The 228,808-nt window shown below is 67.2% G+C and carries 199 protein-coding genes, 3 tRNA genes and 8 pseudogenes (2 of these 210 only partly in view); 103 read left to right on the top strand and 107 right to left on the bottom strand.

The features are described 5' to 3' along the window. Positions 1-320: the end of an alpha/beta hydrolase gene (locus QE389_RS14380; protein ID WP_307368730.1), read on the top strand. It extends 661 nt beyond the left edge of the window; 320 of the gene's 981 nt are visible here — the last part of the coding sequence; its start codon lies off the left edge, out of view; it ends in the stop codon at positions 318-320. Positions 321-388: 68 nt separating this feature from the next. Continuing rightward, positions 389-2,065, top strand: a complete 1,677-nt coding sequence (locus tag QE389_RS14375) for an MFS transporter (protein WP_307368727.1) — start codon at positions 389-391, stop codon at positions 2,063-2,065. Positions 2,066-2,111: 46 nt separating this feature from the next. Here the strand turns inward: QE389_RS14375 and QE389_RS14370 are convergent, their stop codons facing one another. From QE389_RS14370 to QE389_RS14355, 4 genes are all read right to left on the bottom strand, one after another. Continuing rightward, on the bottom strand, positions 2,112-2,966 hold the full coding sequence (locus tag QE389_RS14370; RefSeq protein WP_307368726.1) for an SMP-30/gluconolactonase/LRE family protein: 855 nt from the start codon (positions 2,964-2,966) through the stop codon (positions 2,112-2,114). A 17-nt stretch (positions 2,967-2,983) separates the two neighbouring features. Next, positions 2,984-4,786, bottom strand: coding sequence for an IlvD/Edd family dehydratase (locus tag QE389_RS14365; RefSeq protein WP_307368723.1), 1,803 nt, complete (start codon positions 4,784-4,786; stop codon positions 2,984-2,986). Continuing rightward, positions 4,787-5,536, bottom strand: a complete 750-nt coding sequence (locus tag QE389_RS14360) for an SDR family NAD(P)-dependent oxidoreductase (RefSeq protein WP_307368720.1) — start codon at positions 5,534-5,536, stop codon at positions 4,787-4,789. 101 nt (positions 5,537-5,637) lie between these two features. Beyond that, positions 5,638-6,411 (bottom strand): IclR family transcriptional regulator, encoded by a 774-nt coding sequence (locus QE389_RS14355; RefSeq protein WP_307368718.1) that lies wholly within the window; start codon positions 6,409-6,411, stop codon positions 5,638-5,640. 238 nt (positions 6,412-6,649) lie between these two features. Between QE389_RS14355 and QE389_RS14350 the strand changes: the two genes are divergently transcribed. The 4 genes and pseudogenes from QE389_RS14350 to QE389_RS14335 all read left to right on the top strand — a co-directional run bounded on the left by QE389_RS14350 (position 6,650) and on the right by QE389_RS14335 (position 9,746). Continuing rightward, entirely contained in the window at positions 6,650-8,224 is a 1,575-nt protein-coding gene (locus tag QE389_RS14350) for a sodium/sugar symporter (protein ID WP_307368715.1), read from the top strand. Between the two features lies 1 nt (position 8,225). Beyond that, on the top strand, positions 8,226-9,116 hold the full coding sequence (locus tag QE389_RS14345) for a 2-dehydro-3-deoxygalactonokinase (RefSeq protein ID WP_307368712.1): 891 nt from the start codon (positions 8,226-8,228) through the stop codon (positions 9,114-9,116). After that, a pseudogene (locus QE389_RS14340) lies at positions 9,113-9,406 on the top strand (2-dehydro-3-deoxy-6-phosphogalactonate aldolase); the annotation flags it as partial. The gene QE389_RS14345 and the pseudogene QE389_RS14340, both read left to right, overlap by 4 nt. 73 nt (positions 9,407-9,479) lie before the next feature. Further along, positions 9,480-9,746 carry a hypothetical protein gene (locus QE389_RS14335; RefSeq protein ID WP_307369118.1) on the top strand — a complete coding sequence of 89 codons (267 nt, stop codon included), beginning with the start codon at positions 9,480-9,482 and terminating at the stop codon, positions 9,744-9,746. Here the strand turns inward: QE389_RS14335 and QE389_RS14330 are convergent. The 4 genes from QE389_RS14330 to QE389_RS14315 form a co-directional block, all read right to left on the bottom strand. Beyond that, entirely contained in the window at positions 9,743-10,504 is a 762-nt protein-coding gene (locus QE389_RS14330; RefSeq protein ID WP_307368709.1) for an N-acetylmuramoyl-L-alanine amidase, read from the bottom strand. The genes QE389_RS14335 and QE389_RS14330 overlap by 4 nt on opposite strands. An 8-nt stretch (positions 10,505-10,512) precedes the next feature. Further along, positions 10,513-10,836, bottom strand: a complete 324-nt coding sequence (locus tag QE389_RS14325) for a hypothetical protein (RefSeq protein ID WP_307368706.1) — start codon at positions 10,834-10,836, stop codon at positions 10,513-10,515. A 119-nt stretch (positions 10,837-10,955) separates the two neighbouring features. Next, positions 10,956-12,737, bottom strand: coding sequence for a signal peptide peptidase SppA (gene sppA, locus QE389_RS14320; RefSeq protein ID WP_307368704.1), 1,782 nt, complete (start codon positions 12,735-12,737; stop codon positions 10,956-10,958). Positions 12,738-12,873: 136 nt separating this feature from the next. After that, a complete protein-coding gene (locus QE389_RS14315) occupies positions 12,874-13,635 on the bottom strand; it encodes an SIMPL domain-containing protein (RefSeq protein WP_307368701.1) in 762 nt (253 codons plus the stop codon). Between the two features lie 222 nt (positions 13,636-13,857). Between QE389_RS14315 and QE389_RS14310 the strand changes: the two genes are divergently transcribed. The 9 genes from QE389_RS14310 (at position 13,858) to QE389_RS14270 (ending at position 19,368) form a co-directional block, all read left to right on the top strand. Beyond that, positions 13,858-13,933: transfer RNA gene (locus tag QE389_RS14310), tRNA-Ile, on the top strand. 83 nt (positions 13,934-14,016) lie between these two features. After that, positions 14,017-14,169 (top strand): hypothetical protein, encoded by a 153-nt coding sequence (locus tag QE389_RS14305; RefSeq protein ID WP_307368698.1) that lies wholly within the window; start codon positions 14,017-14,019, stop codon positions 14,167-14,169. 76 nt (positions 14,170-14,245) lie between these two features. Beyond that, on the top strand, positions 14,246-14,743 hold the full coding sequence (locus QE389_RS14300) for a GAF domain-containing protein (protein ID WP_307368695.1): 498 nt from the start codon (positions 14,246-14,248) through the stop codon (positions 14,741-14,743). Positions 14,744-14,804: 61 nt separating this feature from the next. Then, positions 14,805-15,482 carry an SDR family NAD(P)-dependent oxidoreductase gene (locus QE389_RS14295; RefSeq protein ID WP_307368692.1) on the top strand — a complete coding sequence of 226 codons (678 nt, stop codon included), beginning with the start codon at positions 14,805-14,807 and terminating at the stop codon, positions 15,480-15,482. Next, positions 15,482-16,318: a CoA ester lyase gene (locus QE389_RS14290; RefSeq protein ID WP_307368689.1), complete on the top strand. Its 837-nt coding sequence runs from the start codon at positions 15,482-15,484 to the stop codon at positions 16,316-16,318. Before QE389_RS14295 ends, QE389_RS14290 begins: the two co-directional genes overlap by 1 nt. 111 nt (positions 16,319-16,429) lie before the next feature. After that, positions 16,430-17,671 (top strand): cation:proton antiporter, encoded by a 1,242-nt coding sequence (locus QE389_RS14285; RefSeq protein WP_307368686.1) that lies wholly within the window; start codon positions 16,430-16,432, stop codon positions 17,669-17,671. 70 nt (positions 17,672-17,741) lie between these two features. Then, the gene (locus QE389_RS14280) at positions 17,742-17,942 is read left to right on the top strand and encodes a DUF2093 domain-containing protein (RefSeq protein WP_307368683.1); all 201 of its coding nucleotides are present in this window, start codon (positions 17,742-17,744) and stop codon (positions 17,940-17,942) included. After that, positions 17,939-18,802 (top strand): M23 family metallopeptidase, encoded by an 864-nt coding sequence (locus QE389_RS14275; protein ID WP_307368680.1) that lies wholly within the window; start codon positions 17,939-17,941, stop codon positions 18,800-18,802. Before QE389_RS14280 ends, QE389_RS14275 begins: the two co-directional genes overlap by 4 nt. A 71-nt stretch (positions 18,803-18,873) precedes the next feature. Further along, positions 18,874-19,368 carry a response regulator gene (locus QE389_RS14270; protein WP_307368677.1) on the top strand — a complete coding sequence of 165 codons (495 nt, stop codon included), beginning with the start codon at positions 18,874-18,876 and terminating at the stop codon, positions 19,366-19,368. On the opposite strand, the gene QE389_RS14265 is transcribed toward QE389_RS14270, so the two are convergent. Beyond that, complete coding sequence (locus tag QE389_RS14265) at positions 19,365-20,255, bottom strand: lysophospholipid acyltransferase family protein (protein ID WP_307368674.1); 891 nt, start codon at positions 20,253-20,255, stop codon at positions 19,365-19,367. The genes QE389_RS14270 and QE389_RS14265 overlap by 4 nt on opposite strands. Before the next feature lie 157 nt (positions 20,256-20,412). Further along, positions 20,413-21,183: an SDR family NAD(P)-dependent oxidoreductase gene (locus QE389_RS14260; protein WP_307368671.1), complete on the bottom strand. Its 771-nt coding sequence runs from the start codon at positions 21,181-21,183 to the stop codon at positions 20,413-20,415. A gap of 110 nt (positions 21,184-21,293) precedes the next feature. Here QE389_RS14260 and QE389_RS14255 point away from each other — a divergent pair, with 110 nt between their 5' ends. The 4 genes and pseudogenes from QE389_RS14255 to QE389_RS14240 all read left to right on the top strand — a co-directional run bounded on the left by QE389_RS14255 (position 21,294) and on the right by QE389_RS14240 (position 24,977). Beyond that, positions 21,294-22,568: an EAL domain-containing protein gene (locus tag QE389_RS14255; RefSeq protein ID WP_307368668.1), complete on the top strand. Its 1,275-nt coding sequence runs from the start codon at positions 21,294-21,296 to the stop codon at positions 22,566-22,568. Between the two features lie 103 nt (positions 22,569-22,671). After that, positions 22,672-23,542, top strand: a pseudogene (locus tag QE389_RS14250) (TIGR01459 family HAD-type hydrolase). Positions 23,543-23,581: 39 nt separating this feature from the next. After that, positions 23,582-24,043 carry a MaoC family dehydratase gene (locus QE389_RS14245; protein ID WP_307368665.1) on the top strand — a complete coding sequence of 154 codons (462 nt, stop codon included), beginning with the start codon at positions 23,582-23,584 and terminating at the stop codon, positions 24,041-24,043. 1 nt (position 24,044) lies between these two features. Beyond that, on the top strand, positions 24,045-24,977 hold the full coding sequence (locus QE389_RS14240; protein WP_307368662.1) for a bifunctional riboflavin kinase/FAD synthetase: 933 nt from the start codon (positions 24,045-24,047) through the stop codon (positions 24,975-24,977). Here QE389_RS14240 and QE389_RS14235 read toward each other — a convergent pair. Continuing rightward, positions 24,972-25,499 carry a gamma carbonic anhydrase family protein gene (locus QE389_RS14235; protein WP_307368660.1) on the bottom strand — a complete coding sequence of 176 codons (528 nt, stop codon included), beginning with the start codon at positions 25,497-25,499 and terminating at the stop codon, positions 24,972-24,974. The two genes, QE389_RS14240 and QE389_RS14235, sit on opposite strands and share 6 nt — an antisense overlap. Positions 25,500-25,808: 309 nt before the next feature. On the opposite strand from QE389_RS14235, the gene QE389_RS14230 reads away from it, so the two are divergent. The 5 genes from QE389_RS14230 (at position 25,809) to QE389_RS14210 (ending at position 30,631) form a co-directional block, all read left to right on the top strand. Continuing rightward, positions 25,809-26,603: a PhoH family protein gene (locus QE389_RS14230; RefSeq protein WP_307369115.1), complete on the top strand. Its 795-nt coding sequence runs from the start codon at positions 25,809-25,811 to the stop codon at positions 26,601-26,603. Between the two features lie 98 nt (positions 26,604-26,701). Continuing rightward, complete coding sequence (locus QE389_RS14225; RefSeq protein WP_307368657.1) at positions 26,702-27,964, top strand: dipeptidase; 1,263 nt, start codon at positions 26,702-26,704, stop codon at positions 27,962-27,964. 119 nt (positions 27,965-28,083) lie between these two features. Beyond that, positions 28,084-29,100, top strand: coding sequence for a tRNA dihydrouridine(20/20a) synthase DusA (gene dusA / locus QE389_RS14220; protein WP_307368654.1), 1,017 nt, complete (start codon positions 28,084-28,086; stop codon positions 29,098-29,100). Between the two features lie 64 nt (positions 29,101-29,164). Then, a complete protein-coding gene (locus QE389_RS14215; RefSeq protein WP_307368652.1) occupies positions 29,165-29,863 on the top strand; it encodes a hypothetical protein in 699 nt (232 codons plus the stop codon). Positions 29,864-30,058: 195 nt separating this feature from the next. Continuing rightward, a complete protein-coding gene (locus tag QE389_RS14210) occupies positions 30,059-30,631 on the top strand; it encodes a 3D domain-containing protein (protein ID WP_307368650.1) in 573 nt (190 codons plus the stop codon). Between the two features lie 77 nt (positions 30,632-30,708). Here QE389_RS14210 and QE389_RS14205 read toward each other — a convergent pair whose 3' ends face one another. The 3 genes from QE389_RS14205 to QE389_RS14195 form a co-directional block, all read right to left on the bottom strand. Then, positions 30,709-31,605, bottom strand: coding sequence for a hypothetical protein (locus QE389_RS14205; RefSeq protein ID WP_307368648.1), 897 nt, complete (start codon positions 31,603-31,605; stop codon positions 30,709-30,711). A 72-nt stretch (positions 31,606-31,677) separates the two neighbouring features. Further along, a complete protein-coding gene (locus tag QE389_RS14200; protein ID WP_307368645.1) occupies positions 31,678-32,001 on the bottom strand; it encodes an Mpo1-like protein in 324 nt (107 codons plus the stop codon). A gap of 140 nt (positions 32,002-32,141) precedes the next feature. Then, on the bottom strand, positions 32,142-34,025 hold the full coding sequence (locus tag QE389_RS14195) for a DEAD/DEAH box helicase (protein ID WP_307368642.1): 1,884 nt from the start codon (positions 34,023-34,025) through the stop codon (positions 32,142-32,144). A 209-nt stretch (positions 34,026-34,234) separates the two neighbouring features. Between QE389_RS14195 and QE389_RS14190 the strand changes: the two genes are divergently transcribed. From QE389_RS14190 to QE389_RS14175, 4 genes are all read left to right on the top strand, one after another. Continuing rightward, positions 34,235-34,444: a flagellar basal body rod C-terminal domain-containing protein gene (locus QE389_RS14190; protein ID WP_307368640.1), complete on the top strand. Its 210-nt coding sequence runs from the start codon at positions 34,235-34,237 to the stop codon at positions 34,442-34,444. A 122-nt stretch (positions 34,445-34,566) separates the two neighbouring features. Next, on the top strand, positions 34,567-35,991 hold the full coding sequence (locus QE389_RS14185; protein ID WP_307368637.1) for a metallophosphoesterase family protein: 1,425 nt from the start codon (positions 34,567-34,569) through the stop codon (positions 35,989-35,991). A gap of 221 nt (positions 35,992-36,212) precedes the next feature. After that, positions 36,213-36,536 (top strand): VOC family protein, encoded by a 324-nt coding sequence (locus QE389_RS14180; RefSeq protein WP_307368635.1) that lies wholly within the window; start codon positions 36,213-36,215, stop codon positions 36,534-36,536. A 27-nt stretch (positions 36,537-36,563) separates the two neighbouring features. Next, on the top strand, positions 36,564-36,911 hold the full coding sequence (locus tag QE389_RS14175) for a DUF1428 domain-containing protein (RefSeq protein ID WP_307368633.1): 348 nt from the start codon (positions 36,564-36,566) through the stop codon (positions 36,909-36,911). A 3-nt stretch (positions 36,912-36,914) separates the two neighbouring features. Here the strand turns inward: QE389_RS14175 and QE389_RS14170 are convergent, their stop codons facing one another. After that, positions 36,915-37,661, bottom strand: coding sequence for an extensin family protein (locus QE389_RS14170; protein ID WP_307368630.1), 747 nt, complete (start codon positions 37,659-37,661; stop codon positions 36,915-36,917). A 279-nt stretch (positions 37,662-37,940) separates the two neighbouring features. Here QE389_RS14170 and QE389_RS14165 point away from each other — a divergent pair, with 279 nt between their 5' ends. Continuing rightward, positions 37,941-38,204, top strand: coding sequence for a DUF2798 domain-containing protein (locus QE389_RS14165; RefSeq protein WP_307368627.1), 264 nt, complete (start codon positions 37,941-37,943; stop codon positions 38,202-38,204). Positions 38,205-38,245: 41 nt separating this feature from the next. Here the strand turns inward: QE389_RS14165 and rpoD are convergent, their stop codons facing one another. The 6 genes from rpoD to QE389_RS14135 all read right to left on the bottom strand — a co-directional run bounded on the left by rpoD (position 38,246) and on the right by QE389_RS14135 (position 44,260). After that, a complete protein-coding gene (gene rpoD / locus QE389_RS14160; protein WP_307368624.1) occupies positions 38,246-40,192 on the bottom strand; it encodes an RNA polymerase sigma factor RpoD in 1,947 nt (648 codons plus the stop codon). A 74-nt stretch (positions 40,193-40,266) separates the two neighbouring features. Then, the gene (locus QE389_RS14155; RefSeq protein WP_307368621.1) at positions 40,267-40,593 is read right to left on the bottom strand and encodes a hypothetical protein; all 327 of its coding nucleotides are present in this window, start codon (positions 40,591-40,593) and stop codon (positions 40,267-40,269) included. Further along, entirely contained in the window at positions 40,590-40,985 is a 396-nt protein-coding gene (locus QE389_RS14150; RefSeq protein ID WP_307368618.1) for a type II toxin-antitoxin system VapC family toxin, read from the bottom strand. Before QE389_RS14150 ends, QE389_RS14155 begins: the two co-directional genes overlap by 4 nt. 8 nt (positions 40,986-40,993) lie before the next feature. Further along, positions 40,994-41,125 carry a hypothetical protein gene (locus QE389_RS14145; protein WP_307368615.1) on the bottom strand — a complete coding sequence of 44 codons (132 nt, stop codon included), beginning with the start codon at positions 41,123-41,125 and terminating at the stop codon, positions 40,994-40,996. 157 nt (positions 41,126-41,282) lie between these two features. After that, positions 41,283-43,160 (bottom strand): DNA primase, encoded by a 1,878-nt coding sequence (dnaG, locus tag QE389_RS14140; RefSeq protein ID WP_307368612.1) that lies wholly within the window; start codon positions 43,158-43,160, stop codon positions 41,283-41,285. A 263-nt stretch (positions 43,161-43,423) separates the two neighbouring features. After that, positions 43,424-44,260 carry an LD-carboxypeptidase gene (locus tag QE389_RS14135; protein WP_307368610.1) on the bottom strand — a complete coding sequence of 279 codons (837 nt, stop codon included), beginning with the start codon at positions 44,258-44,260 and terminating at the stop codon, positions 43,424-43,426. Between the two features lie 68 nt (positions 44,261-44,328). Here QE389_RS14135 and murC point away from each other — a divergent pair, with 68 nt between their 5' ends. Further along, positions 44,329-45,726 carry a UDP-N-acetylmuramate--L-alanine ligase gene (gene murC, locus QE389_RS14130; protein ID WP_307368606.1) on the top strand — a complete coding sequence of 466 codons (1,398 nt, stop codon included), beginning with the start codon at positions 44,329-44,331 and terminating at the stop codon, positions 45,724-45,726. A gap of 38 nt (positions 45,727-45,764) precedes the next feature. Here murC and QE389_RS14125 read toward each other — a convergent pair whose 3' ends face one another. The 13 genes and pseudogenes from QE389_RS14125 to QE389_RS14065 form a co-directional block, all read right to left on the bottom strand. Beyond that, positions 45,765-47,129 (bottom strand): sulfite reductase subunit alpha, encoded by a 1,365-nt coding sequence (locus QE389_RS14125; protein WP_307368604.1) that lies wholly within the window; start codon positions 47,127-47,129, stop codon positions 45,765-45,767. After that, a complete protein-coding gene (locus QE389_RS14120; protein ID WP_307368601.1) occupies positions 47,126-48,232 on the bottom strand; it encodes an FAD:protein FMN transferase in 1,107 nt (368 codons plus the stop codon). Before QE389_RS14120 ends, QE389_RS14125 begins: the two co-directional genes overlap by 4 nt. 9 nt (positions 48,233-48,241) lie before the next feature. After that, entirely contained in the window at positions 48,242-49,042 is an 801-nt protein-coding gene (locus QE389_RS14115; protein ID WP_307368599.1) for a DUF4198 domain-containing protein, read from the bottom strand. 14 nt (positions 49,043-49,056) lie between these two features. Beyond that, positions 49,057-49,569 carry a DUF2271 domain-containing protein gene (locus QE389_RS14110; RefSeq protein ID WP_307368596.1) on the bottom strand — a complete coding sequence of 171 codons (513 nt, stop codon included), beginning with the start codon at positions 49,567-49,569 and terminating at the stop codon, positions 49,057-49,059. 11 nt (positions 49,570-49,580) lie between these two features. Further along, a complete protein-coding gene (locus tag QE389_RS14105; RefSeq protein WP_307368593.1) occupies positions 49,581-50,285 on the bottom strand; it encodes a PepSY-associated TM helix domain-containing protein in 705 nt (234 codons plus the stop codon). 54 nt (positions 50,286-50,339) lie between these two features. Continuing rightward, on the bottom strand, positions 50,340-52,346 hold the full coding sequence (locus tag QE389_RS14100) for a TonB-dependent receptor (protein WP_307368590.1): 2,007 nt from the start codon (positions 52,344-52,346) through the stop codon (positions 50,340-50,342). A 71-nt stretch (positions 52,347-52,417) separates the two neighbouring features. Further along, positions 52,418-53,104, bottom strand: coding sequence for a Fe2+-dependent dioxygenase (locus QE389_RS14095; protein ID WP_307368587.1), 687 nt, complete (start codon positions 53,102-53,104; stop codon positions 52,418-52,420). A 77-nt stretch (positions 53,105-53,181) separates the two neighbouring features. After that, positions 53,182-55,521 carry a TonB-dependent siderophore receptor gene (locus tag QE389_RS14090; RefSeq protein ID WP_307368585.1) on the bottom strand — a complete coding sequence of 780 codons (2,340 nt, stop codon included), beginning with the start codon at positions 55,519-55,521 and terminating at the stop codon, positions 53,182-53,184. Between the two features lie 93 nt (positions 55,522-55,614). Continuing rightward, positions 55,615-56,382 (bottom strand): peptidase, encoded by a 768-nt coding sequence (locus tag QE389_RS14085; protein WP_307368583.1) that lies wholly within the window; start codon positions 56,380-56,382, stop codon positions 55,615-55,617. Between the two features lie 79 nt (positions 56,383-56,461). Next, entirely contained in the window at positions 56,462-57,304 is an 843-nt protein-coding gene (locus QE389_RS14080; protein ID WP_307368580.1) for a transglutaminase family protein, read from the bottom strand. A gap of 2 nt (positions 57,305-57,306) precedes the next feature. Beyond that, a pseudogene (locus tag QE389_RS14075) lies at positions 57,307-58,201 on the bottom strand (alpha-E domain-containing protein). 44 nt (positions 58,202-58,245) lie between these two features. After that, on the bottom strand, positions 58,246-59,667 hold the full coding sequence (locus QE389_RS14070; RefSeq protein WP_307368577.1) for a circularly permuted type 2 ATP-grasp protein: 1,422 nt from the start codon (positions 59,665-59,667) through the stop codon (positions 58,246-58,248). A 129-nt stretch (positions 59,668-59,796) separates the two neighbouring features. Further along, complete coding sequence (locus QE389_RS14065) at positions 59,797-61,002, bottom strand: NAD(P)/FAD-dependent oxidoreductase (protein ID WP_307368574.1); 1,206 nt, start codon at positions 61,000-61,002, stop codon at positions 59,797-59,799. Between the two features lie 141 nt (positions 61,003-61,143). Here QE389_RS14065 and QE389_RS14060 point away from each other — a divergent pair, with 141 nt between their 5' ends. The 13 genes from QE389_RS14060 to QE389_RS14000 all read left to right on the top strand — a co-directional run bounded on the left by QE389_RS14060 (position 61,144) and on the right by QE389_RS14000 (position 73,824). Further along, positions 61,144-61,434 (top strand): YerC/YecD family TrpR-related protein, encoded by a 291-nt coding sequence (locus QE389_RS14060; RefSeq protein ID WP_307368572.1) that lies wholly within the window; start codon positions 61,144-61,146, stop codon positions 61,432-61,434. A gap of 10 nt (positions 61,435-61,444) precedes the next feature. After that, a complete protein-coding gene (hisG, locus tag QE389_RS14055; protein ID WP_307368569.1) occupies positions 61,445-62,326 on the top strand; it encodes an ATP phosphoribosyltransferase in 882 nt (293 codons plus the stop codon). After that, complete coding sequence (gene hisD / locus QE389_RS14050) at positions 62,326-63,645, top strand: histidinol dehydrogenase (RefSeq protein ID WP_307368567.1); 1,320 nt, start codon at positions 62,326-62,328, stop codon at positions 63,643-63,645. Before hisG ends, hisD begins: the two co-directional genes overlap by 1 nt. 151 nt (positions 63,646-63,796) lie before the next feature. Beyond that, positions 63,797-65,221, top strand: coding sequence for an imidazoleglycerol-phosphate dehydratase HisB (gene hisB, locus QE389_RS14045; RefSeq protein WP_307368564.1), 1,425 nt, complete (start codon positions 63,797-63,799; stop codon positions 65,219-65,221). A 137-nt stretch (positions 65,222-65,358) separates the two neighbouring features. Next, positions 65,359-65,961: an imidazole glycerol phosphate synthase subunit HisH gene (gene hisH / locus QE389_RS14040; RefSeq protein ID WP_307368561.1), complete on the top strand. Its 603-nt coding sequence runs from the start codon at positions 65,359-65,361 to the stop codon at positions 65,959-65,961. Continuing rightward, a complete protein-coding gene (gene hisA / locus QE389_RS14035) occupies positions 65,955-66,686 on the top strand; it encodes a 1-(5-phosphoribosyl)-5-[(5-phosphoribosylamino)methylideneamino]imidazole-4-carboxamide isomerase (protein ID WP_307368558.1) in 732 nt (243 codons plus the stop codon). The genes hisH and hisA overlap by 7 nt, the downstream gene beginning before the upstream one ends. Positions 66,687-66,717: 31 nt before the next feature. Further along, complete coding sequence (gene hisF, locus QE389_RS14030) at positions 66,718-67,485, top strand: imidazole glycerol phosphate synthase subunit HisF (protein WP_307368555.1); 768 nt, start codon at positions 66,718-66,720, stop codon at positions 67,483-67,485. A gap of 142 nt (positions 67,486-67,627) precedes the next feature. Further along, positions 67,628-68,251 (top strand): bifunctional phosphoribosyl-AMP cyclohydrolase/phosphoribosyl-ATP diphosphatase HisIE, encoded by a 624-nt coding sequence (hisIE, locus tag QE389_RS14025; RefSeq protein ID WP_307368552.1) that lies wholly within the window; start codon positions 67,628-67,630, stop codon positions 68,249-68,251. A gap of 47 nt (positions 68,252-68,298) precedes the next feature. Beyond that, on the top strand, positions 68,299-69,756 hold the full coding sequence (gene zwf, locus QE389_RS14020; protein WP_307368549.1) for a glucose-6-phosphate dehydrogenase: 1,458 nt from the start codon (positions 68,299-68,301) through the stop codon (positions 69,754-69,756). Then, positions 69,749-70,462, top strand: coding sequence for a 6-phosphogluconolactonase (gene pgl / locus QE389_RS14015; RefSeq protein WP_307368547.1), 714 nt, complete (start codon positions 69,749-69,751; stop codon positions 70,460-70,462). The genes zwf and pgl overlap by 8 nt, the downstream gene beginning before the upstream one ends. 1 nt (position 70,463) lies before the next feature. Next, entirely contained in the window at positions 70,464-72,353 is a 1,890-nt protein-coding gene (gene edd / locus QE389_RS14010) for a phosphogluconate dehydratase (protein WP_307368544.1), read from the top strand. Between the two features lie 32 nt (positions 72,354-72,385). Next, positions 72,386-73,357 (top strand): glucokinase, encoded by a 972-nt coding sequence (gene glk / locus QE389_RS14005; RefSeq protein ID WP_307368542.1) that lies wholly within the window; start codon positions 72,386-72,388, stop codon positions 73,355-73,357. A 161-nt stretch (positions 73,358-73,518) separates the two neighbouring features. Further along, positions 73,519-73,824 carry a hypothetical protein gene (locus QE389_RS14000; protein WP_307368540.1) on the top strand — a complete coding sequence of 102 codons (306 nt, stop codon included), beginning with the start codon at positions 73,519-73,521 and terminating at the stop codon, positions 73,822-73,824. 65 nt (positions 73,825-73,889) lie between these two features. Here QE389_RS14000 and QE389_RS13995 read toward each other — a convergent pair whose 3' ends face one another. The 4 genes from QE389_RS13995 to QE389_RS13980 form a co-directional block, all read right to left on the bottom strand. Further along, a complete protein-coding gene (locus QE389_RS13995; RefSeq protein ID WP_307368537.1) occupies positions 73,890-74,255 on the bottom strand; it encodes a hypothetical protein in 366 nt (121 codons plus the stop codon). Continuing rightward, positions 74,255-75,553 carry a homogentisate 1,2-dioxygenase gene (gene hmgA, locus QE389_RS13990; protein WP_307368536.1) on the bottom strand — a complete coding sequence of 433 codons (1,299 nt, stop codon included), beginning with the start codon at positions 75,551-75,553 and terminating at the stop codon, positions 74,255-74,257. Before hmgA ends, QE389_RS13995 begins: the two co-directional genes overlap by 1 nt. 71 nt (positions 75,554-75,624) lie before the next feature. Next, positions 75,625-76,743: an acyl-CoA dehydrogenase family protein gene (locus QE389_RS13985; protein ID WP_307368533.1), complete on the bottom strand. Its 1,119-nt coding sequence runs from the start codon at positions 76,741-76,743 to the stop codon at positions 75,625-75,627. A gap of 3 nt (positions 76,744-76,746) precedes the next feature. Continuing rightward, the gene (locus QE389_RS13980; RefSeq protein WP_307368530.1) at positions 76,747-77,931 is read right to left on the bottom strand and encodes an acyl-CoA dehydrogenase family protein; all 1,185 of its coding nucleotides are present in this window, start codon (positions 77,929-77,931) and stop codon (positions 76,747-76,749) included. Positions 77,932-78,060: 129 nt separating this feature from the next. Here QE389_RS13980 and QE389_RS13975 point away from each other — a divergent pair, with 129 nt between their 5' ends. Then, positions 78,061-78,576, top strand: a complete 516-nt coding sequence (locus tag QE389_RS13975; RefSeq protein ID WP_307368527.1) for a GNAT family acetyltransferase — start codon at positions 78,061-78,063, stop codon at positions 78,574-78,576. Here the strand turns inward: QE389_RS13975 and QE389_RS13970 are convergent. Both QE389_RS13970 and QE389_RS13965 read right to left on the bottom strand, forming a co-directional pair. Beyond that, on the bottom strand, positions 78,573-78,830 hold the full coding sequence (locus QE389_RS13970; protein WP_307368524.1) for an Lrp/AsnC ligand binding domain-containing protein: 258 nt from the start codon (positions 78,828-78,830) through the stop codon (positions 78,573-78,575). The genes QE389_RS13975 and QE389_RS13970 overlap by 4 nt on opposite strands. A 78-nt stretch (positions 78,831-78,908) precedes the next feature. Continuing rightward, on the bottom strand, positions 78,909-79,421 hold the full coding sequence (locus QE389_RS13965) for a GNAT family N-acetyltransferase (RefSeq protein WP_307368521.1): 513 nt from the start codon (positions 79,419-79,421) through the stop codon (positions 78,909-78,911). Positions 79,422-79,621: 200 nt separating this feature from the next. On the opposite strand from QE389_RS13965, the gene QE389_RS13960 reads away from it, so the two are divergent. Continuing rightward, positions 79,622-80,296, top strand: a complete 675-nt coding sequence (locus QE389_RS13960; RefSeq protein WP_307368519.1) for a bifunctional 4-hydroxy-2-oxoglutarate aldolase/2-dehydro-3-deoxy-phosphogluconate aldolase — start codon at positions 79,622-79,624, stop codon at positions 80,294-80,296. A 4-nt stretch (positions 80,297-80,300) separates the two neighbouring features. Here the strand turns inward: QE389_RS13960 and QE389_RS13955 are convergent, their stop codons facing one another. From QE389_RS13955 to QE389_RS13895, 13 genes are all read right to left on the bottom strand, one after another. Next, positions 80,301-80,816, bottom strand: coding sequence for a periplasmic heavy metal sensor (locus QE389_RS13955; protein WP_307368516.1), 516 nt, complete (start codon positions 80,814-80,816; stop codon positions 80,301-80,303). Beyond that, entirely contained in the window at positions 80,813-81,220 is a 408-nt protein-coding gene (locus tag QE389_RS13950) for a hypothetical protein (protein WP_307368513.1), read from the bottom strand. The genes QE389_RS13955 and QE389_RS13950 overlap by 4 nt, the downstream gene beginning before the upstream one ends. Beyond that, positions 81,217-81,798: an RNA polymerase sigma factor gene (locus tag QE389_RS13945; protein ID WP_307368511.1), complete on the bottom strand. Its 582-nt coding sequence runs from the start codon at positions 81,796-81,798 to the stop codon at positions 81,217-81,219. The genes QE389_RS13950 and QE389_RS13945 overlap by 4 nt, the downstream gene beginning before the upstream one ends. 66 nt (positions 81,799-81,864) lie before the next feature. After that, positions 81,865-82,491, bottom strand: a complete 627-nt coding sequence (locus QE389_RS13940; protein ID WP_307368508.1) for an EF-hand domain-containing protein — start codon at positions 82,489-82,491, stop codon at positions 81,865-81,867. Between the two features lie 41 nt (positions 82,492-82,532). Continuing rightward, positions 82,533-85,463, bottom strand: coding sequence for a bifunctional [glutamine synthetase] adenylyltransferase/[glutamine synthetase]-adenylyl-L-tyrosine phosphorylase (locus QE389_RS13935; RefSeq protein WP_307368506.1), 2,931 nt, complete (start codon positions 85,461-85,463; stop codon positions 82,533-82,535). 141 nt (positions 85,464-85,604) lie between these two features. Then, complete coding sequence (locus QE389_RS13930) at positions 85,605-87,023, bottom strand: ATP-binding protein (protein ID WP_307368503.1); 1,419 nt, start codon at positions 87,021-87,023, stop codon at positions 85,605-85,607. A 136-nt stretch (positions 87,024-87,159) separates the two neighbouring features. After that, positions 87,160-87,831 carry a response regulator transcription factor gene (locus QE389_RS13925; protein WP_307368500.1) on the bottom strand — a complete coding sequence of 224 codons (672 nt, stop codon included), beginning with the start codon at positions 87,829-87,831 and terminating at the stop codon, positions 87,160-87,162. An 83-nt stretch (positions 87,832-87,914) separates the two neighbouring features. Next, complete coding sequence (locus tag QE389_RS13920) at positions 87,915-89,459, bottom strand: Do family serine endopeptidase (protein ID WP_307368498.1); 1,545 nt, start codon at positions 89,457-89,459, stop codon at positions 87,915-87,917. 105 nt (positions 89,460-89,564) lie between these two features. Then, positions 89,565-90,071: a cytochrome c-type biogenesis protein gene (locus QE389_RS13915; RefSeq protein WP_307368495.1), complete on the bottom strand. Its 507-nt coding sequence runs from the start codon at positions 90,069-90,071 to the stop codon at positions 89,565-89,567. Then, the gene (locus tag QE389_RS13910; protein ID WP_307368493.1) at positions 90,068-92,053 is read right to left on the bottom strand and encodes a heme lyase CcmF/NrfE family subunit; all 1,986 of its coding nucleotides are present in this window, start codon (positions 92,051-92,053) and stop codon (positions 90,068-90,070) included. Before QE389_RS13910 ends, QE389_RS13915 begins: the two co-directional genes overlap by 4 nt. Beyond that, positions 92,050-92,544: a cytochrome c maturation protein CcmE gene (gene ccmE / locus QE389_RS13905; protein WP_307368490.1), complete on the bottom strand. Its 495-nt coding sequence runs from the start codon at positions 92,542-92,544 to the stop codon at positions 92,050-92,052. Before ccmE ends, QE389_RS13910 begins: the two co-directional genes overlap by 4 nt. A 70-nt stretch (positions 92,545-92,614) precedes the next feature. Beyond that, positions 92,615-93,445, bottom strand: a complete 831-nt coding sequence (ccmI, locus tag QE389_RS13900) for a c-type cytochrome biogenesis protein CcmI (RefSeq protein ID WP_307368489.1) — start codon at positions 93,443-93,445, stop codon at positions 92,615-92,617. 17 nt (positions 93,446-93,462) lie between these two features. Then, positions 93,463-94,848 carry a hypothetical protein gene (locus QE389_RS13895; RefSeq protein WP_307368486.1) on the bottom strand — a complete coding sequence of 462 codons (1,386 nt, stop codon included), beginning with the start codon at positions 94,846-94,848 and terminating at the stop codon, positions 93,463-93,465. A gap of 142 nt (positions 94,849-94,990) precedes the next feature. Between QE389_RS13895 and QE389_RS13890 the strand changes: the two genes are divergently transcribed. Genes QE389_RS13890 through QE389_RS13880 form a run of 3 tightly spaced genes read left to right on the top strand, consistent with a single transcriptional unit; the run spans position 94,991 to position 97,729 of the window. Then, on the top strand, positions 94,991-95,923 hold the full coding sequence (locus QE389_RS13890; protein WP_307368483.1) for an ABC transporter ATP-binding protein: 933 nt from the start codon (positions 94,991-94,993) through the stop codon (positions 95,921-95,923). After that, entirely contained in the window at positions 95,920-96,687 is a 768-nt protein-coding gene (locus QE389_RS13885; protein ID WP_307368480.1) for an ABC transporter permease, read from the top strand. Before QE389_RS13890 ends, QE389_RS13885 begins: the two co-directional genes overlap by 4 nt. 40 nt (positions 96,688-96,727) lie before the next feature. Further along, positions 96,728-97,729 carry a hypothetical protein gene (locus QE389_RS13880; RefSeq protein ID WP_307368477.1) on the top strand — a complete coding sequence of 334 codons (1,002 nt, stop codon included), beginning with the start codon at positions 96,728-96,730 and terminating at the stop codon, positions 97,727-97,729. Between the two features lie 8 nt (positions 97,730-97,737). Here QE389_RS13880 and QE389_RS13875 read toward each other — a convergent pair whose 3' ends face one another. The 3 genes from QE389_RS13875 to tsaD are packed head-to-tail and all read right to left on the bottom strand — an operon-like array spanning position 97,738 to position 100,374. Next, positions 97,738-98,112: a Rieske (2Fe-2S) protein gene (locus tag QE389_RS13875; protein ID WP_307368474.1), complete on the bottom strand. Its 375-nt coding sequence runs from the start codon at positions 98,110-98,112 to the stop codon at positions 97,738-97,740. Further along, a complete protein-coding gene (locus QE389_RS13870) occupies positions 98,105-99,103 on the bottom strand; it encodes an NAD(P)H-dependent glycerol-3-phosphate dehydrogenase (RefSeq protein ID WP_307368471.1) in 999 nt (332 codons plus the stop codon). Before QE389_RS13870 ends, QE389_RS13875 begins: the two co-directional genes overlap by 8 nt. Positions 99,104-99,129: 26 nt before the next feature. Further along, a complete protein-coding gene (tsaD, locus tag QE389_RS13865; protein WP_307368468.1) occupies positions 99,130-100,374 on the bottom strand; it encodes a tRNA (adenosine(37)-N6)-threonylcarbamoyltransferase complex transferase subunit TsaD in 1,245 nt (414 codons plus the stop codon). On the opposite strand from tsaD, the gene hemC reads away from it, so the two are divergent. The 6 genes from hemC (at position 100,373) to QE389_RS13835 (ending at position 106,980) form a co-directional block, all read left to right on the top strand. Then, a complete protein-coding gene (gene hemC / locus QE389_RS13860) occupies positions 100,373-101,326 on the top strand; it encodes a hydroxymethylbilane synthase (protein ID WP_307368465.1) in 954 nt (317 codons plus the stop codon). The two genes, tsaD and hemC, sit on opposite strands and share 2 nt — an antisense overlap. After that, the gene (locus QE389_RS13855) at positions 101,323-102,018 is read left to right on the top strand and encodes a uroporphyrinogen-III synthase (RefSeq protein WP_307368462.1); all 696 of its coding nucleotides are present in this window, start codon (positions 101,323-101,325) and stop codon (positions 102,016-102,018) included. Before hemC ends, QE389_RS13855 begins: the two co-directional genes overlap by 4 nt. 36 nt (positions 102,019-102,054) lie before the next feature. Further along, a tRNA-Thr gene (locus tag QE389_RS13850) sits at positions 102,055-102,130 on the top strand. A gap of 994 nt (positions 102,131-103,124) precedes the next feature. Further along, positions 103,125-104,813, top strand: a complete 1,689-nt coding sequence (locus QE389_RS13845; RefSeq protein WP_307368459.1) for an alpha-amylase family glycosyl hydrolase — start codon at positions 103,125-103,127, stop codon at positions 104,811-104,813. Beyond that, positions 104,810-105,706 carry an ROK family protein gene (locus tag QE389_RS13840; RefSeq protein ID WP_307368456.1) on the top strand — a complete coding sequence of 299 codons (897 nt, stop codon included), beginning with the start codon at positions 104,810-104,812 and terminating at the stop codon, positions 105,704-105,706. The genes QE389_RS13845 and QE389_RS13840 overlap by 4 nt, the downstream gene beginning before the upstream one ends. A 47-nt stretch (positions 105,707-105,753) precedes the next feature. Then, a complete protein-coding gene (locus tag QE389_RS13835; RefSeq protein WP_307368453.1) occupies positions 105,754-106,980 on the top strand; it encodes an MFS transporter in 1,227 nt (408 codons plus the stop codon). A gap of 20 nt (positions 106,981-107,000) precedes the next feature. Here the strand turns inward: QE389_RS13835 and QE389_RS13830 are convergent, their stop codons facing one another. Beyond that, positions 107,001-108,011 (bottom strand): LacI family DNA-binding transcriptional regulator, encoded by a 1,011-nt coding sequence (locus QE389_RS13830; RefSeq protein ID WP_307368449.1) that lies wholly within the window; start codon positions 108,009-108,011, stop codon positions 107,001-107,003. A 102-nt stretch (positions 108,012-108,113) separates the two neighbouring features. Then, positions 108,114-110,570, bottom strand: coding sequence for a TonB-dependent siderophore receptor (locus QE389_RS13825; RefSeq protein ID WP_307368447.1), 2,457 nt, complete (start codon positions 110,568-110,570; stop codon positions 108,114-108,116). Positions 110,571-110,724: 154 nt separating this feature from the next. Here QE389_RS13825 and QE389_RS13820 point away from each other — a divergent pair, with 154 nt between their 5' ends. Continuing rightward, positions 110,725-110,997, top strand: a complete 273-nt coding sequence (locus QE389_RS13820; RefSeq protein ID WP_307368444.1) for a hypothetical protein — start codon at positions 110,725-110,727, stop codon at positions 110,995-110,997. On the opposite strand, the gene QE389_RS13815 is transcribed toward QE389_RS13820, so the two are convergent. Genes QE389_RS13815 through QE389_RS13805 form a run of 3 tightly spaced genes read right to left on the bottom strand, consistent with a single transcriptional unit; the run spans position 110,994 to position 115,169 of the window. Continuing rightward, positions 110,994-112,475, bottom strand: a complete 1,482-nt coding sequence (locus QE389_RS13815) for a hypothetical protein (protein WP_307368440.1) — start codon at positions 112,473-112,475, stop codon at positions 110,994-110,996. The two genes, QE389_RS13820 and QE389_RS13815, sit on opposite strands and share 4 nt — an antisense overlap. Continuing rightward, positions 112,472-113,968 (bottom strand): S10 family peptidase, encoded by a 1,497-nt coding sequence (locus tag QE389_RS13810; RefSeq protein WP_307368438.1) that lies wholly within the window; start codon positions 113,966-113,968, stop codon positions 112,472-112,474. The genes QE389_RS13815 and QE389_RS13810 overlap by 4 nt, the downstream gene beginning before the upstream one ends. A 10-nt stretch (positions 113,969-113,978) precedes the next feature. Further along, a complete protein-coding gene (locus QE389_RS13805) occupies positions 113,979-115,169 on the bottom strand; it encodes a pyridoxal phosphate-dependent aminotransferase (protein WP_307368435.1) in 1,191 nt (396 codons plus the stop codon). A gap of 210 nt (positions 115,170-115,379) precedes the next feature. Between QE389_RS13805 and QE389_RS13800 the strand changes: the two genes are divergently transcribed. After that, entirely contained in the window at positions 115,380-115,856 is a 477-nt protein-coding gene (locus QE389_RS13800; protein WP_307368433.1) for an Lrp/AsnC family transcriptional regulator, read from the top strand. 18 nt (positions 115,857-115,874) lie between these two features. On the opposite strand, the gene QE389_RS13795 is transcribed toward QE389_RS13800, so the two are convergent. Beyond that, the gene (locus QE389_RS13795; RefSeq protein WP_307368430.1) at positions 115,875-117,194 is read right to left on the bottom strand and encodes an APC family permease; all 1,320 of its coding nucleotides are present in this window, start codon (positions 117,192-117,194) and stop codon (positions 115,875-115,877) included. A gap of 334 nt (positions 117,195-117,528) precedes the next feature. Between QE389_RS13795 and QE389_RS13790 the strand changes: the two genes are divergently transcribed. Both QE389_RS13790 and QE389_RS13785 read left to right on the top strand, forming a co-directional pair. Next, complete coding sequence (locus tag QE389_RS13790; RefSeq protein ID WP_307368426.1) at positions 117,529-119,022, top strand: S10 family peptidase; 1,494 nt, start codon at positions 117,529-117,531, stop codon at positions 119,020-119,022. A 13-nt stretch (positions 119,023-119,035) separates the two neighbouring features. After that, positions 119,036-120,010: an ornithine cyclodeaminase family protein gene (locus tag QE389_RS13785; protein WP_307368422.1), complete on the top strand. Its 975-nt coding sequence runs from the start codon at positions 119,036-119,038 to the stop codon at positions 120,008-120,010. Positions 120,011-120,016: 6 nt separating this feature from the next. On the opposite strand, the gene QE389_RS13780 is transcribed toward QE389_RS13785, so the two are convergent. Next, positions 120,017-121,276: an aminotransferase class V-fold PLP-dependent enzyme gene (locus QE389_RS13780; protein ID WP_307368419.1), complete on the bottom strand. Its 1,260-nt coding sequence runs from the start codon at positions 121,274-121,276 to the stop codon at positions 120,017-120,019. 159 nt (positions 121,277-121,435) lie between these two features. Between QE389_RS13780 and QE389_RS13775 the strand changes: the two genes are divergently transcribed. Then, positions 121,436-122,383: an ornithine cyclodeaminase family protein gene (locus QE389_RS13775; RefSeq protein WP_307368416.1), complete on the top strand. Its 948-nt coding sequence runs from the start codon at positions 121,436-121,438 to the stop codon at positions 122,381-122,383. Here the strand turns inward: QE389_RS13775 and QE389_RS13770 are convergent. The 3 genes and pseudogenes from QE389_RS13770 to QE389_RS13760 form a co-directional block, all read right to left on the bottom strand. Next, a complete protein-coding gene (locus QE389_RS13770; RefSeq protein WP_307368413.1) occupies positions 122,380-124,092 on the bottom strand; it encodes a hypothetical protein in 1,713 nt (570 codons plus the stop codon). The genes QE389_RS13775 and QE389_RS13770 overlap by 4 nt on opposite strands. A gap of 66 nt (positions 124,093-124,158) precedes the next feature. Then, positions 124,159-125,808 carry a TonB-dependent receptor domain-containing protein gene (locus tag QE389_RS13765; RefSeq protein ID WP_307368410.1) on the bottom strand — a complete coding sequence of 550 codons (1,650 nt, stop codon included), beginning with the start codon at positions 125,806-125,808 and terminating at the stop codon, positions 124,159-124,161. An 820-nt stretch (positions 125,809-126,628) separates the two neighbouring features. Further along, positions 126,629-127,105: pseudogene (locus QE389_RS13760) on the bottom strand (TonB-dependent receptor plug domain-containing protein); the annotation flags it as partial. An 812-nt stretch (positions 127,106-127,917) separates the two neighbouring features. Here QE389_RS13760 and QE389_RS13755 point away from each other — a divergent pair. Beyond that, a complete protein-coding gene (locus QE389_RS13755) occupies positions 127,918-129,135 on the top strand; it encodes a peptidase S10 (protein ID WP_307368407.1) in 1,218 nt (405 codons plus the stop codon). A 301-nt stretch (positions 129,136-129,436) separates the two neighbouring features. Here QE389_RS13755 and QE389_RS13745 read toward each other — a convergent pair whose 3' ends face one another. From QE389_RS13745 to ptsP, 4 genes are read right to left on the bottom strand one after another with little or no spacing between them, the layout of a single operon-like run. Then, a complete protein-coding gene (locus QE389_RS13745) occupies positions 129,437-130,816 on the bottom strand; it encodes a carbohydrate porin (protein WP_307368404.1) in 1,380 nt (459 codons plus the stop codon). Between the two features lie 41 nt (positions 130,817-130,857). Beyond that, on the bottom strand, positions 130,858-132,564 hold the full coding sequence (locus tag QE389_RS13740; protein ID WP_307368402.1) for a PTS fructose transporter subunit IIC: 1,707 nt from the start codon (positions 132,562-132,564) through the stop codon (positions 130,858-130,860). 26 nt (positions 132,565-132,590) lie between these two features. After that, positions 132,591-133,562, bottom strand: coding sequence for a 1-phosphofructokinase family hexose kinase (locus QE389_RS13735; RefSeq protein ID WP_307368399.1), 972 nt, complete (start codon positions 133,560-133,562; stop codon positions 132,591-132,593). Beyond that, the gene (gene ptsP, locus QE389_RS13730) at positions 133,559-136,072 is read right to left on the bottom strand and encodes a phosphoenolpyruvate--protein phosphotransferase (protein WP_307368396.1); all 2,514 of its coding nucleotides are present in this window, start codon (positions 136,070-136,072) and stop codon (positions 133,559-133,561) included. The genes QE389_RS13735 and ptsP overlap by 4 nt, the downstream gene beginning before the upstream one ends. A gap of 106 nt (positions 136,073-136,178) precedes the next feature. Between ptsP and QE389_RS13725 the strand changes: the two genes are divergently transcribed. Then, a complete protein-coding gene (locus QE389_RS13725; protein ID WP_307368394.1) occupies positions 136,179-137,192 on the top strand; it encodes a LacI family DNA-binding transcriptional regulator in 1,014 nt (337 codons plus the stop codon). 184 nt (positions 137,193-137,376) lie between these two features. Here QE389_RS13725 and QE389_RS13720 read toward each other — a convergent pair whose 3' ends face one another. Next, positions 137,377-137,955 carry a TetR family transcriptional regulator gene (locus QE389_RS13720; RefSeq protein WP_307369112.1) on the bottom strand — a complete coding sequence of 193 codons (579 nt, stop codon included), beginning with the start codon at positions 137,953-137,955 and terminating at the stop codon, positions 137,377-137,379. Between the two features lie 146 nt (positions 137,956-138,101). On the opposite strand from QE389_RS13720, the pseudogene QE389_RS13715 reads away from it, so the two are divergent. Then, positions 138,102-138,362 (top strand): annotated as a pseudogene (locus QE389_RS13715) (transposase); the annotation flags it as partial. A gap of 199 nt (positions 138,363-138,561) precedes the next feature. On the opposite strand, the gene QE389_RS13710 reads toward QE389_RS13715, so the two are convergent. From QE389_RS13710 to QE389_RS13685, 6 genes are all read right to left on the bottom strand, one after another. Then, the gene (locus tag QE389_RS13710) at positions 138,562-141,393 is read right to left on the bottom strand and encodes a TonB-dependent receptor (RefSeq protein ID WP_307368392.1); all 2,832 of its coding nucleotides are present in this window, start codon (positions 141,391-141,393) and stop codon (positions 138,562-138,564) included. Positions 141,394-141,603: 210 nt separating this feature from the next. Continuing rightward, positions 141,604-142,578 carry a BadF/BadG/BcrA/BcrD ATPase family protein gene (locus tag QE389_RS13705; protein ID WP_307368390.1) on the bottom strand — a complete coding sequence of 325 codons (975 nt, stop codon included), beginning with the start codon at positions 142,576-142,578 and terminating at the stop codon, positions 141,604-141,606. Further along, a complete protein-coding gene (locus QE389_RS13700) occupies positions 142,578-143,741 on the bottom strand; it encodes an SIS domain-containing protein (RefSeq protein ID WP_307368387.1) in 1,164 nt (387 codons plus the stop codon). The genes QE389_RS13705 and QE389_RS13700 overlap by 1 nt, the downstream gene beginning before the upstream one ends. Then, complete coding sequence (locus QE389_RS13695) at positions 143,734-145,023, bottom strand: D-tagatose-bisphosphate aldolase, class II, non-catalytic subunit (protein WP_307368384.1); 1,290 nt, start codon at positions 145,021-145,023, stop codon at positions 143,734-143,736. The genes QE389_RS13700 and QE389_RS13695 overlap by 8 nt, the downstream gene beginning before the upstream one ends. A 92-nt stretch (positions 145,024-145,115) precedes the next feature. Then, a complete protein-coding gene (locus QE389_RS13690; RefSeq protein ID WP_307368382.1) occupies positions 145,116-146,027 on the bottom strand; it encodes a DMT family transporter in 912 nt (303 codons plus the stop codon). Next, a complete protein-coding gene (locus tag QE389_RS13685) occupies positions 146,024-148,111 on the bottom strand; it encodes a glycoside hydrolase family 36 protein (protein WP_307368378.1) in 2,088 nt (695 codons plus the stop codon). Before QE389_RS13685 ends, QE389_RS13690 begins: the two co-directional genes overlap by 4 nt. Positions 148,112-148,228: 117 nt before the next feature. Here QE389_RS13685 and QE389_RS13680 point away from each other — a divergent pair, with 117 nt between their 5' ends. Beyond that, the gene (locus QE389_RS13680) at positions 148,229-149,338 is read left to right on the top strand and encodes an amidohydrolase family protein (RefSeq protein ID WP_307368376.1); all 1,110 of its coding nucleotides are present in this window, start codon (positions 148,229-148,231) and stop codon (positions 149,336-149,338) included. 10 nt (positions 149,339-149,348) lie between these two features. Here QE389_RS13680 and agaR read toward each other — a convergent pair whose 3' ends face one another. Beyond that, a complete protein-coding gene (gene agaR / locus QE389_RS13675) occupies positions 149,349-150,143 on the bottom strand; it encodes a transcriptional repressor AgaR (protein WP_307368374.1) in 795 nt (264 codons plus the stop codon). 513 nt (positions 150,144-150,656) lie between these two features. On the opposite strand from agaR, the gene QE389_RS13670 reads away from it, so the two are divergent. The 6 genes and pseudogenes from QE389_RS13670 to QE389_RS13635 all read left to right on the top strand — a co-directional run bounded on the left by QE389_RS13670 (position 150,657) and on the right by QE389_RS13635 (position 157,653). After that, a complete protein-coding gene (locus QE389_RS13670) occupies positions 150,657-150,836 on the top strand; it encodes a DDE-type integrase/transposase/recombinase (RefSeq protein ID WP_307368371.1) in 180 nt (59 codons plus the stop codon). A 42-nt stretch (positions 150,837-150,878) separates the two neighbouring features. After that, positions 150,879-151,577, top strand: a complete 699-nt coding sequence (locus QE389_RS13665; RefSeq protein ID WP_307369109.1) for an IS6 family transposase — start codon at positions 150,879-150,881, stop codon at positions 151,575-151,577. Between the two features lie 146 nt (positions 151,578-151,723). Beyond that, on the top strand, positions 151,724-153,892 hold the full coding sequence (locus QE389_RS13660) for a TonB-dependent receptor (RefSeq protein ID WP_307368368.1): 2,169 nt from the start codon (positions 151,724-151,726) through the stop codon (positions 153,890-153,892). After that, positions 153,892-154,970, top strand: a pseudogene (locus QE389_RS14725) (PepSY-associated TM helix domain-containing protein). Before QE389_RS13660 ends, QE389_RS14725 begins: the two are co-directional and overlap by 1 nt. A gap of 393 nt (positions 154,971-155,363) precedes the next feature. Beyond that, positions 155,364-156,647 (top strand): 3'-5' exonuclease, encoded by a 1,284-nt coding sequence (locus tag QE389_RS13640; protein WP_373458323.1) that lies wholly within the window; start codon positions 155,364-155,366, stop codon positions 156,645-156,647. 427 nt (positions 156,648-157,074) lie between these two features. Further along, a complete protein-coding gene (locus QE389_RS13635; protein ID WP_307368359.1) occupies positions 157,075-157,653 on the top strand; it encodes a hypothetical protein in 579 nt (192 codons plus the stop codon). Between the two features lie 26 nt (positions 157,654-157,679). Here the strand turns inward: QE389_RS13635 and QE389_RS13630 are convergent, their stop codons facing one another. After that, a complete protein-coding gene (locus QE389_RS13630; protein ID WP_307368356.1) occupies positions 157,680-158,456 on the bottom strand; it encodes a hypothetical protein in 777 nt (258 codons plus the stop codon). Positions 158,457-158,510: 54 nt separating this feature from the next. After that, on the bottom strand, positions 158,511-159,251 hold the full coding sequence (locus QE389_RS13625) for a hypothetical protein (RefSeq protein ID WP_307368353.1): 741 nt from the start codon (positions 159,249-159,251) through the stop codon (positions 158,511-158,513). A gap of 45 nt (positions 159,252-159,296) precedes the next feature. Between QE389_RS13625 and QE389_RS13620 the strand changes: the two genes are divergently transcribed. After that, on the top strand, positions 159,297-159,839 hold the full coding sequence (locus QE389_RS13620) for a DUF1353 domain-containing protein (protein WP_307368350.1): 543 nt from the start codon (positions 159,297-159,299) through the stop codon (positions 159,837-159,839). Between the two features lie 227 nt (positions 159,840-160,066). Further along, positions 160,067-161,194 carry a hypothetical protein gene (locus QE389_RS13615; RefSeq protein ID WP_307368347.1) on the top strand — a complete coding sequence of 376 codons (1,128 nt, stop codon included), beginning with the start codon at positions 160,067-160,069 and terminating at the stop codon, positions 161,192-161,194. 55 nt (positions 161,195-161,249) lie between these two features. On the opposite strand, the gene QE389_RS13610 is transcribed toward QE389_RS13615, so the two are convergent. The 5 genes from QE389_RS13610 to QE389_RS13590 all read right to left on the bottom strand — a co-directional run bounded on the left by QE389_RS13610 (position 161,250) and on the right by QE389_RS13590 (position 168,424). Next, positions 161,250-162,086 (bottom strand): hypothetical protein, encoded by an 837-nt coding sequence (locus QE389_RS13610; protein WP_307368344.1) that lies wholly within the window; start codon positions 162,084-162,086, stop codon positions 161,250-161,252. 382 nt (positions 162,087-162,468) lie between these two features. Continuing rightward, complete coding sequence (locus QE389_RS13605; protein ID WP_307368340.1) at positions 162,469-165,846, bottom strand: error-prone DNA polymerase; 3,378 nt, start codon at positions 165,844-165,846, stop codon at positions 162,469-162,471. Then, the gene (locus QE389_RS13600; protein WP_307368337.1) at positions 165,843-167,405 is read right to left on the bottom strand and encodes a DNA polymerase Y family protein; all 1,563 of its coding nucleotides are present in this window, start codon (positions 167,403-167,405) and stop codon (positions 165,843-165,845) included. Before QE389_RS13600 ends, QE389_RS13605 begins: the two co-directional genes overlap by 4 nt. Continuing rightward, entirely contained in the window at positions 167,296-168,084 is a 789-nt protein-coding gene (locus QE389_RS13595) for an ImuA family protein (protein ID WP_307368334.1), read from the bottom strand. Before QE389_RS13595 ends, QE389_RS13600 begins: the two co-directional genes overlap by 110 nt. A gap of 250 nt (positions 168,085-168,334) precedes the next feature. Continuing rightward, positions 168,335-168,424 (bottom strand) — tRNA-Ser (locus QE389_RS13590). Positions 168,425-168,564: 140 nt separating this feature from the next. Here QE389_RS13590 and msrA point away from each other — a divergent pair. The 6 genes from msrA (at position 168,565) to QE389_RS13560 (ending at position 176,110) form a co-directional block, all read left to right on the top strand. Continuing rightward, positions 168,565-169,215: a peptide-methionine (S)-S-oxide reductase MsrA gene (gene msrA / locus QE389_RS13585; RefSeq protein WP_307368331.1), complete on the top strand. Its 651-nt coding sequence runs from the start codon at positions 168,565-168,567 to the stop codon at positions 169,213-169,215. Between the two features lie 68 nt (positions 169,216-169,283). Further along, entirely contained in the window at positions 169,284-170,612 is a 1,329-nt protein-coding gene (locus QE389_RS13580; protein ID WP_307368328.1) for a VOC family protein, read from the top strand. 65 nt (positions 170,613-170,677) lie between these two features. Then, on the top strand, positions 170,678-172,525 hold the full coding sequence (locus QE389_RS13575; RefSeq protein ID WP_307368325.1) for an acyltransferase family protein: 1,848 nt from the start codon (positions 170,678-170,680) through the stop codon (positions 172,523-172,525). A 114-nt stretch (positions 172,526-172,639) separates the two neighbouring features. Beyond that, positions 172,640-174,640 carry a glucans biosynthesis glucosyltransferase MdoH gene (mdoH, locus tag QE389_RS13570; RefSeq protein ID WP_307368323.1) on the top strand — a complete coding sequence of 667 codons (2,001 nt, stop codon included), beginning with the start codon at positions 172,640-172,642 and terminating at the stop codon, positions 174,638-174,640. Positions 174,641-174,750: 110 nt separating this feature from the next. Then, complete coding sequence (locus QE389_RS13565; RefSeq protein ID WP_307368321.1) at positions 174,751-175,068, top strand: hypothetical protein; 318 nt, start codon at positions 174,751-174,753, stop codon at positions 175,066-175,068. A 61-nt stretch (positions 175,069-175,129) separates the two neighbouring features. Beyond that, positions 175,130-176,110, top strand: coding sequence for an SDR family oxidoreductase (locus tag QE389_RS13560; protein WP_307368319.1), 981 nt, complete (start codon positions 175,130-175,132; stop codon positions 176,108-176,110). A gap of 15 nt (positions 176,111-176,125) precedes the next feature. Here QE389_RS13560 and QE389_RS13555 read toward each other — a convergent pair whose 3' ends face one another. From QE389_RS13555 to QE389_RS13540, 4 genes are all read right to left on the bottom strand, one after another. Next, positions 176,126-176,410 (bottom strand): GNAT family N-acetyltransferase, encoded by a 285-nt coding sequence (locus tag QE389_RS13555; RefSeq protein ID WP_307368316.1) that lies wholly within the window; start codon positions 176,408-176,410, stop codon positions 176,126-176,128. Positions 176,411-176,542: 132 nt separating this feature from the next. Then, complete coding sequence (locus QE389_RS13550; protein WP_307368313.1) at positions 176,543-177,214, bottom strand: hypothetical protein; 672 nt, start codon at positions 177,212-177,214, stop codon at positions 176,543-176,545. Positions 177,215-177,306: 92 nt separating this feature from the next. After that, on the bottom strand, positions 177,307-177,705 hold the full coding sequence (gene folB, locus QE389_RS13545; RefSeq protein ID WP_373458322.1) for a dihydroneopterin aldolase: 399 nt from the start codon (positions 177,703-177,705) through the stop codon (positions 177,307-177,309). A 5-nt stretch (positions 177,706-177,710) separates the two neighbouring features. Further along, complete coding sequence (locus QE389_RS13540) at positions 177,711-178,472, bottom strand: SDR family oxidoreductase (protein ID WP_307368310.1); 762 nt, start codon at positions 178,470-178,472, stop codon at positions 177,711-177,713. Between the two features lie 190 nt (positions 178,473-178,662). Between QE389_RS13540 and QE389_RS13535 the strand changes: the two genes are divergently transcribed. The 8 genes from QE389_RS13535 (at position 178,663) to pgsA (ending at position 184,410) form a co-directional block, all read left to right on the top strand. Further along, the gene (locus QE389_RS13535; RefSeq protein WP_307368307.1) at positions 178,663-179,412 is read left to right on the top strand and encodes a hypothetical protein; all 750 of its coding nucleotides are present in this window, start codon (positions 178,663-178,665) and stop codon (positions 179,410-179,412) included. A 68-nt stretch (positions 179,413-179,480) separates the two neighbouring features. Then, positions 179,481-179,951 (top strand): NUDIX domain-containing protein, encoded by a 471-nt coding sequence (locus QE389_RS13530; protein ID WP_307368304.1) that lies wholly within the window; start codon positions 179,481-179,483, stop codon positions 179,949-179,951. Positions 179,952-180,049: 98 nt separating this feature from the next. Further along, complete coding sequence (locus tag QE389_RS13525) at positions 180,050-180,496, top strand: DMT family transporter (RefSeq protein WP_307368301.1); 447 nt, start codon at positions 180,050-180,052, stop codon at positions 180,494-180,496. Between the two features lie 16 nt (positions 180,497-180,512). Further along, positions 180,513-182,393: an excinuclease ABC subunit UvrC gene (gene uvrC / locus QE389_RS13520; RefSeq protein WP_307368299.1), complete on the top strand. Its 1,881-nt coding sequence runs from the start codon at positions 180,513-180,515 to the stop codon at positions 182,391-182,393. Positions 182,394-182,413: 20 nt separating this feature from the next. After that, a complete protein-coding gene (locus QE389_RS13515; RefSeq protein WP_307368296.1) occupies positions 182,414-183,037 on the top strand; it encodes a carbonic anhydrase in 624 nt (207 codons plus the stop codon). 37 nt (positions 183,038-183,074) lie between these two features. Beyond that, positions 183,075-183,320 (top strand): type II toxin-antitoxin system Phd/YefM family antitoxin, encoded by a 246-nt coding sequence (locus tag QE389_RS14720; protein ID WP_373458321.1) that lies wholly within the window; start codon positions 183,075-183,077, stop codon positions 183,318-183,320. Next, positions 183,317-183,772, top strand: a complete 456-nt coding sequence (locus QE389_RS13510; RefSeq protein ID WP_307368294.1) for a PIN domain-containing protein — start codon at positions 183,317-183,319, stop codon at positions 183,770-183,772. Before QE389_RS14720 ends, QE389_RS13510 begins: the two co-directional genes overlap by 4 nt. Continuing rightward, positions 183,769-184,410, top strand: coding sequence for a CDP-diacylglycerol--glycerol-3-phosphate 3-phosphatidyltransferase (pgsA, locus tag QE389_RS13505; RefSeq protein WP_307368291.1), 642 nt, complete (start codon positions 183,769-183,771; stop codon positions 184,408-184,410). The genes QE389_RS13510 and pgsA overlap by 4 nt, the downstream gene beginning before the upstream one ends. Positions 184,411-184,423: 13 nt before the next feature. Here pgsA and QE389_RS13500 read toward each other — a convergent pair whose 3' ends face one another. Continuing rightward, positions 184,424-184,951, bottom strand: coding sequence for a TIGR02281 family clan AA aspartic protease (locus QE389_RS13500; protein ID WP_307368288.1), 528 nt, complete (start codon positions 184,949-184,951; stop codon positions 184,424-184,426). A 58-nt stretch (positions 184,952-185,009) separates the two neighbouring features. Further along, on the bottom strand, positions 185,010-185,177 hold the full coding sequence (locus tag QE389_RS13495; RefSeq protein ID WP_373458320.1) for a DUF1289 domain-containing protein: 168 nt from the start codon (positions 185,175-185,177) through the stop codon (positions 185,010-185,012). 226 nt (positions 185,178-185,403) lie between these two features. Between QE389_RS13495 and QE389_RS13490 the strand changes: the two genes are divergently transcribed. Together QE389_RS13490 and QE389_RS13485 are read left to right on the top strand one after the other, a co-directional pair. After that, positions 185,404-185,556, top strand: coding sequence for a hypothetical protein (locus tag QE389_RS13490; RefSeq protein ID WP_307368281.1), 153 nt, complete (start codon positions 185,404-185,406; stop codon positions 185,554-185,556). 113 nt (positions 185,557-185,669) lie between these two features. Next, entirely contained in the window at positions 185,670-186,467 is a 798-nt protein-coding gene (locus tag QE389_RS13485) for a crotonase/enoyl-CoA hydratase family protein (protein WP_307368278.1), read from the top strand. Here QE389_RS13485 and QE389_RS13480 read toward each other — a convergent pair. Next, entirely contained in the window at positions 186,449-187,603 is a 1,155-nt protein-coding gene (locus QE389_RS13480) for an MFS transporter (protein ID WP_307368275.1), read from the bottom strand. The two genes, QE389_RS13485 and QE389_RS13480, sit on opposite strands and share 19 nt — an antisense overlap. Before the next feature lie 54 nt (positions 187,604-187,657). Here QE389_RS13480 and QE389_RS13475 point away from each other — a divergent pair, with 54 nt between their 5' ends. Further along, positions 187,658-188,521 (top strand): LysR family transcriptional regulator, encoded by an 864-nt coding sequence (locus tag QE389_RS13475; RefSeq protein ID WP_307368273.1) that lies wholly within the window; start codon positions 187,658-187,660, stop codon positions 188,519-188,521. Position 188,522: 1 nt separating this feature from the next. Here QE389_RS13475 and QE389_RS13470 read toward each other — a convergent pair whose 3' ends face one another. Genes QE389_RS13470 through QE389_RS13460 form a run of 3 tightly spaced genes read right to left on the bottom strand, consistent with a single transcriptional unit; the run spans position 188,523 to position 191,490 of the window. Further along, complete coding sequence (locus QE389_RS13470) at positions 188,523-189,536, bottom strand: efflux RND transporter periplasmic adaptor subunit (protein ID WP_307368270.1); 1,014 nt, start codon at positions 189,534-189,536, stop codon at positions 188,523-188,525. Positions 189,537-189,562: 26 nt separating this feature from the next. Continuing rightward, complete coding sequence (locus QE389_RS13465; protein WP_307368267.1) at positions 189,563-190,318, bottom strand: ABC transporter ATP-binding protein; 756 nt, start codon at positions 190,316-190,318, stop codon at positions 189,563-189,565. Then, positions 190,315-191,490 carry an ABC transporter permease gene (locus QE389_RS13460; protein ID WP_307368265.1) on the bottom strand — a complete coding sequence of 392 codons (1,176 nt, stop codon included), beginning with the start codon at positions 191,488-191,490 and terminating at the stop codon, positions 190,315-190,317. Before QE389_RS13460 ends, QE389_RS13465 begins: the two co-directional genes overlap by 4 nt. Positions 191,491-191,712: 222 nt before the next feature. On the opposite strand from QE389_RS13460, the gene QE389_RS13455 reads away from it, so the two are divergent. From QE389_RS13455 to QE389_RS13425, 7 genes are all read left to right on the top strand, one after another. Continuing rightward, on the top strand, positions 191,713-193,806 hold the full coding sequence (locus QE389_RS13455) for a S46 family peptidase (protein ID WP_307368262.1): 2,094 nt from the start codon (positions 191,713-191,715) through the stop codon (positions 193,804-193,806). A gap of 173 nt (positions 193,807-193,979) precedes the next feature. Next, complete coding sequence (locus tag QE389_RS13450) at positions 193,980-196,070, top strand: S46 family peptidase (RefSeq protein ID WP_307368259.1); 2,091 nt, start codon at positions 193,980-193,982, stop codon at positions 196,068-196,070. Continuing rightward, positions 196,067-196,579 (top strand): GNAT family N-acetyltransferase, encoded by a 513-nt coding sequence (locus QE389_RS13445; protein WP_307368256.1) that lies wholly within the window; start codon positions 196,067-196,069, stop codon positions 196,577-196,579. Before QE389_RS13450 ends, QE389_RS13445 begins: the two co-directional genes overlap by 4 nt. 77 nt (positions 196,580-196,656) lie before the next feature. Next, positions 196,657-197,247 (top strand): TetR/AcrR family transcriptional regulator, encoded by a 591-nt coding sequence (locus QE389_RS13440; protein ID WP_307368253.1) that lies wholly within the window; start codon positions 196,657-196,659, stop codon positions 197,245-197,247. Continuing rightward, on the top strand, positions 197,247-198,950 hold the full coding sequence (locus QE389_RS13435) for an MFS transporter (protein WP_307368250.1): 1,704 nt from the start codon (positions 197,247-197,249) through the stop codon (positions 198,948-198,950). The genes QE389_RS13440 and QE389_RS13435 overlap by 1 nt, the downstream gene beginning before the upstream one ends. A 22-nt stretch (positions 198,951-198,972) precedes the next feature. Beyond that, a complete protein-coding gene (locus QE389_RS13430; RefSeq protein ID WP_307368248.1) occupies positions 198,973-200,076 on the top strand; it encodes an HlyD family secretion protein in 1,104 nt (367 codons plus the stop codon). Between the two features lie 67 nt (positions 200,077-200,143). After that, positions 200,144-200,320, top strand: coding sequence for a hypothetical protein (locus tag QE389_RS13425; RefSeq protein ID WP_307368245.1), 177 nt, complete (start codon positions 200,144-200,146; stop codon positions 200,318-200,320). Here QE389_RS13425 and QE389_RS13420 read toward each other — a convergent pair. The 4 genes and pseudogenes from QE389_RS13420 to QE389_RS13405 form a co-directional block, all read right to left on the bottom strand. Beyond that, on the bottom strand, positions 200,317-200,526 hold the full coding sequence (locus QE389_RS13420; RefSeq protein WP_307368242.1) for a hypothetical protein: 210 nt from the start codon (positions 200,524-200,526) through the stop codon (positions 200,317-200,319). The genes QE389_RS13425 and QE389_RS13420 overlap by 4 nt on opposite strands. A gap of 151 nt (positions 200,527-200,677) precedes the next feature. Beyond that, positions 200,678-202,111 carry an efflux transporter outer membrane subunit gene (locus QE389_RS13415; RefSeq protein WP_307368240.1) on the bottom strand — a complete coding sequence of 478 codons (1,434 nt, stop codon included), beginning with the start codon at positions 202,109-202,111 and terminating at the stop codon, positions 200,678-200,680. Further along, entirely contained in the window at positions 202,111-205,401 is a 3,291-nt protein-coding gene (locus QE389_RS13410) for an efflux RND transporter permease subunit (protein ID WP_307368236.1), read from the bottom strand. The genes QE389_RS13415 and QE389_RS13410 overlap by 1 nt, the downstream gene beginning before the upstream one ends. Before the next feature lie 172 nt (positions 205,402-205,573). Further along, positions 205,574-206,575 (bottom strand): annotated as a pseudogene (locus QE389_RS13405) (efflux RND transporter periplasmic adaptor subunit); the annotation flags it as partial. Positions 206,576-206,780: 205 nt separating this feature from the next. On the opposite strand from QE389_RS13405, the gene QE389_RS13400 reads away from it, so the two are divergent. After that, positions 206,781-207,350 (top strand): TetR/AcrR family transcriptional regulator, encoded by a 570-nt coding sequence (locus QE389_RS13400; protein ID WP_307368233.1) that lies wholly within the window; start codon positions 206,781-206,783, stop codon positions 207,348-207,350. 70 nt (positions 207,351-207,420) lie between these two features. On the opposite strand, the gene QE389_RS13395 is transcribed toward QE389_RS13400, so the two are convergent. Together QE389_RS13395 and QE389_RS13390 are read right to left on the bottom strand one after the other, a co-directional pair. After that, positions 207,421-208,704, bottom strand: coding sequence for a sugar MFS transporter (locus tag QE389_RS13395; protein WP_307368231.1), 1,284 nt, complete (start codon positions 208,702-208,704; stop codon positions 207,421-207,423). A gap of 216 nt (positions 208,705-208,920) precedes the next feature. After that, entirely contained in the window at positions 208,921-211,755 is a 2,835-nt protein-coding gene (locus QE389_RS13390) for a TonB-dependent receptor (protein ID WP_307368228.1), read from the bottom strand. Between the two features lie 279 nt (positions 211,756-212,034). On the opposite strand from QE389_RS13390, the gene QE389_RS13385 reads away from it, so the two are divergent. After that, a complete protein-coding gene (locus tag QE389_RS13385; RefSeq protein WP_307368225.1) occupies positions 212,035-213,855 on the top strand; it encodes an alpha-amylase family glycosyl hydrolase in 1,821 nt (606 codons plus the stop codon). Continuing rightward, positions 213,852-215,498: an alpha-amylase family glycosyl hydrolase gene (locus QE389_RS13380; RefSeq protein ID WP_373458319.1), complete on the top strand. Its 1,647-nt coding sequence runs from the start codon at positions 213,852-213,854 to the stop codon at positions 215,496-215,498. Before QE389_RS13385 ends, QE389_RS13380 begins: the two co-directional genes overlap by 4 nt. Positions 215,499-215,506: 8 nt before the next feature. Here the strand turns inward: QE389_RS13380 and QE389_RS13375 are convergent, their stop codons facing one another. Next, a complete protein-coding gene (locus QE389_RS13375) occupies positions 215,507-216,523 on the bottom strand; it encodes a LacI family DNA-binding transcriptional regulator (RefSeq protein ID WP_307368222.1) in 1,017 nt (338 codons plus the stop codon). On the opposite strand from QE389_RS13375, the pseudogene QE389_RS13370 reads away from it, so the two are divergent. The 5 genes and pseudogenes from QE389_RS13370 to QE389_RS13350 form a co-directional block, all read left to right on the top strand. Further along, positions 216,468-217,412, top strand: a pseudogene (locus QE389_RS13370) (glycoside hydrolase family 97 N-terminal domain-containing protein); the annotation flags it as partial. The gene QE389_RS13375 and the pseudogene QE389_RS13370 sit on opposite strands and share 56 nt — an antisense overlap. A gap of 94 nt (positions 217,413-217,506) precedes the next feature. Further along, positions 217,507-218,691 carry a glycoside hydrolase family 97 catalytic domain-containing protein gene (locus QE389_RS13365; protein WP_307368219.1) on the top strand — a complete coding sequence of 395 codons (1,185 nt, stop codon included), beginning with the start codon at positions 217,507-217,509 and terminating at the stop codon, positions 218,689-218,691. Between the two features lie 150 nt (positions 218,692-218,841). Then, entirely contained in the window at positions 218,842-220,365 is a 1,524-nt protein-coding gene (locus QE389_RS13360; RefSeq protein ID WP_307368216.1) for an MFS transporter, read from the top strand. Then, entirely contained in the window at positions 220,362-221,303 is a 942-nt protein-coding gene (locus QE389_RS13355) for an alpha/beta hydrolase (protein ID WP_307368214.1), read from the top strand. Before QE389_RS13360 ends, QE389_RS13355 begins: the two co-directional genes overlap by 4 nt. Positions 221,304-221,311: 8 nt before the next feature. Next, on the top strand, positions 221,312-223,684 hold the full coding sequence (locus QE389_RS13350; protein WP_307368211.1) for a glucan 1,4-alpha-glucosidase: 2,373 nt from the start codon (positions 221,312-221,314) through the stop codon (positions 223,682-223,684). Positions 223,685-223,739: 55 nt separating this feature from the next. On the opposite strand, the gene QE389_RS13345 is transcribed toward QE389_RS13350, so the two are convergent. The 5 genes from QE389_RS13345 to leuC all read right to left on the bottom strand — a co-directional run. After that, the gene (locus QE389_RS13345; RefSeq protein WP_307368209.1) at positions 223,740-224,432 is read right to left on the bottom strand and encodes a TorF family putative porin; all 693 of its coding nucleotides are present in this window, start codon (positions 224,430-224,432) and stop codon (positions 223,740-223,742) included. A 94-nt stretch (positions 224,433-224,526) separates the two neighbouring features. Continuing rightward, positions 224,527-225,810 carry an ammonium transporter gene (locus QE389_RS13340; protein WP_307368206.1) on the bottom strand — a complete coding sequence of 428 codons (1,284 nt, stop codon included), beginning with the start codon at positions 225,808-225,810 and terminating at the stop codon, positions 224,527-224,529. A 278-nt stretch (positions 225,811-226,088) separates the two neighbouring features. Beyond that, entirely contained in the window at positions 226,089-227,195 is a 1,107-nt protein-coding gene (gene leuB, locus QE389_RS13335) for a 3-isopropylmalate dehydrogenase (RefSeq protein ID WP_307368204.1), read from the bottom strand. Further along, positions 227,195-227,779 carry a 3-isopropylmalate dehydratase small subunit gene (gene leuD, locus QE389_RS13330; RefSeq protein ID WP_307368201.1) on the bottom strand — a complete coding sequence of 195 codons (585 nt, stop codon included), beginning with the start codon at positions 227,777-227,779 and terminating at the stop codon, positions 227,195-227,197. The genes leuB and leuD overlap by 1 nt, the downstream gene beginning before the upstream one ends. Continuing rightward, a protein-coding gene (gene leuC / locus QE389_RS13325; RefSeq protein WP_307368198.1) for a 3-isopropylmalate dehydratase large subunit crosses the window boundary here: on the bottom strand, positions 227,772-228,808 show its 3' portion. The gene runs 394 nt beyond the window's last position; 1,037 of the gene's 1,431 nt are visible here — the last part of the coding sequence; the start codon falls outside the window, past its right edge — the gene reads right to left on this strand; its stop codon occupies positions 227,772-227,774. Before leuC ends, leuD begins: the two co-directional genes overlap by 8 nt.

Raw genomic sequence — 228,808 nt, 5'->3', positions numbered from 1 at the left:
CCTACGCTCACGGCCCGTCGGCCCGCGCGCTGGTAGGCGCCGACCCGTCCGAGGCCGCCCGCAGCGTCTGGTCCATCGAACGCCACGTCCCCGCCGACAGCCCGCCCGTGTTCATCGCCTCGGCCGCCGACGACCGGGTGGTGCCCGTCGAGAACAGCCTGATGTTGTGGCAGGCCCTACGCGCCCGGACCCTGCCCAGCGAACTGCACGTCTTCGAGCAGGGCGGACACGGTCTGGTCCAAACCGATTCGTCGAGCGCGCCGGCCTGGATGAGCCTGTTCGACGCCTTCCTGAAACGCGCCCGTTCGCCCAAGGTGTAGCCAGACCAGTTTCCACAAACGGCGCCGATCACAAGACGGCGTCACCATAAGAAAGAAGGGGGAGTATCGTGACGGAAGGGGCGTCTGAAACTGTCGGGGAGGTCGCGCCGCTGGCGAAAGATTCCCGCCTGGTCATCCTGGCCTCGTCAGTCGGGACGGTCATCGAATGGTACGACTTCTATCTTTACGGCTCTCTGGCGGCGATCATCACAGCCCAGTTCTTCTCGGGCGTGAACGAGACGACGGGCTTTATCTTCGCGCTGATGGCCTTTGCAGCGGGCTTCGCCGTGCGGCCGTTCGGGGCCATCGTCTTCGGCCGCCTGGGTGATCTCTGGGGGCGCAAGAACACCTTTCTTGTGACCATGCTGCTGATGGGGCTGTCGACCTTCGTTGTCGGCCTATTGCCCAGTTATGCGGCCATCGGCATCGCCGCGCCGATCATTCTGGTCCTCATGCGCCTGATCCAGGGCCTGGCTCTGGGCGGCGAGTACGGCGGTGCGGCCACCTATGTCGCCGAACACGCGCCGCCCGGAAAGCGCGGCTTCTACACCTCCTTCATCCAGATCACCGCGACGGCCGGCCTGATGATCTCGCTGGTGGTCATCCTGGGCGTGCGCACCGCCGTGGGCGAGGCGGCCTTCCTGGACTGGGGCTGGCGGATTCCCTTCCTGGTCTCAATCCTGATGCTGGGCGTTTCCTTGATCATCCGCCTGAAGCTTTCGGAAAGTCCTGCCTTCAAGCAGATGAAGGCCGAAGGGCGCGGGTCCAAGACGCCGCTGAAGGACAGCTTCGGCCGCTGGCCCAATCTGAAGCTTGTGCTGATCGCCCTGTTCGGCCTGGCCGCCGGTCAGGCCGTGGTCTGGTACACGGGCCAGTTCTACGCCCTGTTCTTCCTGGAGCGAGTGCTGAAGGTCGACAGCGCCCAGGCCTATCTGCTGACGGCGGCGGCCCTTCTGCTGGGCACGCCCTTCTTCGTTTTCTGGGGCTGGCTGTCGGACAAGGTGGGGCGTAAGCCGATTATCCTGACCGGCTGCCTTTTGGCCGCCCTGACCTATTTCCCGCTGTTTCACGCACTGACGGGCGCGGTGAACCCGCAGTTGGCGGCGGCCTCGGCGCAGTCGCCGGTCACGGTCCAGGCCGATCCGGCGGATTGTTCGCTGCAACTGGACCTGATCGGCAAGGCGACCTTCACCCAGTCCTGCGACGTGGCCAAATCCTATCTGGCGCGCGCGGGGGTCAGCTATGACACCGTGGCCGCGCAGGCCGGGTCGGTGGCGGAGATCCGCATCGGTTCCGTCGCCATACCCAGCTTCCGGGGGGAAACCATGGCCCCGGCCGACTTCGCCGTGGCCAAGAAGGCGTGGGAGGCGGGCGCGGCCCAACAGCTGAAGGCCGCCGGCTATCCGACCAAGGCCGATCCGGCCCAGGTCAATCTGCCGCTGACCATCGCTATCCTGTTCGTGCTGGTGCTCTATGTGACCATGGTTTACGGCCCCATCGCCGCAGCCCTGGTCGAAATGTTCCCGACCGAAATCCGCTACACCTCCATGTCCCTGCCCTATCACCTGGGCAACGGCTGGTTCGGCGGCTTTCTGCCGCCGGTGGCCTTCGCCATCGTGGCCGCGACGGGCAATATCTACTACGGTCTGTGGTATCCGGTGGCGATCGCCGCGCTGACGGCCGTGGTCGGCTTCGTCTTCGTCAAGGATGGCCGAAAGACGGATATCAACGCCCGCGCCGACTAAAGCCCCTTAAGACCTGGCGGCGCGCTTTCCGCCGCCAGGTATACGGTCAGAGCCGGATCAGATTCTGGGGCAGGCCGGGCGTTTCGACCCGCACGCGGAACAGCCCCCCCAAGGTCGGCTGGACCCCGCGCTTGTCGGCGTTCCCCAGCCAGGCGGTGGTCAGATAAAGGTCGCGCAGGTCCGCCCCGCCGAAAGCCGCCTTGGTGACAGTCTGGACGGGGGCCGCGATCTTGCCGATGCGTTCGCCCTGGGACGAGAAACGCGCCACTCCCCAGCCGTTGAACAGGCCGACGTGAAGCACGCCGTCGGCGTCCATGGTGGGCCCGTCCGCATAGCCGTCCTCGGTCACGGCGAAGACGCGCCGGTTAGAGATCGCGCCGTCGTCGTGATCGAACGCCAGGATCGTCTTCTTCAGCGTATCGTGGTGATAGAGGGTGCGGCCGTCCGGGCTGAGGCAAGGGCCGTTGGTGACGCCGTAGCCGTCGTCATGACGGGTCAGATCCCCCCGGAACCAGCGATACAGGGCGCCCGTCTCCAACTGTTCGCTGTCGTCCATGGAGCCGAACCACAGGGCGCCGTCGGGCGCGACATAGCCGTCGTTCAGACGATTCTGCGGCCGGTCTTCCTCCACCGGCTGAAACCGCGAGAAATCGCCCTCTTCCGGATGAAAGCGATACAGGCCGCCCCGAACCCCGCAGATCAGGGAACCATCTTCGGCCGGCAGGGCGAACCCTGTCTGGTCCGGCGTATCCCACGAGCGCGTCTGGCCCGTCGCGGGGGCATAGCGGTGCAGCTTGCGCCCCTTGATGTCCACGAACCAGACGACGCCCCGCGCCGCATCCCACACCGGGCCTTCGCCCAATTCGGCCTGGACGTCCCAGACCAGTTCGACGTTGCTCATGTGTTCTGGCCTTGCGTTCAGTGACTGTCGCGCGGCGGACCGAAACGGTCGACGAGACGATGATATTTCACCGCCGGCTCCAGCACGGCGCCGGTTTCCAGCTGGCCGACCACGGCGCGCTGCATTTCCTGCCAGGGCGTCTGCGAGGGTGGGTAGGCGTATCCGCCCGCCGACTCGAGCGCCGCGCGGCGCGCGGCCAGTTCCTCATCCGAGATCAGGATGTCGGCCCGGCCGGTGTTCAGGTCGATGCGAACCCGGTCGCCGGTCTGCAGCAGGGCGATGTTTCCGCCAGCCGCCGCTTCCGGCGAAGCGTTCAGGATCGAGGGCGAGCCGGAGGTGCCGGACTGGCGCCCGTCGCCGATGCAGGCGAGGGCGCTGACACCCTGTTTGATCAGGTAGGCGGGCGGCCGCATGTTCACGACCTCGGCCGCGCCGGGATAGCCGATGGGACCGGCGCCGCGCATGAACAACAGGGTCTGTTCGGTGATGCCCAGGCTCTCGTCGTCGATGCGGTGGTGATAGTCCTCGGGTCCGTCGAAGACCACGGCGGGGCCTTCGAAGGCGTTCGGATCATCCGGGTTGGACAGGTAGCGTTCGCGGAACTCAGGGCTGATCACGCTCAGCTTCATGATGGCCGAGTGGAACAGATTGCCCGAAAAGACGATGAAACCGGCGTCTTCCTTCAAGGGCTTGTCGAAGGGGCGGATCACGTCGGGCAGGATGATCTCGGCCTTGCGGCAGTTCTCGCCGATGGTCTTGCCGGTGACGGTCAGGGCGTTCTCGCGGATCAGCCCCTGTTTCATCAGCTCGGACACCACCGCCGGCACCCCGCCCGCATGGAAATAGTCCTCGCCCAGATAGGCGCCGGCCGGTTGAAGATTGACCAGCAGCGGGACGTGCAGTCCCTCGGTCTGCCAGTCCTGCAGCGGCACATCGACATGGGCGTGGCGGGCCAGGGCCGTAAGGTGGATCGGCGCATTAGTCGAACCGCCGATGGCGGAGTTGACCACGATGGCGTTGTGGAAGGCGTCCTTGGTCAGGATGTCCGACGGCTTCAGATCCTCGCGCACCATATCAACGATCCGCAGGCCCGTCTCATAGGCCACCTGGGCGCGCTCGCGATACGGGGCGGGAATGGCCGCCGAGCCGGGCAAGGACATGCCCAGCGCCTCGGCCAAGGAGTTCATGGTCGTCGCGGTGCCCATGGTGTTGCAATAGCCGACCGAGGGCGCCGAAGAGGCCACCAGTTCGACGAAGCCGTCGTAGTCGATCTCTCCGGCGGCCATCATCTGGCGCGCCTTCCAGATGATCGCGCCCGAACCCGTGCGCTCTCCCTTATGCCAGCCGTTCAGCATGGGGCCGACCGACAGGGCGATGGCGGGAATGTCCACGGTGGCGGCGGCCATCAGGCAGGCGGGCGTGGTCTTGTCGCAGCCGATGGTCAGGACGACGCCGTCCAGCGGATAGCCGTAAAGGCTCTCGACCAGACCCAGATAGGCCAGATTGCGGTCCAGCCCCGCCGTCGGCCGCTTGCCCGTTTCCTGGATCGGATGAACGGGGAACTCCATCGGAATGCCGCCCGCCTCACGGATGCCGTCCCGCACCCGATCCGCCAGAACCAGATGATGCCGGTTGCACGGCGACAGGTCAGAGCCGGTCTGGGCGATGCCGATGATCGGCTTGTCGGACTGCAGCTCCCTGCGTGTCAGGCCATAGTTCAGATAGCGCTCCAGATAGAGCGCCGTCATGTCCGGGTTGTCCGGGTTGTCGAACCAGGCGCGGCTGCGCAAAGGCTTCTGGGGCTTTGTGGTCTCGGTCATTCAGGTCCAGCCGCCGTCGACGACATAGTGTTGATTGGTGATGGCCCCGGCCTCGTCCGAACACATGAAGACCACGACGCGGGCGATGTCTTCGGGCACGAGACGGCGTTTCAGGCACTGATTGGCGTAGATGTCTTTTTCCGTCTCGGGCGTGACCCACAACTCCAGTTGGCGCTCGGTCATGATCCAGCCGGGCGCAACGGCGTTCACCCGCACCCCGAACGGACCGAAATCGCGCGCCAGCGACCGGGTCAGGCCGATTACCGCAGACTTGCAGGCCGTATAGGCCGGCATCCCGCCCTGGCCGATGATCCAGGACGTCGAACCCAGATTGACGATGGCGCCCTTGCCCGCCGCCTGCATATCCGGCAGCACCGTCTGGGCGGCGAAGAACTGATGCTTCAGGTTCACGGCCATGCGGCCGTCCCAATAGGCCTCGGTCACGTCCAGCGTGGCGTGCCGCTCGTCGTGGGCGGCGTTGTTGACCAGAATGTCTATGGGGCCGAACGCTTCGCGCACCGCCTGGATCGCGCTCTTCAGGGCCGAAATGTCGGTCAGGTCGCAGACGACGAACAAGGCCCCCTTCCCTAACTCATTCTGAAGCCGCGCGCCGCGCTCGGCGTCGATATCCAGGAATCCAACCCGTGCGCCCTGGGCGTGAAAGGCGCGCACGATGGCCTCGCCGATGCCGCCAGCCCCGCCGGTGACGATGATGATGCGGTCCTTGAGGTCGGTGTAGATGGCGGCCATTCGGAACGCGCTTCCCTAGACGGCGGATCGGCCGCCCACGATCAGAAACTTTTCACAAATGAAAATCGTTGCCGTCAACAAAAATGTTGAACGACTCGGCCTCAGACCTGAGACACTGCGCCCATTTGCTCGGAGATTACGGCCGAAGCGCGCACCAGCCGGGCCGCCGCCTCGTCCTTCGTGCAGGATGCGGCGGCCTGTTCGATGAAGGGGGTGATCAGGGTGGCGATGATGTCGTCCGCCCCCATGATCGGCGCGACCAGGTCCGTGACCCCGCTGACGAAATCGCTGGCGCGTTCGACGTGGTCGCCCTGGGTCATCGCGTGGGACCGCTCGGCGAAGGCGTCGACCGTCTTTCGGTCGGACAGACCGACCAGAACCTCATGCAGATGCGCGCGGGTCCGCGCATTGGCGCGGGCGTAGAACATCAATCCCGAGGTGGCGTGCAATATGCTGCGCCGGTAGCCGATCCGCACCGAATAGCCGAGGTCGCCCGGACTTTCGATCCGGGCGATGACCACGATCTGATCAGCGGAGGGCACGACGAGGTGACAGGACTGCATCGTGCTGGACGCCAGGTCCCGCATCACCGGCAGGGCCGCCTCCACCAGCGACTTGATCGGCGCCTGGCTCATGCCCAGGGTGAAAAGCCGGTTGGTCAGCCGATAGCCATCCGACGACTGTTCGATATAGCCCCGAAACTCAAGCACCTGGATCATGCGGAACAGTTCGCTGACCGACCGCCCCAGGGTCGCCGACATCTGTGACGGGGTCATCGCCTCGCCCTGGGCGGACAGAAGCTCCAGAACGTCCAGCCCCTTTTCCAGGGCGGGCGCGCGATATTTGCGGTCGTCGGCGAGATCCGTGTCGGCCATGAAAACCCTGTTTCGAAACGGTCGCCGCTAGCGCCGCCGGTCAGGGACATTATCGCGGATGAAAGCCTCCCGCACATATAAAAACCGCATTGCGACAACGGCGTCGCTGACCTAGGGTGCGCCGCGGCTGGACGTCCGGGTCGCCTAGAGCCTGATCCGTCGAGGAGGAATCGCTAGGCGATTCCGCCAATGCGGTGGAACCAGGTTCCAGAGTGCAGGCTCCAAGGGGAAGAAAACCATGTCGCTCGCAGGCATCGATCTGGCGATCCTGGCCATCTACGCCGTCTTCATCTTCGGTCTGGCGCAATGGGTGTCGCGCAGCAAGACCGGCGAGCAGAAGACCTCCACCGACTATTTCATGGCGTCCAGGAGCCTGCCTTGGTGGGCCATCGGCGCGTCCCTGATCGCCGCCAACATCTCGGCCGAACAGATCATCGGCATGAGCGGCTCGGGCTATGTGATCGGCCTGGGCATCGCCTCCTACGAATGGATGGCGGCCCTGACCCTGCTGATCGTGGGCAAGTTCTTCCTGCCGATCTTCCTGCGCAACGAGATCGTGACCATGCCGCAGTTCCTGCAGCAGCGGTACGGCCCGACGATCAGGAACGTGATGGCTGTCTTCTGGCTGCTGCTCTACGTCTTCGTCAATGTGACCTCGATCCTGTGGCTGGGCGCCATCGCCGTCCACACCGTGACCGGCTTCAACCAGGATTACGCCATTATCGCCATCGGCGTCTTCGCCCTGGCCTATCAGCTGTGGGGCGGGCTGAAGGCCGTGGCCCTGACCGACATCGTCCAGGTGGCCCTGCTGGTCTGCGGTGGTTTGATCATCGGTTTCATCGCCCTGTCGACCATCGGCGGCGCGGGCGGGGCGGTCGCGGGCTTCCATACCCTGCTGACCGAGTTCCCGGACAAGTTCGACATGATCCTGTCCAAGGACAATCCGCATTATCAGGAACTTCCGGGCATCGCCGTGCTGCTGGGCGGCCTGTGGGTCATGAACATCAGCTACTGGGGGTTCAACCAGTACATCATCCAGCGCGCCCTGGCCGCCAAGTCGCTGCCGGAAGCGCAGAAGGGCATCGCCTTCGCCGCCTATCTGAAGCTGCTGATGCCGGTGATCGTGGTGCTGCCGGGAATGGCCGCCCTGATCCTGGCCCCCAATCTGTCGGCGCCGGATCAAGCCTATCCGACCATGATGAACCTGCTGCCGGTCGGTCTGAAGGGCCTGGTCTTCGCCGCCCTGATCGCGGCCATCATCGCCTCGCTGGCGTCCAAGGTGAATTCGATCTCGACCATCTTCACCCTGGACCTCTACGCCAAGATCCGAAAGGACACGCCAGAGCATCAGTTGGTCACGGTCGGCCGCATCGCCGCCGTCGCCGCCGTGATCATCGGCATCCTGACCGCCCGTCCTCTGCTGGGCGGCTTCGATCAGGCGTTCCAGTTCATCCAGGAGTTCACTGGCTTCTTCACCCCCGGCATCGTGGTCATCTTCATGCTGGGCCTGTTCTGGAAGCGCGCGTCGGAAGCGGGCGCCCTGACCGCCGCCATCGGTTCGGTCGTGCTGTCGGCGATCTTCTGGTGGCTGCAGGAGACGGGCCAGTTCATCTTCCCCTTCATGAACCGGGTCGGCGTGGTCTTCGTCGTCTCTCTGATCGCGGCGGTGATCGTGTCCCTGCTGGTCCCGGCCAAGCCCGACGCCATGAAGATCAAGCTGGACAAGATCAGCTACAAGACCTCTCTGGGCTTCAACCTGGCGGCGGTCGGCGTCATCGCCTTCCTGATCGTCGTCTATACGATCTGGTGGTGAGGTGAACGGCCAAGCCCGCCTGATCGGGGTCGACTGGGGCACCAGCAATCTGCGCGTCATGCGGATCGCCGCGGGCGGCGCCGTGCTGGACAGCCGCTCCGACCCGCGCGGCGCGGGCGGCCTGACGCCCGATCAATTCCGGCCGGTGTTGGAACAAGTCGCGGGCGACTGGCTGAATCAGGGCCTGCCCGTTCTGGTCAGCGGCATGGCGGGGGCGCGCGGCAAATGGCGCGAGATGGCCTATCTGCCCTGCCCGGCCGGCGTCCCGGACCTGGCCACCGCCGTGGCCAGTCCGGATGATGCGCCCTACGTCGTCATCGTGCCGGGCGTCGCCCTGTTCGAGGATGGCCGCCTCAAGGACGTGATGCGCGGCGAGGAAACCCAGGTCGTCAGCCTGGACGTCTCCCAGGACGCGGTCGTCGTCGGTCCAGGCACCCACAGCAAATGGATTCGCACCGCCGACGGCCGGATCATGGATTTCCGCACCTTCATGACCGGAGAACTGTTCGCCGCCATCCGCCAGGGCACGATCCTGGGCGCCGACATGGGCGAGCCAGGGGCGGACGACGCCGCCTTCGCCGCCGGGGTCGATCGGGCCTTGCACGACACCGCCATCACCGCCGCCCTGTTCTCCGTGCGGGTTGAAGGTCTGGCCGGTCGCCTTTCCCCGGCGTGGGCGGCTGACTATCTGTCGGGCCTTCTGATCGGAGCCGAGGTCGTAGCGCAGATCGACGCCAAGGACCGTCCCGTTATCCTGATCGGCGCCCCCGCCCTTTGTCGCCGATACGCCGACGCCCTGAAGCAGGGTGGTTTCCATGACGTCCGCACGGCGGACAGCGCCGTCGCCACGGCGGGGGGCCTGTGGCGCATTCACGAGGCCCTACGCCGATGATCCCTGTCGCCATCGAAAGCCTGGACGCCCTGCCGCTGATCGCCATTCTGCGCGGGCTGACGCCCGACGAGGCGGTGGAGGTGGGCGAGGCCATCGTCGCGGCCGGTTTCCGCTGCCTGGAAGTGCCGTTGAACTCGCCCCAGCCGTTGGAAAGCATCCGCCGCCTGCGCTCTGCGCTGGACGGCCGCGCCCTGATCGGCGCCGGCACGGTGCTGAATGTCGCGGCGGCGCGCGAGGTCGCGGACGCCGGCGGCCAACTGATCATCTCGCCCAATACGAACGTCGAGGTGATCCGCGAGACCAAGACACTGGGCCTTTTGTCCCTGCCCGGCTTCTTCACCCCGTCCGAGGCCTTTTGCCGCCCTGGACGCCGGCGCCGACGCGCTGAAACTCTTCCCCGCCGAGATCGCCGGACCCAAGGGCCTGAAAGCGGTCCGCGCCGTCCTGCCCGCGGCCGCCCGACTCTACGCCGTCGGCGGCGTCGAACCCGACAGCATCGCCGACTGGCGCGCAGCCGGCGCCTCGGGCTTCGGCATCGGATCGGCGGTGTTCAAGCCGGGCCAGCCGTCCCAGATCGTCGGCGCGCAGGCCGCCCGCTTCGTCGCCGCCTGGACTGCATCGAACCCTTAGATCAGGACGCCCGTGACGCTCTCGGCGCTGGCCAACTGCAGCAGGCCGACCAAGCGGGCGCGAGTCTCGCCGTCGGCCACGCCGTCGATGCGCGACGGTCGCCAGTGGCGCTGGAAGGCGCGAACGGTGGTTTCGGTCTCGACGTCATAGTCACCGCCGGGTTTCAGCCCATAGCCCAGTCGGTGCAGGCCGGCGCGCAGGACCACCACGCCGATGCCCTGATCGTCCTTCTGCAACAGGCCGCCCAGGGCCTTGATCCGCTCGGGCGCCGGTTCGAACCACAGGCCGTGACCCGCTTGGGCCAGACGCTTCCAGGGAAACAGTTCGCCGGGATCGGTCTTGCGCTCGGGCGCCAGGTCGGAATGGGCGATGATGCGGTGGTCGGGGATGGTCCAGCGGCTGCGGATGTCCTCGATCAGGGCGATCACGGCCGAGATCTGGGCGTCAGGAAAGGGGCGATAGCCGAATTCGTGGCCCGGATTGACAATTTCGATCCCGATGGCGGCGCCGTTGCAGTCGTCCTGCCCCTGCCAGACGCCACGCCCGGCGTGCCAGGCCCGCCGTTCTTCGGGCACCAGCCGGAAAATTCGCCCGTCCTCCTCGACCAGATAGTGGGCCGAGACCTGGGCCTCCGGATCGCGCAGGCGCGCAAGGGCGGCCTCGCCGCTCTGCATGCCGGTGTAGTGCAACACCAGCATGTCAGGCGGCGCGCGGCGTTCGTTGAAGTTCGGCGAAGGCGCCGCGATCGGATCGACCATGGCGCGCCTCAGCGGCCGTCGCGTTCCCAGCCGTAGGCGACCCAGGCGCCGTCCACCTTGCGCGCTTCGATCACCTCGCCATCGCCGGCCCGTCGGCGCGGCGTCAGGTTGCGGCGCGCCCGCATCACCAGGCCGACCAGGAAGACCAGCACCCCGGCGAACAGGGCGATCACTGCGACGGCGGCGGCGGTGAAGACGGCCAGGACCGCGCCCACGGCCATGGCGGCGACCGTGGCGATCAGGCCGCCCAACCACGTCACCGAGGCCATCAGGCCGTTGGGGCGGCGACGCGAGGCAAGACCGACGGCGGCGAGACGTTCAGACTGGAACATGGATCATCCTTGGCTGGCGTTTGCAGGAAACGCCGAACGTCCAATGTCGGTCCATCGGGCCGCCTGGTCAATGGCGCCCCCCGTCACGGCTGTGTGCGGCGGATCGGCGCGGCGGCGGATCAGAAGGTCGGCTGGTCGGCCAGAACGACGGCGCCCTGGCTGCGCATCCGGTCGCTGTCGATGCGGCGCATGATCGTCTGGGCCTGCGGATCGGCCATGACGCCGCCCAGCATGACCAGGGCCTTGGCCGCCTCGGTCTGGACGCCGAACATCTCCGAGATGGCCTCCCAGGTCGACTTGGGCTTGGGGAAATGGCGGAAGCGCACGGACTCGTTGGCCGGAATCTTCGCCAGTTCCTTGGCCTTGGCCACCGCCTCGGTCACTCCGCCCAGCTGATCGACCAGACCTAGGGGGAGGGCCTGCGAGCCGGTCCAGACGCGGCCCTTAGCGATTTCGCGCACCCGCTCGACCGGCAGTTTACGGCCGATCGACACCCGCGTGACGAAGTCGTCGTAGACGCGGTCCATCTGGCCCGAGAAGGCCGCCCGCTGCGCCGGGGTGAAGGACTGGCTAGGCGAAAAGGCGTCGGCGTATTCGCCGCCGACCGACAGTTCGCGCATGTCCACGCCGAACCGGCCCAAGGCGTCCGCCAGAACGAACTTGCCGCCGAACACGCCGATGGAGCCCGTCAGGGTCGAGGGTTGGGCCACGATCCAGTCGGCCTGGGAGCTGATCCAATAACCGCCCGAAGCGGCATAGGCGCCCATGGAGACCACGACCGGCTTGCCCGCCGCCCGCGCCGCCTTGACCGCCGCCAGAATTTGCTCGGACGCCTCGGGCGAGCCGCCGGGCGAGGAGACGCGGAAGACGATGGCCTTCACCGACTTGTCGGCGATGGCGTCGTAAATGGCCTCGGCCGTGTCGTCGGAATGGATGCTGGAGCCGCCGCCGAAGCCCCCGGCGCCTTCGCCGCGGCCGGTGACGATGGCCCCTTCTCCGCCCACGATGGCGATGGTGTTGCGGCCCGATCCGGTGCGCGCGCCCTTCTCAGAGGCGTATTTGTCGAACTCGACGATTTCGGCGCCCTGTCCGGCGCGGGCCTTCACGGCGGCCTCGGCCTCCTCGACCTGGCCGACCTTGTCGATCAGCTTGTTGGCCAGCGCCTGTTCGGCGGTGTAGGGGCCGGCTTCGATGGTCGTGCGCAGGGCTTGCGGCGTCGTCTTGCGGTCCTTGGCGACATAGCCCAGGGCGTTGTCGTACAGGGCCGTCATCCAGGCGGTCATCGCCTCGCGGTGCGGGCCCGTATAGTCGCTCTGCGTATATTCGTTGACGGCGTTCTTGTATTCGTAGCGCTGCTCGAACTCGGGCTTGACGCCGTATTTCTGGAAGGCGCGGCCCAGGAACAGACTATCGGCCGAGAAGCCCGTGGCCTGGAAGCCGGCAGTGTTCTGCATCCACAACTCAGAGGCCGCGGCGCCCACCATATAGGTCGAAATCACCGCCCCGACCGGCGCGAAACCCTGGCTGTGGGCGATCACCGGCTTGTCCGCGGCGCGGAAGCGCAGGATGGCCTGGCGCAGTTCGTCGGCCGTCGCGGGCGTCATGCCGCTTTCCGGCAGGCGGATCAGCAGGGCCTTGACGCTGGGATCGGCGCCCGCCTGAGCCAGGCCGTCCACCACCTCCGTCACCGACAGGCCAGGGCCGCCGAAGGCCGAGAAGGGGTTAGTCGACGGCTGGTCGCTGATTCCTTCGCGCAAATCCAACTCCAGCACCGAGGCGGCCGGCAGGGCGGGCTTGGACGATCCGGCGACGGCGACCGTCACCAGAACTACCGGAATAACGACGAGGAACAGGATCAACCCGGTGAAGACACCCAGGACCGTCAGAAAGAATTGCTTCATGGGAGGAGGCGCGCTCGCAAAGGCCGACATGGCCGAGCGTCAGCATAGGGCCGGATCGCAGCCGGTCAAAGGGCGTGTCCGCATACGAAAAGGCCCGCCGTTTCCGACGGGCCTTCCTTCATGTCCGATCGAACGATCAGCGCACGATGTCGTAAACGCCGTTCACGTCGATCCGCACCGACATCTCTCCGGCCGACACGGAGGTCGAATCCGCCACCTGGGCGCGGGCGAACATGGCCACCGGCATTGGCGGCGACGGGGGCGTATAGCCGCCGCCTTCGCTCAGGCTGCGCACGCCGCCCAACTGGACGCCCAGGGCGCGAGCGTACAGTTGCGCTTTGGACTGAAGGGCGCGCACCGCCAGTTCGCGGGCCTCGTTCTCGGCGGCCGACGGATCCTTCAGGCCGAAGCTGATGCCGTCGATCTGATTGACCCCGGCGGCCACGACCGCATCGGCGGTCGTGCCGACCTTGCTCAAGTCGTTGATCCGCACCGAAACCCGGTTCGTGGCCTGATAGCCGCGCAGCTTGGGCGGCTGGTTTTCCTGATAGTCGTACTGGGCTTGCAGGTTCAGGCCCGAGGTCTGGATGTCGCGTTCGGCGACGCCCGCACGGCGTAGGGCCTGCATCACCTGGGTCATGCGCGCAGCATTGTCGCGCATGGCGGCCGCGGCGGTTGGCGCCTCGGTCTGCACCCCGAAGTTGATGGTCGCCATGTCGGGCGCCACCTTGACCTCGCCATAGGCCGACAGATTCAGGGCGGGGGCGGTCTGCATGATCTGGACGGCTCCGGGCTGTGTCGCCGTCTGGGCGGCGGACGGGGTGGCGACGGCGGACAGGGCCATGGCGGCGGACAGGGCCCCGCCCAGCGCCAGGGCTTTCAGCGAAGAGGTTTTCATCAAGCGGTTCATAGTGTGGGAATCTCCGTGTTCGTCCTGAACGGCGCGTTCGCCGATCCATGGCCGCAACCTTGGCCTTTGGAGCCTGAATGAACGCCACCGCCCGATGTCGGTTTCCGTTCATCTTTGTGAATTCGCCGAAAGCCGTGCGACCCCCATGTGGCGCTTGGCAAGCCCGCCCCGCCCCTGCTAGGCGGTGCCTTCCACCGGCTGAACGCCTGGGGGCCTGTAGCTCAATGGTTAGAGCCGACCGCTCATAACGGTCTGGTTGGGGGTTCGAGTCCCTCCGGGCCTACCACCCTCCGCTCGACGAAAAGCTTTGACCTGGGCGGAACAGCGCAGCAGGTCGGTGGTTTTTCGGGGACGAGATGGAGCCCCCCGATGACCGACCCCCACATCCCTACGCCCGAAGAGATCAGGCACGTCCAAGAGGAAGCGGATGAGCTGGAGGCGCGCGCCGAGCGGGACGGCGTTCTGCCGAATTACGACGCCAAGGGCGACGGAATCGGGCCGCAGACGGGAGTGGTTCCCTGATCGAGGGGATGCGGCCGGGGGCTCCCCTTGGCGGAAAACGCTACCTATATGGGCGGCGCTGAATGAAGGAGCCGCCATGGCCTATGTCGCCCGCACCGACCGCCCCGCCGACAAGGCCGCCCGCTACGCCGAGGTCGAGGCGGAAATCCTGGCCGTGCTGGAGGGCGAGCCGAACCTGACGGCGCGGATGGCGACCGTGGCCTCCATGCTGGCGAACGCCTTCGATCCTTATTTCTGGACCGGCTTTTATGTCGTGGCGCCGGACAAGGCGGACGAACTGGTGGTCGGCCCCTATCAGGGCACATTGGGATGTTTGCGCATCGCCTTCGGACGCGGGGTCTGCGGGACCGCCGCCGCGACGCGACAGACGCAGATCGTCCAGGACGTCCACGCCTTTCCCGGCCACATCGCCTGCGACAGCCGCTCGGCCAGCGAGATCGTCGTGCCGGTGCTGGACTCCAAGGGCCGGCTGATCGCCGTATTCGACGTCGATGCGACGGAAAAGGCCGCCTTCGACACCGAGGATCAGGTCGCGCTGGAGCGACTGATGGCCAAGGTCTTCGCCCAGAGCTGAGACCCAGGGTTGAGACAGGCGGCCTGGCGCGATTTAAGTCGCCCCAGCAAGGGAGAAGGACATGACGGAACGAGTCGTCGCCATCACGGGCGGTCATGGCGCGCTGGGCCAGGCGGTGCTGGACGCCGCGCTGCAGGCCGGGCTGAAGGTCGCCGTCATCGATCACGCCGAGGGCCACGCAGTTCCCGACGGCGTGCTGGAGTTGGGGGGCGTCGATCTGACCGACGCCGCTCAGGCGCGAGAGGTGGTGGACGCCGTGATCGCCCGGTTCGGCCGGCTGGACGCCCTGTTGAACATCGCCGGCGGCTTCGTCTGGCAGACGGCGGACGACGCGGCGCCCGCCTGGGACCGGATGTACGCCCTGAACCTGACCACCGCGCTGAACGCCTGCCGAGCCGCCCTGCCCGCGCTGAAGGCTTCGCCCGAGGGAAGGATCGTGAACGTCGGCTCGGCCGCCGCCCTGAAGGCCGGGGCTGGCATGGGCGCCTATGGGGCGTCGAAGGCGGGGGTGCACGCCCTGACCCAGAGCCTGGCCGAGGAGTTGAAGTCCACCAAGGTCACGGTCAACGCCGTCCTGCCGTCCATCATCGACACCCCCGCCAACCGCAAGGAAATGACCGACGCCGATCCGGCGGCCTGGGTCGCGCCGGCCGACTTGGCCCAGGTCATCCTGTTCCTGGCCTCTCCGGAAAGCCGGGCGATGACCGGCGCCCTGGTGCCCGTGACGGGCCGGGTCTGATGCGGACCGAGCGCGTCCGCAGCGTCCTTTACCTGCCCGCCTCCAATCCTCGCGCGATCGAGAAGGCCCGCACCCTGGACTGCGACGTGGCGATCCTGGACCTGGAGGACGCCGTCGCCCCGGATCGCAAGATCGAGGCGCGCGCCGCCGCCGTGGAGGCGGTGCGCCAGGGCGGCTTCGCGCCGCGACTGGGCGTGCGAATCAACGCCCTGGGCACGCCGTGGTGCGCGGATGACGCCGCAGGACTGGCCGAGGCGGGCGCGACCCTGATCGTCGCACCCAAGATCGAGACGCACGAGGCGGTTCACGCCCTGTCGGCCGCCCTGCCCCACAACGCCCGCCTATGGGCTATGATCGAGACGCCACGCGCCCTCTTGAACCTGACCGAGATCGCCGACGCCGGGGGCGCGCTGGACGGACTGATGCTGGGGGTCAACGACCTGGGCAAGGCCCTGGGGACCGGGGCTTCGGCGGCGCGCGAGCCGTTCAAACCTTGGCTGGCGATGATTGTCCTCGTCGCCCGCGCGCACGGCCTGCTGGCGCTGGACGGAGTGTTCAACCGCATCGACGACGCCGAGGGTCTGGCGGCCGAGGCGGCGCAGGGGCGGCTGTACGGCTTCGACGGCAAGAGCCTGATCCACCCCTCCCAGATCGCCGCGACGAACCAAGCCTTTTCGCCGACGCCCGAAGACATCGCCCAGGCCCAGGCCATCGTGGCCGCCTTCGCCGCAGAAGACGCCCAGGGTCTGGGCGCGATACAGGTCGGCGGAACCATGGTCGAACGGCTGCATCTGGACCAGGCCCGGGCCCTGCTGGCCCGCGCAAACGGCGGATAGGGTCGCGGATTAGTCCGCCTTGCGACACCGCGTCGCCTTGCGAATTCGAAACGACCTCACCAACTGCATAGTATACCGTAATATGAGTCCTCGCCCGCGACAGGAGCCCTGATGCCGCATGCCGACAGCCTGATCCTCACCCTGGTCGGGGGCTTCGTCCTCGCCTTCGTGCTCGGCATGTTGGCCAATCGGCTGAAACTATCGCCGCTTGTCGGCTATCTGGTCGCCGGCATCATCGTCGGGCCGCACACCGCCGGCTTCGTCGCCGACACCGAACTGGCGCCGCAGCTGGCCGAGATCGGCGTCATCCTGTTGATGTTCGGGGTCGGGCTGCATTTCTCGCCCAAGGATCTGATGCAGGTGCGAAAGGTCGCCATTCCCGGCGCCCTGGTGCAGATCGGCGCCGCCACCATCATGGGCTGGGCGCTGGGCCGCTTCGCCCTGGGCATGAGCGATGCTGAGGGCCTGCTGATGGGCTTCGCCCTGTCGGTCGCCTCCACCGTCGTGCTCATGCGTGCGCTGGAAGAGCGACGGCAGAACAAGGGCGAGATCGGCCGCATCGCCGTGGGCTGGCTGATCGTCGAGGATCTGGTGATCGTCATCGCCCTGGTCATGCTGCCGATGATCATCATGCCGCCGGGTCACGCCATAGATGGCGGCGCCCTGGCGTTGAACATCGGCTGGACCCTGCTGAAGGTCGCCGTCTTCGTCCTGGCCATGCTGTACGTCGGCGGCAAGGCCCTGCCCTGGCTGCTGGTGCGGATCGCCCACACCAAGTCGCGCGAACTGTTCACCCTGGGCGTGCTGGCCATCGCCCTGGGCATCGCCTGGATCGCCTACTACCTGTTCCACTCCTTCGCCCTGGGCGCCTTCCTGGCAGGGCTGGTGCTGAACGGCACGCCCTTGGGCCACAATGCGGCCGAGCGGTCCCTGCCGCTGCGCGACGCCTTCGCCGTTCTGTTCTTCGTCTCGGTGGGGATGCTGTTCGACCCGTCGATCCTGGTGAAGGCGCCCTTGGCGGTCGCAGGCGTCATCGCCATCGTGGTGGTCGGCAAGACCCTGGCGGCCCTGGCCATCACCACGACGTTCAAGCTGGATCGCAAGGCCAGCCTGACCGTCGCCGCCAGCCTGGCCCAGATCGGGGAGTTCAGTTTCATCCTGGCCGCCCTGGGCATGACCCTGGGCGCTATGAGCCAGGAGACCCACGACCTGATCCTGGCTGCGGCCCTGATCTCGATCACCCTGCATCCGTTCGTGTTCAAGCTGATCGACCGGATGGGCGCCGCGCCCGATCCGGCCCGCATCGCCCGCGCCGAGGCCAGGGAACAGGCGGCCGAAGTCGTGAGGCACTGACGCCGCGCCACCCTCGCCGCCGCATGCTGCGGCCTTGGCCTGCCCGACGCGGGGGATTAGGATGGCGGGCATGACTTTGGACGCCGACACCGCCGCGACCTTGGATTACGGAGACGGCGAGTTCGCCGTCCTGAAACCGGGCCGTTTCGTCCGCTGCGCGGTGACGGAGCGGCCGATCCCGCTGGAGACCCTGCGGTACTGGAGCGTCAGCCGGCAGGAGGCCTACACCAGCCCGGCCGAGTTCGCCCAGCGACTGAAGTCCGCCGGATGATCCCGTCGCGTCGCGCGGTGATCGGCGGCCTGGGCGCGAGCGTGGCCCTGCCGGCCGCCGCCGGCGCAGTTCCTCAAGGCCGCGCCCTCTCTCTGACGCTGAACGGCGCCTGGCGTCAGGGCGGTTACGCCTTCGGGCGGACGACGCCGGGCGCGATGATCCTGGTGGACGGGGAGGCCCTGACCGTGGCCTCGTCTTCGGGCCTGTTCGTGGTGGGTTTCGACCGCGACGCCGGGCCGCGCGCGGAGATCGAGGCGCGCACCGGGGCCGGCTCAGCCCGCCAGGCATTGGACATCGCTCCCTATGCGTTTCCGTCCACCCGCATCGACGGCCTGCCGCCCGCCACGGTGGAGCCCAGCGACCCCGCCCTTCTGGACCGCATCCGGCAAGAGGCCGCTCTCAAGGCCGAAGGCTTCGCCAGCCGGGCCGAGACCGACGATTTCCGCGACGGCTTCATCTGGCCGCTGGAGACCTATCGCGTCTCCAGCGCCTGGGGCGCCCAGCGGGTGCTGAACGGCACGCCGGCACGCCCGCACTACGGCATCGACCTGGCGGCGCCCGCCGGGACCACGATTCGCGCGCCCGCCGACGGTCGCGTGGCCTTCGTCCGACCCAATATGCATTTCGAGGGCGGCCTGACCCTGATCGACCACGGCCAGGGTCTGATCACCGCTTATCTGCATCAGTCGCGGCTGGACGTCCTGCTGGGTCAGACCGTTCAACGGGGCCAGGCTCTGGGCCAGGTCGGCATGACCGGCCGCGCCACCGGCCCGCATCTGTGCTGGCGGATGAAATGGCGCGACCGCAACATGGACCCGTCGCTGATGGTCGGCGTCCAGGCGCCGCGCGGCCCGATCTGAAACGGCGGTTGTGCTTTGACGCGAGACGTAGCATCCCTCGCCGATCAACGGTCGTCCGCGCAGAATCCTGAATGTCGTCCCTAGTGTCGCTGAACATCCTGCTGGCGGACGACAGCCAGCCGATGCGCGCCCTGATCGGCGCCCTGCTGCATTCGGCCGGGGTGCGCACGATCCGCGAGGCCGCCGACGGCGGGGCCGCCTATGCGCTTCTGAAACGCCATCCGATCGACCTGGCGATCATCGACTTCAACATGCTTCCGATGGACGGGGTGGCCTTTACCCAGCGGGTCCGCACCGCGCCCGACAGCCCGAACGCCTATCTGCCGATCATCATGATGACCAGCCATTCGGCCGCCAGCCGGGTGTTCGAGGCGCGTGACGCCGGCGTGACCGAGTTCGTGGCCAAACCTATCACGGCCAAGGCGGTGCTGGACCGCATCAACGCCGCCATCTTCAAGCCACGCCCCTTCGTCCGCACCGACGCCTATTTCGGACCTTCGCGCCGCCGCCGCGACATCGAAAGCTATAGCGGGCCTTTCCGGCGCGCCTCCGACGCGAAACGCTAATCCAAGGCGGCGTACACCCGGTCGGGCCAGCGTTTGTGGACCCAGAACCAGTCTTCCGGCGCCTCGCGTACGCGATCCTCGACGAAGGTGTTGGCCGCTTGAATCCCGGCCAGAATGTCGGCCGCCTTGTCGCCTGTGTCCGGCACGGCGATGGGCGCATGCGCCGTCACACGAAAGCGCGCATCGGGCAGACGCACCACCGACAGCGGCAGCATCACCGTGTCGAACTTCTGCGCCAGCCGCGCCGCGCCCGGCGAGGCGTTGACCGGCTGGTCGAAGAACCGGACCTCCGGCCCCTGATTGTATTTCTGATCGACCAGCAGGGCGATGGAATCGCCGCGTTTCATTCCGGCCATCAGGTCGCGCGTGCCGTCGCCCTTGGGCGCGAACAGGCGGATGCCGTAGCGTTCCCGGCTCTTGCGGATCAGGGCGTCGACATAGGGGTTGTTGGCCGCGCGATAGGTCACTTGGCACGGCACGCCGGCAGCCATGATGACCGCCGCCATCACCTCGAAATTGGCCAGATGGCCCGAGATCAGCACCGCCGGCTTACCGCCGTCGCGCAAGGCGTGCAGCCGCTCCATCCCGACCACCTCGACCCGCCCGCCGGCCGGCGTCAGTTGATCCATCACCGCCAGTTCGGCGAAGGTGCGTCCCGTCCGGTCCCACTGTTCGCGGGCCAGGGCCGCGCGACGCTCGGGCGTCATTTCGGGAAAGGCGATCCGCAGATTGCGCATCACCGTCTTCTGCGTGCCGGTCAGCGGCCCCAGGGTCCTCAGCAGCCACCCGCCTAGGGCCGAGGCGCGCTCGACCCCCAGCAGGCGCAGGAAACCGAACAGCGCCTGGAAGCCGACGGCCTCCAGGCGCCAGACCAGGTCCTGGGTCATTTTTGTTGCGCTACCGCCCTTCGGGCTGCTTGAGCGCGTGTCATGGGCGCTACCGCCCTTCGGGCTGCTTGAGCGCGTGTCATGGGCGCTACCGCCCTTCGGGCTGCTTGAGCGCGTGGATGCGCTATCGCCCGTCGGGCCGTTTGTGCGCGTGTCTTCACCAGGCAATCGTCAATCCGCCGTCCACGACCAGGGTTTGCCCGGTCACATAGGCCGAGGCTGGGCTGCACAGATAGACCGCCGTGCCCGCGATTTCATCGGGCTGGCCGATCCTTTTCAACGGCGCCGGCTCCGTGACCTGTTTCAGCAACTCGGGATTCTCCCACAGATATTTAGCGAAATCGGTCTGGACCAGGCCCGGGGCGATGCAGTTGACGCGCACGTTCGACGGTCCCCACTCCACCGCCAGATTGCGCACCAGTTGCATGTCCGCGGCCTTGGAGATGTTGTAGGCGCCGATCAGGGCGTTGCCCCGCAGACCCCCGATGGACGAGATCACCAGGATCGCCCCGTCCTTGCGCTCAAGCATCTGGGGAGCGACCATCTGGATCAGCCAGTGGTTGGAGATCACGTTGTTCTGGAGAATCTTCTCGAACTGGTCGTCGGCGATGCCCGCCATCGGCCCGGCGTAGGGGTTGGTCGCGGCGTTGCAGACCAGGATGTCGATCTGACCGAAAGCGGCGTTGGTGTCGTCCACCAACCGCTGCAAGTCGTCCTTGGAGGCGATGTTGGCAGGAACCGCGATGGCGCGGCCCTCTCCATATTTGCCGTTGATCTCGGCGGCGACCTCTTCGCACGGCCCGGCCTTGCGCGAGGATATGACCACCCTGGCGCCATGCTCGGCCAGCCGTTCGGCGATGGCCTTGCCGATTCCGCGCGACGAGCCGGTGATGATGGCGACCTTGCCGGTCAGATCGAACAGTTGCATGGCGTTTCCCTTGGATTTGTCGGGGATATTTCTTCTCCCCGCTCTAGCCGAACGACATTGATAGCCTGATACTCAGGCGATTCCATCCGGGAGTGGCCGACCGCCAGCCGATGCGCAACCTCACAACGGGCTTCCTCTACTTCGCCTATCTGTTCCTCGGCCTGACCGTGGGCGCCTTCCTGTGGCGCGCGGGTCTGGGGATCGGCGCCGGCGTCGCGGGAGCCCTGGGCGCGCTGGGCCTGCTGGGCGCCTTCCACGCCATCGTCACGGGCGTCGCCGAACGGCGCGCCCTCAAGAAGGAAATCGGCCATGTGCGCGAGGCGCACCGCCTTTTGGCCGATGCGATGGAATCGACCCAGGGCGCCCTGACCGAACTGGCCCACGCCATCGAAAGCGGCGTCCTGTCCGACACCGACGCCCTGACCGGCGAGGTCCGGATGCTCGAGAGCCTTGTCCAACAGATGAGCGACAGCATCGACGCCCGCCTTGCCGCCGCCGCGCCTGCGGGGGTCGAAACCTTCGAGGGTCGGCGCCAGGCCCAGTCCACCCTGCTGCTGCGCACCATTCACGAGGCCCTCAGCGAAGGGCGCGTCGATCTGTATCTGCAGCCCGTCGTCTCCCTGCCCCAGCGCCGGACCCTGTTCTACGAGAGCTTCACGCGCCTGCGGGACTCCACCGATCGGGTCATGATGCCGGCGGAATATCTGTCCCTGGCCGAGGGCGAGGGGTTGGTGCCGGCCATCGACAATCTGTTGCTGTTCCGCTGCGCCCAGATTGTGCGGCGTCTAGCGCGTCAGGACCGCAAGGTCGGGGTCTTCTGCAACGTGGCGCTGACTTCTCTGGGCGACGAGACCTTCTTCCCCAAATTCCTGGATTTCCTCAGCGAAAACCGTGACCTGAACCAGGCCCTGATCTTCGAACTGGGCCAGGCGACGTTCGATGCGCGCGGCGCTGTCGAGGCCCGCAACATGGCCAAGCTGGCGGACCTGGGCTTCCGCTTCTCCCTGGACAAGGTGCAGACGCTGGACCTGGACTTCGCCGACCTGCAGAGGTCCGACGTCAAGTTCATCAAGGTCGCCGCCGACCTGATGATCGAACAACTGCTGGACTTGGACGGCGGCGCCCCCCTGCGTTCCATGCCCGACATCCAGGCCGCCGACTTCGCCGCCCTTACCCGCCGCTACGGGGTCGAAGTGATCGCCGAAAAGGTCGAGAACGAACGCCAGGTGGTCGACATCCTGGAGCTGGATGTTGCGATGGGCCAGGGCCACCTGTTCGGCGAACCCCGCGCCATCAAGGAACAGGTCCTGGCCGAAACAGACCCGCCTGCCGACTTCCTGCGCTCCACCCTGCGCAGCGCGGAGCAGCGTCGACGGTTCAGCTAGTCTCGGTGCTTCCGAGGTTTCTCGCTAGAATCGGCCCCGGAATGACGAAGGACAGGGTCGATCCGCCTTCTCCCATCTTTCCAGACGGGCTAAGGACGGCCCCATGACCTTCCCCCATGCCCTGCCTCATCTCGGCGCCATCGCCGGCGATTACGACATCCTGCTCTGCGACGTCTGGGGCGTGATCCACAATGGCCGCGAAAGCTGGCCAGGCCCGTGCGAGGCGCTGACCCGGTTCAACGACCAGGGCGGCCATGTCGTCCTGATCTCGAACTCGCCGCGGCCCGCATCGGACGTGATCGCTCAACTGGACGGGCTGGGCGTGCCGCGCGAAGCGTGGAAGGCCTTCGTCACATCCGGCGACGCCACCCGCGCCGAACTGGCCAAGCGCGCGCCAGGCCCGGCCTGGATCGTCGGCCCCGAACGCGACGCGCCCCTTTACGCCGGCCTTGGACTGGAGCGGGCCGCCAGCGCCGAGGAGGCCGCCTTCATCTCCGTCACCGGCCCGGTCGAGGATACGACCGAGACGCCAGAGGACTATCGCGCCCGCTTCGAAGTGGGCGCCCGGCGAGAACTGGAGCTGATCTGCGCCAACCCCGACCGCGTCGTGCAGCGGGGCGACCAGTTGATCTACTGCGGGGGCTCCCTGGCCGATCTCTATGAATCGCTGGGCGGCCGGGTCGTCATGGCGGGCAAGCCCTTCGCACCGATCTACGACCTGGCCCTGAAGGAGGCGGAAAAGCTGCTGGGTCGCCCGGTCGACCGCTCGCGCGTGCTGTGCATCGGCGACGGCGTCGTCACCGACGTGATGGGCGCAAACGCGCAGGGGCTGGACTGTCTGTTCATCGCGCAGGGCATCCATGGCGACCAGGCCAAGGGGACGGACGGGACGCTCGATCCCGCCCCGCGCCTCCGATCTGCTGAAGGCCGAAACCACCTACGCCCGCTACGCGGCGCTGGAACTGAACTGGTAAGGCTCGCCATTTTGTCGCATGGCGGCTAAAGCCTCGGACATGGTCGATTTGGTTCAGCAGCATCCGTCCGGTGGTTACATCCTGGACGAACTTCACGTCGGCATGGCGGCCGAAAAGATCGTCGTGGCGACGGAGGATCGAATCCGCCTGTTCGCCGAGGCGTCGGACGACTTCAATCCCGTGCATCTGGACGAGGCTTTCGCCGCCAAGACCGCCTATCGCGGCCGGATCGCGCACGGCCTGCTCAGCGCCTCTTTCGGCTCGGCGGTTGTCGGCACCATCCTGCCGGGCGCGGGGTCCATCTACGTCTCCCAGACCCTGGCCTTCCACCAGCCGGTGCGGATCGACGACGTGGTCCGCATCCGGATCACCGTGATCGAGATCGAGCCGGAGAGCGCGCGGGTGAAGCTGAGCTGCGAAGGCTTCGTCGGCGAAACCCTGATCATGGACGGCGTGGCGGTGGTCCGCGTGCCGCGTCGACGCAAGCCCTCGGCCCGCTGACATGCAGGTCGTCCGCGACTGGCGCGATCTGCCGGACGCGCTGAAGGGGGCGGCGGTCGCGGTCGGCGCCTTCGACGGCGTGCACCGGGGCCACCAGGCCGTCATCGCCGGCGCGCGCGACGCCGCCGAACGGCTGGGCGCTCCGCTGGGGGTGGTCAGCTTCGACCCGCATCCGCGCCGCTGGTTCCAGCCCGAGGCCGCGCCCTTTCGCCTGATGCGGCCGGACCAGATGGCCGAGGCCCTGGCCCCGTTGGGCGTGGACATCCTGTACCTGCTGCCGTTCGACGCCGAGATGGCGGGCATGACCGACGCTGCCTTCGCCGAGCGGGTGCTGACCAGCGGCCTGGACATTCGCCACGCGGCCGTGGGTTTCGACTTCACCTTCGGCAAGGGGCGCTCCGGCTCGCCCGAGGCCCTGCGGGCCTATGGCTCGCGCCTGGGTTTCACCGTCTCGGTCGCCGAACGTCTGGACGACGCCCACGGGCTGAAACTGTCGTCCAGCGCGGTGCGCGAGGCGCTGAAGGCCGGAGACATGGACCGCGCCGCCGCCATTCTGGGCCGTCCTTTCGCAATTCGAGGCGAGGTGATCCATGGCGACAAGCGCGGCCGCACCATCGGCGTGCCGACCGCGAATGTGCCGCTGGGCGACTATATGCGCCCGGCCTACGGCGTCTATGCGACCCGCAGCCGCCTGCCCGACGGCCGGGTGATCGACGGCGTCGCCAGCTTGGGCGTCCGGCCCATGTATGCGCTGGAAACCCCGCTGCTGGAGGTCTGGTTGTTCGACTTCGACGAAGTTCTGTACGGCCAGACGCTGGACACGCAGCTGATCGGCTGGCTGCGGGGCGAGGAACGGTTCGACGGCCTGGACGCCCTGAAGCCTCAGATCGACGCCGATGCCCGCGCCGCCCGCGCCCTCCTTGCCCGCCTATAGGGGCCGAAGGCCCGCCGCGAACCGCTTCCAGTTCTGGACATAGTGGTCGGCTGACATCTGCAGCACGGCGATCTGTGACGGATCGCGTTCGCGGACCACCCGCCCCGGCTGGCCCATGACCAGGCTGTTGTCGGGGATGACCTTGCCCTCGGGGATCAGGGTGTTGGCGCCGATCAGGCAGTTCCGGCCGATCTTGACCCCGTTCAGGATCACCGAGCCGATGCCGATCAGGCTGTAGTCCCCGATCTTGCAGCCGTGCAGCATGACGTGGTGGCCCACCGTCACGCCGCGCCCGATCGTCAGGGGCGATCCGGGATCGGTGTGCAGGACGCTGCCGTCCTGGATGTTGCTGTCCGGCCCCACCACAATCGGATCGTTGTCGCCGCGCAGCACGGCGCCGAACCAGACGCTGGCGTTCGCGTGCAGAATCACATTCCCTATCACCGACGCATTCGGCGCCACCCAGTATTCGCCCTCCGGCGGATGCTGCGGTTTGCTGTCTTTCAAGGCGTAAAGGGTCATCCGGACACCGCCTAATCTTTGGAAAATAATGGCTTTAACGGAACGCTAACCACGTTAGCATCATTCTGTTGATGCGATTCGAAGGTCGCCATTTCGGCCCCGAATCCGAAACCGGATCAAGCGCGATCCGGTCAATTGTCGGGGCTGTCGCTTGGGGCGTTGGGATCCTGGTTCGGTTGTTCGGCGGCGGGACCATCCCGTTGCGGACAGCCCTGTCGTCGATCCAGGCGGCCGTTGCGCAGGCCGCGACCTTTTCCTCCCCAAGCCCACACAAGGCGGAACCCGTTCGGGTCCGCCTTTTTTCATGCCCTGGAGGCGTCCATGACCAAGCGTGCTGCAACCAAGCGTCAAACACGTGAACACGGGATCCTGGATTCCCATGACTTCATGGAGGAATCGAAAGTTCGCCGGCTGCACGCCTCGAACGGCGGCGGTCGCGCGGGCTGGTCGCCCTATCCGTCGAACGACGACCGCGACCAGGGCTATCTGAAGACGCTGAAACCCAAGTCGGACGGCCAGGCCGAGCTGATGGCCGCCATGGACCATCACAACCTGGTCATGGCCCTGGGACCGGCAGGCACCGGCAAGACCTATCTGGCGGTCGCCAAGGCGGTCGAGGCGCTGGAGGCGGGCAAGGTGGGCCGCATCGTCCTGAGCCGCCCCGCGGTCGAGGCCGGCGAATCTATCGGCTTCCTGCCCGGCGACATGGAGGACAAGCTGGCCCCCTATCTGCGCCCGCTCTACGACGCCCTGTCGGACAGGCTCTCGATGAAGCGCGTCAAGGCCCTGATGGCCGAGGGCCTGATCGAGATCGCACCCATCGGCTATATGCGCGGCCGCACCCTGAACAACGCCTTCATCGTGGTGGACGAGGCGCAGAACTGCACCTACGTCCAGCTGAAGATGCTGCTGACCCGCCTGGGCTGGCATTCGACCATGGTGGTGACGGGCGATCCGCAGCAGTCCGATCTGTTGCCCGGCATCTCGGGCCTGGCCGACATCTCGGCGCGGCTGGAGGCCGTGGACGACATCGCCGTGGTGCGCCTGGCCGAGCGCGACATCGTGCGCCACCCGCTGGTCGCCTCCATGATCGGCGTCCTGTAACGGCGACGTCGCCGCCGCAGAGTGATTTCGCCTTGTGGCGAGGAGGACCGTCGGACCTACTGACGGCCCTCCTTTCGTTCCGATCAAGGACAGACGCGATGACCCCGTCCGCCCGCCCGCTTCGTTCCGCCGCCGCCCTGGGCGCCCTGTTCAGCGTGCTGGTCGCCGCCCCGGCCCTGGCCCAAGATCACGCCCAGTCGCCGCCCAGCACATCCGACGCCCGCGCCCTGCATGAGCGGCTGCTGGTCCTGGACACCCACCTCGACACCCCCGCCAATCTGGTCAAGCCGGGCTGGAGCATCCTGGACCGCCACAGCGCGACCGAAGACGGTTCCCAAGTCGACTATCCCCGCATGGTCGAAGGCGGGATGGATGGCGGCTGGTGGGCGGTTTATTCCGCCCAGGGTCCGCTGACGCCCGAGGAGACCGCCGCCTCTCTGGCTGTGGCCCAGGCGCGCATCGCCGCCATTCGCGCCCTGACGACCGACCACCCGGACAAGTTCGGCCTGGCCCTTCGCGCGGCCGACGCGGCCCCCATCGCCGCCTCTGGCCGGCGGGTGGTCTTCATCTCCATGGAGAACGCCTACCCCCTGACCGGCCGCCCGGACCAGGTCCAGGCCTTCTACGACCAGGGTCTGCGGATGATCAGCCTGGTTCATTTCGCCAACAACGAACTGGCGGATTCTGCGACCGACCCGGCCGGTCCGCGCTGGCATGGGCTCAGCCCCGCCGGGCGGCGCATGGTGGCCCAGGCCAACCGTTTGGGCATGGTGATGGACGCCTCCCATGCCTCCGACGAGGTGTTCGACCAGCTGGTCGCCTATTCCGCGACGCCGATCATCCTGTCCCATTCGGGTCCGCGCGACGTCTATGACCATCCGCGCAACATCGACGATGCGCGTCTGCGCCGGCTGGCGGCCTCGGGCGGCGTCATCCAGATCAACGCCCTCGGCGCCTATCTGAAGGCCCTCCCCGAGACGCCGGAGCGAACCGCCGCCGTGGCCGCCCTGCGTCAGGCGTTCGGCCCCGCCCCCGCCCGCACGCCCGAACAGAACGCCGCCTACCAGACCCGCCTTCGCGCCCTGAACCGCCAGATTCCACCGGCTCAGGCGGATTTCGAAGACTTCATCGCCCATCTACTGCACGCCCTAGCCGTGGTCGGGCCGCGCCATGTCGGCGTCGGCGCCGACTGGGACGGCGGCGGCGGCGTGAACGGCATGAACGACGTCTCGGCCCTGCCGCGGATCACCGAACGGCTCCTGGCAGAAGGCTATTCCGAGGACGACATCGCCGCCATCTGGTCCGGCAACGCCCTGCGTCTGCTGAGACAGGCCGAGGACTACGCCGCCTCCCGGGAGTAGCGGCAAGCGCGCGGTTCGCGCTCGGCTTGGGTTCGAACGGAACGAGGGGCGAAAATCCGTCCCATTTGGCCTAAACAGGCCCGCTAACCACCCTGATCCCCTCTTCGAGCCCCCGCCCTATGTCCCTCCCCCGCTCCCGCAGACTGTCGGTCGCCCCGATGATGGACTGGACAGATCGGCATTGCCGGGCCTTCCATCGGGCGCTGACGTCTCAGGCGCTGCTCTATACCGAGATGGTGACGGCGCCAGCGGTGATCCATGGCGATCCCGAGCGGCTGCTGGGGTTCGACGCGGTGGAGCATCCGGTAGCGCTGCAGATCGGCGGCTCGGACCCGGCCCAGTTGGCTCAGGCGGCGCGGATCGGCGCGGCCTACGGCTATGACGAGATCAATCTGAACGTCGGCTGCCCATCCGACCGGGTCCAGTCCGGCCGTTTCGGGGCCTGTCTGATGCGCGAACCCGAGCTGGTCGCCGACTGCATGGCGGCCATCCGGGAAACGGTCGACATCCCCGCCACCGTCAAATGCCGCATCGGCGTGGACGACCAGAACCCGGCGGTCAGCCTGTTCGCCACGGTGGACGCCAGCGCGGCGATCGGGATCGACACCTTCATCGTCCACGCCCGCAAGGCCTGGCTGAAGGGCCTGTCGCCCAAGGAGAACCGCGACGTGCCGCCGTTGGACTACGCCCTGGTGCGTCGGCTGAAGCGCGAGCGACCGCATCTGAACATCTCGATCAACGGCGGGATCGCCTCTCTAGACGAGGTCGAGGCCCATCTGAACGCCGCCGACGGGGTGCGACTGGACGGGGTCATGTTGGGCCGCGCCGCCTATCATGAGCCGGCCCTGCTGGGTCAGGCCGACCGGCGCATCTTCGGCCAGCCGACGGCCGACATCGACGCCTTCGCCGCCTTGGAGCGCTATCGTCCCTATATGGCGGCGCGCCTGGCCGAGGGCGTCGCCCTGCCCGCCATGACGCGGCATATGCTGGGTCTGATGCACGGCCGGCCGGGCGCACGGGCCTTCCGCCGCATCCTGACGGTCGAGGCTCTGGCGCCGGGCGCCGGTCTGGAGGTCGTGGACCGGGCCGCCGACGCCGTGCGTGACGCCGAGACGCGGCGCGAACAGGCGGCGTAACCCAATCTTCAGACGCCGGCCCGCAGGGTGCGACCAAGTTCCTGTTTTCGGTCCCGGATTTTCCATGCCCCTGCCTTCGTCCCTGCCGCTTCGCCTCGCTGCGCTGGCAACCTCCTTGGCCGCCGCCCTGGCCCTGCTTCCCTGCGCTACGCAGGCCCAGGACAACGGGCGCTTCGCTGTCGGCGCCCAGGTCGGCACGCCAGGTCTGGGCCTTCAGGCTCAATGGGCCGTCACGCCCAAGGTCGTGCTGCGCGGCGGTTACGACGTCCTGAACTGGGATCGGGAGCAGACTTACAAGGGCATCGACTACGACGCCAAGGTCGATTTCAAGTCGCCGGGCGCCTTTGTCGACCTGCATCCCTTTGACAACGGCTTCCTGATCTGGGGGGGCGCCTATTTCGGATCGCGCAAGATCGATCTGGACGCTACGCCGACCAGCAGCGTCGATATCGGCGGCGCAACCTTCACCCCAGCCCAGGTCGGCGCCCTGACAGGCAAGATCGAACTGGCCAGCACCGCGCCCTTCCTGGGCCTGGGCTATGACAACACCTTCGCCCTGAACGGCCGGCTGGGCTTCCGCGTGCTGGCTGGCGCCGCCTTCGGCGACAAGCCCAAGGTGGATCTGGACGCCCGCGGCGGGACCCTGTCGAACGACCCCGCCTTCCGCGCCCGTCTGGACAACGAGGAGCGCGAAATCCAAGACGAGGCCGACAAATACAAGGTCCTGCCCGTGGTGCAGGCCGGGCTGAACTTCCGATTCTGACTTGGTCGACGGCTCGAGCCTGGGAGTTCGAGCCACCACCGCCGCCATAATAACTATTTATTTTTCAATGATTTAATCAGGAAACAATCGGAAACGATTGTCGCAAACGGCTATTGGGCCGCTTTTTCGCCACAAGTTAACGCGACAAGACGCGCGCCGGCGGCGTTGGGAGCCGGCGCCTCCCGAGCGAAATCCATGATCGGCGCTTCCGCTGCCATCGCCATGTTCTGGGCCGCCCTGTCCTCGATCTCGAGCGGGCCAGTCCCTTACAATGTCGCTGTCGCGGCGGATGCCGACAGGGTGGAAACACCCGCAGCTTCAGTCAGTTCCCCGGCCGATGCCGACAACCTGCCGACGGTGCTCAGCACCGAACAGCAGGAATTGATGGACAGCGATCCCGACTGGCGCGCCTCGGCCCGGCTGTACCACGCGGGCGGCGGCGGCGCGACGGGCAACGATTCGCTGGGTTGTCGTCCCATCGCCATGCGCACCGTCGCGGTCGATCCGCGCGTCATCCCCCGCCGCACCAAACTGTTTATCCGCGAAACGGTCGGCATGCGTCTGTCCGACGGCACGATCCACGACGGCTACTGGTACGCCTCGGACACCGGCGGCGCAATCAAAGGCCAGAAGATCGACCTCTACACCGGCGCCGGCCGCGGCTCGATGGACCAGGCCCGTCGCCTGAACATGCGCACCCTGACCATCGTGGATGCGGGCGAGTTCAACGGCTGTCCGCCTGCCTGGCGCCAGACGGCCTCGCGTTAGCCCCAACGTCCTGAAATGCAGAACGCCGGCGACGGAGCCCGTCGCCGGCGTCTTCATGCCTGACCTTGGCCGCCGCTTCAGTCGGTCTCGGTGACTTTCAGCTTCGACTGGACCATGTCCTCGCCGTAGGTTCCGACCCAGATGTCGTAGCGGCCGCTCTGGGGATTGGTGATCTTGATCTTGGGGTTCATGCCGCCACCGCTGTCGTCGTCGCAGTAGAAGCGACCGTTCGGGGCGTTGATCAGCAGGGTAGTGTCGCTGTCCGCCTCGGCCAGGAAGGTCAGATCGGCGTCGCCCGCATCATAGAAGACCTGAAAATCCGGAGCGGCGCTGACCTTGCCCTCGCAGCCGTCCTTGGCGGCGGAGGCCGAAACCGAGCCACCGGCCTGGATGTCCTTGATATAGGGATCGGGGGTGAAACCGACGCGCAGATTCACACTGCCGTAGTTGGGGTCCAACTCGATGTCGGGCGAACCGCCGCCTGATTCGTCGGAGTCCCCCAGTTCGCTAATCGACAGGGTCGATTGCACCATTCTTTTATTGTAGGCGCCCACCCAGACGTCGTAGCGGCCGCTCTCGGGCGAATTGACCGTGATCTTGGGGTCAAGGTCGCCGCCGCTGTCGTCGTCGCACAGCCACCGGCCGCCCGGGGTGTTGATCAGCAGGGTCGTGTCCTCCGACGCCGCGACCGAGAAGGTCAGGTCCAGAGAGCCGGCCTCGTAGAACAGCTGGAAATCCGGCGCCGAACTGACCGCACCCTCGCAATCCGAACGGACCTGCGACGCCTGGGTGCTGCCGCCCGCGCGGATCGGCTTGGTGAAGGGGTCGGGCGTGAAGCCGCTGGACAGGTGCGTCGAGCCGTAATTGGGGTTCAGGGTGAAATCCGGCCCGTTCCGGACCGCCGATTTCTGGGCGAAACTGACACTCGGCGTCAGCAGCAGCGCCGCAGCCGTTACGATGGCGATTGATCTCATGGGCTCCCTCCCTGCGGCGTCCTGCCGCGCCCGAACCATACGCCATTCGACTGCAAGATGAAGCTGTTGGCGTCAGAAGCGACGGCGGCCCGACACCGTCTCGAAGAACAGTCGAAAATCGCCCATCAGGCTCCACAGCGGATACTTGAAAGTCGCCGGCCGGTTCTTCTCGAAGAAGAAATGCCCCACCCAGGCGAATCCGTAGCCGACCAGGGGCATGGCCAAGAGCCACCACGGATTCCGCGTGACCAGAAAGAGAACGAAGGCCGCGATCACCAGCCCCGTCCCGACCACATGGATGCGCCGGCAGGTCCGATTGGAATGCTCGTGGATATAGTAGGGGTAGAAGGCCTGGAACGAGGCGTATCGATCCTGGGGTAGAGACGGCGTGCTCATGGCCGCAGGTTGCGCCGGGATTTGGCGGGTGGCAAGCGGCGCCGCTGCGAACCCACAAGTCCCCCCGCGCGCCGCTATCCAACACCGTCATCCTCGCCCCAGGGCGAGGATGACGGCGAGGCAGGAAACGCAAGGCGTTATCAGCTCTTGGGCTTGCCCTTGAAACCGGCCTTCTTGAAGCCCGCCTTGGGCTTGAACGGCTTTTTGGCGAAAGGCTTGTCGCCAGTCGGCTTGCCGCCGTCGTTCTTGGGCGCCCAGGGCTTCTTCTTGAACGGCGGGCGGGCGTCGCCCTCCCCGCCCTCGGCGCGCTTGAACGGCGGCTTCTTGAACGGCCGGTCGCCGTCCTCGCGCGGCTTGCCGGCGAAGCGGCTGGCCTTCATCGAACCCGGCGTCGGGGCCTCGGACGGGGTGATTTTCACCTCGTCCTTGGAGGCGGCGATCGCTTCGCGGAAGGCCTTTTCGTGGGTCTTGGCGATCTCGAACCGCGTCTCTTCGGGGAAGGTGCGGATCGCGCCGATCTGGGGCTTGGAAATGCCGCCGATGCGGCAGATCAGCGGGATCAGCCACTTGGGGTCGGCGTTCTTGTTGCGGCCCACGTCCAGACGGAACCAGACCACGTCATCGGCGCCCAGACGCTCGCACGGCCAGGGTTGAGCCGTCGTGCCATCGTCGTTGCGGACCAGACGGTCGCGCTTGGCGGGGCTGCGATCAGCGCCCGGATCGGACAGTTCTTCCGGCGCCGGTTGTTCCTTGCGCAGCAGACGCACCAGGGCGGCGGCGATCTCGTCGGGCGTGCGCTCGGCGATCATCCGCTTGGCGACGATCATGTCCTCATCCGAGACATCGGCCTCGAAATGGGACGGCGACAGCAGGCGGTCCTCGTCCGCCTTGCGGATTTCGTCGAAGGTCGGCGCGCCCGACCAGACGGCGTCGACGCCCGCCTCGTCCATCAGACGCTCGGCCTTGCGACGGCGCGAGTGCGGGACCAGCATCACGGAGACGCCCTTCTTGCCCGCCCGGCCCGTCCGGCCCGAACGGTGCAGCAGGCCCGCGCGGTTCATCGGCAGTTCGGCGTGGATGACCAGACCCAGGTCCGGCAGGTCTAGACCGCGCGCGGCGACGTCGGTGGCGACGCAGACGCGGGCGCGCCCATCACGCAGCGACTGGAGCGCGTCGGTGCGCTCGCGCTGACCCATTTCGCCCGACAGGGACACCGACGAGAAGCCGCGCTCCAGCAAGGACGACTGCAGGTGACGCACGCTGTCCCGCGTCGAGCAGAAGACCATGGCGCGCGGCGCCTCGAACCAGCGCAGGGTGTTGACCACCGCGTGTTCGATCTCGTTCGGCGCGATGCGATAGGCGCGGTATTCGATGTCGGCGTGCTGGCGCGTCTTGTCGGTCGCGTCGATGCGGACCGCGTCCTTCTGATAGCGCTTGGCCAGGGTGACGATATCGCGCGCGATTGTCGCCGAGAACAGCAGGGTGCGGCGGCCCTCCGGCGCCTGGTCCAGGATGTGCTCCAGATCCTCGCGGAAGCCCATGTCCAGCATCTCGTCGGCCTCGTCCAGAACGGCGACCTTCAGCTGCGACAAGTCCAGATTGCCCCGGTTGATATGGTCCTTCAGCCGGCCGGGCGTGCCGACGACGATGTGAACGCCGAAGCTGAGAGCGCGAGCTTCACGGCGCGCATCCATGCCGCCGACGCAGGTGGCGATCTTGGCGCCCGAGTCGGCGTAAAGCCACGTCAGCTCGGCCGCGACCTGCATGGCCAGTTCGCGCGTCGGGGCGATGGCCAGGCACAAAGGGGCGTCGCCGGGGCCGAAGATCGGCTTGTCGCCCAGCAGGGTCGGCGCAGCGGCCAGACCAAAGGCGACGGTCTTGCCCGAACCCGTCTGGGCCGAGACCAGCAGGTCGCGATCCGCATGCTCCGCCTCCAGCACGGCGGCCTGAACCGGAGTGGGTTCGGCATAGCCCTTGTTGATCAGGGCGCGGTCGAGCGCGGGATGGACGGCGGGAAAGGGCATAGGAAACCTGGAACAACGGACAAGGGCGGTCGCCGAAACGACCGCGCCCGGCCGAGGACAGACCTCAGGCCGGGCGAATGAGAAGCGCCCTATACACGGATAAAGGCCTAAGCGGGGCGGAAAACACCGTTCACCCTGTTCCTTCAGGCGATGTTGACCTGAAAAGCGCACTTTTGCGACTGAACCGAACCTGGCAGGGAGGAAACGCCATGCGAAGTCTGCCCGTCGCCGCCGCCGGAATGATGGACGCCCAGGCGCGTTTCGAGAACAGCGCGCGCCGAACCGCCGCCGCGCCTCTGGATAAACTGGCTGAAGAAGCCGTCGAGGGAATGCAGGCCAAGGCCGCCTTTTCCGCCAACGCCGCCGTGGTCAAGACCGCAGACGACATGACCGGAACCCTGCTGGACGTCCTGGCCTGAGGCGAAGGCTCCGCGACGCACAGTCGCAGGCCGACGGAGCGAGTTTCGCGGATCTGTCACTGTCGCGTCGCCTGACCTATGTGAACATCCCCTAGCCGCTGGATCAGACAAACGGGGGCGTCATGCGCAAACTACTTTTGACCACGGCCTTATGCGCCTTGCTGGCGGCCAATGCGGCTCAGGCTCAGGCTCAGGTCCGCGCAGACGCCCAATCCACACCCGTGCAAGCGCCGAACAGCCGATACGCCGCCAAGGGCTGGGCTGATCGCATCGTGCTGTTCCCCGGCGCCGACGCCGCGCGTGAGATGGCCGTCGCCTGGCGCACCGACACCCGCCAGACCACGAGCGAAGCGCAGATCGCGTTGGACATCTCTGGCCCGTCCCTCGCCCTGGGCGCCCGCACGGTCAGCGGCGAAACCCTGGCTTCGACCACCGACAACGGCGCGGCGCATCACCACCATGTCCGTTTCACCGGCCTGACGCCGGGCGCACGCTATGTGTACCGGGTCCGCGCGGCGGACGGCTGGAGCGAGTGGCTGGCCTTCACCACCGCCAAGGCCGAAGCCGCGCCGTTCCGCTTCCTCTATTTCGGCGACACCCAGAACGACATTCTGGAGATCGGTTCTCGCGTCATCCGCCAGGGCTTCCTGTCCTCCGGCCCTGTCGATCTGGCCGTCCACGCCGGGGACCAGATCGCCCAGCGCGAGACCAAGGCGGCCGACGACGAATACGGCGAATGGGCCGAGGCGGGCGGATATGCCTTCGCCATGATTCCGCAGGCCGTCGCCGCGGGCAACCACGAGTATCGAGACGTGATCGCCGCCGACGGGTCCGAAAACCGCGAACTGGGTCCAGGCTGGAGGCCCCACCACGCCCTGCCCGCCAACGGCGCGGCAGGCGCCGAGGCGACCTCATACTTCTTCGACTATCAGGGCGCGCGCTTCGTGGTTCTGGACGGCACCTCGGCCCTGGATATGGGCACGCTGGAGGCTCAGACGACGTGGCTGGATCAGACCCTGGCGGCCAGCAAGGCGCGATGGAACATCGTCCTGATGCACCAGCCGATCTACACCTGCGCCAGACCTCAAGACACCGAGCCGCTGAAGTCGGTGTGGAAGCCTGTCTTTGAACGCCACAACGTCGATCTGGTGCTTCAGGGCCATGATCACTGCTATGCCCGCGTATCGAATGAGGCGGGGGCGGCCGCCTCACGCGCGGCGTCCGCCGCAGGCCAGCCGGTAGGGCCGGTCTATCTGGTCTCCGTCACCGGCTCCAAGATGTACGGCCTGAACGATCGCGCGGGCGCCCAGCCTGTCCGCGTCGCCGAAGACACCGAGCTTTATCAGGTGCTGGACGTAGAGGCCGACCGCATCGCCTTCCGCGCCTTCACGGCCACCGGGGCCCTGTATGACGGCTTCACCCTGACGCGCGGGACGGACAATCGGAACCGCCTGACAGAAACCGAGGAGACCCTTCTGGCGACCCGTCGCTGCGAAGGCGCGGCAGGCCCGGACAACCGACCCTGCACGGCGCGCGGCAAAGACTGATCGTCTGCGTCTCCCATAGCGAACTACAGGCAGCCCTCCGCGTTCATTGAGCAGACCGTGCCCTGAGAGCGTCTCTCAGGGCGCATGGCCATGGGAGGAACGCCGTGCCCCAACTACTCTTCATCAATCTGCCCGTCACAGACCTGAACCGGTCAATCGCCTTCTACTAGGCCGTTGGCGCCGTCAGGAATCCGAACTTCAGCGACGACACTGCCGCCTGCATGGTCATTTCGGATGTGATCCATGTCATGATCCTGACCCATGACAAGTGGCGGACCTTCACCGATCGCCAGATCCCCGACGCCCAAGCTTCGGCCCAGATGCTTCTATGCCTGTCCCACGACAGCCGCGAGGCCGTGGACGCCATTGTCGCGAAGGCCGAACAGGCAGGTGGAACCGCTGACCCGAACGCGACCCAGGACCACGGCTTCATGTACGGTCGCAGCTACGCCGACCCGGACGGACATATCTGGGAGGTGATGTGGATGGACCCCGCCGGCATCGCCGCTGAAACCCATTCCGCTTCTGAAACCAGCGACCATTGAACAGCCAACCAGAGCAGGACAACGACCATGAGCTTCCTCGACATCACCGTCATCGCCGTGCCGACCGAGAACAGAGCCGCCTATCTGGAGCATTCGCGCGCCAGCACCATCGTCTTCAAGGAGCACGGCGCCCTCAAGGTCACCGAGACCTGGGGCGAGGACGTGCCGGAGGGCGAACAGACTGACTTCCGCCGCGCCGTGGCGCTGAAGGAAGGCGAAACCGTCGCAGTCGGCTGGATCACCTGGCCCGACAAGGCGACCCGCGACGCCGCGTGGGAGAAGATGATGCAGGACGAGCGTCTGGCCGGAGCGGACATGCCGTTCGACGGCAAGCGGATGATCTTCGGCGGGTTTGAAACCCTGATCGACGGCTGATCCTCAGCGACAGAACTGGGTGTTGGTCGCTTCAAGATGCAGGTGGTCGCGGTGGACGGCGTTGTAGTCGGGACTGAGAGTGGTGCCGAAAATCCGACAGGCGTCATCGCGGATACGGCGCATGAACCGCCCGCCTGCCGCCCCGCCCGGCCCGCTACCGTTCCAGTCGGTCAGGACGGTGATGCGGCGCCCGTCGCGCAGACGCACGCCTGAGAAATCGAACGCCGCCGCCTGGGCGTGGGCGCTGATGCGGTTGGAGCCGACGCCATTGTTCACGTTGCGACAGGCGTAGGCGCCCATATGGTCGATCTGGACCACGTCCGACCCCAGGATTTCCCGCGCGGCCGGCTCCAGCGACTGACGCCGCCAGATGCTCAGTGCCAGGGCGGTCTGGCAGGTCATTTCGACATCGCCCGGCGCCATCCGCGCCACGGTCCCCAGGTCCGCACCCAAAACGCCGCCGTGACGCAGGCCGCAGACCGGCGTGGTCTGGCGATCCGGCACGGGGCTGAACCGCACTCGGGCGGCGGTCAGTTCAGCCAGGCATCGCCCGTAGTCGCCGCCCTCACGCACCACGGCGCCTTGTGTGCCGCTGTCGATGAGCCGGTCGATCAAGCCCCCGACCAGGGGCGCCGCGGTGCGCGATGGATAAGGACTGGGCCGCAGGGGTTCGGGTGGACGCCGCACGCAGCCGCTGAGGATCAGAACGGTCGCAACAGCGACGAAGAGACGACGAACGGAGGCGCGCATCGTTCGAACGCTAATCGAATTCGCGCCGCGACCGCATCACGAGACAGCGAGAATCCGCGCCCAACTTCGGGTCCCCGATATTTCCGCCGTCAACAGTGTTCCATACCGACCAGACGGCCACCGCTGTTGCGAGGAGATCTCGATCCCTCTAGAAAGCGACGTCGTCTCGGCGGCCGTAAGCGTCTCACGTCAGGCAACGCATCCATCCCGGTCTTCGGCCGGGGCCGGTTCGTCCGGTGGATGCCTGTGCCGAAGACCTGATCAAGAGAGACGCAAAACATGCACCCTCATCCCGCTGTCATCCGATTTCGACGCCTGCGTGCCCGCTACGCCGGGCTCGTCATGCCGCTGATCCTGTCGTTGATCATGACCTTCGTGGTCTCGGCCATCGCGACCGCCCGGACCCTGGGCTTCGTCCCCGCCTTTCCCCGCGCCTGGATGCAGGCTTGGGGATTGTCCTGGGTCATCGCCTTTCCGGTACTGCTGCTGATCCTGCCGCTGGTCCGCCGCATCGTCGACGCCCTGGTCGAACCGGCTAGCTGAACGAAGAAGGGGCGGCCCTTTCGGCGCCGCCCCTGATTATATCAGCTGTCCAGGAAGGACCGCAGTTTGCGAGACCGGCTGGGGTGCTTCAGTTTTCTCAGCGCCTTGGCCTCGATCTGACGAATGCGTTCGCGCGTCACCGAGAACTGCTGACCGACTTCTTCCAACGTGTGGTCGGTGTTCATCCCGATGCCGAAGCGCATCCGCAAAACCCGCTCCTCACGCGGCGTCAGCGACGCCAGAACCCGCGTCGTGGTCTCGCGCAGGTTCGACTGGATGGCCGCGTCGATGGGCAGAACGGCGTTCTTGTCCTCGATGAAGTCGCCCAGGTGCGAATCCTCTTCGTCCCCGATGGGGGTTTCGAGAGAGATCGGCTCCTTGGCGATCTTCAGGACCTTGCGGACCTTCTCCAGCGGCATGGCCAGCTTCTCGGCCAGTTCTTCCGGGGTCGGCTCGCGGCCGATCTCGTGCAGCATCTGGCGGCTGGTGCGGACGATCTTGTTGATCGTCTCGATCATGTGCACCGGGATGCGGATGGTCCGCGCCTGGTCGGCGATGGAGCGGGTGATCGCCTGCCGGATCCACCAGGTGGCGTAGGTCGAGAACTTGTAACCGCGGCGGTACTCGAACTTGTCCACCGCCTTCATCAGGCCGATGTTGCCCTCCTGGATCAGGTCCAGGAACTGCAGGCCGCGGTTGGTGTATTTCTTGGCGATGGAGATCACCAGGCGCAGGTTGGCCTCGACCATCTCCTTCTTGGCCTGACGGGCCTCGCGCTCGCCCTTCTGGACGGTCTGGACGATGCGGCGATAGTCGTCGATCGGCAGACCGGCTTCCAGCGCCACGGCGGCGACGTCGCTGCGGATCGTGGCGATCTGGCTGGCTTCGTTCTCGCTGAACTTAGTCCAGCGCACGCCCTGGTCCTTGATGCGATCCGTCCAGGTAGGGTCCAGTTCGGAACCGAAATAGGCCTTCAGGAATTCGGGCCGCGAAATGCCGTAGCTGTCGGCCAGGCGCAGCAGCCGGCCTTCCAGGCCGATCAACCGCTTGTTGATGGCGTAAAGCTGCTCGACCAGCGCCTCGATGCGGTTGTTGTTCAACTTCATCGTCTTCAGACGGTCGGAAATGGCCGTCGTCAGCGTCTGATAGGCCTTCTCGTCCTTGGCGCTCAGAGCCTCGCCCTTCAGCCGCGCCTGGACCAGCTTGTCCTGCAGTTGGCGGAAGGCGCCGAAGTCGGCGGCGATGGCGTTCAGAACCTCCATCACCCCGTCGCGCAGTTCGGCCTCCAGGGCCGAGATGGACATGCCGCCGCCATCGTCGAAGTCGTCGTCGTCCTCGTCGTCGGACTCCGGCTTGTCTTCAGCCGATTGCTTTTCTTCGACTTCCTCTTCCCCCTCGCCTTCAGCCTGGGCGGCGCCCGGCAGGGACGAAGGGTTCAGCACGCCGTAGGTGGCGTCCAGGTCGATGACCTCCCGCAGCAGGATGCGGTTGTTTTCCAGCTCGTCGCGCCAGACCATGATGGCCTCGAACGTCAGGGCGCTTTCGCACAGCCCCGAGATCATGGCGTCGCGCCCGGCCTCGATCCGCTTGGCGATGGCGATTTCGCCCTCGCGGCTCAGCAGTTCGACCGAACCCATTTCGCGCAGATACATCCGCACCGGATCGTCGGTGCGGTCATAGGCGGACTTGGCGGGCGTTTCGGCTACGCCGGTCGAGGCGGCGGCGGCCACGTCGCTGGACTGCTGCTCCTGCGCGTCCTCCTCGGCCTCCACCACGTTGACGCCCATTTCCGACAACATGGCCAGGGTGTCTTCGATAGCGTCCGGCGTGACCTCTTCGGACGGCAGAACCTTGTTCAGCTCCTCCATCGTCACATAGCCGCGCGCCTTGGCCTGTTTGATGAACTTCTTGACGCCGGCGTCGGTCAGATCGAGCAGGGGCCCGTCGCTCGAAACCTCGGCGTCCTGCGTCTCGGTCTGTGCGTTCATAGTCAGTCTGTCTCCGGCCGGAGGGGTGATCAGTCCGCCCCGGCGAAAAATACAATGCCTGGCGAGGCGTAAGGTTACGCGCCCGCGCTGTCTTCCCAAATCGTCCCGGCTTTGATCGCACGGCGAAGCGCATCCCGCTCGGCCTTCAGCCGGCGGAACGCCTCATCCTGCCCAGGCACATCACGTGCATGGGCCAAGGCGTCCTCCAACGCCGCTACGCGAGTTGAAGCGTCGAACGCCTGCGACCATCGGACCCTTGCCTCGGCGAGGGGCGCATTTGCGGCCAGGAATGGCGCGCCGGACTTTGCCGCCGCCTTCTCGACCTCGCGCACTAAGGCATAATGACCCGATTGCGCCAGATGGCGTCGCAGGGCGGCGGAGTCAAGCGGCGCGAGGCTCAATCGCTCCGCAACCAGTTTTCGACCCGCAAACCGGCCACGCGCGAGAACTCGCGATCATTGTCGGTGACGAGGATGCAATCGAGCGCCAAGGCATGAGCGGCGATCAGCAGATCGTTGGCGCCGATAGGCTGACCACGTTTATGCAAATCGGCGCGAATGTCGCCATAGGCCTGATCGGCCGGCGCATCCCATGGCTTGACGGCCAAGCCGGACAGCACCCTGTCCAACTGAGCAGCCAAACGCGCCGAGCCAGACTTGGCGACACCAAACCTCAACTCGGCGACGACAATCAGGCTGACGCAGATTTCGCCGGTGCCGACGATGGCCATACGCTGCCCGACTGAACCTAGCGGATCGTACATCAGGTCCGACACCGCATTGGTGTCCAGCATATAGCCGCTCAAAGATCGACCGGCTCAGGCTGAGGATCATCGATCGGATCGAGACGCTCGCCGATCGGCTCCATCGTCGCCAGCACGGAGAGCAACCGCTCGACCGATCCCAAGGCAGGCCCGGCCTGTTCGATGATCAAACGCTCGCCTTCCTGGCGAACCACCGCGTCCGTTGGGACTGACACGCCGCTCGGCAGATGGACGACCTGATGGTCTCCGTCTCGCGTGATCCTGACAGGTTGAGAACCATCCATAGTTTGATCCTATACCTATACAGCGCCAACACCCAACGACTTGTCAGTGCAGGGTAGCCGTATCTGTCCAAATTTCGCCGCTGGATATGAAGCGGTCCAAGGCGTCACGTTGCCCCTTCAAACCAATGAACGCCTGGCTATCGAAGCTTTCCTCGGACTTCATTTCATTCATCGCCCGACTAAGCGCCATGGACTGAAGCAGGACATCCACTGCGCGGCTCAATCCAGCTGCTGCAACTTCAAGCGATGCGGCGCTGTCCAAAAACGGAGCATGGGCTATCGCAGCGGTGCGGTCTATCCGCCTGAGCGTTTCCTCGTGTCCCATGGCCAGCAATCGCGACCTCAGCAGGCCGTTGCTCATCGCCTGCGCTTCATAGGTAAGCCTCACGAGATCACTGACCAAACGATCAAGGCCGACGTCGCCGAAGCTTTGGGTCGCTAATGTCTCGCCACGTTCATTGACCGTGTCAGGATGAGCAATCAGACCTTCCACAATAGCAGCCAAGACCGGACGCGGCGCACGCGCCAAGGTGATGGCGGCAGCGCGCGCCTCCGGCGTCACGTCCATAATCGGAGCCATCGACCGTGCTTTTCGGTCTCTGTAAATGACCCTATTCGCGGCTCTTTTTTCTTCAGGCGAGGGGCGAACCCGCTGATAAAAGGCGCCTACGAGAAAGTCTTTGTACGTCCTCGCCAAATCCGGATCAGCGATAGTCGCGGCGGCTTTACGTAGTCGAACCAGAAGGCCTGCTTCCTTCTCGGGTGTATCGAGAGCCCCGACCTCGGCCATCTCCCGGTCGAGCAGCATTCGCGAAAACGGCGTGGTCACGCTCATCGCTTCACGTAGCGCCGGCGCGCCTTTCTCCCTCAACATATCGTCTGGGTCCTGCCCGCCAGTCAGGGTCACAAAACGAAAGCTTCGTTCTGGCTTCAAAAGCGGCAAGGCGCGTTCGACGGCACGGAATGCGGCTCTCTGGCCTGCAGGATCGCCGTCAAAGCAGAGGATGGGTTCTGCGCTGACCCGCCACAACAGCGCCATCTGCTCCTCGGTCAGGGCCGTACCCATCGGCGCCACGGCCGGCAGGCCCGCGCGCTGGCAGGCGATGACGTCCATATAGCCTTCGACCACGATGATGGCCTGGTCGTTCCTGGATTCCGCGCCAAGAATTCGCCGCGCCTCGGGCAGGCCGTAGAGGGTTGCGCCCTTGTGGAAGAGCGGGCTTTCGGGACCGTTCAGATATTTGGCCCGGTCGTCGGGGTTCATGGCCCGGCCGCCGAAGCTGACGATCCGGCCGCGCGCATCCAGGATCGGGAACATCAACCGGTCGCGGAACCGATCATAGGGCTGGCCGCCGCTTTCGGGCGAGATCAGCAGCCCGGCCTCGACCAGTTCGGCGGGCTTGGCGCCGCGCTGGACCAAGGCCTGTTTCAGCCCCTCGCGGTCGTTGGGCGCATAGCCCAGCCCGAACCGCTCCCACTGATCCTCGGGCAGGCCGCGCTTTTCGAGGTAATCGCGCGCCGCCTTGCCCGGCGTGCGGCGCAGATTGGCGGCGAACCATTTCTGGGCCAGGTCCATCCAGTCCGACAGACCCGCCCGCTTCTGCTCGCGCTCGGCCTCCTTGGGATCTTCGGCGGGAAGCTGCATCCCCGCCTCGCCGGCTAGGCGCTGCACCGCCTCGACGAAGCTGAGCCGCTCGGTTTCCTGCAGGAAGGAGATGATGTCGCCGTGCTTGCCGGACGAGAAGTCGTGAAAGAACCCCTTGTCGTCATTGACGAAGAAGGACGGCGACTTCTCCTTCGAGAAGGGCGACAGGCCGACGTATTCGCGCCCCTGACGTTTCAGCTTCACCGTCCGCCCGATCACGTCGGACGGCCGAAGGCGAGCCTTCAGTTCATCGATGAATCTTTCGTCGAAACGCACCCGGCGATCCTTAAGGCCTGCGGGCCTCGGCGTCGATATCGGGGGCGATCAGGCGGTTCGTCCAGGCATCCCCCGATATCCGAACGAACCGCCGCATCGCAGAAGGCGTAAACCGCAGCGTCCCCCAACGCCTTGGCTAACGAAGTCCTAACGCCTCGCGGACCTTCATCTGACGGAAGGCGCCGCATCCTGTCGAGAGGGCGCCGACCGACGATTTTCAGAACAAGGCGAGACTGTGTCTTTTGCGCCGCGCCTGCTTCGCGTCAGGGGCGACCGAAGGGAACGATCTTGTTGGCAGCGTCGTGCCCGATGTCAGCCATACCAAGGAATTTTATGCCGGACCTAAGGCACCAGTATCGAACGATCTCCTCAGGAGTCTGACCAAAATCGGGATCGTTTGGCGTCACGTCCGATACCCGTCCCAGGCGAATTCCAGCCACGCGCCGAATCGAAGCCTGCCCCGTCAAGTGAAACATCATCCGGTCGATGCGGTAGGCGGCCTCTGAAACCTCCTCCAGCATCAGGACATGACCGGCCAAATCGGGTTCCAGGGCCGTGCCTGTCAGTTCGTTCAATATGGTCAGGTTGAAGGCGACGGCGGGTCGAGGGTCTTCGGCCAGCGAGGGCTCTATCCAGTCGCTGCGCCCCGTCGACAGCCACGACAGGGCGCCCTTCGCCGTCTGGTCGTCCCGCACGGCGTCCGAGGCCATGGGCCCGTGGGCCAGGTGTTCGAACCCGGCCTTGTACATTCCCGCCAGCAGGCTGCCGGCGTCGGAATAGCCCATATACCGCTTCTTGCGCGCCACGGCGTTCAGCCGGGGCAGGACCGCATCGGCGATGCGGCAGGAGCCATAGCCGCCGCGCCCGAACCAGACGGCGTCGATGCGCGGGTCGTTGGCGAACTCAACGAAGGCTTCGGCGCGGGCGCGGTCGTCGCCGGCGAAATGGCCGTGCTTCAGAAAGCAGGCGGGGTGAAAGACCACAGCCACATCTCGGTCGGGGTGGTGCTGGGCGATCCATGCCTCGATGGCGTCGGCGCGCTCCCTGGAGAAGCGCGAACTGGCGCAGACGACGCCGATCTTCACTCTATTGCCGTCCACGACCGCCTTCTTCGCCGATTTTGCGATCCCCACTGGCGGATCGCCCCGATCCCCTGTTCTAAGGGGGCATGAACCAAGACGCCTCCTATTTCTTCTGCGGCATCGGCGGATCGGGCATGCTGCCCCTGGCCCTGATCGTCCAGGCGCGCGGCGCGGCCATCGAGGGCTCGGATCGCGCGCTGGATCAAGGGCGCACGCCCGAGAAGTTCAACTGGCTGCGCGCCCACGGCGTGACCCTGCACCCCCAGGACGGATCGGGCGTGACCCGCGCCGATCAGATCGTGGTGGCGACCGGCGCCGTGGAGGACACGGTGCCGGACATCGGCGCGGCTCGTCGCGTGGGCGCCACGATCAAAACCCGACCCGAACTGCTGAGCGAACTGTTCAACGCCGCCCCCACCTCGGTCGGCGTGGCGGGCACCAGCGGCAAGTCCACCATCACCGGCATGATCGCCTGGATCCTGCATCAGACGGGCCGCGCGCCCACCGTCATGAACGGGGCGGTGATGAAGAATTTCGCCGACGCCGACCATCCGTTCGCCAGCGCCGTGATCGGTGGCCCCGACCTTTTCGTGTCTGAAGTGGACGAAAGCGACGGCTCCATCGCCCGCTATGATCCAACGGTGGCGGTGGTGTCCAACATCTCACTGGACCACAAGTCGATGGAGGAGTTGCGCGACCTGTTCGGCGGCTTCACCGCGCGAGCGACGACGGCCGTGTTGAACCTGGACAATCCCGAGACGGCGGCGCTGGCCCAGACTCTGTCGGCCGGCAAGGCCATCACATTCGGCCTGGGCGAGGAAAAGGCCGACCTGTCCGGCCATGATCTTCAGCCCCTGCCCACGGGGATGAAGTTCCGGCTGATCGAGGGCTGGAGCGAGCATGACGTGGTTCTGAACGTGCCCGGCGCGCACAATGTCGCCAACGCCCTCGCGGCGCTGGGCGCGGTGAAGGCCGTGGGCGTGCCGACGGCCGAGGCGGTCAAGGCCCTGTCGACCTTCGCCGGCATCCGCCGCCGAATGGAGGTGGTCGGAACCACGGGCGACATCACCGTCATCGACGACTTCGCCCATAACCCCGACAAGATCGCCGCCACGCTGAAGACGCTGCACGCCTTCGACGGGCGGTTGCTGATCCTGTTCCAGCCCCACGGGTTCGGCCCGCTGAAGCTGATGAAGACCGAGTTCATCGACGGCTTCATCGGCCTGATGCGCGCGGGCGACGTGTTGCTGATGCCCGAGCCGGTCTATTACGGCGGCACAACGGACCGCAGCGTCGGGTCCGAGGATATCGCCTCCGGCGTGCGCGCCGCCGGACGACAGGCCGAGGCCCTACCCACACGCGCAGACTGCGGCGACCGGATCGTGGAGATCGCGAAACCCGGCGACCGGATCATCGTCATGGGCGCCCGTGACGACACCCTGTCGACCTTCGCAGCCGAACTTCTGGCGCGGCTACGGAACTAACCGCTCATCCCGACGAAGGCCGGGATGAGCGGAAAGGGTTAATACACGTCCCGTCTATAGCGGCCGTCTTCCAGCATCGTCAGCACCACGTCCGCGCCCAGCGCCTGCTCCAGCGCCGCCTGAACGCCCTGGGACATGCCTTCGAGACTGCCGCAGACATAGATCGCCGCGCCTCGCCCGACCCACGCACGCAACTCATCGGCCGCTGCGGCGATCAGATCCTGCACATAGCGACCATCGCCGGCGTCGCGCGAGAAGGACCGATCCAGCCGTCGCAACACCCCAGACGCCAGCCAGCCCTGAAGCTCGACGTCGAAGAAGGCGTCGTGCGCCCGCGTCCGCTCTCCGAACAGCAGCCACGCCCCGCCGCCCGCCGCCGTGCGCGCCTTCAGATGGGCGCGCAGGCCCGCGATGCCCGTGCCGTTGCCGATCAGGATCATCGGCGTCTCGTCCGCCGGGCCGTGGAAGCTGCGGTTCGCGCGCAGCCGCATGTCGATCACCTCCCCGACCGGCAGCTCCTGGGTCAGCCAGCCCGAGGCCAGGCCCGGCGTTCCGTCCGGCGTCTGCATCAGCCGGATCAGGAACTCGACCCGACCATCCCCCGGCAGGGAGGCGATGGAATATTCGCGCGCGCCCGGCTGCACACCGTCCCGTTCGGGCAGGCCGATCTCGGCGATGTCGCCTGCCGACCAGTCGGGCGCCGCGCCGACCGGATGGAACGCCAGACGATAGGCCGCCCCCCCTGGGCTACCCGGATTGACCAGGGCGCGCTCCGCCAGACGCCAGGGCTCATAGGCGGGGGGCGTCCAGTCGGGGGCCGCGGCCTGGCCGGTGATCTGGTTCAACTGATGCTGCCAGTGGCGGATGGCGCCGGCCTCGCCATTGTCCACCTCGACCAGATCGAACAGGGGATCGGCGCCCGAGCGTCTCAGCCAGCCGTCGACCGCATGGCCGAAGCCGCAGAAATGCTCGTAGCTGCGATCGCCCAGGGCCAGAAGGCCGAAGCGCAGGCCGGTCAGATCGACGGACTGCGCCAGGGTTCGACGCACGAAGCGGGCGGCGGCGTCGGGCGGGTCGCCCTCCCCCGTCGTGGACACGATCAACAGGGCGCGGTCGGCCGCCTTCAGGGTCGCCAGGTCCAGGTCGGCGAAGGACAGGACCCGCGCCCCGACGCCGCCTTCGCCCAAGGCGCGCGCCGTCATCCAGGCCAGTTCCTCGGCGAAACCCGTCTGGCTGGCAAAGGCGACCAGAATGGGCGCCGCGTCCGATCCGGCCAGAGCGTCCGAACGCGCTTTCGCGGCCGAGCGCGCGCGACGTTCGCGCCAGACGATCGCCGCGATCAGGGCCAGCCACAGCCCGAGCGCGACGACGGCCCATAGCCAGCGTTCAGGATCCGTGCTCAACCGGCGGCGCTCTCTGAATCGTCCAGCAGGGCGGCGAAGGCCGAAGTCATCCGCTCGACCGGGCCGCGATCCGTGCGCTCGACGAAATGGGCCGCAAGGCCCAGCGCCTCGGCGTAGTCCGGGCCTTCGAACCCGCCCATCACCATCAGGGCCGTGGCGTAGGCGTCGGCCTTCATGGCCGAGGCGTGCAGCACCGTGACCGAGGCCAGGGCGTTCGCCACCGGCCGTCCAGTCGATCCGTCGATCGTATGGGCGTAACGGCGCCCGGCATATTCGAAACTTCTTCGATAATCGCCGCTGGTCGCCACGGCCAGGTCGAACAGGGCCGCCACCGTGCGGGGGAAGGCCGCGCCCTCGACCCGCTCGATCTCCACCCACCAAGGCTGGGCGTCCGGCTTGACCCCACGCCCCTTCAACTCGCCGCCGATCTCGATCAGGTGCGAGGTCGCGCCCAGAGCCGTCAGCCTATCCGAGACGCGATCCACCGCATGGCCCTTGGCGATGCCGGAAAAATCCAGCTTCATCCCGCCCAACTGCATGGCGGCGCGCGCCTCGCGGTTCAGGCGCAGCTTTCGCCAGCCGGACACGGCCATGGCCGCCGCGATCTCGTCCTCGGAGGGCACGGGCAGCAGAGGCGAACGCGGGCCGGGCGGCCCGAACCCCCACAGATCGACCAGGGCGCCCAGGGTCGGATCCACCGCGCCATTGGTCTCGTCTCCCAGGTCCATCGCCGCGTCCAGCAAGTCCCAGAAGCGTTGCGACACCGACCAGACGCCTTCGGGCGCCGCATTGAAACGGCTGACCTCGCTGGTCGGCTCCCACGGACTGAACAGGGCGACAACCGCATCCATTTCGGCCTGGATCGCCGCGCGGATATCGTCCTCGCCGACGCCGAGCGGGGCGATGACCCGCGCACTCCAGGTCGTGCCCATGGTCCGCCCGCCCAGCGACCGGATCACGTCGCTGGGCGGGCGCGGGGGCGCGCCTTCAAGGGCGGGAACCAGCACCCGATTGTCGGCGCGATCCGCCAAAGGCAGGCGATCGCCCAGATTGATCACGGGCGGAGCGGCGCGCGAACCGCGCGAGGAAGACGTGTCGGTCATGTCCCCGGCTTAGGGCAGGACCTCGACCGCCGCCACATAGTTGGCGCTGGAGCCCAGGGTTTCGCCCTGTCCTTCGGTGCGCACAGCGGCGTTCAGCCAGTACATGCCGGCTGCCGGCCAGGTGACGGTGAAGGCGCCCTGGGCGTCGGTCTTGACCGTCATTTCCTCGGGGTTGTCGCGATAGCGGATGCCCCCGCGCGCAACGGTGACGTCCAGGTTCGCGGCGGGCTGACCGTTGTTCAGCAGCTTGAACGTGGCCGCCTCGCCCGCGACCAGATCGTTCGGATGGGTGGTCGGGACCAGTTCCAGCCCCTCGCCCGTCGGCTTGAACACCGTGTCGGTCGGGTTGTTCAGGGTAACGAAGGTCTCGATGCGGTTGGCCGTGCGGGTCGCCTGAACATCCGTCGCGCCCTGCGGCAGACCCGAGGGGTATTCCGCCGCCGTGCCGCGCCAGCGCTTCTGCTCGCCGTTCAGCTTGTAGCTGGCCATGACGCCGCTCATGACATTGGCGATCTTGTAGGTGCCGTTCTGCGTCAGATGGGCGTCGAAGGTCGTGCGATACTGACCCTGCATCAAATGCTCGGGCTGGACAGTCGAGCCGTCGGGCGCGGTGATGGTCAGGCCGGTCATCCGCATGGCCGCGTGGTCCGGGTTGAAGACCTGGTTCGACATGCCGGCGTCGAACCCGACCCAGGCGTCGTTGCCCGACAGGGTGGTGGCGGTGGGCGCCAGCCAGGCGCGGTGGGCCTGCGCCGCCATGGGCGCAGCCAGGGCCGCCGCCAGGGTCAGGAGGGCGATGGTCTTCTTCATGGGTCGTGATCCTCTTAGCGAGTGACGGAGACGCGCACGGCGCCCAGTTCGGTGGAGCCGGCGCCGGCGCCGGCGTTGGCCGCGCCCCAGCGGAAGGGCACGCGCACGACCTCGCGGCCGCCCAGTTCGCGGGCCGCCTCGACGACAAGGTTGTACTGTCCCGGCTGCAGGCCGGCCAAGCGCGCGCCCGGCACGGTGATGGTCTGGCGGCCCGGCGCGCGCGTGGCGCCCGACACGCCGTCGGCCGGCAGGCTCATGGCCCGGCCGCCCTTGCGCCACCAGGTGCGCAAATCCTTCAGCCAGTCCTTGCCGTCGCCTTCGTTGTTGCGGGTCTGTTGGTACCAGACGGCCAAGGTCCGCTCGGCAGACTGATCGGGCTTTTCGATCCAAACAGCAACATAGGGGCGGTGATAGGAGGCGGTGTTCAGGCGCGGAATCTCGACCGACACCGTCAGGTCTGCGGCCATGGCGGGCGCGGCGGCGGCGGCGAGACCGACTGTGGTGATGACGACGGGGAGCAGGCGCATCGGAAAACTCGTCAGTGAATGAAGATCAGGGCGATGACGACGGGGATCAGCAGGCCCAGCGCCGCCAGCGGCCAGGTCGAGGGGCGACCCTTGGCATGCAGGAACATCAGGCCCAGCCCCGTCAGGGCGAAGATGGTGCAGGCGACGGCGAAGACGTCGATGAACCAGAACCAGACCGAGCCGGCGTTGCGGCCCTTGTGCAGGTCGTTGAGGTAGGCGATCCAGCCACGGGTGGTCTTTTCGTGGACGACGTTCCCGCTGGCGCGGTCGATCGTCACCCAGCCGTCGCCGCCTGGCGTGGGCAGGCCGACATAGATTTCGTCAGGCGTCGTCTCGGTCGCCTTTCCGGCCATCTGAACCTTCAGCGCCTGGGCGCCCCAGCGTGCGACGGCCTCGGGCACCGGCTGGGTGGTTTCCTCCGGAAACGCCTTCAACCGCTCGACCAGCGGCGCCGGCAGGATGGCCGTCTGTTCGACCGTCACCGGCTTTCCCGGAATGGAGGCCGCATGGTTCAGGGTGATGCCGGTCACGGCGAACAGGATCATGCCGACCAAGCTGACCGCCGCCGAAATCCAGTGCCAGCTGTGCAACTGCTTCAGCCAGAAAGACCGCGCGCCGTTCAGCTTCGCCTTGGGCTTGCGGGCGGGCGACGTCAGTTCGGCGCCGGTGGAAGGCGTCGCCGGATCGGGCTGTCGTTGTGCGGCGAGGTCGGTCACGGAGGTGGCTGTGCCACTATTGCGAACGGTTTTCAATAGCGTGGATATCGCGCCCTAGTAAGTCAGACGCAGACCCAGGCTGACCCGGCGCGGCGGCCCATAGCCGGCGACGTCGTCGGCCGTGCGCGCCGCCTGGACCTCGGCGTCGAACAGGTTGTCGGCCGCCGCCCACAGGACAGCGCGATCGTTCAGGGTCCATTCGGCCCGCGCATCGGCCGTCAGAGCGGCGTCCAGCACGCGACTGTTCAAATCGTCGTCGAACCGGGCGGACTCATAACGGGCCGCCACGGCCAGGGTCAGACGTTCGGTCGTGCGCCAATCCAAGCCCGCCGTCGCGGTCCATCGCGGCGCCTGGGCCGGACGCAGCCCCGTCAGTTGCGGCGCCGCGTTCCCCCCGTCGATCTCCGCCTCGGTCCAGGCCACAGCGCCGGTCAGGGACAGCGCCGAGGTCAGATGCGCCGAGCCGTTCACCTCGACACCCAAGGCCGAGATCACGCCCGCATTCTGGCGCTGGCGGATCACGCCCGACACGCCTTCGCTAAGGGTCACATTGACGATGGCGTCGTCGATGCGGTTCCAGAAGACGGTCGCGCCCCAGGCCGCCCTCTCCCGCGCGGCCCCCAGGCCGACCTCGACGCCGGACAAGCGCTCGGGCTTCAGATCGGCATTGGCGGTGGTCTGGTCGTTGCCGACGCGGAAAGGGCGATACAGTTCGTTCAGGGTCGCGGGACGGAAGCTCGAATAGGCGGCGGCGCGCGCCGACATCGTCTCGCCTAGCCGTCGCCGGGCGGCGAGACGGCCGCTGAACACCTGGCCCGACCGGTCTTCGAAGGTCACGTCGGCGGTGGGCGCGCCGCCGGCGAGCAGCCGCTCCACCCGGAATCCATCTGCATTCGCCCAGCGATCCAGCCGGGCGCCGCCGGCCACCAGCCAGTCCCCAGCCGTCCACGACCCGTCGACATAGGCCCCCGCGACCGAAGTCTCTCCGCCCGCGCGGCGTTCGCGGGTGAAGGCGCCGCCGACATAGGAATAGCGTTCGCGTGTCTCGCCGCGATTGAGGCGCGCATCGGCGCCTACCTCCCATTCCAGACGCCCGCCGCGCCAGTCGGCGCTCTGGCGGCGCAGCGCCAGATTCACGCCCGAGCCGGTTGCGGGCGTCTTGAACTGATCGTTGGCCGGTGTGGTGGTCGATCGATCCGCCGCGACCGAGACCGAACCGTTGGCCAGGTCGCTGTCGATCCGCCAGGCCTGAAGCCGCCAGCCATAACCGTCATCCTGAGGCGTGCGGGCGGCCGTGGCGCTGAGACTATGACCGCTGGCGTTGGCGCGAGCGCCGGCCAGGCCCGCGCCGCGATCCTCCTCCCAGACGGCGGCCCGCACAGACAGGCGCGCGCCTTCCATCCTGCCCAGCGGCGCATCGACGCGCAGCGCGGCGGCCCGGCTGTCCAGATCCAGGGGCGTATCGGCCGCCCCGGCGGCAGGGCCGCGCACGGGGATATAGCCGTCGCTGACCTCGTGCAGGGCCGAGACCGTGACGCCGACCGATCCCAACCGGGTCGAGGCCGCCCCCGCCAACCGCGCGCCGCCGTCCTGAGCCGCCGAACCGTCCAGCACGCCGCCCCGGTCCCGCTCGGTCAGGGCGACGGCTCCCGTCAGGGCGCCGGCGCCATAGGGGCCCGCCCCCGCCCCGCGCACGATGTCGACGCGCGCCAGGCTTTCCGGCGCCGCCTGTGACCAGATCACCCAGCCGCCGAACGGATCGTTCAAGGGCACGCCGTCCAGAGTGATCAGCGCTCGCCCGGCCCCCGATGGCGCGATGGCCCTGAGCGACAACCCTTGCGTCGTCGGATTGGCCGCCAGGCTGGAGGTGCGCCGAAACAGGGAGACCGCCGGCACGGTGCGCAACGCCTCATCCAGCCGCATGGAGCGTTCCAGCACCTGCGGATCGAGTCGCACCACGGAAAAGGCGGCGTCGGCCGCCGTCGGCGGCAGCCGCGCGGCCGTCACCACGATCTCGGGCAGGGCCTGGGGCGGGTTCGGGGGCGGAAAGTCTTGCGGCATCGGGGTTCAAGCGCCTCTGCACGGCGAAGGTTCAAGGTGCGGGGCGATAAGTCCGCGCCGCGTCCCTTTCGTCACACCTCGGTCCAGCGGCGCAGCAGGTTGTGATAGACGCCGGTCAGTTCGATCACGGCTGGATCCTTCGGTCCCTTCTCCGTGGCGACGCGCTGGGTGGCCACGTCCAGTCGGAACAGGGTCTCGCGGTCGGCGTCGTCTCGCACCAGGCTCTGCATCCACATGAAGGATGAGATGCGCGCGCCGCGCGTCACCGGCGTGACGCGATGCAGGCTCTTGGACGGATAGAGGACCATATCTCCGGCCGGCAGCTTGATGGCCTGTGCGCCGTACATCTCCTCGATGATCAGTTCGCCGCCGTCGTAGTCTTCGGGCTCTGAGAGGAACAGGGTGGCGGACAGGTCGCTGCGGATGCGCAGGCCGCCCCCGTCGCGCGACTGGCGGATAGCGTTGTCGACATGCAGGCCGAACTCGCCCCCGCCTTCGTAACGGTTGAACAGGGGCGGAAAGATCGTGTGCGGCAGGGCGGCGGCGACGAACATCGGATTGGCGTTCAGGGCCTGAACGATCAGGGCCGAAACCTCGCGGGCGACGGCGCTGTCCTCGGGCAGTTGCCGGTTGCGTTTGGCCGTCGCGGACTGATGACCCGAGGTCATGTTGCCGTCGGCCCAAGGGCCGGCGTCCAGCCGTTCGCGCAAGGCCCTCACTTCCGCCTTGGAGAAGACTTCCGGAATCTGCAGCAGCACGGCGGTCTCGCTGAAAAAGAAAGGCGACCCCGCCCGGAAGGACGGAGCCGCCAGTTATAGGCCGGGGATAGAGGCCTTTAGAAGCGCAGGTTCAGCGTCAGGGTGGCGGCGCGGCCTGGGGCGGGATCGGCGTGGTGAACGCCATTGGTCCGCATGATGTAGCGTTCGTCGCCAGCGTTCTTGACGTTGAGGCGCAATGACGCGGTATCGGTCAGATCATAGGCGGCATAGGCGTCCACGCGGGTGTACTCCGGTGCGTAGATGCGGTTTGTCCCGCCGCCGGCCCCGCCTTGGTTGCCCCCGTTCGAACGGGAGACATAATAGACGCCCCCGCCCAGGGTCAGACGCGGCAGGACGCGATAGGTTGTGAACAGGCTGGCCGAGTTCTTCGGCGTATTGGCGAGCGATTCACCGACATTCACACTGTTCGAGGCGCCGCGCACCAGTTCGGAGTCCATGTGGGTGTAGCCGCCGAACACCTGCCATGCAGGCGTGATATTGCCCGAAACGCTGAGTTCGACGCCCTTGACCTCGACCTCCCCGACCTGTGCATAGGTGGCGGGCGGGCCGGCATCGACCAGCAGTTGCGCGTTCTTGCGGGTCAGACGATAGGCGGACAGGCCGACAGAGAGACGCTCGTTGAACAGGTTGGCCTTGGCCCCGACCTCATAGGTCTCGGTGTCCTCAGGCTCCAGGATATCGTTCGCCAGGTTTCCGGATCCCTGGCCCGTACCGGCGGTGTTCTGGTCGCCGCCCGCGATTAGGGGCGGCGTCGAGGCCGTGGCGTAGGAAACGTACAGGCTCGAATAATCCGTGGGCTTGAAAACCAGACCGGCCTGATAGTTGACGAAATCCCATTCGCGCTTGGGCAGAGCGACGACACCCGGCGTTCCCGTGGGCGTGGCGGGGATCAGGGGGTTGATGGTCCAGACGCCATTGGTCTGGGTGGAGTTGATGCTCACGCCCTGCGTTTGATAGCTGTCCCAACGGACACCCAGGTTAAGCAGGAACCGGTCGGTAAGAGAGATGCTGTCGAAGGCGTAAAGACCGACGGTTTCGGTGATCGAACGGCTGGGCGCGCTGCGGTTGATCACGCCGGTCCAGGGGTCGGCGGGGTTCGGATCGAAGACCGGCGTGCAGTCGAATCCCGTCAAGGGCGCAGGGCAAGCCGACCCGGATGTCGAGAAGGTCGAATAGCTGGCGTTGCGATTGACTTCGCGCGTCAGTTCCAGACCCAGATCGTAGCTGTGCTTGATCCCTCCGGTCGAAATTTTGCCGAACACATCGGTGACGTTGGCCAGCGTTTGCGCGGGGTTCCAACGGGTCTTTGTGCCGCGCTTCATCCACCAGACCCCGCCGATCTGCTGGGCCGATCCGCCGTCGCCGGGATTGGTGACGATATAGTCGTTCAGCGTCGTCGAAAAGCGACTGACGTTGCGGACCGTCAGGGCCTCGCTGAACCGATGCGTCCAATCGAAGGTGAAGGAATCCACCGTATTGTTCAGGTAGTCACGCGCCTTCAGACCGTAGAAGGCGTCGCGGCTGACGTTCAGCACGCCAGACGCATCGGGCCGGGGCGCCGTGGCGCCGCCCAGCTTGGTGTAGAGCGGTATGCCGTAGTCGGGCATCTGATTGCTGTCGAGGTGGTAGTAGCTGGCCACGATGGTGCTGTCAGTGCCCAAGCCGACGGCGAAAGAGGCGGCGACGCCCCATTTGTCATAGTCCACGGCGTTGCGACCCGCGACGTCGCCAGAGGCTCCCATCAGATTGATGCGGAGCGCCGCCGTCTCGCCCAGAGGCATGTTGGCGTCGATCGTTCCGCGCAGGTAATCATCCGTTCCGATACCCGCCGAAACGCTGGTGAACGGCGTCAGCTTGGGCGACTTGGAGGCCAGATTGATGCTGCCGCCGCCTGAACCGCGTCCCGAATAGACCGAGTCGGCGCCCTTGATGACCTCGACCTGCTCCAGGTTGAAGACCTCGCGCTGCTGACCGCCCGTGTCGCGGATGCCGTCCACGAAGATGTTGTTGCCCGACGACTGGCCCCGGATGAACGGCCGATCGGCCAAGGGCTGGCCGCCCTCGCCCGCACCGAAGGTGATTCCAGGCGAGTTACGCAGGATGTCCTGCAATGAATCGGCGCCCGTCTGCTCGATGATGGCCTGCGGGATCACCGTGACCGATCGCGGCGTATCGACAAGCGGCGCGACATATTCCGGCGAATGGGGCGCGGGCTTCCTGACCTGACCATTGACGTCGATGGTGCCGAGGTTGGCGGGCTGTTGCTGATCCGCCGTGGCGATCACGCCGTCATCGGCGGTCACGTCGGCGGCGAAGGCGGGCGCCGCGACCAGCATGCCGGCGGCGCTGGAGGCGAACAGGAGCGCACGAAGGGACGAGGCGCGAGAGTCGGACATTTGTTTGGCGACCTTTTGGTCTGATTTTGCGATGCGCTCGCAATAACCAGCTTCAATATGTCGCACAAGAAGAATTGATAATAAATCGCAGTCCTAGCTGGAAACCACCGTCAGCGGCCTCGGCTGGCTCTCCTCCTCGTCCAACCAGGTGGGGTCGGGCATGGCGCGGTGCGCCGCCGCCAGGGCCTCGGACCATCGCCGGCCCAAGTCGCGGAAATAGGGGTCGTCCGCCTCGATCCGCCGCACCGTCCCGCTCATCCGGTCTCGCGGCATGACGATCAGGTCCAGAGGCGGACCGACCGCTATGTTCGAGCGGATGGTGGAATCGAACGAGATCAGGCCCAACTTCACCGCCTCGGACAGGGGCGTCGAACTGTGCAGGGCGCGGTCCAGGATCGGTTTGCCGTACTTCAGCTCCCCGATCTGCAGATAGGGCGTGTCCGGGCCGCACTCGATGAAGTTGCCCTGACCATAGATCAGATACAGCCCCATCTTGCCGCCCGCGATCTGGCCGCCCAGCAGCATGGAGGCGTTGACGTTCAGGGCGTCGGCGCTGGGGGAGGCCGGCGTGTTTATCGTGGCCCGCACCGTCGCCATGGCATGGCCCAGAATCTGCGCCGCCCGAAACAGCGTAGGCGCCGTCTGCAGGGTCTCCGGCGTGGTCGAATCCGGCAATTTGACGCCCGCCGCCGTCATCGCCAAGGCGGTCTGGGTGACGGACAGATTGCCCGCCGTCGCCACGGCCAGAATGCGTTCGCCCGGCGACTTGTAGATGTGCAGCTTTCGATAGGACGAGATGTTGTCCACGCCCGCATTGGTGCGCGTGTCGGCGATCATCGCCAACCCCTCGTCCACCAACATGCCTACGCAATAGGTCACTTCGTTCTATCCGCTCCCCGCGACACGAACCGTCCAACGCTAACAGATTCGCGTGTCATGCCTATGCGGACCAGCCCCGCGACTGCAGTTGCTGCTGCGTCTGTTGCACGGGCCGCACATGAAGCGCGACGGTCAGGCTCTCCTGCCCGCCGCCGTAGCTGGTTCCCCGGATCGGGGTGGCGCCCAGAGCGTCCAGGCCCACGGCGACGCGGACATAGTGTTCGGTCGGACAGATGCCGTTGGCGGGATCGAACCCGACCCAGCCCAGTCCCTCGATCCAGGCTTCGGCCCAGGCATGGGCAGCCTCCTGGTCGTGCTGACCGTCCTGGCGGCTGAGATGGCCCGAAACATAGCGCGCCGGCACCCCCAGAAGACGGGCCGAAGCGATAAAGATCTGGGCATGATCCTGACAGACGCCCCGCCGCTGGGCGAAGGAGTCGGCGGCGGTGTGGGCCGCCGAGGTGGCCCCGACCTCGAAGGCGACCTCGGCCTTCAGGGCGCCCATCAAGGCGTGCATCCGATTGAGCGACGTGCTTTCGCGGATCGACCGGGCGAAATGGGCGATGTCCGCGTCGGCTTTGGTCAGGGGTGTCTCGCGCAGAAAGACCAAGGGCGACAGCCGCTCTGATCCGCCGCGAACCACCCCGCCGGCGTCCATGGTCGAAACCTCGCCCGTCACCCGAATGGTCAGGGCGTCCGTCGGTCGTTCGGTATAGAGGCTGTGGACGATGTTGCCGAAGGCGTCCTCGCTGCGACGCAGGCGGGCGTCCACATCCGTTTCGATGCGCCAGTCGCGCACTTGCTGGCTCTCGCTGGACTTGGGCGTCAGACGCAGGGTCTGGATGATGAACCGCGCCGGTCGGGCGTAGGTGTAGCGGGTGGAGTGGTCGATCCTTATCCGCATGGTCAGACCAGATACTGCTCGTGGATCGCACCCGCCAGCGTATTGTTTTCGCTTAGGAATACCTGGATGTATTCGTGCAGGCCGGACTGGAAGATGTCCTCGATCTTGGCCTCGTTGAACTGGCTCAGGCGGTTGGAGGCCAGACGCTGGGCCGGGCCGCGCCGCCCCATAGTCGGCGGCCAGCTTCTCAAGATAGCTGACGATCATCCCCTGACAGGACGCCAGAGAGCGCGGCATCTGCCGGTTCAGGACCAGAAGGTCGGCGACCAACCAGGGCCGCACCGATTCCCGATAGACCCAGCGATAGGCGGTCAGGGCCGAGACCTCGCGCAACAGGGTGGTCCACTGGAAATAGTCCAACTGCCCGCCCACCCGTTCGCCGGGCGGCAGCAACAGATGGTATTTCACGTCCAGCAGGCGGGCGGTGTTGTCGGCCCGCTCGATCGCCATGCCCAGGCGCAAGAACCAGTAGGCGTCGTTCCTGAGCATCGTTCTCGACGAGGCGCCCTCCACCGCCAGGGAGGTGGACTTCACGAAATCCAGAAAGCCGGTGAAGTCGTCCCGGCGCGTGGGTTCGCCCAACTCGTTCAGGCCGTTCCAGGCGCCGTTGATCGCCTCCCACAGCTCGATGGTCAGGGCGGTGCGGACCGAACGCGCATTGGTGCGCGCCTTAGTGATACAGGCCTTAATGGAGGTCGAATTGTCGGCCCCGAAAGCCAGATACTCCCGTACCGACTTCTCAGAGATCGTTCGACCCGAAGCATCGAAGGCCGTCTTCACGCCGGAAGAAGCGATGGCGCCGGCCCAGGCCGTGACGGCGGCCTGATCCTTTGCCGGCAAGGCGGCAAGACGGATCGCCGCCTCCAGAATGCGAGCAAGAAAGTCCGCCCGCTCCATATAGCGGCCGGTCCAGTAAAGGCTGTCTGCAGTGCGAGAGAGCATCAGTTGTCCAGCACCCAAGTGTCCTTGGTTCCGCCGCCCTGGCTGGAGTTGACGACCAGAGACCCCTCCTTCAGCGCCACCCGCGTCAGACCGCCGGGCGCGACCCGCACCCCCGCCGGACTGGACAGGACGAAGGGCCGCAGATCGACGTGGCGCGGCGACAGGCTTGCGCCCGCCAGGGTCGGCGCGGTCGACAGGCTCAACGTCGGCTGGGCGATGAAGTCGTCGGGGTCAGCGACCAGCTTGGCGCGGAAAGCCTCAATCTCGGCCTTGGTCGAGGTCGGCCCCACCAGCATGCCGTAGCCGCCCGATCCGCCCACCTCCTTGACCACCAGTTCCGGCAGCCTGTCCAGAACCTCCTTCAGGGCGTCGGGCTCCCGACAGCGCCAGGTCGGCACGTTCCGAAGGATCGCATCTTCTCCGGTGAAGAAGCGGATGATCTCGGGCATGTAGGTATAGACGGCTTTGTCGTCGGCCACCCCCGTTCCAACCGCATTGGCCAGGGTCACGCGGCCCGCGAAATAGGCCGACATCAGCCCCGGAACCCCGACCGCCGAGTCAGGCATGAAGGTCAGGGGGTCGATGAAGTCGTCGTCGATGCGGCGATAGATGACATCGACCTGCTTTGGCCCCTCTGTCGTGCGCATATAGACGGTGTCGTCATTGACGAAGAGGTCCCCCCCCTCGACCAGTTCGACCCCCAGCTTGTCGGCCAGAAAGCTGTGCTCGTAATAGGCCGAGTTGAACGGCCCTGGCGTCAGGACCACGATCGTCGGGTCCGCCCCTGCCCCGGCCGGCGCCGAGGACTGAAGCGAACGCAGCAGCATGTCGGTGTAAATCTCGACCGGCCGCACGGCGTGTTCCGCGAACAGATCGGGGAACAGCCGCATCATCATCTCGCGGTTCTCCAGCATGTAGGAGACGCCAGAGGGCGTGCGGACGTTGTCCTCCAGCACATAGAAGCCGTCCTCGCCCGTGCGGACCAGATCGACGCCCGAGATGTGGCACCAGACATCGCCCGGCGGCCGGCGGCCTTGCATCTCGGGTCGATAGTGAGGGTTGGTCAGGATCAGGTCGGCGGGGACGATGCCCGCCTTGATGCATTCCTGCGGACCGTAGATGTCCTTCAGGAAGGCGTTGATGGCGGTGACGCGCTGCTTCAGCCCCTTTTCCAGCCCGCTCCATTCGTCCGCCCCGATGATGCGGGGCACGACGTCGAAGGGTATCAGCCGTTCGTTTGATTCCTCGTCGCCATAGACGGCGAAGGTGACGCCCATGCGGCGGAAAAACAGCTCCGCTTGGCGCGAGCGCGCCTGCAGAAGGTCGGCCGGCGCGTTTTCCAGCCAAGCCGCCAGGGTCTTGTAGCTGTCGCGGATCGCCTCCGATCCGCCGCCGGTCATTTCGTCGAACGCTATCGTCATTCGCCCCCGCCGAGAAGAAACCACAGAGTGAGGGCCTCGGAACGGAAAGCGCAACAGTTTTATTGCACTGCGGCGACGATGGGCGCGCGCCCCTCTCCTTCGTCGGAAGGGCGAGGGAGACGACCTGCCTCAGGCCGCCACCGCCTTCATCGACATCGCCGTATCGGCCAGCTTGTCCACGTCCACCGGCGTCGCCTTGGCGATCAGCTGTTTGCCGGCCATGAACTCGGGCGGGGCGTTGACGGCCTCGACGCAGACGATGCGGTCGCCGTTCAGATGGAACACCGCAAAGCCTGACGCCGTCGGATCGCCCCGCACCACCTGCCGGTCGGCGTCGAACGGCAGGCCCGCGATCTGAAGCTTGACGTCATACTGGTCCGACCAGAACCAGGGCACTTCCGGCGTCGGCCCGGCCCGCCCGACGATGGCGGCCGCCGCCTGCTTCGCCTGCTCCAGCGCATTGGGCACGCTCTCCAGCCGGTGATGCACCCCGCCGTGAACTGGGATCGGGCGGCGCGTCATGTCGCCGATGGCGAAGATCGCCGGATCGCTGGTCCGCGCCTGATCGTCCACCACCACCCCGTCGTCGCAGCGCAGACCCGCCGACCGCGCCAGGCCGTCGCAGGCCAGGGCGCCCACGCCGACCAGCACCGCATCAGCCTGAACCTCCGTTCCGTCCGTCAGGGTCACGCCGTCGGGGGCCACGGCGACCACCTCGGCCCCGGTCAGGATTTCGACCCCGTGCGCCCGGTGCTGAGACGTGAAAAAGGTCGACAGCGTTTCCGACGCCACCCGCGCCAGCACGCGGGGCGCCCGTTCGATCACCACCGCCTCGGCGCCCAGGGCCCGGGCCGAGGCCGCCGCCTCCAATCCGACATAGCCGCCGCCGACCACCGCCAGCCGCTTGCCCGGCCCCAGCACCGCCTTCAGCCGTTCGGCGTCCTTCAGCGTGCGCAACTCCAGCAGATCGGGATGATCCCCGCCCGGAACCGGCAGTTTCCGCGCCGTCGATCCCGTCGCCAGCACCAGAACGTCATAGGTCTCGGACGATCCGTCATGAAAGGCGACCGTCTTCGCGGCGGGGTCCACCGCCACGGCGACCGTCGAGGGCCGGAAGTCGATGGTCTGCTCGGCGTAGAAGCTTAGCGGCCGCAGCAGAAGCGCCTCGAGATCCGCCTCGCCCTTCAGCCAGGCCTTGGACAGGGGCGGCCGCTGATATGGCGGCGCATCCTCCTCGCCCGCCAACACGATGGGGCCTTCATGGCCGTACTGTCGAAGAAAGGCCGCGACGGAGCCGCCGGCATGTCCAGCGCCGATGATGAGAACCTTGATCATGGGACGCATTTAGAGTGGCGAGTGGCGAGTGGCGAGTGGCGAGCAAGCGACGGATGCCCAGATTTTCTCGCCACTCGCCACTCGCCACTCACCACTAGACACCCCTTGACCGTTCCAACGTTACAGCATAGTGGAACGCGCATGACGATCCCGCCCGCCCGCGACGCCCTCCACGACGCCCTGCTGTCCATGCAGACGCGCGCGGAGATCGACGCCTTTTTGGCTGACCTCTGCACCCCGGCGGAACTGCGCGCCTTCGCCGAGCGCTGGCAGGTGGCGCGCCTGCTCGACGCCGGCGGCAAATCCTATCGCGAGATCGCGGCCGAGGCCCATGCCAGCCCCACCACCGTCGTCCGCGTCGCCCGTTATCTGAAAGACATGCCGCACCAGGGCTATCGCCTCGCCCTGGATCGCCTGAAGAAAAAGAACTGAGTATCCGAACATGAGCACCGTCCAGGGCCGGCTTCGCATCGCCGTCCAGAAATCCGGCCGTCTGGCCGACCGAAGCCTCGACCTGATCCGGGACGCGGGCCTGAAATGGGTCAAGGGTCACAACGACCTGCTGTACCGGGTCGAGAACTATCCGATCGACCTGTTGCGCGTCCGCGACGACGACATCCCCACCTTCGTGGCGGACGGCGTCTGCGATCTGGGCATCGTCGGCGAGAACGTGCTGGAAGAGGGCCGCAACGGCGGACCGAACGCCTCCATCGTCATGCCGCTGGGCTTCGGCCGCTGCACGCTGAAGATCGCCACGCCGCCGACCCTGGCCTATGACGGACCGGCGTCGCTGGAGGGCCTGCGGATCGCCACGTCTTATCCGAAAATCCTGCGCCGCTTCCTGGACGAGCGCGGGGTCAAGGCCGACATCGTCGTCATGCGCGGCGCCGTCGAGGTCGCGCCCCGGTTGAAGCTGGCCGCCGCCATCTGTGATCTGGTCTCGACCGGCGCGACGCTGGAGGCCAATGGCCTGGGCGCCAAGGACACGGTGCTGGAAAGCCAGGCCGTCCTGATCCAGTCGCCCGTCGCGCCCGAGCCCGGCCTGCAACACCTGCTGGACAGCATCATCGAACGGATGTCGGGCGTGGTGTCCTCGCAGGGCGCCAAATACGTCATGCTGAACGCCCCGCGTTCGGCCCTCGACGAAATCACCGCCATCCTGCCCGGCGCCGGTTCGCCAACCGTCATGCCGCTGATGGGCCGCGATGACGCGGTCGCCGTCCACGCCGTCTGCCAGGAAGCCGTCTTTTGGGAGACGCTGGAGAAGCTGAAGGCAGCCGGCGCCTCGGCCATCCTGGTCCTGCCCATCGAGAAGATGATGTGATGGGCGACCTGTTCAAACGCATCGACTGGTCCTCCCTCGACGCTGCCGGAAAGAAGGCCGCGCTTGCTCGTCCGGCCCAGCGCACCGCCGGCGACGTGACAGACGTGGTTCGCACCATTCTGGACGACGTGCGCGCGCGTGGCGGCGCGGCCGTTACGGACTGGTGCGTCAAGCTGGACAAGGCCCCGCCGCGGCGCATCGCCATTACGCCGGAAACGGTGGCCGAGGCGCGCGCGGCCCTGCCCCCTGCCGACGTTCGCGCCCTGCGGATGGCGGCCGACAATGTGCGCGTCTTCCATCAGGCGACCCGGCCCGAGGACACCCCCTTTGTCGAGACCACGCCTGGCGTGCGCTCCAAACTGGCCTGGCGTCCCATCGCCTCGGCCGGCCTTTATATTCCGGGCGGCACCGCGCCGCTGTTTTCGTCGCTGCTGATGCTGGCCATACCCGCCGGCGTCGCGGGCGTGGGCCAGCGCGTCGCCGTGACGCCGCCGAACAAGGATGGCGGGATCCACCCCGCCATGATCCTGGCCGCCGCAGAGGCGGAGTTGGACGCCATCTGGTTGATGGGCGGGGCTCAGGCCATCGCCGCCCTGACCTTCGGCGTCGAATTGGAGGACGGGATCATCCCCGCCTGCGACAAGCTGTTCGGCCCCGGAAACGCCTATGTGGCCGAGGCCAAGAAGCAGGCGGCCGCCCTGCCCGGCGGTCCCGCCGTCGACATGCCCGCCGGCCCGTCCGAGCTGATGGTTATCGTGGACCGCGACGCCGCGCCCGAGATCGCCGCAGCCGACCTGCTCAGCCAGGCTGAGCACGATGCGGATGCGCAGGTTCTGCTGGTCTCCACCAGCCGGGCCACCATCGACTATATCCTGAGCGAGGTTGAGGTTCAGGTCGCGACCCTGCCGCGCGAAGCCATCGCCCGCGCCTCCCTGAACGAAGCCCGCGCCATCCTGGTGCGCGACCTCGACGCCGCCATAGAGGTCGCCAACCTCTATGGCCCCGAACACCTGGCGATCCAGATCGACGATCCAGAACCGCTGGTCGATTCGATCCAGGCCGCCGGGGCCGTCTTCGTCGGCCGGTTCGCCGCCGAGACCCTGGGCGACTATGCCGCCGGCCCCAGCCACGTCCTGCCGACCGATGGCGGCGCGCGGACGCTGGGAGGCGTCACCACCGCCAGCTTCATGACCACCATGTCGGTCCAGTTGGTCGATGCGGCCGGCGCCCGCCTGCTGGCGCCCATCGCCGCCCGCCTGGCGCGGATGGAGGGTCTCGAAGCCCACGCCCGCGCGGCCGATCTGAGGAGCGAGGGATGAGGGCGGGACCGGCGATAGTAGTGAGAAGTGCTAATGAGCGAAGAAGCGAGCGAGATCGCCCCGCCTTCGCTGTCCCAAAGCTCACCTCTTGCTCACTGGCGCTGCTCACCCCGACAAACCTCACCCCGGCCCTCCCGGACGGAGCCGACCGATGACCCTGCCCGCGCCCTATTCCCCGCTGGTCTCCGGCGGCGAAGGCTTGGACCGCTATCCCGGTGACGCCCCGGCGCTGGCCGCCCGCATGGCCGCCATCTACGCCACTCCGGCCGAGACGGTTCTGCCCGTGCGCGGCCTGACGCACGGGCTGGAGCTGGCCTGGCGCCTCGCCGCCCGCGACGGCGGTTCGGTCCAGGCGCCCAAGGCCGAACCCTATGACAGCCTGAGCGCCATCTATCCGGCCAAGGGCGAACCGGCCGTCGTGGTCATCCGCGCGCTCGGCTCGCCCGAGGCGGTCGCGGAAATGGCCGCGCGCGTCGCCCCCGCCCTCCTGATCGTGGACGAAGGGCTGATCGAGTTTTCCGACAGCGTCTCGGCCGCGACGGTCGTGGGCGACCAGCCGAATCTGGTCGTGCTGCGGAGCCTGTCGCTGGCCTATGGCCTCGCCGGCGCACGGGTCGGCGCCGCGATCGCCCAGCCTCAGACGCTGGCCCGGTTGGTCTCGGTGTTGGAACCCTACGCCCTGCCCGAGCCTCTGGTGCGGCTGGCGCAGCAGGCGCTCGATCCGTCACGGATGATCGAGACGGCCGAGCGAATCGCTTCGGTCCGGCGCGAGCGCGACCGGATCGCCCGCGAACTGGGTCGCCAGATGTCGGTCGAACCGGGCGTCGGCCCCATCATCATGGCCCGCCCCGAAGAGCCCGCCGCCGCCCTGGCCGGTCTGAAAGCCTATGGCGTCGAAGGCGACCTGTCCGGCGATCGGCTGCGGCTGCCCGTCTCGATCAGGCCGGAGGTCAACGACCGGATGCTGGCCGCCTTCGGCCTGACGCCTCCCAAGCGACGCGCGGCCCGCGTCGGCCAGGCCGTGCGCGATACGAAAGAGACCCGCATCGTCTGCGCGGTCGATCTGGACGCGCCCGGCCCGGTGAAGATCGAAACCGGCGTCGGCTTCTTCGATCACATGCTGGAGCAGATCGCGGCCCATGGCGGCTTCTCCCTGCGGCTTCAGTGCGAAGGCGACCTGCACACCGACCCGCACCACACCATCGAGGACAGCGCCATCGCCCTGGGACAGGCGCTGAAACAGGCTCTGGGCGAACGGAAGGGCATCGCCCGCTACGGCTTCGTCCTGCCGATGGACGAGGCGAATGCGGCCGTCTCCATCGATCTTTCCGGCCGGCCCTATCCGCTGTTCGATGGGACGTTCGAGACGCCCTATATCGGCGACTACCGCACGGATCTGACGGCCCACGTCTTCCGTTCGCTGGCCGAGGCCATGGGCGCCGCCGTCCACATCAAAGTTACCGGCCAGGACGACCACCACAAGACCGAGGCCGTCTACAAGGCCTTCGGCCGCGCCCTGCGCCAGGCCATCCGCATCGAGGGCGACGCCGTGCCTTCGACGAAGGGGGTGCTGTGATGGGCGTGGCTTTCGCCGTCGGAGGCGGTTCAGTGAAGAGTGCGAGTGAGCAAGAAGTGAGCGCAGAATCAGCGACGCACGCACGGTCTCGCTCACCTTTTCGCTCGCTAGCACGCCTCACCCCCCGCCAGCCCCAAATGACCGAGGTCGTCGTCATCGCCTACGGCGCCGGCAACGTCGCCTCGGTCCAGTTCGCGCTGGAGCGTCTGGGCGCGACCGTGCGCCTGACCGACGATCCGGCCGTGATCGCGGAGGCCGAACGGGTCATCCTGCCCGGTGTCGGCGCCGCCGGCTACGCCATGTCGCGGCTGTCCGAACTGGGGCTGGGCGAGCCGATCCGCGCCTTCCCGCGCCCGCTTCTTGGCGTCTGCCTGGGCCAGCAACTGCTGTTCGAAACCAGCCAGGAAGGTGAGGGCGTCGATCTGCTGGGCTTCATTCCCGGCGCCGTAGCCCGGCTGGAGCCGTCCGACCCCCTGCCCGTGCCGCACATGGGTTGGAGCCGCCTGGCCCGCGACCGCGACGATCCGCTTCTGGAGGGCGTGGCCGACGGCGCCTACGCCTATTTCGTCCACGGCTATGTCTGCCCCGACGGGCCCGCCACCCTGGCCCGCGCCGACTATGGCGGCGTCGTCCCGGCCGTGGTCCGGTCCGCCAACCGTTGGGGCTGCCAGTTCCACCCCGAGCGCTCGGCCGAGGCCGGGGCGACCATCCTCAAGAACTTTCTGAGCCTGCCATGCTGATTTACCCCGCCATCGACCTGAAGGACGGCGTCTGCGTGCGCCTGATGCACGGCGATTTCGACCAGGTCACGCGATACGACGACCAGCCGGCCGCCCGCCTCAGCGCCTTCGTGGCCGAGGGCGCCGAGTGGATTCACATTGTCGACCTGGACGGGGCGGAGGCGGGCGAGGCCATGCAACACGCCCTGATCAGCGAACTGACGCAGGCCATCGAGGTCAAGATTCAGTCCGGCGGCGGCGTCCGCAGCGCCAACGACGTGGCCAAGCTATTGGAGGCGGGCGTGTCTCGCGTCGTGATCGGCTCCCTGGCCGTGACCCAGCCGAACGATGTCTCCGCTTGGCTGAAAGGTTTTGGCCCTGAACGCATCACCCTGGCCCTGGACGTCAAGATCGAGAACGGCGTCCCCGTTCCGGCCCTGAAGGGCTGGACCCAGTCGTCGGGCATTACACTGTGGGAGGCGCTGGATCGCTATCCCAAGGGGACAGCCAAACACCTGCTGGTCACGGACGTGGGCCGCGACGGCGCCCTGACCGGCCCGAACCTGGACCTGCTGGCCGAGATCCGCCAGCGCCGCCCCGATCTGGTGCTTCAGGCTTCGGGGGGGGTGTCGTCCCTGGACGATCTTGCGGCGATCAAGGCCCTGGGCTGCCATGGCGCCATCGTCGGCCGGGCGCTCTACGAAAACCAATTCACCTTGCCGCAAGCCATAGCGGCGGCGGCATGACCGCCCGTTCTTCAGACAGGGGGGTGTTCCAATGACCGCCCGGCGGATAATCCCCTGCCTGGACGTCAAGGACGGCCGGGTGGTTAAGGGCGTGAAGTTCATCGGCCACACAGACATGGGCGACGCCGCCGATCTGGCGGCCCGTTACCGGGACGCGGGCGCCGACGAACTGGTCTTCTACGACATCGCCGCCAGCCCCGAGGGCCGGACCCTGGACTATGGCTGGATCCGGGACATCGCCCGCCTGCTGGACATCCCCTTCTGCGTCGCCGGCGGCATCCGCAGCGTGGAGCAGGCCGCGCGCTGCCTGGATCACGGGGCGGACAAGGTGTCGATCAACTCCCCCGCCCTGGAACGACCCGAACTGATCGCGGAGATGGCCGAACGGCTGGGCAGCCAGTGCGTCGTCGTCGGCGTCGACAGTCGGTTCGAAGACGGCGACTGGGTCGTCCACAAATACACCGGCGACCCTGAAGCCCGCCGCCGCGCCGGCAAACGCACCCTGGACTGGCTGGATCAGGCGCAAGGGCTGGGCGCCGGCGAGATCGTGCTGAACTGCATCGACCAGGACGGGGTGCGGCGCGGCTATGATCTGGAACAGCTGTCAGCGGCCCGCGCGCGCCTGACCATCCCCCTCATCGCCTCGGGCGGCGCCGGCGCGCCCGAGCATTTCCGCGACGTCTTCGACCAGGCCGACGTATCGGGGGCCCTGGCCGCCAGCGTCTTTCATACCGGCGCCATCGCCATTCCCGACCTGAAGCGATACCTGGCCGATCAGGGCCTGGAGATGAGACTGTGACGTTTTTCACCCGCTCGTCCCCCCGAAAGCCGGGAGCCGGCGCTTTGGGCGATAATCGTCGCGCTTCGTGCACAGAGCCCTATTCAAGACCCGTCACACCACAGAACTGGGTCTCCGCTTTCGCGGGGACGAACGGAAACAAATGATCGACCCCGCCACCATCGATTTCGCGAAAGGGAACGGCCTGGTCCCCGTCGTGGTCCAGGACGCAGCCACGCTTCAGGTTCTGACCTTGGCCTATATGGATCGCGCGGCCCTGGAGGAGACGATCCAGTCGGGCGAGGCCACCTTCTTCTCGCGCTCGCGCGGCGGGCGGTGGAGGAAGGGCGAGACCTCGGGCGACCGGCTGCATGTCGTCTCCATTACGCCCGACTGCGACGCCGACGCCCTGGTTCTGGCGGTCAATCCGGTCGGCGACGCCTGCCATCTGCATCGCACCAGCTGTTTCGGCGAGGCCGACGCGCCGGGTCTTGGCCGGATCGCCCGGCTGGAACGCACCATAGCCGAACGCGCTGCCGCCGATCCGTCCGAAAGCTGGACCGCCAGGCTGATCGCCCAGGGGCCCAAACGCATCGCCCAAAAGGTGGGCGAAGAAGGGGTGGAGACCGCGTTGGCCGGGGTCGCCGGCCCTGACGAGGAACTCGCCAGCGAGGCCGCGGATTTGATCTATCACCTGCTCGTCCTTCTCCATGCCCGTAACATGGTGTTTCAAGACGTGCTGGACGTGTTGGCCTCGCGCGCGGAAGCGGGCAAAGGCGGCGGCTAGACCGTAAAGGCGTACGTCCCAGCCAATGGGATGATCGAGGGAAATTCATGGCGGCTCTCATTCTGTTCGGCGGCGGCGGCGATCTGGCGATGCGGATGCTGCTGCCTTCGCTCTATTTTCTCGAACACGACGGCCTGCTGCCCGACGGGCTGAAGATCATCGGCGCAGCCCGGTCCGAGGAGACGGCCGAGGAATACATCGCCAAGGTGCATGAGGCGGTGAAGGCCCGAGCCGAGGCGGACAAGGCGTGGGACGATCATTCCTGGGCCAAGATGAAGGCCCGACTCGACTATCTGGCGGTGGACGCCACCTCGGCCGACAGTCTGAGGCCGCTCAAGGACAAGGTGGGCGACGGCGAAGTCACCTCCTTCCTGGCAGTCTCGCCGTCTCTTTACGGCCGCATCGTCACGGCGATGAAGGCCGCGGGCTTGGCCGAGCGCAACTGCCGCATCGTGCTGGAGAAGCCGGTCGGCCGCGATCTGAAGTCCTTCCGAGAGATCGACGACGCCGTGGCCCACGCCTTCCGCGAGGACCAGGTGTTCCGCATCGACCACTATCTGGGCAAGGAGACGGTCCAGAACCTGACGGCCCTGCGTTTCGGCAACACCATCTTCGAGCCGCTGTGGAACAATCTGACGATCGACCACGTCCAGATCACCATCGGCGAGACCGTGGGGGTCGGCGACCGCTGGCCCTATTACGACGAGTACGGCGCCCTGCGCGACATGCTGCAGAATCACATGCTCCAGCTACTGTGCCTCGTGGCCATGGAGCCGCCCAGCGACCTGGACCCCGAGTCCCTGCGCAACGAAAAGGTCAAGGTGCTGCGGTCCCTGCGCCCGATCACGCCGGAGGACGCCGAACGTGTCACCGTGCGCGGCCAGTATGTGGCGGGCGTCAGCGAAGGCAAGCCGGTCAAGGGCTATGACGAGGAACGCGGCCAGCCGTCCGACACCGAAACCTTCGTCGCCATCCGCGCCGACATCGACAACTGGCGCTGGGCGGGCGTGCCCTTCTTCATGCGGACCGGCAAGCGTCTGCCCGAGAAGCGCACCGAGATCGTCATCCAGTTCAAGCCCGTGCCCCACTCCATCTTCGACAATGAAGATGGCGAGGCCCCGGCCAACCGCATGATCATCGAGCTTCAGCCCGAGGAGGACATCTCCCTTACGGTGATGAACAAGCGCCCCGGCCTGGACAAGCGGATGCAGTTGCAGCCCATCACCATGAGCCTGTCCTGGGGGGTCGACGGCAAATCCGCCGCCCCGCCGCGTCGTCGCATCGCCTATGAGCGCCTGCTGCTGGACGCCATGCATGGCGACTCCACCTTGTTCGTCCGCCGAGACGAAGCCGAACAGGCGTGGAAATGGGTGGACGAAGTCGCCGATGCCTGGGCCGAGTCCGGTCACAAGCCCGACGAATATGTCGCCGGCACCTGGGGCCCCGACAGCGCCGACATGCTGATGATGCGCACGGGCCGCGAGTGGAACACGACGGATGTCTGAAGCCGTGATCGAAACCTTCCCCACCGTCGACGCCTGGGCCGAGGCCATCGCCGCGCGCCTGGCCGAGACCCTGGGCGCCGCGCTGGCCGACAAGGGCTGCGCCGTCTTCGCCGGTCCTGGCGGTTCGACCCCCGCCCCCGTCTATCGCCGCCTCGCCGCGACCGATCTGGACTGGGCGAAGGTCGCCGTCACTCTGGTGGACGAACGCTACGTCCCCGAAAGCGCGCCGGAATCCAACGCCCGGCTGATCCGAGACGTCCTGTTGCAAGACAAGGCGGCCGCCGCCCGCTTCATTCCCCTCTACACGCCCGAGGTCACGGTGGACCGCGCCGCCATTGTGGCCGCCCATGCGCTGGCCCAGGCGGGCGGGCGTTTCGACGCCGTCCTTCTCGGCATGGGAGAGGATGGCCATATCTGTTCCATGTTCCCCGAAAGCCCGACGCTGAAGACCCTGCTGACGCCCACCCTGAAGCCGACGGTTCTCGGCGTGCCGCACGGCCGCGACGGCGCGGCGCCGACCCTCGAACGCCTGTCGATCAACCTGCCCTATCTGATGTCCGCCGGCCGGGTGATCCTGGGCCTGAAGGGCGCAGCCAAACGCCGCGTCTTCGAGGAACAGACCCAAGGCGATCCGAAGACCCAGCCCATCGCCGCCCTGATCGCCGCCGGCGTTCCCCTTGAAGTCTTGTGGACGGAGGAAGGCTGACATGGCGCTTCATCCCACCGTAGCCGCGGTCACGGCCCGCATCGTCGAAAAGAGCCGCGCGACCCGCGCCGACTACCTGCGCCGCATGAACGCCGCGCGGGATTCGGGCGCCGGCCGGGCCAAGCTGTCCTGCGCCAACTGGGCCCACGCCTTCGCCGGCCAGACCATCGCCGACAAACTCACCGCGATGGACGGGTCCAAGCCCAATCTGGGCATTGTCACCGCCTATAACGACATGCTGTCGGCCCACCAGCCGTTCGAACGCTTCCCTGGCGTAGTGCGCGCGGCGGTGCGCGAGGTCGGCGCCACGGCCCAAGTCGCCGGCGGCACGCCCGCCATGTGCGACGGCGTCACGCAAGGCCGTCCGGGCATGGAGCTGTCGCTGTTCAGCCGCGACGTCATCGCCATGTCGGCCGGCGTGGGCCTGACCCACGACGCATTCGACGCCGCCCTGATGCTGGGCGTCTGCGACAAGATCGTGCCGGGCCTGTTTATGGGGGCCCTGGCCTTCGGCCACCTGCCCGTCGTCTTCGCCCCCGCCGGTCCCATGCCCTCGGGTATTCCGAACGCCGAAAAGGCCCGCGTCCGCGCCGAGTACGCCCAGAACAAGGTGGATCGTCAGACCCTGCTGGAAAGCGAGATCGGCAGCTATCACTCGCCCGGCACCTGCACTTTCTACGGCACGGCCAATTCCAACCAGATGATGATGGAGCTGGGCGGGCTGCATATGCCCTCCACCGCCTTCGTCCACCCCGACACCGGCCTGCGCGACGCCCTGACGGCGGCGGCGGCCAAGCGGGCGATCGAACTGGCCCGCAGCGGCGAGAGCCGTATGGCCGACGTCATCGACGAGAAGTCCATCGTCAACATGATCGTGGCCCTGCTGGCCACCGGCGGATCGACCAACCACGCGATCCATCTGGTCGCCATGGCGCGGGCGGCGGGCGTGCTGATCGACTGGACCGACATGGACGAACTGTCTTCGGTCACGCCGCTGCTGGCCCGCGTCTATCCCAACGGTTCGGCCGACGTGAACGCCTTCCAGGCCGCCGGCGGCGTCGCCTTCGTGGCCCGAGAACTGGCCGAGAACGGCCACATCCACACCGACGTGACGACCATCATGGGTCGCGGCATAGAGGCCTATTTCCAGGAACCGTCGATTGTGGACGGCGAACTGGTCTGGCGCGACGGGGTGAGCGAGAGTCTGGACCGCGACATCCTGCGCCCCGCCTCCGACCCGTTCGACCGCGAGGGCGGCCTGCGCCTGGTCAAGGGCGACCTGGGCCGCGCCGTCATCAAGATCTCGGCGGTCAAGCCCGAGAACCGCATCGTCGAGGCGCCCGCCGCCGTCTTCGAAACCCAGGAAGACGCGCTTCAGGCGTTCAAGGACGGCAAGCTGTTCCGCGACGTGGTCGTGGTCCTGCGCTTCCAGGGGCCGAAAGCCAACGGCATGCCCGAACTGCACAGCCTGTCGCCCGCCCTGTCGGTCATCCAGGACAAGGGATTCAAGGTCGCCTTCGTCACCGACGGCCGCATGTCGGGCGCCAGCGGCAAGACCCCGGCCGCCATCCACGTCAGCCCGGAGGCCCTGGCCGGCGGCCCCCTGGCCCATGTGAAGGACGGCGACATCATCCGCCTGGACGCCGAGGCCGGGGTTCTGACCACGGTGGGCGTCGGCGATTTGACCGCCCGCCCCGCCGCGACCCGATCCAGCGTCCATGCCGAGGGTTCGTCCTGGGGCTATGGCCGTGAACTGTTCGGCGCCTTCCGCCACGTCGTCACCACCGCCGAACAGGGGGCGACCGTCTGTTTCGCCATTCCGCCAGGATCGGGCGGTCACGACGACACGCCGCCCAACCCGAACTTCGTCGACCGGACCGTGGACGCCTAATCCGCCGAACCGACCGCAGGAAACGCCCTACAATGAATGACAAGACTCTCCTCGTCGGCGACGTCGGCGGCACCAACGCCCGCTTCGCCCTGACCCGCATGGTCGACGGCAAGCCCGTGCTGGAGCACCACGACAGCTTCCCGGCCGAGACCTATCCGACCTTTCTGGAAGGCGTCGCCGCCTTCATCGACGGCTGCGACGTGAAGCCGACGGGCGGGGTCATCGCCGTGGCAGGCCCCGTCACCGACGGCGCCATCGACCTGACCAACTCGCCCTGGCAAGTGTCCGAAAGCGAGCTTCAGACCCTGGGGCTGAAGCCGGTCAAGCTGATCAACGATTTCGAAGCCCTGGCCTGGGGCGCCCCCATCGTGCCCGAAGACCAGCTGGAAAGCCTGGGCGGCCCGGTGGACGGCGATCCCCATGCGACCGTGGCGGTGCTGGGCCCCGGAACCGGCTTCGGCGTCTCGGCCCTGGTGCGCGACGCCCACGGCAAAGAGATGGCCATGCCGTCAGAGGGCGGCCACGCCTGCTTCCCGCCCGGTGATCCGATCGAGGACGAAATTCTGCGTATTCTCCGTCGCCGCTATGACCGGGTGTCCATCGAGCGTCTGATCTGCGGCCCCGGTCTTTTGAACATGCACCGGGCGCTGGCCGAGATCGACGGGCGCGAGACCCACATCGACGATCCGGCCCAGATCACCCAGACGGCGATGGCAGATCCGAACAGCCCGTGCGGCGCGACCCTGGCCCGCTTCTGCGCCATCCTGGGCGCCGTGGCCGGCGACATCGCCCTGACCACCGGCGCGCGCGGCGGCGTCTATATCGCGGGCGGCATCGTTCCGCGCATCCTGCCCTTCATCAAGGCCAGCCCCTTCCGCCAGCGGTTCGAGCGCAAGGGCCGGTTCAAGGATTATATGTCCGAAATCCCGACCAAGGTGATCATGCACAAGCATGCCGCCCTGCTGGGCGCAGCGCGCGTCGCCTTCGCTGAGGCCGAAAACTAAAGCCGGATCGTTTTAGCCGGAACCGCGCCGCGGTTCCGGCCGAAGCGTGAAGCAGGCTATCCTTGGAATCGGGCGCTAAGGCCATCACGCAAATCTCACGACGGCGTGAACCGATCCGCCGCCGTGACGTTTCCTCGTCTCCACTTAGGAGAGGAAACAAGATGAAAAAGTTCGCCATCGCCGCCGCTTCGCTGTTCGTGCTGTCGGGCGTCGCCGCCTGCGGTGAAAGCGCCGCCGACAAGGCCGCCGAAAAGCAGGCCGACGCCATCGAAGCGACGGGCGAGGCCCGCGCCGATCAACTGGAAGCCCAGGCCGCGACCGCCCAGACCGAGGCGCAACGCGACGCCCTGAACGCCCAGGCCGATCAGGTCGAAAAGAACGCCGACCGCAAGGCCGACAGGGTCGAGCAACAGGCCGGCAACGCCGACGGCGGCATGACGACCTCGAACACGCCTTCGACCCACTAGAGCCTGATCCGCAGGGCCGGATCAGCCCCCGTCGCCCGCGACGGGGGCTTTTTCGTCTCCGGGCGTCAGTCGATGCAGAGGGCCGCGCCCGCCTTGCCGTCCTCGACCGGCGTATGGCAGCCGAAGCGGTCGCTGGTCGCCTGACAGACGCCGGTGACAGCCGCGCCCGCAGCGACGCCCGTGTCGCCTTCAAGCCGGCAGTCGCCCTGGCATTGATCCCCGTCGGTGCAACGCTTGCCCGCATCGGCATAGCGCACGACGCACTGCCAGGACTGAAGCCGACCGACCTGCTTCATTTCCCCGCCCCGCGCCGCGCAGGCCGAGGCGTCCGCGCTCTGCATCGGCGCATCGCCGGTCACGGCGGCGGGCGAACAGGCCGCCAGCGCCCCGCCGAAGCCCAAGGCCAAAGCGCCAAGGATCAACCCGCGCATCAGGCCGGCCTTCCCTTCTCGAAGCCGGACCAGACGTCGTCATAGTCCAGCTGCATCTGCGGCGTTCCGGCCGCCCACTGCGTCACCCGAATCGGCATCCGCGTCTCGAACATGAAGGCCAGGGTGTTTTCGATCTTGTGCGGCTTCAGCTCGGCCTTGATCGCGCCGTCATAGCTGGCCTGGTCCGGTCCATGACCGCTCATCCGATTGTGCAGGGAGGCGCCGCCGGGCGCGAAACCGCCCGCCTTCGCGTCATAGGCGCCCGTGACCAGACCCATGAACTCGCTCATCACGTTGCGGTGGAACCAGGGCGGGCGGAAGGTGTGTTCGGCCACCATCCAGCGGGGCGGGAAGATGACGAAGTCGATATTGGCCGTGCCCGGCGTCTCGGACGGGCTGGTCAGGACGGTGAAGATCGACGGATCGGGGTGGTCGTAGCTGACGGTGTTGATCGTGTTGAACCGCGCCGTGTCATAGCGGCAGGGCGCCAGGTTGCCATGCCAGGCGACCACGTCCAGCGGGCTGTGATCGAAGGGCGCTGCCCATAGACGACCGCCATATTTCTGAATGCACTGGGTCGGCCGGTCCACATCCTCGAACCAGGCGAGCGGGGTTTCGAAATCGCGCGGGTTGGCCAGGCCGTTGGCGCCGATGGGGCCAAGGTCCGGCAGACGGAACGGGCTGCCGTAATTCTCGCAGACATAGCCGCGCACGGGTCCGTCCACCTCGACGCGGAACCGCACACCGCGCGGGATCAGGACGATATGTCCTGGCTGGGCCTCGATCAGGCCCATTTCGGTGACAAAGCGGTGCGCGCCTTCCTGCGGCACGATCAGCAGTTCGCCGTCGGCGTTGTAGAAGACGCGGTCGGTCATGGAGCGGTTGGCGACATACAGGTGAACACCCGCGCCGACGCCGGCGTCCGGCTCTCCATTGCCGCCATAGGTGACAAGCCCCTCGACCCAGTCGGTCGGCGCATCCGGCAAGGGCAAGGGGTCCCAACGCATCCGGTTCGGATTGGGCGGCGTCTCGTCGAACGGCCCTGAACGGACCCGGCCCTGGTCGAACGGCCGATAGGGGCCGTGCTGGGCCGACGGCCGCAGGCGGTACAGCCAGCTGCGCCGGTTCTCGGCGCGCGGGGCGGTGAAGGCCGTGCCCGACAATTGCTCGGCATAGAGGCCCATCGGCGTCTTCTGCGGCGAGTTCTGGCCCACCGGCAGGGCGCCGGGCGCGGCCTCGGTCGAGAAATGATTGCCGAAGCCGGCGAGATAGGCGGGCGCGTTGGTTCGCGTCGTCATGTGCATGCGTCTCCCTTGGCGGGAGGTTTAGGCGGTTCGGACGCAAACGTCATCCCGGGCCGACACCGACCTTAGAAGCCTTGACGGCGCGCCACCTGTTCGGCGTGGAAGCCGGCGTCGCCCAACAGTTCGTTCAGCACCCGCACCCGCTTCATGAACAGGCCGACGTCGAACTCGTCCGTCATGCCGACGCCGCCGTGCATCTGCACCGCCTCCTGTACCGCCAGCTCGGCGACGCGCCCGGCCTTGGCCTTGGCGACCGAAGCAGCCAGGTCCGCTTCGTCGCCGCCCGCGTCGATGGCCTGAAGCGCCCCCAGCGTGGCCGCCCGCGTCAGTTCAAGCTCGGTGAACAGATGCGCCGCCCGGTGCTGAAGGGCCTGGAACTCTCCGATCAGTTTGCCGAACTGCTTGCGGGTCCGCAGATACTCCAACGTGATCTTGAACGCCTGATCGCCCGCCCCGGTCAGGGTCGAGGCGGCGCAGGCGCGGCCCAGGCTCAGGGTCGCGCCCAGCACGGGCTCGCCGCCGCCGACTTCGCCGATCACCGCGTCCGCATCCACCGCTACATCCGTCAAGGTGACGCGGGCGGCGTTGTGGCTGTCGACCATGACGGTGCGTTCGACTTGCACGCCCGCCGCCTTGGGATCGACCAGAAACAGGGTGAAGCCCTCCTCCGCGCGCGCGACCACGATCAGAGCGTCGGCGATGTGACCGTCCAGAACGAAGCCCTTGGCGCCGTTCAGTCGGAAGCCGTTGCCAGAACGCTCGGCTCGCGTGGCGATGCGCGACGGCGCGTGCTTGGCGCCTTCATCCACGGCCAGGGCCAGGATCGCCTCGCCCGCCGCGATCCGGGGCAGCCAGGCCTGCTGAGCCTGCGACCCCGCATCGGTCAACAGCTTGGCCGACAGGATGGACGAACCCATGAAGGGCGACGGCGTCAGGGTGCGGCCCAGACTTTCGGCGATGACGCCGGCCTCGACCGCGCCCAGGCCCAGTCCGCCCATCGCCTCGGGTATGATGACGCCGGCGAAGCCCATCTCTCCGAAGGCCCGCCACAGATCGCGCGAAACGCCGTCCGGATCGCGGCTGTCGCGCAGGCTCCGCAGATGGGCGATGGGGGCGTTGTCGGCCAGGAAGCCGTCGGCCGCCTCCTGCAGCATCGCCTGCTCTTCGGTCAGGATCAGGGGCATGGCTCAGGCTCCCGGCAGTTGCAGCAGGTGTTTGGCGATGATGTTCAGCTGAATCTCGCTGGTCCCGCCCTCGATGGAGTTAGCCTTGGTGCGCAGCCAGTCACGGGCGGACGCGCCGCCGTGCGACCGTTCGCTTTCCCACTCCAGAGCGTCGGCGCCGCCCGACGCCATCAGCAGTTCGTGGCGGCGCTTGTTCAGTTCCGACCCATAGTATTTCAGCATGGAAGCGATGGCTGGGTGCGCCTGTTTGGCCTTCACCTGATCGCCGACCCGCTCCATCGCCAGACGGAAGGCGGCCTGATCAACCTCCAGTTCGGCGATCCGGGCGCGCAGCATGGGTTCGTCCAGGCGTCCGTCCTCGGTCGCGCCCACTGCATCCAGGGCCACCTGACCCACGGGTCGGCCGCCCGCGACCTCGCCCATCGCCCCGATCATGGTCCGTTCGTGGGCCAAAAGGTGTTTGGCGACGTCCCAGCCCCGGTTCAGCGTGCCGACCAGGTTTTCCTTCTCCACACGCACGTCGTCGAAGAAGGTCTCGCAGAAGGGCGACTTGCCGCTGATCAAGGTGATCGGCCGCGTCGTCACGCCCGGCGTCCTCATGTCGAACAGCACGAAGCTGATGCCCAGATGTTTGGGCGCGTCCGGGTCGGTCCGCACCAGACAGAAGATCCAGTCGGCCTTGTCGGCGTAGGAGGTCCAGATCTTCTGACCGTTGACGATCCAGTGGTCGCCGCGATCCTCGGCCCTGGTCTGGATCGCAGCCAGGTCCGACCCGGCGCCGGGTTCCGAATAGCCCTGGCACCAGCGGATTTCACCGCGCACGATCTCGGGCAGGAACCGCTTCTTCTGTTCCTCGGTCCCGAAGGCCAGAAGCGCCGGCCCCAGCATCCAGACGCCGAAACTGTTCAACGCCGGCTGAGCCTTAAGGCGGCGCAGTTCGGAGGCCAGAACCTTGGCCTCTTCCCGGCTCAGGCCCCCGCCGCCGTATTCGGCTGGCCATTCCGGCGCCGTCCAACCGCGCGCGCCCATCCGCTCCAGCCAAAGCTTGTGGCCCGGCGTGGCGAAGACGGCGTCGCGCCCGCCCCAGATCATGTCGGCTTCGGATCGCATCGGCCCGCGCACCTCGGGCGGGCAGTTGGCCTCCAGCCAGGCGCGCGTCTCGGCGCGGAAGGCGTCTAGATCGGTCATGTCGCGTGTTCCCCGCGTTTCCTCTGGCGGACACGTTAGCAGATGGGTTTCGATTGGCTACGGTCATGTGCGCGCCGCAACAGCTTCGCCGTTCGTGCGTTGGTGTGCGGAACCGGAGGGGCTTCGACAATGACCTATCTAACCCGCGCCGTCTTCGGCGTCGCCAGCCTGGTGCTGCTTCTGGCGGCCGCCGCCCTTGTCGTCTTCGGGGTCAAGGATGGGCTAGAAGGCATCGGCCGCCCCGACCAATCGGGCGCGGACGCGGTTCTGGACGTCCTGGGCTATGTCATCGTCGCCATCGCCGTCTTCGACGTGGCCAAATACATCTTCGAGGACGAGGTCCGGCGCGGGTCCGAACGCCGCAGCGCCGCAGAGGCCCGACGCAGCCTGACGAAGTTCCTGTCCACCATCGTCATCGCCCTGTTCCTGGAGGCCCTGGTCGTGGTCTTCAAGACCGCGCGGGAGGAGGTGGCGCAGTTGATCTATCCGACCGCCCTGCTGATCGCCGCCGTTCTGGTCCTGGTGGGCCTGGGCGCCTTCCAGAGGTTCTCCGCCTCGGTCGAGGAAAGAGTCGGGGACGACGACGAGGCGCAAGAGCGCAAGGACGAGATCAAGCGACGCGCCCGTCCCGCCGCCAAATCCTAGACCTTCTTTGGCAGGAAGGGCGAAAAGGTGATGACGGTGAAGGTGTCGCGGATATGCGGCCGGGTCTGCACCTGCTTGGTCACGAAGGTCCCGATGTCGGCGTCGCGCGGCAGGTTGAACTTGGCCAGAAGGTCGTGCTGGCCCGAGGTGGAATAGACCTCGGACACGTTCTCCACATTGTCCACGATGTCGGCGGCCACGTCGTTGGCGTAACCCGGCTCGGTTTTGATGAAGACGAAGATGGCGGTCATCATGGCCAAAACTCCCTGGCGATCAGCCGGGCTTCTAGCCGATGGCGGCCCACAAGCCGAGCCGGATTTGTCTGAGAATGGTCAGCGCAGCCGCTTGCTGACCCAGACCAGAGTCGGATCTTCCTCGATCGGAGCCGTGTCGAATCCCATGTCGTTCTCGACCTGAAGCGCGCCGTGGTTGGCCCGGTCTTCCAGCGATTCCACCACGGCGTAACCCTGACTGCGGGCCTCCGCGACCAGTCGCTCCAGCAGGGTCCAGCCGATGCCCTGCCCCTTTAGATCGCCGCGCAGGAGAATGGCCGCCTCGGCGCGTTCGCCGGCGTCGTCCCCGGCCAGCACGGCCGTGGCCGCCACAGTCCCGTCCGCATTCCAGGCGATCAGGCTGGCCCCGTGGGCGTTCGGCGCCTGGATCAGCGCCTGCAGTTGATCGTGCCCCGGGGTGCGTCGCGTCGATAGGAAGCGAAAGCGCATGTCCTCGGGCGTCACCTTGGCGAAGAAGGCGGCCAAAGCCCGTTCATCGTCGGGCCGCGCCGGTCGAAGCTCCAGCGCCTTTCCCGTGCGGGTGACGAGCCTTTCGCGTTCGGGAATGGTCATGGCGATCTCCTTGGCCGGGGTATCGCGCGGGCAGCTTCGGCCGCGCATTGACCCTGATCAAGTCCGGACCCTGTCCCCCGGAATGAAACAATGTTTGCTCCCGCCGTTCCACACGGCGGCGATGCCGGGCTTTGGCATCCGACCTTCGCTGCGATAAGCAGAACGCGAAAACGGCCCACCCTCGGGCCAGGAGACAGATCATGGCCCACGACCGCGTCAGCGTGCTTCAAGCGCTTCAGACCCAGGGCGTCTGCCCAGTCTTCTATCACCCCGACCCCGAGGTCAGCCTGAACGTCATCCGCGCCTGCGCGCGCGGCGGGGCCCCGGTGGTGGAGTTCACCAATCGCGGCGACTTCGCCTGCGACCTGTTCGGTGAGATCAATCGCGAACTGATCAAGACGGATCCGGATGTGGTCTTGGGCATCGGTTCGGTGGTCGATAGCGGCACGGCGGCGCTTTATCTGAACCGGGGCGCACGCTTCGTGGTCAGCCCCTGCCTGGTTCCCGATGTGGCCAAGGTCTGCAACCGCCGCATGGTCGCCTATTTTCCCGGCTGCGGCTCCGTGACCGACATCGGCGAGGCGCACGAACTGGGCTGCGACATCGTCAAACTGTTCCCCGGTTCGTCGGTCGGCGGCCCTGACTTCGTCAAGGCGGTCAAGGGCCCGATGCCCTGGGTCAAGATCATGCCGACGGGCGGGGTCGATCCAGACGAAGCCTCCATCGCCAAATGGTTCGGCGCAGGCATCGTGGCGGCGGGCATGGGCTCGAAACTGGTGACGGACGCGGCGGTCAAGGCCGGCGACTGGGCCGCCATCGAGGCTTCGGTTCGCGCAGCGGTTCAGGCCGTGGCCGACTTCCGCGCCAAGGCCTGAACCCTCAGGGCCGGGCGCCCTCTGCGGTCGGGCGGCCTTCGCCCGCTTGCCGGGCCTGACCGCGCCGGGCGTCGCTGCGACGTTGCAGCAGGGGCGCCAGGGCCTTTCGCTCCTCTGGATCGAGGGTCGCCAGAATCGCGACGGCGCCCGCCTCCAGCCGCGCCCGCCCGCGCATCTCGGCGGCGCGGGACTGCGCCAGCAGGACGTCGATACGGGCCGTGTCCAGCGTGGGCGCGCCGGCGGCGGCCATGGCCTCACGCCGCGCGGCTCGCGCCGCCTCGAAGTCGGGTCGCGCCGACAGGGCCGAGGCGCGCAGAGCCATATGGACACGGTCGCGCGTTTCCGGCTCCAGCTTCTCCAGCACCTCGCGCAAGGGCTTGTCGCGCCCCGGCTGGCGTTGGTCGTCCAAGCGGCGTTCGATCCGGTCCCGGCCAATCAGATAGGCCGCGCCGCCGCCCAGGGCGAACAGGTTCAGCCCGACCGAAACCGCCAGGGCGATCTTCAGCGTCCTCGAATTCATCCCAGAACCTCGGTGTCGTCCACACCGCCCAGCGTCGCCTGATAGAGAACCGCATCGGCCCGCGCGTCCGCAGTCATCCGGCTGGTCAGGCCCACGCCCGCGACCACGCCCGCGCAGGCTGCCGCCGCCCATCCGGCGCCCATGAACCAGGCGGCGCGGCGCGGCCGGCTCTTCACCCGCGCCCGCGGCGCAGCCCTCAGCACCCGCGCCGTCAGATCGGCCGAGGGCGAAACGGCGAGCGAGGCGTCCAGCAGGGCATCCAGCGCCGCGGCCTCTTCCAACACGACCCGCGCCGCCGGATCGGCCGCGATCAGGCCTTCGGCGAAGGCGCGCTGGTCCGCCGGCCAGCGCCGCAGATCGCCGCCATAGGCCTCGGCCAGGACTTGCAGCTGCTCGATCCTCATCGTCCGTCTCCTTCAGGCCGCCCGTCGGAACGGGGCGACAGGTCCGCCAGGCTCTGGCGCAGCGCGCGCCGCCCCCGCGACAACAAACTCTCCAGCGCCTCGACGCTGATCTCCATCAGTAACGCCGCCTCGATATTGGACAGGTCCTGATAGTGGCACAGCACGATGGCTTCGCGCTGTCGCTCGGGCAGGCGTCGCAGGGCGGCGTCCACCCGCGCGCCCGTCTCGGCCGCCAGCAGCCCGCGATCCGGCGACGGCCCATCATCGGGTCGATCCGGCGGCCTGTCCGTGGGAATTTCACGCCGTCGTCTCAGCCGGTCGTAACACAGGTTCAGCGCCACCCGATGCAGCCAAGTGTCGAAACGCGCCTGACCAGGCGTCCATTTCGGCGCCTGACGCCAAGCCTTCAGCATCGCCTCCTGCGCCACATCCTCGGCCTCTGCGGAATCGCCCAACATCCGCTGGGCCAGGGCCAGGACGCGCGGCAGCTTGCGCGCGACAAAGGTCTGGGCCGCCGCAGGGTCGCCCTGACCCACGCGCTGCACCAGATCCTCGTCGGAGTCGACCGTCGCGACCAAATCCGCCTCTTCCGCAACTGACGAAAGGGACCGATGCGTTCATGACGGCCGACCCCGACACCGTTCTTACTCCGAAGTCGGAGCCGGGGAAGCGGCTTGTGGCGCCATCGCCGGACGCGGCGCGCGGCGCGTCGGGCGTTCGGCACGATGCGCCGCGCGGGCCGCACTGCGTTCCTCGGGCGAGATCACGCCGTCATGATTGGAATCCATCGCGTCGAACCGTTGGCCCAGCTTGACCGCCACGTCCGAAATCGTGATCGGCTTCGCCTGACGCTCCCCGCCCGGACGGTCGTGCCCCCCCCGCCGCCCCATTCGCACGCCACGCGGGCCGTGGTCGGGTTTGGCGGCGGCGGCGTCGAACTCCGCCCGGCTGATCATGCCGTCGCCGTTGGCGTCCATCCGGGCGAAGCGGGCGTCTGCCCGACCTGCGCGATGGGCCGCGCGTCCGGCTTGGCGCTCCTCGGGGCTGACGACGCCGTCGCCGTTCGTATCCAGCGCGGTCAGTCGCGCCACCCGGTCATCGACATAGGCGGCCCGCGTCAAGGGTCCAGCTTGTACTTGGCGCGCGTGATGTGACGCGGGCGCAGAGGCCGACGGCGCAGGCGGGGTCAGGGCCGTTGCGGCCCCTGCGGCGGCGGCTCCTGCGGCGACCAGGGCGACGACGCCCAAGCCTGTGATGAAGGTCAGTCTCATCTCGATCTCCTTGGGGCGAAGTCGCATCCCGTGACGCCCTGTCAGGAGATTGAACGCGGCGGCTCCGACTCTCCGTCGCGGGGGATCGAAGTCGCGCGTTCGAAAGCCCATCGAGCCCGCGCCCGCAGATCGGCCAGTTCCACCTTCAGCGTCTCGAAATCGCGCGCGCCGGCGGCCTCGGCCAGGCGAAGCTGGAAGACGGCGGGCTCCGCCTCGGGATCGACCCGCCCTTCGAACGCTGCCGCCAGCAGATGCGCCAGCCGCTGCTGCACCCGCCAGGCCTCGGCCAGGACTGGATCGCCGGACAAGGCGTCCAGGGTCGACAGGGTCAAGGGCCGGCCCGCGGCGGCGGCCTGAAGCTGACGGAACTGGGCCGTGAACTCGGCGTCCACCTGACCGCCTGGCGACAGCTTCAGGTCCCAGAAGCCGTGCGGCCGACGCTCCCGGTCCATCAGGGCCCGCATCCGACGCACGTCGTCGGCCACATCGACGTCGGGACGCGGCCGACGCAGCGCCGCCTCGATGACCTCGGCCACCTTCGCCCCAAAGGCCGGATCGCTGGCCCAGACCACGCGCGCGCGGGTCAGAACCATGAACTCCCAGGTTTCGGCCTCAGAGGCGTAATAGTCGTCAAAGGCGCTCAACCGCACCGACACCGGCCCCTTTGATCCGGTCGGCCGCAGCCGCATGTCCACTTCGTACAACCCGCCCTCTGCGGTATGGGCCGACAGGGCCGCGATCAGCCGCTGGGTGAAACGGGCGTAGAAGACCTCCGCGCCCCAGCCCTTGATCTTGGACTGAGCCTCGCGCGGCGCCTCGTACAGGGTCATCAGGTCAAGATCGGACCCGGCCGTCATCTCCCGTGAACCGGCCTTGCCCAGGGCCACCACGGCGACCGCGCCGGGAAAGCCTCCGCCCAGCCGCTCCGTCTCGGCCAAGGCCGCCGGCGACAGGGTCCGCATGACGGCGTCGGCCAGAGCGGCGTAGGCGCGCCCCGCCGCTTCCGGCCCGGCGCGCCCGGTCAGGGCGTGGATGCCGATGCGGAACATCTGTTCGCGGTGCAGACGGCGCACGGCGTTCATCGCCCCCTCGAAATCCTCGCTCTCGCCGGCCTCCTGCATCATCTGTTCGGTCAGGCCGCTCTCGTCCGAGAGATCGGTCAGGAAGCGCGCGTCCAGCACCCCGTCCAGGGTCGCCGGCTGACGGCCCAGGGTGCGGGCCAGGCGCGGCGCAAAGGCCATGACGCCCAGAACCATCTCGAACAGCTTAGGCTGGTTCAAAAACAGGGCCTGGACCTGAACCCCCGCCGCCAGGCCCGAAAAGAAGACGGCGAACCGGCGAAAGGCGTCGTCGGGCGCCCCCGTCCGCGCCAGGGCCTCCAACAGGCGCGGGGCCAGCCGGGTGAACAACTCGCGCCCGCGTTCGGTCCGGGTCGCGGGAATGCGCCCATGGTGCCAGCTGCGGATGGTGTCGGCCACCGAGGCGGCCTCTGTGAAGCCCATGCGGGTCAGGGTGGCCAGGGTCTCGGGATCGTTCTCGACCCCGGTGAAGACGAGGCTGCCATAGCTGGAGTCCAGGTCCTCCCCACCCTCGAACAACTCGCCATAGCGGGCGTTGACACGGGCCAGCAGGGCCTCGACATGGGCGTCGAACGCGCCCAGGTTCGCCCAGCCCGCCAGGGCCGCGACCGACGCGCGCCGTGCATCGTCCTCGGGCAGGCGGTGGGTCTGTTCGTCCTCCAGCATCTGGACCCGGTGTTCCAGGCCGCGCAGTTCGACATAGGCCGCCGACAGCGCTTCGACGACGGCTTGTGACACATGCCCCGCATCGGCGAGCGCTTGGAGCGCCTCCAGCGTCCGGCTTGCTCGAAGGCCCTGATCGCGCCCGGCCAGGATCAGTTGCTGGGTCTGGGCGTAGAATTCGATCTCGCGGATGCCGCCGCGCCCGAGTTTCAGATTGGCGCCGGCGGCTTCAAGCCCCTCGCCGGTCTTGTGGACGTGAATCTGTTTCTTGATCGACTGGATGTCCAGAACGGCGGCGTAATCCAGGCTGCGGCGCCAGACGAAGGGGATCAGGGCCTTCTGGAACCGCGCGGCCGCCCGCGCGTCGCCCAGCACGGGCCGGGCCTTGATGAAGGCCGCCCTTTCCCAGTTCTGGCCCACGCTCTCGTAATAGGCCAGGGCCATGGGGGCGGCGACCACCGGCGGGGTCGAGGACGGATCGGGCCGCAGACGCAGATCGACGCGGAAGACATAGCCGTCGGCCGTCCGTTCGCTGAGCAGGGTCGCCAGACCCTTCCCGACCCGGTTGGCGAAGTCCTGCATCTCTTCGCCCTCGCGCAGGGCCAGCCCCATCAAACGCGGCTCGAAGAAGAGGGAGATGTCGATGTCGGAGGAGTAGTTCAGTTCGTTTGCGCCGTGCTTGCCCATGGCCAGGCCGAACAGACCTGGGATCGGGCCGCGCGTCTCGTCAGGCGGGGCGATCAGCCGACCCCTCGCCCGCTGCTCGGCGGCGACAGCGCGCAGGGCGGCCCGGCAGGCGGCGTCGGCGAACCGGGACAGGGCGCCCGTGACCTGATCCAGCCCCCAGACTCCGCCCAGATCGGCCAAGGCCGTCAGCAGGTGCAGATCGGCCTTCAGCACCCGCAAGGGCGCGCGCACATCGTCGGGTTCCCCCACCAGCGCATCCGTCGCGCGCAGCGTCCGCTCCAGACTCTCTCCCGGTTCGGCCTCCAGCAGACGTCGTAGATGGGCCGGGCGGCGACGCATCAAGCCCGCCAGATAGGGAGCGGCGCCGGCCACGGGCGCAAGGGCGGGCCACGCGGCGTTCAGCATGTCGCGCCAGCCTTCGGCGTCGGCGGCCTCGATCAGAGTCTCCAGCAGGCGGTCGGCGGCAGCAGGGTTTATGACCGGACCGGCGGGCTTGATCGTCTGACCCAGCGGGATCGTCACGCAGGTATTGGTGTCGGCCATAAAATCATCCGCTCATCCCGACGAAAGCCGGGCCCCAGCGCTTTCGCTCGGCACAGCGTTGGACCACAATCCTGACACGCGCCACAAGGCGGCGCGCCCAAAGAAACGGGTACCGGCTTTCGCCGGGATGAGCGGCAATCTCTAAGTCTGCCCGGCTGGCGGCAGCACCAGCGCCACCCGCAGGCCGGGGCCGAAGCCGCCATAGGCGCCGGGGCCTTCGTCCAGCACCACGCGCCCGCCGTGCGCCTCGGCCACCGCCGTCACCAGAGACAGGCCCAGGCCCGAGCCGGGCTCGGTGCGGCTGCTGTCCAGACGCACGAACCGCTGGACGACCCGTTCACGGTCCTCCTCCGGCACGCCGGGGCCGGTGTCCGTCACCGAATATTCGATCTCGCCCGAGGACCGCCTGCGCGCCCGCAGCTTCACCGCCCCGCCGGCCGGGGTGTATTTTATGGCGTTGTCGATCAGATTGGCCAGGGCCTGGGCCAGGAACGGCTGGTTGCCCTCGATCATCAATCCGGTTTCGATCTCGGACGAGAAGTCGATGTCCTTGTCCTCGGCGGCGGGTTCGTACAGTTCGGCCATGTCGGCGGCCAGTTGGGCGGCGTCCATGACCTGGGGATCGGGCGCGCCCCCCGCCTGCAGCCGGGCGATGGCCAGGACGGTGTTGAAGGTCTTCAAGAGGTGATCCGCCTCGTCCAGGGCGATGCCCAGGGCGTCGACGCCGTCGATCTTGCCTGCCTCGGCGTCGATCAGCGCCACCTCCAGCTTCGCCCTCATCCGCGTCAGGGGCGAACGCAGGTCGTGGGCGATGGCGTCGCCCGCATGGCGGATCGAGGCCATTGAGGACTCCAGCCGATCCAGCATGGTGTTCAGCCCTTGGCCCAGTTCATCCAGTTCGTCGCCGGCCTGACGCACGGGCGCCCGCACCTTCAGGTCCCCTTCCTGCACCGCCTGGACCACCTGGTTCAGCCCCGCCATCGACCGCTCCACCCGCCGGCTGATGTAGAGGCCGCCGGCCAGCCCCAGCAGCATGACCAGACCCATCGCGCCCCACAGGGCCTGGGTCAGGCGCGACAGATATTCCTCGATCCCGCCGATGTCCTCGCCGACGAACAGGGTGTCGCCGCCGGACAGGGGCATGATGACGCCGATGGATCGTCGGGCCTCCACCCGGCCGTCGGCGTCGGTGCTGGTCAGGCGAAAGGTGCTCCATTCGCCAACGCCTTCGCGGCGGGCCTCCTTCAGGTCGAAAGGCATGACCGACAGGTTGCCGGTGACGATCCTGCCGTCCGGCCCGGTCAGCAGATACAGATAGGGTCCGCCGCGAATGGTGCGTTCGACCAGGGCCTGGTTCAGGGCGTCGACGCCGCGCGTGCGGTGGATGGCGGTCAAGGCGCCCAGTTCGCCCTCCACGTCCGCACGCGCCCGCGCCTGGGCCTCGGACGCCGAGGCGAAATAGACATAGGCCAGGATCGCCCCCGCCGCCGCCACGAACAGCGCCAGGAACAGCAGCGTCAGCCGAAACGGCGTGCGGCGAAGGAGAGAGGGAAGGCGCATGGGTTTTTAGTGACGAGTGGCGAGTGGCGAGTGGCGAGCAAGCCGCCGCAAAACCTTGCGCAGCGCCGTATGCAGCCAAGCTCGCCCCGCTTGTCTCACCCCCTCGCCACTCGCCATTCACTACTCGCCACTAGACTCAAGCCTCCAACCGATACCCCGCCCCGCGCACGGTCTGCAGCATGGCGCGGTCGAAGCCCTTGTCGATCTTGGAACGCAGGCGGCTGATATGAACGTCGATGACGTTGGTCTGGGGGTCGAAATGGTATTCCCAGACCTTTTCCAGCAGCATGGTGCGCGTCACCGACTGGCCGGCGTGGCGCATCAGGAATTCCAGCAACTGGAACTCGCGCGGTTGAAGATCGATCTCGGTCGCGCCGCGATGCACGGTGCGGCCGATCAGGTTCATCTCCAGGTCGCCGACCTTCAGCACGGTCTGCACCCCGCCGGTCTCACGCCGCCGGGCCAGGGCCTCGACCCGCGCGATCAGTTCGGCGAAGGCGTAGGGCTTGACCAGATAGTCGTCGGCGCCGGCCTTCAGGCCCGTGACCCGGTCCTCGACCTCGCCCAGAGCCGACAGGAACAGGACCGGCGTCTGATCGCCCCCCTTGCGAACCGTCTCGACCATGCCGACCCCGTCCAGTCGCGGCATCATCCGGTCCACCACATAGACGTCGTAGCCGCCCTTTTGCGTCTCCAGCAGGCCGAAGGCGCCGTCCACGGCGTGGGTGACGTCATGCCCCGCTTCGGACAGGCCCCGCACCATGGCGGTCGCCGCCTCGGCGTCATCCTCAACCACCAGAATCCGCATCGAACCCCTCCCGGAATCAAAATCGCCGCCGATGGTAGCGCATCGGCGGCGATTGACGAGTTAAGGCTTGGTCAGAATGCCGATCAGTTCTTGTCTTGCAGCGGCAAAACGACCGGCGAGTTGCCGCGAGGCGTCCGCATCAGCAGAAGAATCCCCGGCCGGCCAGCCGTTTTGACCGCCTCGACCGCACCCTTAAGGTCCGCAGCCGAACCCACGCTGCGGCCGTTTGCCTGAAGGATAACCATGCCCGGCTGGAAGCCAAGGCGGGCAGCGCGCGATTGCTGTCCGACGGCTGTAACGACCAAACCTTGAACCTCGGCGGGCAGGCCGAAGCGGTTCCGAAGCGCCGTACTTGCCGGCGCGACGGTCAGGCCTTCGACCACTTCGCCAGCGGCGGCGCCGGGATTGGTCGAAGAGCCGGATTCGTCGTCGGACCCTGTGCTGGCTGTCTCAAGATTGGCGGGTCGTGCACCCGAACGCACGTTGACCGTCTGCCGACGGCCTTCTCGTAGCAACTCAAGACGCAGATTGTCGCCGGGCTTGGCCGAACCAACGGCGCGCGTCAGTTCTGACGAGCTTTCTATCGCCCGCCCATTCAGAGACACCACGACGTCCCCGACTTGAAGTCCGCCGCGGGCGGCGGGACCATCCGGTGTAACCTCCACGACATAGGCGCCCTTGGTGGACACGGGCAGACCCAAGCTTTCACGATACTCGCTGGTCAGGTTGCCGATCTGAACACCGAGATAGCCGCGTTCAATTGTCTCGCCGCGCATCAAACGCTCAGTAATCGACTTGGCCGTTTCCGCCGGGATAGCGAAGCCAATGCCGACAGACCCACCTGAAGGCGACAGAATCGCCGAGTTCACGCCGATGACCCGTCCGTAGATGTCGAAGGTGGGCCCGCCCGAGTTGCCCCGGTTGATGGCGGCGTCGATCTGAAGGAAGTCGGTGTAAGGGTTTTCGTTGCCTCCGATGTCTCGGGCCTTGGCCGAAACGATGCCAGCCGTCGCCGTTCCGCCCAGGCCGAACGGGTTGCCGATGGCGATGACCCAGTCGCCAACGCGCGGTTGGGCCGTCTCTTCGAAGCTGACGTATTTGAAATTGTCGCCGTCGACCTTGATCACAGCCAGGTCGGTCGCCGGATCGCGGCCGATCAGGCGAGCCGGCAGTTCGCGGCCGTCCGACATCTTGACCTTGATCTCGGTCGCGTCGGCGACGACGTGGTTGTTGGTGACGATATAGCCGTCCTGCGAGATGAAGAAGCCCGAACCGGCGCCCTGAGCCGTCCGGGGTTCGTCGTTCTGACCGCCCTGTCCTTGCGGGGGCACAAACTGGAACGGCAGGCCGGGGATCTGGAAGGCGCCGCCCTGGGGTTGATCGACCTTCACCGTCACGTCGATCTGGACGACGGCGGGGGCCACCTGTTCGAAGATGGTGGCGAAGCTGCTGGGCGCGCCCGGCGGCGGGGTGAAGGCGTCGCCGTTGGCTGGGACCGGCGTGATGCGGTTCACCGCCTGCGGCTCGGCATGGGCGCCGGGCCAGGTGATGACGCCTCCGGCGGTCGCGGCCGCCGCCAGGGTCAGGCCGGCTGCGGCCCCCAGAATGAACTCCTTGCGCTTCAGCATCGTGGTCCTTGCGATCCTCTGTCCGGCGACGAAAGGCCGGGTTCGCGTTTGATATAGGCCAGGGCGGCGCGACGCCAAATCCCAGCCGTCGATCGTTGTTCCCGACTAGCGCCCGTCGTGAGGCGAGGTTGCGTCAGGATCGCGGCGAAGCTTCTCATTTTCGAGAATGTTTTCCAGCCGCCGTTCTTCTTCGTCCGACAGGGGCGCCGGCTCCACCGGCCGCCGCCGCGCCGCCACGGCCAGGACCGCGCCGGCCAGCAGCACCAGGGCGAACGGTCCGAACCACAACAGCCATGTCCCGATCCGCATCGGCGGGGTGAACAGCACATAGTCGCCGAACCGACGGACAAGATCGTCGCGCACTTCTCGATCCGTGGCGCCCGAGGCGATCTCCTCCCGAATCAGTCGTCGCATGTCGCCCGCCACGCCGGCCGGGCTGTCGGCGATGGCCTCGTGCTGGCAGACGACGCAGCGGACGTTCTTGAACAGGGCCTGGGCGCGCGCCTCCTGGGCTGCGTCGGGCAAGGGGCGATCCGGCGCGGCCGGCGGTTCCGCCGCGCTCAGCATCAGCGCCAGAACCGGCGCGGCGGCGATGATCAGCCACCGCCTCACGTCGTCTTCCTCCGCCGCGCGACGCCCAGCCGGAGCCGCCGGTCCATCAGCGACAGAAGTCCCCCCAGCGCCATGATCGCCGGTCCCAGGAAGATCAGCCGCGCCCAGGGATTCCAATAGAGCCGCACCAGCCAAGCCGGTTGCTCCACGCCGCCGGCGCGTTCCCCGATCACCACATAGACGTCGTCCAGCCCGCGGAAATTCAGCCCCACCTCGGTCGTCGTCTGCCCGCCCGCGGGGAAGAAGCGTCGCTCGGCCGTCACGGTCTCTGCGTCGCCCCGGCCGTCGGCGCGACGCACGGTCAGTTGGCCTTGTTCGGCCAGATAGTTCGGCCCCTCGACTACACGGACCTGATCCAGGGTCACGGTCCACGGCCCGGCCGACACGCTCTGGCCCAAAGACAGCGCGCGCGCGGCCTCGGCCTTGAAGCCCGTCTCGACCACAGCGCCCAGGATGAAGACGCCCAGGCCCAGATGCGCCAGGGTCATCCCCCACGCGCCCAACGGCAGCCCCTTCAGACGGCGCAAGGTCTCGGCGCCCGGCGCGCGGAACAGGCGCACCCGCTCGGCAACTTCGGACAAGCTGCCCAGGATCAACCAGCCGCCCAGGCCGATCCCGGCGGCGGCCAGGGCCTTTTTCGGCTCCCACAGGGCGTAGGCGGCCAGAGCGACAAGAACGGCCAGGCCCGCCGCGACAATCAGCCTCTGCAAGGCGCCGATCAAGTCGCCGCGCTTCCAGGCCAGCAGCGGCCCGGCGGGCAGGATCAGGAAGGCGACCGTCATCAGCGGAACGAAGGTCGCGGCGAAATAGGGCGGCCCCACCGAAATGGTCGCCCCGGACGCCGCCTCCAGGATCAGCGGATAGAGGGTGCCCAGCAGCACCGTCGCCGCCGCCGCTGTCAGGAACAGATTGTTCAGCACCAGCGCGCCCTCGCGGCTGATCGGCGCGAACAGTCCCCCGCCCTTGAGCTGGGGCGCGCGCCAGGCGAACAGGGCGAAGGCGGCGCCCGCCGTGACGCCCAGAATGGTCAACAGCATCAGCCCGCGCTGGGGATCGACGGCGAAGGCGTGAACCGATGTCAGCACGCCCGACCGCACCAGGAAGGCGCCCAGCATGGAGAAGGTGAAGGCCAACAGAGCCAGAAAGACCGTCCACCCCGCCAGCGCCCCGCGCCGCTCGGTCACGATGGCGCTGTGCAGCAGGGCCGCGCCGGCCAGCCAGGGCATGAATGACGCATTCTCGACCGGGTCCCAGAACCACCAGCCGCCCCAGCCCAGCTCATAATAGGCCCAGAACGACCCCAGGGTGATGCCGACGGTCAGGAAGGCCCAGCTGGCGAGGGCCCAAGGCCGGACCCAACGCCCCCAAGCAGGCCAGAAGGTCGTCTGCGCCCGCCCCTCGATCAGGGCCGCGACCGCCAAGGAGAAGCAGACCGAAAATCCGACATAGCCGGCGTAGAGCAGCGGCGGGTGCACGGCCAGGGCCGGGTCCTGCAACAGCGGATTCAGCGACGCGCCCTGGAACGGCGCGGGGTCGAGGCGGGTGAAGGGGCTGGAGGTGAAGACGGCGAAGGCCAGGAACAACGAGCCCAGCGCGCCCTGCGCCGCCACGGCCGAGGCTTTCAGCCCGAACGGCAGGCCGCGCGCCCGCGCCAGCGCCCCGCCGAACACGGTCAGGACCAGGCACCACAGCAGCAACGACCCCTCGTGGCTGCCCCAGGCGCCGGCGACCTTGTACAGCATCGGCTTGTCGGTGTGGCTGTTGGCCGCGACATTGGAGACGGAAAAATCCGACACCACGAAGGCGTGGATCAGGGCCGCGAAACTGAGGGCCACAGCTGCCGCCGCCGCCAGGGCCGCACCCTGGGCCGCTCCGGCAAGCACGGGGCTGCGCCGCACCCGCCCGGCCGCCGACATCCCCGTCTGCAGCATTGACAGGGCCAGGGCCAGGGCCAGGGCGAAGGCCCCGAATTCCGCGATCATAAGGCGGTCGATCCGCGCGTCGGGGCCGGCGCCGCCGCCCCCTCGGGCCGCCACTCGCCCTTGGCCTTCAGCCGATCCGCGACCTCGCGCGGCATATAGTTCTCGTCGTGTTTGGCCAGGACCTGGCGCGCGTGGAAGGTGCGATCGGCGCCAAACGATCCCTGCGCCACGATGCCCTGCCCCTCGCGGAACAGGTCGGGCAGGTCGCCATGATAGACCACCCGGGTCGTGGCGGCTTTGTCGGTGACGGAAAACGCCACGACCCCGTCGCCGGTCTTTTGCACACTGCCCGTCTCGACCAGCCCGCCCAGGCGGATGTTGCGGCCTTCGGGCGCCTTGTCGGCGGTCGCCTCGGACGGCGAGTAGAAGAAGGTCACGCTGTCCTGCATGGCCCACAAGGACAGACCGACGGCCAAGGCCAGAACCGGCGTCGCGGCGGCGACGACCCACAGGCGACGACGCGCCTTGGGCGATTTGGGCAGCCAGCTCATGCGACGAACGCTCCGCAGACGCAGAAGATAGGGGCCGCATATAGCCGGGGCGGGAAAGGGCTCCAACGTGTCATCGCGCCCCGCCTGCTGCCCCGTCGGACGGCATCCGCCGCTCCAGGTCCAGGCGCCGTGGATCGGCGGGATCGAGGGCGCCGATCAACGGCGTCCACATCAGGCGGGTCGTCTGGGCGTCGCCGCGCGCCAACGCCGCCTCGCCCAGAAAGAAGCGGGCGCCGAGTTGATCGGGGTCAAGACGCACGGCCTGAGCGAAGGCCGCCTCGGCGTCGCCGCCGATCTGGCCGTCATTGGCCCGCACCAAGCTTTCGCCCAGCCGCGCCCAGGCCTGGGCGTCTTTCGGATCGCGGTCGATCAGACGACGGAAGGCCGAGGCCGCGCCCAGGGGATCGTCGGCCGCGAACCGCGCGGCCCCCAGCATGGCCAGGGCCTGTTTGTCGTCGGGCCGGTCACGGACCACGCGCGCGGCGACCGCGGCCAACTGGGGCGGCGACAGCGTCTCCAGACGGGTGGACCAGTCGTCGACCCGATGCTCATAGCCCTGATCGGGCAGGCCCGGCGTTCCCGTCACGACATAGAGGCCCAGCGCACCGGCGACAACCAGGCCGAGGCCGCCCATAACCCAAAGCCGATCCCGTGCACCGACGACCGGCGCGGCGGCGGCCTCCTGCGCCAGGAGCCGTCGTCCCGCCTCGGCCCGGGCGGCGACATAGGCCGCCTCGTCCAGCAGACCGCGCGCCTTCAGCCGGTCCAGTTCCTCGATCTCGCGCACGGCCGCCGCGCTTTCAGCGCTCGTCGCCGGATCGGCGCCGCGTCGTGCGCCGGCCATCACCAGAAGAGCGGCCAACGCCGCCGCCAGCCCCGTCATCATCCAGAAGGCGATCATCTTCGCCGTCTATCGCATCAGGCGCGTGCGGGCGAGGCCCCCGCGACGATGGGACGTTTGGCGTCCAGCGTCTCGGCCGCCGCCGCACGCCGTCGGATCGCCCGCGCGTCCTCCAAAGCCTCCAGCCCTGTCAGCAGTCTCGCCGCCACGCCGACCAGCCGAAGGGCCAGATCGGGATCTGGCGCCTCGCCGTCCCCGACGCTGTCCAGCGCCTCGTTGGCCCAAACGGTCAGATAGTCGATGATCTCGGTCTTTGTGGCGTGGTTGTCGGATTCGCAGCCAAACACGACCGCGGCCCAGCGAACCGCGACCATGACATTCACCAGGGCGGCCGCCGTCTCGATCGGCTCGCCTTGCCAGGGAGCCTCCAGCCAGGGGGACATGCGCGTCATTCGCCCGGCCAGGGTCTGGCGGCGCATGGGCAGGGCCGCGTGGACGGCGGCCTGGGTAGACTTTATCAGGCCCGAGAGTTGGCCGGACAGTTGAACCCGCGCCAGCCGCGTCGATCTGCCCCAGGGGGAATCGGGCCGGACCTGAAGGGTCATGTCCAGTTCCGACAGGACAGAGGCGCACCAGTTCACGTCAAGCACCACCTCTTGCAAGGCTTCGCACTGCTGTGGGCGCACCAGGCCGATGCGTCGCACCCGATCCTGCACCGAGGCCAGCAGACGTTCGACGAAAACGCCCATGTCCGTATGGCTGAGAACCGCCTCACGGTCCGCCAGACGGCTCGTGCGTGTGACGACACGCAGCATCCGATCCGCTTCCGTCACATGGGCGAACAGGATATCGACCATCCGTCGATCGCCTTCCGGCGAGATGGAAAGGGCGTCCTGAATCAACAGGCGCAGACCCGCCAACTGGGTGTCGTCCGGGCGCTCCAGCCATACAGGCAGACGGGCAAGGCCCCCGCGCGCCAGAGGGGTCAGGTCGAAACAGGCCGCCAGTTCCAACGGCGTGGCAGGGGGCTCTCCCTCGGCCGGGCGTCGATGGTCGGGCCAGACCTCGGCGGCCCGGTTGCGCAGAACGGCGGCGGCGCGAGCGCACAGACGATCCGCCACCAAGGTCCATTCCCCCTCGATCGTCGTCACGGCGTCCAGAAGCCCAAGGAACTCCTCTTCCCCCTTGCGCGCCTCGCGCCAGAGATGGACGTAAAGCGACGGTGGAAAGGTCAGGGCGGCGACGCCGTCGGAACGCGGCTGAAACAGCGGCGCCAAAGGGCCAAACGCCAGGTCCCGCCGCGCGCGGTCACGCCGCTCCTCGCTAATCAGAGCGGCGACTTCGGCCGCCCTTTCGCCCGCCAGCGTCCGCACGGCAGAGGCCAATTGCGTAAGCTGACCGTCGGCGCACGCCTGGACGACAGCCTCGAGCGCAACCCGATGCTCCACGGACAGCAAGGACAACACAAACCCCGTCAAAAAGGCGACGTCGGGTCCAGTATGCGGTCAAGCCGTTAACAAGCGGCTTCCCCTTGAGCGCGCCAATGGAAGCGCCATATTCCCGCCACGACCTCGGCGCGTCCGCCGCCGCAGCGCAGGACCCCCTATGCCCGTCATCGACATCCAAGGTCTGACCAAGACCTACAAGTCCGGCTTGCAGGCGTTGAAGCGCGTGGACCTGGCGATCGAAAGGGGCGAGATATTCGCCCTTCTGGGGCCGAACGGGGCCGGCAAGACGACCCTTATCTCCATCGTCTGCGGCATCGTCACGCCGACGACCGGCACGGTGATCGCCGATGGCCATGACATCCAGACCGACTTCCGCGCCGCCCGCACCAAGATCGGCCTGGTGCCGCAGGAGCTGACCACCGACGCCTTCGAGACGGTGATGGCCACCGTCACCTTCAGCCGGGGCCTGTTCGGCAAGGCGCCGAACCCCGCCTTCATCGAACGGCTGCTGCGCGACCTGTCGCTGTGGGACAAGCGCGACGCCAAGCTGCGGACCCTGTCGGGCGGCATGAAACGGCGCGTCATGATCGCCAAGGCCCTCAGCCACGAACCGGACATCCTGTTTCTGGACGAGCCGACGGCCGGGGTGGATGTGGAACTGCGCCGCGACATGTGGGCGATGGTGCGACGCCTGCGCGAGCGCGGCGTCACCATCATCCTGACCACCCATTACATCGAGGAAGCCGAGGAGATGGCCGACCGGATCGGGGTGATCCTGAAGGGCGAACTGATCCTGGTCGAGGAAAAGACCGCCCTGATGAAGAAGCTGGGCAAGAAGACCCTGACCCTGAACCTGGTCGAGCCGCTGACCGCGCTGCCCCCCGATTTGGCCGACTGGAACCTGACGTTGAAGACCGACGGCGGCGAGTTGGAATACAGTTTCGACGCCAACGCCGAGGACACAGGCGTGCCCTCGCTGATCCGTCGGCTGGAGACGCTGAACATCGGCTTCAAGGACCTGAACACCCGCCAGAGTTCGCTGGAAGACATTTTCGTCAGCCTGGTTCACACGAACGGAGCAGCCACATGACCTTCAACGCATACGGCGTCTGGGCCATCTATCGCTTCGAGATGGCGCGTGCGCTTCGCACCTTGTGGCAGAGCGTGGTCACGCCGGTCCTCACCACCGCCCTCTATTTCGTCGTCTTCGGCGGCGCCATCGGCAGCCGGATGCAGGAGGTGGACGGCGTGCCCTACGGCGCCTTCATCGTGCCGGGCCTGATCATGCTCAGCCTGTTCACCCAGTCGATCTTCAACGCCTCCTTCGGCATCTACTTTCCCAAGTTCACGGGCACCATCTACGAGATCCTGTCGGCGCCCGTATCGTCGCTTGAGATCGTGCTGGCCTATGTCGGAGCGGCGGCGACCAAGTCGGCGGTTCTGGGCCTGATCATCCTGGCGACGGCGGCCTTCTTCGTGCCGTTGCAGATCCTGCATCCGGTCTGGATGATGGCCTTCCTGATCCTGATCTCCGTGACCTTCAGCCTGTTCGGTTTCATCATCGGCGTCTGGGCGGACGGATTCGAGCAGCTTCAAATGATCCCGATGCTGATCGTCACGCCCCTGACCTTCCTGGGCGGCGCCTTCTATTCCATCGACATGTTGCCGGCCGGCTGGCGGACCGTCACCCTGTTCAACCCGGTCGTCTATCTGATCTCGGGCTTCCGGTGGGCCTTCTACGGTCAGGGCGACGTGGCCGTGGGGATCAGCCTGACCGCAACCTTGGCCTTCTTCGCCGTCTGCCTGGCCATCGTCATGTGGATGTTCAAGACCGGCTATCGGCTCAAGAACTGAACGTCACGAAACCGGCCAGATCGCCAGCGATTAGAAGACCATGTCCGACGAAACCAAGACCCCCTCCGCACCCCAGCCCTTCGCCCGCAAAGCCGTGCAGTGGGGCCGCATGCCGGCGACCACCTTCCACGTCGGACCCGTTCCGGTCGCCCCCAATCCGCTGGACCGCATTCCCAACCCACGGCCTCGCCCTGCCGCCCCTACGCCAGATTCCGCTTCCGCACTCGGTTCGATCCAGGGCCGGTCGCTGGCCGAAGGGCGCGCCCCGGCGCCTTCTGCGCGCCAGGCCGCCATCCTGTCGGGTTCCCTTATCCCGCTGGCGCGGTCCGCGACCCCGCCCGCAGCGCCCCGACCTGCCGCGCCCGCGTCTGCCGCAACCGCCGACCTGACGGTTCGTCCCCTGCCCGGCGCGCAGCTCCAGGCCCCGCCCCCCAAGGCGGACCCGACGCCGGAACCTGTCCGACCTGTCCGTGTGGCCGAGGCTCCGCCCGTGGTGGAGGCCGCCCCCGTCGCCCCGACCTTGACGCGGCTGGATCGCGGGACCGCCAGATCGTCGCGCGCGCCGCTGTTGATCGGCGGCGGCGTGGCGGCGCTGCTGGTCGTCGGCGGCGGGTTGTGGTTCGCCCTGCGTCCGTCGCCTACCCCGGTTCCAACGCCCGCAGCGGCGCCCCCGACGGTCGGAACGCCCGCCCTGGTCCAGCCGGTCGCCCAGCGCCCCGCTCAGCCCGCCGTCCAGGCGCCCGCCGAAACCCAGCCCTCCGCTGTCACGACAGCGTCGCCCCCGACGGCGACCGCGCCGACGGCGTCCAGCCGCGCGCCTTCGACCAGCGCTCGACCAATCACCGCGCCTACAACGGCGCGCCCGCAAGCCTCGACCGCGACCGTATCCAGCCCCACAGCGTCCGCAACGCCGATCACGCCCACCGCTGCGCCGCCAGTGGTGGTGGTGGTGACGCCGCCCGCTGCAACCCCGACGCCGGCGCACCAGACCGCGACGGACCCCAATGCACCCGTCGTGACGCGGCCTCAGCCGCTGGATTGAGGTTCGGATCAGGCGGTGCGGATGATTCCGCCCGCCGCCTGAACGGGCCAGGGCGTCAGCCGCCCCCCGGCGCACGGCCCACCCCGGCACTCGCCCGAGAGGGGCTCGAACACCGCGCCGTGCCAGCCGCACAGGATCAGCGAGGCGTCCGGCGTCAGATAGCGATCCAACTCGATCGCCAGCGGAAATCCGGCGTGGGGGCAGCGATCGACCCAACCGACGACCTGGCCGCCCTTTCGCACGACGAAGCCGTGGAAGAAGGCTTCCCCGATCTGAAGGACGAACCCCCGTGAGCCCGGATCGGCGATGTCGGTCTCGGCGCACAGGGCCACGCCGGGCGGCGTTTTCCAGACCCGCTTACGTTCGGTTTCGCCTTCAGACACGCTCGGCCTTCAGCGGCCGCGACAGAAGGCCGTCGATCAGGCCGTCCACGTCGATCTCTCCGGCCAGCAGCGCCGCGACCCCTGCGGTGATCGGAATCTCCACGCCCAGGCGCGCCGCCAGTTCGCGCACGGCCGGCGCGCTCTCATAGCCTTCCGCCACCGACCGCTTGCCGGCCAGGGCCTGTTCGACCGTCTGCCCCTGCCCCAGGGCCAGACCCAGGCTCATGTTGCGCGACTGCGGGCTGGAGCAGGTCAGGACCAGATCCCCCAGACCGCACAGGCCCGCCACCGTCTCGGCCTCGGCGCCCATGGCCACGGCCAGCCGCGTCATTTCGGCGAAGCCGCGCGTGATCAGAGCCGCGTGAGCGCTGCGGCCCAGTTGACGCCCTTCGGAAATGCCGCAGGCGATGGCCAGCACGTTCTTCAACGCCCCGCCCGCCTCGGCCCCAATCAGATCGGTCGCCAGATAGGGACGGAAGCCCGGCGCCGATAGGGTGTTCAGCAGGGCCTGACCCAAACCTTCATCCGCGCAGGCCAGGGTCACGGCCGTGGGCAGGCCGCGCGACACCTCGGCCGCGAAACTGGGGCCCGACAGGACGGCGGCCGGCGCAGACGGCAGAGTCTCGGCCAGCACCTCGGTCATCAGCTTCATCGAACCCCGCTCCACCCCCTTGGAGCACAGGACCACCGGCACGCCGGCGCGGTGATGAGGCGCGAAGGCCGTCAGGGTGGCGCGCATATGCTGGGCCGGCGGCACCGCCAGGATGACGTCGCAGTCCCCCAGGTCCGCCAGATCGGCCGTGAACCGCAGCCCCTCGGCCAGGGACACGCCCGGCAAATAGAGATCGTTGGCCCGCGTCGCCCGCAACGTCTCGACCAACCGCGGCTCGCGCGCCTGCAGGAGGGTGTCCAGACCCGCCCGGACGCAGACCTGCGCCAGGGCTGTGCCCCAGGCGCCTGCGCCGATCACTCCCGCCGTGCGAAATTCCATACGCCCTCCCAAGCTCTTGTCGCGATTCAGGCCTTGGCGCCCTTGCGCCCCGGCCGATGCGAAGGATCAGACAGCGCGCGCGCTTCGTCCAGCGGCCATCGCGGCCGGGCGATCACGTCTATGTCGCTGGTCAGGCCGAGCGCCAGCCGTTCCGCCCCCGCCAGGGCGATCATCGCCGCATTGTCGGTGCAATAGGCCAGGGGCGGCGCCAGAAAGTCGAAACCCTGTTTGGCCGCCGTCGCCTCCAGCACGGCGCGTATCGTCTTGTTCGCCGCCACCCCGCCGGCCACGACGAATAATCTTTTTTGCCCTATCGGCCGGCTCGCGGAGCCTGCCTGCATGAGGGCCTCATGCCTCTCCGCATAGGCCGCCAGGGCGCGTTCCGACCGATCCGACAGTTGGCGCGCGATGGCGGTCTGGACCGCATCGGCCAAGTTCGCCTTGTCCTGCGCCGTCTCGCAGGTCTGGGCGATGCGGAAGGCCGCCGTCTTCAGCCCGGAAAAGGAAAAGTCGCAATCCTTGCGACCCAACAGCGCGCGCGGCAGGTCGATGCCCGACCCGTCGCCCTGAGCCGCCAGTCGCTCCAGCGCCGGCCCGCCCGGATAGCCCAGCCCCAGGGCTTTGGCGATCTTGTCGAAGGCCTCGCCGGCCGCATCATCGATGGTGGCGCCGATCCGGCTCATGTCGCCGACCCCACGCACCTCCAGCAGCTGACAATGCCCCCCCGACACCAGCAGCAGCAGGAAGGGATAGGCTACCTCCGCCCCCAGCCGCGCCGAGACCGCGTGCCCTTCCAGATGATTGACCGCCACCAGCGGCAGGTCGCGCGCCAGGCTGACCGCCTTGCCGTAGCTCAGGCCCACCATGACCCCGCCGACCAGGCCCGGCCCGGCCGTCGCCGCGATCCCGTCCAGGTCGCTCCAGTCCAGACCGGCCTCGACCATGGCGCGGCGCGTGACGCCGTCGATCATCTCCACATGGCTGCGGGCGGCGATTTCCGGCACCACCCCGCCATAGGCGGCGTGGTCGTCGATCTGGCTGTGCACGACCGAGGACAGGACCTCGGCCCGTCCGCCGCGGGTCGATGGATGCAGCCGCACCACCGAGGCCGCCGTCTCGTCGCAGCTGGTTTCAAGGCCCAGCACCGTCAGCGCCTCACCAGGAAGGGGGGGGACATCCCGTCCAGTTGCCGCTGCGGCGCCGCTGCTATAGTCGGCGGAACTCTCCATCGGGCCGAGGTAGCGACCCGACGACCGGTACGCAACGTTCATGACCTTTCCTCTTCGCATCGGCACTCGGCGTTCCAGGCTGGCACTGGCCCAGTCCGGCATGATGCAGCGCGCCATCGGCCGCGCCCTGAACGTGCCGGAAAGCGAGATCGAAACGGCCGTGCCCCTGGTTGAGATCGTCACCACCGGCGACCGTATTCAGGACCGCCGCCTGCTGGAGCTGGGGGGCAAGGCCCTGTTCACCAAGGAGATCGAAGAGGCCCTCCTGGACGGCCGCATCGACATCGCCGTCCATTCGATGAAGGACGTGCCCGCCGAGCAGCCGCCCGGCCTGTGCATCGCCGCCACGCCCGAACGCGAGGACGCCCGCGACGCCTTCATCAGCCGCGACTACGCCGCCTTCGACGCCCTGCCGACCGGCGCGCGCCTGGGCACCGCCAGCCTGCGCCGCCAGGCCCAGGCCCTGGCCCTGCGCCCCGACCTGAAGATCGAGATGTTGCGCGGCAATATCGACACCCGCCTGCGCCGCGCGGCCGAGGGCGAGTTCGACGCCATTCTTCTGGCCGTGTCCGGAATGACGCGCCTGGGCGTGATCGACGCCATCCGCGAGACGCTGTCGCTGGACGCCTTTCTGCCTGCGCCGGGTCAAGGCGCCCTGGCGCTGCAGACGCGCGAGGCCGATCTGGACGCCGCCTGGGTCGCGGCCATGAACCACCCAGAAACAGCCATGGCCGTCGAGGCCGAACGCGGCGCCATGCTGACGCTGGAAGGGTCGTGCCGCACCGCCGTGGGCGCCCATGCCGTCATCGCCAACGGCGTGCTGCGCCTGACCACTGAAATGCTCAGCCCGGACGGCTCGGCCCGCTGGCGGCGGACGGGCGACCTGGCCGCCCCCACGCCTGACGCCGCCCGCGCCCTGGGCCTGCGCCTGGGCGGAGAGGTGCGCGACGCCGCGGGCGATCAGGAGGTCGATCCCGCGACCCTGGACGGATGAGCGCCCGGGTCTGGATCACCCGCACCCGGCCCGGCGCCGACCGCACGGCCGAGCGTCTGCGCGTCCTGGGCCTGACGCCAGTCGTCACGCCCCTGCTGGCCGTTCAACCGCTCAAGCCCGCCCTGCCCGACCTCGACCTCTACGCCGCCCTGGTCTTCACCAGTCCCAACGGCGTCGCCGCCTACGCCGCCCTGACGCCGCGCCGCGACCACCCCGTCATCGCCGTGGGCGACGCCACTGTCGCCGCCGCCCGCGACGCGGGCTTCCTCCAGGCGCGATCGGCCGAAGGCGATATCCACGCCTTGGCCCGCCTTATCGCCGACCAGCCGCCCGCGGGACCGATCCTGGCCGCCCTCGCCGAAAGCCCGGTCGCCGACCTGGCCGCCTTGACCTGTGCGCGAAACTCGGACGTCGTGATCGACGCCCTGCCGATCTATCGCACCGTCCCCACCCAGCTTTCCGCGCCGCCCCCGGCCGAGGCCGTTCTGGTCCACTCCCCCCGCGCCGCCCGCCTGCTGGCCGCCTATGGGCGCGCCGCCCTGGACGCCTGCTTGGTCGCCTGCATCTCGCCCCAGGCCGCCGCTCCGCTGGACGCCCTGGACCTCAAACCGGCCGTCGCCGATGCGCCGAACGACCCCGCTCTGCTCGCAACCTTGCAAGAGGCGCTTGGCAAGCGCGAACGGCCCGTATAAAGAGCCCCTCTCGCGCGGGCACGCCCGCCGACCGGAGCCGCTTTAGCTCAGCCGGTAGAGCACATCATTCGTAATGATGGGGTCAGGTGTTCGAGTCACCTAAGCGGCACCACTTTTCCAGAGCAGCGCTAGCCTTGACGCCCGGCCGGGATAAGTCGGAAGGCGCTTCCGCTTGGGAGTTCTGTGGGTATGCGGTGGGAAGGGCTTTGGGCCGCTAGTTTTTTCACGACATGCAAACCTGAGCTCTTCGGCCATTTCTGATGACTAGCGCATCTAGTTTTGCCTTAGGACAACTAGCTGTCTGGGCGTGCTACAGATGCGCCGTCCAATGCGCTTCGGACACAATGGAAATCGGGCTACCTTCATCGCGCCAAGCCGATGCCTGCAGTATCTTGTTGCCGAATGATGAGCGTTTCCATAACTCGGTCGCGTAGGCACCGACAACAAGAACCTGTGTTTTCCGGTTCAGTCCGCCAGCAAGGCCGCCGCGCTCCAAGACCGCACCCTCGCAATGCTTCCTCTGTCCTCATGTAGCCATGTGAGATGCGCCATTATTTGCACATCATATAAGATACCGAGGTCTGCGCTCAGTGTGGCTTTAGGCTGCGTCGTTGATTGTGCTTATGATACTTCAACGCGCGAGGCCCGATCGTCCGCATCATGAAGACCTCACCGAATGACATTTCGACCGAACTCGTCAACGATCAGACCCTCAGCGCCTTCCTTGCGTCGAAGATCGACTTTTATCGGAAGGCCAAGGGCAACCAGTGGGAGCGCTGCGACCCTCCCGCCAGCATCATCCAAAGTCTGCGGTACAATCAGGATCGACACCACATGCGGCCTCTGACCGGCTTGTCCCGGCAGCCTTCTACGGTGCAGATGGCCTTTCTGGGGTCGGACGGACTTAACCTGTCAGTTCCCTTGCAAACCCCCAAAACTGCGTGCTAGTTAATTGCAAACGATTGCATTAGTCGAGTTCGATTTTGGGCATAGTCTTGCGCACACAGTCTCTACCGATCGATGGCGTGGATGGGTCCCCATGGCGTCGGCTGTCGGATCGACTGGAAAATCTGTATCCGGATCAAGCCGAAACGCTGAAAAACGGCGTGCGAGGGGCGATCGAGGCTGCGCAGGCGGCCCGGCCCGATCGGCTCAGGGCCCTGGACCGCCTCCGCGCCGCCTCGCCCGGCTGGACGGCGCGCTCGGGCGAGAGCGTCTACACCTTCTACGTCGATCGGATGGCGGGCGACCTTTCGGCCCTGATCGACCGGCTGGATTATCTTCAGGCGCTGGGCGTGCGCTGGCTGCATCCCCTGCCGCTGCTGAAGGCGCGTGAAGGCGACAGCGACGGCGGCTTCGCGGTTCAGGACTATCGCGAGGTGGAGCCTTCCCTGGGTACGATGGTCGATCTGGAGCGGCTGGCGCAGGAACTGCACTCGCGCGACATGGGGCTGCTGCTGGATGTCGTCTGCAATCACACGGCGCGCGAGCACGACTGGGCTCGTCGGGCGCGCGAAGGCGATCCGCGCTATCGGGCCTATTACCATGTCGTCGAATCCGCCGAGGCCGTCGCGGCCTGGGAAGAGACGCTGATCGACGTCTTCCCCGACACGGCGCCGGGCAGCTTCACCCACGACCCGGACATGGGCGGGTGGGTCTGGACCACCTTCTACCCGTTCCAGTGGGACCTGAACTACGCCAATCCCGATGTCTTCCTGGAGATGCTGGAGGTCTTGTTGTTCCTGGCCAATCGGGGGGTGCAGGGCTTCCGCCTGGACAGCGCGCCCTTCCTCTGGAAGCGCGAGGGAACGAGCTGCCGCAACCAGCCCGAGACCTATCAGATCATCGAGGCGTTTCGCGCCGCCCTGGATCTGGCGGCGCCCAGCGTCGTCCTGTTGGCCGAGGCGATCGAGAGCCTGGACGACGTGCTGCCCTTCTTCGGACGCGAGGCGCCCGCCTGCGGACTGGCCTACAACAACGGGGTGATGACCGCCCTGTGGGGCGCCCTGGCGGATCAGGACGCAGAGCCCGTGAACCGGGTCCTGACGGCCGCGGCGGCCCGTCCCGATCACGCCGCCTGGCTGAACTACGTCCGCTGCCATGACGACCTGATCTGGAACGCGCTTTCGGCCTATGCGGACTTCGCCGACCTGGAGCGCTGGTCGACCTTCTACGACGGCGCCGGCTTTTCGGACGGGCGCCGGTTCCAGACCGCGCCGGGCGGGGTGCCGTCCACGAACGGCATGGCCTCGGCCCTGGTAGGGGTCGGCAAGTCGGGCGTCGATCAGGATCTGGCCCTGGCGCGTCTGCGGCTGCTGTACGGCGTGATCCACGCCCTGGACGGCTGGCCCTTGATCTACATGGGCGACGAGATCGGACTGGGCAACGACGAGTCCTACACCCTCGACCCCGAACGCGCCGCCGAAGGGCGCTGGCTGCATCGCCCCGCGATGGATTGGGCGCGCGCATCGGAAGCGGCCCGAGGCCAGGGACCGGTTGGCGCAGTCTTTCGCAGCCTGCGACGGTTCGGCGAGGCGGCGCGCGAATTGAACGAACTGGGCGTTACGGGACGCGCGGTTCCGCTGGATGTCGGCGACCGCCGCCTCCTGGCCTTCGCCCGAACGGCGGGACAGCCATTCGTCTGTCTGGCCAATCTGTCGCCGGAGACCGTCGCCTTGAACGAACCGATGGACGGGGCGGAGACACCCTGGGACATCCTGACCCACCAGGCCGTCGCCTCTGGGCCGCTGACGCTGCAGCCGTATCAGATCCTGTGGCTGGCGGGGCGGCCATGAGGGGCTTCGCCGGCGTCGAAATCGGGGGAACCAAGGTCGTGGTCGGCTTCGGAACGGGGCCGGACGATCTGAACGGTGTCGTGCGAATTCCCACCACCACCCCGCAAGAGACAATGGGCGCGGTCGTGGAGACGATCACGGCCTGGGCCGCCGACCATGACCTGGCCGGGATCGGGGTCGCCAGCTTCGGCCCGGTGCGGGTCGATGCGGCGGCCGAGGACTACGGCCGTATTCTGAAGACGCCGAAGCCGGGTTGGTCGGGGGCGGACGTGCTGGCGCCTCTGCGGCGGCTGCAACGGCCGCTGGGTCTGGCGACCGATGTCGTCGGGGCGGCCTTCGGCGAAGGCCGCTGGGGCGCGGCGCGGGGTCTGGACGATCATGTCTATGTCACGGTCGGAACCGGCGTCGGGATGGGAATCATCTCGGGCGGCCGCGCCGTCCACGGCGCCCTGCACACCGAAGCGGGCCATCTGCTGGTCCGCCGCGATCCCGACCGCGATCCCTTCCCCGGCGCCTGCCCGTTCCACGGCGACTGCCTGGAAGGTCTGATCTCGGGGCCCGCCCTGGCCCAGCGCATCGGCCGGCCGGGCGATACGCTGACGCCGGACGATCCGGTCTGGGACCTGGTCGCCGACTATCTGGCCCAGATGGCCGCCAGCCTGACCTATATGGTTTCGCCCCGCCGCATCGTCATCGGCGGCGGCGTCGGCGGCCAGGCGCATCTGCTGGATCGGGCCCGACGACGTTTGCCGATCCTGCTGGGCGGCTATCTGCCGGACCTGGACTGGGAAGACGCCATGGCCGCCTATCTGGTCGCGCCGGAACTGGGCGACAGGGCCGGCGTCCTTGGATCCATCGCCGTCGCCGAGTCTGCCTTTCTGAACCAACATTAAAGACGGCGGGGACTCTGTATCCCCGCCCGTGCAAGGGAAGAAACACCATGACCGCCAACACCCTGACAGCGGCGCCCGAACGCAATATCGGCCTGATCAAGGCCCTGACCTTCATGATGTTCATGATGTTCGCCATGACCACCGATGCGGTCGGCGTCATCATTCCCAAGGTCATCGAGGAATACGGTCTGGGACTGACGGCCGCCGGCGCCTTCCATTACGCCTCCATGGGCGGCATCGCCCTGGCCGGCCTGGGGCTGGGCTTCCTGGCGGATCGGCTGGGGCGCAAGGCGGCTATCCTGCTGGGCCTGGGGGCCTTCGCCTCGGCCTCCTTCCTGTTCGCCTTCGGCACGGGCTTCGGCTTTTTCGTTCTGCTGCTCTTTGTCTCGGGCCTTGCGATCGGGGTGTTCAAGACTGCGGCCCTGGCCCTGATCGGCGACATCACGACGTCGACGAGGGATCACACGGCGACGATGAACACCGTCGAAGGCTTCTTCGGCGTGGGCGCCATCATCGGGCCGGCGGTTGTCACGGGCCTGCTGGCCGCCGGCGCCTCGTGGAAATGGCTTTATGTCATCGCCGGCCTGCTGGCCGTGGGCCTGATCGTGGCGGCCCTGGCCGTGCGTTATCCGCCCTCCCAGACCGCCGAACAGCCGGCGTCGCTGCGCGCCAGCCTGGCGATGTGCCGCGATCCCTACGCCCTGGCCTTCAGCGCGGGGGCCATGCTCTACGTCGGCGTAGAGACGGCCATCTACGTCTGGATGCCGACCCTGCTGAAGGATTACGCCGGTCCGGCGGTGATGCTGGCGGCCTACGCCCTGTCGATCTTCTTCGTCCTGAGGGTCGTGGGACGGTTCCTGGGCGCCTGGCTCCTGCGGCGCATGGATTGGACGCGGGTTCTGATGTGGGCCAGCCTGCTGATCTTCGGCTGCTTCCTCGGCGCCGCCGTGCTGGGTCGGTCCGCGGCGGTCTGGCTGTTGCCGCTGTCGGGCCTGTTCATGTCGGTGATCTATCCGACGCTGAACTCCAAGGGCATCAGCTGTTTCCCCAAACCGCAGCATGGCGCGGTGGCCGGCGTCATCCTGTTCTTCACCTGCATCAGCGCCGTTCTCGCCCCTCTGGCGATGGGCGTGGTCAGCGACAGGTTCGGCGGCCCGCAGTACGGCTTTATCCTGGCTACGGTTCTGGCGGCCGTCCTGGCGGCGGCCCTGGCGGTCAATGCGGTCGTCAAACCCGCAGAACGCCGGCTGATCCAGCACGACGACAGCCTGTAGGGCGCGTCGCCGCGCGCCCTTCAGGGGGCCGAGGCGCGCACGACCAGTTTCGGCGCCATCACCAGGGACGGCGCCGGTTCGCCTTCCAGACGGCGCAGCAGAAGATCGACCATCGCCTGGGCGCCCCGCCCGATGTCCTGGCGCACCGTGGTCAGGGCGGGACTGGCGTGAATGGCGATCTCCAGGTCGTCATAGCCGACCACGGCCACATCGTCGGGCACGCGCAGCCCCCGCTCCGACAGGGCGCGGATCGTCGACAGGGCGATGATGTCGGTGGCGGCGACGACGCCGTCCACCGCATCCGTCTCATCCAGGAAACTACGGATCGTCTCATAGGCGGTCTGCGGCGTCAGATGCACCGCCAGCGGGTGGGCGGGCGCGGCCACCCCTAGTTCGGCGTGGGCCTGCAGGAAGCCCTGATAGCGTTCGCCTAACTCCGGGAAGTCCGGATTGCCGAAGAAGACCAGCCGACGCCGGCCGGACTTCAGCAGGTGTTCGGTCGCCAGCCGGCCGCCCAGGCGGTTGTCGGTGCCGACCACGCACTGGGACAGACCGTCCATCAGCGCGCCCCACACCACCAGCGGCGCATAGCGCTTCGCCATGGCCTCGATCGCCTCGACCTGATCGGACTGGCCGATGACCAGGACGCCGTCGACCCGGCCGGTTTCGGTCATGTCGCGCAGCCAGTCGGCATTGCTGGGTATGATGCGCGACAGCAGAAGATCGTAGCCGCGCGCCGTCAGAGCGTCGGCGAGATGGCCCAGAAGGGTGATGAAGAAGGGATCCGACACCGGCTGGCCGACTTCGTGGCCCAGCGGCAGAACGACGCCGATCGCCTGGGTGCGGCCGGTGCGCAGGCTGCGGCCGACGATATTGGGGCGATAGCCGTGCTCGCGCGCAAGGGCCTTGATCTTTTCGCGCGTCTCTTCGCGGATCGCCGGATTGTCGGCCAGGGCCCGCGACACGGTCGACGTCGAAAGACCGCTGAGGCGAGCCAAGTCTGCGAGCGTTGGGGCGGATTTATCCGGCATATTGATCGAATGGCGTGAACCCCGCACGGGGTCAAAGAAAAAGGCGCGATCCCGGAAGATCGCGCCCGAAGTTCAGCGGCTCAGGTAGCGGTGTCGCCGCCGTCAGAACGTGTAGCGCAGGCTGATCGTCGCCGTTCGACCGTTCAGGGCGCGGGCCCGGACGATGTTGGTGGCGTTATTGGTGATCGCGCCTTCTTCCGACTCCGTCACCGCGAAGGTGTCGAAGACATTGTTCACGTTCAGCGTCAGCGCCAGGTCGTCCGTCAGGTCATAGCTGGCGAACGGATTGACGATGACATAGCCCGGCATGACCAGCTGATTGTCGAACTGGGCGTAGGAATCCGACGTTCCGACCAGATTCACGCCGGCGCGGATGGGGCCGCGGTTATAGGCGGCCGTCGCCTGATAGACCCATTCGGCCTGACGGCGCGGACGGTTTCCGACGTTGGCGGGGTTCAGGCGATCCGCCGTGATCTTGGCGTCCGTCCAGGTCAGGCCGCCGTTCAGATCGAAAGCGCCCGCCCGGACGTGGCCTTCCAGTTCGATCCCCTTGGCCTCGTAACGGGCGTCGGTGAAAGTCTGGCTGGTGGCCTCGAAGTTGGTCTCTTCGGTCTTGGCCAGGAAGGCGGTGGCGAACAGCTGGGTGGCGCCATGGCGATAGCGCGCCCCCGCCTCGTACTGCTCGACCATGTCGACCGCCGCGCCCTTGTCGACCAGGCGGCCGTCGGCGGCGATGGCTGGGCCGAACAGCAGACGGTCGGCGTTGGCGCGTCCGCCGCGGCTGGCGCGGCCGAACACAGCGACGTCGTCATTGATCGAATAGTTCGCCCCCAGCGAATAGGACCAGTAGCTCCAGTCGTAGTCGATGGGCTTGGCGTTGGCGTAGTCGATCTGGCTGACCTGGGTCTCGGGGCGCTGGATCACGCCGTCGCCCGAGATGTCGCGCGTAGTGACGATGCCGTCGGCATAGCTGCCGGACGCCTTGCCGGCGTCGTAGCGCACCGAACCGTCGACGATTAGCGGACCGCTTTCCCAGTTCAGGGCCACATAGGGGGCGTTGATCTGATAGTCGGCGTCGTAGGACCGGCGGCAGCAGTTGCCGAAGAAGGTCGCGCCGTAGCCGACCAGGCCGTTCTGCGTCAGCTTGGTTCCCGTGCTGTCAAAGACATCCACCAGCGCGGCGTTGTCGCCCTTCACCTCGGTCAGGAAGCTGTTCCACAGCCAATCCACGTCGATCGACTGGCTGGCGCGGTAATAGCCGAAGGTGGTCTTCAGCGTGCCGCCGCCCGCCGCGAACTCGCGCTCCAGCTTCAGGTCATTGGCCATGTTGCCGAGGTCGTTGATATCGACGTCGAACAGCACGATCTGAGCCAGCAGGCCGTTGCCGTTGGCGTTGGACGGGACCACCTGCCCGGCGTTGGCGCCGTTGGCGTAACGGGCGACCGCGCCCGTCCCGCCGATGCCCGCCGCGATGGCCGAAGGCGTTCCGACGCCGGCCGTGAAGGGCGAGATGAAGCCGCCCTTGTTCGAGGCGATGCGGAACTTGTCCGTCAGGGTCCAGCCCGAACCCAGGTCGAAGCTGGCTTCCAGGCCGCCGGACAGGACCTCGGGGTGCATGCCGTCCGAGATCTTGCCGACGCGCGGCTGGTTGTCGCCGCCCAGGCCGGGGCTCAGTTGGAACAGGGCCGAATGCAGCGTCTGGGTGGAGGCGTCGTAGCCCGGCAGAGCGCCCCACTTGGGATCGCTGTTGGTTCCCGTCACCTGGATCGGCGACGGCATATAGGCGATGGCCCGGTCGTTCAGATATTTGCCGGTCAGGCGGACATAGCCGTTATCGAACTCGCGCGTCACCGAGGCGCGAATCTGGCCGCCCTGCTCGCCGGTGAAGCCCGCTTCGCGCGCGCCTTCGCCGGAGCGATAGAAGCCGCCGATCGAACCGTACAGCTTGTCGGCGATGGGGCCGCCGTACTGGAATTCCGCCCGGCTGGTGTCGAAGTCCAGGCCGCGCGTCAGGGTGACGCTGCCGCCTTCGGTCTGGCCGGTCTGGGTGATCATGTTGATGATCCCGCCAGGCGAGTTGGAGGCGAAGGTCGAGGCCGAACCGCCGCGAACCGCCTGAACCCGCGCGATGGTAGAATCATAGCGGGTGAAGATGTCGGCGTTGCCGAAGGAGATGTCGCCGAACTCCATGACCGGCAGGCCGTCTTCTTGAATCTGAAGGAATTTCGCCCCGCCCGTCGAGATGGGAATGCCGCGCACGGCGATGTTGGCGTTGCCTTCGCCGCCCGACGATTCAGCGCGGACGCCCGGAATGCTGCGGAAGATTTCGGCCGTCGAACGCGGCGCCAGGTCCTGAACGGCCTCGGCGTTCAGGGTCGTGACGGACACTGAAGACCGCAAGGTCGAGGTGCGGCCGGCGACCGCCGTCACCACCACCTCGTCGACGGTCGACGGTTCGGCGGCGGGCGCCTGGGACGGGGTTGCGGCCTCTTGCGCCCAGGCGGTCGTGCCCAGGGCGGCGAACAGGGCGGCCATGCAGATAGAACCTGCGACTTTCATGAATCTCATTCCTCCGTAGGGGGCCTCTCGAGGGCCTTAATGCAATCGATGGCACAAAATACAATCGATTGCAATTCTTATTGGCTTGGGGGTTGATGTTTGTGGTGAAGGTGATCAATGACCTGCGGCGTCGGCATAATTCCGTTGAGCGTTGATGGCGGATCGCGGATCCGCACAGCGCGGTCGCCTCCCCACGGCGGCGATTCGCCAGGGCTTGCGGCTTCCGATTCTCAGCCTTCATGACGTCGAAGAGCTGGTGTTCGCTCAGGGGATCGAGGTCGGTTCCGAAACCATTCGCTGCTGGACGATCAAGTTCGGACCGCAGATCGCCAGGCGGCTAAAGAAGCTCCGACTCTGCCACTTCTCCACAGTGGCATCTCGACAAACGGCGACGGGCCCGAAAACCATCGAAGCCAAGACGCCTTAAGGCGACGGCGCCGTGGTGAAGGCGCGGACGGCCTCGTCGAAGCGTCGCAGGTTGTCCTCGCCGTCATAGACGCCGTGCGGACCGGCGAAATAGACGGCGGTCAACTGGTCGGCCGGAACGCCGATCTGATCCAGAACATAACGCCCGGCATAGGCGGGAGTGGTCAGATCGAAGTATCCAGCCGCCCAGAACAGTTTCATGGCGGGTCGCGCCTTCATCGCCTTGGCCAGCCCCTCCATGGCCTGGGGCGAATCCCCGTGGCTCCAGGCGGCGTTCACCAGGAAGTTGAGACTGTAATAGGGGTCCGTCGTCGGGAACCCGAGGTCATGGCGGATATAGTCGCCCAACACCGGATTGACGATCGGGCCGATGCTGGCGGGGGTCGGCGCCGGTTCGCCCGCCTTGCTCTTGGGCGCGACGCCCAGCGACGGATCGTCCAGCGCGCCCAGGGCGCCGGGCTCAAGCGGCGCGGTCACGCGGACGTCCAGCATGCCGGTACGGAGCCCCTGATCCTTCAGCAGGTTGAACATCCACACATTGCTGGAAATCCGCAGATTCTCGCTCAGGATAAGCTCGACCGGCAGGCCGATCAGGGCCGACATCCGCTCGGCGATACGGCGGCGATCGGCCTCGGCCAGGCTCGCGCCCTGGATCAGAGCCTCGACATAGTCGGTGCGGGCGAAGGTCAGCGCCTCCTGATAGACCTGATCGACGGTGCGTCCGGCCGTGTCGATCCGGCCGTGACGCCAAGCGCCCGCCGCCATGGTCGGCAGACTGACCACATAGGGCATTTCCAGCCCCGTCACCGGCGCGGCCAGGGCGACCAACAGGACGCCGTCGAAGGTCAGGGTCTGCGTGTCCGCGGCGATCAGAGCGGCGCGGATCGTGCCGTAGCTTTCGCCCATCAGATAACGTGGCGAGGCTTCACGTCCATTGCTCTTCAGCCAGTTCAGGATGGCGGCCTGCACCGCCCGGGCGTCGGTTTCGCCCCTATACCAGTATTTGTCGTCCACGCCCGTCAGGGCGCGGCTGAAGCCGGTGCCGACCGGATCGATGAAGACGATGTCCGCCGCATCCAGCGGACTGTAAGGGTTTTCGACCAGTCCGCCCTGACCCGACTGCGCCTTGCGGACCGGCCCCAGGGCCGACAGATGCAGGGGCGAGGACGAGGCGCCCGGCCCGCCGTTGAAGGCGAAGATGACAGGCCGTCTCGCGGGGTGCGCGACATCGTCGCGGGTGTAGGCGATGGTGACGACCGAGGCGCCGGGTCGCCCGTCCGGCCCCGGCACGAGGTTGTCAGCGACGTTGGCGCTATAGGCCACGGTCTGGCCGTTGAAACGTCCGACGTGGTGAGTGGTCGCGCGGCGAACCGGGATCGCGGCGGAAGCCGACGGCGCCGCATCCGTCGCGGGCGCCTGCGCCACGACCGGCGCCGCCAGGACGGATGCACAGAGGATCAGGGCCGCTGCGGCCCTCATCGACGACCGCTCCGGATCAAGGCGCGGACATCGTCCGAAAAGGCCGCCGCCGTATTGCCGAGGTAGAGCATATGGCCGGATTCGTAGGTTTTCAGCGTCAGCCGGTCCATCGGCACGCCCGCCTTGATCAGGGCGTCATGCGCCGCAGCCGGCGTCGTCACCATGTCGTAATAGCCGCTGGCCACCAGAACCCGCAGATCGCCGTTGCGGCGCATGGCGGTCGCCAAGTCGCCGGCGAAGGACTGGCCTTCTGGAACGCCGGTGCGTTTCCAGTTCCAGGCGGGCAGAAGATTGCGCCAGACGATGGCGCCGTAGGACCGATCCTCATGAACGTTCAGATCCTCGCCCAGCATCTGGTGGAAGGCGGCGATGAAGCCGGGGACATACCGTCCCATGGCCGGATCGTCGGCGACCGGCTCGCCGCCGTCGTGCGCCGACGGCAGGGTATAGCGGCCGTCGTAAAGGCCGACGGTCAGGCCCTGATCCGCCAGAAGCTGCTGCGAAAAAGCCCTCGGCGACACGACCAATCCCGGCAGCCATGCCTGGGCCGGCAGGCCGGTGTAGGCCGACAGCCGCGCCGCCATCGCCGCACGCGCGGCATCGTCCATAGTCCCGGCGGCCGCCTTGTCCAGCGCCTGGAGATAGTCGGTCGTCGCAAAGCGCGTCACCTCGTCGTCGAAGGCCTGAATCGTCAGCCCCCGATGGTCGATCTTGTCATGAACCCAGGCGGTCGCCGCCATGGCGGGCAGGTTCAGCGCAGCCTCCTGGGAGGGGCCCTGCCCCGCCGTTCCCGGCCCGTTCAGGCTAGCGCCCAACAGGATGATCCCGTTAACAGTGACGCCCCGCATGACCCCGCCATAGGTCGGGCCGCCCATCAGAGCGCGGGGCAGAAGCGCCGCCCGTGCGCTGCCATAGCTTTCGCCCATCAGGTACTTCGGCGCGTTCCACCGGCCGTTCCGGGTAAGCCACAGTTCGATGAACTGAGCCACGCTTTCGGCGTCCTCGTCCACGCCGTAAAAATTCTCGGGCCTGCCCTCGCCTACGATGCGGCTGAAGCCGGTGCCGACGGGGTCGATGAAGACCAGATCGGCGACATCCAACAGGCTGTCGGGATTGTCGACCAGACCGAAGGGCGGGACGCTGCTGGGGTTCACCTCTTGGTCCAGCCGCACCCGGCGCGGCCCCACCACGCCCATGTGCAGCCACAGCGAGGACGCCCCCGGCCCGCCGTTGAAGACGAACAGGACCGGCCGGTCGCGATCCCCGCCCGTCTTGACGTAGGCGAAGCTGTAGAGAGAGGCGATCGGCGCGTCGCGGTCGTTACGCAACAGGGTCGCCCCCGCCGTAGCCGTATAGGCGATCCGTTGTCCCCGGATGGTGATCTCGTGTCGCGTCGTCACGGGTGCGCAGACCGCGCCCGGCTCATCCGCCAGAACCGGCGCAGCGCCGAGCAAGAAGGCGGCGACGGCGGACAAGATCAGCCAGTGGCGCATGTGCGTTCTCTCAATGCGGTGAGCCGAGTGCGGAGACCGAAGACGCCCCGTCGCGGCGCAGAGCGAACAGAGCCTCATGCAGCCTGGACAGTCCTCTGTCGATCATTGCAGGCGGGACGCCGAAGCCCAGCCTCATATGCCCCGACCGACCGAAGAACTCCCCCGGCGCCGTGACGATCTCATGGTCGCGCCACAGAGTTTCCGCCAGTCGGCGCGTATCCGCATGACCGACGATGCGCGGAAAGGCGATACAGCCGTAATCGGGCAGTTCGCCTTGGATCAGATCATCGGCCCGCATGGCCGCCATGTGACGCGCGACCACCGGCCGGCTGGCCTGCAGAACCTGCCGCCAGTGCGCCTCGAACGGCTCCGGCTTTTCCAGCACCAGGGCGCCGATGGCGTGGGTCAGCTTCGACACCCCGAACTCGCGCCCCGCATTGACGCCGGCGATGCGGGGCGCCATCGCCCGCGTCGTCAAGATCCAGCCGCATCGCAATGAGAACAGGCCGAACACCTTCGTGAGGCTGTTCACGCTGATCAGATTGGGCGCGAGCCGCGCGGCGGGCGGATCGCCCCTGTCGGCGGCGAAGTCGGCATAAACCTCATCGACCAGCACATGGGCGCCGACGGTCGCCGCGACGGCGGCCAGAGCCTTCAGCGCCTCCGCATCCAGGCGACGCCCGGACGGATTGTGCAGATTGGTGACGATCACCAGCCGCGTGTCGGGCCTAAGTCTGTCGCGCAGATCTTCGGGATCGAGGTCGAAAAGCGCGCCTCGACGCGGCAGCCCCTCGACATCCGCCCCCGCCCGTCGCGCCATTTCGCTCAGGACGTCGAAGCCGGGCGTCTCGATCAGTACATGATCGCCGGGCGCGATCAGGGCGGCCAGCACCTGGGCGACGCCGTTGCAGGCGCCGGTCGTCGGCACGATGCATTGTTCATCCACGCCGTAACGCGCCGCCAGCGCCGCCAGCAGATGGGGATTTCCGCGACCGAACACACTTTCGAACCGATCGGTCACGCCGTTGGCGAAGGCATCGCAGATGACGCGGGCCAGCAGGGCCTCTGGTTCCGCCACGGTGCTTTCGAACAGAATCGACGCGCCCGGCGGCAGGGGCATGTGGCGATAAAGGGATCGTCCGAAGGCGGCGAAATCTTGAATGTCGTAAATCGCAGCCCTGGCTGTGCTCTCGCGGCTCAAGGTCTCGGTTCCCGGCGCTCTGGGCCTGGGCCTGGACCTGGGCATCGGATGTTCATGAATCGCAAAGCCTGTCCCGTCGCGACCCATGCCGCCTTCCCTGATGGCTGCATTGTTAGCGCTGCGGCAGGGATGGTTCTTTGCGTTTGAAGGCTTGCCGTTTCGGAAGATTGGATAGCTAATGCTGAATACTGGGGAGATGGAGACTAGACGATGTCCACGGGCCTGGACGCCATCGACGTTCGCATTCTGCAACAACTGCAGATCGACTGCTCGATATCGACCTCGGAACTGGCCGAGCGCGTCGGCCTGTCCCAATCGCCTTGCTGGCGGCGCATTCAGCGCCTGCGGGAAGAAGGCTATATCAAGGCTCAGGTCGCCATTCTGGACCCGGAACGAATGGGCTTTCAGATGCATATCTTCGCGCAACTGAAGATGAACAATCTCGCCGAGAACGACCGAGAGCGGTTCATCCGCGAGATCGCCGCCATTCCCGAGATCGTCGAATGCTATTCGGTGCTGGGCGAACGGGACGCGATGATCAAGGTCATCGCTCCCGACATCAAATGGTATCAGGACTTCATCTTCCGAAAGATCCTGAAACTGCCCGGCGTCATCGACATCAGTTCGACCGTCGCCCTGTCGGAGATGAAGCGCACCACCGCCCTGCCCGTGCGCCAGGGCGTCTAAGTCTTCAGACGTCTGAATTCAAACGGCCGTCGCGTCTCGTCGACGGGGTCGGGCGTAATAGGCCAGGCCCAGGGCCAGCCAGACCCCCAGCAGCACATAGGGTCGCCAGTCGGTCCCGAAGCCGAGGGCGGCGATGACGACGGCGGCGATGACGCCCAGCACGGAAAGCAGCTTGACCGTGGTGCGGCTGAACCTGAGGTTCGCCTGCCCATGCACCTCGGGATGGGCGCGGGCGACGTTATAGGCGGCCATGCAGGTGCCGAGATATTTCATCATCGTCGGCACGTTCACCGCCAGCAACAGGAACAGGAGGCTGGAAGGCAGGAACAGAGCCGCAGACGAAGCCAGGAAGGCCACGAAGGTCGCCACGTGCGGCGTGCCGAATCGGGGATGGATGCGCGCTAGGGCCGACGGCAGGACGCCAGACCGTCCCATGGCGAATAGAAACCGCGAATAGACCAGAAAGACGGCGTTCATCGATTTGGCCAGGGCGATCACGGCCGCGGTGACGATCAAGGGTGCGGCCCACTTGCCCAGCACGACCTCGGCGGCGGCCAGGAGGGGCGCTTCGCTGGTCGCCAGCACCTTCGGCCCCGCCAGGCTCAGGGCGGTGAAGGTGATCGCCAGATAGACCGCCACGGTCAGCATCAGGCCCAGCGCGATCCCCAGGGGCACGACCACCCTGGAATTGCGCACCTCGTCCCCGACCTCGGTGGCGGTCTCGATGCCGAGAAACAGCTGGATCATCAGCGGCAGGGCCGCGACGATCGGCGTCCAGCCGCCCGAAACCGCCTGCGCCAGCAGACCGGGCTTCAGATCGGGCGCGCCGACGACGACGAAGACGGTGAAGATCGACAGCAGAACCAGCATCAGCACCGTCTGCGCCTTGGCCGCCACCGCCACGCCCACATAGTTCAGCCCGAAGACCAGCACGAACAGGCCGAACATCACCGGCTTGGCCGGCAGGGGGATCACCATCGACAGATAATTGACCAGAACCCGCGCCAGAACGATCATGACCACTGCATTGCTAAGCACCCTCAGCCAGACGATGGCGAAGGCGATCAGCGGGTGGGTGAACCGGCGCTGCCACTCGTAGGAGGCCGCCGTGCTGGGCGCCGCAGAGGCCATATAGGCATAGACCAGGGCGAACAGGATCATGGGCAGGGCGGCCACCGCCACCGTGATCAGTATGCCCGCCCCGCCGACCGCCGCCGCCGGCCCCAACACGGTGAAGATGCTCGCTCCGATCGCCGTGCCGGCGCCCAGCATCACCAGATCGAGCAGGCCGACGCCGTGCTTGAGCTCGGTCGATGAAGCCGAGGAAGACGAACTCATGCAGCGTATCCGGGCGAACGATCCGCCCCCGTTCGGAGCGCACGCAATCCTACCCTGCGGCGCCCGACAGAACTATTCAAACCCATGCGCGCCTTTCCTTGAAGGCGAATGCTTTAGTCGCGTTCTCGAGCGGGACTGCATTGTCCATACCTTGCCGAACGCATAGCCAAACAGGGCGCGTCTGCCGCCCGTCGCAGGACTGCTCGCGCATTGATTATTCATGTGAACCAAGGTTGCCGTTCCGGCGATGTCGGCGACGCGCGACTTGACGTCCACAAAGCAAGAAATGTGGTCGGGACATTTTCTACAGTGGAGGCCGCAAGCGGAGTTGAAGATGACCGGGTTCTCCAGACGACACCTTTTCGGCGCCGCCGGCGGCGCCGTCGTTCTATCCGGCATCGCCCCCCTCCCTGCCCTGGCCCGAACGCCGTCCGGACGTCAGAGACGGGTCGGCGTCTTCAACGGTCGGTCGATCGCCTATACGGCGGGTCTGGACGAAATCGTCGTCGTCGATGCCCAGGGCGCGCCCTTCGCCCGCTTCGTCTGCACAAGCTATGTCCGCGACGACATCGAGCGCCGCGACCGTCCGGTGCTTTTCGCCTTCAACGGCGGCCCCAGTTCCTCCTCGGCCACCCTGCACATGCTGGCCCTGGGTCCGAAGCGGATCGAACTGGAACAGGACCCGAAGGCCCCCGCCCTGTCGCCTGCTCGCTTGGTCGAGAATCCCGAGACCGTGCTGGACGTCGCCGACATCGTCCTGATCGACCCGCCTGAAACCGGCTTCACGCGGGTTTTGTCCGAATCCGGCCGCAAGGACGCCTATTCGGTCGAAGGCGACGCGCGCGCGGTGTCGGACTTCATCCGGGCCTGGATCAAGGCCAACGGCCGCGAGACCTCGCCGAAGTATGTTCTGGGAGAAAGCTACGGCACGATCCGCGCCGCCGTCATGGCCGGTCAGTTGGCCCAGGACATGCCGTTGGACGGCGTCTTCCTGTTCGGTCAGGCGATCAACATGATCGAGACGTCCCAGCGCGTGGACAACATGATCGCCTATGCGACCAACCTGCCCGCCCTCGCCGCCATCGCCGTCTATCATGGCAAGGTCGACAAGGGCCCCCGCGCGATGAACCGCTTCATCGACGACGTCTATGCTTGGGGCATGACCGACTATCTGGCCGCACTCGTCCAGGGTCAGTCCCTGGCGCAACCCCGCCGTCGCGCCGTCGCCGCCGAGCTGGAACGTCTGACGGGAATCGACGCCGACTTCTATTTCGACGGCGATCTGACGATTTCGAAAGTCGCCTTCGCGGGCATGCTGCTCGCGGACAGGGGCCAGAGGCTGGGCGTCTATGACGCACGCTATGTCGGACCCGCGCCGACACAGGGTCGACGACCCCAGGACCCGTTCGAGGCCAAGGTGTCGGCCGGCGTCCTGCCGATGATGCAGCGGTATCTGCGGACCGAACTGGCCCCGGAGCGCGACGCCGCCGACTATCGCCCGCTGGCCCCCGGCGCCGATGCCTGGACCTACGACCCCACCGGCGGCGCGGGCGGACCGTTTAACGAATACGATTATCCCGCCCGGCTGGTCCCCGCCTTCAACGCCAATCCGCGTTTCCGTCTGATGATCGGCACGGGGATCTACGACCTGACCACCACAGTCGGCCCGGCCCTCTATCTGGCGGCCCAGAGCGACTATCCGGTCGAGCGCGTCATACAGCGTCGTTACGAGGGCGGACACATGGCCTACACCAACCGGCCCGCCCTGACGGCCTTCACCCGAGACATCCGCAGTTTCGTGACCGGAACCGCCTTCGTCGATTTCTGATCAGGCCCGTTCCATGCTCGTCCTGGACCGCGATTTCGTCCGCACCCATCTCGGTTACGAGGTCTGCATCCCCCTGATGCGCAAGGCCATGTCCGCCTTGTCCAGAGGCGAGACGCGCCAGCCGCTGCGTTCTATCATCCCCCTCGACCAGGGACGGGCGTTCGGCGTCATGCCCGGCGCGCTCGCGGCCGACGGCCCGTTCGGGGCCAAGCTGGTCAGCGTCTATCCCCAGAACCACGCGCTCGGTCTTCAGTCCCATCAAGGCGCGGTCGCCCTGTTTGATCCCGCGACAGGCGCTCTCGCCGCCCTCGTCCATGCCGGAGAGGTCACGGGCATCCGCACGGCCGCCGCCAGCGCCGCCGCATCCCAGGCCCTGGCGCGCCCCGACGCCTCGCGGCTGACGGTGCTGGGCGCGGGCGAGCAGGCCGCAGCCCATGTCCGCGCCTTCCACGTCGCCTTCGACCTGTCGGCGGTGACGATCTGGGGGCGGTCCAGCGAACGCGCAGCCGCCCTGGCGTCTAGACTGGCGCGAGAAACCGGGCTGCCGGTCACGGCGGCCCCGACCGTGCCCGAGGCTGCGGCACAGGCCGACATCATCTGCACGACCACCGCCGCGGCCGAGCCCATTCTGCATTCCAGCGACGTGCCCGACGGATGCCACGTGAACCTGGTGGGTTCCAGCCATGACGGCCCTGTCGAGATCGACGACAATCTGGTGGCCCGCGCCCGATTCGTCGCGGACTACAGGCCGGGCGTCCTGGCGCAGGGGGCCGAGTTCCTGTCGGCCAAGCGTGCAGGGCGGGTGGACGACGCCCATGTCGTGGCGGAAATCGGCGAGGTCTTTCTGGGCCTGACGCCCGGCCGCACCTCAGAGCGGGACGTCACCCTGTACAAGTCGCTGGGCCACGTCGTTCAGGATATGGCCAGCGCGCGCTATCTCGTGGATACCGCCGTCGCCCTGGGACAGGGCGTGCATATTCCCTTCTGACGGTGATCAGGCTGGCGGCGTCGCCGGCAAGGTTTCCAACAGACGATCCACGTCGTTCATGTCGTTGAACACGGCCAGCGACACGCGAAACCGATGCTGAGACACCGTGATCCGCACATTGGCGGCCGCCAGCCTGTCGGACAGTTTCGGCCGGGCGTCCTTCAAGGCGAAGGCGACCAGGGCGGTTCGGCTGTCCAGGGGCGTCAGCGGCTCATAGCCGCGTCGTCGCAGTTCCGTCTGCACCGCATCGACCAGCGGTCGTCGCGCCCTCTGGATGGCGTCGACGCCCAGACGGTTGATCCAGGTCAGCGAGTGGTCCAGCTGCACCGCCCCCGTCCAGGAGGTCGTGCCCATGGCGAACCGGCCGGTCGCATCATCTCTGGCCGCGTAGTCCGCCGGCATTGGACCGGGCGGATCATGGGGAAAGGCGTGGCTCTGAAAGCTGCGAACCTGATGATAGCCCCACCACGGCCGCCGGATCTTCTCCTGCACGGTCTTGCGGACATAGAGAAAGCCCAGGCCGAAATCCCCCATCAGCCATTTGTAGGAGGCGCAGGCGGCGAAATCGACGCCCGCCGCCTTCAGGTCCAGGGGAGTAGATCCTGCCCCATGCACGATGTCGACATAGACATAGGCGCCGTGGGCGTGGGCCAAGTCGCAGACCCGTTTCAGGTCATGTTCGAAACCATTGATGGTCGAGACATGGCTGATCGACACCAGCCGCGTCCGCGTGTTCACCGCCGCTTCCATCGCCGCCATGTCGATCCGTCCCTCGGGCGTCATGGGCAGGGTGACGACGTCCATCCCGGCCTTGGCCAGTTCGCCATAAGTGTAGAACGAGCCGAAGAAATGCAGGGCGTCCGTGACGATCCGCCCGCCGGTCGCCGGAATGTCCAGCGCCTGCAACACCAGATTTTCGCCCATCGAGGTGGACTGCACGAAGCACAGTTCGTCGGCTTCGGCCCCGACCAAAGTCGCGAACTGCCGGATCGCATTCTCTTCCATTGCGCCGGGGTCCAGATCGGGCGCCCCGATCTGGCGCGTCTTGTAGCGCAGATAGTCCTCCAGCGCGGCGCGCGCGCCCAGCGGCATGGGGTGGGTCGCCCCGCTGTCCAGATAGGTCATCGGCATGGTCGCGAAGGCGGCGCGCGCCGGCAGGGTCAGCGGCGGTTCCCCTCCGGCTTCGCGCGCCACGACCGGCTGGGCCAGACCTGTGGCCGGGCCGACGGCGGCGGCGGCGATCAGAGCTCTGCGGGTGAAATGCACGGCGGACTCCGAGGCTGTTCGCAACGACCGACGCCATATTAGGCGCGCGCCGTCGAATAATCCTTTCGTCTTCCGCGACGACGGCGGGACCGAAAGGCAGGAATAGTCCCCTGGCGTCTGTTAGCGTGCCGGATCATCGCTCGTCCGACAGGCGCCTTCATGTCCTCGGCCCTTTCCCTGACCGTCCATGACGCCGCCGCCGTCCGCGCCGGGCTGGACATCGCCACCCTGCGCCCAGCCATCGCCGAGGCCATGATCGCCCTGTCCCAAGGCCGAGTGCGCCAGAATCTCCGCAGCTTCATCGGTCTGGGCGAGGGCCGCACCTTCGCCCTGATGCCGGCGGCCTTCGACGGCCAGGGCCTGTTCGGCGCCAAGCTGGTCAGCGTCTTCGCCGACGGCGCGGGACGCAAGGCGCACGAAGGCGTGGTGGTGCTGTTCGACGGCCAAACGGGCGTTCCCGTCTGCATAGCCGACGCGGGCGAGATCACCGCCCTGCGCACGGCCGCCGCCAGCGCGGTAGCGACCCAGGCCCTGGCCCGACCCGACGCCAGCATCCTGGCGATTCTGGGCGCGGGTCGTCAGGCCGCCGAACACATCACCGCCATCGCCCAGGTCCGTCCGCTGGAAGCCGTCCGCGTCTGGGGCCGCGACCTTGAGCGCACCCAGGCTTTCGCCGCCGACATGAGCGCCCGGATCGGCGTCGCCGTGACCGCGAAGGAAACCCCGCGCGACGCCGCCCACGACGCCGATATCCTTTGCACCGTCACAACGTCGGTCGATCCGGTGCTTGAGGGCGACTGGGTCGCGCCCGGCGCCCATGTCAATGTGGTGGGGTCCAGCGGCCCGATGGCGGCCGAAATCGACACCGATCTGGTGGCCCGCAGCCGCTTCATCGTCGATCACGCCGAACACGTCCGCGCCCACGGCGGCGAGTACCTGCGCGCCCTCGCCTCGGGCCGCATCACGCCGGATCATATCGCTGCCGAGATCGGGACGGTCCTGTCCGGCGCCGAACCGGGCCGTCGGTCGGACGCCGAAATCACCATCTATAAATCCCTGGGCCACGCGGCCCAGGACATCACCGCTGCAGGTCTGCTGCTGGGCTAGGGTTTGCAGGCGACGTCGGCGACGCCCTGAACCCGGCGCCACTGATAGACATCGACTTCTTCTCCGCGCGGCAGATAGGTCACGGGGAAGGTCCGGCCGTCCCGCGTCGTCTGAAGCGTCAGCCGGCGCGTCTGGTCGCCCTGAACGGCGTCCATCGCCACCGCATAGGTGACGACATCCCCGTTGCGGAGACCGGCCTGATCCGCCGCCGAACCGGGGATCAGCCCCCGTATCGTCTTGACGTCCCCGACCAGAGAGCGGGGATCGAAACCCAGTTCGAAACGCCGGGCCTTGCCCACCTCGCGCGTGAAACATGGGCCGTAGTCGCCCGGTTCGGGCGTCATCAGCGCGCCCGCCTTCATGGCTCTGTGCAGGTCGCGGCCCGCCTCGCCCAGTTCGCCGACCAGCAGCGCCACCCAGGCGGCCTCGTCCACCGTCTCACCCGCGCGACGCCGACGGTTCATTTCCGCGATCAGGTCGTCCACCGACCGGGCGCCGCCGGAGGCGCGGCGGATCATGCCGTTGACCGTCGCGAAATACAGGGCGCCGCGATCATAGGGCAGAACGCGGATGCGGCTGTCGTCCCAGAACCGCGCCGCGATCTGGTCGTCGGGCGTATCGTTCAGCGGATTGGAATAGTAGCGCCGCGCCGTGTCGTTGATGTCCGCCAGATAGGCGTCCGCCGACATCAGCCCCGCCCGGAACGGCAGCAGCGCCTGATAATAGACGGCCACGCCCTCGCCATACCACTGGCCTCGCCCGTCCCACTGGGTCCAGGTGTGGATCATCTCGTGCGACAGGGTGGTCTTCAGATCCTCGGGATCGGTCTGCGCATTGTATGTGACCAGGAAGGACCGCGTCAGCGCCACGCCGCCCCCGGCGTTGATCGGATTGAAGCGCATGAAGACCCGATAGGGCGGATCGCCGGGTTCGGCGAAGAAGCGGCTCATCCAACCGTGCAGCCGATGGGTCCAGACCATCAGCGGTCGCGCCTCGAACGGCGTTTCGCCCAGCCAGGCGGCCGAGAACCCGGCTTCGCTTACCGTTTCGGGTTCACGATGCATCGGCCCGGCCATGAAGGCGGTGGACGACAGCCGATCTGCCGCGCCCTCCCCCAGGTCCACATCGCCCTCGCCATAGCTGGACGTCGCGCGCGCGCCCTCGCCCAGGCCGGCCAAATCCCAGCGCAGGGCGACGCGATAGTTCGTTTCGACTTCGGGCAACAGGATGAAGGTGTTGCCGACGCCGGACACGCCGCCGCCCTCGGTCCTCAGGCTGTAGGGCGGCCCCGACCCGCGCCGGGGCGGCGTATTGTCGATCGGCGCGCGATATCGCACCGTCACCTCGCCGTCCACGTCGCGCGCCGCCAGCCAATGCCGGGAATAGACCAGGGCTGCGGGATCGTCCCGCACCGTCAAGGGCACGATCCCCTGGCGGTCCGTCACGACCAGATCGGTCAGGGTGTCGGCGACGGTGTCGGTGTTGGCGATCACCACCGGCAGCGTCAGCAAGGGTTCGCCCGCCCTCGCCTTCAGATCGGAGGCGATCCATTGGACATCCATCCACCCCAGCCCGCGTGCGACATCGACGCCTCCAGGACGCAGGGTCACGGCCAGGGACGGCGCCTCGGCCCAGGCCGAAGCGCCGCCGAAGGCCAAAAGCGCGACCAGGGCGGCCAGGCTGCGGCGCGAAATGACGGAAAGGCTCATGACAACCGCATCCTGGGAAAATCGGCACCGGCGACACAGGCGTCGCCAGAGCGATGACGATCAAGATCAGAAGTGGGCGTTCAGGCCGATGAAATACTGACGCCCCAGAATGTCGCCATAGTTGCGCGTCGGATAGGAAGGCTCTTCGTCGGTCAGATTGATCACGCCGGCGCGGATCGCATAATCGCCGAAGCGGTATTCGCCGGACAGGTTATGACGGATGTTCTCGTCGATCACCGGCGTCGGCGTGGTCTCGGTGGTGTCGAAACGGTTCACCTTCGAGACCGGCAGATAGTTCATCGTGTAGCTGAGCCGGATCGGTCCGCGCGAATAACGGGCGTCGAACCGCGACACCCAGTCCGGCGTCACGGTGGTGTCGTCCGTGCGGTTGTAGTCGAAGCCGGTGACAGAGGTTTCCAGCAGGGCGTTGTGGGTGACTTCCAGCCCCAGTTCCAACCGGCCCCAATCGGCGGCGCGACGGAAGGCGTCCGCCACGTCGAAGGCGTAGTTGACGGTGTAGATTTCACCCTCGTAACGCACCGTGCCGGCATTGAAGGTGGTCGATCTGGCGGTCGCCACCTGTCCCTGGCTGTTGAAGGTGAACTGGCTGCAGACATCGGCCGGCTTGGGCGAGGAATCGAAGCAGGTCGCCAGGAAGTTCTGCGGCGTGAAGGCCGACAGACCGTCGTTCAGCTCCACCTCGACGCGGTCGGCCACGACCGTCAGGCCGGGTGCGAAGGTCGGCTGGAAGACGACGCCGAAGGTGGTGGTGTCCGAGATTTCGTTCTTCAGGTTCGGATTGCCGCCGGTGGTGACGAGGACGTTGGTGAAGTTCTCGCCCGGATCCTGGAAGCCGACCAGCGGTCCCCAGCCCGGATTGGCGGCGAACAGGGCCTGACAGTTGGCCAGACGCACGGCCGGATTGGGTCCGCTGTTGATCCGATCGGAATCGCAGGGGTTCTGCGCGATGGAATCCAGGGTCGTGCTGGACGGCGCGAAAAGCTGATCCAGGGTGGGCGCGCGGAAGTTGCGGCTGCGCGACGCGCGCATGGTCAGGCCCGTCACGACCTCCCACCGCAGACCTGCGCCCCAGACATTCTCTTTGCCGGCGATGGAGTTGTCGACGACGCGATAGGCGCCGCTCAACTCCAGAGACTTGACGAACGGCAGGGTGAAGTCGCCGCCGAACACCGGCGCCAGGACCTCGGCAGAGAATTCGTTCGTATTATAGGCGCCGCGGGTCGCGGAGCTGGGCGTGCCCGATCCCACGAGGCCCAGTCGGTTGGCGTCGAACGGATTGAACTCCGCCTTCTCGCGCCGATACTCATAGGCCAGGCTGAAGCTGGCGGGGCCGGCCGGCAGGGCGAACAGTTCGCCGCCGATGGTGGCCAGAAGGTCGTCCTGGGTATTTTCGAATTTCTCTCCGACCGGCACGGCCACATAGTCGCGCATCGCGTTGGTGATGACGCCGGAGCCGAAGATGTTGATCGGCACGCAGCCGGGGGCGTCGTTGGTCGTCGAGGCGTCGGCGTTGACCGCGCAGACGGGCTGGCCTCCGCTGCTGACGGCGTTGACGGCGTTCTCCAGCCGCGAGGTCCAGGTGTCCCACCCGGATCGTTCGCCACGGGTGACGCCTCGGCTGGCCGAAACGCTCCAGTAGAAGTTGCGATCCGCCCAGTCGAAGTCGCCTTCCAGCGCGACCAGACCGCGCCACACGTCCGTATCGCTCACGACCTCGCGGGTCGGCAGGATATCGGCGAAATTCTTGGACAGCCACAGCGGCGCACCGGCGGCGAAGCCTGCATTGGCGGCGCTGAGCTGGGCCAGGGCGGTCGGGGTCAGGAAGGGATTGGTGCGGAAAAAGGCGATGGGGCCAGCCGCCGGAAGCGGCCGAGTTCAGCACCGTGCGCGACGTGCCCTGCGTGCCATAGGGATCGCGCCCTTCGGTGTTCGCATAGAGCAGTTCGCCCTTCAGCTTGATCCGGTCGGTCAGGTCGTAATGGCCGATCAGATTGGCGTTGAACCGTTCGACGCCGGTGTAGAGCGCCGCCAGATCGCGGAAGTCATAGCCGTCGCCGCCACTGGCGAACGGCACGCCCGCCACCGCCCCGGTATCGTAGGCGACCAGGCTGTTTCCATCGGCCGAAAACTGTTGGGGCACGCCGCCCGAGCGCACCAGGAAACGCCCGACCGGCGCGGGGATCGAGAAGATCACCCCATTGTTGTTGAAGGGCCAGAAGTGCGCGTCCAGCAGTTCCCGCACGGACGGAATGCCGTCGGAAGGCCCTGTGTTGGCCGCATTGGACACCGTCAACCGCGCAAGGTTCGAACGCGGCCGGTCCTGGCCATAGAGCGCATCCGTCTTCGACCATTCCACATCGGCCGCCAGATTGGCGCGACCGTCCAGGAAGTTTCGGCCCAGCGTCATACGCAGACTGCGCTGCGGATAATCTCCCCGCGAAGAGACGCCGTACTGGGAGTCGACCTCCATCCCCTCGAAATCGTCCTTCAGCACATAGTTGACCACGCCGGCGATGGCGTCCGAGCCATAGACGGCCGCGCCGCCCGCCTGGACCACGTCCACACGCTTGAGCAGTCCGACCGGGATCAGATTGGTATCGACCACCCGGTCGCCCATGCCCGACGACGAGGTCACGAAACGACGCCCGTTCACCAGCGACAGGGTGCGGCCGGCGCCCAGGCCGAACAGGTTGGGGAACTGCTGCCCCGAACCGGCCTCCGAACCGGAACCATTGGCCACCGGCGCGGACGGCGTCGCCGAGGTGATCTGGTTCAGCGCCTGTCCCACCTGGACGAAGCCCCGCTCCGACAGCACCTCGGCGTCGATGACCGAAACCGGCGCGGCCGTCGTCGTCTGGACGCGACGAATGCGCGAACCCGTGACGACCACATCGTCAACGCTTTGGCTTTCATCCTGCTGGGCGGCCGTCGGCGCCGTCTGGGCGAGGGCCGGGGCCGCAACGCCGAACACCAGCAGGGCGGACCCCGCCATGGTGGTGGCCATCAGGCGCTTCTTCATCGACATGCGCGTCATCGTATCCCCTCGATCTGCGTTCTGACCGCGCGAACGACATCCCCTCGCCGCGCCTCTGCCGAAAGGCTAACCCCGCCCGGCCGGCACATTCTTTCCTATTTCAGGCTCGACATAGATCGTCACACAACTTTCATGCGCGCGAGAGGACAAACAGGACTGAAATATCTCCGCACATTTTCAGCACTCGAACGCAGCGGCATCCCGGACACCCCGCAGCCGCCTGCCGTTTCTTCGCATTCCCGCATGAGCGTAGCCGTTTCAGCGCGACCGAACGCGGCGACGCCGATCCTGGCCGCCACGCATAGATATTGCGGCGAATAACCGCGCCCCGCGAAGCCCTTTATTCGCCGAGCAACCGACACGCGCGACGATCATGCCCCCGGCCCATCGGGAAAGCGTCCAGTTTGCATAACGCTTGCGTCCATAGCTGCGTAACCTGTTCCGAATGACGGGGAGCGCGGATATGAACCTTCTCACACGGATCGGCAGGGGGCCGGGCGGCCTCGCTTGCGCGCTCGCCCTGGCCCTCATATCGGGGCCGCCCGCCCACGCCGCCGAGACGCCTTCGGTCGCCTCTCGGCAAGACGCGGCGCCGCCCCCGGCCGTGACCCGCCACAGCCTTCGCCTGGCGCACGGACGTCTCGACTATCAGGCCGAGATCGGCCGCATCGCCATCCGCGACGTCGAGACGTCCGAGGCGCGCGGCCATATGGGCTATGTCGCCTATCGCGCGCCCGGCCGGAAACCACGCCCGCTGATCTTCATCTGGAATGGCGGCCCCGGCGCCAACTCCGCCACGCTCCATTTCGAAGCGGCGGGGCCCCCTTCGCGGCGAGGGCGACCATCTGATCGACAACGGCGAAACCTGGCTGACCGCGGCCGACCTCGTCTTCGTCGATCCGATCGGCACAGGGTTCAGCCGACCCACCAGCGCAGCCGCCGCCGACGAATTCTACGGCACGGTCGGCGATGTCGCCTCGGTCGCCGAGTTCGTCCGTTCCTGGCTCTTGCTGCACGACGCCCAGGACCGGCCCGTCTTCCTGGCCGGCGAAAGCTGGGGCGCCGGTCGCGCGGCGAGCGTCGGCTACCGCCTGCTGAGCCAGGGCGTGCCGATCAGCGGTCTGATCCTGATTTCAGGCGGCGACGGCCTCAACACCGCCTACCTCGCGCCAGAGACGTCGACGGCCCTGCATGTCGTCGATCTGGCGCCCATCGCCCTGTTCCATCACCAGCTGCCGCCCGAGTTGGGGCTGACGCCCGATGCCGCCCGCGCCGCCGCCGAGACCTGGGTTCGCACGACCTATGCGCCGGCCTTGGTCCGTCGCGGCCAGTTGACCGACGCCGAGCGCGACGCGGTCATCGCCGACCTCTCGCGCTTCACCGGCGCGCCGATCGACCGGATCGACCGCAACACCCTGACCTTAACGCCGCGCCAATATCTGCAGGGTCTGTTGCAGGATCAGGGCAAGACGCTGAACATCTTCGACATGCGGCTGACCAAAAGTCCGCAAAATGGTTTCAACGGCGCCATCGACCGCTACCTGCGTCGCACGCTGAACTATGTGACGGACTTGGCCTATGTTGGTCTGGACGACGTGCAGGTCGGCTACGCGCCCTACGACCGTTTCCCAGCCGCCGTCGGCGCGCGATGGAACTACGCGACCGTGGAAAACCCCAGCCCCGAGGCGGTCAAGACGGCGATCGACGAAGCCGTCCGTCATGGCGGCGGCCCGCCCCGCATAGGCCCTCCGTTGCCCGCGACCGAAGAGGCTCTGGCCCTGTCGCCGACCCTGAAGGTTCTGATCGCTTCCGGTCGCTACGATTCCCTGGCCAGTTGCGCCCGCGACGCCGCCGTCGCGCAACGCCTGCCGCCAACGCTGCGCTCCGCCCTGACCTATCGCTGCTACGAAGGCGGCCATATGTTCTACCGCGACCCCGCCCCCCGTCTGCAGTTCAGCCAGGATGTCAGGGACATGGTCTCCCGATAGTCGCCAATGACGCAAAAGGCGTCGCCTCCTTCGACGCAGCGTCGGTAACGCGCCAGAACGGTCGCTGAGCCGGACGATCTTCGTCAATCGCAAAGGGCTCAGCTGGCGGACGCCCCGGCGACTATTGGCTGAACACGCCCCGAATTCATCCGCTACCACAAGCGCCGATGCAAAGCGCTGAATCGTGTTCGGACCTGAAGGACTGGCGGCGGGTCCCACGCGCTACGATCGATGCCCGACCGACTTCCCGTCCGCCACAGCCCTCGCCCCACCCATCCTGTTCTGGCTATGAGTCCGGGGCCTAACGGTTCAGGCCGAAGGCGTCGGCGAGGTTCATGTCCAGACGCACCCCAATGGCGAGGGCGTTGGGCAGGTTCTCGGTCCGCTGCGGGGCGTTCAACTGATCCGGCCGGACAATGTAGTGGACATTGGGCTGAATACGCACGGCCGGCGTGACCTGGAAGCCGTAGCTCAGCTCCATCATGATCTGGTCGTCGGCGGGCGTTCCCGTTCCACCTGCGGCGGCGCGGGTCAGGCGGAGGTTTTCAAGGGCCTCGTCAGAATAGGCCTGGCGCGTGGCGACGAAGGCCAGGCTATCGGCCGGACGCGCGGCGAAGGGGCCTTTCAGGACGAAGCCCAGCTGCTGGAAATCGCTCTCGACCGTCTCGCCCGACGTCTTGGCGAGGGCCGCGCCGAAAACGGTCAGATTGCGCTTCGTGTCGCCGTCGGCATGCCACGCCGTCTGCTCGAAGCGGGCGAAGACGCCGGACCGACCGTTCCGAACGGCGTAGGGCCTGCCGGAGACGGCGGCGGGAACGCCCGTCGCATCGTCCAGCGGATCGGCGTAGTCGGACTGGTCGTACCACCCCCCGACCTCATAGGCGCGCGGATAGGCGTCGGTTTCCGCCGTGGTGCGATAACCCAAGGCGAACGGCGCGATCACACCGGTCGAGGCGTGCGTATCCCAATCCAGACCATGGTCGCTGTTCCGGGCGCGTTCGGGGTTGACCTCGTAGACGCCCAAATGGGCGTAGATGTTCGGCGTCAGCCACGCCTTGGCGTGAGCGCCCCAGCTGGACACGGGCCAGTAGGTGAAGTTGCTGGTCTTGAAGACGAAGGTCGGATTTCCGCAGGCCGAGTTGGTCTGGAAATACTGGCAAAGGGGCGAACCGAGGAAGCTGATGTTGGCGACCGTCCGGCCGCCTTCCAGCACCAGCCGTCCGTCGAACAGGCTTTGCTCCAGGCTGAACAGCGTCAACCGGCTGTTCTGGGCCCCGTAGATTTCCTGGATGGAGGTGCTGTTGCCGATCCCTCGGTCGGACAGATTGTCCCCGTGGCGGTTGACGACGGCGACGTGCAGCGTTGCACCCTTCCAGCCGGACAAGGTCTCCAGGTCCAGATCGGCGCCGAGCATCAGTTGGCCCGCATAGGCGCTTTTATTGTCCAGGCCGCCATCGACGACGGCGGCGGCTTCGCCCGTATAGGAGGCCTGCCAGGTCACGCCACGGGCGGGCCACGTCTGGGTCTGGGTCTGGGTCTGGGTCTGGGTCTGCGTCCGGGTCTGGGCCTGAGTCTGGGCCTGAGTCTGGGCCTGAGTCTGGGCTTGGCTTTGGGCATGGGCGAGGGTCGGCGAGACGGCGGCGACCAGCACCGCAGAAATCGTTTTCAGAACGTGGCGCATCTTGGAGCTTTCTGTTCGCGTAGATTTTGAGGGAGTTCGAGCTAGGCAAGGCGCCGCAGCAGGCCGCGCAGGGCGAAGGCGGAGACCACCGAACCGGCGGCGATGGCCAGCCCATAGGCGAAGACATGGCTGACGGCGTTCGGGATGAGCGCCACGAAGATCCCTCCGTGCGGCGCCCGCAGCTGGGCGCCCATGGCCATGGAGATGGCGCCCGCCGTGGCCGATCCGGCGACCAGGGCCGGAATGACGCGCAAGGGGTCGCGCGCCGCAAAAGGAAGGGCGCCCTCGGTGATGAAGGCCAGTCCCAGCAAGGCTGTCGCCGGGCCGGATTCCCGCTCGGCGGCGGTAAACCGTGCGGGGAACAGGCGTGTGGCCAGGAACAGGCCCAGGGGCGGGGTCATGCCCCCCGCCATCACCGCCGCCATAGGTCCATAGACGCCGTTGGTCAGCAGGCCCGTAGAGAAGGCGTAGGCCGCCTTGTTGACGGGACCGCCCATATCCACGGCCATCATGCCGCCCAGCAGCGCCCCCAGGGTGGAGGCGCCGCCGCCCTGAAGCGCCTGAAGCCAGGTCGTCAAGGCGGCCAGGGCCTGAGCCGTCGGCTTGCCGACCACATAGATCATGGCTAGACCCGTGACCAAGGCGCCCAGCAGCGGCAGCAGAAGAACGGGCTTCAGTCCCTCAAGCCCCCGCGGCAGACGTATCCAGCGGCTCATGTAGCGCACGGCGTAGCCGGCGATGAACCCGGCCAGAATGCCGCCCAGAAAGCCCGCGCCGATCTGACTGGCCAGCACGCCGCCGATCATGCCCGGCGCCAATCCGGGGCGGTCGGCGATGGAGAAGGCGACATAGCCGGCCAGGGCCGGCACCATCAGGGTGAAAGCCGCCTTGGCGCCGATCTGGAACAAGGCATGGGCGAAGGTGCCGTCCTGATCGCCCGCATAGATGCCGCCGAAGGCGAAGGCCAGGGCGATGAGCAGCCCCCCCGCCACCACGAAGGGCAGCATGAAGGACACGCCCGTCATCAGGTGCTTGTAAACTCCGGCGCCGGCGGCGGTGGGCTTGTCCGTCGCGGTCGAGGCGCCGCCGGCAGCAGCGGCGGCGGCGCTTGTCGCGCCATGAAGCTGGGCTTCGGACAGGGCCTTGGCGATCAGGGCCGCGCCGTCGTTGATGGCGGGTTTGGTCGGGCTGTTGAGGACGCGCTTTCCGGCGAAGCGCGACACATCGACCTGGGTGTCGGCGGCGATGATCACCACGTCGGCGGCCGCAATCTCTTCGGGCGTCAGGCCGTCGCGGGCCCCGACAGAGCCCTGCGTCTCCACCCGGATGTCATGACCCAGCTTCTCCGCCCCCTGCTTCAGACCCTCGGCGGCCATAAAGGTGTGGGCGATGCCGGTCGGGCAGGAGGTGATGGCCACGATCCGCGTCGGGCGGTCGGCGCCGGCGGACGCTTTGGTCTCTTGTTCCAAAGCGCGCGTCAGCACCGCGCCCGCGTCCTGAAGAACCGCGTCGATGTCCGCCCGGAGCCAGCGGCCCGCCTGGGGCGCCCCTTCCGGCGCGACGTCGCCGACCAGCAGAAGAACATCGGGCGTGACCGCGGGGTCGATCGCGCCCAGCACGGCGCCGCTGACCCGCACTTCGATGGGCGGCGTCAACCCGCGCGCCGCCGCCGCCTTGCGCAGGGCTTCGGCCGCCAGAAGGGGCTGGGTGGTGCGGTCTCGATCCGCGACGATAATGGCCAGTGTCATGGTTTTCCTCCTCCCAAGGGTGGACGCTATGCTGCGCCCTGGCCCTGGCCGATCCAGTCGTCGGCGCACGTCAGTCTGACCTGGGCGGCCAGGGCTTCGATGTCTTGCCGGGGCGGCAGATACGGACCCAGAACCCTCAGCTTTCCGGCGGCGAAGGCGGTCGCCAGCCGCGCCTTGCGCTCCAGATCCGCGCCTTCGCACAGGGCGGCGATCAGGCCCGACACCATGGCGTCTCCGGCGCCGACGCTGGAGGGGACATCCACGGGCAGGGAGGCGGCGTGCACCGCCTCGCCGCCCCCGACGAACAGCGCCCCCTGGGCGCCCAGAGAGACCGCGATCAGATCGACTCCGGCCGCCTGGATCAGACGCGCCTGGCGCAGCAGGCCTTCGTCGTCCAGCGGCGTCCCGCCCGCTAGATCGGACAGTTCGTCCCGATTGGGCTTGACCAGATGAGGCCGCGCGCGGGGCCGGGCCAGGGCGATGGAAAGCGGTTCGCCGCTGATGTCCATGACGACCTGGGCGCCGCGCGCCTTCCAGTCCGCCGACAGATCCGCCCAGGCCGAGGCGGGCAGCCCGTCCGGCAGGCTGCCCGCCAGCACCAGGATGGTCGGGTCCAGCCGCTCCAGAACCTTTCGGACCTGTTTCAGGTCTTCAGCGGCGGCAGGCAGGCCGGGCAGATTGATGTCCGTCGTACGCCCGCCCGTGTCCGACACCTTCACATTGATCCGCGTGGCGCCGGCCATCCGCGTCATGGCGTCGGCGATCCCCTTGGCGGCGAACAACGCTTCGAAGGCGTCGGCGTTGTCGGCGCCCAGCAGACCCGCCGCCGTCGGCTTCAAACCCCAGTCGGCCAGGCAGGCGGCGACATTGACCCCCTTCCCACCGGCCATGGTCGCCGCCGTCCGGGCGCGGTGAACCTCTCCGGGAACGAGCGTCTGAAGCCCGACGGCCAGGTCGATGGCGGGGTTCAGGGTGACGGTGACGATCCGGGCGGTCATGCGTCGGCGCCGCCCAGAGCGCGGACATCGCTGGCCGACTCGGCCTCCAGAGCGCGCGCCGCCAAGTCGGCGAGCGCGGCCAGGCTGGAACCGCGAAGCCGGGCCTTCACCGCCGGAACCTCGCGCGGGGTCATCGACAGTTCCTTGACGCCCAGACCCGCCAGCAGGCCGGCGCCGAAGGGGTCGCCCGCCAGGCCGCCACAGACTCCGACCCATTTGCCATGGGCGCGTGCGCCTTCGACCGTCTGATGGATCAGGCGCAGCACTGCGGGATGCAGGGCGTCGGCGTCGGCCGCCAGTTCGGCGTTCTGACGATCGACGGCCAGGACGTACTGGGTCAGGTCGTTGGTACCGATGGAAAAGAAATCGACGTATTGCGCCATCGAACGGGCCTGGATCGCAGCGGCCGGCACCTCGATCATGATCCCCAGGGGCACTTCGGGCGCGCCGATCTCGTCGCGGATGCGGGCGCAGATCGTCTTCAGGGCCTGAATCTCGGACACGGAGGTGATCATGGGGAACATGATCGACAGATTTCCAAGCCCGTCCGCCGCCGCGCGATAGAGGGCGCGCAGCTGCGGCTCCAGCAGTTCCGGCCGCCGCAACAGAAGGCGCGCGCCGCGCACGCCGAGGAAAGGATTCTCTTCTTTCGGCAGATCCAGATGCGCGACCTGCTTGTCTCCGCCGATATCCAAGGCGCGCACGATCACGGGGCGGCCGTCCATTGCCCGCAGCATGGCGGCATAGGCGGCGTATTGCTCGTCTTCGTCGGGCGCGTGGTCCGATTCCAGGAACAGGAACTCGGTCCGCATCAAACCGACCCCCTCGGCGCCCTGGGACAAGGCGAAGGTCGCCTGGTGCGACTGATTGATATTGGCCACGACTTCGATCCGATGGCCGTCCTGGGTCGTCGCGGGAAGCGCGCGCGCCTCGCTCTCGCGGGCGCGGATCTCTTGCTGCTTTTCGATCCAGGCGGCGGCGGCCCGGAGGTCGGCTTCGGACGGATCGACGTAAAGCCGGCCGGCCTGGCCGTCGACGATGACAGTCGCGCCATCGGCCAGGTCCAGCGCCGCCGAACCGGCGGCGACCACGGCCGGCAGGCCCAGCGTCCGGGCCAGGATCGCCGTGTGCGACGTCGGGCCGCCCAGGGCCGTGACCAGGCCGACGACCTTGTCCGTATCCAGCGAGGCCGTGTCGGACGGCGAAAGATCCGCCGCAATCAGGACCGTCGGCCCTTCCGGCAGGCTGGACAGGTCGTCGCGCTTCAAGGCCGGGTCCAACGCGGTCAGGACACGGCGTCCCACATCGCGAAGATCGGCCGCCCGGGCCGCCAGGACAGGATTGCCCAGCGCGCTCAGACGGGCGGCGACCCGATCGACGGCCGTGTTCCAGGCCCAGGCGGGGCCGTGTCCCTCCACCATCAACTGGCAGGTGATGGTGATCAGATCCGTATCGTTCAGCAGTTCGGCCTGCGCCCGAAAGATGTCGGCCTCGGCGGCGCCCACCCGGCGCGCCGTGTCGTCCGCCAGCGCGCGCAGCTGGAAGCGGGTGGTGGACAAGGCGCCGTCCAGCAGGGCGCCGCCTTCGGTCAGCGGCACGGGACGATCCGGTATCGCGTCCGTGACGGGGGTGATCGTCCGCAAGGTCCCGATCGCCAGTCCCGGAGAAGCGGCGACGCCGGCGATGAAGGCGGGATGGCCGGGCGGCGACCAGGCCGGCGCCAGCGTTTCGGCCCGACGGGCGGCCAGGGCGGCGTCGGCCTGCTCCTGGGCGGACAGGCCGTCCATGACCCGCTTCAAAGCGTCCAGGGCCGCCGCCGCGTCCGGTCCGGCCGACGAAACGGTGACGACGGCGCCCTGAGTCAGCCCCAGTTGAAGCAAGGAAACCAGGGATTTGGCGTCCGCCGTCTCGTCGCCGTGCCGCACACGGATCTGGGCGGAAAAGCCGCGCGCCGCATCGACCCAGCGCGAGGCCGGGCGGGCGTGAAGACCGGAGGGATAAGAGACGGTCCAGTCGAATTTGCTCGCCAGGTCCACCGCCGGACCGCTCTTCGCGTCCGGCGCCGCGTCGTCGATCAGGGCGGCCAGGATGTCGTCGGCATCTTCGGTGGCGAACAGCGCCTCAAGACGGGATTCGTCCTGCAGCAGGCGCGTCAGGCGCCGAAGCACGGCGAGGTGCGCGTCCGACTGGGCGGCGATCGCCACCACGAGCCGCGCGGTCTGGCCAGCGTTCCACTCCACCCCCTGGGGCAGTTGCAGGATGGCGATCCCGTTGCGAAGGACCAGGTGTCGATCCTCGGCCAGACCATGGGGAATGGCGACGCCGTGACCCAGAAAGGTGTTCGCCGCCGCTTCGCGTCTGACCATGCTTTCGGCATAGGCGGGGGCCACGCAACCGGCCGCGGCCAGAAGGGCGCCGGCCTGGGCGATGGCGTCGCCCTTGTCGGCGGCGACCACCTTCAACCGGACAAGCTGGCGCGAAAGCAGGTTTCCCACGGAAGTCGAAGTCATGGCGGCGCCTCCCTGACGCTCGGGTGTTTCGCGGACGTGAAAACGTTTTCACGTCCGTTGTCAATCCGCCGCTTGTCAGCGCTGTCCGCACACGCGATGAACAGGTATGAAAGCGGGTTCACGGCAAACCGTCGGCATCAAGGATGTGGCCAAGGCGGCCGGCGTTTCGCCCGCCACGGTCTCTCGGGCGCTCGGACGCGGGCCCGTCAGCGCTGAACTGCGCGAGCGTGTCCAGACCGTGGCTCGGGCGATCGGCTATCGTCCGAACCTGTCGGCGCGTCGGCTGCGGTCGCAAGAGGCCCGCACGATCGGCTTGATCGTCGCGGATGTCCGCAACCCCTTCTTTACCGCCGTCAGCCGCGCGGTCGAGGACATCGCCTATGCGCAGGGCATGCGGCTGGTTCTGTGCAACACCGATGAGAACCCCGAACGGGAAGCCTTCTACATTCGGGCCATGCAGGAAGAGCGCGTGACCGGCCTGATCCTGGCGCCCTCGCGGGCCACTCTGAAGGCGATGGAGACCGGCTTCTCCATCGACGTGCCGACCGTTCTGATCGACCGCGCAACCCCGGCCTGCGGCCACGACGCCGTCATGACCGACAACCTCAACGCCGCCGCCGCCTTGGCCGAACATGTCGCCGCACAGGGGTTCAGCAAGATCGCGGGCCTCTTCGGCGCCAGCAGCACGACGGGCGCCGAGCGGGAGGCCGGTTTCCGCTCCGCCCTTGCGGAAAGAGGTCTGCCCGCGACAAGCCGGTTCGTCGCGCCGAACGCCGCCGCTGCCGAGGCGGCGTTCAAGACCCTATGGACCGAGCACCGGCCCGACGCCGTGGTGGTGTCGAACAGCCTCCTCGCCCTGGGCGTCCTGCGCGCCGTCGACGACCTGGGTCTGACCATTCCCGCAGACATCGGCCTGGCGGCTTTCGACGACGAACCCTGGACCCGTCTGGTGCGTCCTGCCCTCACCGTCATAGCCCAGCCGATCGACGAGATTGGCAAGGCGGCGATGCGGCTGCTCTCCGACCGCATCGATCGCGGCGCTTCCCAGGATAGTCAGACAGTCCTCCTGCCCGGCCGCCTGATCGCCAGAGGCTCCACCTCAGGCCGTCCAACGGCCTGATCAGAGACTACAGAAGCCGAGGCGACGTGGGCGACGGCCGCCGTTCGAGATTTCGTCGGGACAGGACAGGTGCGGCGCGTCTTGGTCAACCTGACCGCACTCGCAGACCCTGCCTTCAAGCCCGAATTTGGGCCTTGCAGTGCAGGGCCGTCCACAGATGTCGGTTCAGCCCCAGAAGCATGGGTTAAGGCTTCAGGTAGGCCTTCATGACGTCGTGAACATGCTTTCTCCGTTCCGTCTTCCACGCCTCGTCGTGGAGGTCTTTCCGGAAGATCGCCGAAAGCGTGTAGGCATTCGAGAGGTGGAAGTAACTTAGGGCCACCATTGTTATGTAGAGTTGCAATGGGTCGATCCCTCGCCGAAAGACCTTGGCCTTCTCGCCGCGCCTTAGGATGTCCTCGATCGCTGTCAGCAAGGGGGAGGAAATCGTGGCCGCGCGCAGGGACTGCGACAGATATGCGCCCTTCTGCAGGTTCTCTCCAGTCCAGAGCGAAATGACTTCCGGGTGAGCGTCGAAATGGGAAAAGGTGAAATCGAACAGGCTGAGCATGCCTGCAAAAGGTTCCAGGTCGGTGATCTTGAGTTCCTGCTCCTTTAGACGAAGCTCCTCATAGACATGGTCGAGAACCACGAGGTACAGGTTCTCCTTGCTCCCGTAATAGTGATAAAGCATCCGCATGTTGGCGCCCGATCTCTGGGCGATGGAGTCAATCCGGGCGCCGCTGAGGCCGCGTTCCGCGAACTCAGCGATCGCGGCCTGCAGGATTTTCTCGCGCGTTGGCCGCCGAGTCCCGCGAGCGACGCGATGAAGCCGGCTTATCCGACACCTCTGCTCGCGCCTTCTTCTCCGTTAACCTCTTGGCAGCCATCAGTTCAAACCTGTCCCGGACGTTCTCTGGCGGTTGCTACATCCTTGCCGACAAGGCCTATGATGGCGACCGCCTGTATAAGAAGATCATCGATCAGGGGGGCGATCCCGTCGTGCCGCCCCGACGCCACCGCAAACGACAACACACCTACGAAGCCGACCTCTACAAGGAGCGCAATCGCGTCGAACGCTTCTTTAGCCACATCAAGCACTTCAGGCGCGTCGCCACCCGATACGACAAGCTCGCCTCCAACTTCAAAGGCTTCACCACCCTCGCCAGCATCATGCTATGGCTTAAATAGCTAAATCGTCACCGCAGCCTACAACACCTTCCACACTCAAAGACATTTGATCACCCGCCCTACCCTTCGTTGCTTCCGCGCCGGAATGAAGGCGGCGTGGACAGCGGTCACCGCCTGAAGTTTCGATGGTTAGGGCAAGGTCAGTATTGCACCGATTACCTGACAGCGCTGATCCGGAAGCGTTCCCGCTACACGGCGCTCAGAACCTGTAGCTCACGCCCAGTTTGTAGGACGAGCCGTAGCGGTAGTAGCCTTGGGGCAGCAGCGGGTTGCCGTTGATGGAGTAGGTGTTGGCCTCGTCCAGCAGGTTCTGGCCGTCGAGCGCGATGCTGATGCGGTCCGTGACCTTGTAGGCGACGTGGGCCGTGACCCAGGTAATGGGGTCGGCGCGTTCGTTATAGCCCTGACCCAGCACATTGGTCGCGGTGGTGAAGCCGTCGGTGTGATCGCCCGAGACGCTGAGCGACAGCGGCCCGTGGTCGTAGAAGACGCCCAGCGAATAGACCGACGGGGCGATGCCTTCCAACGGCCGCTCCTCGCCGCCGACATAGCTCTTGGACCAGTTGCGCGTGTATTGCGCGCGCACGCCCCAGCCGCTCGACAGGAAGTGCTGCAGGCCCACCTCGACGCCGTGAACCTCGGCCGTGTCGCCGTTGATGGGGCGGCTGATGTTGAACAGATAGCCCGGCACGCCGATGTCCTGGCCCGGTTCCCAGCTGGTCGTGATCTGGTCCTTGATGTCCTTCTTGAAGACCGCGACGTTGAAGATGGAGTTCGGCCGGAAATAGTATTCCAGCGAGGCGTCGTACTGGGTCGCCGAATAGGGTTTCAGGGCCGCATTGCCGCCATAGACCTGGGTGAACTCGCCCCAGGACACGCTCTCGGTGGTGTTGGTCGGGGCCAGCATCTGAACCGACGGCCGCGCCATGGTCTTGGCCGCGCCGAGGCGTAGGCGCAGGGCCTCGGTGAGGCGATAGTTGAAGTTCAGCGACGGCAGGACATAGGTGTAGTCGTTGTCCTGGTTGATCGTCGTCGGGGCGGCATAGACGGCGGTGTAGTTGAAGGCGCCGTTGGGCACGATGTCGAGGATCTTGGCGTCCCACGCCTGGGCGCCGGTCCGGGTCTGGACGACCCGGACGCCCAGGTTGCCGCTCCACCGTTCGCCGCGCAGGTCGGCCTGCAGATAGCCGGCCCAGGTTTCCTCGCTGACGCGATAGCTTTGCAGCGGGTTCCACACCGGCGCCGCATCGGCGTAGCGATAGACGCCGCCGCCCGGACGCGGCCTTCCGTCATAGGCCGCCAGCGCCGCCTGATAGGTGGCGATGTCGAAGCCCAGGAAGCTGCGCGGGAAGTCGGAGCCGACCTTGTTCATGAAGTTGGGCAGGCTGAAACTGTCGGAGATCACGCCCCCGCCCAGCGCGCCCACATTGATGGCGTTGGCGCCGGAGTAGTAGTCCGCCCCGCCCGTCAGGGCGTTGTTGATCAGGTCGCGCGACTTCTTGCGATCGGTGTAGTTCACGCCGAACTTGACCGTTTCCAGCCAGCGCCATCCCGAGGTCCAGGCGCCGTTGACGGCCGCGCCGGTGATCTCGTCGTCGATGTTGTCGCCGGCGAGCGAGAAATAGTGGGTGTTGAAGTCGGCGTCCTTGAACTGACCGGCCGCCAGCCCCGCCGCCAGATCCCGCCCGTCGGTCAGGTTGACGTCGACATTGGGCACATAGTCGCCGCTGAGCTGGACCCGCGCCGTATTGGGCTGGTTCATCCGCAGCACGACATAGCTGTCCTGGCCGCCGGAATGACGGGTGGAGGTCGAACGATAGACGTCGGCGTTCAGCGTCAGGCTGTCGGTGACGTTCCAATCGGCGTTCAGGCCGTAAAGCTGGGTCTCGACCACGCGATAGGAGGTCTGGTTCAGCAGTTCGGGATTGAGGCGCAGTTCCGGGTCGGGGTCGGTCATGTCGAAGCGGGTGACGATGCCGTCCTGAACCACCATGTTCGACCAGCGGCCGGGCGCATACAGGGTGTAGAAGGACTGTTGGTAGCCGACCTGGGGCGAATCCAGCTTGGTGATCAGACCGTCCGCGACCAGGCGGAAGTTGTCCGACGGCCGCCATTCCAGCTTGGCCGTGTAGGCGTTGCGCTTCTTGCGTTCCAGGATCGAGCCGACGCGGAATTGGCCCGGGCCGATCAGGCCGTATTCTTCGGGGTCCAGCACGCCATTGTTATTGGGGTCGATCGCCCCGCCCCAGGCGTTGCCATAGAGCCAGCTTGGATCGTTGGGATCGGCGTTGCGCGTCCAGCCGCCGTCGTTGCCGGCGACGTCGGTGCGGTCGTCGCGACGCTCGGCCACCACGCCCAGCAACAGACCCAGGGTGTCGTTCAGGAAGGTGTTGCTATAGACGCCCGACAGTTTCGATCCGTCCAGTTCGGACATCTGGTTGCGGTCGCCCTCGACGCGCAGGATCCCGTGCCGGCCGCGCTGGTCGAACGGGCTGGCGGAGCGCAGATTGATCAGGCCGCCGATGGCGCCTTCGGTATTGGCGGCCTCGGCGCCCTTGATGACGTCGGCGCCGCTGATCACGTCGGACGGCAGCACGTCATAGGCGAAGTCGCGGCCGGCGCCGTCGGTCGCCAGGATGCGGCCGTTGAAGGTCGACAGCGTATATTCCGGCCCCAGGCCCCGAACGCTGACGCTCTGGCCCTCGCCGCCGGCGGTGCGCGAAATGGCGACGCCGGTGATGTGGCTGAGGGAGTCGGCGACGTTGTCGTCGGGGAACATGCCCAGTTCCAGGGCGCTGATCGAATCCTGAACCGTGGCGGCGTCGCGCTTCAGATTGACGGCGCGGGCGATGCTGGCGCGGACCCCGACGACCACGACCTCGTCGACCGTCTGGGTCTGATCGTCGGCGGCGGCAGGCGGCGGCGTCTTGACCGGAGACTGGCTCTGGGCCTGAGCGGCTGCGCCCCAACCCAGGGCGCCGAGCGCGGCCCCTGCCATGATGGCCGAACGAAGCGATGAGCGACGTGACATTGCGATCCCCTATGCTCGCATGATCGACGTAGGCGGCGCGGTTAGCGCGTTTCGGTTGGCCGCCTGAAACTGAACGGAAAGGAACTACGGTTTCGCGAAACTGTCAAATAGATATATAACGAAACTTATCCGATTTGTTTTATGCCTGTCGTCAAGGTTGCAACGGCGTCGCTGATGCCGCCCTCGGCCGCAACGACGAGGCCGCGCCCCTTATTTCAAGGGCAGGGCGAAACCGGCGAGCCGCGCGGCGTAGATGGCGGCGCCGACGGCCGGGCTGAACCGGGGCTCGACGATCCGGTAGTCGGGCGAAAAGGCCGCCAGGATTTCGCGGAACGGCGCCAGGATCAGTTCGCCGGACTGAAACACCCCGCCCGAATAGGACAGCGCCACCGCCTCGCCCGGCGCATAGCGCAGACGTCGGCGTATGGCGTCCGTGATCTCGGCCAGTCGCCGCCCCGCCTGTATGAAGATGTCGCGAGCGCCCGCGTCCCCCTGCAGCGCCGCCTTGGCGACCAGACGCGAAACGGCGGCGATCCGATCCCTTTGCGCCCCCTCTCGCGCATAGATGCGGGCGCACAGGTCGAGATCGTCTTCCAGTTCGAAGGCTTCGACCAGCAGGCCGTGCAGCGACCCGGTGTCAGCGCGTCCGTCGGACATGCGCGAGAACAGGTTGAGGCCCTGGACCGCGATCCAATAGGCCGAGCCTTCGTCCGAAAAGACCTCGCCCCAGCCGCCGCCGCGCGCCTTCAGCCCTCCCCGCTCGCCGTAGCCGATCGAGCCGGTGCCGGCGACGATGTTGATCCCGTCCTCGCCCGCCAGCGACCCCGCCCATCCGCAGATCATATCGTTGCCGCAGGCGTAGCGCCCGTGCCCCAGCACCGCTTCGGGAATGACGTCCAGAACCGGCTGGACCTGCGAATCCTCGCCATGCGCGGGCAGGCCGAAAAAGGCGTAGCGGACATCCTGCGCCGATACGCCGGCTTGGCGCAGCACGGCGTGGACCCCATGGTTCAACAGCTCGTGCAACCGCTCCACGCCGATCTGCACATGATAGCTGGAGCCGCCCTCGTGCCGGGCCAGTTCGCGGCCCGCGGGATCGACCAGGACGAAGGCGGTCTTCGAGCCGCCGCCGTCGACCCCGAGAAAACAGCCGTTCGCGCCCGCAGCGTCTTCGGAAACCGCCATCAGGTCAGCTCGTGAATCCGCACGCCCTGGACGACGCGATTGACCGTTCCGGCGGCGTTCGGCTTGTCCGGCTTCAGGCCCAGCCGCAGGGATTCGAAAAAGGCCAGGATCTGGGGCGCCGCGATATAGGCGAACAGCAGTTCGACGTCGTCCGCATCCGCCAGGCCCGAAACCTTGATCTGATCCGTCTCGGCCAGACCGACGCCGTCCTGGGCCGTCACGGCGATGACGCGGGCGGCGTCATTGTCGCGGCGCAGTTCGTCCAGCAGATCGACGTCGTAGCTGCGCGTATAGGCGTCGTTGGAGAAGAAGACGACGATCAGGGTCTGGTCGTTGACGATGGTCTTGGGACCGTGCCGGAAGCCCAGCGGCGAATCGAACATCGTCACCAGGGCGCCGTTGGTCAGCTCCAGCAGCTTAAGCCCTGACTCGCGGGCCAAACCCTTGAAGATGTGGCTGCCCAGATAGACGACGCGCTGATAGCCCTCGCCGGCCACCGCCTGCATGACGGGGGTGTATCGGGCGATCACCGCCTGGGTCGCGCGCGCGATGCCGTCGATGCGCTGATCCATGGCGGCGACGCCGCTGAACACCGCAAGGGCGGCGTAGGTCATGCACGAGAAGCTGGACGTCATCGCGAAGCTGCGGTCGTGGGTCGCCTCGGGCAGCTGGATGTTCATGCCCCGAGGGCCTTGACCATATCGGGCCAGGGCGCCGTCGGCGTTGCAGGTGATGACCAGATGGTTCAGCGTCGAAACCAGCCGATCCGCCAGTTCGATCGCCGCCACGCTCTCGGGGCTGTTGCCCGAGCGACCGAACGACACCAGCAAGGTGGGGGTGTCGGCTTCGAAATAGAGATGGGGCGCGCAGACCAGATCGGTCGTGGCGATGGCCTCGACCCGGCGGCCCAGACGCCGCGCCAGGGCGGGCGCCAGGCATTCGCCGGCGAAGGCCGAGGTGCCCGCCCCCGTCAGGATGATGCGGACCCCGGCCTGATCCAGGATCGGCTGAAGGAAGGCCTCGATCTCGGCGCGGCGCTGCATCAACAACGCCTGGGTCTCGCGCAGCATGGCTGGCTGCTGGGCGATCTCGCGGGCGGTCCACAGGCCGCCCAGCCGCTCCAGTTCCGCCTCGTCCAGGCCGAGTTGCAGGGTGTCAGTCATGGACGGGCTCCAGATCGGGCTCGCAGGCGGCGCGATAGGTTTCCAGGGTCGCGCCGACATGGGCGACGACGAGGTTGGCGGGGGTCACGGGCAGGCCGGCGTCGCGCAGGGCGCCGTGGGCCTGCGACAGATACTGGCTGATCAGGGCCATCGGCGGCGGACTGTCCGTCAGATTGGCGAACATGACCTCTTGGGCCGCCGCGATCTCGGGATCGGGCCAGTAGTAGCGGATGCGATCGGACAGGCTGTACTGCAGGTCGAACCGCAGCGCGTCCCCGGTCGCATGATAGTATTTGGCCCAGTTGTGCGGCTCCGCCTCCATTCGCTGTATGGCGATACGACGGAAGCCGGAGGCGCGGGCCGGGTCGATCCATTCGCGCTCGATCGCATCCAGCGCCCACAGGGCCTCGCGCAGGGCGAAGGTGACGCCGGGACCGACCTTCAGGATGGCGAAATGATCCTGGACCAGCGCCTTCAGGGCCGTCGGCGTCTGATAGTCGGTGGAGTGGGCCTCGAACACCACATGGGGCTGGTCGTCCAGGGCGGCGCTGAGGGCCACGGCCTTGGCGCGGTCGTAGTCGATGACCTTGTGGTGATCGAACTCCACGCCCGGCTGGACGACGACGGCGATCACGCGGGGCCAGGCGTCGGCCAGACCCTGTTCCTCGAAGACGCGGCGATGCGCTTCAAGCGTCGCGACGGCGGCCTGGGGCGTCGTCACCTCAAGCTCGGGCAGATCCTCGGCGGCGCCGCCCGGCACCGGCACCTCGGTCCCGATCACATAGACGCAGGGCTCGCCGCCGACGCGGGCCTGCGCGCCCTCGGCGACGCGGATCAGACGCGCGGCCCGGCGGGCGATCACGCCCTCCGGCAGAGGCGTGGGATCGTCGGCGCAGGACATGGAGCAGTCCGCGTGGATCTTGCGGAAGCCCGCCGCCACATACTGGTCGATCAGAACCTCGGCCCTGGCCATCGCCTCTTCGGCCGGCAGGTGGGTCCAGGGGTTCGGCCCCAGGTGATCGCCGCCCAGCAGAAGCCGCTCCTGCGGCAATCCCGCGTCGCGCGCGATGGCGAGAACGAAGTCGCGGAAGGCCGCCGGGGTCATGCCGGTATAGCCGCCGTCCTGATTGACCTGATTGCAGGTGGCCTCGATCAGCAGCATCTCCAGACCCTTCGTCCGGGCATGGATGCAGGCGGCCTGAAGCACCAGCGGATGGGCGGAACAGACGGAGTAGATGCCGCATGCGCTGCCTGACTTGTGCCGCGCGACGAGGTCGAGCATCGCCTTCATGGAAACCCCTTTCGATTACGGACCAACAATAGCGATTTATCGCAAGACCGCAATCAAAACAACGAAACCGAAACCTTCCATGTTCAGGAGGCCGTCGCCAGCAGGGCGGCGGCGATGAAGGCCAGCGCCAGACCGACCATCTTCAACTGACCGGGCATGACACCGGCGATCAGCAGCGAAAGAACGGCCGTGACCAACGGCGCGCCGGCGTTGGTCAGGGGGGCGACGACGATCGCCTTGCCGTGCCGGAAGGCATAGACCAGGAACAGGGCGCCGACTGCATTGAGCATCTGGATGGCGGCGGCCAGTCCCGGCCCGTCCCAGCCCCAGTTGATGGGCCGCGAGAAGTCGGTCATCGCCAGGGCGACCGGCGCCAGCAGCAGGCCGCTGACCATCATGTAGAAGAAGATGCTTTCCGCGCTCATCCTGTCGTTGGCCAGCTTCATGAAGAAGGCCTGCACGCCCCAGCACAGCATGATGACCAGGGCCAGCGGGAACCAGGTCGAGCCGTGGGCGAAGGAAAAGCCCTGGGGCGAGAAGTCGAACATCGGCAGCGCCGCCAGCGCCAGAACGACGCCCAGCGCCCCCAGACGCGAGGTGCGCTCCTTCAGCAGCACCAGCGACAACAGGATCGTCACCAGCGGCGACAGGGAGATGATCGGAAAGATCAGATAGGCCGGCCCGGTCGTGACCGCATAGAAGAGGATCATCTGACCGCCCGCCCCGGTCAGGCCGATCATCAGCCCGTACAGGATCGAGCGGGGATCGCGGTCCAGCGCCCATTTCTCACGCTGCATCACGACGACGGCGGGCACGATCATGGTCACGGCCCAGACGCAATAGACCAGGGTCTCGGGAAAGCCGCGCTGGGCGGAGATGCCGGCATAGGCGCCCCACACGCCCCAAAGCCCGACCGTCAGGAAGGCGAACAGCAGCCAGCGCCTGGAAGACGCCGGAGCGCGGGAAGCGGCGGACGTCACGGATTGGTCGGTCATTCGCCCTCTCCCCGCACGGCTATGGCTTCGATCAGAAGCGAGCGGTCGAAACGGGCCGACAAGCGCGGGGCGTCCGCCGTCGCCGTGCCCAGATCGACGCCGTTGACGTAGTCGGTCAACCGATAGACGCCGCGTCCCAGGCCGCGCAGTTCGATCGTCCCGTCCCAGTGCGGGGCGTAGAAGGCGTAATAGAGCCGTCCGTCCTTCTCGATGGCGTGGGCCTCGGGCTTGTCGAAACCGATGTCGTAGAGTTCGCCCAGATAGCGGCCCCGGGGCAGCATCCGGGCGTTGTAGATGTCGGCCCATTTGCGCCAGACGGCCTCGCGCTGCGGCGTCAGCAGGAAGTTGGCGTCCTTGCCTCGCCCCTCGTGCGGCCAGGTGAATTTGGTCGAGATGACCGCGCCGATGCCGACGGACGAGGCGAAGTCGTCGCCGCCGTCGCTGAGTTCCACATGGTCGCCTGCATAGGCCGCATCGCGCCCCATCAGCGCCTTCAGCGACTTGCCCTTCAACCGCACCTGCCAGGACGACAGCGGGTCGGAGGCCGGAACCTGGTTCGTATAGGGCAGATTGTGGAAGGCGTAGGAGGTGCCGCAGGGGCAGAACTCGACCACCGCCTTCGGATTGGCCTCCTGGGCGGTGTCATAGACCAGCTTCCAGAAGTCCTGGAGCTTTTCGACCGACTCCTCGGGCCGGGCGTGATTGTGCGCCGGGTTGTGGCACGGGGCCACGCCGTTCATGTGCTGGCCGTCCAGCTTCAGCCCTTCGTAGCCCCATTCGCCGATGATCTTGCGAACCAGCGCCTGGGTGTAGTCGCGCGTCGGCGGATAGGCCGGACACAGGGTGAAGGCGTTCCACCAACTGACGTCCTGGACCGCGCCGTTCTGGTCCAGCAGCAGCATGTCGGTGTGATCGTGCAGCAGGTCCGATCCCGGATCGACCGCCAGGGGCGCCAGCCACAGCTTGGGCTTCAGCCCCGCCGCGCGGATATGGCCGGCGAAGGCGATCATGTCCGCCTCGCTGCGGAACTTGCGCGGGTCCAGCGCCCAGTCGCCCTCGTTGGTCTGCCAGCCGTCGTCCAGCACGGCCCATTCGAAGCCCAGCGACTTGACCTTGCCGTAGGTGCCTTCGATCTCCGCGACGGTGAAATCGCGGTCGTAGCCCCAGGCGCACCAGATGGCCTCATAGGCGCCGTCCGGCGCCCTGGGCGCCGCCAGACCCCGATCCGCCATGACCCGGCGATAGGCGTCCAGGGTCGCATAATAGTCGCGCCGGTGAACCGCGACGAAGGCGTTGACGCTGGTCAGACTTTCGCCGGGCTTCAGGCTCTCGGCGTGGTCGACGACCAGGGCCACCGACGCCCCCGACGCGGTGGCGACGATGGGCAGGGACACCAGTTTGGGCGTCAGCTCCACATGGCCGACCGCCACGCCGGCGTCGGGCCGCCAGACATCGGCGACGGGCGTGCCCGAACCGTAGTCCGAGGCATTCATGCCCATGAAATTAGCCTGGTCGAAGCCCTCGCGCACCGGCTGAACCCAGTCGCGGCGATCCGCATGGGTCGAGCCGGACCAGGACCAGAAGCCCGATCCCGACGCCCTCAACGTATGGCCGCCCATGCGATAGCTCTTGATCGACAGGGCCTCGCCGCGCGTCAGCCGCCAGGTCGTCAACAGCAGGGGAAAGCCGGGATAGCGGTCGTAGAAGGTCAGATCGACGGTCTTCTCCAGCCCCTCGGCGGACACGCCCCGGATCGTGTGGCGCACCCCCTTGCCGTGCGCGTCATTGACACTGGCTCGCTTCTGTTCGGTCAGGAAGAAGCTGTCGATCACCCGGCCGTTCGCCAGGGTGACGGTTTCGGACGGTTCGAAATCGCAAAGGCGCGTCCTGGCGCCTTCGGTCCCCGTGATGACCAGCCGACTGTTCAGGGCCGTGTCGAACTCGATGGTCAGGACGCCGTCGCCCGCCTGAGCCGCCACAGGTCCGTCGGCGGCGCGCCCCACCCCGAAAGTCCCCGCCGCCAGAACCGTCCCGCCCAGCAGGGACAGCAGTCCGCGCCGATGGAAATGGGGTCGTGTGATCATCGTCGCACCCTCCGCTTGCGGAACGATCTTGCATAGAGCCTTTTCGAAAGGCAAATAAAAAGATACATAACGAAACCCTCCGTCATGGAGGGTTCGGCTGGCAGGAGAGATGCGACGATGTCGATGGAAACCCGCTCTTTGGCGACGGCGGCCTTGGTCGCCGTGACCGGCAGCCTGGCCTTGTCCGCCTGCGCCACGCCGCGATCCGACACCTACACGGCCGCCGACTTCGCCGGATTCCGCAAGATCGACGCCCATGTTCACGTCAACGTCCAGGACGACGCCTTCATGGACCAGGCGACGGCCGACAATTTCGAACTCCTGTCGATCAACGTCGACTATCCGGCCTTCCCGTCCCTCGCCGATCAGGCCCAGGTCGCGCATCATTACGCCGCCGCCGCCCCCCGGCGCTTTCACTATGCGACCACCTTTTCGATGAAGGGATTCGGGGCCCCGGATTGGGCCGCGCGCACCAACGCCCTGATCGACGCCGAGGTGCGTCGCGGGGCCGTGGCGGTGAAGGTCTGGAAGAATGTCGGCATGGTCGAACGCGACGCCGACGGTCAACTGATCTTCATCGACAATCCGGGCTTCGACCCCGTCTTCGACCATCTGGCGGCGACGGGAACGCCGCTCATCGCCCACCAGGGCGAGCCGTATAATTGCTGGCTGCCGCTGGATCAGATGACGACCCGCAACGACCGGCTCTATTTCACCGCCCATCCCGAATATCACATGTATCTGCACCCGGAGATGCCGACCTATCAGGCCCTGATGGCCCGGCGGGACGCGATGGTCGCGCGCCATCCCGACCTGTCCGTCGTCGGCGCCCATATGGCCAGTCTGGAGTGGAACGTCGACGAGGCGGCGAAATTCCTGGACGCCCATCCCAATGCGGTCATCGAGACGGCGGCCCGCATGGCTCAGATCCAGTATCAGTCGGTGCGCGACTACGCCAAGGTCCGGGCCTTCTTCATCAAGTATCAGGATCGCATCCTGTACGGCACGGACCTGACCCTGAACCCCGGCGAGGACGCCCAGGCGTTCCGACAATCAGCCCATGCGGTCTGGCGCTCGGACTGGGCCTATCTGGCGACCGACGAAAGCCAGCGGATCGAGGACATCGACGCCGACGCCAGGGGGCTGGCCCTGCCGCGCCCGGTCATCGACAAGATCTATTACGCCAATGCCCGGCGCGAATTCTTCTTGCGCCGTCGGCCGCAATAAAGGGCCGTCGTCACGCCTTGTAGAGCGCGAAGCCCAGACGCGCGGCCGCCTCGTCGATATAGGCGGGGGCCGCCGCGTCGGTGATCAGGGCGTTCAGTTCGCCGATCTCGATGATCCGGTGCAGACAGATCTTGCCGAACTTAGAGGCGTCGGTCACGGCGACGACCTCGCGCGCCGCCTCGACCATGCGGCGGTTCAGTTGGGCCTCGGGCTCGTGGTGAGTAGTCACGCCACGTTCGATGTCCAGGCCGTCGACGCCCAGGAACACCTTGTCCAGCAACAGATCGTCCAGCGCCGCGACCGTCTGCGCCCCATAGAAGGCCATGTTGCGCCGACGCAGTTCGCCGCCCAGCATGACGGTCTTTATCTTTCGCTTCTGCACCAGGACGCTCAGAATATCGAAATCGTTGGTGACGACGGTCAGATCCTCGTCGTCCGGCAGGAAGCGCGCGATCTGAAGGGTGGTCGTGCCGGAATCCAGCATGATGGATTCGCCCGCCCCAACCATGCCGGCCGCCAGACGCCCGATCCGTTCCTTGGCCTCCGTATGGCTGGCGCGCTTGGTCTCGATGGCGGGCTCGACCGGCGCATTGACCACTTCGGTGCTGATGGCGCCGCCATAGGCTCGCGTCGCCACCCCACGGCCCTCAAGATAATGCAGATCCTTGCGGATGGTCTGCATCGACACGCCGAACATCTCGGACAGAGCCGCCACCTGCACGCTGCCGCGCGACCGGATCATGGTCGTGATCTCACGCCGACGTTCAGACGTGTCGCGCGACACCGCGCGAGCCCCATCCGCCATTCACCGCTCCTTATCTTGCCATTCGTCCGACACGGTGGGAAAGATAACCTGTTTTCGTTTCACCACAAAACGAAAGGGTGCGGTGCGGTGCGGTGCGGTGCGGTGCGGTGCGGTGCGGTGCGGTGCGGTGCGGTGCGGTGCGGTGCGGTGCGGTGCGGTCGGGATGGTGCGGTCGGGATGGCGCTGTCAATATAACGCTAACTTGTCTCCACTTCAGACCACCTAAAGGCCTGATCGGAGATCGCAGTTCATGAAGTCGCTATCATTCAAGCGCCATCGCTTTCCAGCGGAGATGATCCGCCAGGCTGTATGGCTTTACTTCCGCTTCAGCCTCAGCCTCAGCCTTCGCGACGTTGAAAAGCTGATGGCCGCGCGAGGAATCGATGTAGCTACGAGACGATCCGCTGCTGGGCGATCAAGTTTGGACCCCAGATCGCACGGCGGCTGAAGAAGCTTCCCCCTCCCCCTCTCCCTCTCCCCGCTGGCACCTCGACGAGGTCGTTTGTCCGATCGGTGGGAAGCGGATGTTCCTTATGGCGCGCCGTAGATGATGAAGTCGAGGGGCTGGACGTTGTCGTCCAGCGACGGCGAGACACCGACGCGGCCTTGAAGCTGCTCCGACATTTGCTGCAAAACCAGCCCGTTGAGCCGGAAACGATCATGACGGACGGCCGCGAGGTGCTGTCAGTCTAACGCCAACTTGTCTCCGGTCGACAGCGTAGAGGCCGAGGGATGATCAGACCGATATCGTTCAAGCGTCACCGGTTTCCGCCAGCGGTGATCCTGCAGGCCGTGCGGTGGTATTTCCGGTTCACGCTGAGCCTGTGCGACGTTGAGGAGTTGATGGCGGAGTGCGGGATCGAGGTCAGCCGCGAAACGATCCGGTGCTGGGTGATCAAGGTCGGGCCCCTGATCGCCGCCAATCTGCGCCGAGGACGCCCCTCCCCTACCCGCCGATGGCATCTGGATGAGGCAGTTGTGAAGATCGGCGTTCGGCGGATTTATCTATGGCAGGCGGTCGATGACGAAGGCGAGGTTCTCGATGTTGTGGTGCAGAAACGACGAAACAAGCATGCGGCCCTGAAGCTACTGCGTCGCCTCCTGCGCAACACCGGCATTCATCCCGAAGAGATCGTCACCGATAAGCTCGCGTCGTATCGAACCGCGATGAAAGTCCTGCATCTTCAGGGGCGGCATCGGCCTGGTGGCATGAGAGATAACAATCGGGCCGAAAACTCCCACCTCATGATCCGACGACGGGAACGGAAGCAGCAGAGATTCGAATCCCAGGGTTCGGCCCAGAGATTCTTGTCCACCCTCGGCCCGATCTACAACCCGTTCAACCTCCAGCCACACCTGATTTCCCGACCGGGCCTTCGTATTCTGAGAGCCCACGCCGAAGCCGCATGGGCAGCCGCGACCCAGGCGATCTGAAAGTGGGTGAGGCGAAAAGCATTCTGCGGCAAAACCGAGTTAAGTTGTCAGTTCCAGCTAGCCGACTGAAACGGCTTCTATAGATCACATATTGCAATTCGCTCGCAATTGCATTTAAGCGCGGGACCGTCTTCAGGAGCCTCCGCATGTCCTTCGTTTCATCCGCCTTGTCGCTGCACCGGTCATCCGGCTTGCTGGCCGGTTCCGTCCTGCTGGCTGGAACGGCTTTCGCCTCGACCGCCGCCGCCCAGACGACGCGGCAGGAGGCCGAGGTCGGCCGGGTCGAGGATGTGGTGGTCACGGCGGCGCGGACGATCCTGCCGGCCAGCGCCCTGCCGATGACGGTGGATGTCATCGACCGCAAGAGCCTGTCTGAACAGGTGGCCATCAGCGGCTCGGTGATCGACGCGGTCGCGACCCTGTCGCCTTCCTTCTCGCCGACGCGGCAGAAGCTGACGGGCTCGGGCGAGAGCCTGCGCGGCCGCTCGCCGCTGTACGCCATCAACGGCATTCCGCAATCGACGCCGATCCGCGACGGCTCGCGCGACGGCTACACGATCGACCCCTTCTTCGTGGACCGGGTGGAGCTGATCTACGGCTCAAACGCCCTGCAGGGCATCGGCGCCACCGGCGGCGTGGTCAATCAGGTGACGGTGGGCGCGCCGACCCAGGACGGGCTGACGGGCCGGACGCTGGCCCAGGTCTCAAGCTCGGGCGGGCCGGAGGGCGACGGGATCGGAGCCAAGCTGGGCGGTCTGGCCGCCTATCGCCACGGCGATCTCGATGGCGTCTTCGGCGTCGCCTATGACCAGCGCGGGGCCTTCTATGACGCCAACGGCCGTCGCGTCGGCGTCGACAACACCCAGGGGGAGGTGCAGGATTCCAAGGCCCTGTCCTTCTTCGGCCGCTTCGGCTGGAACCTGACCGACACGGTGCGGCTGGACCTTCTGGCCAATCGCTTCGAGCTGAAGGGCGACGGGGACTATGTCATCGTTCCGGGCGATCGCACGATCGGCCATCCGGCCAGCAGCCGGCGCGGCCAGACCGAGGGCGAGCCCGCCGGCAACCGGGGCGAGACGGTCTCAGCCTCGCTGACCGACAGCGATCTGTGGGGCGGCGATTTCAGCGCCCAGGTCTTCTTCAACCGCACGCGCGACACCTTCGGCGGCGACCGTTCCAACACCATGCAGGACGCCCGTATCGCCCCGATCGGCACCCTGTTCGACCAGTCCTCGAACCGTTCGCGCAAGTTGGGCGCGCGGGCCAGCTATGAGCGGGCCGTGCCGGGCGTGCCGGGCCTGACCGCGACCCTGGGTCTGGACGCGATGACCGACCGGACCGAGCAACGTCTGATCGCCACCAACCGCGCCTGGGTGCCGCCGACCGAGTTTCAGAGCATCGCCCCCTTCGTCCAGGCCAACATGCGTCTGTTCGACGGCAAGGTGCGTCTGGCGGGCGGCGTGCGTCAGGAGAGCGTCGAGCTGTCGGTCGACGACTTCACCACCCTGGCCTCCTATGGCTCGCGTCGCGTGACGGGCGGAAAGCCCAGGTTCGAAGCCACCCTGGTCAATGGCGGCGTCGTCTATGAGCCGCTGGCGGGGGTGCGCGCCTACGCCAGCTACGCCGAGGGCTATACCGTGCCGGACGTCGGCCGCATCCTGCGCTCGATCAATATCGACGGGGTCAAGGTCGACGGCTTCCTCGACATCAGCCCTGTGATCTCGGACAATCAGGAGATCGGCCTGGAAGTGAAGCGCGGGCCGTTCGAGGCCAGCGCGACCTATTTCTGGTCCGCGTCGGATCTGGGGCAGTTCCTGGTCCGAAACGCCGACGGAATCTACGACGTCCAGCGGCAAGCGGTCGAGATCGAGGGGCTGGAGCTGAACGTGAGCGCCCGCACCCCGATCGAGGGGCTGACGCTCTCGACCGGCTATGCCCGTTTGCGCGGCCAGACCGACACCAATGACGACGGGCGGGTGGATCGCGATCTGGACGGGGCCAACATCTCGCCGGATCGCATCAACGCCGCGGCCGTCTACGCCAACGGCCCCCTGTCGGCGCGCCTGCAGGTCCAAGCCTATCTGGCGCGCGACTTCGAGGGCGGCGATCCGCGCAACAATTTCGAAGGCTACACCGTGGCGGACGCCTATGTGCGCTACGACTTCGCGTTCGGCGGCGTGTCGCTGGCGGTGCAGAACCTCTTCAACGCGGACTATGTGAGCTACGCCTCCGACACCAGCAATCCGACCGACAACCTCCGCTACTTCGCCGGTCGCGGCCGGTCCTTCACGCTCGGGTGGGACCGTCGTTTCTGATGCGTCTGGTTCGACTGGCGCATCGCTGGGCCGGAGGGCTGATCGGGCTTCTGTTGTTCGTCCTGGGGCTGACCGGGACGGTCCTGGTGTTCAAGGACGACTGGCTGCGGGCCGTCGTGCCCCACGCCGGCGAGGCGTGCGAGGGGGACCCGCAACGGATCGGAGCGGCGCTGGGCCGTGTGTTCTCCGCCGCCGACCGGCCCCGCTCGGTCGTTCTGGCGGACGACCGGCTGGGCGTTCACCGTCTGAACTATGAAGACAAGACGCGCGGGGCCTACGCCGCCCAGTCGGGTCAGGTCGTCGCGCGCTGGGACAGTCTGTGGGCGCGGCCCGAACTCTGGCTGTTCGACCTGCACCACTATCTGCTGATCGGCGATGTCGGAAAGACCATCGCGGGGATCGCGGGCCTGGCGGGTCTGGGGTTCGTCGTCACCGGGGTCATCCTATGGTGGCCGACGCGGCGGACCTTTGTGTTCGCCGTCGTGCCGAAAACCTGGAAGCGGGCTGGAATCGTCAAACATCACCGCGACATGGGCGTCTGGGCCGCCCGGTGCTGGCGGTGGTCATGACGACCGGCGCCATCCTGGCCTTGCCGCTCTACGACGGCCTGGCCAGGGCGTTGTCGCCAGGCAAGGACCTGAAGGCCGTCATGGCCGCGCCAAAGGTCGAGGGCGGGGCGCTGTCGCCCGATCTGGACTGGCCCGCCATAATGACGGCGGCGCAGCACCGTTTCCCCGACGCCCAGCCGCGTATCCTGTCCCTGCCGACCAAGCCGGGCGGTCTGATCAGCCTGCGCCTTCGAAGGGTGGCGGAATGGCTGCCCAACGGCCGGACCCAGGTCTGGTTCGACCCTGCCGACGGCCGCATCGTCGGCGCGCGTAACGCCCTGACCCTGCCGCTGGGCCTGCAGGTCGCCAACGCCCAGTATCCCATCCACGCGGCCAAGGTCGGGGGGCTGGCCTATCGGTTGATCGTGACTGCGGCAGGGCTGGCGCTGACGCTTTTGGGATCTCTGGCCGTCGTGACCTTCTGGGGCAACCCGAGCGGATCGCCCAAACGACGACGCAAGAGGGCCTAGGATGCTGTCAGTCTAAACGCTAACTTGTCTCCACTTCGGGCCGGCTTAGGCGGCTGATTGGAGATCGCATTTCGTGAAGCCGCTCTCGTTTAAGCGCCATCGCTTTCCAGCGGCGGTTATCCGTCAAGCTGTGTAGCTCTACTTTCGCTTCAGCCTCAGCCTTCGGGACGTTGAAGAGCTAATGGTCGCGCGCGGGATCGACGTCAGCTACGAGACGATCCGCTGCTGGACGATCAAGTTTGGGCCTCAGATCGCACGACGACTGAAAAAGCTTCGGCACGACTCGACAGCCACACCTTTCACGCCTTCGCCAAGCGCCTGATCGACCGGTTTCGACCCGTCCTGAAAGGCCGGGAGGCGCTCAACCCGGACTATTCGATCGGCACGAGCCGTGTGCAGGGCCAGTCCATCACATTTGAGGACATCGTGCCGCTGGCGCAGACGATCATTGCCTCGAGCGCGATCGCCCGAAACGCCGTGCGTCAGACCTACAGCCACGTCTTCCTGGATGAGTTTCAGGACTGCAATGCGCAGCAGTACGGATTGATCGAGGCCTGTTTCCTGGGGTCGCCGACGATCCTCACCGCCGTCGGCGACACCAAGCAAAGCATCATGGGATGGGCCGGGGCGCTGGAAGGGATTTTCGAGCGCTTCGCCGAGGACTTCGACGCCCGACCACTCAACCTGTATCAAAATTTCCGGTCGGCTCCACGTCTGCGACGGATGCAGAATGCGATGATCCGGGCCATGGACCCGCCGGCAGCCTCCGACGACGCCGAACTCCAGGGCGAGGAGGGGACAGTAACCGTCCTCCAATACGCGACGGACCTGGAGGAGGCCGTGGACCTCACGAACCGGGTGCGCGCCATGATCGCGGACGGCGGCCTTCCCGCCTCGCAGATCGCCGTCCTTGTCAGAAGCGAACAGAAGTTCTTTAGCCAGCGCCTTATGGCGGCGATGGACGACGCCGGCGTGCCCTACCGGGAGGAGGATTCGACGCAGGATCTCGCTTCCGAGCCCGTAGCGCGGTTGATCGTAGATTTTCTGCTGGTTGTCTGCGGAAGGCGCGAGACGGCGGCCCATCGCCGTCTGCTCGAACAGGTCGTGTTCAGTTACGGTTTCGACGAGGAGCATGAGTTTCAGCAGCGCTCTCGCTGGAGCCGGTTGATCACCGACACCCGGGCGCGCATCGCCTCCCGCGAGATTGATCTTTCAAGCGAACGCGATCTGAGGGACCTGACCCACGCCGTGATCGCGGCGGTCGGGCGCGACAAGGTCGTGGAGATGTCCTCGGATTATGCCCGGAGCGGTTGGCTGGATCAGCGGATCGCCGAAACCATCACAAAGGCGCATGCCCTGCTCGCCCGTCCCGGCGATCCCGCCCTGGCTCTGTCTCGCTTCTCCGGTGACGAGGCTGTTCGCATCATGTCCATTCACAAGAGCAAGGGACTCGAGTTCGAAGCCGTCATCGTTCTCGGCGTCGAGAACGAGATGTTCTGGTCGAACATCGCCAGTGAGCGCTCGACCTATTTCGTCGGCATCTCTCGAGCCCGACGACATCTCGTCCTGACCTATTGCGGCCAGCGCGCCCGGCCGCCTGACTTCACCCGGAGACGCTGGGACACGATGCGCACGCCCCATCTCGAGTTCTTGGGGTATGCAACACCGGCGGCGTGAAACAGAGCGCCGTGACGGGTCAAGCGGCAGACCCAGCCACCGTGGCGAGATCCGAAGATCTCACCACGGTAGGTCCTCGACCGTCGCGTCCCTCAGTGGAAATGGTGGAACGCCTGGGAGTTGCCCTGTTGGAGCCAAGCTCCTCAGAGTCTTTTTAGCACACGAACGGCCGCAGGCCACTGGAGTGAATCATGACGACCCTGGTCGCCTGGTGGTCGCGAGACCAGAACCGGTTCGCGGCGCTGCATGTGGCCACGGACAGCCGGATTTCCTGGGGGTCGTCCTCCAGACGCTGGGATGCGGGCCGGAAGGTCTTCGCCTCCGCGCTACTACGCCGGACATCTGGGCATACTGCGGGGACGTGGTGTTCCCAGCGCTTGTCCTGAGCCAGCTAACGAGCGCTGCGGACAAGGGAGCGCTGTTCGGCGTGGATGCCACACCTGAAGAGCGGCACGAGGTCGTCGTTGCGGGTCTCAAGAACTCCTTCCAGCGTCGCCACGATGCTCCGGACGAGAACTTCACCGTCGTCCACGCGAGCCGTGCGGGCGAGGGCAAGGAGGCCAAGCCGCTCCTGTGGCGGACCTCATTCAACAAAGCTGGAAGGATCTGGACGGACGAAGCGGTCGAGATCGGAGAGGCCGCTCCGGGGATCATCGTGACTGCGGGTTCGGGATCCAGCGCGTTGAAGGCGGAGGCCAAGCGCTGGAGCGAATCCGACATCGGCGGGACAAGCCGATCGATCTACATGGCGTTCTGCGAGGCCATCTCCAGCGGTGCCGACCCTCTGTCCGGAGGAGCGCCCCAGATGGCCTCGCTCCGCCCCAGCGGCGGCGGCCAGACAGTTGGAACCTTCCACGAGGGCCAGCCCCACCTTCATGGCCTTCCACTCGCCGCAGCGGCGGATCCTGATAGTTTCGAGTGGTTCGACGACTTGCTCCAGCGCGTCGATCCGCAGACGGGGGCCGTGAAGGGCGATGCAGCCCGACACGCAAAGCCCAGAATGTAGCCCCCCTTGATCACAGGCGTTGTCCGTCACCCTCCGACTTCGGGCGGCAGGGCCTGCAAGTCCGCCAAGATGTGCTCGCCGACATCGATGACGGTGGCGAAGTCGCAGATCATCTGGCCGTGGAACCACACGGGACGCGCCGCCTCGCCGCAGGCATGCATCATGACCGGCTGAAACACCCCCAAGCGTCGCTGCGCGGCGAGGACCTCGCCCCAGCGTGCCCAGTCCAAGTCCTCATGTCCGACCTGGGCCCCGAGCCTCCAGAACTCGGCGGTGTCTTCGTCATCAAGCGTCCTTGGCGGGATATACAGGAGGATCCGGTGCGCGAGGGCGTGCCTGTATTCTTCCAAATAGTCGAACCAGGGGTCGGCCCGCGTCAGGCAGGCTTGGGTCCGATCAGAGAGACTGGCCCGCAGATCGCCGTGGCCGGGCGTCAGCCCGATCCGGCTTCTGGGCAGGGGTCTGCCGTTCGCCGCCGTGATGTGAGCTTGGAGGCTCCAGAGCCAGGCCAGATTGTCCATCGCGCCGAAGGTGTTGATCACAAAGGCCTGGAGAAAGGCTGTGGCGTCGGCGATGGCCTGCGGACCCGGATCCTCTTCCTCCGGCGGCAGAATTTCGAAGACCCGTCGGGCCCCGTGCGCCAGATCGAAGAGCCGGCGGCTGACGCCGTGCTGCATCATCTCCCGAGGTTCCGCCCGGGGCAGAGCGAGCGCGAACAGGTCGGTGGTGAGGCGCGACTCACGCTCCATCCAATCTTCGAGCTGCTCGCTCATATGGCGCGTTTGTTCGGCTGTGTAGACCATGTTCGGCTCCGTCTTCTTGCCGGTCCGGGCCCTTGGGCCGGGTCCGTCCGGTCGCTAGCCGATTTCCTGCCAGGCGGCGGCGCTTGCGTGGAACATCAGATCAGCACGCGCTCCATGCAGGAGCCGTCGATAGGTGACGACATCGATGCGGGGCGTATTGCGCACGAACGCCCGTCGGACATCGACCTGGCGTGGCGTCTCGCGATCCGAGTCGCCGATCAGCAGAACCGCGCCGGTGGGCTGGATGAGCTTCTTGAGCCGGAGCGAGGCCCTCACGGTGTCTATGTAGTCCTGGAGGTGCTCGAGATAGCCGTTGCACTGGGCGATCGCCTTGTGCGCCGTCGTGCTGAAGCCGTCTCCGGCCGCATTGCCAAAGTCGGCGTCAAACCGCTTCAGCTCGACGATGTGCCAGAAGTAACCGAGCGACGAGGCGGTGACGATAAGGAAGTCCGGGATGAGGCCCGGATCGTCGAGCGCCGAGCGCGGTCGGATTGTCTCCTTGGGAAACGCCCAGAGACCGTGATGGCCTGAGTTCGGCGTCGCGTACTGCAGAAGGTAGGGGCAGTCGGTCAGGGCCTGCTGGATACCCTCTTCCGGGCCGGCCTCGAGCGCCGCTTCGAACGCGTCGACCTTCTCCTCCGTGAGCTGGCGGATCGCGCCGTAGCGGGCGGTGGGGAAGACGGCGGCTCGGTTTTCATGGAACCGCGCGATGTCTTCAGGGGTGGCCCTTGTCACCTTGAAAGACTGGCCCGGATTGAACCCGCCAAACTCGTCGTCGCCGGTCTTTTGACTCACTGCTCGCCTCGTTCCATCGTGAGTTGAGCAGTTTGCGGAGGCGACATGGCCGAGGGCAAGTCAAACAGCCGTTTTGTGCACAAACTCTATCTTGTTCTGCTCGACAACAGGGACGCCCCTGCGATCCGGGCAGGCCGATCACTGTGGGCGCTGCAGCGCCCCATAACCTATCACGCGGGGCCCGAGCGGCAGGACACGATCGTGGTCCCTGCGGGGTTTGTCACGGACTTCGCCTCGATCCCGCGGCTGGTCTGGTCGTTCTATCCGCCGGACGGTCCGTGGGTAAAGGCCGCGGTGGTGCACGACTTCCTCTATGACGCCCAAGGCGACGGCCTGTGGGGTCGCAAGACCGACGGCGTGAGCCGCGCCTCGCCCTACAGCCGCGAGGAAGCTGACGCCATCCTGTTGGAAGGCATGATTGATCGCCGGATCGGTTGGCTCGAGCGGACCGTCATCTGGATCGCCGTCCGGCTCGGCGGGCACGGAGGATGGCGGCGCGCCGGCGAGCTACGAGCGGAGCGCGCGACGCTAGGCAGGAAGGCGGTTCCAAGGCCGGGCGCGGCAGTCAAGGCGACGCCCGGTCACTAGGCTGGTCGATCGCTCCCTTCAGCCCACCAAGGCCTCCGCTGCAATCGGGCCTGTAAATCCCCCGCGGCTCTTCTAACGATAGAGCGTGCCGTCAACGTCGGCGCGGCCGCTGCCTGGCGAAGGACTTCTGGTCCAACGATTATAAGACCCTTTCGGCGACCGCATCCTTCACCCGGCCGCAGGAACGAGCAGCGCGTTTCGACCTGGCCGAGCCACAAGGATTGCGCGTGTATTCCACAGCCAAGGGCGCAAAGGCGTGCGCCAAGACCCTCAAGAGCCTCTTCGACAGAAGCGGGCTTCTCTACCCCCTAAACCGTTGTCAAACCGCCGTGGCGAGAGCCGGCGGATTCCGCGATTGGCACGACATGGAGGCTTCACTTGCGACCGGCGAGCGTCCGGTCGAACAGACCGCCTACCGTCGTCGTTTGCTGGCCGCCCTGCCATTCGCGTGTCATGCTCCCGTGCGCGCGGATTGGGACGGATGGACGGAGTGCGACGACGAGATCGATCCGGACATCCCCCGGCGCTGGTTCCGCGATGTCTTTCCCTACCACTTCGGCACCGGCGTGCTTCACCGGAGCAGTACGCCGCTCCTGCGGCCCGGCTCCGGCGTCGGCCAGAGACTTCGTCTGGAGATCGTCGAGACAGTCCTGAGCAGCCGGGTTCTCGGCTACCCCTCAATGGATCCCGAGACCCTGGACTTCGTCTATGACAGCGACCTTGCGACCCTGTTCGATGACCTGGTCGAGCATGCTCACTTCCCCCGTGAGTTCGAGAGATTGCAGCAGGCGGGTATCGTGTCCTGGGCCGAGACCGATTTGTCGGGAAATGGGGTTCTCCGCATCCACCCGCCGGAAGGCCTCCAGGACAAAGTGTTCGACAGCGCCATCAGTCTTGCCGAGTACGAAGCGTCGGGCGGCGAGCCGCGCGACGAGAGCTATGGCGCGCTGAGGGAAGCGCTGAACCTGATCGGAATCTCCGATGCGACCCGGATCGCCAAGGCGATCTCCGAACAGGGTCCTGCGGCCTACGTCTCACCGTCCGGTCCCGTCTCAAGCGTGTTATCCGATCTCGCCCGAGACGGGGAGATCGAGAGCTTCGCGCTGGCCGTCCAACTTTTCACAGGCATTCACCCCGACCAGGGCGCTTGGGTCAGAACCCAGGCCCCGGCGAAGATCCTCGACTACTGGTCCGGGCCGCGGGGGCTCGACCAAGCCCGGATCGCGCGTTGGACGCGGGCACAACCGGACTGGGAGGACGGACTGCGCGCGGCGCTCGACGACCCCCAGGCATTCGCTGTGACCGTAGAACGAATGGCTCAGGCCATGCCCGAAGCTCCCCGCGTCAACGGTTGAAGCGGCGACCGGCGCCGACGGGACCGCCCCCTCGGCGCCGCTTCGGCCTGCGGGCTCAGCCGTCCTTCGCCTCCGCCGGGGTTGTGAAGCCGTCGCCGAACGTGCGGGACAGGCCAGGCCAGGCGTCGGGCCATGCCGGCAGGCGATCGAGGGCCTCGCCTACGCGATCCAGATCATAGCTCCGAGGTGCCATGACAAAGAGTTCGGTTATCCCCGGACGGTGCATGCCACGCCAGGTCGGCTTGAGCATCGCCCACTTATGGCGCTCGACCCAGGCCTCGCGCGCTTGGGCGACCGATTCAACCGACCCGTTGTAAGGCTCGTCGGTGTAGAGGTAGGTGCGCGTCCCAGGATCGTACCAGCCGATCCCGTGATCCGTCTCCGGGACAGCGTTGGCCGAACGGCTGCCAGGATAGATGCGTCGGGCGCTGGAGGTTGGCTTCAGACCCGTGGCGTCGATGAACTGCAAGGTGCGCGCAGCGACGGCCGCCTGCCATCGGGCGCCGTTTTGATGCTGGGCTCGAAGGTCCGAGACCAGATGATCGGCCGCCCTCACGGAGAAGCCGCCGAGGTTTTGAGCGACGGCCAACTGCGCGCGGGACACGACGGTGGATATCGGACGCGAGAGGGGAACCAGGCAGGTCTCCCGCCCGCCCTGTCCGGTGGCGGCGTCCCGCCAGGCGACAGTTACCCAGGTCGGGACGACCGGCTCGGAGCGAGGCCTTGGGCCGAGGCAGGCGAGTTGGTTCCGGGCGTGCCTGAAGTTTTGGTAGCCGGCGCGCACAGCGGCGCGGTCGAGCGCCCTGGCATGCTGGAGGCCTTCGGCTTTCTTCAGATCCTTCGCGAGAACCTTGATGCCATACAGGGGCTGGGACAGGGAATGTTCGATCATTTCAATGGTCCTGGGGCGCGCCATGGACGTCGCTCGCCTGCCGTCGTGCGGACCCGGATCATGGAAAGATTGGATCACTAGAACCAGCAGGCTGGAGACCAGCTTTACCAAGGGCGAGCGGTAGGCCCCTGCTCAGAGCCATCGAAACTGTCGCCCGAGTCCGTTCTAGGCGCAAGGGCTTGGCAGAACGGCGCACAAAGCTTGGCTTTCCGCTTCCACTGCAGGCTTAGGGCGACGCCGGTCTGGAGCACCTGTAATTTCTGGAGCGCAACGGCCACTTCACGCGCGCTTCGCTCTAGCCAAGCGACAGGAAATTCGCGCCCGCCGTTAGCGACCCCGAGCGTCTGCTTTTGCCCAATGGGGCAATGTCCGCTTCTGGCGCTCAGTGAAAATCCCGCGACCCTGGCAGGATGCGCACGTCGCGCGGATGGCGATGCGGTGCATGGCGCGGCGGCTGGGGGTTGGCGACGACGTCGGCGCGGGCGAGCTGGACTGAGGTGTCGTGGTCTTCGGACAGGCGGGACAGTTCGCTGGAGCGGTCGACGACGCGGCGGGCGACCAGGTGGACGACGCCTTCCGGGCTCTTCTCCACCACGCCTTCGACCGCCATTAGTCGGGCGGCCATGACCTCGCGACGGAACTGTTTGAACATCCGCGCCCACAGGACGACGTTGGTGATGCCGGTTTCGTCCTCCAGGGTGACGAAGATGGCGTTGCCTTTGCCGGGGCGTTGACGCACCAGAACCACGCCCGCGACCCGCACCGGGGCGCCGCCGCGTTTCGCCTCGGTCTGGGCGCAGGTCAGGAGGCGTTCGGCGTCGAAGATCGGGCGCAGGATGGCCATGGGGTGCGCCTTCAACGACAGGCGCAGGGTCTGGTAGTCGGCGGCGACATGCTCGCCCAAGGCCATGGTCGGCAGGCGCGCGTCGGGCTCGGCGCCGAGTTCGCGGGCGTCGGCGGCGGCGAACAGAGGCAGGGGGGCGTCGTCGGGCAGACGGCGCACTGCCCACAGGGCTTCGCGTCGATCCAGCCCCAGCGAGCGGAAGGCGTCAGCGTCGGCCAGCTTGCGCAGAGCCGCGGACGGCAGGGCGGCGCGTCGGGCCAGAGCCTCTATGTCGGACAAGGGGGCGGCGCGGGCGGCGGCGAGCGCCTCTGCCCAGTCTTCGCGGAAGCCATCGATCTGGCGCAGGCCGATCCGTAACGCCGGCGTCTTGTCCGAATCTTCCAGGCTGTTGTCCCAGCCGCTGTAGGAGACATCGACCGGCCGAACCTCGACGCCGTGTTCGCGGGCGTCGCGCACGATCTGGGCCGGGGCGTAGAAGCCCATAGGCTGACTGTTCAACAGGGCGCAGGCGAAGGCCGCTGGATAGTGGCGTTTGATCCACGACGAGACATAGACCAACTGCGCGAATGAGGCGGCGTGGCTTTCCGGGAAGCCGTAGGAGCCGAAGCCCTTGATCTGATCGAAACAGCGCTGGGCGAACGTCGGATCATAGCCGCGTTCGATCATGCGGCCGACCATCCGGTCTTCATAGGTGTGCAGAGTGCCGTCGCCCCGGAAGGTGCCCATGGCCTTGCGCAGGCCATTGGCCTCCTTCTCGTCAAACTCGGCGGCGACCATGGCGACCTTCATCGCCTGCTCCTGAAACAGGGGCACGCCCAGGGTCTTCTTCAGCACCTGCTCCAGTTCGTCCTGCGGATACTGCGGCCCCGGCTTGGAATAGTCCGGCTCCTCCAGCTTGTTACGACGACGCAGATAGGGGTGGACCATATCGCCTTGGATCGGGCCGGGTCGGACGATGGCGACCTGGATCACCAGGTCATAGAGTTTGCGCGGCTTCAGCCGGGGCAGCATGTTGATCTGGGCGCGGCTCTCGACCTGGAACACCCCGATGGAGTCGCCCTTGCACAGCATGTCGTAAACGGCGGGATCGTCGCGCGGGATGGTGTGCAGCGCCCAATCTTTGTTCGCATGGGCGCGGATCAGGTCGAACGCTTTGCGGATGCAGGTCAGCATGCCGAGCGCCAGCACATCGACCTTCATCAGGCGCAGTTCGTCGATGTCGTCCTTGTCCCATTCGATGAAGGTGCGGTCGGGCATGGCGGCGTTGCCGATGGGGACCAGTTCGTCCAGCCGGTCCTGGGTCAGGACGAAGCCGCCGACGTGTTGGGACAGGTGGCGGGGGAAGTTCAGCAGCCGCATAGCCATCTTCACCGCGCGTCGGATCATGGGGTTGGCGGGGTCCAATCCCGCCTGTTCGACATGGCGGTCGCCGATCTCGGTGCCCCAACTGCCCCACTGGCTGGCGGCCAGACGGGCGGTTACGTCCTCGGTCAGGCTCAGGGCCTTGCCCACGTCGCGGATGGCGCTCTTGGGGCGATAGCGGATGACGGTGGCGGCGATGCCCGCCCGTTCGCGGCCATAGCGTTCGTAGATATGCTGGATGATCTCCTCGCGCCGCTCGTGCTCGAAGTCGACGTCGATGTCGGGCGGCTCGCCTCGGTCGGACGACAGGAAGCGTTCGAACAGCAGGTCGGATTCCGCCGGGTCCACAGCCGTGATGCCCAGCACATAGCAGACGGCGGAATTGGCGGCCGAACCCCGCCCCTGGCACAGGATTCGCTTGTCGCGGGCCACGCGGACGATGTCGTAGATGGTCAGGAAGTACGGCGCGTAATCGGCCTCTGCGATGAAGGTCAACTCCTTTTCCAGCAGCAGTCGCACCTTGTCGGGAATACCTTTGGAATAGCGAACTTCAGCGTGCCGCCAGGTCAGGCGCTCCAGCCAGGCCTGTGGCGTCTGGCCCGGCGGCGTCGTTTCTTCTGGGTATTGGTAGCTGATGTCGCCCAGATCGAAGCCGACGCGGGCGAGGACGTTCGTGGTTTCTGTGACGGCATCGGGCGCGTCGCGGAACAGGCGGATCATTTCGGCGGGCGGTTTCAGCCAGCGTTCGCCATTGGCGTTCAACAGCCGCCCTGCCTGCTCGATCCTCACGCCTTCGCGGATGCAGGTCAGAACGTCCTGCAGATCGCGTTGAACCCGATCATGATAGAGGACGTCGTTGACGGCCAGAAGCGGCGCTCCGCTTCGCTCCGAGAATGTCTTCAACCGCGCCAGTCTTCGACGGTCGTCGCCGTTTCGCCCCATGATCGCGCCCAGCCAGACCGCACCGGGCGAAGCATCGAGCAATCGCGCCAAGGTCTGATCCACGCCGTCCAGCCGTGCGCCCGGCATGAGGATCAGCAGCAAATCCTCTGGCGCGGCGAGCAGATCGCGCAGTCCGATCTCACAATGCCCCTTCACCGCCCGTCGATTGCCCAGGGTCAGCAGCCGCGTCAGTCGTCCCCAGCCGGCGCGCGTCTCGGGATAGGCGATAATGTCGGACGTCCCGTCGTTGAAGACCAGACGGGCGCCGGTCGCCAGCTTGAATGTCGCGGCCCGATCCTTGACCATTTGCGACAGGGCGGGATTGTTCAGCGGATCCTCGACATAGGTGACTTCGCCGGGGCCGCCTCCGTCACGCACGACATCGGGCGGCGACAGACCCTCCTGGCGAATGGTGCGCAGGGCGCTCCAGGCCCGCACCACGCCGGCGACCGTGTTGCGGTCGGCCAGACCCAACCCCGTATGCCCTCTCAAGATCGCGGTCAGCACCAGATCCTTCGGATGCGACGCCCCACGCAGGAAGGAGAAGTTGCTGGTCGCCGCCAGTTCGGCATAGGCGGGCCCAAAGGTGGGTTTGTGGGCGGGCGCGGTCATGCGAACAGGCCGTGGACGAACCAGCGCGGCTCGTCCGTTTCGCCATACAAGCCCTGACGAAACAGCCAGAAGCGTCGGCCTTCGCGATCCTCGACGCGGTAATAGTCGCGGGTTTTCTGATCCGGCACCTGCCACCACTCGCCGCCGATCCGCTCCGGCCCCTCGGCCAAAGCCACCTCGTGCAGCACCCGACGCCATCGGAACCGCAGGGGCGAACCGTCCGGCACTTCGGCGAGGGTATCGACGGGCTGGGGAGGATCGAAAATCTGAAGCGGTCGCAAGGGCGGATCGCCCGGATCGAGATCGGGCCAGTCATGGGCGGGGCGCGGGGTCTTCATCGTCGCCGGGACCATCCGCCCGGCGCGCTCGGGGATATGCGACCCCAGCGGTTCGAAACTCAACACCGCCCCGGGGCCCAGCCGCGCCGTCAGTCGGTCGATCAGGCGGCTGAGGTCTTCGCCATTGGGGCGGTCGTCGCACAGACCGCGCTGAGCCGGTTTCAGCGTCTGGGTTTCCAAAACCGACAGCCGCATTTGATCAAAGCCAAAGCCGGGGTCCAGCGGATTGGACAGGGCCGCCAGCCGTTCGCGGAACAGACGCAGCAACGCGTCCGCATCACGTGTCGGACGGCCGGTCCGCGCGACGATGCGGCGAACCTGGCCATCAACGCGATAGAAGCCGGCCTCGAACTCCCGCCCGCCCTGGCCCGCCTGATCCAGCTGATCGGCGGTGTCGATCAGCAGGTCGGACAGGACGCGCTCCACATCCGTATCGGTCAGGATGGGTTCGAAGAAGACGCGGTCCACGACGATGGGCGGCGGCGGGTGGTTCGGCGTGATGCGAACATCCTCGTCGCCCAGAACACGCGCCAGTCTGGCGGAGAAGTCGGCCCCGAAGCGGGCGGCCAGGGGCGCGCGCGGCCGGTCGTCCAGATTGGCGATCCGTTTCAGCCCGGCGCGCCGCAGCGCCTGGGCGTCACGTTCCGGCAGATCCAGCGCCGCAACCGGCAGGCCGCGCACCGCTTGTCGATCCGCCCCGGTCGCGAACAGACCCCCTGGCCCGAACCGGGCCAGCGCCCGCGCCGCCTGAGGCGTGGATGCCAAGGCGCTGCGGACCGTCAGTCCGATGCGCCCTGCACGCTGATGCGCGGCGCGGACCAGGCCGGCCTCCCCGCCGAACAGATGGGCGCAGCCGGTGATGTCCAGCATCAGACCGTATGGCGCATCCTCGGCGATCATGGGCGTGAAGCGGCCGAAGTCCTCCATCACCTGCAGCAACAGGATCGCATCCGCCTCGGGGCGATGAACGACGGTGCGCAGGGACGGCGTTCGCGCCCGCGCATCGGCCAGGGTCAGCCCAGCCGTCAGGCCCGCCCGCGCCGCCGCCTGATCGACAGCCGCCAGACGCAGAGCGCCGCCGACCTTCTCGACCAGAACGACCGGCGCGGGATCAGGCGACGCGTCGGCCGCCCGCGCCCCACGCTTCAGCCGGTCGCTGGGCAGCCAGGGGAACCACAGCGCCAGATAGCGTCGCCGGTTCACGGAAGGATCGTGCGTCACGATCCCACTCCAAGGTCCAGGTTCTCGGTTCGCCCCCGCCGCGCCGCCGCAGCAGGGTGGCGGAAAAAGACGGTCGCCCCGGCGCGCCCCCTTCCAGAGGTTCTGAAGCCCAAGACGACACCGACCATCGGCTCTCGGCGGCGCTGGGATGGGGTGCGGCGCCCGCACGCGCCAGAAACAGGGTCGCCCCGCCGTTCTCGGCCGCCAGCGCCAGCCGTCGGCTGGCCGTCAGGCTAAAGGCCTTGGCCTCGCCCCAGGCGCTGAGCAGGACGGCGCCTACGGCCGGACTGCGCAGAGCTTCCTCGCCCACAGCCAGCAGGCTCTGCACATCGCGAGTCCTCACCAATAATAGATCGCGGGGCGACAGCCCCATCTCATGCAGGCCTGGGCCATGAGGCCGTCCCGCCTCTTGGGCCATCATCTCGTGCAGGCCCCAGACTATGGGCCGCCCCGCCGCCGCCCGCAGCGCCATGCCAAGACCAAATGCGTTGACCGCCACGGCGTCTGCGGGCCCCGCGGCGTAGAGGTCGTGAACCACGCCTGCGCCTAAAGGGGCCAGGACGTCGTCATTTCCCTCGCGCATACCCGAGCTGGCGCGAAGACTGCTCGCCCGATCCAGTACCTCCAGGCGGGTCTTCAGCGACGTCAGAGCGTCAGGCCGCGAGTAAATGTTCCTCATATGTTCCATATGCGCCTCGACTTTAGCATGGAGTCAAGCGGGACGGTTGCAGCGCGTAGGAGAGGCTTGATTTACGAGATAATGGACATGCTTGCGCGATGAAGCGCCGACGCAATTATTTTTTCGCGCGCGGTCATCTCGTGACCCAACCACCCCCCTAGGCCTAAGAATTCAGGCGCTGAGCGATTGATGGATGGGTTGATGGGTGAAATGGATTTCTTGGCTTAAGTATCTGATTTTACACAGAACGTGGCGGACAGAGAGGGATTCGAACCCTCGGTAGGCTTTCACCTACACACGCTTTCCAAGCGTGCGCGATCGACCACTCCGCCACCTGTCCGTTTCACGCCACGTCGTGCGCGCCGCCGGAGGTCGATCCGGCGGGAGGCGGGCCTGATAGAACACCATGGCCCCCTCGGCAAGCGCCTGCGACGTTCCCATATAGGGGCGAAGTCGTTTTCCTTGAGATCGGAGCCCCCGATGTTGTTCGCCAAGAACGCCGAACTGCCCACCACCGAAACCGCCCTGCCGGGCCGGGCCGAGCCCCTGGCGACCGACGAGCGGCATTTCGTCAGCGGCAATCCTCTGAAAGGCCCCTATCCCGAAGGGTTCGAGACGGCGATCTTCGGCATGGGCTGTTTCTGGGGGGTAGAGCGTATCTTCTGGCAGACGCCGGGGGTGTGGGTGACTTCGGCCGGCTATTCCGGCGGTATCACGCCCAATCCGACCTATGAAGAGACCTGCACCGGCCGCACGGGCCATGCCGAGGTGGTCAAGGTCGTGTTCGACCCCAAGGTCGTCCGCTATGGCGATCTGCTGAAAGTCTTCTGGGAAAACCACGATCCAACCCAGGGCATGCGCCAGGGCAACGACGTGGGCACCACCTATCGCTCGGCCCTCTATACGCTGAACGATCAACAGCAGGGCGAAGCCGAGGCGTCGCGCGACGCCTATCAGGCCGCCCTGACGAAGGCCGGGCGCGGAACCATCACCACCGAAATCCTTCCGGCGGGGCCGTACTACTACGCCGAAGGGTATCACCAGGGGTATCTGGCCAAGAATCCGGCCGGCTACTGCGGCATCGGCGGGACTGGGGTGGTCTGCCCCATCGGGATCGGCGTCAACGCCTGACGCCGAGGGCCGGCCGCTTTCCACGGCCGCCCGCGCGGCCTATGGATCGACGAAAAGTGGGAGCGATCATGTCCGCCTTCGTCCATTCTGACGAGATCCGCAGCCGGTTCTCGGCCGCCCTGTCCGCCATGTACCGGGCCGAAGTGCCTCAGTACGGCGCGCTGCTTACCCTGGTGGCCGACATCAACGCGCGGGTGCTGGAGGCCAATTCGGCCGTGGCGAACCGGCTGGCCGCCTCGGGCGAACTGGCGCGGCTGTCGCAAGAGCGTCACGGCGCCATCCGCGTCGGCACAGCGGACGAACTGGCCATGATCGGCCGGGCCTTCGCTGTCATGGGGATGGAGCCCGTCAGCTATTACAATCTGGCCCCGGCCGGCGTGCCGGTGCATTCGACCGCCTTCCGCCCGGTCGATCCGGGCGCCCTGTCGCGCAATCCGTTCCGGGTCTTCTGTTCTCTTTTGCGGCTGGAGCTGATCGAGGACGCGGCCTTGCGCCAGGAGGCGGCCGAGGCCCTGGCGCGGCGCGACATCTTCACGCCCGGCGCGCGCGACTTGATCGCCCTGGCCGAGGCGAACGGCGGGCTGGACACGGACCAGGCCGACCGTTTCGTGGCCGAACTGCTGGAGACCTTCCGCTGGCACGCCCAGGCCACGGTCAGCGCCGACACCTATGCCCGCCTGGTCGCGGCCCACCGGCTGATCGCCGACGTGGTCAGCTTCAAGGGGCCGCACATCAACCACCTAACGCCGCGCACCCTGGACATAGACGCGGCCCAGGCGGCCATGCCCGAACACGGCATAACGCCCAAGGAGACGATCGAGGGGCCGCCCGCCCGCGCCTGTCCGATCCTGCTGCGTCAGACCAGTTTCAAGGCGCTGGAGGAGGCGATCGCCTTCCCCTCCGGCGACGGCGTCGTGGCCGGGGTTCACACCGCCCGTTTCGGCGAGATCGAGCAGCGCGGCTGCGCCCTGACGCCGACGGGCCGGGCGCTTTATGACGACGCCTTGGCCAAGAAGGACTTTTCGGCCCTGCCCGACGATTGGGAGGCCCTGCGTCGCGGCGGCCTGGCCTGGTTCCGCTATCGCCCTACGCTGAAGGGCCTGGCCGAGCGGGCCGAGACCGACGATCTGGACGCCTTGGTCGCCCAGGAGGCCGTGACGGCCGAGCCGATCACCTATGAGGACTTCCTGCCCGTCAGCGCGGCCGGGATCTTCCAGTCCAACCTGGGCGCCGAAGCGCGGGCCGCCGCCTATGCCGTCGATCCGGCCAAGGCCGAGTTCGAACAGGCGCTGGGCCGGCCGGTGCTGGACGAAATGGCCCTGTATCAGGCCGAGCAGGACGCCTCCCTGGCCGACACCCTGACCGCGCTGGGCCTGTCGCGGTCGGTCCTGATCTGACCTGCCGCCGTTTGGGACGATCCGCCATATTGCCTGAGGAGCCGGGGCGGATCATAGACGCGGCGGTGAACCCGCCTGTCGCCCCGACCGCCCGCCGATACGATCTGGACTGGATCCGCGTAGGCGCGTTCGGCCTGCTGATCCTTTATCATGTCGGTCTAGTCTATGGCGTCTATGACTGGCACGTCCACAGCGCGCACACCTTCGCCTGGATGCGCGAGGCGATCCTGATCACCAATCCGTGGCGACTGACGCTGCTGTTCCTGGTGTCCGGCGCGGCGCTGCGGTTCATGACTGCGCGGCGCACCCCGCGCCAGGTCGCGCGCGCCCGCTTCGAACGGCTGGTCCCGCCCCTGATCTTCGGCGCTCTGTTCCTGGTGCCGATCCAGTCCTGGATCGAGGCGATGGACAAGAGCGGCTGGCCCGGCGGCGTGGCCGGCTTCATCGCCTGGTTGGGTCACGAGTTCGGCTGGCGCGGCCTGTCGGACGGTGTGCCGGTCAACCACCTGTGGTTCATCGTCTATATCGCCGCCTACAGCGTGGTCGCCGTGCTGCTGTGGCGCCGGCCGGGCCTGATCGAGGCCCTGGGCCGCGGACTGGAGCGCGCGTTGAGGGGGCCGCGGCTTCTGCTGCTGCCGATCCTTTATCTGACCCTGATCCGTTGGGGGCTGTTCCCGTGGTTCGGCATCACCAACACCCTGCAGTGGGACTGGTACAACCACGCCCTGTCTCTGTCCGCCTTTCTGTTCGGCTTCTGCATCGTGGGGCGCGAAAGCCTGTGGCGCGACATGGAGCGGTACCGCTGGGTCGGCCTGGCGCTGGGCGCGGTCGCCCTGCCGATCATGATGGTGCAAGTCTGGCATCCGGGCGCCGACGCCTTCTGGGGCGTGCCGCGGGCCCTGGTCTATGGCGTCGATCAATGGGGCGTCATCGTCGCCATCCTGGGCTTCGGCAGCCGCCATCTGCGCGACAAGGGCGGGCCTGTGCTGCGGTATCTGACCGAGGCGACCTTTCCTCTCTATCTGGCGCACCAGACCATCCTGGTCGCCGCCGTCTGGATCTTGCGGCCGGCGAACCTGCCTGCGGGGCTTGAGGCGCTGGCGCTGGCGTTGACGACCTTCCTGGGCAGCCTGGCGGTCTATGAGGTCGTCAAACGCATTCCCGCCATCCGACCGCTGTGGGGGCTGAAGCCGCTGGACGGCCGGCCCTGGCCGCTGGACCTGAAGGGTCTGCTGCGGCCCAGCCGACGCTACGATCGGCGTCGCCGCCTGCTGGGCGTGGGGGTGGCCGCGCCGCTGTTGGCCCTGACCGTCGTCGCCGTCGCCATCCTGGCCTATCCGGGCTTCGACAACGCCACCCAATATCTGAGCGAGCTGGGGGGCGCCTCGGCCCAGGCGCCGATCATCTTCAACGGCGGGGTCTTCGTCGCGGGCGTGATGGCGGGGCTGGCCGGCCTGGGGTTCGGCCTGGCGATCTTCGCCCTGACCGGCGCGCGCGTCGCCGCCGCCGTCATCGCCGTGGTCTTCGTGCTGGCCGGGGCGGGCATGGCCGGCTCGACCCTCTATCCCTGGCCGGACCCGCGCCACATGGTCATCAACCTGGCCCTGGGCATTCAGCTGGCGCCTCTGCTGCTGCTCTGGGGCCTGACGCGACGGCGGGACATGCCCCGTCTGAAAGCCTTCCTGGGCGTGACCTTCGTGGTCATGGCGGTGCTGACCGTCGTGACCAAACATCTGGTCCTGCCAGGCACGGTCAATGACGCCAATGTCGGCTGGTGGGAGCGCGCCTACGCCATCGTCCTGGTGGGCTGGGTAGGGGTTGCGGCCTGGGTTCTGGACCGTAAACTGCTGTCGCTCGCCACGGAATCGACGACAAGCCGCCGCGAAGCCGACGCCTTCGACGTTCCAGCGTGAAAACCCATGAATTTTTTGACGCCATCAACATTGCGTGATTGAAAATCGCGCGAATGTGATCGATGATGCTGGGCGTGTTGCAGTGCAGCACCCCGCGTCGTTCCTGCCTTCGGAATGACGATCGGTCAACTCGGGGGCGTCCAGAACGGCATGAACAAGCTGGCGATCCGGACTGTCGACCAGGCGGCAGTCGAGACGATGAACGCGGCGACGCAGGCGCCCGCCTGGTCGTGGCTGCCCGACGAGGCGCCGCTGGCCATGCCCGTGCAGTCGCTGGAAGCCCCCACCGTCGTCGCCCAGGCGACCCCGGCCACCTCGCCGCACGCCGTGGCCCTTCGTCGTCTGACGCTGCTGGCCGGCACCGTCGTGCTGACCGCCCTGTCGGCCATCACACCCTTCTATCTGTACGCCCGCAAGGGCTGGGACGGGACCGAGATGGTCGCGTTCGGCCTGTTCATGGTGCTGATCACCGCCATCTCCTGCTGGTTCGTCAGCGGCCTGATGGGCCTGTTCGTCATGCTGCGCGGCAAGGATCAGGCCGACCTGGCCTTTTCGCCGCATCCGGCCCTGCCTCGCACGCGCACGGCCCTGTTGATGCCGCTATATAACGAGGACGCCCGCGCCTCCTTCGCGCGCCTGACCCAGATCGACGCCTCCCTGGCGCGCCTGGGCGCGGCCGACGCCTTCGACATCTTCGTGCTGAGCGACTCGACCAAGGAAGAGGCCGCCGCCGCCGAATTGTCGGTGTTCCAGAGCTTCCGCCAAAGCGCGGGCTGCAAGGTCTACTACCGCCGTCGTCTTCAGAACACCGAACGCAAGGTCGGCAACCTGTCCGACTGGATTCGTCGCTTCGGCGCCGCCTACGAAAACATGATCGTGCTGGACGCCGACAGCACCATGGCGGGCGAGACCCTGCTGCGCATGGTCGACGCCATGGAGCGCAATCCCGGCGTGGGCCTGATCCAGACGGCCCCTGTCATCATCAAGGCGCGCACCGTCTTCGCCCGCGTGTCGCAGTACTCGGTGCGTCTGTACGGCCGCGTGGCCGCCGCCGGCCTGGCCTACTGGACCGGCTCTGAATCCAGCTACTGGGGCCACAACGCCATCATCCGCACGCGCGCCTTCGCCGACTGCTGCGGTCTGCCCCACCTGAAGGGCAGGAAGCCCTTCGGCGGCCATATCCTGAGCCATGACGTGGTCGAGGCCGCCCTGCTCCGCCGCGCCGGCTGGGCCGTGCACGTCACCGCCGCCCTGGAAGGCTCCTGGGAAGAAACCCCGCCGTCAATCACGGACTTCATCCGCCGCGACCACCGCTGGTTCCAGGGCAATCTGCAGCACCTGGGCCTGATCACGGCCAAGGGCCTGTCGCCGATGAGCCGCCTCCAGTTGCTGATGGGCTGCATGGCCTATCTGTCCTCGCCCCTGTGGCTGGCGTCGCTGATGACCGGCCTGTTCATCCAGATGTTCTATCCGGTGGACTGGTCCAGCTTCTTCTACATCCTGAACCCGCAGTTCACGCCCTTCATGCTGGCGTCCTTCCTGTCGGGCGTGCTGCTGATCGGACCCAAGTTCATGGGCGCCGCCCTGGTGCTGAGCCGCCCGGCCGAACGCCGCGCCTTCGGCGGCCGCCGCGCCATCGCCCGCGGCATGGTCGCCGAGATCGCCCTGTCGGCCATCCTGGCGCCCATCCTGATGGTCGCCAACACCAAGGCCTTCATCCAGATTCTGTCCGGGCACGACGCCGGCTGGACCGCTCAGCAGCGCGACGCCGACGGCCTGGCCTGGTCCGACGCCTTCCGCGCCATGCGCTGGCAGATGATCGCCGGGGTCGGCTTTGTCGCGCCGCTGTGCGTCCGTCCGGATCTGGCGACCTGGTTCGCGCCCATCGTCCTGCCGCTGCTGCTAGCCGCGCCGATCAGCGTCTGGACCTCGCGCGTTCGTTCAGGCGACGCCCTGGCCAAGAAGGGCTTCCTGGTCACGCCCGCCCAGGACGGCGTCAGCGTCAATCCGGCCGTGCTGCACACGCCCCGCTCGCCCCTGCGCGCGGTCGCCGGCGGCGTCCTGGCCCCCGTCGCCGCCCCGGCCATGGTCCCGGCCCGCGCCCCCGAACTGTAGTCGAACGATGCGCCGCGGCCACAGGGTCGCAACAACCGTTACGGTCAAGCTCGACGTTGCGCCCTAACAGGCTCTACTTGTGAGTTAAGCCTGTGCTGGGGAACGATTCCATGACCAAGAAGACCGGCGGCGAAGCCAAACCCGATCTGCGGCTGGTGGGCGTCGAATCCGCGGTTTACGACCTGATGCGCGCACCCGAGACGACGGCCGAGCGCGTCAAACGCCTGCAGCTCGAAGCCCACGCCCTCGCGCTGGAAGAGATCGAGCAGCTGGAGCGCCTGCTGATGCAGGCCGCCGAAAAGGCCAGGGAGATCGCGGCTGGCGGCGACGCCTATCCGGTCGGCGCGCGCGAAATCGCCGCCCGGCTGGCCGCCGACCTGCCGACCAAGGCCGAAACCATAAGAACCATCGTCGGTCGCGTCGGCTAAGCTGGAACGGCCATCGGCCTCGGCCGCTTCCTAGGGCTCACGCCCTTACAGGAGGTTCGCCATGGACGACCGCACGATCGACCGCGCCGACAAGGTCGCCGACCACGAACGCGCCATTCAGCGCGACATCGACGCCAAGACCGCCCGTTCCGGCGGCAAGGGCGGCGCCGTCCAGGCCGGCGCCCGCCCGTACCCCGAGCCGCCCTTCCCCCGACAGCATCAGACCAAGCCTGGCGACGAGGCCGCGCTGGACCCCGCCCCCATGTACGACGCCCCGTTCTGGAAGGGATCGGGCAAGCTGGACGGGTTCGCCGCCCTGATCACCGGGGGCGATTCCGGCATCGGCCGCGCCGTCGCCGTGCTGTTCGCGCGGGAAGGCTGCGATATCGTCCTGTGTCATCTGGACGAGGATAAAGACGCGGCCGACACCCAGACCGCCGTAGAGGCCGAAGGCCGCCGCGTCGTCGTGCTCAAGGGGGACGTGGCCGATCCGGCCTTCGCCGAGGCCGCGGTTCAGGCGACGTTGGACGCCTTCGGCCGGCTGGACGTCCTGGTCCCCAACGCCGCCTTCCAGCAGCATGTCGATCGGTTCGAGGATTTGACCCACGAACATTTCGACCGCACGCTGAAGACCAATCTCTATGGCTATTTCAACATGACCAAGGCGGCTGTGCCGCACATGAAGGCCGGCGGCGCCATCGTCATGACCGGCTCGGTCACGGGCATCCTGGGCAATGAGGACCTGCTGGACTATTCCCTGACCAAGGGCGGCATCCACGCCTACGCCCGCTCGCTGGGAACCCATCTGGCGCCGCGCGGCATTCGCGTAAACGTGGTCGCGCCCGGCCCGGTCTGGACCCCGCTGAACCCCGCCGACAAGGACGAGCAGGCCGTGTCCGAGTTCGGGGCGAAGACGGTGATGAAACGCCCGGCCCAGCCGGAAGAAATCGCGCCCGCCTACGTCTTCCTGGCCTCGCCCCAGATGTCCAGCTTCATCACAGGCGAAGTCCTGCCCATCATAGGCGGCTATTCCGGGGGTTAGAGCCCGGCGCGGTCGTCAGGCCAGGACGTCGTCATACTCGGAATGACGCCTGAACCAGACGACCGCATAGCTGCAGCGCGGGACCAGCTTCAGCCCGTCCTGGCGCGCGTGATCGGCCAGGGCCCGCATGAACCGCCCGGCCGCCCCGGTTCCGCGCAGCGACGGCTCGGCCTCCACATGAAGGATGAAGTGGACGCCGTCGCGCACGGCGTAGTCGGCCCACACCCGCCCCGCGCCAGTCTGGCCTTCGAAGGTCTGCAAGAACCGCTGGTCCGCCGTTTCGTCCCTCAGGTCGCCCATGGTCCTCTCCCGTCGTCGTTTCAGGGATAAGGCCGCCGGGGCGCCTTTGTTCCTAAAGCCTGATCCAAGCGAGAGCCTGATTCAGGCTTCAGCCGGAACCCCGGCGCGGTTTCGGCCAAAACGGTCGGCCCCCTAGAACAGCCAGCCGCGTGGATGCGGGATCGGCTTGCCGCTCTTGAGCCGCAAAACCCCGTAGGCCCCGCGCGCCAGAACCCAGACGGCCAGAAAGAACAGGACCAGCACCCCGACATTGACCACCACCAGCAGGGCGCCGATCACCGAACCAACGGCGCCCCCCCAAAGGGTACGTCCCTGATAGGTGAAGTGGCTGGCGGCCATCGGCTCGCGCGGCCCCTCACGGCCAGTGACGGCGACGAGCCCCGCCAGGGCCGCGACACCCAGCGTCGGCACCGCCAGCAGGATCAGCACATAGACGGCGAACAGGCCCATCGGCGCCGCGACCGGCGGCGCGGCTTCCGGCTCGGCCATCGGTCGGCGGCCAGAGCGTCCGTGCGAACGCGCGGCGGAATCGTCTTCCGGCGCGACGGAGACCGGCTTGGACGTCTCGAACCGCGCGGTGGGCATGGTCGGCGCGGTGCGGTCGAACGGATCGGGCGCCGGCGGATCGAACAGGTCGGGTTCAGGCTCTGCTTCAGGCTCTGATTCAGGTTCGGGCGGCCTGGGCCGCAGCTGGCCGGTCAGCGACGCGGGCGAGACGAAGCCGACCAGGGCGTCGGGATCGTCCTGCGCCGGGCGGTGCGCGTCTTCGGGGGACGGGCCTTTCGGATCGCCGGTTTCGGCCATGGGTTCGAACGCTTCTCTCACGCCGCGGGGCGGCAGGACTCATCGGCGGATGATGGCCGCCCGGTCGAATCGACGCAACCGTGCGCGAGGGTTCAGCGCGCCAGAACGATCTCGCAACCCGGCGCCGCGACCGCGTCGAGCGCGCCGGGTTTTTCGATCCGCACCGTGGCCCGCCGCACCCGACGATCCGCCAGACACGCCCGCGCCAGCCGTTCAGCGAAGGTCTCCACCAGGCCCACATGCCCCTCGGCGGCGATGGCGCGCGCGGCCTCGGCCACGGTCTCGTAGTTGATGGTGTCGCCCAGCCGCTCGATCGGGCGGGGCTCCAGCGCCAGGATCACGTCGATCACCAGCCGCTGCAGTCGGCCTTGTTCGTGATCATAGACGCCGATGCCCGCCTCGACCTCCAGACCGCGCACGAAGACGTCCAGACGCTCGAACCGCACCGGCGCCTCGGCCGGAACCGGCGTCGCGGGGAATGGGGATGTCACGCGGTCTACTCCTGGATGTCGGGCGTGCGCCAGGCCAGGTGCTGGCCGCTGTCGACGGCGATCATCTGGCCCGTGACCATCCGGGCGTCAATCAGCCACAGCACCGCCTCGGCCACCGCCTCGGGACTGCCGGGGCGCTCCAGCAGGGTGCCCGCCGCCTCGGCCGCGAACGCCTCGGGCGTCTGGTGGATCGACGGCAGGGTCGGCCCCGGCCCTACGCCGTTGACGCGAATGCCCGGCGCCAGGGCCTGGGCCAGGGTCCGGGTCGCCCACCACAGGCCGTTCCGCGACAGGCTGTAGGAGAAGAAGCGCGGGTCCGGCTTCAGCACCTTCTGATCCAGCAGATTGACGATCACGCCTTCCGACGCCTGGGTCGCGAAGGTTTCCGCCAGCACCAGGGGCGCGCGCAGATTGGTCTCCAGATGCTTGTTCCAGCTTTCGCGGGTCAGGCCGCCGACGCGGTCGTCCTCGAACACCGAGGCGTTGTTGACCAGGACCGTGACCGGCCCCAGGGCCTGGGCCGCCTCTCCGACCAGGGCGCGCACCCGCGCCTCGTCCGTCAGATCCGCCTGCAACAGACAGGCCCGCCGTCCCAAAGACGCGATCTCATCGGCCAGGGTGCGCGCCTCGCCGCCCGACGCATGATGATGGATGGCCACGTCGAACCCGGCCTTCGCCAGGGTCACACAAATGGCCCGCCCGATCCGCCGTGCCCCGCCCGTGACCAGGGCGACGCCCCGCCCCGCGCGGGCCGACACCTCAGTCAACCCGACCGAATTCGAAATAGTTGAACGCCGCCAGAACGGCGATGAAGCCGAAGATGATGCCGAGAGCCAGCATGGGATGCTCCTGTTGTCCGTTTCGGCTTAGAGCGGGATGGGGCGGGGTTCAAGCGGGGATGGGTCACTTGTCTGAAGCACACTTGAAGCTAAGGTCTGACCTGCCGGGGAGTTTAGAATGTCACGCATACTGCTAGCCATCATGATGGCCGCGTCCCTGTCGGGGTGCATGACGATGTTGTATTTGGCGGATCGCCCCAGTCCAGCCATGCTTTCCGAGATGAAACGACGATGCGAGGAGGATGCAGCCCTACGCTGGTTTGGCGAGCGTCCTTATGGGATCGACGTTTGGATGCCGGGCAACCTTTCCCGTGACCCTATGGATGATCCCGGCTTCCAGACAGCGTCGCAGTTTATCGGAATAGGCAGCGGAGAAGACTTGTGGCTGCGCAGCGGGGTCGCCCGCGCACTGTATATCAACATGGGGCCGGGGGACGGCTACTATTTCGGTCCCACACGAGGCGAACCTTCGGGTGTCTACAAGTTCGAACTTGCGCCAGATGGCGATGCGCGTTGCGAAGCGGAAACAGAATGGTTCGCACAACGGGCGGCGCGCGGAGCGTCGAGACCGACAAGCTATATCGGCCAATGTTTGACATACAGCTACGTCGGCAAAGCGCCGGCTGATGCCGCCGTGTTCGTGCGGTTCGATGACGCGCCAGAAGAAACGCGCGGGCTATATCGTTCGGGCGAGAGACTAATCATCGATGGCCGGTTGAGAGCATCGATCACGGACTACTGGGCGATCAATCCGTCGAGTGCAGCCGAGCGCAGGGGCCAATGGGGGATAAAGGCTTGTCAGCATAGTCCGCAGCAGGGGTTGTTGAGGCTATTTCCCGAGAATTCTGCAGCAGAACGGCCAGGATAAATCCTAGCCATGCCTTTTAGAAGCAGCGCCCCCTGCGACATGCGATATGCGCCGCTAGGAACAATGGAATGACCTGGCGCATCCAAGTCGAGCCCTTCACCCGTCCCCTCTTCTTCGCCTGGTCGCGGCTGACCAGGGGCAAGACGCTGGGGGTGCGGGCGGTGGCGGTGGATGCGCAGGGGCGGGTTCTGCTGGTGCGGCACACCTATCTGGCGGGCTGGTGGTTGCCGGGCGGCGGGGTGGATCGGGGCGAGACGACGCAAGGCGCCGTGGTGCGTGAACTGCGCGAAGAGGCCGGGCTGATCGCACGGGGCGCGCCGGTCCTGCTGTCGCTGCATTCCAACGAGCGGTTCTTTCCGGGGGACCATGTGGCGGTGTTCCGCATCGACGCTTTCGACGTGGGCGCGCGCGCCAGCCAGGGCGAGATCGCCGAGATCGGCTGGTTTCACCCCTCCGCCCTGCCCGAGGACGCCCATCGCAGCACCCGAGCGCGCCTGGCCGAAATCTTCGACGGCGCGCCGGTGTCCGACGCCTGGTGAGACGGCGACGCCGGGCTGAACCGGCTTCATGAAGGTCAAGCGCCGTTCGCTTCATCTCCAGGCTGGAAAACAGCCACGACCGTGTTAGCCAAGGCGGCATGAACCCGTCGCTGATCGCCATCCTCGTCGTCGTATTGGCCGGGGGCGCCACCGCCCTTCAGGCGCCGACGAACGCCAGGCTGGCCACGGCCGTGGCTTCGCCGGTCAATGCGGCTTTCATCTCCTTCGCCGTGGGCACGACCGTGCTGGGGATCGTCGCGGCGCTGATGCAAACAAGGCCCGACATGGCCGCCGCGCGGGCCCTGCCCTGGTATGCCTGGCTGGGCGGAGCCTACGGCGCCTGTTTCGTGGTGGCGGCCGCCTGGGGCGTGCCGCGCCTGGGGGTGGCCATGACCATCACCCTGATGGTGGGGGGCCAATTGTTGCTCAGCCTGATCCTGGATCATTTCGGCGCCCTGGGCGTGCCGCGCCAGCCGCTGAACCTGGGCCGGATCGCCGGCGTGGGCCTGGTGCTGGCCGGCGTCCTTCTGGTCCGGCGCTCCTGACCCTATATCCCGCACGATGACTGCGGAGCCCTCCGATTCGAAACTGACCGCCGCCGACCTGATCGCCGACGAGGCGCGGCGTGCGCCGGACAAGCCGGGCGTCTATCGCATGTACGGCGAGGACGGGTCCTGCCTCTATGTCGGCAAGGCCCGCAGCCTGAAGAAGCGCATCGTCCAGTACGCCCAAGGCCGTTTCCACACCCAACGCATCGGCCTGATGGTGGCCCAGACCCGGTCGATGGAGCTGGTCGTCACGGCGTCGGAAACCGAGGCCCTGCTGCTGGAATCCAACTTTATCAAGAAGCTGAAGCCGCGCTTCAACGTGGTGTTGCGCGACGACAAGTCCTTCGCCGAACTGATGATCCGCAGCGACCACCGCGCGCCCCAGATCAGGAAGCATCGCGGCGCCCACACGACGCCCGGCCAGTATTTCGGCCCCTTCGCCTCGACCTGGGCGGTCAACCGGACCTTGAACACCCTGCAGAAAGCCTTCCTGCTGCGGTCCTGCTCAGACAGCGTCTATGAGACCCGCACCCGTCCCTGCATGCTGCATCAGATCAAACGCTGCTCGGCGCCCTGCACCGGCCTGATCTCGCTGGACGAATACGGCGAACTGGTCGACGAGGCGGAACAGTTCCTGCGTGGCAAGTCGCGCGCCGTCATCGGCCGCCTGTCCAAGGAGATGCAGGCCGCGTCCGACGCCATGGACTTCGAACAGGCCGCCCGCGTGCGCGACCGCATCCGCGCCCTGTCGGCCATCTCGATGGAGAACTCCGTCAGCGCCGACAGCGTCGCCGAAGGCGACGTGTTCGCCTTGCATTCCGATGGCGGCCAGGCCTGCGTCCAGGTCTTCTTCTATCGCGCGGGCCAGAACTGGGGCGGCCGAGCCTATTTCCCGCGCGTGGACAAGTCCGACACCGACCCGGAGATTCTGGCCGCATTCCTGGGCCAGTTCTACGAGGACAAGCCCATTCCGCGCCTGATCCTGTCCAACGTCCGCCCGCACGAACTGGAACTGCTGGAGGAGGCTTTCTCGATGAAGGCCCAGATTCAGCAGAATGGGCGCAAGGTCGAGATCGTCCGTCCCCAGCGCGGTGAGAAACTCACCCTGGTCGACCACGCCCTGACCAATGCGAAGGAAGCCCTGGGCCGTCGCCTGGCCGAAAGCTCGGCGCAAGGCAAGATTCTGGACGAGGTCTGCGAAGCCTTCGGTCTGGAAACCCGCCCCGAGCGCATCGAGGTCTATGACAACGCCCACATCCAAGGAACGAACGCCGTCGGCGGCATGATCGTGGCGGGGCCGGAAGGCTTCCAGAAATCGCAATACCGCAAGTTCAATATTCGCGGCGAGGACCTGAGCCCCGGCGACGACTACGGCATGATGCGCGAGGTGATGCGCCGGCGCTTCGCCCGCCTGGTCAAGGACGAGGAGGAAGGCGAAGACGTCGTCCGGCCCGACCTTCTTCTGATCGACGGCGGCGCGGGCCAGCTGGCCGAGGTGCTGGCCGTCATGGCCGAGATGGGGGTGGACGACATCGCCGTGGTCGGCGTCGCCAAGGGGCCGGACCGGGATGCGGGGATGGAGAAGTTCTTCATGCCAGGCAAGCCGCCCTTCATGCTGCCGCTGAAGTCGCCGGCTCTCTACTATCTCCAGCGGCTGCGCGACGAGGCCCACCGCTTCGCCAATGGCGCCCACGCCAAGCGGCGCTCCATGGACATCAAGAAGAACCCGCTGGACGAGATCGAGGGCGTCGGCCCCGGCCGCAAGAAGGCCCTGCTCCACGCCTTCGGCTCGGCCAAGGGCGTGGGGCGCGCCTCGGTCGCGGACCTGATCAAGGTGGACGGCGTCAGCCAGCCTCTCGCCGAACGCATCCACGCCTTCTTCCGAAAGGCGTGAACCGACGCTATGGAAACGCCATGAGCGACACCGAAGACGAACTCACTGCCGGCTATCGCCGGTTCCGGGCCGAGCACTGGCCCGCAGCCCGCGCCGAATACGAGACCCTGGCGACCAAGGGTCAGAAGCCGCACACCCTGATCGTGGCCTGTTCGGACAGCCGCGCCGATCCGGCCCTGATCTTCGACTCCAAGCCGGGCGAGCTGTTCGTCGTGCGCAACGTCGCCAATCTGGTCCCGCCCTATGAGCCGGACGGCAAGCTGCACGGCGTGTCGGCGGCGCTGGAGTTCGGGGTCAAGGTGCTTGGCGTCAAGCGGATCGTGGTCATGGGCCACGCCCACTGCGGCGGGGTCAACGCCATGATCCACGGCGCGCCGGAGATCGTCGCCGACTTCGTCGGCCCATGGATCGCGCAGGGGGCGCCCGTGGTCCGGCACGTCGCCGAAACCGTCGCGCCCGATCAGTTGGAGCGCGCGGCCGAGGAAGCCATCGTGCGTCTGTCGATCCGGAACCTTCGCACCTTCCCCTGGATCGCCGAGCGCGAGGCCAAGAGCGAGCTGCAACTCAGCGGCCTGCATTTCGGCATCGCCGAAGGCGCCCTGACCGCCCTGACCGACAAACCCCGGTTCGAACCGTTGGCGTGAGTTGCAAAAAAGTAGTGAAGTAACTACTATTCAAAATATGGAACGGACGATCAGCGCAACCGAAGCCAACCGCGATTTCTCGCGGATATTCCGAGAGGTGGCGGCAGGCGAATCCTATGTCGTCACAGCTCGGGGCAAGCCTCTGGTGCGGATGGCCCCGACCAGCGCATCCGTGGAGCCTGAAGACGAGCGGGTCGCACGACTTCACACCCTCATCGACGATCTCGCTGCTCTTCCCGCCAGCGCGCCCGGACGGATAACGCGCGAAGACGGCTACGCTTGAGACTGGCGCTCGACACCAATGTGCTGGGCTATGCCGCCGGCATCGGCGACGACGCGCCGAAACGCCGCCGCGCGGTGCAGGTTCTGAAGGCGGCGGCTCGCCAGGACATGGTCATTTCGACCCAGGTCGCGGGCGAGTTCTACAATGTCTTGACCCGCAAGGGCGGCCATCCTCCGAAAGTCGCCCGCAAGATCGTCGAGGACTGGAGCGCGGGCGTCGGCCTGACCGCCCATTCGGCGGCGACAATGGCGGCCGCTCTGGAAGGCGCCGCCTTCTTCAACTTGCAGATATGGGACGCCTTGATCCTGACCATCGCCGCCGAAGCGGGATGCGCCGTCCTGCTTTCAGAAGACATGCAGGACGGCTTCGTCTATCGAGGCGTGACCGTCGCCAATCCATTCGCGGAGACGCTTCATCCCCTGCTCGCGTCCCTGCTGGAGTCCCCCTCATGACCACGCATCGCGCCAATCCCATTCCCAACATCCTGACGGGCCTGCGCCTGTTCGCGGGGGTGGTGATGTTCGCCATGCTGGCCGGCGCGGCGCCGGGGGCGCTGGACGCCTGGCTGTCGCCCGAGACCCAGCTGAAATTCAGTCTGTGGGCCTTCTGGATCTTCGTCATCGCCGCCTCGACCGACTGGGTTGACGGCTTTCTGGCGCGACGCTGGAACGCCACCACCCGCTGGGGCGCCATTCTGGACCCCATCGCCGACAAGGTTCTGATCACCGGGGCTATCCTGGGTGTTCTGGCTTCGGGCTCCCTGCCGGGCATCGCCCTACCTTGCGGCCTGATCCTTTTCCGCGAATTCGCCGTCTCGGCCCTGCGCGAGACCATGGCCGGGCGCATCGAACTGCCCGTCACCCTGGCCGCCAAGTGGAAGACCACGGTGCAGATGGTGGCGCTTGCGGCGTTGCAACTGACCCTGCTGTGGAGCGCCTTCGGCCTGCAGAACGACGACGGATCGCTCCTGTCGTGGCAACCGGCCTTCGAAACCTTCGCCGTCTTCCTGATCTGGTTCGCCGCCGCCATCACCTTGTGGACCGGGTGGCAGTATTTCCGCGAAGCCCGCCGTCAGATGCAGGACCTCTGAGGCCCCGGCGCCTTCAGGGCTTCAGCGTCAGGCCGCGCGGCGTGGCCTCGAAGGCCGACAGACGGCCCAGATAGCTCATGCCCAGCAGCGAATAGGCCAGGCCGTCCTCGACCACCAGGGCCTGGACCCTTTCCACCCGCGCGCCGGCGACCGAGACGGCGGCCAGTTCGACCGGCGCGGCGCGCACCACGCCCGACGCCGTCTGGACCCGGCCGGTGAAATTTTCGGGCTTCGGGTCCACCCCCAGCCGAAGGGCGTCGGCGCGGGTCAGGGCGACCACGCTGGCCCCCGTATCCACCAGAACCTTGACCGCCCGGCCGTCGATCGTCGCCTGGGCCCAGTAGTGGCCGTCCGCCGCCTTGACCACCTGGGCCGCGGAGACAGGCGCCGGGGCCGCAGCCGTCGCGACGACGGACGCCTGAAACGGTGCGGCCTGGGCGGCGTCGCTCCCGCCCAGATGACGGATCGTCACGGCCGTGACCAGGGACGCCAGGACGGCGGCGCAGAAAACGGCGGCGGACTGCAGGTCGATGCGGATCATTCTCCCGTCTTAACCGCCTCGGATTGGGATGCGGTGAAACGACTTGGCTGACAAAACCTTAAGCTGAACCAAGCTTGGCCGGGTCGATCCGCGACCGCCGCGAAGGCAGTTCGGCCATGACGCGCGCCCGCTCCTCGTCACCCAGGGCGCGCCAGCCCGCGATCTCCTTCAACGTGCGAAAACAGCCCAGGCACAGGCCGCTCTCTCCATCGACCGCGCATACCATCACGCAGGGCGTGGCGATCGCCTTGGGCGGACCCGGTGGAGGACCGGTCGGGGAACCGGGCGCGCTCACCATGACACGGTTACGAAATTTACTCCGAAAACGGAGGGATAAATTTGCAAATTCACGAAACTATCTTATATTGCTCGACGACGCGAAACGACTGAGGGTGGAATCCCCATTGGTACGACGTGTCTCTTTTCATCGTTCTGCGAAAGGAGACGCCAAGATGAACGATAAGGAGCGCAACCTCCAGCACGCCATGATGTCCTTCGCCCTTTGGGGCGGGATGCTGGTGAACAGTCGGCAGATGCCGTCGAACGCGGGCCGGACGGTCAGTCACCCGTCCAACTTCGTACCCTACGCGATCAAGAAACGCTGATCGCCGCTCGCGGTGTTCGGCCAGACGAAGCCCCGGTTCGCCGGGGCTTTTGCAATTCCGGCTTGCCTGACGCCGCGTCCGGGCGCGATGACGGACCAGCAGGGAGACGACGCATGGGCCTGATCGCCGAAGACAGACGGGGCGCGATCCTGATCTGGACGTTGAACCGCGAGGCGCGGCTGAACGCCCTGCCCGACCTGGAGGACGGCGACGCCTTCGCCGAGGCTTGCGCCCGCGCCAATGGCGACCTGACGGTCAAATGCGTGGTCCTGACCGGCGCCGGCCGCGCCTTCTCCGCCGGGGGCGACCTGACCGCCATGCGCGACCGGCGCGATCTGTTCGAAGGCTCGGGCCCGGAGATTCGCGCCCGCTATCGCCGCGTGGTCCACCGCATCGTCCGCAGCCTCTATGATCTGGAAATCCCTTTGGTCTCGGCCGTCAACGGCCCGGCCATGGGCCTGGGCTGCGGCATCGCCGCCACCGCCGACATCCGCATCGCTTCTGAGCGCGCCAGCTTCGGCGTGCCCTTTCTGAAGCTGGGCATCATCCCCGGCGACGGGGGCGCATGGCGCCTGCCGCGCGACATCGGCTACGCCCGCGCCGCCGAGATGCTGTTCACCGGCCGCAGCATCGACGCCGAAACGGCCGAGCGCTGGGGCCTGGTCAACCGCGTCGTTCCGCACGACCATCTGATGAACGAGGCCCTGACCACCGCCGGGGAAATCGCCGCCCAACCCGCCCAGGCCCTGCGCATGGCCAAGACCCTGATGCGCCAGGGCCGAGATCAGACCTTCGACCAGATCCTGGAACTCTCCGCCGCCCTCCAGGCCCTGGCCCACCAGACCGACGACCACCAGGAAGGCGTCGCCGCCGTCCTCGAAAAACGCGCGCCTCAGTTCAAGGGGCGCTGATCGGTCTGCCGCAGGCCGAAGGTCAGGGCGAACAGGACCAGACACACCAGACTACTGGCGGTCAGGGCGACATAAGGCGACACATCCATCGCCAGGGCGTAGGCGGCGGGCGCCGCCGCCTGGAGATAGCGCGCCGGGGTCAACAGCATGGCCTGTCGTCTGGCGTATCGATCCGGCCCGAACAGGACCAGCGGCAGGACGCCTGACGCCACGGATAAAAACCCGTTGCCAAGCCCCTGGCCGATCGCCACGGCCGGCGCGCCCATCGGCCCGGCGACGCTGGCGATCACGGCGCCGACAGGGTGCAGCAACGCAGCGGCCCGCGCGGTCAGTATCGGATGCGACCGATGCAGCACCGTCAGGTCGATCAGCCTCGCGCCGATGGCGCTGGCGGCCATGAGGCCGGCGACCCAGGCGGCGGTGGCGGCATCCAGGCCCAGATCGCCAAGAAGACGCGGCAGATGCGCGCCCATGGCGGTGGACACCGCCCAGGCCCCGGCGAAGAAGGCCGCCAGACGGATCATGGCGGGACACCACCGCACCGGGGCGTCGACCGACGTGGCGATCAAACGGGTCGCCTTGCGCGGCAAAAGGAAAAGCGCGACGGGCAGGCAGACGACGCCCTGGATGATCGCCCAGACGGCGAAGGCCCCGCGCCAGCCTGAGGCGTCCAGGATCGCCCGGCTGATCGGCCAGCCCAGAGCCCCGCCCAGAGCGCCCAATAGAGACACGGCGGCGATGGCGCGGCGCGCGCCCTGTCCCTCTATCTCCACCACGACGGCGAAGGCGGTTCCATAAAGGCCGCCGCCCATGCCCACCCCGAGAAGAGCGACGCCCAGGCAGAGAACCGGGCGGTTCTGAGCCAAAGCCAGCACCCCGAGCGCCAGGGCGAAGGCCAGATGCGAAACGATCAGAACCCGCGCGCCGCCGAACCGCTCTACGCATAGACCGGCCAGTGGCGTCAGAGCCGCCGAGATCAGGAAGGCGATGGACAGCGCCAGAAACAGCGGCTGCGTTCCCATCCCCATGGCTCGGGCCGCAGGATCGGCCATAACGCCCAGCAGATAGTAGCTGGAGGCGAAGTTGATCGCCTGACCCAATCCCAACAGCGGAACGACGAAGCGCGGTGACGACATGCCCGGCCGATACCTGTCTTGCCGCCCCGAAGAAAGCGACATATCCGAAGCTATATGTGCGAAAAACTCACAAGTCGGCGCGCCCTGCCGTCCCTCAACAGCCTTCGCGCCTTCGAGGTGATGGCGCGAACTGGAAGCGCCACCCTGGCGGCGCAGGATCTAAGCGTGACCCACGGCGCCGTCAGCCGACAAGTCAAGGCTCTGGAGGCGGCGATGGGCGTGCGCCTGTTCGAAGGGCCACGCCATAGGCTGCGACTGACACCGGCGGGTCGTGATCTGAGCGCCGGGCTGACGCCGGCGTTCGACGCCTTGGACGCCGCCGTGCGTCAGGTGCGCGGCCGAGCCCAGATTCACCTGGCCATCCACCCCAGTCTGGCGGTCAAATGGCTGATCCCGCGCCTGCCTGACCTGAGTTCGGCCTTGCCTGAGGCGGATCTGGAACTGGCCGATCTGGCGCCTCAAGCGATGAGGCTGCGCGGCGCCGATCTGGCCGTCCGTATTCTGGCGCCGCCGACGGCCGAAGCGGCTGATGTGGATATTCTGGCCGAGAACTGGATCGGCGTCGTCCACGCACCGTCGGTGGCGATGGCCGACGACCTTCCGCGGCTTGTCGCCGCGACCCACCCGCAGGGATGGCGCGACTGGACAGCGGTTTCGGGCCGACCGCCCGTCGATGGGCCCCTTCGGCGCCTGGAGCACCTGCACTTCGTCGTCGACGCAGCGGTGGCGGGTCTGGGCGTCGCTGTCCTGCCCTGGATCGTCGTCGCCGACGACGTCAGAGCAGGCCGCCTGACGGCCCCGTTCGGGTTCGTGCGCGACGGCGGCGTCGTGGCGGCCCTGCGGCAGACCGGCGAGCCCACGATGCGCGAGCGGCGCCTGATCCGCTGGCTGAAGACGCAGGCGCCGCCGGCGCCTTAGGCTACTTCTGGCCCGCCGGGCGCATGGCCTGGCTGGCGGGGATGCCGGCCTGGACGGGGCGGGCGACGCCGGCCTTCTGACCGGGCTTCATGAACTTCACCAGCACCCGCTGACCGATCAGGAAGGGGGCGTCGTCGGCCGAGACCACGACCTCGACCACCCGTTCGTCGGTGCGGGCGGAGGGGTCTTCGGACTGCAGTTGGCGGGCGCCGAAGACGGCGGCGCGGCGCAGGACGTGGCCCACGGTGATCTTGGTGGGATCGCCTTCCGGGGTCAGTTCGACCTCCTGGCCGACCGTGACATTGGGAATGTCGGCTTCGACGATCTCGGCGCGGACGATGCGGGCCGTGTCCGGCTCCAGATCGAACATGGCCGTGACGTTCAGGGTCGAGGCGCCGGCGCCGGGCTGGGCGTAGCGGCGGGCGATCCGGCCGTCCATCGGGGCGCGGATGACCGTCAGTTCCTGATTGTAGCGGGCCTCGGCTAGACGCGACTGGGCGGTCTGGATGGCGGCGTCCTGAGAGGCGATGCGCGCCTCGGCCTGGGCGATCTGGTCGCGGGCCTGGTCCAGACGCTGGGCGGCGACATTGTTGGTGGCGGCCAGTTTCGACAGGCGGTCGTATTCGCGCCGCGCCGTGGTCAGCTCGACCCGGGACATCCCCAGCTGGGCGCGCGCCTCGGAGACGGCGGCGGCGGCGCTCTGGGCGGCCAGACGGGTTTCGTCGTCTTCCTGACGGGCCAGGATCTGGCCGGCGACGACCCGGTCGCCCTCGTTGACATAGACCTGGTTGACGATGCCGCCGCGACGCGCTGCGACCTTGATCACCCCGCCCTCGACGTCGGCCTTGCCGTTGGCGATGGCGGCGTAGGGGCTGTCGATCTTCTGGGACGCCTCCTTCTCGACCTGGGCCTTCTTGGCGGCGCCGGCCTTGGAGAAGGCGACGAAACCCCCGACCACGAGGACGAGCAGCACGAGGCCGATCCAGAGCCATTTGTTCTTGAGGAAGGCGGGCATGACGGCAGGGTCCGTTCGAGAGGGATTTAGTGAGACGCCAGATGGGCGTCGGGGTCGGGGGTGCGGCGCTGATCGTCCAGAATCTTGCCGTCCTCGATATGGATGACCCGGTCGGCCCAGGCCTCCAGGCGCGGGTCGTGGGTCACGCAGATCACGGCGGCGCCGTATTCGGTGGCGGCCCGTCGCAACAGGCGGATGACCACCTGGCCGTTCTCGCCGTCCAGGGCCGAGGTCGGCTCGTCGGCGAACAGGATCTGCGGGTTCTTGGCCAGGGCGCGGGCGATGGCGACGCGCTGCTTCTCGCCGCCCGACAGGGCGCTGGGCCGCTGGTTCAGGCGATGGCCCAGGCCGACCTCCTCCAGCGCCGTGGTGGCGCGCTTCTTGGCCTCGGACGGCGACAAGCCCTGGTATTTCAGCACGGTCATCACCTGCTGCAACGCCGTCAGGGAGGGAAACAGGTTAAAGCCCTGGAAGATGAAGCCGCAGTGATCCAGTCGGAATTTGTCGATCCGGCCCGAGCCGTATTTCCACAGGTCGTCGACGTCCAGGATGTCGACCCGGCCCTCCTCGGGCTTCAGCAGGCCCGACAGATTGGCGATCAGGGTCGACTTGCCCGAGCCGGACGGCCCCATGACCATGGTCAGGTCGCCGTGGCGCGCGTCGAAGTCGACGCCCTTCAGCACCTCTACCCAGCTGCGGCCGGTCTTGAACCGCTTGACCAGTCCCTTGGCCTCGATGGCGAAATCGCCGTGCTTGCCGTGCGTCGTCGTATGAGTGGTCATCGCAGCAGATCCGCAGGCTGGCTCTTCTTCAGGACGCCCAGCGACAGGAGGCCGGACCCCAGGGCGATCAGCACCAGCATGGCCGAGACCATCAGCACCATCGTCGGCGGGAAGGACATGGTCAGGCCAGTCCCGGCGGCCAGCAGGCTGACCAGCCAGGTCAGGACATAGGCCGCCAGCACGCCGGCGATGCCGACCCAGAAGCTCAGTTCCAGCACGATCCGGCGCAGCGATCCCATCGACACGCCCAGCGCCCGCAGCGAGGCGAACTCCTTGATGTTGGCCATGATGGCGCCGCGCAGCGTCTGCCAGGTGATGGCCACCCCGATCAGGACGCCCAGGAACAGCGAGAAGCCCAGCATGATGGCGATGAAGCTTTCCTTCATCATCGCGCCCTCATTGGCCTTGGCCAGGTCCTGACGGGTCCAGGCCTTGAACTGGCCGTTGGCGATGGCGTTCAGCTGGGCCACGACGATGGGCGCGCGGGCGGGGTTCTTGATCTGGACCATCAGGGGGCCGACGCGCTCGCCGGTGTTGGCCTCGCCCAGCATCCGCAGGGTGTCGCGCGACATGACCACCGTGGCCTGCATCATGTTGGGATAGCCCTGGGTCACGGCCGCGACCCGAACGGTCTTGCCGTTATAGGACGCCTGATCGCCCAGCTTGACGCCCAGCCGGCCCAGCGCGGTCTGGTCCACCGCCACCGCATAGGGCTGGCGCAGCGCCTCGACCAGATCGTCGGAATAGTCGATCGGCACCGTCACCGCGCCGGGCACGGCGTCGATGGTGGTGACGTTGACGAATTCCATCTTCTTGGCGCCGGCGTCGGACTTGCCTTCGCCGCCGCCGGGGTTCTGGTCCTTGACGATGTTCTGCCAGCGGCCGCCCGATCCATCCAGATCGGCGACGGCGACCACGTCGGGGTGCTGATAGACCACCGGCATGATGCGGCGCGGCACGCCTGACGGCCCGCCGTTGAACAGGGCCGTGGCGCCGGGGCTCAGGATCATGATGTCGGCGCGCGCGCGGTCGATCTGGGCCGTGAAGGCCTTGCCGATGCCCATGAACATCCCGACCTGCGCCAGGACCAGAAGGCCGGAAAAGGCCAGCGCCACGATCGCCGCCATATAGCGGCGCCATTCGTAGAGCAGCGTTGAAAGTGCAAGCGACATGAACCGGCGGTTCCCCCGAAACGGGTGCTATCTGACCGCGAGCCGTCGCACCGCCAAGTTAAATCGGCGTAAGGCGGGGCCGTATTGGGGCGGGCCGGGTCGGTTGCGCCGAAAACGACGGCGGCCTAAGGCGGCCATCGGCTCTTGGCGCCGCATGCTGGTCGGCGCTAGTTACAACATAACAGGCGGAACCCCCGTTCCGCGCTCCGGGAGATACCCTTGATGTCCTTGCCTTCGCTTCGTCTCACCGCCTCGCTGGCCGCCCTGGGCGCCGCGACCGCCGTTCTGTCGGCCTCCGCCTCGCCCGCCAAGGCCGACGAAGGCATGTGGACCTTCGACAACTTCCCCATCGCCACGGTGAACGAGAAGTATGGCACCAACATCGACCAGGCGTGGCTCGACCGCGTGCGCAACGCCGCCGTCCGCCTTCAGGGCTGCTCGGCCTCGCTGGTGTCGGGCGAAGGGCTGGTGCTGACCAACCACCACTGCGTCGTCTCGTGCGTGCAGGACCTGTCCACGGCCCAGAACGACTACGTCAAGAACGGCTGGATGCCCGGATCGCGCGAGGAAGAGAAGAAGTGCCCCGGCCAGACGGCCGAAATCCTGACCGACATCGTCGACGTGACCGACCGCGTCACGGGCGCCGGTGCCGGGCTTGAAGGCGCTGCCTTCGTCCGCGCCCGCGCGGCCGAGATCGACAAGATCCAGAAGGAAACCTGCGGCGACGACCAGAAGCTGACCTGCCAGGTCATCAGCCTGTATCGCGGCGGCCAGTACAAGCTTTACAAGTTCCGCAAATACGACGACGTGCGCCTGGTGTTCGCGCCCGAGTTCCAGGCGGCCTTCTTCGGCGGCGACCCGGACAACTTCAACTTCCCGCGCTACGCCCTGGATGCCGGTTTCCTGCGCATCTACGAGGACGGCAAGCCGGTCGCCACGCCGAACCACCTGACCTGGAACGCCAGTGCGCCCAAGGAAGGCGACGTGACCTTCGTGGCCGGCAACCCCGGCTCGACCCAGCGCCTGCTGACGATGGCCCAGCTGGAAGTCCTGCGCGACCAGCAACTGCCGATCACCCTGATCCAGTCGTCCGAACTGCGCGGCCGCCTGCTGGAGTATTCCACCACCGGCGAAGAGGCCAAGCGCGTCACCGTCGATCCGCTGTTCGGCCTGGAGAACAGCTTCAAGGTCTATTACGGCCAGGAAGGCGCCCTGACCGACCCCGCCTTCATGGCGACCAAGCGCCGCGAGGAGCAGGAACTGCGTCAGCGCGTCGCCGCCGACCCGGCCCTGGCCCAGCGCATCGGGGATCCCTGGGCCGATCTGGAGCGTGTCTCGACCGCCCAGCGCGACCTCTATCTGCCCTATCGCCAGCTGGAATCGGCGGCGGGCCAGCGCTCGCAGCTGTACAGCTACGCCAAGGCCATCGTCCGCGCCTCCAAGGAGCGGGCCAAGCCGGTCGCCGAACGCCGCGCCGGCTATTCGGACGCCGACATCGCCTCGCTGGGCCGCCGCCTAGCGACCGAAATGCCGATCTCGACCGATCTGGAGAAGATCTTCCTGGACTTCTGGCTGTCCAAGACCCGCGAATATCTGACCGTCGACAACGCCAATGTGAAGGCACTGCTGGGCAAGGAAAGCCCCGAGCAGATCGCCGCGCGCCTGGTCGACGGCACGCGCCTGGCCGACCCCGCCTTCCGCGCCCAGGCCCTGGCCATGACGCCGGAACAACTGGCCGCCTCGGGCGATCCGCTGATCCAGTTCGTCCTGGCCAATGACGATGCGGCCCAGGCCATCCGCACCCAGTGGGAATCGGCCGTGTCGGGCCCCACCAGCCGCGCGGGCGAAAAGATCGCCCAGGCCCGGTTCGCGGTTTACGGCACGAACCTGTATCCTGACGCCACCTTCTCCCTGCGCCTGTCCTACGGTCAGGTGAAGGGCTGGACCTATCGCGGCGTGACGGTGGAGCCGTTCACCCAGATCGGCGGCCTGTATGAGCGCAACACCGGCGCCGAACCCTTCAACGCGGCCGAGGACTGGCTGGCGGCCGAGGGCAAGGTCAACAAGTCGACCGTCTATGACTTCGTCTCGACCAACGACATCATCGGCGGCAACTCGGGCTCGCCCGTGATCAACGCCAAGGGTGAAGTCATCGGCGCCGCCTTCGACGGCAACATCCACTCTCTGGGCGGCAGCTTCGGCTACGACCCCGAGCTGAACCGCACGGTGACGGTCTCGACCGCCGCTATCACCGAGGCTTTGCGCAACGTCTACAACCAGCCGCGCCTGCTGCGCGAACTGGGCGTGCGTCGCTGATCAAAGGCCCTGCTCTCCTCTGGGGGAGAAGGTGGCTCGTGCTTGCGGGACGGATGAGGGGGCTGGTTGACCCAGGCCCCCTTTTTCCGTTCTGAATGCGGACAGAGCCCCCTCGTCCGAGCCCTTCGGGCCCACCTTCTCCCCCGAGGGGAGAAGGATCAGGAGTATTCTTCATGCGTCCTCTTCTTCTCGTCTCCGCCGCCGTTCTCGCCTTCGCCGCCGCCTCTGGCGCCCACGCCGAAGAGGGGATGTGGACCTATGACAACTTCCCCATCGCCCGCGCCAACCAGACGCTGGGGACCAACATCGACCAAGCGTTTCTGGACCGGGTGCGGCTGTCGTCGGTGAAGTTCGGCGGCTGTTCGGCGGGGGTGGTCTCGGGCCAGGGGCTGGTGATGACCAACAACCACTGCGTCGCCACCTGCGTCGCCAACCTGTCCACGCCGCAACAGCAGTATGGCGAGACGGGCTTTACGCCCAAGACACGCGAGGAAGAGCGCAAATGCCCCGGCGCCACGGCCGAAATCTTGACCGACATCTCCGACGTCACCGAGCGGATGCACAAGGCCGGAGAAGGGCTTGAGGGCCAGGCCTTCACCCAGGCGCGCGAGGCCGAGGCCGGGCGGATCGAGACCGAAGCCTGCGGGAACGATCCCAAGATCCGATGCCAGGTCGTCAGCCTGTATCGGGGCGGCCAGTTCAGACTCTACAAATACCGCAAATACAGCGATGTGCGCCTGGCCTGGGCGCCGGAAGACCGCGCCGCGACCTTCGGCGGCGATCTGGACAACTTCTCCTTCCCGCGCTTCGCCATCGATGCGGCCTTCATCCGCCTGTACGAGGACGGCAAGCCGGTCGAGACCCCGATCCACTTCGTCTGGAACGCCGACAAGCCGACCGAGGGCGAGGCCGTCTTCGTCTCGGGCAATCCCGGCGCGACCCAGCGCCTGCTGACGATGGACCAGCTGGCGACCATCCGCGACGTGGTCCTGCCGCTGGACCAGTTGATCGCCTCCGAACTGCGCGGCCGTCTGATCCGCTATGCCGAGGAAGGCGAGGACCAGGCCTTCATCGCCATGGACCCGATCGTGGGCGTGGAGAACACCTACAAGCGCGGCCTGGGCCGGATGCGCGCTCTGACCGACGCGGGCTTCATGGCGACCAAGGCGGCGGCCGAGGCCGACTTCATGCAACGTTACGCCGCCGCCAACGGAAACGGCCCTGATCCGTGGGGCGCGCTGGAAGCGGTCCAGCCCATCGCCCGCGAACTGTACGCGCCCACCGCCATGCTGGAAGGCGGCACGGCCATGGGCACGACCTCGGTGGCGGGCGGATCGCAACTGTTCCAGTGGGCCAAGGCCATCGTGCGAGGCGCGCAGGAACGGGCCAAGCCGTCGGATCAGCGTCTGGCCGAGTTCGCCGACAGCCGCTTGCCCGGCGTCGAATCCGGCCTGTTCGCCGAAAAGCCCACCTATCCCGAGCTGGAGCAGATCCGGCTGGAATGGTGGCTGTCCAAGACCCGCGAATGGCTGACCGTCGACAGCCCGCACGTCCGCACCCTGCTGGGCAAGGAAAGCCCCGAACAGCTGTCAGCCCGCGTCGTGGCGGGAACCAAACTGGCCGATCCGGCGGTGCGCCGCGCCCTGTGGACCGGCGGTCTGGCGGCGGTTCAGGCCTCGGACGATCCGATGATCCAGTATGTGCTGTCGATCGACGCCGACGCCCGCGCGGTCCGCGCCGAGTGGGAGAACAAGGTCAAGGCGCCGACCGACCGCGCGTCGGAACAGCTAGCCGCCGCCCGGTTCGCCGCCTATGGCGACGCCGTCTATCCCGACGCCACCGGCACCCTGCGCCTGACCTATGGCCAGGTCGAGGGCTCCGATGTTCCGGGTCAGCGCTTCTCCGCCTTCACCACCTTCGCCGGCCTGTGGGACCGCGCCACCGGCGCTGAACCGTTCAAGGTCGCGCCCAAACTGCTGGCCGCCAGGGACAGGATCGACCCCGATGCTGTGATGGACATGGCCGTCTCGACCGACACCATCGGCGGTTCGTCCGGCTCGCCGGCGGTCAACGCCAAAGGCGAAATCATCGGGGCCAACTTCGATTCCACCGTCCTGACCCAGCGCAACGCCTATGGCTATGACCGGGCGGTCAACCGCAGCGTCATCGTCACCACCCAGGCAGTGACGGTCGCCCTGCGCGACGTCTATGGCATGGACCATCTGCTGGCGGAGTTGGGCGTCGCCCCGGCCAGAGCCCGTTGAGCGAGGTCGCCTTTCGGGCGGCGACGTCGAACGACATCGCCGCCCTGCATCCCCTGATCGAGCGCGCCTATCGCGGCGAAACGGCCAAGGCCGGCTGGACGCACGAGGCCGACCTGCTGTTCGACGACCGGACCAGCGCCGAGGAACTGGCCAGCCTGATCGCCGATCCCGCGCGGGTCATCCTGCTGGCCCATGACGGGAAGGTTCTGGTCGGCTGCGTCCAAGTGGCGCGAGCCGGCGACGATCTGGCCTATCTCGGTATGCTGACGGTGGAGCCGACGCTGCAGGCATCCGGCCTGGGGCGTCGGCTGCTGGCCGCAGCGGAGGCCCAGGCCGCCGCCCGGTTCGGCGCGGGACGCATCGAAATGACGGTCATCCATCGCCGCACCGAACTGGTCGCCTGGTATCGGCGGCGCGGCTATGCGCCCACTGGGGAAACCCGCCCCTTCCCCGTCGATCCGTCCCGGCCCGAATTGGCCTTCGCGGTGCTGGAGAAGGTGCTGGGCTGAGGGCTCGCCCTCGATCCGTCGCTCAGCGAAGACGCCCCTTGCAAAACGGACAAAACTGTCCATTTAAGCGCCTCATGATGTCGCGTTCCGCCCCCAAACCCCTCCGCAAGGACGTTATCCACAACCGGGCCGCCCTGCTGGAGGCCGCGCGCGTCGTTTTCGCCGACCAGGGCCTGGACGCGCCGCTGGACCTGATCGCCGAAAAGGCCGGGGTCGGACGGGGCACGCTTTATCGCCACTTCGCGGACCGCACCGAACTGGCCCTGGCGGTGCTGGAGGCGGATGTCGCAGACCTGGGCCGACGCACGGCCGAGCAAGGGGACGACCCGGCCGCCTTCTTCTGGTTCCTGGATCGGCTGGCCGAGGACATGCTCCGCAATGCGGGCCTGGCGGGACTGTTGCGGAACGTGCGGTCGCCGGACGCGCTTACCCCCCTGCGGCAGAGCTTGATGGAGGCGGGCGCCGCGCCGCTGAAGCGGGCCCAGGCCGCCGGTCTGGTGCGGGAGGATTTGCGGCCGATGGACATCCGCCTGATCGCCACCCTGCTGGGCGCGGGGTTTCAGGGCGCCGGTTTCCAGGGCGCCGATGCGGCCGAGCGCCGGGTCGTGTCCCAACGCACCCGGGCGATCATCCTGGACGGGCTGAGGCCCCGGCCGGAGGCGGGCTGATGGCGCGCGCGGACCGTCACTGGCATCTGCCGTGGGAGCAGTATGTCGCCACGCTGAAGCCGCACGAACTGCCCACCTTGCCCGGCTCGCCCGCAACGCCCGACCACTCGCCGTGGCTGAGGGTGCAATACGCCCTGACCGGCGTTCTGGTCGCCATGGTCGGCGCCCTGGGAAACGCCGCCGTCACCGCCAACATCACGTCTCTGCAGGGATCGTTGGGGATCAGCCTGACCGAAGCGGCCTGGCTGCCGGTCGTTTTCGTGATGACCAACGCCTGCATGAACCTGATCCTGGTCAAGTTCCGCCAGCAGTACGGGCTGCGGCTGTTCACCCAGATCTGTCTGGGCGCCTTCGTGGCCACCTGCGCGGCCCACCTGCTGGTCGACAACTATGAATCCACCCTGGTGGTGCGGGCGGCGGCCGGTATGGCGGCGGCGGGCCTGAGCAGCCTGGGGTTCCTATACATGATCCAGGCCTTCCCGGCGCAGCACCGGCTGAAGGGGCTGATCGTCGGCATCGGCCTGGCCAGTTTCGCCGTTCCCCTTGCGCGGCTGATCATGCCCACCCTGCTGCAGTTGAACGACTGGAGGGCCTTCTACGTCTTCGAACTAGGGATGTCGCTTCTGGCCTGGGCGGCGGTTCAGGTGCTGCGCCTGCCGCCGTCCGAGCGGTTGAAGCTGTTCGAGCCGCTGGATTTCGTCACCTTCGCCCTGTTCGCGCCGGGCGTGGCGCTTCTGGCGGCGGTCCTGGGGCTTGGGCGAATCGTCTGGTGGACCGAGGCGGCCTGGATGGGCTGGGCCCTGATCGGCGCGATCATCCTGCTGACGGTCGCCCTGGTGATCGAACACAATCGCGCCAATCCGCTGATCAACACCCGCTGGCTGACCGGACGCGACGTTTTGCGACTGTTCGGGGCCGTTCTCCTGATCCGCGTCACCCTGTCGGAACAGACATCGGGCGCGGTGGGCTTTCTGACGGTGGTGGGCCTGGGGCAGGACCAGCTTCACGGCCTGTTCCTGCTGATCCTCTTGTCGATGGTGGCCGGCACGGCGGTCAGCGCCCTGACGCTGAACATGACCAAGCTGCAAAAGCCCATCGCCATCGCCCTGGGCCTGATCGCCCTGGGGGCCTTCATCGACAGTCACGCGACCGTCCTGACCCGACCGGCCCAGCTCTACTTCAGTCAGGCGCTGATCGCCTTCGCCTCGGCCATGTTCGTGGGGCCCGCCTTGCTGATCGGCGTGGGCCGGGTGCTGCAGACCAATCCGCGCAATCTGATCAGCTTCATCGTCATGTTCAGCGTGCTGCAGAACATCGGCGGTCTGGCCGGCTCGGCCCTGGTCGGCACGGTGCAGATCGTGCGCGAGAAATTCCATTCCAACGAACTGGCCTCCGGCATCGACGCCATGAACCCGCTGGTCGACCAACGGCTGGCCCAACTGTCCGGCGCCTATGGCCATGTGATCGGCGATCCCGCCCTGCTGAAGGCCGAGGGCGTGGCCCTGCTGAGCCGACAAGTGACGCAGCAGGCCAATGTCCTGGCCTATAACGACGTCTTCCTGCTGATTTCCGTGATCGCCGCCCTGGGCTGCGTCTGGATAACGGCCATTTACCTTCTGCCCCGTTTCAAGGCGCGCAAACAGGCGCGTCGAGACGCCCAACTGGCCGCGCAACAGGCCGCTGCGGCCGCCGCCGTCGATTGAGACCTCCGAAAGCTGATCCGCCATGACCGACGCTCCCGTCCCAGCCCCCGCCCCTCGACCGGCCGCCCAGCCTGCGCCGCAGCCGCAGCCAGAGCCGAAGAAGCGCGTCCTATGGTCGGTGGTGGCGGCCTGCGTCGCCGTGCTGGCCATTGGCCTGATCCTCTACGCCTGGCAGTTGCCGCCCTTCACCGGCCATATCCAGCGCACCGACAACGCCTATGTGCGCGGCCAGGTCACGCTGATCAGCCCGCAGGTCAGCGGCTATGTCACCGCCGTCCCGGTTCAGGACTTCCAGCGGGTGCAGCAGGGCCAGTTGCTGGCCCAGGTGGACGACCGCATCTATCGCCAGCGGCTGGAGCAGGCCGAGGCCAGTCTGCACGCCGCCGAGGCGGCCCTGTCCAACTCGACCCAGACCCAGGCGTCCGCGCGCGGATCGGTGGCCCAGCAGCGCGCCTCCATCGCCGCCGCCGAGGCGACCCTGACCCGCGCCCAGGCCGACGCCCAGCGCGCCCGCACGCTGAAGGCCGGGGGCTGGGTGGCCCAGGCCAATGTGGACATCGCCGAGGCCGCCCTTCGCAGCGCCCAGGCCCAGGTCGCCCAGGCCCGCGCCGCCGAGGACATCGCCCAGACCGGCGTCACCTCCGCCGTCGTCGGCCGCGACAGCCTGGCTGCCGCCGTGGAGAACGCCCGCGCCGCCGTGCGCCTGGCCCAGATCGACCTGGCCAACACCCGCATCGTCGCCCCCCGCGCCGGCCGACTGGGCGAGGTCGGGGTGCGTCAGGGCCAGTATGTCACCGCCGGCACGCAGCTGATGGGCCTCGTGCCCGACGTGGTCTGGGTCACGGCCAATATGAAGGAGACGCAGATGAGGAACATCCGCATCGGCCAGCCCGTCGTCCTGACCGTCGACGCCCTGGGCGGTCAGCGCCTGACCGGCCGGGTCGAACGCATCGCCCCCGCCGCGGGCTCCGAGTTCAGCGTCATCCGCCCCGACAACGCCACCGGCAACTTCACCAAGGTCGCCCAGCGCATTCCCGTCCGCATCCGCATCGATCCGGGCCAGGAGGCCGCCCAGCGTCTGGCGCCGGGCATGTCGGTAGTGGCCAAGGTGGATACGGCGGGCTGATTCCAACGAACCCAGGGAACAGCTTCGTTCGCGCCGCGCTCCCTTCCATCCAAGGCAGGAGACCATCATGGACCGCGAACAGACCAAGGGCCGGGAAAAGAACGGCGCCGATCCCGCCGGCAAGCCGGACACAACCACGTCGGACAAGGCCGTAAAGGCGGTCGGTCAGGCCGAGCAGAAGAGCGCCGGGCCGGACGGACCCGACGCCACTGCGGTCGGCGACACCTTCAAGCGCAAGCCCTAAGCGGCCCGGCGTCCAGGCGACAGACGCGCCGCCAGAAGATGCGCGTCGTGCGCCCGCATCCGTTCGAAATCGCCCAGACCCAGCGCCAGGGCGCGCATGATCTCGGTCTGGCGCATGTGTTCGGGACAGGCGGGCAGGGACGCCTCGGCGCGCGCCAGCTCGGCGTCCAATTCGGCCAACCTCTGGGCCAGGATTGCATCGTTCATCTGATCCTCCATCACGCCGCCGACCGCCGACGTCGCTTAGAGCACGACGGGAACAAATACGGAACATTGAGTCGGTCGTCAAACTGTGGACGAACGAAAAAGGGCCGGGCGACGCCCCGCCCGGCCCTTCGTCGTCAGCATTGCGACGGGATCAGCTGTCGGCCTGCCAGCCGCCGGCCAGGGCGCGGAACAGGGCGATCTGATAGGTCGTGACCAGGGCGTCGGACTGGGCCAAAGCCGCCTCGGCCGCCGCCTGGGTGCGCTGGGCGTCCAGCACTAACAGGAAGCTGTCCGCGCCGGCGTCGAAGCGCAGGCGTGACAGGTCGGCGGCACGCGCCGCCTGGTCGCGCGCCTCGGTCAGAGCCGCACGGCGGTCCAGTTCGTTGGCGTAGTTGGACAGGGCCGTTTCCGTCTCCTGCAGGGCCGTCAGCACCGTCTGGTCGAACGTCGCCAGGGCGGCGTCCGACCGGGCGCCGGCGGCCTTGATCTGGGCGCGGGCGGCGAAGACGTTGGGAAAGGACCAACTGATCAGCGGACCGAAGCTGAAGCGGAAGTTCCGATCCTCGCCCAGGTCGCCGGACCTCAGCGCCGTGGAGCCGTAGGAGCCGCCCAGGCTGATCTGCGGAAAAAGATTGGCTGTCGCCACATTCACCCGCGCGGCGGCGGCGGCCAATTCGGCCTCGGCCTGGCGCACGTCGGGCCGCCGGGCCAGAAGCGCGGCGCCGTCGCCGACCGGGATCGGCTGGCTCAACTGCGGCGGACGCACGCAGGACGCCGCCGCCTGGCTGGCCTCGGCCGGCGTGCGGCCGATCAGGGTGGACAGACGGAACAGCGCCTCGTTGCGGGCGGCGCGCAGCGTCGGCAGGGTCGCCGCCGTCTGGGCCACAGCCGCGCGGGCGCTGGCCACGTCCAGCCCGGTCCCGGCCCCGTCGTCCAGCAGGGTCTGGGTCAGATCGGCGGTCTTGCGCTGCAGCTCCAGCGTTCGTTCGGCCACCGCGATCTGGGCGTTGGCCGAACAGACGTCGGCATAGGCGCGCGTCGTCTCGGCCGCAACCGTCACCTGGACCGCGGCCAGGGCGGCCTCGGCGGCGCGGGCGTCGGCGCGGGCGGCGCGGATGGTCGATTCCACCCGACCGAACAGATCGACCTCATAGGCCGCCTGGACGCCGACGTCGTAGGTGTCGATCTCGGGCGCCTTTTCACCCGCAGGCAACCCTTGGACCGTGGCGGCCGAGGCGCGGCTGCGCTGGGCCTGGGCGCTGGTGGTCGTGGTCGGGAAACGGCCGACGCGGGCCTCCGACAGGGACGCCCGCACCGCGCGCAGATTGGCGAAGGCGGCCTCCAGCTGGTTGTTCTCGGCGAAGGCCTGCCGGATCAGGGCGTCCAGAGCCGGGTCGTCGTACAGCCGCCACCAGTCGTCGCGCGCCTGGGCGGTCGAGACGGCAGGATTGGCCGCCCCGACGAAGCCGCCGGTTCCGGCGACGGGCAGGTCCGCGATCGGCGCCTTGGGCCCGACCGCGCAGGCGGTCAGCAGGGCGCCGGCGGCCGCCACGGTCGAGAGGCTGAGGGTCTTGGTGCGGGTCATCAGATCTCCCCTCCCCGTCCGGTCGCCGGCGCAGGCGCGTTCGGATCGGTCAGGTCGCTGGTTTCGTCGTAACGCTCGATCCGATCAGGGGCCGAGGTCGGCTTGGGGCTATGCCCGGACTTGGGTTGGTGGCCCTGCGGCAGCTTCGAAGACAGCCAGCGGCAGACCACATAGAAGACCGGAGTGAAGATCAGGCCGAAGAAGGTCACGCCCAGCATCCCCGAGAAGACGGACGTGCCCAGCGACTGACGCATCTCCGCGCCCGGCCCCGAGGCCAGCATCAGGGGTACGACGCCCAGGATGAAGGCGAACGAGGTCATCAGGATCGGCCTCAGGCGGGTCCGGGCGGCGGCGACCGCCGCGTCGAACCTGTTCATGCCCTGCTCTTCCTCGGCCTGTTTGGCGAACTCCACGATCAGGATGGCGTTCTTGGCCGCCAGCGCGATCAGCACCACCAGCCCGATCTGAACCAGGATGTTGTTGTCCAGCCCTCGCAGGTTCACGCCCAGGATGGCCGCCAGCAGACACATGGGCACGATCAGGATGACCGCCAGCGGAAGCGTGAACGCCTCATACTGGGCCGCCAGCACCAGGAAGACGAACACCACCGCCATCAGGAAGATGACCGTCGCGCCCGAACCCGCCGCCTTCTGCTGATAGGCCAGACCCGTCCATTCGTAGGAGAAGCCCTGCGGCAGGGTCTGCGCGGCCATGGTCTCCATGACCTGCAGCGCCTCGCCGGAGGACACGCCCGCTGCGGCGTTGCCCTGAAGCTCGGCCGCCGGGAACAGATTGTAACGCACGATCCGCGCCGGGCCTGAATCGTTGACCAGATTGGCCACCGACCCGATCGGCACCATGGCGCCCGTGGACGACTTCGTCTTCAGATTGGCGATGTCGGCGATGTCGTCGCGCGACTGCGGCTCCGCCTGCGCCGTCACCCGGAAAGTACGGCCCAGCATGTTGAAATCGTTGACATAGGACGAGCCCAGATAGACCCCCAGCGTGTCGAACACGGCGCTGGGCTGGACGCCCAGCATCAACGCCTTGTTGCGATCGACGTCGGCGGTGACGCGCGGGGATGCGGTGTTGTAGGTCGAGAAGACCTGGTTCACCTCGGTCGGCGCCTGGGCGGCGGCGCCCATCATGGCGAAGGTCGCGCCTTCCAGCGGACGATAGCCTGCGCCTTCCCGATCCTGGATCATCATCGAGAAGCCGTTGCCGGTGCCCAGACCCTGAACCGCAGGCGGGGCGATGACGAAGATCTGCGCGTCCTCGATCTGTCCGGTCGCCTGGGTGATGGCGCCGGCCAGGGCGGTGGCGGCCTCTTCCTTGGAGCGTTCCTCGAAGCCGTTCAGGCGCACGAAGATGGTGGCGGCGTTGGAGCCGAACGAGAAGCTGGAGCCGTCAAGACCGGCGAAAGCCACGGTGCCGTTCACCCCGGCGGTGCCCTGGATGATCTTGGTGGCGCGTTCCATCACCGCCTGGGTGCGGTCCAGAGATGCGCCGGCCGGCAGTTGGATGACGCCGATCAGGAAGCCCTGATCCTGTTCGGGGATAAAGCCCGAGGGGGTGTCGACCAGACGCCAAGCGGTGAGACCCAGAAGACCGGCATAGATGATCAGCACCAGACCGACCGTGCGCACCAGACGCGCGGTCAGACGGCCGTAACGGTCGGAAAGCCAGTCGAAGCCCTCGTTGAACTTCCGTCCGGCCCAGCCGCCGTAATAGACGACCGTGCCCAGGACGCCGGGCTTGCGGGCGTGTTCCTCGTGATCCTTGTGCGGCTTCAGCAGCAGGGCGGCCATGGCCGGCGACAGGGTCAGAGACACGAACAGCGAAATGACCGAGGCCGAGGCGATCACCACCGCGAACTGACGATAGAAGATGCCGGGGATGCCGGGCACGAACATCGTCGGCACGAACACCGACACCAGCACAAGGCCGATGGCGATCAGGGCGCCGGACACCTCCTGCATCGAACGATAGGCGGCCTCCTTGGGACTGAGCCCCTCGCCGATGGCCCGCTCCACGTTCTCGACCACGACGATGGCGTCATCGACGACGATGCCGACCGCCAGGACCAGGGCGAACAAGGACAGGGAGTTGATCGAATAGCCCAGCGCCAGCTGCACCGCGAAGGTGCCGACCAGGGCGACGGGAATGGCGATGATCGGGATGATGGCCGCCCGCCAGGTCTGCAGGAAGACCATGATCACGATGACGACCAGGATGACCGCCTCGATCAGGGTGTGCTGAACCGACTCCACCGAGGCGGCGACGAATTCGGTCGGGTTGTACGGCACGTCGATCTTCATGCCGGCGGGCGCGTCGGCCTTCATGGCCTCGACCTCGGCCAGGACCCGGTCGGCCGTGCCCAGCGCATTGGCGCCCGGCTGCTGGACGATGGCGACGCCCACGCCGCGCTGGCCGTCGAAGAAGCCGCGAATGCCATAGTCCTGGGCGCCCAGTTCGATCCGCGCCACGTCGCGCAGATAGGTGATGCGGCCTTCGGCGTCCGTCTTCAGCACGACATTGCCGAACTGGTTCGGATCGCTCAGACGGCCTTGAACCTGGACCGGCAGTTGGAAGGCGGCGGCGTTGTTTGCGAACGGCGGCTGGCCGATGGAGCCGGCGGCGGCCTGGACGTTCTGGGCGCGCAGGGCGGCGACGATTTCGGGCCCGGTCAGGCCGCGTTCGGCCGCCTTGGCCGGGTCGATCCAGACGCGCATCGAATAGTTGCCGCCGCCGAACACCTGCACCGCGCCCACGCCCTCGACCCGCAGCAAGCGGTCCCGCAGCGTGGAGTTGGCGTAGTTGCCGACATAGTCGTTATCCAGCGTGCCGTCGGGCGACGTCAGGCCCAGGATCATCAGGAAGCCGCTCTCGGCCTTGTTGACGACCACTCCGGTCTGACGCACCGCCTCTGGCAGGCGCGGTTCGGCCAGGGCGACCCGGTTCTGGACCAGCACCTGTGCGGCGTCGAGATCGGTTCCCGGCTCGAAGGTCACGGTGATGGCCACCGCCCCGTCCGATGTCGACGAAGAGGAGATGTAGAGCATCTTCTCGACGCCGTTCACCTCCTGCTCGATGGGGGCGGCGACAGTCTCGGCCAGGGTCTCGGCCGAGGCGCCGGGATAGGCGGCGTTGATGGTGATCGTCGGCGGCGCGATCTCCGGATACTGCGACAGGGGCAGCAGCGGATAGGCGAATATGCCGATGATGGAGATCACCACCGCGATCACGGCCGCGAAGATCGGCCGGTCGATGAAGAAGCGGGAGATGTTCATGGCTTAGCCGGCCGGCAGGCTGTTGGCGAACGAGGCGCTGGACGCCGGGGCCGCCTGGGTGACGGGGGCCTGCGGCGGCGGCGCCGGCGACGGGTTCGATCTTGCCCATCTTGGGCGTGACCTTGGAGCCGGGCTGGGCGGCGCGTTGCAGGCCGGCGATGATGACGCGGTCGGTGGGCGCCAGGCCCGAACGGACGACCCGCAGCCCCTGGACGATAGGACCCAGTTGAACCGCCTTGTTCGTCACCGTGCCGTCGGCGTTGACCACCGCGACGGTGCGGCGGGCCTGATCCGTGCCGATGGCCGAATCCGGCACCAGCAGGGCGTCGTAGGCGCCGGCGCCGGCGACCTGGGCGCTGCCGAACATGCCGGGGCGCAGGAAGCCGTCGGCGTTGGGCAGGATGGCGCGCAGGCGGATCACGCCCGAGGCGGTGTCCACGGCGTTGTCCGAGAAGTCGAGACGGCCGGTGTGCTTGTAGGTGCTTTCGTCCTGCAGGCGCACATTGACCGTCGCGCCCTGGTTGGCGCCGCCTTCACGCAGATACTTCAGCAGGACCGCTTCAGAACCGTCGAAGACGAAGTGGATCGGGCCGCCCGAGATGATGGTGGTCAGGATGTCGCCGGCCGACGATCCGCCGGCGATGACATTGCCCGGATCGACGCGACGATCGGACACGCGGCCCGAGGTCGGCGCCGTGACGCGGGTGTAGTCCAGGTTCAGACGCGCGGTGCGGACCGCGGCGTTGGCGGCGGCCAGATTGGCCTGGGCCGCATCGACGGCGGCCTTGTTGGCGTCATACTCGGCCTTGGACACCGCCTGCGACGCCAGCAGGGCCTCGCTGCGGGCCAGGTTGGCGCGGGCCAGGGTCAGTTGCGACTGCATCTGGGCGACCTGGGCCTGGGCCTGGGCCAGGGCGGCCTGGGCCGGGCGCGGGTCCAGGGTGAACAGCAGTTGGCCCTTCTGAACCATCTGACCGTCGCGGAAGTGAACCGCCTGGATATAGCCCCCGACGCGGGCGCGCACATCCACGCTCTCGACCGCCTCGAACCGGCCGGTGAACTCGTCCCAGTCGCGCACCTGCTGCTTCAGCGGCGTGGCCACTGTCACAGGCGGCGCGCCCTGCGCCGGAGCTTCCGCCTTTGGAGAACAACCATAAAGGGCGCCCGTCACCATGACGGACACAGCCGCGATCTTCAGCCCGCGCATCGGCGCAATCTCCCTGTCGGAGGTAAATCCCAGTCGTGCGGACAACGGCCAATGGGGGGAGCCAACCATGTCAACGCATGGTGACTTAATGGTCGGAGCCGTCGAGCTTGTCAACACGCGATGACAAAGCCATATGGACGTTACGGTTATTGTTCGGCGGAGTTTCATCCCCTTGTTATGTCCCGGCCCACGTCCGAGAAACGCCGCCGCCACGCGCTCGGCCATTCTCGATGCTGCGCGCGACAGGTTCGCGGCCGAGAGCTATGACGACGTCGGCATGCGCGACATCGCCCGCGACGTGGGCGTCGATGCGGCCCTGATCAGCCGCTATTTCGGCTCCAAGGACGACCTGTTCCTGGCCGCCCTGGACAGTTGCACCGACGGCAGCACCCTGATGTCGGGCGACAAGGCCGAGTTCGGTCGCCGCGTCGCCAACGAGATCGTCTTCGAGCCCAAGAAGGCCGAAAAACTGAAGGGCATGGCGATCATGCTGCGGTCCATCGGCTCGACCAAGGCGGCCGAAATGGTTCGGACCACCTGCACCGCCCGCTTCTTCGACCCCTTGGAGGAATGGATGGGCGGACCCGACGCGGCGGTGCGCGCGCGGCTTCTGGCCGGCTTCATCATGGGCATGTCGGTCAGCCGCGAACTGGGCGGCGGCAGCTTCAACATCGACCTGGCCGACTGCGAAAAGATGCGCGATCGTCTGGCGCCGATCCTGCAGTCTCTGATGGATGGCTGAACGGACGCGGAATTGAGAAAGGGAGCAGCGGGTCTCCCCGTCGCGCCCTTTTCGTTTCGGATCGAACGCCTCAGTGGGCGACGGTCGCCGCGACGTCCGCCTTCGCCTTGGTGCGGGCGCAGGCGACTGCGAAACAGATCAGAACGAGATAGCCCGCCAGCGGAACAAAAAAGGCTGGCGTGATCGCCCCCAGATTATCGGCCACCCGCCCGGCGATGGGCGGCAGGACGGCGCCCCCGATGATGCCGAAAATCAAAAGACCCGAAGTAGCTGACGGCTTGGCGCTGGATCGCTCCAGGGTCAGGGTGAAGATCGTCGGGAACATGATCGAGTTGAAGAAGCCGATCGCCAAGGCGGCGTAGGCGGCCGTCGAGCCTTGGCTCTGCGTCACGACCAGCGCGAGCGCCGCCGCCGTGACCGTGCAGACCGTCAGAAGGATCGGGGCTCGCACACGGGTCAACAGGGCGCTGCCGACGAAACGGCCGACCATCGCCGCGCCCCAATAGTACCAGCCCACCATGTGACCGGCTTCATGAGCGGCGACGCCGAGGCCTTCGCCAGAGCTGATGAAGGGTATCAGCAGGGTGCCGATCGTGACTTCGGCGCCGACGTAAAAGAAGATCGCCAGAGCGCCGAACACGGCCCAGCGCGACTTGAAGGCGCTGAAGGGCGATACGACGCCGACGGAAGGCTGGGCCTGCACCGCATTGTCGATCTGCTTGCGCGCGGTCCAGATGAAGATGGCGACGATGGCGAAGAAGGCCCCTACGGCCAGGAAGGCGAAGTCGATGGAGCGCAACGATTCACCGCGCGTCGAGGCGTTGATCACCGCATCGGCGGCGAAGACGCCGCCCGTCAACAAGACCGTCGATCCGATCACCGGCCCCAGGGTCGCGCCCAGCGAGTTGAACGCCTGTGAGAAGGTCAGGCGCAGGTGCGCGGTCTTCGGCGCGCCCAGCGAAGCGGACAAGGGATTGGCGGCGACCTGCAACAGGGTCACGCCCGAGGCGATGACGAAAAGGGCCAGCAGAACGAGGCCGTAGATGTCCACGATGGTGGCGACGGGGACGATCAGGCAACCCACCACCATGGTCGACAGCGCCAGGATGATGGAGCGGCTGTAGCCGAATCTGGACAGAACCCAGGCCGCAGGCAGCGAAGCCAGGCCATAGGCAATGAACCAGGCCGAGGCGGTCAGCATGGCCTCGGCCAGGCTGAGATCGAACACCCGCTTCACCGCAGCGATCAGCGGATCGATCAGCGACGTCACAAAGCCCCAGGCGAAGAACAGGGTGGTGACATAGGCGAAGGCCAGGCCTGCGCCCTGGCGTTTTCCGGCGTCCGGAACGGTCATTGGATGGACTCCCCCCAATTGAAACTAAGACGGCCGCGCTGGTTCGCGCGGTTCTCCTCCCCTGCTGGTTCCGACATCGGACGGCGAGCGTCCAGAGGAAAAGCGATCCCTGTAACGAAACTTGCCCGCCCGCTCTGCCGTTTGATCCAAGAAAAAGGGCCGCCTCGTGAACGGGGCGGCCCAAGTTGCTCAGAAGAGAGAGAGAGAGAGAGGAAATCAGAACTTGTAGTTCAGCCCGACCGCGAAAGTGCGGCCATAGTGCTGATAGTCGATGGTCTGGCGCTCGTCGCCGTTCTGGAAGGTCTTGAACGGTTCGTCGGTCAGGTTGTTGGCCTGGGCCAGGATGGACAGGCCCTCCAGCGGACCCGACTGGAACTCGTAACCGACCTGGGCGTCGACCACGGTTTCCGCCGCGACCGAACGCAGGGTGCGACCGTTGCCGAAGCCGGAGACCTCGCCCAGATAGTCCGAGCGATAGCGGGCCGAAATCCGAGACTGGAAGCCATAGCGCTCATAATAGAGCGAGCCGTTGATCACGTTCTCGGACAACCCCGGCAGAGCCGTAGGGGCCTGGGTCGGATCGGGCTGAACCTCGCTGTCGGTCGTGGAGGCGCTGAACTGGGCGCCGAATCCTTCGAGCGCAGGATGGAAGATGTCGAAGGGCGCCGAGATCGACACCTCCAGACCCTTGATCCATCCGCCCGCGCCGTTGTCCGGGGCCGACGACTTGCCGAAGTTGATGACGGGGGTCACGCCGCCGGTCGGATAGCCGGTGAAGTCGAAGATCTGGTCGTGATTATAAACGTAGCTTTCCAGATGCTTGTAGAAGGCCGCCAGCGAGATGTAGCCCTTGCGATTGGCGAAATACTTCTCGAACGAAATGTCCGCAACGTCGGCGATATAGGGCGTCAGGGTCGGATTGCCGCCCGAAGCGCTCCAGGGCGAGGTCTGGTCCGCCGTGGCGCCGGGCACGTTCTTGCCGTTGTCGAACGAATAGTTCCGCGAGGCGCGCATGTCGTCCATGCGGGCGCGGGCCAGGGTGCGGGCCGCCGCGAAGCGCACGAAGCTGTCGTCCGCAACCTGCAGGATGAAGTTCGAGCTGGGCAGGATTTCCAGATAGTCCTTGCCGCCCGAGACGGCGACCGTCTGAGACACGCCCGGCCCGACCTGACGCGCCGAGAAGCCCGACGAGCTTTGGTCCGTATAGACGAACTGCATGCCGACGTTGCCGGTCAGGGGCATGCCGAACAGGTTGTGGTCGATGTTGGCGCGGACGTAGGCGGTCGAGACCTTTTCCGTCACTTCCCAGTTGCCGGCGGCGACGTCGGCGTTGGGATTGCGGATGCGGTTCAGGGCGCCGCTGTTGACCAGGCCCAGGGCGTCGTAGCTCAGCACCTGCGAGATGCCGAGATAGCCCAGGTCGGTCGGGGCCAGCAGGAAGGCGGTCGGCACGGTCAGATCGCCGCCGCCGGGGACGCCGAGATAGTATTGATCGTTGACGAAGCTCTTCTGGCGTTCGGAATAGTTGAAGCCGAAGTCGATGGACTTGAACGGGCTCTGGTGCAGTTGGCGCGTGACCGAGAAGCGGGCCGCCTTCAACTCGTCCTCAACGGACGGAGTGTTCATGTAGCCGGCCTGACCTTCCGGGATCACGTCGCCGCCCCAGCCTTGCGGGCTGGTGATCTTGATCAGGGTCGGATCGGCGTAGTTCAGGCCGCTGGTGAAGCGGGTCACGCCGTCGCCGGTCAGCTGGAAGCCCAGGGTGTCCATGGCGCCGTTGATGTTGCGCCCCGTGCCGGCGTTGGTTTCCAGGATGATGTCGTTGCGCTCGACCTTCGAATAGCTGAGGTCCAGGTTCGCCGACCAGTCGTCATTCAGGGTGAACTCGGTGTTCCAGCCCAGGGCCGTGATGTTGCTGTCGCGCTTGTTCAGGTCGTTGCGGACCACGCCCTTGATGTTGTCCCAGGTCCCCGCGACGATCAGGCCGTCCTCGACGGTGTAGCCGGGACGCAGCGACGGCGCCGGACGGCAAACGTTGGGCGTCGCGACATTGTTGGTGATCTGGCAACCACCCAGAACGGTGTCGCTGCGGTTCGGGTTCTCGGCCAGACCGCCCCAGGCCAGCGGGAATTCGATTCCGCGCAGGACCTGGGTGTTCTTGAACTCGGAATAGAAGGCGTCGATCGTGGAGTGGATGCGGTCGTTCGGACGCCATTCCAGCACGCCCATATAGCCGTCGCGTTCCAGCTCCGACGACATGACGTAAGGCTTGACCCCGCCGGTGATCAGATTGCCGTCGGTGTAGTTCGGATAGCCCCAGGCGTTGAACCGCTCGGACTGATAGGGCGAGCTCATGTGGGCGTAACCCAGGGCCACGCCCAGGGTGCCGTCCAGGAACTGGTCGACGTAGGAGACGGTGTAGCGGTCGCCCTTGTCGGTGGTGCCCGAGTTCAGGGCGCCGATGTCGTTCCATTCGTGGCGATAGTTCAGGGCGATGGCCTGCCGCCCATAGGCCAGCGGGCGCACGGTGCGCAGGTCGACGGTGCCGCCCAGACCCTGGCCGATCAGGGCCGAATCCGGGGTCTTGTACACGACCACGCTGCTCAGAAGTTCGGCGGGGAACTGGTCGAACTCGACGCCGCGGTTGTCGCCGGTCGTGACAAGCTCGCGGCCGTTCAGCAGGGCGGTGGTGAAGTCCGGACCCAGGCCCCGGATCGAGATCGCCTGGCTGCGGCCGTCCAGACGCTGCATCGTCACGCCCGGCAGGCGCGCCAGGGATTCGGCGATGGACACGTCCGGCAGCTTGCCGATGTCCTCGGAGGAAATGACCTCGACGATCGAGGTGTTGTTGGCCTTGGCCGAGATCGACGCCTCGATCGAGCGCCGGATGCCGGTGACGACGATTTCGCCGACCTCGGTTGGCTGGTCGTTCGACTGCGCGGTCTGGGCCTGCGCGGTCTGGGCCTGCGCCGATCCGACGGCCATGAAGGCGGCTGCGCCGAAGGCGACCCCGCACAGCAGGCGCGCACGCCCGTTAAGACGTTGAAACATGATCATCCTCCCTGGGGCTGACCGCGTTTCTTGAGTGTCGCAGTCTGAAGCCGTCGCAAAAATATGCAAATGTCGTCGAACATTGCAAGCCGTTAATATCGACAGCTCGTGCCGACCGCTACGGAATATCCGAAAGCTTCGAGAAATCGCGCCAAAACGAGCGTTTCCAAGGCGAAGCTTGACGTACCGACGCCCGTTGACAGGCCGGGCCATTGCTGCAAAATCTTGCAAATCGACTTGGAAAGCTTTGCACTTTCCAGGCAAGTGGGAGCAGGCGTGATGGGCAAGGGAGCAAGCCTCCGCAAGACGGTGCGCGGGATGTCGGCCCTCGCCGCCCTGCTGGTCGCCGTGGGGACCGAGGCCGCCTTCGCCCAGTCCAACGCCGCTGGCGACGCCCTGTCGACGCTGAGACAGCGCCCGCCGCAGGACGAGGTGATCTATTTTCTGCTGCCCGACCGCTTCGCCAACGGCGACCGCGCCAACGACCACGGCGGCTATCCGGCGGATCGGCTGAAGAGCGGCTTCGACCCGGCCGATACAGACTTCTATCACGGCGGCGACCTGGCCGGGATCACCCAGCGGCTGGACTATATCCAGGGCCTGGGCGCCACGGCCGTCTGGCTGGCCCCCATCTTCAAGAACAAGCCGGTCCAGACGCACGGAACCTACACCGGCGCGGCCCACCACGGCTACTGGATCACCGACTTCACCACCGTCGATCCGCATTTCGGGACCGAGGCCGAGATGCGCGCCCTGGTTCAGGCGGCCCATGCGCGGGGGATGAAGGTCTATCTGGACATCGTCGCCAACCACACCGCCGACGTGATCCGCTACCGCGAATGTCCCCAGAACGACTGCGCCTATCGCAGCCGGGCCGACTATCCCTATACCCGTCGGGGTGGGCTGGACGGGGTCCCGATCAACGACGGCTTCGACGGCGAGGACTTCTCGCGCCTGATCCGATCCGACTACGCCTACACCCCCTACGTCCCGGCGGGGGAGGAAACCCTCAAGGTTCCGGCCTGGCTGAACGACCCGATCCATTATCACAATCGGGGCGAAAGCACCTTCGCGGGCGAAAGCGGTCTGGATGGCGACTTCGCGGGACTGGACGATCTGTTCACGGAGGATCCGGTCGTCATCCAGGGCATGATCGAGGTGTTCGGCGGCTGGATCGACAAATACGGCATCGACGGCTATCGCATCGACACCGCGCGCCATGTCGACAGCCGCTTCTGGCAGGCTTTCATCCCCGCCATGCTGGAGCGCGCGCGCGCCAAGGGCATCCCCAACTTCCATATCTTCGGCGAGGTCTATGATCCCGATCCGGCGGTGACGGCGCGGTTCACGCGGATCGACGCCTATCCCGCCGTGCTGGACTTCCCGTTCCAGAAGCGCGCGGTGGAGGTGGCGGCGGGCAAGGTCGGGACCGACGCGCTGGCGACGCTGTTCGCCGCCGACGCTCTCTATGACAAGGGCGCCCAGACCGCCGCCATCCTGCCGACCTTCCTGGGCAACCACGACATGGGCCGCGTCGGCTTCTTCGTAAAACAGGCCAATCCGAACGCGGACGACGCCGAAATCCTGGCGCGCGTCAAACTGGCCCACGCCCTGATGATGGTCAGCCGGGGCGTGCCGACCCTCTATTACGGTGATGAACAGGGCTTCGCGGGCGCCGGCGGATACGGAAACGCGCGTCAGGACATGTGGCCCGGCCGCACGCCGGTCTATGCGGCCGAAACGCCCGTCGGCGGTCGCCAGCCCGCCTATTCGACCGAGGCGCCGCTGTACGTCGCCATCGCCGAAATGGCTCGCCTCCGCGCCGCCGAGCCCGCCCTTCGACGCGGCCGCCAGGTCGTGCGCGCCTCCGGCGACAAGCCCGGCCTGTTCGCCCTTTCGCGTCTGGGCGAAAACGGAAGCGAGGTGCTGGCCGTGTTCAACACCTCGACCGCCCCGATCGTCGCCAATGTCGAAGTGGAGCCCGGCTCACTTCGATGGCAAGCTCTGCGTGGCGATTGCGCGCCGGCCTCCTCCGCGCCCGCCAGCGTCCGCGTCAGCGTGCCCCCTCTCGATTACCTCGTCTGCAAGAGCGTCCCGTGACCGTCCAGCCCCTCGACCTTTCCACGGCTGACGCCGCCCCGGCGCCGGCCGGCGCGCCCGAGTGGTGGCGCGGCGCGATCCTGTATCAGATCTATCCGCGCAGCTTCGCCGACTCCAACGACGACGGCGTCGGCGACCTGAAGGGGATCACCGACCATCTGGACCACGTCGCCAGCCTGGGCGTCGACGGGGTCTGGCTGTCGCCCTTCTTCAAGTCTCCGATGAAGGACTTCGGCTACGACGTCTCGGACTATTGCGACGTCGATCCCATCTTCGGAACCCTGGCCGATTTCGACGCCCTGATCGCGCGCGCCCATGCCCTGGGGTTGAAGGTCGTCATCGATCAGGTGTTTTCGCACACGTCCGATGAACATCCCTGGTTCGTCGACAGCCGCGCCAGCCGCAATGGCGAACACGCCGACTGGTATGTGTGGGCCGACGCCAAGCCGGACGGCTCGCCGCCGTCGAACTGGCAGTCGGTGTTCGGCGGCCCGGCCTGGACCTGGGACGCCCGGCGCGGCCAGTACTACATGCACAACTTCCTGGCCTCCCAGCCGCAGTTGAACGTCAGGAACCCGGCGGTGCAGGACGCCCTGATCGCGGCGGCGCGGTTCTGGCTGGACCGGGGGGTGGACGGCTTCCGTCTGGATGCGATCAACTTCGCCATCCACGATCCGTCCCTGCGCGACAATCCGCCGATCCAGGACGGCAAGAAGCGCACGCGGCCGTTCGACTTCCAGGACAAGATCTACAACCAGTCCCACCCGGACATCATCGGCTTTCTGAACCGCATCCGCGCCCTGACCGACAGCTATGAAGGGCGCTTCACCGTGGCGGAGGTCGGCGGCGACCACGCCGACCGGGAGATGAAGGAATTCACCGCCGGGACCGACCGGCTGCATTCGGCATACGGCTTCCTCTACCTCTACGCCGACACCCTGAGGAGCGAGCTGATCGGGGTGGGCGAGCAGATGTGGCCCGACCGCCAAGGCGAGGGCTGGCCCTCCTGGACCTTCTCCAACCACGACGCGCCGCGCGCGGTGTCGCGCTGGGCGCAGGGACGGGATCAGAAGGCTTTCGCCGACATGGCCCTGCTGCTGCTGATGTGCCTGCGCGGCAATGTCTTCGTCTATCAGGGCGAGGAGCTGGGCCTGCCTCAGGCCGAGGTGCCGTTCGAGCGGCTGGTCGATCCCGAGGCCATCGCCAACTGGCCCGAGACCCTGGGCCGCGACGGCGCGCGCACCCCGATCCCCTGGGTCGCGGACGCGCCCAACGCTGGCTTCTCCACCGTGGAGCCCTGGCTGCCGGTCGATCCCCGTCATCTGAAGCTGGCCGTGGACGCCGAAGAGGCCGATCCGGCCTCCACCCTGCATGTCGCGCGCCGCGTCATCGCCCTGCGCCACGCCCATCCGGCGCTGCGCCTGGGCGGGCTGGAGCTGATCGAGGGGCCGAAGGGGCTGCTGGTGTTCGAACGCTACGAACGCGGCCGGGCCGGAGAACGCCTGCTGTGCGCCTTCAACCTGGGCCACGAGGCCGTCAACTGGTCGCCTCCAGAGGGCGCCCGCCGGATCGAGGCGATCAACTGGACCGAGGCGGACGGCGCGACCCTGAAGCCCCTGGCCGGCCTGTTGTTCGCGCTCTGACGATGGAATCAGCCGCCGCAGGTTTCACGAACGATCAACTCGGTGGGCACCCGTTCCGACCGGCCCGCGCCGGCGTCGCCGCCGTGATCCAGCAGCTTGGACACCATCAGCCGACCGGCCTTCATCGTGTCCTGGGCGATGGTGCTGAGGGCCGGGCGCGAATAGCGGCTGAACGGCACATTGTCGAAACCGATGACCGAGACCTGGCCCGGCACATCGACGCCGGCGTGCAGCAGGGCGCGCACGGCGCCCAGTGCGATCTGGTCCGACGCCGCCACCACGCCGTCGAACGCCACGCCGCGCCGGATCAGGGCGTCCACAGCGGCCTCGGCCGATTCGACCTCGAAATGGGCGGGCACGATCCGTTCGACCTCCGCCTCCAGCCCGCTCTGGGTCAGGGCGTCCAGATAGCCGCGATGCCGCTGCATGGCTTCGGGCGGATCGAGGTCGCCCAGGAAGACGATGCGCTGTCGCCCCAGCCGCGCGAGATGCAGCGTCGCGCGGCGCCCCCCGGAAATGTTGTCCGAGCCGATGGAGCAGTAATCCTGGTCCGGCAATTCGGCGCCCCAGACCACGAAGCGATGGTCGGCGTCGACCAGACGGTTGAACGCCGAATGCAGGCTGGACTGGCCCAGGAAGATCACCCCGTCCGCCCGGCTGGTGTTCAATGCCGCCGACAGCTCGTCATAGTTGGCGGGCGAGATATGGCTCATCAACAGGTCGCAGCCGCGTTCGCGCGCCGCCTCGCCCACCCCGGCCAGAAGCTCCAGGAAGAAGGGATCGCTGAGGCGCCCTTCCCGCCCCTGCGGACGCGGCACGACCAGGGCGATGGTGCCCTGGGCGCCGATGGGGCCGGCCGGCATGTAACGCCGGAACGGATAGTCGTGCTCCTTCGCCAGCTTCCAGATCGTCTGTTTGGTGCGGTCGTTGACGGCAGGGCTGTCGTTCAGGGCGCGCGAGGCGGTGGCGATGGACACCCCGGCCAGGCGGGCGATGTCTTCCAGACGGGTGGTCTTGCGGCTCAAGGTCGCGGGTCCTCACAGCAGCATGGTGAAGCTGCAAACTTTTCTGCAAATATTTCAGCCACCGTTCGCGGCGGTTGGCAAGAGGCGGCGTAACGGAGTGTCCATGATGCAGCGCAGATCCTTCCTGGCCCTCGGCGGCGTGTCCCTGTTGGCGCTGGGCGCCACGGGCGTTCGCGCCCAGACCTCGCCCGCCCATGCGCGCGCCAGTTCGCCCGGCGGCGTCCTGACGGTCGAGGCCTTCACCGACAACGACGGGCGGCCGATGTATTCGGTGCTGCGTCAGGGCCGGGTCGTGGTGGCGCCGTCCAAGCTGGGCTTCCTCCTGACCGACGCCCCGGCCATCGAGCGCGGCCTGGCCCTCACCGCCGGCCAGCCCGTCACGGTGGATGAGACCTGGGAGCAGCCGTGGGGCGAGCGCCGCTTCATCCGCAACCACTACAACGAATGGCGCGTGACCTATGCCGAGACGGGCGGTCTCCAGCGCCGCGTGGACGTGGTGTTCCGCCTGTATGACGACGGCCTGGGCTTCCGTTACGAATTCCCGGACCAGCCCGCACTGAAGACCGTCCGCATCGGCTCGGAGATCACCGAGTTCAACCTGGCCGAGAACGGCGAGGCCCTGTGGTGCCCGGCCTGGGAGTGGAACCGCGAGGAATATCTCTACGACCGCACCCCCATCGACGCGGTCGGCAGCGCCCAGACCCCGATGACGGTCAAGGGCCGGTCCGGCCTGCACGTCTCGATCCACGAGGCCGCCTGCATCGACTACGCCGGAATGAACCTGCGTCGGTCGGAGGGAACGCGCTTCCGCGCCCAGCTGACGCCCGGCCTGACCAATGCGGCGGTGGTGCGTCAGGCGCCGTTCAACACCCCGTGGCGCACGCTGCAGATCGCCGACACCGGGGCGGGTCTGATCGATTCCAGCCTGATCCTGAACCTGAACGAACCGAACGCGGCTGGGCGACGTCAGCTGGTTCAAGCCGATGAAATACGTCGGCGTCTGGTGGGAGATGCACCTGGACCTGAAGACCTGGAACTCCGGTCCCAAGCACGGCGCAACCACCGAGAATGCGATCAAGCACATCGACTTCGCGGCCAGGCACGGCCTGGGCGGGGTGTTGGTGGAGGGCTGGAACAAGGGCTGGGACGGCCAGTGGTTCGCCAACGGCGCGGACTTCAGCTTCACCGAGGCCTATCCCGATTTCGACATCGAGGCGGTCTGCGCCCACGCCCGCGCCAAGGGCGTGCAGTTGATCGGCCACCACGAAACCGGCGGCAACGCCTTCCACTACGAGCAACAGCTTGAACCGGCCATGGCGCTTTATGAGCGGCTGGGCGTCCATTCGGTGAAGACCGGCTATGTCGCCGACGCCCAGGGCGCGCGCGTCGCCGGGCCGGACGGACGGATGGTCATGGCCTGGCACGAAAGCCAGGCGATGGCCCAGCACCATATGCGGGTGGTGGAGGCCGGCGCCCGTCACAAGGTGGCGATCAACGCCCATGAACCGTTCAAGGACACCGGCCTGCGCCGGACCTATCCCAACATCATCAGCCGCGAGGGTCAGCGCGGCATGGAGTATTCGGCCTGGGGCAATCCCGGCAATCCGCCCGAGCATGAGCCGAACCTGGTCTTCACCCGCCTGCTGGCCGGACCGATGGACTACACGCCCGGCATCTTCGGCATGGAGACGCGCAGTCCCGGCGGGGTGCAGACGACCTGGGCCAAGCAGCTGGCCCTCTATGTCGTCATCTACAGCCCGATCCAGATGGCGGCTGATCTGCTGGTCAACTACGAGGCCAATCCCGGTCCGTTCCAGTTCATCAAGGACGTGCCGGTCGACTGGGAAGAGAGCCGCACCCTGGCCGCCGAACTGGGCGACTACGTCGTGATCGCCCGCAAGGAACGCGGGTCGGACATCTGGGCCCTGGGCGCCATCACCGACGAGAACCCGCGCGTCCTGACCGCCGACCTGGACTTCCTGGACGCCGGCCGCCGCTACCGCGCCGAAATCTATCGTGACGGCCCGGACGCCGACTACAAGGGCAAGCGCGAGGACATCGTCATCGAGCAGAGCGAAGTGACATCGGCCGACACCCTGACCCTGGCGCTGGCGCCCGGCGGCGGCCAGGCGATCCGGTTCGTGCCGGTCGGGCGTCGTCGGAAATGAGCGGCAACGCTTTTCGTCATTCCGGGGCGTCGCGCAGCGAAGAACCCGGAACCCAGGGGATTGGTCTCGATGACGGGGATGGAGCGGTGATGCTCTCCTGGCTTCCGGGTTCGGGCCGCGCCCGCCCCGGAATGACGACGGGAAACGCGCATGAGTAGCGCAACACCCCTTCTCGCCCACCGCCCGCGCCTGTCCGGCCTGGCGATCTGGAACATGTGCGTCGGCTTCTTCGGCATCCAGATCGGCTTCGGTCTGCAGAACGCCAACACCAGCCGCATCTTCCAGACCCTGGGTGCCGAGGTCGATACGCTGGCCATCCTGTGGATCGCGGCGCCGCTGACGGGTCTGCTGGTCCAGCCGATCATCGGCCATTTCAGCGACCGGACCTGGACGCGGTTCGGGCGGCGGCGACCCTATTTCCTCGTCGGGGCGATCCTGACGACCCTGGCCCTGATCGCCATGCCCAACAGCCCGTCGCTGTGGTTCGCCGCGGCCATGCTGTGGATCATGGACGCCTCGATCAACATCACCATGGAGCCGTTCCGCGCCTTCGTCGGCGACAATCTGCCGGAGGAGCAGCGCACCGCCGGCTATGCGATGCAGAGCTTCTTCATCGGCGCGGGGGCGGTGTTCGCCTCGGTCCTGCCGTGGCTGCTGTCCAACGTCTTCCACATCGCCTCGACCGCCGAGGCGGGCGTCGTGCCCCTGTCGGTCAAGATCGCCTTCTACGTCGGCGCCGCCGGCCTGTTTTCGGCCGTGCTGTGGACCGTGCTGTCGACCAGGGAATACAGCCCCGAACAGATCGCCGCCTTCGAACGCGCCGGAACCGGCGCCGCGGTCGCCGACGACACGCCGGAACCGCCTGCCCGATCGGTTCAGGGCTGGCTGGGCTCTGGCCTTGCCTGCGGCGTCGTCGGTCTGCTGGCCCTGGGCCTGATCACGCTCCTGAACCTTGAGAAGGAGCTTCTGATCCTGGGCGGGTTCCTGGTGGGGTTCGGCCTTTTGATGATCGCCGTCGGCATGATGCAGCGCCGGGGCATGGTCAACGCCGCGACCGAGATCCTGAACGACATCTTCCGCATGCCCGAGACGATGCGCGGCCTGGCGGTCGTTCAGTTCTTCAGCTGGTTCGCCCTGTTCGCCATGTGGATCTACACCACCGCCGCCGTGACCCGCGTGCATTACGGCACGAGCGACACGACCTCGGCCGCCTATGCGACGGGCGCCGACTGGGTGGGGGTGCTGTTCGGGGTCTATAACGGGGTTGCGGCCCTGGCGGCCTTCACCCTGCCGGTTCTGGCGAAGCGGATCGGGCGCAAGGCGACCCACGCGCTGATGCTGCTGCTGGGGGCGGCCGGTCTGTTCGGCGTCTTCGCCATCCGCGAGCCGGGCCTGCTGTGGGTGCCGATGATCGGCGTCGGCTTCGCCTGGGCGTCGATCGTCTCCATGCCCTACGCCATCCTGTCGGCGGCGGTGCCGGACCGGAAGATGGGCGTCTATATGGGCGTCTTCAACATCTTCATCGTGGTGCCCCAGCTGCTGGCCGCCACCGTCCTGGGCCTGATTTTGAAGACCCTGTTCGACGGCCAGGCGATCTGGGCCCTGGTGCTGGGCGCCGTCTCCTTCGTCCTGGCCGCCGCCAGCGCGCTGAGGGTCAAGGAGCATCGCGGATGAACCGGCGCGGTCTGCTGGCCCTCATGGCCGCCCTGCCCTTCGCCGGCTCAGCACGCGCGGAGGGGACTGTCGCGGGCGGGCGGCTGATCCTGCATCAAGGCGTCGCATCGGCCCAGGTGAAGACGCGCAACGTCTCGGTCTGGCTGCCGCCGGGATACGAGGCGTCGGGCGAGACCTATCCCGTCCTTTACATGCACGACGGCCAGAACCTGTTCGATGCGGCCACGGCCAACTTCGGCGAATGGGGCGTGGACGAGCATCTGACGCGGCTGATCGCGGGCGGTCAGGTGCGCGCCCCCATCGTCGTCGGCGTATGGAACACCGATCTGCGGCTGCGGGAATATGTCCCCGCCGACCTCATCGCCGCCCTGCCCGCCGATATGCGCGACGAGGTCCAGTCCATCTATGGCGGCCCGTCCTTGTCAGACGGCTATCTGCGGTTTCTGACCGAAGAGCTGAAGCCCTTCATCGACGGCGCCTATCGCACCCTGACCGGACCTCAGGACACGATGATCGCCGGCTCCAGCATGGGCGGGCTGATCTCCCTCCATGCGGTGATGAAGCGGCCGGACGTCTTTTCCGCCGCCGCCTGTCTGTCGACCCATTGGCCGCTGAAGGTCGAAGGGCTGGAGGCGGGCGCGGCGCTGGACGCCTGGCGCGCACGGCTGGTCGCGGCCTGGACCGGCGTGATCGAACGCGGCCTGCCCGCGCCCGGCGCGCACCGCTTCTATTTCGACCGGGGCGACGAGACGCTGGATCAGTTCTATGCCGCCTTCCAGACCCAGGTGGATCAGACCTTCCGCGCGCGCGGCTATGGCCCTGACGCCTTCCGCAGCCTGGTCTTCCCCGGCGCCCAGCACAACGAGGCGTCCTGGAACCAGCGTCTGGACGTTCCCCTGACCTTCCTTCTTTCCCCCGCCCCCACGCGCAACCCGTGAGGACCACAATGCGTCACTTCCGTACCCTCTGCCTCGCCGGCGCCGCCGGCCTGGCCATCGCTTCCGCCGCAAGCGCCCAATCGGGCGTCGCCCCCGGCGCACCCGGCGCCCCACCCGTCTGGTCCAGCGCAGCCAAGACCGGCGCCGGCGCCGCCTATGAAGCCTATGTCGACGGCCAGTACCGCGACGGCGGCCCGACCGGCGCGGTGTCCAAGGTCTGGTTCTCCATCGCCGACGGCGTCCTGACCGAGACCATGTACGGCCTGATCCATGAGGCCCAGATCAAGGCGCTGCGCTTCGGCGTCGTCACCCCCGACGGCCTGGTGGTCGAGGGGCCTGGCACGACCGAACGGACCGAATATCTGCATGTGGACGCCCAGGGTCGCCCCCTGTCGCCCGCCTATCGCATCACGACGCGCGACAAGAACGGCCGCTTCCAGATCGAAAAGCAAATCTTCACCGACCCGGACCGCAACGCCCTGGTGCTGCGCGTCACCCTCACGGCGCTGAAGGGCGAGGTGACGCCCTATCTGATGCTGGAGCCGCACATCGCCAACACCGGCGTCGAGGATCGCGGCCAGGTCACGCGCGACGGATTCCATGCCTGGGAAGGCGACACCCACCTGGTCCTGAAGCCCAGCCAGGCGTTCGAAAAGGCCAGCGTCGGCTTTGTCGGGACCTCCGACGGCCTGAACGATCTTCAGGACGGCAAGATGGACTGGACCTATGCCTCGACCGGCGATCAGGGCGGCAACACCATGATGACCGGCGCCCTGCCCCGGATGCGCGAAAGCACCCAGATCACGCGCGACTTCGTCATCGGCTTCGGCCACAGCGAGGCCGAGGCCCGCGCGGCGGCGGACGGATCGTTCGCCACGGGCCTTGACGAGGTGCTGGCCCGCTTCAACGGCGAGGGCGACCGGGTCGGCTGGGAGGACTATGTCGCCTCCCTGACCGAACTGCCGCGCATCGCCGAGCAGGCGACCGACGGCGGCAAGCTGGCCTATGCCTCGGCCCTGATGCTGAAGGTGCAGGAGGACCGCACCCATGCCGGCGCCCTGATCGCCAGCCTGTCCAACCCGTGGGGCGACACGGTGGATGCGTCGAAATCCTCGACCGGCTACAAGGCGGTCTGGCCGCGCGACTTCTATCAGGTGGCGATGGCGCTGGCCGCGTTGGGCGACAAGGAGACGCCGCTGGCGGCCTTCAACTATCTGCCCCAGGTCCAGGTCGGGCCGAACACGCCGGGCAACACCGGCGTCGGCGGCTGGTTCCTGCAGAAGACCCATGTGGACGGCGAGCTGGAATGGGTCGCGGTCCAGCTGGACCAGACGGCCATGCCGATCATGCTGGGCTATCGGCTGTGGAAGATGGGCTGGCTGTCCGACGCCCAGATGACCGACCACTATCGGTCCATGCTGAAGCCGGCGGCCGACTTCCTGGTGGACGGCGGCAAGGTCGGCCTGATGTGGAACGACGCCGAGATCAAGCCCCCCTTCACCCAACAGGAACGCTGGGAGGAGCAGCAGGGCTATTCGCCGTCCACCACCGCCGCCGTCGTCGCAGGCCTGACGGTCGCCGCCGAAATGGCGCGCGCATCGGGGGACGTCGCGAACGCCGCCCGCTATCAGGCCGCCGCCGACGACTACGCCGGCAAGATCGAAGGCCGGATGTTCACCACCAACGGCGACTTCGGCGATGGGCGCTACTTCATCCGCGTCACCCAAAACGAGAACCCGAACGACAAGGCCCCGATCGGCGTCGCCAATGGCCAGATCGCGCCGGCCGAGGATCGGGTCGTGGACGGCGGCTTCCTGGAACTGGTGCGCTATGGCGTGCGGAAAGCCGACGATCCCCACATCGTCGCCACCCTGCCCGTCTATGACGACCAGGCGCTGGAGCCGCTCTATCGCGTCCGCTACGACTTCGGCCCCGAGGGCGACAAGACGCCGGGCTGGCGCCGCTACGGCGTGGACGGATATGGCGAGGACCACGTCACCGGCGCCAACTACGGCGTTGGGGGCGAGATGAGCCCCGGCCAGCGTGGCCGGGTCTGGCCCTTCTTCACCGGCGAACGCGGCCATTATGAGCTGGCCCGCGCCAGCGTGAACGGCACGCCTTCCGCCGCCGACGTCGCCGCCATCCGCCAGACCTATGTGCGCGGCATGGAACGGTTCGCCAACGACGGCCTGATGCTGGCCGAACAGGTCTGGGACGGGGTGGGCGACCCCACGCCGCGCGACTACGCCCTGGGGCAGAACACGGACTCGGCCACGCCCCTGGCCTGGACCCATGCCGAATACCTGAAACTGCTGCGGTCCCTGGCCGACGGCAAGGTGTGGGACAGTTACGAGCCGGTCCAGGCGCGCTACGCCCGCTGATACGAAAAAGGCCCCGGAGATCGCTCTCCGGGGCCTTTCCTTCACGAGTTGAAAATCAGAAGGCGAACTTGACGCCCGCAACGACCCGATCTGCGGCGCCGGGAACCCCCTTCACATCTGTATCGTGATAGCGAAGGTCCAAACCAACGGCCGGATCGATGGCGTAGGTTACGCCCAAGTTCCAGGTCGAATAATCGTCGCTATGATCAAGGTACTGGAACCCGAGAGCGCCAGAGACGGTGACCTTTTCGATTGGCGAGAAGGAGCCGTTCACTTCAGTATAGACGGCTTCCTTGTCCGCCGTTCCGAAGAAGTTGGGCGAATAATAAACCGCCGCGCCAATGGTGGCAAGACCGACCGCCCGCGACGCTGCAGCCTTATACTCGACATAAGTGTAGTCCGCGCCAGACGGTTCTTTCGGATAAAGATAGCCGATCACGCCGAAATCAAGCGCATAGCCGGCCACTTCGGTGCGGTAGCCGCCATACACATCTAGCTCGGCGCCGGTGTCGTCGCCGAAATCAACGGTAGAAGCCCAAGTCCCCGCGTAAAAAGAACCGTAAGCTGCATCCACTCCGCCTTGCAGTGCGGCATTCTCATTCGTCTGGCTGTAACCCCGAAAAACATAATCGCTGACCAAGCCTACATTGGCCGAAAGCTTCAGGTCTTCGGCCGAAGCGGGCGCAGCGGCGAACAGACCGAGGGTCATTGCTGCGGCGGCGGCCGCGCCAAGGAGCTGATTTTTCATTGTTTATCCCCGTTATTGATTGATTGGCGACCAGGGGCCGCGCGAGAGAGAGGGGCGCGGGATTTGGGAGCCCGCGCCCGCCCAGTGTCCGTGATCAGTGTTCCAGCGCCTCGCCGTGCAGCGAGGTGTCCAGACCGGCGGCTTCTTCCGCCTCGCTGACACGCAGACCCGTCGTGAACTTGCACACGAACAGGATGATCAAGGTGCCGACGGCGCTGTAGACGATGGTCCACAGCAGCCCCAGCGCCTGGGCGCCGACATTGGCGCCTTCCGACAGGCTGTTGATCGCGGTGGAGGCGAACACGCCGGTCAGGAGGGCGCCGATCAGACCGCCCGCGCCGTGGATGCCGAAAGCATCCAGGCTGTCGTCGTAGCGCAGCAGCTTCTTGATCCAGACCGAGGAGGCGTAGCAGGCCGGACCGGCGATCAGGCCGATGATCACGGCGCCCTTGGGATCCACGAAGCCGGCCGCCGGGGTGATGGCGACCAGACCCGCGACGACGCCCGACAGCATGCCGATCAGCGAGACCTTCTTCTTCTCGATCACCTCGACCAGCTTCCAGGTCAGGGCGGCGGCGGCGGCGGCCAGGATGGTGTTCAGCAAGGCCACGCCCATCAGTTCGTTGGCGGCGCCGGCCGAACCGGCGTTGAACCCGATCCAGCCGACCAGCAGCAGCGAGGCGCCGATCATGGTCAGGACAGGGTTGTGCGGATTGATCGGCTCGACGCCGTAACCCTTACGGCGGCCCAGGACGAGGGCGCAGACCAGACCCGCCACGCCCGAGTTGACGTGAACGACCGCGCCGCCCGCGAAGTCCAGCACGCCGGCCGTTCCCAGGAAGCCGCCGCCCCACACCCAGTGGCAGATCGGCGCATAGACCAGCAGCGACCACAGGGCGGTGAACAGCAGCAGGGCGGAATACTTCATCCGCTCGGCGAAGGCGCCCGTCACCAGGGCCGGGGTGATGATGGCGAAGGTCATCTGGAAGGAGATGAACAGGAACTCGGGGATTCCGGGCAGCAGGCCGTTGGCGGTCTTCAGCGACACGCCGTTCAGGAACAGCATGTCCAGGCCGCCGATGAAGGGCTGCAGCCCCGCCGACGGATTGGCCCCGAAGGCCAGGCTGTATCCGGCGATGAACCAGACCAGGGTGACGACGGCGAAGACGCCGACGGATTGGGTGATGGTGGCGATGACGTTCTTCTTGCGCACCATGCCGCCATAGAACAGCGCCAGGCCCGGCAGGGTCATCAGCAGCACCAGGGCGGTGGAGACGCCCAGCCAGGACGTTCCGGCGCCGTCCAGCACCAGTTCCTTCTGGTGCCCCAGAAGGGCCGGCGCGGCCTCCTGCGCCTGGGCCGCACCGGCGGCGGCCATACACAGCAACGGCGCAAACAACCCCGCAGCCTTCATAAGTCGATTTCGAATCCGCGACATGAGCTAGTACCCCCTATGCAATCTCGCAGTTGCGAAGGTTTTACCGCAATTGCGTGATACGCAAGAGGCAAGACGGCGAACAGCGCAACTTTCTTGCAACGGTCGTGAGACAAAAATTCAGGGGCGCATGATCCTTCGATCAGGCGCAGAAAACCCGACTTTAGATTGCCCTTAAAGCCAAGGTTGGCGAAACGTTTTCCGCGCCTTGTCGAGATGCTTTACGCCCAGTGCATCTGCACCCGGTGCGCCGCCGCCCAGTGAATGGCGCGGATGGCGTCGATCACCGCCTCGGTCGCCCCGCGCGTGCCCAGTTCCCCGCCAAGGTCGGCCGTAACGGCGCCCGCGGCCAGGACGGCGGCGACGGCCGCCTCGATGGAATCGGCCTCGTCCTCCAGCTTCAGGCTGTGACGCAGCAGCAGCGCCGCCGACAGGATGGCGCCGACGGGGTTGGCCAGATCCTGCCCCGCGATGTCCGGCGCCGAGCCGTGGATCGGTTCGAACAGGCCCGGCCCCGCCGTGCCCAGCGACGCCGACGGCAACAGGCCGATGGAGCCGCCCAGCACGGAAATTTCGTCGGACAGGATGTCGCCGAACATGTTCTCGGTCAGGATGACGTCGTACTCGCGCGGCTTCCGGATCAGGTGCATGGCCATGGAGTCGACCAGGGCGTGCTCCAAGGTGATCTCGGGGAATTCCTCGGCGTGGATGCGGGTCACGACCTCGCGCCACAGACGGCTGGTCTCCATCACATTGGCCTTGTCGACCGACGTGACCTTGCCGCGACGCTGGCGCGCGGTCTGGAAGGCGGCGCGCGCGACGCGCTCGATCTCCGCAACCGTATATTCGCACAGGTCCGTGGCGCCTTTTTCGTCGCGGGTCTTCTTGCCGAAATAGACCCCGCCCGTCAGTTCGCGGAAGACGATCAGGTCGACGCCCTCGACGATCTCCTTCTTCAGCGGCGAACGGTGCGCCATCACCGGCGAGACCTGCAGCGGGCGCAGATTGGCGAACAGGCCCATGACCTTGCGGATGGCCAGCAACCCCTGTTCGGGCCGCACCTTGCCGCCATCCCACTTGGGTCCGCCGACCGCGCCCAGCAGAACCGCATCGGCGTCCAGGCAGGCCCTGCTGGTCGCCTCGGGCAAGGGCTCGCCCGTCGCGTCGATGGCCGCGCCGCCGATCAGATGTTCGGTGAAGACGAAATGGTGGCCGTAGAAGTCGGCGATGACCGACAGCACCTGACGGGCGGCGCCCGCCACCTCCGGGCCGACGCCGTCGCCGGGCAGGACGACGATATTGTAGGTCTTGGGAGCGGAAGTGGTCATCAGGCGGTCTCTCTCGATCGCTCGTAGGCTTCGATCTCGGGCAGGTTTGATTGCAGCCAGCCCAGGGTGTCCACCCCATCCAGCAGGCATTGGCGGGCGAAGGATTCGACCCTGAACGGCACGGGCAGGGCATTGCCGCGCCGAATCTCGTTCGCCTGGAGGTCGATCGTGACGGGTTGATCCGGCTGCGCGGCCAGATCGTCCCAAACCGCCTGGCTGACGACGATCGGCAGGAGGCCGTTTTTCAGCGCGTTCGATGTAAAAATGTCAGCAATCTCGGTCGAGATCACCGCCCGGAAGCCATAGTCGTAGAGCGCCCAGGGCGCATGTTCGCGTGACGATCCGCAGGCGAAATTCCGCCCCGCCAGCAGGATGCGATGCTCGGCCGGGTCGATCCGGTTCAGGATCGCCTCGGGCTTCTCCGATCCGTCGGCCTCGTAGCGCCAATCGTAGAAGGCCGCCTTGCCCAGGCCTTCGCGCGTGGTGGTGGTCAGGAACCGCGCCGGAATGATCTGATCGGTGTCGATATTGGCCTGACTGAGCGTGACCGTTTTCGACGTTAGAACCTGAAACGGCTCAGACATGCTCAACCTCGTTCAGATAGACGCGCGGATCGGTCAGCACGCCGGCCACAGCCGTCGCCGCCGCCGTGGCGGGACTGGCCAGGATGGTGCGGGCGCCCTTGCCCTGGCGGCCTTCGAAATTGCGATTGGAGGTCGAGACCGCCAGTTGGCCCGGCCCCACGGCGTCGCCGTTCATGGCGATGCACATCGAACAGCCGGGAATGCGCCATTCGGCCCCGGCTGCGATGAATATCTGATCCAACCCTTCGGCCTCGGCGTCGCGGCGCACCGCTTCCGATCCCGGCACCACCAGCATCCGCAGGCCCGGCTTCACCTTGCGCCCGCGCAGCACCTCGGCGGCGGCGCGCAGGTCCGGCAGACGGCCGTTGGTGCAGGAACCGACGAAGACCACGTCCACCGGCTGGTTCGTCGTCGCCTCGCCGGGTGTGAAGCCCATATAGGCGACCGCCTTGCGGTCGCTGTCCGACTGCGGCTGCGGCACGGGCGACCCGACCGGCGCCCCTGCGTCCGGCGTCGTACCCCAGGTCGCCATAGGACGGATGGCCGCGCCGTCCAGCACGATCTCCTTGTCGAAGGTCGCGCCCGGATCGGTGGCCAGGGTCAGCCACGCGGCCGTCGCCGCCTCGTAATCCGCCGGAACGTGCTTTCGGCCGCGCAGCCAGTCGATGGTCGTCTGGTCCGGCGCGATCATGCCCGCGCGCGCCCCCGCCTCGATGGACATGTTGCACAGGGTCATCCGCCCTTCCATGTCCAGCGACCGCACCGCCTCGCCGGCGTATTCGATGACATAGCCGGTCCCGCCGCCGAAGCCGATGGCGGCGATGACGGCCAGCGCGACATCCTTGCCCGACACGCCCGGCTCCAGCCGTCCGTCCACCGTCACCCGCATGGCCCTGGGCTTGCGCTGCAACAGGCATTGCGTCGCCAGGACGTGCCCGACCTCGGACGTGCCGATGCCGAAGGCCAGGGCGCCGAACGCCCCGTGCGTCGCCGTGTGGCTGTCGCCGCACACCACCGTCATGCCCGGCT

The sequence above is a fragment of the Brevundimonas sp. SORGH_AS_0993 genome (assembly GCF_030818545.1).
Classification (GTDB): domain Bacteria; phylum Pseudomonadota; class Alphaproteobacteria; order Caulobacterales; family Caulobacteraceae; genus Brevundimonas.
This window is presented reverse-complemented; position numbering and strand designations above follow the sequence as displayed.

Excerpts from the sequence above, each read along its gene's own strand:
- QE389_RS14370 (WP_307368726.1), bottom strand. The coding sequence starts at position 2,966 with ATGAGCAACGTCGAACTGGTCTGGGACGTCCAGGCCGAATTGGGCGAA.
- QE389_RS14365 (WP_307368723.1), bottom strand. The coding sequence starts at position 4,786 with ATGACCGAGACCACAAAGCCCCAGAAGCCTTTGCGCAGCCGCGCCTGG.
- QE389_RS14360 (WP_307368720.1), bottom strand. The coding sequence starts at position 5,536 with ATGGCCGCCATCTACACCGACCTCAAGGACCGCATCATCATCGTCACC.
- QE389_RS14355 (WP_307368718.1), bottom strand. The coding sequence starts at position 6,411 with ATGGCCGACACGGATCTCGCCGACGACCGCAAATATCGCGCGCCCGCC.
- QE389_RS14350 (WP_307368715.1), top strand. The coding sequence starts at position 6,650 with ATGTCGCTCGCAGGCATCGATCTGGCGATCCTGGCCATCTACGCCGTC.
- QE389_RS14330 (WP_307368709.1), bottom strand. The coding sequence starts at position 10,504 with ATGGTCGATCCGATCGCGGCGCCTTCGCCGAACTTCAACGAACGCCGC.
- QE389_RS14325 (WP_307368706.1), bottom strand. The coding sequence starts at position 10,836 with ATGTTCCAGTCTGAACGTCTCGCCGCCGTCGGTCTTGCCTCGCGTCGC.
- sppA (WP_307368704.1), bottom strand. The coding sequence starts at position 12,737 with ATGAAGCAATTCTTTCTGACGGTCCTGGGTGTCTTCACCGGGTTGATC.
- QE389_RS14315 (WP_307368701.1), bottom strand. The coding sequence starts at position 13,635 with ATGAAAACCTCTTCGCTGAAAGCCCTGGCGCTGGGCGGGGCCCTGTCC.
- QE389_RS14305 (WP_307368698.1), top strand. The coding sequence starts at position 14,017 with ATGACCGACCCCCACATCCCTACGCCCGAAGAGATCAGGCACGTCCAA.
- QE389_RS14300 (WP_307368695.1), top strand. The coding sequence starts at position 14,246 with ATGGCCTATGTCGCCCGCACCGACCGCCCCGCCGACAAGGCCGCCCGC.
- QE389_RS14295 (WP_307368692.1), top strand. The coding sequence starts at position 14,805 with ATGACGGAACGAGTCGTCGCCATCACGGGCGGTCATGGCGCGCTGGGC.
- QE389_RS14290 (WP_307368689.1), top strand. The coding sequence starts at position 15,482 with ATGCGGACCGAGCGCGTCCGCAGCGTCCTTTACCTGCCCGCCTCCAAT.
- QE389_RS14285 (WP_307368686.1), top strand. The coding sequence starts at position 16,430 with ATGCCGCATGCCGACAGCCTGATCCTCACCCTGGTCGGGGGCTTCGTC.
- QE389_RS14280 (WP_307368683.1), top strand. The coding sequence starts at position 17,742 with ATGACTTTGGACGCCGACACCGCCGCGACCTTGGATTACGGAGACGGC.
- QE389_RS14275 (WP_307368680.1), top strand. The coding sequence starts at position 17,939 with ATGATCCCGTCGCGTCGCGCGGTGATCGGCGGCCTGGGCGCGAGCGTG.
- QE389_RS14270 (WP_307368677.1), top strand. The coding sequence starts at position 18,874 with ATGTCGTCCCTAGTGTCGCTGAACATCCTGCTGGCGGACGACAGCCAG.
- QE389_RS14265 (WP_307368674.1), bottom strand. The coding sequence starts at position 20,255 with ATGACCCAGGACCTGGTCTGGCGCCTGGAGGCCGTCGGCTTCCAGGCG.
- QE389_RS14260 (WP_307368671.1), bottom strand. The coding sequence starts at position 21,183 with ATGCAACTGTTCGATCTGACCGGCAAGGTCGCCATCATCACCGGCTCG.
- QE389_RS14255 (WP_307368668.1), top strand. The coding sequence starts at position 21,294 with ATGCGCAACCTCACAACGGGCTTCCTCTACTTCGCCTATCTGTTCCTC.
- QE389_RS14245 (WP_307368665.1), top strand. The coding sequence starts at position 23,582 with ATGGTCGATTTGGTTCAGCAGCATCCGTCCGGTGGTTACATCCTGGAC.
- QE389_RS14240 (WP_307368662.1), top strand. The coding sequence starts at position 24,045 with ATGCAGGTCGTCCGCGACTGGCGCGATCTGCCGGACGCGCTGAAGGGG.
- QE389_RS14235 (WP_307368660.1), bottom strand. The coding sequence starts at position 25,499 with ATGACCCTTTACGCCTTGAAAGACAGCAAACCGCAGCATCCGCCGGAG.
- QE389_RS14225 (WP_307368657.1), top strand. The coding sequence starts at position 26,702 with ATGACCCCGTCCGCCCGCCCGCTTCGTTCCGCCGCCGCCCTGGGCGCC.
- dusA (WP_307368654.1), top strand. The coding sequence starts at position 28,084 with ATGTCCCTCCCCCGCTCCCGCAGACTGTCGGTCGCCCCGATGATGGAC.
- QE389_RS14215 (WP_307368652.1), top strand. The coding sequence starts at position 29,165 with ATGCCCCTGCCTTCGTCCCTGCCGCTTCGCCTCGCTGCGCTGGCAACC.
- QE389_RS14210 (WP_307368650.1), top strand. The coding sequence starts at position 30,059 with ATGATCGGCGCTTCCGCTGCCATCGCCATGTTCTGGGCCGCCCTGTCC.
- QE389_RS14205 (WP_307368648.1), bottom strand. The coding sequence starts at position 31,605 with ATGAGATCAATCGCCATCGTAACGGCTGCGGCGCTGCTGCTGACGCCG.
- QE389_RS14200 (WP_307368645.1), bottom strand. The coding sequence starts at position 32,001 with ATGAGCACGCCGTCTCTACCCCAGGATCGATACGCCTCGTTCCAGGCC.
- QE389_RS14195 (WP_307368642.1), bottom strand. The coding sequence starts at position 34,025 with ATGCCCTTTCCCGCCGTCCATCCCGCGCTCGACCGCGCCCTGATCAAC.
- QE389_RS14190 (WP_307368640.1), top strand. The coding sequence starts at position 34,235 with ATGCGAAGTCTGCCCGTCGCCGCCGCCGGAATGATGGACGCCCAGGCG.
- QE389_RS14185 (WP_307368637.1), top strand. The coding sequence starts at position 34,567 with ATGCGCAAACTACTTTTGACCACGGCCTTATGCGCCTTGCTGGCGGCC.
- QE389_RS14180 (WP_307368635.1), top strand. The coding sequence starts at position 36,213 with ATGGTCATTTCGGATGTGATCCATGTCATGATCCTGACCCATGACAAG.
- QE389_RS14175 (WP_307368633.1), top strand. The coding sequence starts at position 36,564 with ATGAGCTTCCTCGACATCACCGTCATCGCCGTGCCGACCGAGAACAGA.
- QE389_RS14170 (WP_307368630.1), bottom strand. The coding sequence starts at position 37,661 with ATGCGCGCCTCCGTTCGTCGTCTCTTCGTCGCTGTTGCGACCGTTCTG.
- QE389_RS14165 (WP_307368627.1), top strand. The coding sequence starts at position 37,941 with ATGCACCCTCATCCCGCTGTCATCCGATTTCGACGCCTGCGTGCCCGC.
- rpoD (WP_307368624.1), bottom strand. The coding sequence starts at position 40,192 with ATGAACGCACAGACCGAGACGCAGGACGCCGAGGTTTCGAGCGACGGG.
- QE389_RS14150 (WP_307368618.1), bottom strand. The coding sequence starts at position 40,985 with ATGCTGGACACCAATGCGGTGTCGGACCTGATGTACGATCCGCTAGGT.
- murC (WP_307368606.1), top strand. The coding sequence starts at position 44,329 with ATGAACCAAGACGCCTCCTATTTCTTCTGCGGCATCGGCGGATCGGGC.
- QE389_RS14120 (WP_307368601.1), bottom strand. The coding sequence starts at position 48,232 with ATGACCGACACGTCTTCCTCGCGCGGTTCGCGCGCCGCTCCGCCCGTG.
- QE389_RS14115 (WP_307368599.1), bottom strand. The coding sequence starts at position 49,042 with ATGAAGAAGACCATCGCCCTCCTGACCCTGGCGGCGGCCCTGGCTGCG.
- QE389_RS14110 (WP_307368596.1), bottom strand. The coding sequence starts at position 49,569 with ATGCGCCTGCTCCCCGTCGTCATCACCACAGTCGGTCTCGCCGCCGCC.
- QE389_RS14100 (WP_307368590.1), bottom strand. The coding sequence starts at position 52,346 with ATGCCGCAAGACTTTCCGCCCCCGAACCCGCCCCAGGCCCTGCCCGAG.
- QE389_RS14090 (WP_307368585.1), bottom strand. The coding sequence starts at position 55,521 with ATGTCCGACTCTCGCGCCTCGTCCCTTCGTGCGCTCCTGTTCGCCTCC.
- QE389_RS14085 (WP_307368583.1), bottom strand. The coding sequence starts at position 56,382 with ATGTTGGTGGACGAGGGGTTGGCGATGATCGCCGACACGCGCACCAAT.
- QE389_RS14080 (WP_307368580.1), bottom strand. The coding sequence starts at position 57,304 with ATGCGGATAAGGATCGACCACTCCACCCGCTACACCTACGCCCGACCG.
- QE389_RS14070 (WP_307368577.1), bottom strand. The coding sequence starts at position 59,667 with ATGACGATAGCGTTCGACGAAATGACCGGCGGCGGATCGGAGGCGATC.
- QE389_RS14065 (WP_307368574.1), bottom strand. The coding sequence starts at position 61,002 with ATGATCAAGGTTCTCATCATCGGCGCTGGACATGCCGGCGGCTCCGTC.
- QE389_RS14060 (WP_307368572.1), top strand. The coding sequence starts at position 61,144 with ATGACGATCCCGCCCGCCCGCGACGCCCTCCACGACGCCCTGCTGTCC.
- hisG (WP_307368569.1), top strand. The coding sequence starts at position 61,445 with ATGAGCACCGTCCAGGGCCGGCTTCGCATCGCCGTCCAGAAATCCGGC.
- hisD (WP_307368567.1), top strand. The coding sequence starts at position 62,326 with ATGGGCGACCTGTTCAAACGCATCGACTGGTCCTCCCTCGACGCTGCC.
- hisB (WP_307368564.1), top strand. The coding sequence starts at position 63,797 with ATGACCCTGCCCGCGCCCTATTCCCCGCTGGTCTCCGGCGGCGAAGGC.
- hisH (WP_307368561.1), top strand. The coding sequence starts at position 65,359 with ATGACCGAGGTCGTCGTCATCGCCTACGGCGCCGGCAACGTCGCCTCG.
- hisA (WP_307368558.1), top strand. The coding sequence starts at position 65,955 with ATGCTGATTTACCCCGCCATCGACCTGAAGGACGGCGTCTGCGTGCGC.
- hisF (WP_307368555.1), top strand. The coding sequence starts at position 66,718 with ATGACCGCCCGGCGGATAATCCCCTGCCTGGACGTCAAGGACGGCCGG.
- hisIE (WP_307368552.1), top strand. The coding sequence starts at position 67,628 with ATGATCGACCCCGCCACCATCGATTTCGCGAAAGGGAACGGCCTGGTC.
- zwf (WP_307368549.1), top strand. The coding sequence starts at position 68,299 with ATGGCGGCTCTCATTCTGTTCGGCGGCGGCGGCGATCTGGCGATGCGG.
- pgl (WP_307368547.1), top strand. The coding sequence starts at position 69,749 with ATGTCTGAAGCCGTGATCGAAACCTTCCCCACCGTCGACGCCTGGGCC.
- edd (WP_307368544.1), top strand. The coding sequence starts at position 70,464 with ATGGCGCTTCATCCCACCGTAGCCGCGGTCACGGCCCGCATCGTCGAA.
- glk (WP_307368542.1), top strand. The coding sequence starts at position 72,386 with ATGAATGACAAGACTCTCCTCGTCGGCGACGTCGGCGGCACCAACGCC.
- QE389_RS14000 (WP_307368540.1), top strand. The coding sequence starts at position 73,519 with ATGAAAAAGTTCGCCATCGCCGCCGCTTCGCTGTTCGTGCTGTCGGGC.
- QE389_RS13995 (WP_307368537.1), bottom strand. The coding sequence starts at position 74,255 with ATGCGCGGGTTGATCCTTGGCGCTTTGGCCTTGGGCTTCGGCGGGGCG.
- hmgA (WP_307368536.1), bottom strand. The coding sequence starts at position 75,553 with ATGACGACGCGAACCAACGCGCCCGCCTATCTCGCCGGCTTCGGCAAT.
- QE389_RS13985 (WP_307368533.1), bottom strand. The coding sequence starts at position 76,743 with ATGCCCCTGATCCTGACCGAAGAGCAGGCGATGCTGCAGGAGGCGGCC.
- QE389_RS13980 (WP_307368530.1), bottom strand. The coding sequence starts at position 77,931 with ATGACCGATCTAGACGCCTTCCGCGCCGAGACGCGCGCCTGGCTGGAG.
- QE389_RS13975 (WP_307368527.1), top strand. The coding sequence starts at position 78,061 with ATGACCTATCTAACCCGCGCCGTCTTCGGCGTCGCCAGCCTGGTGCTG.
- QE389_RS13970 (WP_307368524.1), bottom strand. The coding sequence starts at position 78,830 with ATGATGACCGCCATCTTCGTCTTCATCAAAACCGAGCCGGGTTACGCC.
- QE389_RS13965 (WP_307368521.1), bottom strand. The coding sequence starts at position 79,421 with ATGACCATTCCCGAACGCGAAAGGCTCGTCACCCGCACGGGAAAGGCG.
- QE389_RS13960 (WP_307368519.1), top strand. The coding sequence starts at position 79,622 with ATGGCCCACGACCGCGTCAGCGTGCTTCAAGCGCTTCAGACCCAGGGC.
- QE389_RS13955 (WP_307368516.1), bottom strand. The coding sequence starts at position 80,816 with ATGAATTCGAGGACGCTGAAGATCGCCCTGGCGGTTTCGGTCGGGCTG.
- QE389_RS13950 (WP_307368513.1), bottom strand. The coding sequence starts at position 81,220 with ATGAGGATCGAGCAGCTGCAAGTCCTGGCCGAGGCCTATGGCGGCGAT.
- QE389_RS13940 (WP_307368508.1), bottom strand. The coding sequence starts at position 82,491 with ATGAGACTGACCTTCATCACAGGCTTGGGCGTCGTCGCCCTGGTCGCC.
- QE389_RS13935 (WP_307368506.1), bottom strand. The coding sequence starts at position 85,463 with ATGGCCGACACCAATACCTGCGTGACGATCCCGCTGGGTCAGACGATC.
- QE389_RS13930 (WP_307368503.1), bottom strand. The coding sequence starts at position 87,023 with ATGCGCCTTCCCTCTCTCCTTCGCCGCACGCCGTTTCGGCTGACGCTG.
- QE389_RS13925 (WP_307368500.1), bottom strand. The coding sequence starts at position 87,831 with ATGCGGATTCTGGTGGTTGAGGATGACGCCGAGGCGGCGACCGCCATG.
- QE389_RS13920 (WP_307368498.1), bottom strand. The coding sequence starts at position 89,459 with ATGCTGAAGCGCAAGGAGTTCATTCTGGGGGCCGCAGCCGGCCTGACC.
- QE389_RS13910 (WP_307368493.1), bottom strand. The coding sequence starts at position 92,053 with ATGATCGCGGAATTCGGGGCCTTCGCCCTGGCCCTGGCCCTGGCCCTG.
- ccmE (WP_307368490.1), bottom strand. The coding sequence starts at position 92,544 with ATGAGCTGGCTGCCCAAATCGCCCAAGGCGCGTCGTCGCCTGTGGGTC.
- ccmI (WP_307368489.1), bottom strand. The coding sequence starts at position 93,445 with ATGATCGCCTTCTGGATGATGACGGGGCTGGCGGCGGCGTTGGCCGCT.
- QE389_RS13890 (WP_307368483.1), top strand. The coding sequence starts at position 94,991 with ATGCCCGTCATCGACATCCAAGGTCTGACCAAGACCTACAAGTCCGGC.
- QE389_RS13885 (WP_307368480.1), top strand. The coding sequence starts at position 95,920 with ATGACCTTCAACGCATACGGCGTCTGGGCCATCTATCGCTTCGAGATG.
- QE389_RS13880 (WP_307368477.1), top strand. The coding sequence starts at position 96,728 with ATGTCCGACGAAACCAAGACCCCCTCCGCACCCCAGCCCTTCGCCCGC.
- QE389_RS13870 (WP_307368471.1), bottom strand. The coding sequence starts at position 99,103 with ATGGAATTTCGCACGGCGGGAGTGATCGGCGCAGGCGCCTGGGGCACA.
- hemC (WP_307368465.1), top strand. The coding sequence starts at position 100,373 with ATGACCTTTCCTCTTCGCATCGGCACTCGGCGTTCCAGGCTGGCACTG.
- tsaD (WP_307368468.1), bottom strand. The coding sequence starts at position 100,374 with ATGAACGTTGCGTACCGGTCGTCGGGTCGCTACCTCGGCCCGATGGAG.
- QE389_RS13855 (WP_307368462.1), top strand. The coding sequence starts at position 101,323 with ATGAGCGCCCGGGTCTGGATCACCCGCACCCGGCCCGGCGCCGACCGC.
- QE389_RS13840 (WP_307368456.1), top strand. The coding sequence starts at position 104,810 with ATGAGGGGCTTCGCCGGCGTCGAAATCGGGGGAACCAAGGTCGTGGTC.
- QE389_RS13835 (WP_307368453.1), top strand. The coding sequence starts at position 105,754 with ATGACCGCCAACACCCTGACAGCGGCGCCCGAACGCAATATCGGCCTG.
- QE389_RS13830 (WP_307368449.1), bottom strand. The coding sequence starts at position 108,011 with ATGCCGGATAAATCCGCCCCAACGCTCGCAGACTTGGCTCGCCTCAGC.
- QE389_RS13825 (WP_307368447.1), bottom strand. The coding sequence starts at position 110,570 with ATGAAAGTCGCAGGTTCTATCTGCATGGCCGCCCTGTTCGCCGCCCTG.
- QE389_RS13820 (WP_307368444.1), top strand. The coding sequence starts at position 110,725 with ATGGCGGATCGCGGATCCGCACAGCGCGGTCGCCTCCCCACGGCGGCG.
- QE389_RS13815 (WP_307368440.1), bottom strand. The coding sequence starts at position 112,475 with ATGAGGGCCGCAGCGGCCCTGATCCTCTGTGCATCCGTCCTGGCGGCG.
- QE389_RS13810 (WP_307368438.1), bottom strand. The coding sequence starts at position 113,968 with ATGCGCCACTGGCTGATCTTGTCCGCCGTCGCCGCCTTCTTGCTCGGC.
- QE389_RS13800 (WP_307368433.1), top strand. The coding sequence starts at position 115,380 with ATGTCCACGGGCCTGGACGCCATCGACGTTCGCATTCTGCAACAACTG.
- QE389_RS13795 (WP_307368430.1), bottom strand. The coding sequence starts at position 117,194 with ATGAGTTCGTCTTCCTCGGCTTCATCGACCGAGCTCAAGCACGGCGTC.
- QE389_RS13790 (WP_307368426.1), top strand. The coding sequence starts at position 117,529 with ATGACCGGGTTCTCCAGACGACACCTTTTCGGCGCCGCCGGCGGCGCC.
- QE389_RS13785 (WP_307368422.1), top strand. The coding sequence starts at position 119,036 with ATGCTCGTCCTGGACCGCGATTTCGTCCGCACCCATCTCGGTTACGAG.
- QE389_RS13775 (WP_307368416.1), top strand. The coding sequence starts at position 121,436 with ATGTCCTCGGCCCTTTCCCTGACCGTCCATGACGCCGCCGCCGTCCGC.
- QE389_RS13770 (WP_307368413.1), bottom strand. The coding sequence starts at position 124,092 with ATGAGCCTTTCCGTCATTTCGCGCCGCAGCCTGGCCGCCCTGGTCGCG.
- QE389_RS13755 (WP_307368407.1), top strand. The coding sequence starts at position 127,918 with ATGGCGGCCCCGGCGCCAACTCCGCCACGCTCCATTTCGAAGCGGCGG.
- QE389_RS13745 (WP_307368404.1), bottom strand. The coding sequence starts at position 130,816 with ATGCGCCACGTTCTGAAAACGATTTCTGCGGTGCTGGTCGCCGCCGTC.
- QE389_RS13740 (WP_307368402.1), bottom strand. The coding sequence starts at position 132,564 with ATGACACTGGCCATTATCGTCGCGGATCGAGACCGCACCACCCAGCCC.
- QE389_RS13735 (WP_307368399.1), bottom strand. The coding sequence starts at position 133,562 with ATGACCGCCCGGATCGTCACCGTCACCCTGAACCCCGCCATCGACCTG.
- ptsP (WP_307368396.1), bottom strand. The coding sequence starts at position 136,072 with ATGACTTCGACTTCCGTGGGAAACCTGCTTTCGCGCCAGCTTGTCCGG.
- QE389_RS13725 (WP_307368394.1), top strand. The coding sequence starts at position 136,179 with ATGAAAGCGGGTTCACGGCAAACCGTCGGCATCAAGGATGTGGCCAAG.
- QE389_RS13710 (WP_307368392.1), bottom strand. The coding sequence starts at position 141,393 with ATGTCACGTCGCTCATCGCTTCGTTCGGCCATCATGGCAGGGGCCGCG.
- QE389_RS13705 (WP_307368390.1), bottom strand. The coding sequence starts at position 142,578 with ATGGCGGTTTCCGAAGACGCTGCGGGCGCGAACGGCTGTTTTCTCGGG.
- QE389_RS13700 (WP_307368387.1), bottom strand. The coding sequence starts at position 143,741 with ATGACTGACACCCTGCAACTCGGCCTGGACGAGGCGGAACTGGAGCGG.
- QE389_RS13695 (WP_307368384.1), bottom strand. The coding sequence starts at position 145,023 with ATGCTCGACCTCGTCGCGCGGCACAAGTCAGGCAGCGCATGCGGCATC.
- QE389_RS13690 (WP_307368382.1), bottom strand. The coding sequence starts at position 146,027 with ATGACCGACCAATCCGTGACGTCCGCCGCTTCCCGCGCTCCGGCGTCT.
- QE389_RS13685 (WP_307368378.1), bottom strand. The coding sequence starts at position 148,111 with ATGATCACACGACCCCATTTCCATCGGCGCGGACTGCTGTCCCTGCTG.
- QE389_RS13680 (WP_307368376.1), top strand. The coding sequence starts at position 148,229 with ATGTCGATGGAAACCCGCTCTTTGGCGACGGCGGCCTTGGTCGCCGTG.
- agaR (WP_307368374.1), bottom strand. The coding sequence starts at position 150,143 with ATGGCGGATGGGGCTCGCGCGGTGTCGCGCGACACGTCTGAACGTCGG.
- QE389_RS13660 (WP_307368368.1), top strand. The coding sequence starts at position 151,724 with ATGTCCTTCGTTTCATCCGCCTTGTCGCTGCACCGGTCATCCGGCTTG.
- QE389_RS13630 (WP_307368356.1), bottom strand. The coding sequence starts at position 158,456 with ATGGTCTACACAGCCGAACAAACGCGCCATATGAGCGAGCAGCTCGAA.
- QE389_RS13620 (WP_307368350.1), top strand. The coding sequence starts at position 159,297 with ATGGCCGAGGGCAAGTCAAACAGCCGTTTTGTGCACAAACTCTATCTT.
- QE389_RS13610 (WP_307368344.1), bottom strand. The coding sequence starts at position 162,086 with ATGATCGAACATTCCCTGTCCCAGCCCCTGTATGGCATCAAGGTTCTC.
- QE389_RS13605 (WP_307368340.1), bottom strand. The coding sequence starts at position 165,846 with ATGACCGCGCCCGCCCACAAACCCACCTTTGGGCCCGCCTATGCCGAA.
- QE389_RS13595 (WP_307368334.1), bottom strand. The coding sequence starts at position 168,084 with ATGAGGAACATTTACTCGCGGCCTGACGCTCTGACGTCGCTGAAGACC.
- msrA (WP_307368331.1), top strand. The coding sequence starts at position 168,565 with ATGTTGTTCGCCAAGAACGCCGAACTGCCCACCACCGAAACCGCCCTG.
- QE389_RS13580 (WP_307368328.1), top strand. The coding sequence starts at position 169,284 with ATGTCCGCCTTCGTCCATTCTGACGAGATCCGCAGCCGGTTCTCGGCC.
- mdoH (WP_307368323.1), top strand. The coding sequence starts at position 172,640 with ATGACGATCGGTCAACTCGGGGGCGTCCAGAACGGCATGAACAAGCTG.
- QE389_RS13565 (WP_307368321.1), top strand. The coding sequence starts at position 174,751 with ATGACCAAGAAGACCGGCGGCGAAGCCAAACCCGATCTGCGGCTGGTG.
- QE389_RS13560 (WP_307368319.1), top strand. The coding sequence starts at position 175,130 with ATGGACGACCGCACGATCGACCGCGCCGACAAGGTCGCCGACCACGAA.
- QE389_RS13555 (WP_307368316.1), bottom strand. The coding sequence starts at position 176,410 with ATGGGCGACCTGAGGGACGAAACGGCGGACCAGCGGTTCTTGCAGACC.
- QE389_RS13550 (WP_307368313.1), bottom strand. The coding sequence starts at position 177,214 with ATGGCCGAAACCGGCGATCCGAAAGGCCCGTCCCCCGAAGACGCGCAC.
- QE389_RS13535 (WP_307368307.1), top strand. The coding sequence starts at position 178,663 with ATGTCACGCATACTGCTAGCCATCATGATGGCCGCGTCCCTGTCGGGG.
- QE389_RS13530 (WP_307368304.1), top strand. The coding sequence starts at position 179,481 with ATGACCTGGCGCATCCAAGTCGAGCCCTTCACCCGTCCCCTCTTCTTC.
- QE389_RS13525 (WP_307368301.1), top strand. The coding sequence starts at position 180,050 with ATGAACCCGTCGCTGATCGCCATCCTCGTCGTCGTATTGGCCGGGGGC.
- uvrC (WP_307368299.1), top strand. The coding sequence starts at position 180,513 with ATGACTGCGGAGCCCTCCGATTCGAAACTGACCGCCGCCGACCTGATC.
- QE389_RS13515 (WP_307368296.1), top strand. The coding sequence starts at position 182,414 with ATGAGCGACACCGAAGACGAACTCACTGCCGGCTATCGCCGGTTCCGG.
- QE389_RS14720 (WP_373458321.1), top strand. The coding sequence starts at position 183,075 with ATGGAACGGACGATCAGCGCAACCGAAGCCAACCGCGATTTCTCGCGG.
- pgsA (WP_307368291.1), top strand. The coding sequence starts at position 183,769 with ATGACCACGCATCGCGCCAATCCCATTCCCAACATCCTGACGGGCCTG.
- QE389_RS13500 (WP_307368288.1), bottom strand. The coding sequence starts at position 184,951 with ATGATCCGCATCGACCTGCAGTCCGCCGCCGTTTTCTGCGCCGCCGTC.
- QE389_RS13495 (WP_373458320.1), bottom strand. The coding sequence starts at position 185,177 with ATGGTATGCGCGGTCGATGGAGAGAGCGGCCTGTGCCTGGGCTGTTTT.
- QE389_RS13490 (WP_307368281.1), top strand. The coding sequence starts at position 185,404 with ATGAACGATAAGGAGCGCAACCTCCAGCACGCCATGATGTCCTTCGCC.
- QE389_RS13485 (WP_307368278.1), top strand. The coding sequence starts at position 185,670 with ATGGGCCTGATCGCCGAAGACAGACGGGGCGCGATCCTGATCTGGACG.
- QE389_RS13480 (WP_307368275.1), bottom strand. The coding sequence starts at position 187,603 with ATGTCGTCACCGCGCTTCGTCGTTCCGCTGTTGGGATTGGGTCAGGCG.
- QE389_RS13475 (WP_307368273.1), top strand. The coding sequence starts at position 187,658 with ATGTGCGAAAAACTCACAAGTCGGCGCGCCCTGCCGTCCCTCAACAGC.
- QE389_RS13470 (WP_307368270.1), bottom strand. The coding sequence starts at position 189,536 with ATGCCCGCCTTCCTCAAGAACAAATGGCTCTGGATCGGCCTCGTGCTG.
- QE389_RS13465 (WP_307368267.1), bottom strand. The coding sequence starts at position 190,318 with ATGACCACTCATACGACGACGCACGGCAAGCACGGCGATTTCGCCATC.
- QE389_RS13460 (WP_307368265.1), bottom strand. The coding sequence starts at position 191,490 with ATGTCGCTTGCACTTTCAACGCTGCTCTACGAATGGCGCCGCTATATG.
- QE389_RS13455 (WP_307368262.1), top strand. The coding sequence starts at position 191,713 with ATGTCCTTGCCTTCGCTTCGTCTCACCGCCTCGCTGGCCGCCCTGGGC.
- QE389_RS13450 (WP_307368259.1), top strand. The coding sequence starts at position 193,980 with ATGCGTCCTCTTCTTCTCGTCTCCGCCGCCGTTCTCGCCTTCGCCGCC.
- QE389_RS13440 (WP_307368253.1), top strand. The coding sequence starts at position 196,657 with ATGTCGCGTTCCGCCCCCAAACCCCTCCGCAAGGACGTTATCCACAAC.
- QE389_RS13435 (WP_307368250.1), top strand. The coding sequence starts at position 197,247 with ATGGCGCGCGCGGACCGTCACTGGCATCTGCCGTGGGAGCAGTATGTC.
- QE389_RS13430 (WP_307368248.1), top strand. The coding sequence starts at position 198,973 with ATGACCGACGCTCCCGTCCCAGCCCCCGCCCCTCGACCGGCCGCCCAG.
- QE389_RS13425 (WP_307368245.1), top strand. The coding sequence starts at position 200,144 with ATGGACCGCGAACAGACCAAGGGCCGGGAAAAGAACGGCGCCGATCCC.
- QE389_RS13420 (WP_307368242.1), bottom strand. The coding sequence starts at position 200,526 with ATGAACGATGCAATCCTGGCCCAGAGGTTGGCCGAATTGGACGCCGAG.
- QE389_RS13415 (WP_307368240.1), bottom strand. The coding sequence starts at position 202,111 with ATGACCCGCACCAAGACCCTCAGCCTCTCGACCGTGGCGGCCGCCGGC.
- QE389_RS13410 (WP_307368236.1), bottom strand. The coding sequence starts at position 205,401 with ATGAACATCTCCCGCTTCTTCATCGACCGGCCGATCTTCGCGGCCGTG.
- QE389_RS13395 (WP_307368231.1), bottom strand. The coding sequence starts at position 208,704 with ATGACCGTTCCGGACGCCGGAAAACGCCAGGGCGCAGGCCTGGCCTTC.
- QE389_RS13390 (WP_307368228.1), bottom strand. The coding sequence starts at position 211,755 with ATGTTTCAACGTCTTAACGGGCGTGCGCGCCTGCTGTGCGGGGTCGCC.
- QE389_RS13385 (WP_307368225.1), top strand. The coding sequence starts at position 212,035 with ATGGGCAAGGGAGCAAGCCTCCGCAAGACGGTGCGCGGGATGTCGGCC.
- QE389_RS13365 (WP_307368219.1), top strand. The coding sequence starts at position 217,507 with ATGAAATACGTCGGCGTCTGGTGGGAGATGCACCTGGACCTGAAGACC.
- QE389_RS13360 (WP_307368216.1), top strand. The coding sequence starts at position 218,842 with ATGAGTAGCGCAACACCCCTTCTCGCCCACCGCCCGCGCCTGTCCGGC.
- QE389_RS13355 (WP_307368214.1), top strand. The coding sequence starts at position 220,362 with ATGAACCGGCGCGGTCTGCTGGCCCTCATGGCCGCCCTGCCCTTCGCC.
- QE389_RS13350 (WP_307368211.1), top strand. The coding sequence starts at position 221,312 with ATGCGTCACTTCCGTACCCTCTGCCTCGCCGGCGCCGCCGGCCTGGCC.
- QE389_RS13345 (WP_307368209.1), bottom strand. The coding sequence starts at position 224,432 with ATGAAAAATCAGCTCCTTGGCGCGGCCGCCGCCGCAGCAATGACCCTC.
- QE389_RS13340 (WP_307368206.1), bottom strand. The coding sequence starts at position 225,810 with ATGGCCGCCGCCGGTGCGGCCCAGGCGCAGGAGGCCGCGCCGGCCCTT.
- leuB (WP_307368204.1), bottom strand. The coding sequence starts at position 227,195 with ATGACCACTTCCGCTCCCAAGACCTACAATATCGTCGTCCTGCCCGGC.
- leuD (WP_307368201.1), bottom strand. The coding sequence starts at position 227,779 with ATGTCTGAGCCGTTTCAGGTTCTAACGTCGAAAACGGTCACGCTCAGT.